This is a genomic window from Micromonospora sp. SYSU B005 (genome assembly GCF_055362685.1).
In genome coordinates, this window is sequence record NZ_JAXCFU010000006.1 from 57046 (window position 1) to 287731 (window position 230686).

Sequence of the window (230686 nt, forward strand, 5' to 3'; positions counted from 1 at the left end):
GTCCCTCGACCTGCTCGGCATCGCGTGGCGGATGAATCTGCCGTGGTCCCTGTCAGTCGCCCGCCGGGAGGCGGTCGCCGCCCTCGACCGGCATGTGGGCCCGAAGTCGTGACCCGGCGACGGCGCGCGGGACAGCGGCCGGGCGGCGTCAGATCCGCGACAGCGCCCGTGCGAGATCCGCCCGCAGGTCCTCCGGGTCCTCCAGGCCCACCGAGACGCGCAGCAGCCCGCCGCAGGGCTTCGCGTCGCCCTCGACTGGCCGGTGGGTGAGCGAGGCCGGGTGCTGGATCAGCGTGTCGACGCCGCCGAGCGACACGGCGTGGGTGATCAGCTCGCAGGCGCCGGCGACCTCGGCCGCGGCGGGCGCGCCGCCGCGTACCTCGAAGGCGAGCAGGCTGCCGGTGCCGGACATCTGGCGGCCGACCAGCCCGGCCGGGTCGTGCAGCGACGGGTGGTGGACGCGCTCGACGGCGGGGTGCCCGGCGAGCCAGGCGGCGAGCTTCGCCGCGCCGGCCTGCTGGGCGCGGACGCGCAGCGGGAGGGTCTGGATGCCGCGGTGCAGCAGGTACGCGCCGAGCGGGTGCAGGACGGCGCCGGTGACGGCACGGACCTGGCGCAGCCGGGCGGCCCACTCGGGTCCGCAGGCGACGACGCCGGCGAGGACGTCGCCGTGGCCGCCGATGCTCTTGGTGGCGCTGTGCAGCACGAGCGCGGCGCCGTGGCGGGCGGGCTGCTGGAGCACCGGGGTGGCGACGGTGTTGTCGACGAGCAGCGGGACGTCACCGGCGGCCTCGGCGAGCGCGGCGATGTCGACCAGGTCGAGGCTGGGGTTCGCCGGCGTCTCGACCACCACGATGGCGGTGTCGGGGCGGATCGCGGCGGCCACGTCGGCGGTGGTGGCCCAGGTGACCTCGGTGCCGAGCAGGCCCGTGGCGAGGACGTGGTCGGTGCCGCCGTAGAGGGGGCGCACGGCGACGACGTGCCGCTTGCCGTCGCGGGTGGCGGCGAGCAGGGTGGCGGTGAGCGCGGCCATGCCGCTGGCGAACGCGACGGCTTCGGCGGTGCCTTCGAGCTGGGCGAGCGCGGTCTCGAACCGGGCCACTGTGGGGTTCCAGAGGCGCTGGTAGACGGCGCTGCCGCCGGCTGGAAGGGTGCCGCCGGTGGCGAGCGTCTCGTAGTCGTCTCCACCGCCGGCCACCGAGGGCAGCGGGTTGGTGGTGGACAGGTCGATCGGCGGGACGTGGACGCCGAGCCCGGCGAGGTCGGCGCGCCCGGCGTGTACGGCTGCGGTGTCCACGGAAGTCATGCCGGAAGCGTCGAACATGACGACAGTGGGAGGCAATAGCAGCGAACAAGATTCTGGAAATCGCGCTTTCGCTCGGTGGTGATTCGGTGAAGGATGGTCACATGCCTGCCGCACCGAATGATGTACGGCCGTTCGCCGGCCTGGACGACATCGACCGCGCGATCCTCACCGAGCTGACTGCGGACGGCCGGCTGCCGAACAACGCGCTGGCCGAGCGGGTGGGGGTGGCGCCGTCGACGTGTCTGACGCGTACCCGGGCGCTGCGGGAGTGCGGGGCGATCCGCGGGTTCCACGCCGAGGTGGACCCGGCGGCGGTGGGTCTGCCGTTGCAGGCGCTGGTGTCGGTGCGGCTGACGGCGCACGAGCGGGCCGCCGTGGACGCGTTCCGGGCCCGGTCGGTGCGGCTACCAGGGGTGGTGTCGGTGTTCCACGTGGCGGGCGCGGAGGACTACGTGCTGCACGTGCGGGCCGCCTCCGGGGACGCGCTGCGGGACTTCGTCCTCGATCATCTCGCAGTCGATCCGGCGGTGCAGCACACGCAGACCAGCCTGATCTTCGAGCAGGCCCGGGGTATGGGGTAGCGCACCCGGCGGAACAATTCCGGCACGTCGCCTGTTGCACCTCCCTGTGATCGACGTACCCATGTCTGTTCTTGATCTTGCCCCGGTGGCGGCGACCGGCAGTGCCGGTGAGGCGCTGCGGTACACCACGGAGCTGGCCCGCCGCACCGAGGAGCTGGGCTACCGCCGGTTCTGGGTGGCCGAGCACCACAACATGCCCGCGATCGCGAGTTCCGCGCCGGCGGTGCTGCTCGCGCACCTGGCGGCGAACACCAGCACGATCCGGCTCGGTTCGGGCGGGGTGATGCTGCCCAACCACGCGCCGCTGGTGGTGGCCGAGCAGTTCGGCACCCTGGAGGCGCTGCACCCGGGCCGGATCGACCTGGGCATCGGCCGGGCTCCGGGCACCGACCAGGTGACCGCCCTGGCGTTGCGCCGCACCATGGAGGGCCTGTCCGCGGAGCACTTCCCGCGTGAGCTGGCCGACCTGATGAACTACTTCTCCGGCGCCGAGCCGGGCCCGATCACCGCGACACCGGGCCGCGGCCAGTCGCCGCAGGTGTGGCTGCTCGGGTCCAGCGGGTTCAGCGCGCAGCTGGCCGGCCTGCTGGGGCTGCCGTTCTCGTTCGCGCACCACTTCAGCTCGCAGAACACGATCCCGGCGTTGCAGCTCTACCGGCAGAACTTCCGGCCGTCGCAGTGGCTGGACCGGCCGTACGCGATGGTGGCGGTGAACGCGGTCTGCGCGGAGACCGACGAGCGGGCCGAATGGCTGGCCGGGCCGGCCGGGCTGTCGTTCCTGAAGCTGCGGTCGGGGCGGCCGGAGCCGCTGGTCACGCCGGAGGAGGCGGCGGCGTACCCGTACTCGGAGTTCGAGCGGGAGTTCGTCGCCCAGCGCCGCGACGGCCAGGCGACCGGCTCGCCGGAGACGGTGGCCCGGCAGCTCGGTGAGTTGCTGGAGCGCACCGGCGCGGACGAGCTGATGCTCACCACGATGGTCTATGACGTGGCGGACCGGGTCCGCTCGTTCGAGCTGATCGCCGAGAAGGTGGCGGGCGGGCTGCGCCGGGAGGGCTGAAACACGCTCTTCATAGCCACGTCACCGCACCGTCGCGTGGGACGCATAACTTTGTCCCCGGTGGTGGTACGGCATTCCCGGTCGGGACGGGTCGGGAATGCTGCGGTGTGGTGCACCGGGTCGCCGGCGGAGCGGATTCCGCGGCCGGCGACCCGGTGCCTGCCGTTTCAGCGCAGGTAGATGTTCGGCGCGGGTGGGGTGCTCATGCCGTCGCCCAGGTGGAAGCCCGGGTGCGGCGGCTGGTTGTAGGCGGTGTTCTGCCAGGCCACTGCCACCCGGTACTGCGGGTCGTGCATCAGCGTCGGCAGGCGCAGACCCGTGGTCACCGGCGTGCTGTAGATCCGGAGCGCGGTGCTGTCGGAGGTGCGCCACACGACCTCCTCCCGCCAGTCACCGAGCAGGTCCGCCGAGAGCGCCGGGGTGGACTTGGTGCCGTTGTTCGAGGCGACGCCGCTGCCGATGAGCAGCCGGGTCTCGCCGCCGGTGCCGTACTTGTCGATCTTCGTGGCGTCGAGCAGTTCCCGGACCGGGTCGCCGTCCCACCAGATCAGGAAGTTCGCCGACGACGGCTTGCGCCCGACGTTCTGGCCCCGGGTGTTGAGCAGCCCGTCGACCGCCGACGACCAGGACTCGGCACCCGGGCTACCCGCCCAGACGTCGCCGGAGACGCCGCGGCCGTTGTCGCCGCTCGGCGCGGTCTGCCAGATGATCTGCCCGGTGCGCGCGTCGGCCATCCAGGAACTGGGCTTGCTGCCGTCCTCGTCGACCTTGAACACCTCCAGGCCGGAGCGGGACGGGTCGAGGTCGCCGACGTGCAGCGCGTCGCCGTGGCCGTTGCCGGTGGAGTACAGCAGCCGGCCGTTGTCGTCGATGGTGGCGGCGCCGTACACGATCTCCTGGCGTCCGTCGTTGTCCACGTCGGCCACGGAGAGCTGGTGGTTGCCCTGGCCGGCGGCGGTGCCGTTGCCGGACGCGTTCGAGTCGAACGTCCAGCGCTTGCGCAGCGTGCCGTCGCGGAAGTCCCAGGCCGCGACGACGGCCCTGGTGTAGTAGCCGCGCGCCATGATCAGCGACGGGCGCTGCCCGTCCAGGTACGCGGTGCCGGCGAGGAACCGGTCGACCCGGTTGCCGTACGAGTCGCCCCAGGAGGAGACGGTGCCGCGCGGCGGGTCGTAGTCGACAGTGGACAGCGCGGCGCCGGTGCGGCCGTCGAACATGGTCAGGTACTCCGGGCCGGCGAGCACGTAGCCGCTGGAGTTGCGATGGTCGGCCGAGCCGTTCCCGATCACCTGGCCGGTGCCGGAGCGGGTGCCGTCGGCGGTCTTCATGGCCACCTCCCCGTCCCCGTCGCCGTCGTAGTCGTACACCTGGAACTGGGTGTAGTGGGCGCCGGCGCGGATGTTGCGGCCCAGGTCGACGCGCCACAGCCGGGTGCCGGTGAGCGTGTACGCGTCGACGTAGACGTTGCCGGTGTAGCCGGACTGCGAGTTGTCCTTGGCGTTCGACGGGTCCCACTTGAGCACGAACTCGTAGCGGCCGTCGCCGTCGAGGTCACCGACGCTCGCGTCGTTCGCCGCGTAGCTGTACCCCTCCCCCGACGGGGTGGTGCCGCCGGGCGGGGGCTGGATCGGCACGTCCAGGTAACCGTTGGCGAACTGGAGCGCCGGGGCGGACGCCGCCTGCTCGGCGCCGTTCACCACGGCCCGCACGGTGTACGCCGATCCGGCCGCCGCGCCGCTGTCCAGGTACGTGGTGGCGCCGGTGATCGGGCTGCCGTTGACCTTGGTGCCGCCCCGGTACAGGTTGAACGAAACCCCGGTGGTCTCGGTGCCGAGCAGCCGCCAGGAGACCAGGTTCCCGCTGCCGGAGCGGACGCTGATCAGCCCTCGGTCGAGGTCCTCCATCTGCTTCGCGCCGGCCGGCGGCGTGGTGGGCGGAGGTGTGGTCGGCGGCGGGGTCGTGGGCGGAGGTGTGGTGGACGGTGGCGGGGTCGTCGGTGGCGGGGTCGTCGGCGGCGCGCTGGTGGACGGCGCGCCGGTGCAGGCGGTGCCGTTGAGCGTGAACGCGGCCGGAACCGGGTTCGACGCGTCGTTCCACGAGCCGTTGAAGCCGAAGTTCGCGGTGCCGCCGGTGCCGATGGCCGCGTTGTAGCCGGCGTCGCGGGCGCTCACCTGCGCGCCGGACTGGCTGACCGTCGCGTTCCACGCCTGGACGACCTGCTGGCCGGCGGCGAAGCTCCAGCCGAGGGTCCAGCCGTTGACCGGGTCGCCGAGGTTCGTCACTGTCACGTCGGCGCCGAAGCCGCCGCTCCACTGGTTGGTGATCCGGTAGTCGACCCGGCAGGCGGCGGCCGCCGCCGCAGCGGTCATCGTGGTGAGCGCGCCGGCCGACAGGGTGACCGCCGAAGCCGCGGCGAGCAGCGCGATCCGGCGGCGGGGGGTAATGAGGTGCACGGGGATGCCTTTCGCGGAGGTCAGGCACGGGGCGAGCGCCGGCCTGCCCGGACCGGCGGAACGTGCCCTGACGCGACGAGCGACGTCAACACATCGACGTCGGTGATTCGGCTCCGCGCTCCGTCAGCCTAGGTCACCGCTGGACACCCCCACAAGCGCCCGGCTCACCGCGCACGTCGCACGCACCCTCCACCCCATCCCGGCGCAGTGGCGGCCGGCGGGGCGCGGCCGGACGGCGGCATGGCGGGTCGGCGGCACGGCAGAGTCGCGGGCGGCGGGCGGCGAGAAGAGACAGCCGACACGCCGTGGAACACCCCTCTCGGGTGCGGGGCGCGCGCCCCGAGAAGAGCTGAAGGCTCAGCCTTCGACGGCGGCGGCGAGCTTCCGCGACTCCGCGGCCTCGGCGGACTCTCCCGACGCCGCGGGCTTCGCCGGCTCGGCGGACTCACCAGACTTGCCGAACTCACCCGGCTCCGCAGGCGCGGCAGGCTCTCCCGCCGGCGCAGAGCCGGTGGCGAGGGCCGCCTCGACGGTGGCGCGGGCCCTGCGGGTACGGCGCAGGGCGCGCACCGCCAGCCCGACGGCGACCAGCCAGGCGGCGCCGAGCAGCACGTACACCACGACCGGCACCGAGCCGCCCACGCCGCCGGCGCTCAGCAGCGTGCGGGCGTTCGTCAGCACGATCACGCCGCCGATCACGGCGCCGAGCAGCTGAGCGGGGACGATGCGGACCAGCCAGGCCGCGATCGGCGCGGCGATCAGGCCACCGACCAGGAGGGCGGCCACTGTGGGCAGCAGGAAGCCCTCGGAGCCCAGGCCGATGAGGAAGCCGATGCTGGCCGCGCCGGCCACCACGAACTCGGAGGTGTCCACCGAGCCGATGACCTTGCGGGGTTCCATCCGGCCGGAGACCAGCAGGGCCGGGGTGGCGACCGGGCCCCAGCCACCGCCGCCGGTGGCGTCGACGAAGCCGGCGACCAGGCCGAGCGGGGCGAGGAAGCGGCTACGGAGCCGGCCGGCGGCGCGGTTGGCGCGCAGCGGCCGGGAGAACCGCACCAGCAGGTACGCGCCGAGCGTGAACAGGATGGCTGCCATCCACGGCGCCGCCGCCTCGGTGGAGATGGAGCTGAGGAACGTCGCCCCGGCGAACGCGCCGATCGCGCCGGGCAGCGCGATGCGGCCGACCACCTTCCAGTCGACGTTGCCGAAACGCCAGTGCGAGACGCCTGCGGCGAGCGTGGTGCCGATCTCGGCCAGGTGCACGGAGGCGGACGCGGCGGCCGGCGCCACGCCGGCGAACAGGAGAAGCGTCGAGGAGGTCAGCCCGTACGCCATGCCGAGCGCGCCGTCGACGAGTTGCGCGGCGAGCCCGACGAGGGCGAGGACCAGCAGCTTGCGCACGAGCGCCCCCTGACTTTTCGGTATCTCCTATCAACTTGGTCGACAATGCGCCACGAGGGCACCCCGGGTCAAGTCCCCCATCCGGTTGGTAGGAGACGCCGGACGGTGTGGTCAGCTCCAGGCGCGCGGGTCGGCGGCCAGTTCGTTGACCCGGCCGGGCAGCGCGCCGGCGGCCACGTCGGCGATGGTGACCAGCTCCAGGATCTCCCGCTCGCTGGCCCGCAGCGCGATCCAGACGTCCTGCAACGCGCGGGCCGCGCCCTGGTAGCCGAGCTGTTCCGGGCGCTGCCCGCGCACGTGCGCGAGTGGACCGTCGATGACGCGGATCACCTCGGCCAGGGAGATCTCGCCGGCCGGCCGGGCCAGCCAGTAGCCGCCCTCGGGGCCACGCTGGGCGTGCACGATGCCGCCCCGGCGCAGTTGCAGCAGGATGCTCTCGAGGAACTTCGGCGGGATGTCCTGCGCGCGGGCGATCTGCTCGGCGGTCACCGGGCGGCTCCGTCCGGTGCTTCCCCCGTCCGCGACCGAGGCCAGCTCAGCGGCCGCGCGGAGGGCATAGTCGACCCGGGCGGAAAGACGCATACGGCCAGGTTAGTCCGCTGCGGTGCGGACCTGCCGCCCGACCCGCGCCCGGACGATCACCGGCCGGGCGGTCAGCCGCCGACCCGCCGCAGCAGACCCTCCTGGACGGCGCTGGCGATGTGCCGGCCGTCGGTGGTGAACATCCGGCCCGTGGCCAGGCCACGGGCGCCGGACGCGGACGGGCTCCAGCAGTCGTACAGGAACCAGTCGTCGGCGCGGAACGACCTGTGGAACCACAGCGCGTGGTCGAGGCTCGCGCCGACCACACCGCCCGGGCCCCACACCTCGCCGTGCACCGACAGCACCGAGTCCAGCAGCGTCAGGTCGGAGGCGTACGTGAGGGCGCACGCGTGCAGCAGCGGATCGTCCGGCAGCTTGCCGTCCAGGCGCATCCACACCCGCTGGTGCGGTTCGGCCGGGCGGTCGCCGGGGCGGACCCAGCCGGGCTCGCCGACGTAGCGCACGTCGATCGGGCGCGGGATCATCCCCCAGATGCCCAGGCGCTCCGGGTAGCGGGAGAGCCGGTCGGTCATGGTCGGCACGTCGTCCGGGCCGGGTACGTCCGGCGGGAGCGGGGCGTGGTGGTCCAGCCCCTCCTCCTGCCGCTGGAACGACGCCGACATGAAGAAGATCGGCTTGTCGTGCTGCAACGCCACCGAGCGGCGTACCGAGAAGGAGCGGCCGTCGCGGACGTTCTCCACCTGGTACTCGATCGGCTCGGCCGGGTCGCCGGGGCGCACGAAGTAGCCGTGCAGGGAGTGCACGGCCCGCTCCGCGTCGACGGTGCGGCCGGCCGCGACCAGGGCCTGGCCGGCGACCTGCCCGCCGTAGACCCGCTGCGGGCCCACCTGCGGGCTCATCCCCCGGAAGGTCATCTCTCCGGTACGGGCGAGGTCGAGCACCTCCAGCAGCTGGTCGACCGCGGCCTGCCCGGTGGCCACACCACTCATTGAAGGGCTCGCGCCGAGGCGGCGTCGACCAGCGAACCGAGCTGGTGCACGCGCAGCGTGTTGGTGGAGCCGGGGGTGCCGGGCGGACTGCCCGCCACGATGACCACGTAGTCGCCCGGGTTGGCCCGGTTGAGGCCGAGCAGCGCCTGGTCGACCTGGCGGAACATGTCGTCGGTGTGCTGGACGAACGGCATCAGGAACGTCTCCACGCCCCAGGACAGCGCGAGCTGGTTGCGCACCTCCGGCACCGGCGTGAACGCCAGCAGCGGCAGGTCGCAGTGCAGCCGGGCCAGCCGCTTGACGGTGTCACCGGTCTGCGAGAACGCGACCATGGCCTTGGCGCCGATGGCCCGGGCGATCGACGAGGCGGCGACGGTGAGCGCGCCGCCGTGCGTACGCGGATCGTGCTGCAACCGGGGGACGGCGATCGAGCCGGCCTCGGTGGTGGTGATGATCTTCGCCATGGTGCTGACGGTGAGCACCGGGTACTTGCCGACGCTGGTCTCGCCGGAGAGCATCACCGCGTCCGCGCCGTCGAGCACCGCGTTCGCCACGTCGGAGGCCTCGGCGCGGGTCGGGCGGGAGTTCTCGATCATCGAGTCGAGCATCTGGGTGGCCACGATGACCGGCTTGGCGTTCTCCCGGCAGAGCTGCACGGCGCGCTTCTGCACCAGCGGCACCTGGTCCAGCGGCAGCTCGACGCCGAGGTCACCGCGGGCGACCATGACCCCGTCGAAGGAGAGCACGATCGCCTCCAGGTGGTCGACCGCCTCCGGCTTCTCGACCTTGGCCAGGACCGGGCGGCGCACGCCCTCCTCGTCCATGATCGAGTGGACGAGCTTGATGTCCTCCGGCGAGCGGACGAAGGAGAGCGCGACCAGGTCGACGCCGAGGCCGAGGGCGAAGCGCAGGTCCTCGGCGTCCTTGTCGGACAGGGCCGGGACGCTCACCGCGACGTTCGGCAGCGAGACGCCCTTGTTGTTGGAGACCGGGCCGCCCTCGGTGACCAGGCACCGGATGTCGTTGCCGGTGACGTCGCTGACCTCGACCGCGACGCGGCCGTCGTCGATCAGCAGCCGGTCGCCCGGCTTCACCTCCTGGGGCAGCTTGCGGTAGGTGCAGGAGACCCGCTCCTTGGTGCCGACGACGTCGTCACCGGTGATCACGACGGAGTCGCCGGTGCGCCACTCGTGCGGGCCGTCGGCGAACCGGCCGAGACGGATCTTGGGCCCCTGGAGGTCGGCGAGCACGGCGACCGGCTTGCCGGCCGCCTCGGCCGCTTCCCGGACCAGCCGGTAGACCGACTCGTGGTCGGCGTGACTGCCGTGGCTGAAGTTGAGCCTCGCCACGTTCATGCCCGCTTCTACGAGGCCGCGGATACGCTCCGGGGACGCGGTTGCGGGGCCGAGAGTGCAGACGATCTTCGCGCGGCGTGTCACGCCCATCAGGCTAGTCTCTCCTCCGGATCGGCCTCCCGGCCGACCCCTTGCGGACTGCGGAACATTTGTCCAACGACGCGCGTCAACCGCGTGGGCGGGCGGTAGGCGTACCGCACCGGAACGTCGTGTGGCGGGCATCAGCGACCGCGCGGTGAGAAATCGTACCGCTCCCCGTCACGGACCGGCCGGGGGCACTGTGGGGCCGCCGCGCCCGGCCGTCCGGCCGTGGGCGGGCACTGGGTACGCGGCAGCGATCGGTGCCGTCGGAGGGGCGGGCGTCGCGCCTCAGCTCTCCGTCTTGACCAGCGGGAACTCCAGTGAGCCGGCCGGGCAGAGGAAGGTGAGCACCTCGACCCGGTAGAGCCCGGCCTGCACCGCCGGGTCGGCCTCCATGACGCTGCGGACGTCGTCCACCGAGCCGGTCCGGGCCAGGCCGAAACCGATCGGCGGGTCGGGTTCCCGGGCCGGGCCGTCGACCGACCCGTCCACGAGCACGATGCCGCGCCGTTGCAGCGCCCGCATGTGCTGGAGGTGCTCGGCCTGCAACCGCTGCACGGTCTCGTCCGGCAGGGCCCGTCCCGAGGGCCCCGGGTAGAGCACGATGCACTCGTACGTGTCCAGCGCGAAGTCGAGCCGTGGCGTCGCGGCCATGCGCACCTCCTGAGCACCGTCCCGCCCAGCCTCCCACGGCGGCCCGGTGCGCCGGGGCCGCTCGCCGCAACTGCCAGTGCTTCGCCGCCACGATTCGGGGAATGTCCAGGGTCGGGGCGCAACACCGCCCCGCGAGGTACGAACGAGCACAGGAGGACCGCGAATGGCCACCAGCACCCAGCCCGCCAAGGCGTCGGGCAGCTACCGGATCGGTGGCGACCTGCCGGTCGACCGCCTCGGCTACGGGGCGATGCAGCTCACCGGCCCCGGCGTGTGGGGCGACCCGAAGGATCCGGCCGAGGCGGTACGGGTGCTGCGCCGCGCGTACGAGCTGGGCGTCACGTTCATCGACACCGCCGACTCGTACGGGCCGTTCGTCAGCGAGCTGCTGATCCGCGAGGCGCTGCACCCGTACGCCGACGACCTGGTCATCGCGACGAAGGCCGGCCTGACCCGCTCCGGCCCGGACGACTGGCGGCCGGTGGGCCGCCCGGAGTATCTGCGCCAGCAGTGCGAGCTGAGCCTGCGCCACCTGGGCCTGGACTGCATCCCGCTCTACCAGCTGCACCGCATCGACGCGAAGGTGCCGCTGGCCGACCAGCTCGGCGAGCTGGCGCTGCTGCGCCAGGAGGGCAAGATCCGGCACATCGGGCTGTCCCAGGTCAGCGTCGAGGAGATCGAGGCGGCCCGGGCGATCGCGCCGATCGTGTCCGTGCAGAACCTCTACAACCTGGCCGACCGCAGCGCGGAGGACGTGCTGGAGCACTGCGAGCGCCACGACCTGGCGTTCATCCCGTGGTTCCCGATCGCCACCGGCAACCTGGCCCGGCCCGGCGGCCCGCTGGACGCGATCTCGACCGCGCACGGCGCCAGCCCGGCGCAGCTCGCGCTGGCCTGGCTGCTGCGCCGGTCGCCGGTGATGCTGCCGATCCCGGGTACGTCGTCGGTGGCGCACCTGGAGGAGAACGTGGCGGCCGCCGGGGTGGAGCTCACCGACGACGAGTTCGAGGCGCTGGCGAAGGCCGCCTGAGCCGGCCGCCGCACCTCCGCCGACCGGCCCCTTTCGCGGAATGTGATCGGACAACTACTGTCAGAGGGATTCTCATGAGTGGGGGTCCCCTGTGGAGGAATTCGACTACGTCATCGTGGGGGCCGGCGCGGCGGGGTGCGTGCTGGCCAACCGGCTCACCGAGGATCCGGGGACGCGGGTGTTGCTGCTGGAGGCGGGCGGCTGGGACCGGAGCCCGTACGTGCGGGTGCCCAAGGCGTTCTCCCGGCTGATGGACGACGAGCGCACCGCCTGGCACTACCCGGCCACCACCGGGCCGGACCGCCGGGAGATCTGGCAGCGCGGACGGATGATCGGCGGCTCGACGTCGGTGAACGGCATGATCTGGAGCCGCGGCGCGGCCCGGGACTGGGACGCCCTCGAACCGCTGGGCTGGGGCTGGTCGGTCATGGGCCGGGTGTTCCCGCAGCTGGAGGACCACCCGCTCGGGCCCGCGCCGCATCGGGGCACGGGCGGCCCGGTGCGGCTGTCCATCGCCACCGGCACCGACCCGCTCGCCGAGGAGATGGTGGCGACCGGCGCCGAGCTGGGCTGGCGCCACGCCGACGACCTGGACGCCCACGACGACGAGCGGATCGGCTACCCCACCGCCACGATCCGCGCCGGACGCCGGGTCAGCGCCGCCGACGCGTTCCTGCACCCGGTGCGGCGCCGGCCCAACCTGACCGTCGAGGTCGGCGCCGTCGTCCTGCGGGTGCTCGTCGAGGGCGGCCGGGCCACCGGTGTACGGGTGGCGCGCGGCGGCGGGGAGACCACGTACCGGGCGGCCGGTGAGGTGATCCTCGCCGCGGGCGCCCTGGCCACCCCGCACCTGTTGCAGGTCTCCGGCATCGGTCCGGCGGACACGCTGCGCGCGGCAGGGGTGCCGGTGCTGCTCGACCGGCCACGGGTCGGCGCGGGGCTGCGCGAGCACCGGTCGATGGTGCTCCAGTACCGCCTCGCCGAACCCGGCGGCCACAACATGACCATCGGCAGCCCGCTCGGGCAGGCCCGGGCCACGCTGCGCTGGCTGCTCACCGGGGGCGGCCCGCTCGCCCTGCCGGTGCTGGACGTGGCGGCCCACCTCAAGTCCCGCCCCGACCTGGACCGCCCGGACGCGCACCTGCTGATGGCGCCGTTCTCGGCCGCCCCACCGCGACCCGGCAAGGCCCTCGAACTGGAACGGGAGCCGGGCGTGATGTGCCTGGGCACGGTGACGCGGCCGGACAGCGAGGGCAGTCTGACCATCACCGGCGCGGACCCGCGTACGCCGCCGGCCATCGTGGCGAACTACCTCACCACCGAGCACGACCGGCGGGTGGCGGTGGACCTGTTCCGCCGGATGCGGGAGTTCTTCGGTACCGGCCCGATCGCGAAGCGCATCCGGGCCGAGACGGTGCCCGGGACGGCGGCCACCACCGACGCGGAGATCGTCGAGGCGGCGGTGGCGCGCGGCTACTGCGGCTACCACGCGATCGGCACCTGCGCGATGGGCACCGGCGACGACCACGTGGTCGATCCGCGGTTGCGGGTACGCGGCGTGGACGGGCTGCGGGTGGTCGACGCGTCGGTGCTGCCGGTGATGGTGGCCGGCTGGACCAGCGCCCCGGTGACCGCGCTGGCCTGGCGGGCCGCCGACGTGATCCGCGGGCGAGCCGACGACTGAACGTGCCCGGGACCGCACGACGGCGGGCCCGGGCACGTGGCTCAGACCGCGAAGCAGTTCGGCTGGACCGCGGCGCCGGAGAGCACCTGGCGCACCGCCGTGTACGTGGTGCCGTCCAGCACCAGCCCGAGGTGGCCGACGACCCGCAGCGGGCACCACGCCTGCACCAGGATGTTCGTCGCGCCGTCGGCGAGCACGGCGTTGTCGACCGGCCGGACCAGTTCGTCCTGCCAGGTGCGCACCGTCGCCCAGCGCACCGGGCCGGGGGTGTCGTCCCCGGCGTTGAGGTCGGCGAGGAAGCTCGACCCGATGGTCATCTGCTGGCAGGCGATCACCCCGGCGCAGCTGCCCAGCCCGAGGAAGGCGACCAGGTTGGCGACGTAGGTGCCGTACTGCGGGCTGCCCAGGCTGACGTACTGGTCGACGGTGGCGGTGCCGCCGAGGTACTTGACGTACCAGCGGCTGACCAGGCCGCCCTCGGAGTGGCCGACCAGGTCGACGCGCGCGGCGCCGGTGGTGGCGCGCACCCGGTCCACGTAGGACGCCAGGGAACGGGCGGACTCGCGGATGTCGCCGAGGCCGAGGTTCGGCAACTGGAAGATCGAGACCCGGTAGCCGTCGGCGCGCAGCCGGGCGGCGATCGGCTCGTACGCGATGGAGATTCCACTCAGGCCGCCGACCACGATCACCGGGTCGGCGGCCGCGGCGGCGGCCCGTTGCGCGGCGGTGGCGACGGTGGCCGTGTTCGACGGAGCGGCGGGTTCGGCGGTGGCGGCCTGGGCGGCGGCCGGGACGAGCAGGACGGTGGCGGCGGTGGTGGCGGCCAGGATCGTTCGGAGCAGCATGGGCTGCACCTCCGGGGGGAGGCACCCGGGCGTACCCGGGGGGACGGGTGGGATCCGATCGATCGTGGACACGATGATGCGTGTCCGATTTCACACACGTCAATGAAAAGTTACGCGGCGGTAACCCTTGTCGCGCCCTCAGCGCAAACCGGCATGCCGGGCCGGGCTCAGTTGCCCAGCGCCTGGACCTTCGCGATGGTCTCCCGCACGTGCTGACGGGCCGGCTCCCCGCCCTGCGCGGCCTGCGCCAGCGCCTGCCGGTAGGAGTCGATGGCGCCGATCAGCGGGCCCGCCGTGGCCCCCTCCAGCGCGCCCGCCACCAGCGCCCGCGCCTCGGCCGCGTCCTGCGCGGCGGCGGCGGTGCGTGCCTTGGCCTCGTCCAGCTTCTGTGCCGCCGCCGCCAGCCTGGCGATGATCTCCGCCGCGCTCACACGCCCTCCCCCAGCTCACCGACCCGCGCGCAGCCTACCTCCCCACCCCGCCTCACTGTCAGCGCAGGAGGCGGAAGAGGAGGAGGTAGAGGCAGAAGAAGGACGGGGAGACCAGCGCGCAGATCACGAAGCCGAGCGGCACGTACCGTCCGGCCGGCGGCGCGTCGCCCTCCACCGCCGGGCGGCCCCAGCGGGCGAGCACCACCTGACCGGCCACGAAGGACATCAACGGCACGCCCGCGCAGGACAGCGCCGCCACCAGGTCCAGCCCGGCCACCGGCAGCGACGACCCCACTATCGCGATCAGCATCAGCAGCGAGCCGGCGAGCGCGCAGCCCGCGTACACCACCACCGCCCGGGCCGGCGCCGACCAGGTGGGCAGCAGCACCGGCGTGCGGGCCAGCGCGTCGGCCTGCTGCCCGAACGCGTCGGCCTCCTCGGCGAGCCGCCCCGCCGCCGCCAGCTCCGCCGCCGGGTCGCCGGCCCGCGGCGCCGGAGCACCCCCCGAGGGGTACGCCCCGACATCCGGCCGCCCCGGCGCGCCGGCTGCGCCGCCGGTCACCCCGTCCCCCGGTCCGGGCGCGGGACCTGGCGCTGCCCCACCGGCCACCATCGCCGGTGCCGGCGCCTCCGCCGGGACCGAGGTCATCGGCACGCCGATCGCCTGCCCGAGCCGGTCGAGGTGCTGCCCCTGGGCGGCCAGGCGCTGCCCGAGCGTGTCGACTGCGGACTGGAGGCCACGGCGGCGCTCCGCCTCGGCGGCGATCTCCCGCTCCCCGCCCCGCTGCCGGGTGGACAGCTCCCGCAGCAGCGCCGCGTACTCGTCGAATCCGCTCATGATGGCTCTCCCCCGGCGGCGAACGGCACGATCAGCGCGGTGCGGTGCTCGTGCCGGTCGACCAGCAGGGCGCGCCCCTCGCGCGGGACGTACGCCAGGTCGTGCACGCCGAGGTGCAGGCCCAGGTCGGCGGCGGGGACGTTGAGCGCGACCAGGCCGGTCACGTCGTCGCGGTGCCCGCTGCCGCCGAGGTCGTCGGCGAGCCGGCGCAGCCCGCGCCACCAGCCGAGCACGTGCACCCCGCGCGGCGGGCCCTGGCGCAGCACGGCGCGCAGGTCGTCGTACCCGGAGCGGAACGTCGCCGGGTCGGAGGCGGCCAGCGTCGTGGCGGCGGCGTCCATCCCGAACACCACCAGGTAGGTGCGCCCGGCCGCCGGGGCGTCGCCGGTCGCGGCCTCGGCGAGCTGGGCGCGCAGCGCGCCGGCGTCGAGGCGCCGGACCGGGTGCCCGGCGGCGGCGAGCGTCATGGCCAGGTCGTCGGCGGCGTCCGTGGTGCCCGGCGCCAGCGGCACGAACAGGAACCGGGCGGTGCCGGGCGCGTGCTGGCGGGCCAGGGACAGGGTGGCCGACCGGAGCACGTCCGCGCCCGCCGCGGCGGTGCCGACCACCGCCAGGTGCCGGCCCGGGCTGCCGTCGAGCGCGAAGCCGGCCGGGCTGCCGGGGACGTCTACTACCCGGCCGACGAGCGCGTACGGCGGGTCGGCGCCGGGTGTCAGCGCCGCCCAGGCGGGGTCGTCGGTGAGCCGGGGCGTCTCGTGTCCCCGGAAGACGGCAGGCGGGCGTGACCCGGCCGGGCGGGCCGCGTGCAGTTCGTGGCGCAGCGCGGCGAGGTCGGCCGAGGCGGCGTGCGCGTCGGGGAACCGCACCTCGGCGTCCGAGCCGGGCGCACCCGCGCCGGTGTTCACCACTGCCGTGCCGACGGTGAGCCCGCGCGCGGCGTCGTTGCGCGGGTCCAGCACGGCGTCGCCGCCTGGTAGCGCGATCCGCAGCGGGAACTGCCCGAAGATCGCCTCGGCCCGGCCGTAGAGCGCCTCGATGCCGGTGGTGCTCTGGCTCGCCAGCACCAGGTGCAGGCCGTACGAGCGGCCCTTGCGGGCCAGTTCCTCGATCAGGTCGACGGCCTGCCGGGCCAGCGCGTCGTTGCCGGCGAACAGCACGTGGAACTCGTCGACCACCGTGACGATCCGGGGCGGCCGGGCGTTGGGCGGCAGGTCCGCCAGGCGGCTGACGCCGTGCCGCTTCAGCAGGTCGGCGCGGCGGCCCAGTTCGGCGCGCAGTTCGCGCAGCACGGCCACGCCGTACTCGCGGTCGGACTCGATGCCGACCGCGTCGGCGTGCGGCAGCCAGGACGGGTCACGGTCGGTGGGCACGAACTCGGTGAAGCTGACGCCCTCCTTGAAGTCGAGCAGCATCAGCCGCAGCTCGGCCGGGGAGTAGCGGGCGGCCAGCCCGTAGAGCACGTCGAGCAGCAGCACCGTCTTGCCGGCGCCGGTCCGCCCGCCGATCAGCCAGTGCGGGGTGGCGTCGTCGAACGCCACGCTCAGCGGACGGCGTCCGGCCCGGCCGAGCACGGTACGCAGCCCGGAGGCGGCGGACCCGGCCCAGCGCTGCGCGGGCAGCAGGTCGGTGAACGTGACGCCGTCCTGGCCGGCGGCCTCGGCGTACCGGCGGGCCAGCGCGGTGACAGTGGCGTGCGACGGGTCGCCGTCGAGCACCACCGGCGCGGCCAGCCCGCTGCCGTCGGTGCTGAACGGGCGCCCGGGCGGGTCGCCGACGAGCGTGTACCGCTCGGTGACGCGCAGCTGGGTGGTGGCGCCCAGCGGCGGCGCGGCGCTCGGCCCGGCCGGTGGGTGACCGGCCAGCAGCACGCAGACCGCAGCGGCCGGGCCGGCGTGGGTGAGCGCGGCGAGCCGGGCCAGTTCCCGGGGCGGCGGCGCGGACGCGGCGACCACCACCAGCAGCTCGCGGTCCTCCGGCGCGGACCGCTGGGCGGTACGGGCATGCCGCTCGGCCAGGTCGAGCAGGGCCGTCGTCTCCGCCTCGGTGGTCGCCGCCGCGGCGAGCACCCCGGCGTCCTGGAGTGGGCGCAGCGGAAGGAACGCCGCGCCGAAGGCGGCCTGGTCGATGCCGGCGACCCGGATCGCACCGGCCGGAGCGGCGGTCAGCAGCCGTACCACCACCGCCCGCAGCAGCTCGCCGACGCGCGGGTCACGGGCGTCCGCGTCGACCGCCAGGTGCGCGCCCGCACCCACCGGCACGAGCACCGGGAACGCGCCGTCGACAGTGGTCGCGGCGCCGAGGCGTACCGGAACGGGGTGGGTCGCGACGCGGGCGGTGCCGGGCACCGCGGCGGCCAGCTCCCCGCCGAGGCGGGCCAGCCGCGCGACCAGCTCGGGGCTGCCCACCGGCGCCGGGCCCGCGGCACCCAGCAGCCGCCGGGCCGCCTCCCAGTGCCGCACCGCCCGCCGATGCCGATCGACCGCCTGCCGGTACGCCGCCGCGAGTCTGCCCACCGTCCGCCCTCCGACGTTTGCGATCGAAGGGAACCCTAACGGACGCGCGCCGCACCGGCACGGGGCGCTCCGCACCGGGGATTCGTCCACTGTTCACCCGGCTACCGACGGGCGCGCCGCCCGCCGTTCCCCCGGCCCGGCTTGCCTTCGGTCAGGCAATCGTGCGCACAGGAAGGCGACGACGTGACCACCTCACCTCTCCCCCGGCGGTCCCTGCTGCGCGGCGGCGTGGCCGGCGGACTCGGCATCATGGTGGCCGGCAGCCTGGAGGCGATCGCCGGACCGGCGGCGGCCCGGCCCGCGTGCCGCCCCGCCGTCGGCTACGGCGACCTGGTGCCGGACCCGGCCGGCCTGCTGGCGCTGCCGCCGGGCTTCTCCTACACGGTCGTCGCGCAGGCGGGCGCGACGCTGCTGGAGTCCGGGCAGCCCACCCCGAGCGACGCGGACGGCACCGGCTGCTTCCGCGGCCCGCACGGCTCGGTGCTGGTGAACAACCACGAGATCGGCGGCGACGAGCCGTACCCGGTGCCTGCGCTGCCGGGACTCACCTACGACCCGGGCGCCCGCGGCGGCACCACCACCATCGAGGTGGACCGGCACGGGCGGCGGCTGCGCGAGTACGTGAGCGTGGCCGGCACGCACAACAACTGCGCCGGTGGCATCACCCCGTGGGGCACGTGGCTGACCTGCGAGGAGACCGAGCAGCGGGCCGGTGGGCGGTATCTGAAGGACCACGGGTACGTCTTCGAGGTCGACCCGCACGACAGGTCCGCCAACACCGGCCCGGTGCCGCTGACGTTCCTCGGGCGGTACTCCCACGAGGCCGTCGCAGTCGACCCGTACACCCACTCGATCTACCTGACCGAGGACGCGAGCGGGCCCAACGGCCTGTACTTCCGGTGGACGCCGCCGCCCGGCTTCCGGGCCGGCAAGGGCGCGCTGCGGGCGCTCGCCCAGCGGCCCGACGGCGGCACCGCCGGCAGCCTCGCCGCGATGCGCTGCCTGCGCGGCGACACGCACGTGGCCGACCTGTCCGAGGCCACCACACCCGGCACCCGCTACCGGGTCCAGTGGGTCGAGGTACCCGACCGCGACGCCCGCACCGTGTCGGTACGCAAGCAGTTCACCGACGCGGAGGTGACCCGCAGCCGCAAGCTGGAGGGCGCCTGGTGGGGCGACGGCGGCGCGTACTTCGTGGCCAGCTACGCCCGGCACGACGACGGCAGCGCCAACGAGCACGACGGGCAGGTGTGGTTCTACGACCCGCGCCGGCAGACGGTCACGCTGAAGACCATCTTCGGGGTGAACAACGACCCGGAGGCCGACACCGGCAACTACGACGGGCCGGACAACATCACCGTCTCGCCGTACGGCGGGGTGATCCTGGCCGAGGACGGCGAGGGCGTGTCGCACCTGGTCGGCGTCACCGAGCAGGGCACTGCGTATCCGCTGGCGCGCAACGAGCTGAACGACAGCGAGTTCACCGGGCCGACGTTCAGCGCGGACGGGAGGACGCTGTTCGCCAACATCCAGTCGCCGGGGTACGTGTTCGCGATCACCGGACCGTGGGGGCGGCCGGGTAACGGGCACCGCTGACGGGACTGCGAGCGGCCGGCGGTTCCCGTGTGGGAGCCGCCGGCCGACACATCCGCTCAGCCCGGAAAGGCGATGACGGGAAGGTCTCCCCCGTCGCCGTAGGCTTTGCCCTCGCTGGTCAGCACACTTGCGTGATGGTCGAGAACGGCCATCACCGCTGCCGCGAGATCGACCCGGCCGGTGATCCTGCGCCAGTAGGCCAACTCCTGCCAGTCCTCGCCCCAGGTCGGCAGAACCGCGCAGGCGGGACGCGCCAACAGCCGGTGCAGCACCGCTCGGTCGCCCGGGTCGTCGATCACGGCCAAGGCCTCGGCCACGACGACCGCCGGTACGCCGAAGCGCACCCCGTCGTGCGCGACCTCGTGCAGCGGCTCGGCCACATGCATCGAACCGGCCACGTAGCCGACCAACGCCGACCGGTCCAACACCAGGCGGACCGGCGGTTCCTCAGTGGTCATGCCGCCGGTGCCTGACGGTCGGTCTCGCCGACCATCTCCCGTGCCGCCCGGCGCGAACGCTCTCGCAGAGCCTGACGGCGACCGGGCGACCACTCCTGCTCCACCTGCGCGCGCTGCGCCCGGGCACGTGCACGCCCCTGCGCGGAAACGGTCATCCCGCGCCGGGCCAACTCGGCATCGAGGTCCTCGGCGCGCATCCGTGCCCGCACGGCGTCGACGACGTAGGCGCTGGCGTTCGGCTCGCGTTCCAAACGCTCCGCGACATCCGCAGGCAGCGAGAACGACTTCTTGCTCACCGGTCCGGTCACACCCAGGATGCTATCGGATCGCACCAGCGACGGGCCGCGCCACGCGGGATCATCTTGGCCCAAACCTCCCAACCGGGCATGTTCGGCCGAGCGCGGCGCTGATCGCGGCAAAGCAGCGACACCGATAGCAGCGTGGGTCGCCCGTACGTGCCGATCATCGGTACGCTCTGAGCAGGGCCGATGAAGGAGGTGTCCCCCGATGGCCAACGCACACGACATCGCTGCGGCAGTGCTCGCCGAGGTCGGTCGCGTCACGGCGATGAAGCTGGAGAAGCTCGTCTACTACTGCCAGGGGTGGCACCTGGCCCGCACCGGAGCACCGCTGTTCGCCGAGCCGATCGAGGCCTGGCGGGAAGGCCCTGTCGTCCCCCTGCTCTACCGGCAGCACCGCCAGCAGCTCTACGTGTCGGATTGGCCGCTCGGGGATGCCTCCCGGCTCACGGACGCCCAGCTCGACTGTGTCCGCTGGGTCACCCGCGAGTACGGCAGATTCTCGGCGGCCGAGTTGTCGACCATGACGCACAACGAGCTGCCGTGGCGAGCCGCTCGGGGGGCGCTGCCCGAGTCCGCCAGTTCCTCCGAACATCTCGACACCGACCTGATGCGTACCTACTACGCGAGGCAGATGGCGAGCACGGAGACAGCGGTTGCCCTGGCCACCGCGAACGCCGCGATCGAGGGCGAGGAGTTCGACGAGGACTGGCAGGAACGCCTCCGCGATGTGGCCTCGGGTCTGGTGAGCGCTGAGGATCTGATCGCCGAAGAGATCGCCCGCCTTCGCGGATGACCGATCCGTACTGCTGGCCGGGTACGGACTGCCTGGCCAACAAGCTGGGCCTGAGGGATGCCGCCGCCCTGCGCTACGCCGAGTTTCGCCTCGTCTCGATCCGGGACGTGCAGGCCGCTCGGACCATCATCCCGGGCAACTATGGTCTGGGCCATCTCCAGGCGTTCCACCGCCATCTCTTCGGTGACGTGTACGAGTGGGCGGGCCAGACCCGTACTGTCGACATCAGTAAGCCCGGGGCCCGTTTCTGCCACTGGCGGTTCATCGACGACCAGGTGAGTACCGTCCTCGCCGGGCTGGCCGAGGACGGCTTCCTGCTCGGGTTGAGGCGCGAGGCGTTCGTCGAGTCGCTCGCCCACTACTACGGGGAGCATCGTGTCGCCCTGTCGATCTACCTGTGTGGGCAGCTCTATGACGCAGCCCACGAGCTACATCGCCTCAACCCGTACGAGGCTCCCAGCCCACAAGTGTTGTTCGCTCGATTCGTCGGCTGGGCACGGCCGTGCCCGCCACTTCCTCCCGCGCAGAGCAGCCCTTGATGCGTCACGTCGACAGATGGCCGGGCGACGAGACGGATCAGTTCACACGGGCCGGCGGGCGCAGGCCGTCGAGTGCGATGGCCAGGACGCGGTCGCGCTGGGCCGGGTCCGGGAACTGATATGCGGCCAGCCCGCTGATCAGCCGGATCACGTCGTCGAAGCCGGCGTCCGGCCGGGCCGCGCCGGCCTCCTGGGCGCGGCGCAGCAGCGGCTCGCCGGTCGCGTAGATCTCGGTGCGGCAGCTGCGGAACACCTCGGAGTCGTGCACCAGCTCCTCGGCCAGCGCCCGCTTGGTGGCCACATAGGCGACGAACCGGTGCAGCCAGCCGACCAGGGCGTCCCACGGCGGCTCGTCGGCCAGGTCGGCGGCGGAGGCGCTGAGCGCGCGCACCTCCTCGACGTAGACCGCCTCGAACAGGTCCCGCCGCTGGGGGAAGTTGCGGTAGAGCGTGCCGATGCCCACGCCCGCCCGGCGGGCGATCTCCTCCAGCGACGCGCCCGCGCCGTGCTCGCCGAAGACCTCGCGGGCGGCGGCGATCAGCGCGTCGTAGTTGCGGCGGGCGTCGGCCCGTTTCGGGCGGCGGGAGAAGACCTCACCGGGCACGTCGGCGTCGGTCATGACGCGCGTCACCCCTTCCGTCTTGCAACCGGAGGCACCCCTCCGCTAGGTTAATGGAGGCAAGCCTCCGGTTACTGACCGGAGCCACCCCTCCGGATAGCTTACTCCGGACTTCCGGCCGCCCTCCGGCCACGCGATCCTCGCGCCACGACACGGACCCGGGAGGTCCCACCATGCCCGCCGACCGCTGAGCGCCCGCACAACCCGGCCGCCACCGCCGCACGACCGCGCGAGCGGCCCCCAGTCTCGTACCGACAACGGGGAGTTCTCCCACATGATCCACTCGTCAGGGCGCGGCTCGCGCCGGCTCACCTTCCTCGTGCTGGCCGCCGGCACCGGATTCTTCGCGATGCTCCAGTCGCTGATCACGCCGGTGCTGCCCACCATCCAGCACGACCTGCACACCTCGCCCAACACGGTGACCTGGGTGCTCACCGCCTACCTGCTCTCCGCGTCCGTCTTCACGCCGATCATCGGCCGCGTCGGCGACATGGTCGGCAAGGAGAAGACGCTCGTCTTCTCGCTCGCCGCGCTCGCGCTGGGCTGCCTGCTGGCAGCCGTCGCCCCCAGCATCGGCGTGCTGATCGCCGCCCGCGTGGTGCAGGGCATCGGCGGCGCCGTCTTCCCGCTCTCGTTCGGCATCATCCGCGACGAGTTCCCGGCCGCCCGGGTCAGCTCGGCCGTGGCCTCGATCTCCGCGGTCGTGGCCGTCGGCGGCGGGCTGGGCGTGGTGCTGGCCGGGCCGATCGTGGCCACGCTGGGCTACCGGTGGCTGTTCTGGATCCCGCTGGTGGTGGTCGGCCTGACCGCGCTCGCCGCGCACCGGTTCGTGCCACGCTCGCCGGTACGCACCCCGGGCCGGATCAACTGGCTCAGCGCCGTACTCCTGTCCGGCTGGCTGGTGGCGCTGCTGCTGCCGGTCAGCAAGGGCGCCGCGTGGGGCTGGGGCTCCGGCCGGGTGGTCGGACTGCTGACGCTGGCCGCGGTGCTCGCGGCCGCCTGGCTGGCGACCGAGGCCCGCGCCGCGAACCCGCTGATCGACCTGCGGATGATGCGCCTGCCGGCGGTCTGGACCACGAACCTCGTCGGGTTGCTCTACGGCGCCTCGATGTTCGCCGTGTACGCGTTCCTGCCGCAGTTCGCGCAGATCCCGACCAGCGCCGGCTACGGCTTCGGCGCCAGCGTCACCCAGGCCGGGCTGCTGATGCTGCCGATGCTCGTCGGCATGTTCGTGGCCGGCCTGCTGGCCGGACGGCTGCAGTCCCGGTTCAGCGCCAAGGCGCAGCTGAGCACCGGCGCGGTGTTCAACGTGGCGGCCGCCGCCATGCTGACCGTCGCGCACGACACCCGCTGGCAGGTCGGGATCGCCGGTGGCCTGGTCGGCCTCGGCATCGGGCTGGCGTTCGCCTCGATGGCGAACCTGATCGTGGCGAACGTGCCGGCCGGGCAGACCGGCGCGGCGACCGGCATGAACGCCAACATCCGTACCATCGGCGGCGCGATCGGCGCGGCGCTCGCCAGTGCCGTGATCACCGCGAATCCGCAGCCGAGCGGGCTGCCCCGGGAGGCCGGTTTCACGGCGGGCTTCCTGCTGCTCACCGGCATCTCGGTGGCGGCGGCGCTGGCCGCGCTCGCCGTACCCTCCGGCCGCCGCCGGTGGCCCCGGCGGCGGATCGGGCCGGCGGTGCCGGACCTGGCGCCGGCCGCGGAGCTGGTCCCGGCCCGCTGACCTGAGCCCTCTCGTTCCGCAGATCTTGGTACGCGGGCGCCCCTTGCGGGGCGTGCGCGTACCAAGATCTCGCCTAGCGTGGTGCGACGCGGCAGCCGGGGTCGGGTCCGGTGTCGGCCACGCCGCAGTGGAACACCTCGACCGGGGCGGCGTCCACGTCGGGCACCTTCGCCACGGTGAGCAGCGCCAGCCGCTTCGCCACCGGTTCGCCGGAGTCCGGGGCGTACCGGATGAGGCCGCTGACCCCCGGGTAGCCGCCGGCGGCGTTCTGCCGCAGCACCTCGGCGTGCACCCCGACCGGGTTGACCGAGCGGGGCTCCCAGCGGCGGCCGGTGTCGGCGTGGCGCAGGCGGGCGGCGAGGCTCTCCAGCGCGCGTACCGTCATCATGGTGGCGTCGTAGGCCAGGCTGACCCGCTCGCCGACCGGCGGACCGGTCCCGGCGCGGCATCGGGGCGGGTCGAGCAGGCCGTCCGCGCCGATCCAGGTGAGGAAACTGCCCCGGGCGTCGTCGCGCCCGGCCTGCGGGGCCCGCAGCGACGCGCAGGTGGCCAGCGCGGCTTTCGACACGTACGTGACCGGCAGGTTGCCCGGCGCGCTGGCGCGCAGCCCCGGGTTGGCCATGTAGCGGTTCACCGAGTCGTCGGCGACCAGGTGCCGGGGCGGGTTCGCGCCGCACTCCTTGAGCGCGCGCATGAACCCGTCGAACTCCGACCAGCGGCCGGCGAAGAAGAGCATCCCCGGGTAGCCGCACTCCTGGGTGAGCCGCCGCCCGCTGCGCCACTCGTCGAGCCGGGTGATCCGGTCGCCGAAGCGTTCCCGCAGGCCGTCGACGAGGGTGGCGACGTACAGGTCGTCGGTGAGCGAGCTGCCCTCGCCGGTGGTCCAGTAGACGTGCGCCTCCCCCACCCGCAGCACCTGCCGGGCGTACGCCTCGACCATCCGGGCCTGGTCCCGGTTCGGCGCCGACATGGCCAGGTAGAGGCTGGAGTTGGCGTCCATCCGGTCGGCGGACAGCGTGGGGGCGAGCACCGGCAGGCCGACCCGGTTGAGTTCGCGCAGCGCCGCCGCCGTGCTGGTGCGGCTGTCCACCAGCCCGACCACGCCCAGCACCGTCGGGTCGTCGCGGGCCAGCCCTTCCAGCATCCGTACCGCGTCGTCGGCGTGCCGCATCTGCCGGCCGGCGTTCGCCACCACGATGTGCAGCAGCGCCGCGTCGTCCGCCGCCGCCGACTCCTGGAGCAGGGCGTACTGGGCGGTGGCCATGCCCTCCAGTTCCTCCCGCTCGGAGACGTAGGACTCCTCGTCGGCGCGGGTCCGGTTGCCGGTGAGGCTGCCCAGGTAGACAAGCGTCAGGTAGGGGCGGCGGTGCTCGCTGCGCCGCCACACCTCCTCGGCGGCCCGATTCTGGGCGAAGATGCGCCGCTGCACGGCGCGCAGCCGGTCCTGCCCGGGTTCGCTGTTGAAGACCTGTCCGGCGGTGTCGCTGTAGCCGACGCACTCCCCGCCGACGAGCCGGACGGCGACCCGGTCGGTGGGCCAGGGGCGGCAGTCCGGCGCCCACCGCCCGTGCGCCCACACGCCCAGCCCGGCGACGAGCGCCAGGGCCACCGCGGCGGGCAGGAACCGCCGCGCCCACCAGGGCGGGTCGGGCGCGACAAGGGCCGGCGGGACGCCTCCCACCGGGGCGTCGACGTCCCGGTCGTCCGCCTCCAGCAGCATCAGCCAGGCGCCGGAGCGACGCAGCCGGCGGTTCTCCGGCAGCGCCTCGGCCCACTCCTCGTACGCCTCCTCGGCCTCGGCCAGCGGCCGGGCCGCGGCCGGTTCCGGCGGCGGGTCGGCGGCGACCGCGACGACGAGCAGCGGATCGTTGCGGCCGGTCTCGTTGCGCACCTCGTCGACGAGCCGGACCAGCGTGTGCCCGACGTTGTCCGGCCGCGCGCCGTCGAGCACCAGCACCGGGTAGGCGGTGCGGCGCCAGTCCCCGGGCCGCCAGAACCGCCGCCGGTACGCCAGGCGCAGGTCCTCCAGGAACGCGTGCAGCAGCAGCTTCTCCACCTGGGCCGGGTGTTCGCCGTCGCGCCAGCCGGCGGTGAGCCGCTCGGCGAAGCCGAGGAACGTCACCGACTGCCGGGGCGCCAGGTACTGCTGGCGCATGAACCAGCGGTACTGCCGTCCGACGAGCGGCACCCGGCCGGAGACGGCGATCCGGAACACGACGCCGGGTACGGCCCGCCACAGCAGCCAGAGCAGCAGGTGCAGCGCGGCGCCGAGGCCGGAGTCGCCGCCGACCTGGGGGTCCTCTCCGGCACGCCGTCCTCGCCAGTCCCGTAGCCGGCGCACCAGCGCGGCCCGGCCGCTGTCGGCGGCGTCCAGGTCCACGGCGAGCGTCTGGTGCATCAGCCAGTCGGCCAGCGGGTAGTGCCGGAACCGCAGCCGGGGCGCGCCGAACGCCTCCACGGAGAGCTGCCGGTGCAGCTCGCGCAGCACGGCCGCGACGTCGTCGCCGGCGGGCCGGCCGGTCAGGTCCAGCACGGCGTGCGGTACCCGCCGCCCGGCCCGGCGCGCCGCGAAACGCCGTAGCAGGGCCGCGACCGCGCCGTCCCCGGTGGGCCGGACCAGCCAGAGCAGTGGGAGCCGGCGGTCACCGCGGCGTGGACGCCGCAGCAGCCGGGCCAGCAGGGTGAGCAGTTCCGGGCCGCCGGCCGGGAGTTGCTCGCGGACCGGCCGCGGCCGGGTCACCGGTTCGCGCATGGTCACCTCCGGGTCACACGGGGTGTCGCACCATTGTCGACGTTCGATGCAACCCGGCACGGCGGGGCCCCGCTCGACGGACGGGTGTCGAGCGGGGCCCCTCCTCGCGTGCGGATCAGCCGATGGCGGCGGTCAGCGCGGCCAGGTAGCCGTAGCGGTAGCCGTTCGCGTTCGGGTGGTACGCCTCGATGACACCGCTGACGTCACGGATCCACGGGTCGGCGGCGCACACGCCGTGCCCGGCGAAGAACGGCCGCGCGTCGACGAAGGTGCCGCCGGCGGCGGCGGCCCGGCCGGAGATGACGCCGTTGAGCGTGTCGGCGGCCTGGTTGAGGATGGTGCGCTTGTAGCTGCTCATGGCGAGCAGTCCACAGGAGCCGGTCTCGAACAGCCGCGGGTAGCCGAGCACCACCAGCCGGGCGTTCGGGGCCCGGTTGCGGATCGCGGTGTACGTGGCGTCGAGCCGGGCGGGCAGCGTGGCGGTGGCGAACGCCTTCGACTCGTTCACCGCGCTCTCGCAGCTGGACGTGCTGCCGAAGCGGCAACTGGTCATCACGTCGGCGAAGCCGGCGTCGTTGCCGCCGATGGTGATGGTGACCAGCGTGGTGCTGCTGCTGAGCTGGCCGACCTGGTTGGCCAGCACGTCGGCGGTGACCGCGCCGCCGCAGGCCGGGAACTTGAAGCTGGTGACCGAATGGGCGGCGGCCCAGAGCGGGGCGTACGACTTCTGGCTGCGCAGGCAGGTGGACAGGTCGTACGGGCCGGCGCCGACCCCGGAGGAGTAGGAGTCGCCGAGGGCGACGTAGTTGACGGTGGCCGCCCGGGCGGCGCCGGGCAGGAGCACGGCGCCGAGGACGGCCGCCAGGAGGGCGGCGAACGCGGTACGGACGCGACGGGGCATGGCAGAGCCTCCACGGTGCAGGGGTGGTGGAGCCCGTTGACCGCGCGCGTGGCCGAGGGATCGGTGCTGTTACTGGTCGGTAATGCTATCGAAACATCCGTCGAAATTGAATAGCCCCGATCGACCGGACAGGACAGATACGTTCACATGTGTCGATTAGCTTGACGGTGACGACACCCGACGGAGGGAGTCCCACCGTGCGACGCGCACTCACGGCGGCCATCGCCGCCCTGACCCTCACCACGGCCGGCACCACAGTGACCGGTGCCCCCGGCCAGGCCGCCCCCACCGGATGGGGCCGGCCGCAACCCGCGGCGGCCACCCCGACGCCGGGCAGCCCCGGGCTGGGCGACAGCTACTTCCCCGACTACGGCAACGGCGGCTACGACGTCGGCCACTACGACATACGGCTGCGCTACGAGCCGGCCACCGACCGGCTCAGCGGCACCACCACGATCCTCGCCACCGCCACCAAGGACCTGTCCCGGTTCAACCTGGACTTCGCACTCGACGTCGAGTCGGTGCGGGTCAACGGGTGGGTCGCCGGCTTCACCCGGGCCGGCGACCACGAGCTGGTGATCACCCCGGCCCGGCCGCTGACGAAGGGCCAGCAGCTCACCGTCGTGGTGAGGTACGCCGGCGTGCCGTCGCAGACCACCGTCTACGGCTACACCGCCTGGACCCGTACCGCCGACGGGGCGCTCGCCGTCAACGAGCCCGAGTCGGCCTGGTGGTGGTACCCGAGCAACGACCACCCGAAGGACAAGGCCACCTGGGACGTCTCGGTGTCCGTGCCCACCGGTGTCGAGGTGATCAGCAACGGCGTGCAGCCGCGCGACCCGCTGCCCGAGGCCGGCAACCGCACCCGGTGGAGCTGGCGCAGCGTCAGGCCCGGTGCCACCTACCAGGCGTTCCTCGCGATCGGGCAGTACGACATCGTCACCGGCACCGCACCGAACGGGCAGCCGGTGGTGAACGCGTACAGCACCACGCTCGGCGAGCGCCTGCCGGCCGCGCGGGCCAGCATCGAACGCACCGCCGAGATCGTCGACTGGGAGAGCGGGCTGTTCGGCCCGTACCCGTTCGAGGCGCAGGGCGGCGTGGCCGGGCCGGTCGACGGCATCGGCTTCGCCCTGGAGACACAGACCCGCCCGGTGTACGGGCCCGGCTTCTGGCGGCGCGGCGCCAACACGTACGTGGTGGTGCACGAGAACGCCCACCAGTGGTTCGGCGACTCGGTGTCGGTGGCGGACTGGCGGCACATCTGGCTCAACGAGGGCTTCGCCTCGTACGCCGAGTGGCTCTGGTCCGAGGAGCAGGGCGAGGGCACCGCGCAGGAGCTGTTCGACTTCACCTACGACAGCTACCCGGCCGACTCCGAGTTCTGGCAGGTACGCCCCGGCGCCCCAGGCCCCAGCGGGATCTTCGACGACGCCGTCTACGACCGCGGCGCGATGGCGCTGCACCAGATCCGGCTCGCCGTCGGCGACACCGCGTTCTTCCGCATCCTGCGCACCTGGACGGCCAAGCGGCAGTACGGCAACGGCACCGTCGCGCAGTTCCAGGCGCTCGCCGAGCGGATCTCCGGGCGGGACCTCGACGCGGTGTTCACCACCTGGCTGTTCACGCCCGGCCGGCCCACCGTGGCCGCCGCCGCGCGGACGACCGCCGCACCGGCGCAGCCGGCCTCGTGGGCGAAGATCCGCGCGGCGCACGACCTGCTCGGCCGCTGACCTCCGCCGCCGTCGCGGCGCGTCGTCCGCAGACGGCGGGCCGCGCGGCGGCGGATGTTAAGAAGGGCCCCCTCCTCTACCTGAGGCGTTAAGAGGGGGCCCTTCCTTTCACCTGGCGGCGAGCGGCTGGCGGGCCGGGTCGACCGGGGCGGGCAGCTCCCCCACCCCGCCGAGGTACGTGTGGATCGCCGCCGCGGCGGCGCGTCCCTCGGCGATCGCCCAGACGATCAGCGAGGCCCCCCGGTGCATGTCACCGGCGACGAAGACACCGTCGGCGGCCTGCCAGTCGGGGCCGGAGTCGATCGCGCCCCGGCGGTTGCGGGTCACCCCGAACTGGGCCAGCAGCGGCTGCTCCTCGGTGCCCTCGAAGCCGATGGCGAGCAGCACCAGGTCGGCCGGGATCTCCCGCTCGGAGTCGGGCAGCGGGGTGACGATGCGGCGACCGTCCACCTTCTCCACTGTCACCTCGGCGATCCGGACCGCGCGGACCTGGCCGGTGCCGTCGTCCACGAACTCCTGCACCGCGACGGCGAAGACCCGCTCGCCGCCCTCCTCGTGCGCCGGATAGTTGCGCAGCACCCAGGGCCACGTCGGCCACGGGTCCCGCGCCGCGTCGCGCTCGGCCGGCGGCTCCGGGTAGAGGTCGAGCTGGTGGACGCCCGCCGCGCCCTGCCGGTGCGCCACACCGAGGCAGTCCGCGGCGGTGTCGCCACCGCCGATGATCACCACGTGCTTGCCGGCGGCGTCGATCGGCGTACCGTCGGGCAGCGTGGCGAGCGCGGGCCGCCCGTCCCCGGCGGCGGCCACCACCCGGTTCGCGGCGACCAGGTGCGCCATCGCCTGGTGCACGCCGCGCAGCGCCCGGCCGGGCGTCTCCGGGGTGTCGCGCCCCTGCAACGCGCCGCAGGCCAGCAGCACCGCGTCGTGCTCGGCGCGCACCTGCTCGGCGGTCACGTCGACGCCCACCTCGACACCGGTCCGGAACCGCACACCCTCGGCGGTGAGCTGGGCCAGCCGCTTGTCGATGTGCTGCTTCTCCAGCTTGAAGTCGGGGATGCCGTAGCGGAGCAGGCCGCCGATCGCGTCGTCGCGCTCGTACACGGTGACCGTGTGACCGGCGCGGGCGAGCTGCTGCGCGGCGGCCAGCCCGGCCGGACCGGAGCCGACCACCGCCACCGACCGGCCGGTCGGGGCGGACGCGGGCCGGGGCCGCAGACCGTCGCGGGCCACGGCCGCGTCGGCGATCTCCACCTCGACCTGCTTGATGGTGACCGGCTGCTGGCCGCCGAGGCCGAGCACGCAGGCCGCCTCGCACGGCGCCGGGCAGAGCCGGCCGGTGAACTCGGGGAAGTTGTTCGTGGCGTGCAGCGACTCCACCGCGGCGTCCCAGTTGCCGGTGCGGACCAGATCGTTCCAGTCCGGGATGCGGTTGCCCAGCGGGCAGCCGTCGTGGCAGAACGGGATGCCGCAGTCCATGCACCGGGTGGCCTGCTCGCGGATCAGCTCCTCACCGGCCGGCGGGTAGACCTCCCGCCAGTCGGAGATGCGTACCGGCACCGGACGGCGGGCCGGCAGCCGCCGGTCGTAGCGCAGGAAACCGTTCGGGTCAGGCACGAGCCACCTCCTGGGCGACCGCCCGGGGCGCGGGCGGTACCGGCGCGGCCGACGGCACGCTGAGCGCGCTCATCACCGCGTCGTCGACGTCTCGGCCGGCGGCTTCGGCGGCCCGCATGATCTCCATGACCCGGCGGTAGTCCCGGGGCACCACCGCGGTGAACTCCTCCACCGCCTGCGGCCAGCGCTTGAGCAGGTCCTCGGCGACCGCCGAGTCCGTCTCGGCGAAGTGCCGCTGGACCAGCTCGTGCAGCCGGTCGCGTTCCTCGTCGCGCAGCGGCGCCAGGTCGACCAGCTCGGCGTTCACCAGCCGCTGGTCGAGCCGGTGCACGAACGCGGTGCCACCGGACATGCCGGCGGCGAAGTTGCGCCCGGTCGGCCCGAGCACCACGACGGTGCCGCCGGTCATGTACTCGCAGCCGTGGTCGCCGAGGCCCTCGACCACCGCGACCGCGCCGGAGTTGCGCACCGCGAACCGCTCCCCCACCCGGCCGCGCAGGTACACCTCGCCGCCGGTGGCGCCGTACAGGATGGTGTTGCCGGCGATGATCTGGTCCTCGGCGCGGCGGCCCGGCGTGGCGTCCACGCCGACGAACGGCGCGTCGGCGTCCGGCCGGACCACGATCCGGCCGCCGGACAGTCCCTTGCCGACGTAGTCGTTGGCGTCGCCGTACAGACGCAGCGTGACCCCGCGCGGCAGGAACGCGCCGAACGACTGGCCGGCGGTGCCGCGCAGCCGGAACTCGATCGTGTCGTCGGGCAGGCCGTCGCCGCCGAATCGGCGGGTCACCTCGCCGCCGAGCATCGCGCCGACGCTGCGGTGCTCGTTGCGGACCTCGACCTCGACCCGGACCGGGGTACCGTCGCGCAGCGCCGGCCCGGCCAGCTCGATGAGCCGGTTGTCCAGCGCCGCGTCGAGGCCGTGGTCCTGGGCGCGTACGCCCCGGCGGGCCGCACCCTCGGGCAGCTCCGGCAGGTGCAGCACGCGGCTCAGGTCGAGCCCGTGGCCCTTCCAGTGGTCGATCGCGCCGGCCACGTCGAGCAGCTCGGTGTGGCCGATCGCCTCGTCGATGCTGCGGAAGCCCAGCTCGGCGAGGTAGCCGCGGACCTCCTCGGCGAGGAACAGGAAGAAGTTCTCCACGAACTCCGGCTTGCCGGTGAAGCGCTCGCGCAGCACCGGGTTCTGGGTGGCGATGCCGACCGGACAGGTGTCCAGGTGGCACACCCGCATCATCACGCAGCCCTCGACGATCAGCGGCGCGGTGGCGAAGCCGAACTCCTCGGCGCCGAGCAGCGCCGCGATCAGCACGTCCCGGCCGGTCTTGAGCTGGCCGTCGACCTGCACGGTGACCCGGTCGCGCAGCTTGTTGAGCAGCAGCGTCTGCTGCGCCTCGGCCAGGCCCATCTCCCACGGGGTGCCGGCGTGCTTGAGCGAGTTGAGCGGGGACGCGCCGGTGCCGCCGTCGTGCCCGGAGATCAGGATGACGTCGGCCTTGAGCTTGGCCACACCCGCCGCGACGGTGCCCACGCCCACCTCGCTGACCAGCTTGACGTGCACCCGGGCGGCCGGGTTGACGCACTTCAGGTCGTGGACGAGCTGGGCCAGGTCCTCGATGGAGTAGATGTCGTGGTGCGGCGGTGGGGAGATCAGGCCGACGCCGGGGGTGGCGTGCCGGGTGCGGGCGATCCACGGCCAGACCTTGTTGCCCGGTAGCTGCCCGCCCTCGCCGGGCTTCGCGCCCTGCGCCATCTTGATCTGCAGGTCGTCGGCGTTGACCAGGTATTCGCTTGTCACGCCGAACCGGCCGCTGGCGATCTGCTTGACCGCGGAGCGGCGCTCCGGGTCGTGCAGCCGCTCGACGTCCTCGCCGCCCTCGCCGGTGTTGGACTTGCCGCCGAGCCGGTTCATCGCGATGGCGAGCGTCTCGTGCGCCTCCGCCGAGATCGACCCGTACGACATGGCGCCGGTGGCGAAGCGCTTGACGATCTCGGAGGCCGGCTCGACCTCGTCCAGCGGCACCGCCGGGCGTACGCCGGTGCGCAGCGTGAACAGCCCGCGCAGCGAGCCCGCCTGCGCGGCCAGCTCGTCGACCTTGGCGGTGTACTGCCGGAACACGTCGTACTGGCGGCTGCGGGTGGCGTGCTGGAGCAGGAAGACCGTCTCCGGGTTGAACAGGTGCAGCTCACCCTCGCGGCGCCACTGGTACTCGCCGCCGACCTCCAGCCGGTCGGTGGCCTGCGCGCCCGGCGCCGGCCAGGCCCGCGCGTGCCGGGCCGCCACCTCGGCGTGGATCTCGTTCAGGCCGATGCCGCCGATGGTGCTCGGCGTGCCGCGGAAGTACCTGTGGACCAGGCGGGTGTCCAGGCCGACCGCCTCGAACACCTGCGCGCCGCAGTACGACGACACGGTCGAGATGCCCATCTTCGACATGATCTTCAGGACGCCCTTGCCGAGCGCCTTGACGTAGTTGCGGACCGCCTTCACCCGGTCGACGCCGGCCAGCACGCCGGTGGAGATCATGTCCTCCACCGACTCGAAGGCCAGGTACGGGTTGACCGCCGCCGCGCCGTACCCGATCAGCACCGCGGCGTGGTGCACCTCGCGGCAGTCGCCGGACTCGACGATCAGCGCCACCTGGGTGCGGGTCTGCTCGCGGACCAGGTGCTGGTGCACCGCGGCGGTGAGCAGCAGCGACGGGATCGGCGCCAGGTCGGCGTTGGAGTCCCGGTCGGAGAGCACCAGGATGCGGACGCCGTCCTCGATCGCCTCGGAGACGTGCCGGCAGATCTCGGTCAGCCGGGCCTTGATGCCGGCGCCGCCGTCGCGCAGGCGGTAGAGCCCGGAGACCCGCACCGCCTTGAAGCCGGGCAGGTCGCCGTCCTCGTCGATGGAGAGGATCTTGGCCAGCTCGTCGTTGTCGATCACCGGGTACGGCAGCACGATCTGCCGGCAGCTCGCCGGGCCCGGGTCGAGCAGGTTGCCCTCCGGCCCGATGGTGGACGCCAGGCTGGTCACCAGCTCCTCCCGGATGGCGTCCAGCGGCGGGTTGGTGACCTGCGCGAAGAGCTGATGGAAGTAGTCGTAGAGCAGCCGCGGCCGGGTGGACAGCGGGGCGATCGGCGTGTCCGTGCCCATCGAGCCGATCGGCTCGGCGCCGGTGCGGGCCATCGGGCCGAGCAGGATCTTCAGCTCCTCCTCGGTGTAGCCGAACGTCTGCTGACGGCGGCGTACCGAGTCGTGGGTGTAGACGGTGTGCTCGCGCGGCGGCAGGTCGTCCAGCTCGATCAGACCGGCGTGCAGCCACTCCTGGTACGGCTGCTCGGCGGCCAGCTCGGTCTTGATCTCGTCGTCGGAGACGATCCGGCCGTTGACGGTGTCGACGAGGAACATCTTGCCGGGCTGGAGCCGGCCCTTGGCGACCACGGTGGCCGGGTCGAGGTCGAGCACGCCCGCCTCGCTGCCGAGCACCACCAGGCCGTCGGCGGTGTGCCACCAGCGGCCCGGGCGCAGGCCGTTGCGGTCCAGCACCGCGCCGACGATCTCGCCGTCGGTGAACGCAACGGACGCCGGGCCGTCCCACGGCTCCATCAGGCTGGCGTGGAAGCGGTAGAACGCGCGCTTGTCGGCGCGCATGTCCGGGGCGTTCTCCCACGCCTCGGGGATCATCATGAGCACCGCGTGCGGCAGGCTCCGCCCGGCCAGGTGCAGCAGTTCCAGCACCTCGTCGAAGTTGGCCGAGTCGGACGCGGCGGGGGTGCACACCGGGAAGACACGGCGGATGTTGCCGGGGATGCTCGGGCTGCGCAGCAGCGCCTCGCGGGCCTGCATCCAGTTCCGGTTGCCCCGGATCGTGTTGATCTCGCCGTTGTGCGCGATGAACCGGTACGGGTGCGCCAGCGGCCAGGACGGGAACGTGTTCGTGGAGAAGCGCGAGTGCACCAGCGCGATGGCGCTGACCACCCGCTCGTCGGTCAGCTCCGGGTAGAACGCGGGGAGCTGGTCCGGGGTGAGCATGCCCTTCCACACCATGGTGCGGCCGGACAGCGACGGGAAGTATGCCGGCACGCCTCGCTCGGCGGTCTCCCGCTCGACCTGCTTGCGCAGGCAGAACGCCACCCGGTCCAGGTCGAGCCCGGTCAGCGGGGAGCCGGCCGGGCCGGTCGGCGAGTCGGTCAGCCGGTGCGCGGCGACGAACAGCTGCCGGACCCGGGGCATGGCCGCGAGCGCGGTCTCCCCCAGGCCGGACGGGTCGGTCGGCACCTCGCGCCAGCCGAGCACGTCGGCGCCCTCGACCAGCGCGTACTTGTCCACCACCTGGCGGGCGCGGGCCTCGGCCGCGTCGTCGTCGGGCAGGAACACCAGGCCGGTGGCGTACTGGCCGGCCGGGGGCAGCGGGAAGTCGACGGTGGCGCGCAGGAACGCGTCCGGCACCTGGATCATGATGCCGGCGCCGTCCCCGGTGTTGTGCTCCGCGCCCCGGGCTCCCCGGTGGTCCAGCCGGCACAGCGCCCCGAGGCCGTTCGCGACGACCTGGTGCGAGCGCCGCCCGTGCAGGTCGGCCACGAAGGCCACGCCGCAGGCGTCGTGCTCGTACGCGGGGTCGTAGAGCCCGGTCGTCCGCGGGGCCGACTGCGGGCTGTGAGGGTACGGAAAGGCCACCGGGCCTCCTGTCGACACTCAGGATGGATCATGATGGGGACGACGTCGGCCCTCTGCGGTTTATTGAGTCTACGTTAGGGCTTCCGGCGCAAGGCCAGTTCAGATTGATCACACTTCCAGATGCTGGGACGTGTAGTCTCGCGCGGTGGATCTCGCACGCGCTGACGTACTCGCCCGGTTGGAGCGGTTCTACGACGCGGTGCCCCGCGACGGGGCCCGGACCGAGGATCACGGCGCCCTGGTGCTGTTCGTCCGCGACGGCGCCGGATGGCCGTTCTACGCCCGGCCCCGGCTCGACGCCACCGAGGCGCCCACGCTCGCCGACGTGACGGCGGTCCGCGCCCGCCAGCGGGAACTGGGCCTGCCCGAGGCGTTCGAGTGGGTGCACGAGCACCAGCCCGACCTGCTGGCGGTGGCCCGCTCGGCCGGGCTCAGCGTGCTGGAGGCGCCGCTGATGCTGCTGGAACCGGAGCGGCTGCCCGATCCGGGGACGTTCAGTGACGTACCGGTGCGGGTGCTGGACCCCGGCAACCCCGGCTTCGCGGCGGACATCGCGCTGCGCCGGGCGGTCGCGGCGGTCGGCTTCGCCAACGGCGGCACCGCGCGCGGCGACGCCGGACCGGCCGAGCGGGACGCCGCCCTCGCCCAGCTGGACGTGGCCGCGCTGGAGGAGGAGGCGACCCGGGTCGCCGACGGCCGGCGCATCTCGGTGCTCGCCGAGACGCCCGACGAGGGCGCGCTGGCCAGCGGGATGGCGATGCGGGTCGACGACGTGGCGGAGATCGCCGGGGTGGCCACGCTGCCGTCCGCCCGGCAACGCGGCCTGGGCGCGGCGGTGACCGCCACGCTCGCGCGGGAACTGCGCGCCGCCGGCACCGGCCTGATCTTCCTGAGCGCCGGCAGCGAGGACATCGCCCGCGTCTACCTGCGGGTCGGGTTCCGCCGGATCGGCACCGCCTGCATCGCCGAGCCCGCCGCCGTCATCTGAGGCCGCACGCCGCGGAGGAGGTCAGGACGGCGGCTGCCAGGCGGCGGCCGCCGCGGCGGCGGTGTTGCGCAGGCGCGGGCTGATCGTGCCCAGCGCCGCGTCCCGGGCGCGCAGCGCCAGACGGCCCCGGGCCTGCAGGACCGCCGACATCCGCCGGGTCTGCCGGACCATCGTGGCCGCGCGGGGGCGGCGCAACCTGTCGTACGCGGTGACCGCATCCGGCAGCCGCGACTCCCGCAGCAGCCCGGCCAGCGTCGCCGCGTCCTCGAACGCCAGGCAGGCGCCCTGCCCGAGGTGCGGCGGCATGGCGTGCGCGGCGTCGCCGAGCAGCACCACGCCGCCCGGGCCGGCCGGGAAGCCGTACGCCTTCGGCAGCGGCCGCAGCTCACGGATCTCCTGCTGGACCACGTCCTCCGGATCGGTCGCCTCCAGCAACGTGCCGATCGGCGCCGGCCAGCCCGCGAACCAGCGCTTGAGCAGCGCGAGCTGGATCTCCGGCGGCTCCGGCCGGGGCGCACCGGCGGCAGTGGCGACCCAGTAGACGCCGCCCCGGCGGGAGGCGCCCGCGGTGCCCCGCTCGCCGAGCGAGGCGGCCAGGAAGCGGTAGCCGGCGCCGAGCGTCTCGCCGTGCACCGGCTGGTCGTCGGGCAGCTGCGGGGCCCGGTACCAGGGGATGACGGCCCGCCAGGCGGCGCACCCGGAGCTGACCACGGCGGTCTCCGGGGCGAGGTGCCGGCGGATCTCGCTGTCGGTGCCGTCGGCGGCCACCACCAGGTCCGCCTCGTAGGTGTGCCGGCCGTCGCCCACCGCCGGGCGCTCGCCCGACGCCGCGCGCACCGTCCGCACTGTCACGCCGGTACGCAGTTCGACCCGGTCACCCAGACCGGCGATGAGCGCGTCGTGCAGGTCCTCCCGGTGCACCACCACCGGCATCCGCTCGGCCGGCGTGGACCGGGCCTGCACCAGCCAGTGCCCGTCGGGACGGCGCACGCCGCCGTCGGGCAGCGGGGTGGCGATCGCGTCCAGCCCGTCGCCCAGCCCGAGGGCGCGCAGCGCGCGTACCCCGTTGGGCCAGAGCACCACGGCGGTCGCCTCCGGGCGAACCCGGTCGGCGCGTTCCAGCAGCGTGACCTGCCAGCCCGACCGGGCCAGCACACCGGCCGCCGCCATTCCGCCGAGGCCGGCGCCGACCACCACCGCGCTGCGCATGACTCCCCCGCTCAGCTGTCCCGGTCCGCCGGGCGCCCGCCGTCGGCCCGGCCGGCGTTCGTCCGCTCGGCGTCCGCCCGTTGCGGGTCGTCCTCGGTGTCGTCGCCGTCCGTCCGCTCGGCCGTCGCGCCGTCGTCGTCCGTGCGGCCCGTCGCGGCGGCGTCGGCTGCGGGCTCGGCCCCTGCCGGTTCGTCGTCCGCCGCCGGCTCCGGGGGCAGCTCGCCGGTCTTCCGGTACGCCTCGAACTGCTCCTCGGTCACCACCCGGTAGCCCTCGGGCACGGCCGGCCGGGCGGCGGCCTCCCGGGCGGACAGGTCGACCTGGGACACGTCACCGGCCGGGCCGGCGGCGGGAGCCGGCTCGCCCACCGGCACCAGGTATTCGCGCGGGCCGCGGACCCGGATGAAGTAGGCCAGCGCGCCGAGGAAGACCAGCGCGGCGGTCCAGACGTTGAGGCGTACGCCGAGGATCAGGTTCGCCTCGTCGGTGCGCATCAGCTCGATCCAGAACCGGCCCGCCGTGTAACCCATCACGTAGAGCGCGAACGCCCGGCCGCGACCGAGCCGCAGCTTGCGGTCGAGGAACAGCACCAGCGCGGCGACGCCGATGTTCCAGAGCGCCTCGTAGAGGAACGTCGGGTGGTAGAGCCCCGGCTGGAGCACCGGGTTGCCGGCGTCGTCGCGCAGCGCGTGACCCGGGTTGTCCGGGTCCATGACGTGCACTTCCAGGCCCCACGGCAGCGTGGTCCGCCCGCCGTACAGCTCGTTGTTGAACCAGTTGCCCAGCCGGCCGACGGCCTGCGCCAGGGGCAGGCCCGGCGCCAGCGCGTCGGCGATCACGGTGAACGGGATGCCGAGCTGCCGCGCGGCGAGCCACGCGCCGACCGCGCCACCGGCCACCGCACCCCAGATGCCGAGGCCACCCTCCCAGATGTAGAGCGCCTTGATCGGCTCGCCGCCGGCACCGAAGTATTTCTCCGGCGAGGTGATCACGTGGTAGATCCGCGCGCCGATGATGCCCGCCGGCACGGCCCAGACGGCGATGTCGAGCACCGCGCCCGGCGCCACACCGCGGCGGCGCAGCCGGTACTCGGTGACCACGCAGGCCACCACGATGCCGAGGATGATGCAGAGCGCGTACGCCCGGATCGGAACCGGACCGAGCTGCCAGACGGCGGTGCTGGGGCTGGGCATGGCCGCCAGTGGGGTCATCGGGGCGAGGGTCACGGGTGCACACGGTACCGGTGCGGACTGTGTGTGCGGCACCCCGGGCCGCCTGCCGCGCGGGTCGGATGACTTCTGGTTTGCACGGTCGTAGGCTGTTTGTCCATGAGCCCGCTCACCTGGGCGGTCGCCGCTGTCGTCACCGACGCATCAGGCCGGCTGCTGCTCTGCCGCCGGTCCGAGGGGGCCCGGCGCTGGGGCCTGCCGGGCGGGCGGCTGCGTCACGACGAGAGCCCGGCGGACGCCGTCGTCCGGGCGGTCCGCGCCGAGACCGGCTGGGCGGTGGCGCCGGCCGACCTGGTCGGCCTCTACCGGGTCACCGACCCGCAGGCGCCCGCGCCGCCGGCCGGGCGCTGCGGCGGGCGCCCGGACGTTCTGGTGCACGTGTTCCGCGCCGGGCCGGCCGACGTCGAGCCGTCGGGCGAACCGTCGGCCGGGTGCCTGCCGCGGTGGTGGCCGCCGCAGGAACTGCCCGACGTGCTGACCCCCACCACGCGCGCGGCGATCGCGGACGCGCTCGCCGGCCGCGCCGGCGTGCTGCGGCACACGACCGCCGCCGACGCGCTCACGCCACCCGGCGACGGACAGCCCGGCGACGGGCCGCCCGCCCCGCCCGGCCAGCGCGCATCCGAGCAGGCCGACAGCAGTAGCCGCTGACCACCCTCCCGCTCACGCGGAACGCTCGCGCATGATCGACACCAGTTCGGCGAAGTGGCGGCGTCCTGGCGTCCATGACCACGCCAGCTCGGCGTAATGGAGTCGATCAAGGGCATGGCGAGCCGGCCGTCAGCGAGCGGGGTTGCGGACGCCCTCGGCCAGTTCGGCGCTGAGCTTGCGCAGGGCGGTCAGGCCGGCGGCCTGATCCGGGGCGTCCAGCACGCAGCGGACCAGCGCGCTGCCCACGATCACCGCGTCGGCGTACCCGGCCACGGTGGCGGCCTGCGCACCGGTGCCCACGCCCAGCCCGACGCCGACCGGGATGTCGGTGACCTCGCGCAGCCGGGAGACCAGGATCGGCGCCGCCTCGGAGGTCTGCGCGCGGGCGCCGGTGACGCCCATGATCGCGGTGGCGTAGACGAAGCCGCGGCAGTGCTCGACGGTCATCCGCAGCCGCGCGTCGGTCGAGGACGGCGAGACCAGGAACGTGCGGTCCAGGCCGTGCGCGTCGGAGGCGGCCAGCCACTCGGCGGCCTCGTCGGGGATCAGGTCCGGCGTGACCAGGCCGGTGCCGCCGGCGGCGGCCATGTCGCGGGCGAACGCGTCCACGCCGTACTGCTCGATCGGGTTCCAGTAGGTCATGGTGACCACGCTCGCCCCAGTCGCGGCGACCGCCTCGACCACGCGCAGCGCGTCCGCGACGCGGACACCGCCGGCCAGCGCGATGTCGCTCGCCTTCTGGATGACCGGGCCGTCCATCACCGGGTCGGAGTACGGGATCTCCACCTCGATGACGTCCACGCCCGCCTCGACCATGGCCTTCATGGCGGCGATGCTGCCCTCGACGGTCGGGAAGCCCGCCGGCATGCAGCCGACCAGCACCGCCCGCCCGTCCGCCCGCGCCTTGTCGAAGGCGACCCCGATGCGGCTCACGCTGTCACTCCTTGTCGAGGATGCCGAAGTACGCGCCGGCGGTGTGCACGTCCTTGTCGCCCCGCCCGGACAGGTTGACCACGATCACCGGCTCCCGGCCCAGCTCCTCGGCGAGCCGGGGCGCGACGGCGCGGGCACCGGCGAGCGCGTGCGCGCTCTCGATCGCCGGGATGATCCCCTCGGTGCGGCAGAGCAGCTCGAACGCGGCCATCGCGTCGGCGTCGTCCACCGGCAGGTAGGTGGCCCGGCCGGTGTCGTGCAGCCAGGCGTGCTCCGGGCCGACGCCCGGGTAGTCCAGGCCGGCCGAGATCGAGTGCGACTCGATGGTCTGCCCGTCGGCGTCCTGGAGGACGTACGTGCGGGTGCCGTGCAGCACGCCGGACGAGCCGCCGGTGATGCTGGCGGCGTGCCGCCCGGTGTCGACGCCCTCGCCGCCGGCCTCGAAGCCGTAGAGCCGCACGCCGGCGTCCGGCACGAACGCGTGGAAGATGCCCAGCGCGTTGGAGCCGCCGCCGACGCAGGCCGCGACCGCGTCCGGCAGCGCGCCGGTCAGGTCCAGGCACTGCCGGCGCGCCTCCTCGCCGATGCCGCGCACGAAGTCGCGGACCATCTCCGGGAACGGGTGCGGCCCCGCGGCGGTGCCGATCAGGTAGTGGGTGTCCTCGACGTTGGCGACCCAGTCCCGCATCGCCTCGTTCATCGCGTCCTTGAGCGTGCGCGAGCCGGTGGTCACCGGGACGACTGTGGCGCCGAGCATCCGCATCCGCGCCACGTTCAGCGCCTGCCGCTCGGTGTCCACCTGGCCCATGTAGACCACGCATTCCAGGTCGAACAGGGCGGCGGCGGTGGCGGTGGCGACGCCGTGCTGGCCGGCGCCGGTCTCCGCGATGACCCGCCGCTTGCCCATCCGCTTGGTGAGCAGCGCCTGACCCAGCACGTTGCGGACCTTGTGCGCACCGGTGTGGTTGAGGTCCTCGCGCTTGAGCAGGACCCGCGCGCCGATCTGCGCGGAGAACCGCCGGGCCTCGTAGAGCAGCGAGGGCGTGCCGGCGTAGTCGCGCAGCAGCGCGTCGAACTCGGCGAGGAAGTCCTCGTCGCCCATCGCCTTCCGGTACGCCGCGTCCAGCTCGTCGAGCGCGGCGACGAGCGCCTCGGGGACGAACCGGCCGCCGAACCGGCCGAAGTGACCGGCGGAGTCGGGGACCGGGCCGGTTGCGGGTGCGGCGCTCATCGCGGGCGTCCTCTCGGGTCGGGTGCCCGGCGGCTCAGCGCACCGGGCGGGGCGTGGCCGGGTGGTTACCGGCGTTGACCAGCTCGGCCACCGCTTCGCGCGGGCTCTTCTGGGTGACCAGGCCCTCGCCCACCAGCACGGCGTCGGCGCCGGCGGAGGCGTAGCGGATCAGGTCGTGCGGACCGCGCACCCCGGACTCGGCGATCTTGACGACGCTGCTCGGCAGGCCGGGCGCGATCCGCTCGAACACCGAGCGGTCGACCTCCAGGGTACGCAGGTCGCGGGCGTTCACGCCGATGACCTGCGCGCCGGCCTCCAGGGCGCGGTCCGCCTCCTCCTCGGTGTGCACCTCGACCAGCGCGGTCATGCCGAGCGACTCGATCCGCTCCAGCAGCCCGACCAGCGCGTTCTGCTCCAGCGCGGCGACGATCAGCAGCACCAGGTCGGCGCCGTGCGCGCGGGCCTCGTGCACCTGGTAGCTGGAGACCACGAAGTCCTTGCGCAGCACCGGCACGTTCACCGCGGCCCGCACGGCGGCCAGGTCGTCGAGCGACCCGCCGAACCAGCGGCCCTCGGTGAGCACGCTGATCGCCCGCGCGCCACCTGCCGCGTAGTCACCGGCCAGGTCGGCCGGGTCGGCGATCTCGGCCAGCCGCCCCTTGGACGGCGACGAGCGCTTCACCTCGGCGATCACCGCGACGCCGGGGCGGCGCAGGGCCGCGTACGCGTCCAGCGGTGGCGGCGCCGCGGCGGCCAGCTCCCGGATCCGCTCCAGCGGAACCTGCTCCTGGCGCCGGGCGACGTCCTCCCGCACGCCGGCCAGGATCTCGTCGAGCACCCCTGCGGACGGCGCCGCTCCGGCGTCGTCCCCCTCCGCGTGCGCATGCTCAGCAGTCACCAACGGACTCCCCTCTCCGGGCGTCATGGGCCGATGCTAGGGGGCGCCACCTGGCGACGAGTGCCGGGGGGTATGGCGCACCTCACGACATGGGCTGTGGCATGATGGCCGACTTCCGGTGAACGCCATGTCACGCAGCGCCACCGCTGGCATCGACCGTCACCCATCCCCTATCTCACCACGATCGTTCCGGGCCCGCAGGACGGGTTCCGGCGATGGGCTGTGACCAAGCTCAAGGACCTCCGGCCCTGCCCAGGTCGTCCCCGGTGCGGCAGCGTTGACCTGTGCTTCACGGCGGCGAAACGTCCGCCCGGAAGCATCGTCGTCGGGCACACTCGACGCCGGCGGCTGCCGACCGTCGCCAACGATCTCGTATGGGGTGACCATGAGCGCCAACGGGCCGACCCAGACCATCGGCTTGACCACCATCTCCCGTACCGTCGCCTCCCTCGCCGTCGGCGTGGTGGACACGCTCGAACGCGCGGTGGCCGGCGACGGCCGGATGCGTACCGCCCGCGGCAACGCCTGGGAGGCGGTCTGCGCCGACCGGGCCCGCGCCGCGCAGCGCCGCGAGCTGGAGCGGCTGGTGGCCGAGCTGGCCGCCGCACGGGCCGCGGCCCGGCAGCGGCGCGACGCCCGCGAGGCGCAGCCGGTCAGCTGACCGTCGGGTCCTCGCCCCGGTCCAGCGCGTCCCACGCGTCCCGGGTGCCACGTTCGACCGCCGGCCGGCCGGGCTCGTCCGCCGGAGCGGACCGCCGCTCGTACCGGGCGCCCATCGCCGGCCAGCCGTCCCCGCGCAGGGCGGTGAACGCGCCGCCGGCAGCCAGGGCCAGGCCGCCGGCGAGCACCAGCGCCGGCCACTGCCGGCTCACCCCGGCCTCGGTCAGGCCGATCCCGCCGCCGACCGCCACCGCCAGGCCGACGCCGGCCAGCAGCACACCCAGCAGCCGGCGCAGCCGGCCCCGGGTGGCGAGCACCGCGCCGCCGCCTGCCAGTCCCACGTAGGTGAGCGCCAGCACCCACGGCAGCAGCTCCGTACCGGTGCGCTCGGCCCGCCCGGACGGCAGCGACCCCCGGGCGGTCGCCTCCACCGCCCAGGTCCGGGTCACCGCCCAGCAGGCCAGGCCCGCGCCGGCCAGGCAGAGGAGCACCGCGTACGCGAGTTCGCGCCGCCCGCGGGCCGCCGGCGCGGTGGTGCCGGGCGCGCTCACCGGGCGGCCCGCAGCGTCTCGGCGGCCGCGATGGCGGCGAGCACGGCGGCGGCCTTGCTGCGCGTCTCCCGGTCCTCGGCGGCGGGGTCGGAATCGGCCACGATCCCGGCGCCGGCCTGCACGTAGGCGCGACCGTCACGGATCAGCGCGGTACGGATCGCGATGGCCATGTCCAGGTCGCCACCGAAGGCGAAGTAGCCGACGGTGCCGCCGTAGACGCCGCGCCGGACCGGCTCCAGCTCCTCGATGATCTCCATGGCCCGCACCTTGGGCGCGCCGCTGAGCGTCCCGGCCGGGAACGTCGCGGCCAGCGCGTCGAACGCGGTGCGGTCGTCGCGCAGCTCCCCGACGACGGTGGAGACGATGTGCATGACGTGGCTGTACCGCTCGATGGTGGCGAACTCGGGCACCTCGACGGTGCCCGGCCGGCACACCCGGCCCAGGTCGTTGCGGCCCAGGTCGACGAGCATCACGTGCTCGGCGCGTTCCTTGGGGTCGGCGAGCAGCTCGGCGGCGAGCTTGGCGTCGCCGTCCGGGGAGCCGCCGCGCGGGCGGGTGCCGGCGATCGGGTGCAGCAGGGCCCGCCGCCGCCCGTCCGGGCCGGCGCTGACCTTGAGGTGCGCCTCCGGCGACGAGCCGACGATGTCGAAGCCGTCGAAGCGCAGCAGGTACATGTACGGGCTGGGGTTGGTGGTGCGCAGCACCCGGTAGACGTCGAGCGGGTCGGCGTCGGTGGGGCGCTCGAAGCGCTGGCTGAGCACGATCTGGAAGCACTCGCCGGCCCGGATCGCCTCCTTGGCCGTCTCCACCGCCTTCGGGTAGCCGCCCTCGGGGGTGCGGCTGACCACCTCACCGACGCCGGGCCGGTCCACTGTCGAGACCATGGGCGGAATCGGTCGGGACAGCGCGCTGGTCATCGCGTCGAGGCGGCCGACGGCGTGGTGGTACGCGGCCTCCACCAGCTCCGCCCGGTCGGGGTCGTCGAGCGGCGGCAGCACCGCGTTGGCGACCAGGATCGCGGAGCCCTCGTAGTGGTCGAGGACCACCAGGTCGGTCGCGAGCATCATGCCCAGCTCGGGTACGTCCAGCTCGTCCTCGGTCAGCTCGGGCAGGCGCTCGAAGCGGCGGACCAGGTCGTAGGCGAGGTAGCCGACCAGGCCACCGGTCAGCGGCGGCATGTCACCGGCCGGATCCCAGCCCGGCCCGGCGAGCGCGGCGACCGTCTCACGCAGCACGGTGACCGGGTCGCCGCCGGTGGGCACCCCGGCGGGCGGGGTGCCGGTCCAGCTCGCCGCGCCGTCGCGCTCGGTCAGCGTGGCGCTGCTGCGGACGCCGATGAACGAGTAGCGCGACCAGGCGGTGCCGGCCGAGCCGACGCCCTGCTCCGCGGACTCCAGCAGGAACGTGCCGGGACCACCGGCCAGCTTGCGGTAGACCCCGACCGGCGTCTCCGCGTCGGCGAGCAGCCGCCGGGTCACCGGTACGACCCGCCAGCGGGCGGCCAGGCCGGCGAAGGTGGACCGGTCCGGGCTGACGGTGCCGTCGGTCACGGGGTCACCTCCGGGGAGCTGACCGGCAGTTCGGTGAAGAAGCAGGTGCGCTGCCCGGTGTGGCAGGCCGCGCCGACCTGCTCCACGCTGACCAGCAGCGCGTCGCCGTCGCAGTCGAGCGCCACCGAGCGCACGTACTGGTGGTTGCCGGAGGTGGCGCCCTTGACCCAGTACTCACCGCGGCTGCGCGACCAGTAGGTGGCCCGGCCGGTGGTGAGCGTGCGGTGCAGCGCCTCGTCGTCCATCCAGGCGACCATCAGCACCTCGCCCGTGTCGTGGGCGCGGACCACGGCGGCGACCAGGCCGTCCGGGGTGCGGCGGAGCCTGGCCGCGATGGCCGGGTCGAGCCGGGACGGCCGGGCCGGGCCGGGAGTGGGGGCGCCGGTCAGCGGCGCGTCAGGGGCGGGCACGGTTGACCATTCTCCCGCACGCGGCCCGGGGACCGCCGACGTGTCCCGGGAGGCGGGCGTCACCGGCCCCAGCGCCCGGCCCAGCTGGGCGAGGTAGCGCTCCACCCGGCCGTCGACGAGCGCCTCGGCCAGGTCCGCGCCGTGGGTGGCGGCGATCTCGTCGGCGTACGGGCGGATCAGCGGGAGGATGCCGGTGACCAGCCGTCCCGCGGCGGCGCCGACCTCGGCCGGGTCGCCGGGGCGCGAGCCGAGGCAGAGCAGCATGTCGTCGCGGTAGCCGGGCGGGGCGACCGGCAGGTCCAGCGCGGCGGTCAGGGCGGCCCGGCGGGACACCACTCGCACCGACGGGTTGGCCGGCCGCAGCACCGAGGGGCAGAGCCGGGCCAGGTCGGCCGCGGCGAGCCGGACCCCGGCCGGGTCGTCGGCGACGCGGGCCGCGGCGACCTTGCCCAGCGTCGCGATCAGCTCCTCCAGGCGCGGCTCGTCGGCGGGCTGGCAGAGCACCGGCAGGTCGATCCGACGGCGCCATTCCGGCGCGGCCCAGAGCAGCCGGGCGGGCGCGGTGACCGGGAGCCCGAACGCCCAGTCGGCGGGCTGGCCCAGGCGGCGCACCCAGGAGCGGATGTCGCGGGCGGCCACCGACACGTGCACCAGGCGACCGGCGAACTCGGCCAGGTACGCCCGCCGGGCCGCGTACGGGGTGCCGCGGCGGGACGTGGGCTGCCGGGCGCCGGCGGCGGCGCGTCCGTCGTCGGCGGCGACGAGCACGTCCACGTCGACGTCGCTGTGCTCGGTGGCGGCCCGCCGGGCGTGGCTGCCGCGCAGCATGATCCCGACGACCGGCCGGTCCGCGACCTGCCGGAGTCGGGCGGCCCAGTCGTCGAGGAACCCGGTTTCGGGCAACGGAGCTGGACCCACGGCGTCATGGTGCCGAGATCCGATCTTCCGGTGCCGGACTCCCTGTCCGCCATCGGGCGCGGTCAGCCCGACTCCTCCTCCGCCCGGCGGTACGCGTCGATCTTGTGCTCGAGGACCTTCAGGTCCTCCTCCAGCTCGGCCATCCGGGCCAGCACCCGGGCGCGGTGCGCCTCGAACAGCGCCCGCCGCGCGCCGAGCGTGCTGTCCCCGTGCCGGGCCAGCTCGGCGTAGCGGCGCATGTCGCGCACCGGCATCCCGGTCCGCCGCAGCCGGGTGAGCAGGAACAGCCAGTTGACGTCGGACTCGGTGTAGCGCCGCCGGCCGGACGAGTCCCGCCCGACGCGGCCCACCAGGCCCTCCTGCTCGTACCAGCGCAGCGTGTAGGTGGTCAGGCCGACCCGTTCCGCCGCCTCACCCACGGTGAGGCTCGTCTCCCGCGTGCTGATGTCCACGCCCTCCAGGCTTCCAGTTCGAGCGCACTCGAAGTCAAGTCCCTCATTGCCCTGGAGACGGAATTCACCTACCGTTGAGTTCAACGGGTGATGAATTGACGGAGGCGAGCATGGACGACGCGGTGTCGGTCCACGAGCTGGTGGTCGACCGGGGCGGGCGGCGGGTGCTGCACGGCATCAGCTGCGTGGTGCCCCGGGGCACGGTGACCGGGCTGCTCGGGCCCAGCGGCAGTGGCAAGACCACGCTGATGCGCGCGGTGGTCGGCGTGCAGACGGTCGGCTCCGGCGCCGTCGACGTGCTCGGCCGCCCGGCCGGCTCGGCCGACCTGCGCCGCCGGGTGGGCTACCTGACCCAGGCGCCGAGCGTCTACGCCGACCTGACGGTGCGGGAGAACGCCCGCTACTTCGCGGCGCTCCAGGGCCGGGGCCGCGCCGAGGCCGACCGCGCGGTGGCCGACGTCGGCCTCGGCAAGGCGGCCGACCAGCTCGTCGGCACGCTCTCCGGCGGCCAGCGCAGCCGCGCCTCGCTCGCCTGCGCGCTCGTCGGCGAACCGGAGCTGGTCGTCCTCGACGAACCCACAGTCGGCCAGGACCCGGTGCTGCGGGCCGACCTGTGGGCCCGGTTCCACGCGATGGCCGCGAACGGCACCACGCTGCTGGTGTCCAGCCACGTGATGGACGAGGCCGCCCGCTGCGACCGGCTGCTGCTGATCCGCGAGGGCCGGCTGGTCGCCGACGACACCCCGGCCGCGGTCCGCGCCGCCACCGGGACCGACGACCTGGAAGAGGCGTTCCTGCGCCTGATCCGCGACGCCGAGGGAGAGGCGCGATGAACGGACGGATCCTGGCCGCCACCACCGGGCGCATCCTGCGCCAGCTCCGGCACGACCGGCGGACCGTGGCGCTGCTCGTCGTGGTGCCGTCGGTGCTGCTCACGCTCGTCTACTACATGTACGTCGACCAGCCCGCCCCGCCCGGCGGGCCCAGTACGTTCGACCGGGTGGCCCTGATCATGCTGGGCTTCTTCCCGTTCATCATCATGTTCCTCGTGACCAGCATCGCCATGCTCCGCGAGCGCACCACTGGAACGCTGGAGCGCCTGCTCACCACGCCGCTGGGCAAGCTCGACCTGCTGTTCGGGTACGGCATCGCGTTCGGCCTGGCCGGGGTGCTCCAGTCCACTGTCGCCTCGGTCGTCGCGTACCGGGTGTTCGGGCTGGAGACCGCGGGCAGCGCGTGGCTGGTCGTGCTGATCGCCGGGGTGAACGCGGTGCTCGCGGTAGCGCTCGGGTTGTTCTGCTCGGCGTTCGCCCGCACCGAGTTCCAGGCGGTCCAGTTCATGCCGGTGGTGGTGGCGCCGCAGCTGCTGCTGTGCGGCCTGTTCGTGCCGCGCGACCAGATGGCCGGCTGGCTCCAGGCGATCAGCGACGCGCTGCCGCTGTCGTACGCGGTCGAGGCGTTGCAGGAGGTCGGCGCGCACGCCGAACCGACCGGGACGATGTGGCGGGACGTGGCGGTCGTGGCCGGGGCGGCGGTGGCGGCGCTGGTGCTGGCCGCCGCGACGCTGCGCCGGCGCAGCGGGTGAACGCGCGGCGCACCGGGCGGCGGCCCGGCACCCCGGACACCCGCGAGGCGATCCTCGCCGCGGCCCGGGAGGCGTTCGCCGAGCGCGGGTTCGACGCCGCGTCCATCCGGGCCATCGCCGCCGCGGCCGGAGTGGACCCGGCGCTCGTGCACCACTACTTCGGCGGCAAGGAGGAGCTGTTCCGGGCCGCGACGGCGTTCCCCGCCGACCCGGGACGGCTGCTGCCGGCGGTGCTCGCCGGCGGCCCGGACGCGCTCGGCGAGCGGATGGTCCGGGTGTTCCTGGAGGTCTGGGACTCCCCCACCGGCACCGCCGCGGTGGCGCTGCTGCGCTCGGCCGTCAGCAACGAGTGGACCGCGCGCCTGCTGCGCGAGTTCCTGGTCACGCAGGTGCTGCGGCGGGTGCTCGACCAGCTCGACGTCGACCCGGCCCAGCGCGCGCTGCGCGGCGGCCTGGTCGCCACGCAGCTCGCCGGGCTGGCCATGATGCGATACGTGCTCCGCCTCGACGCCGTCGCCACCGCCGAGCCGGCGACGCTGGTGGCAGCCATCGGCCCGACGGTCCAGCGGTACCTCACCGGCGACATCACCTGAGCCGGGCGCGTCGGCCGGCTCAGGCGGCGGCGCGGGGGCAGAGCATCGGGTGCAGCAGGCGGGACAGCTCCGCCACGTCGGCGACCGGCCGGGGGAAGGCGAGCCGGGCCCGCCGGGTCGCGCCGGGGCGTCCGTGCGCGACCAGCAGGCCGTACCTGTCGATCCGGACCACCCGCGGGATCTGGTCGCCGGGCAGGTCCAGCCGCCGCCGCAGGTAGTCGCCGACCTGCTCGGCGTGGTGGTCGGCCAGGTCGGCCAGGAGGTCGGCCTCGACCGGGTGCAGCGGGTCCGGCTCGGCCTCCGCGTACGCCTCGGGGTCGACCCGGCGCACGCGCCCGGCGCGTTCCCAGCGGGCCTCGGCCACCTCGAAGCGGTGCAGGTGGAACCGGCTGCCCACGTCGAGCAGGTCGCCGGTCGGGTCGGTGGCGGCGAAGTCGACTGCCGCGTCGCGGGCCTCGTCGCCGTCCAGCCGCGTCGCCCAGCCGGAGACCCAGGCCCGGCCGAGCGAGGGCGCCCCGGCCGCGGGCGGCAGGTCGAGCACGTCGAGCACGGTGGCCACGTCGGCGTCGCCCGCCGGCGGCACGAGCGCCGCGGCGAGGTCACTGACCACGGGTACGAGCAGCAGCACCCGCCCGTCCGGGTCGACGGCGTGCCGGACCTGGTGCGGGCCGGGGTGCCGGGCCAGGTGGACGAGGGCGGGCAACCGGCCCGCGACAAGGGTTCGCACGATCTCCGCCGGGCTGGGCCGCATGATCCCGACCTCCTCAACATAGGTTAGGCTTACCTAAGAAGCAGGCTAGACGATCGGAGACGTCGACGTGAACCACCCCCGGCCCAAGGCACGGCTCTCCCGCGCCCTCGGAATCCCGCTGACCCGCAAGTGCGTGCGGTACTTCGAGCGGCGCCCCTATCCCCCGGGCGTGCACGGCCGGTCCCGCCGCACCACCTCCGACTACCAGGTGCGGCTGCTGGAGAAGCAGCGGCTGCGCCACCAGTACAACGTCAGCGAGGCCCAGCTGCGCCGCCTGTTCGACGAGGCCGCCCGGGGCTCCGGCAAGACCGGCGAGACGCTGGTCGCGCTGCTGGAGCGGCGCCTCGACGCGGTGGTGCTGCGGGCCGGGCTGGCGCGCAGCGTCTACCAGGCCCGCCAGCTCGTCGCACACGGCCACATCACCGTCGACGGACGCAAGGTCGACCGGCCGTCGTACCGGCTGCGGCCCGGCCAGGTGGTCGGCGTGCGCGAGCGCAGCCGCGCGCTGCCGCCGTTCCAGCTCGCCGCCACCGGGGCGCACGCCGACGCGCAGCCGCGGCCGTACCTGTCGGCGCAGCCGGCCGAGCTGCGCGCCACGCTGGTACGCGAACCGGCCCGGCACGAGGTGCCGGTGGTCTGCGACGAGCAGCTGGTGGTGGAGTTCTACTCCCGCTGACCGGTCACCGGGTCTGTTCCAACCAGGAGGCGTACAGCAGGGCGTACACCGAGTCGACGTCGCGGACCAACTCGTCGTGCGGGCCGCGCTGCACGATCCGGCCCCGGTCCACCACGATCACCTCGTCCGCCGCCTGCGCGGTGGACAGCCGGTGCGCGATGGCGAGCGTGGTCCGGCCCCGGGTCACCGCGTCGAGCGTCCGTTGCAGGCGGACCTCGGTGGCCGGGTCGACAGCACTCGTCGCCTCGTCGAGCACCAGCAGGTCCGGGTCCGCGACGTACGCCCGGGCCAGCGCCACGAGCTGCCGCTCGCCGACGCTCAGCGCCTCCCCGCGCTCGCCGACCGGCGTGTCCAGCCCGGACGGCAGCCCGTCCAGCCAGTCGGAGAGGCCCAGCTCGGCGAAGGCGGCGGTGAGCCGCTCGTCGGTCAGGTCGGGGCGGGCGAAGCGGACGTTCTCCCCGACCGTGGCGTCGAACAGGAAGCCGTCCTGCGGCACCATGACCACCCGGGAGCGCAGCGAGTCGAAGCGCACCTGCCGCAGGTCGACGCCGGAGAGCAGCACCGCGCCCTCGGTCGGGTCCATCAGGCGGGTGAGCAGCTTGGCGAACGTGGTCTTGCCGCTCCCGGTCTCGCCCACCACCGCCACCCGGCTCTTCGCCGGGATGTCCAGCGTCACGTCGTGCAGCACCGGCGGCCCGCCCGGGTAGGCGAACGTCACGCCGGCGAACCGGGCGTCCAGCGGCCCGGGTGGCAGCTCCCGGCCCTGCTCGCCCGGGTCGGCGACGTCCGGGGAGACGTCCAGCACGTCCAGCACCCGGCGCCAGCCGGCGATCGCGTTCTGCGCCTCGTTGAGCACCTCGGTGGCGATCTGCACCGGCTGGATGAACAGCGTGACCAGGAACAGGAACGCGGTGAGCTGGCCGATCGACAGCGTGCCGTCGACACCCAGGCTGACCCCGACCACGACCACGCCGGCCAGCGCCAGCCCGGCCGCCAGTTCGCCCACCGAGCTGCCCATGATGCTGATCCGGATGGCCCGCTGCTGGGCCACCCGCTGCCCGTCGATGGCCGTGTCCAGCCGCCGCGCGGTGCGCCCGGCGATGCCGTACGCCCGGATCACCGGCGCGCCCACCACGCTCTCGCCGATCGCGCCGAGCAGCGTGCCGGTGCGCTGCCGCACCAGCCCGTACGCCCCGGCGAGGCGGCGCTGCAACTGCCGGATCACCAGCACCGCGGGCGCGAACGCGACGAGCACCACGAGCGTCAACTGCCAGGAGTACGCGAGCATCACGGCGGTCGTCACCAGCAGCTGGCCCAGGTTGACGATCAGGATCACGCCGCCCCACTGGAGGAACTGGGTGATCTGGTCGACGTCGCTGGTGACCCGGGAGACGAGCGAGCCGCGCCGCTCGGACTGCTGGTGCAGCATGGACAGGTCGTGCACGTGCCGGAACGCCCGGGTGCGCACCCCGGCCAGCGCGGTCTCGCTGACCGTGAACAGGCGGCGCATCATCAGGTAGCCGCAGGCGGTGGTGACCACCAGCACCCCGGCGGTGATCGCCACGGTGAGCGAGATGACGTTCAGGTCGAGCCCGCCGACGATGCCGTGGTCGATGCCGCGCTGCACCGCCACCGGCACGGCGACCCGGCCGATCATGTAGACCAGTGCCAGCGCCAGCGTGCCGGCGAGGCCGGTGCGCAGCTCCGGGGAGAGCGCCAGGCCGCGCCGCAGCGTCCGCCAGGTCGACTCGGTGGCCTCGGTGCTCCGGTCCGCCTCCGCCGTTGTCGCGCTCACCGGGCCCGCCGTTCGTTCGCGACTGCGGGGCTCCGCTCCGCTGCACTCCTCGCGCTCACCGGTCCACCTCGATCTCCAGGCCCGAGGTCAACGGGGTGGCCTCGTCGTACGTCCGATTCTGCTCGCGTTCCTGCTCGGCCTGCTCGTACGCGGTGACCAGGTCGGCGTAGCCGGGCACGGTGGCCAGCAGCTCGGTGTGGGTGCCGCGGGCGACCACCCGGCCCTGCTCCACGTAGATCACCTCGTCGGCGAGCGCGATGGTGGCCCGGCGGTACGCCACCACCAGGATCGACGCCGGGGCGCCGCCGTCGGTGGGCGCGCGCAGCCCGGCCAGGATGGCCGCCTCGACCCGCGGGTCGACGGCGCTGGTGGCGTCGTCGAGCACCAGCAGCCGGGGCCGCCCGGCGAGCGCCCGGGCCAGCGTGAGCCGCTGGCGCTGACCGCCGGACAGCGACGTGCCCCGCTCGCCGACCATGGTGTCCAGCCCGTCCGGCAGCGCGGCCACGAAACCGTCCGCCTCGGCCAGCCGCAGCGCCGCCCACACCTCGTCGTCGCCGATGCCGGCCCGGTCGAGCGCGATGTTGGCCCGGACCGTGTCGTCGAAGACGAAGGGCACCTGCGCCACCAGCGCCACGTTGCCGGCGAGCGAGGCGGCGGTCAGCTCCCGCACGTCCACGCCGTCCAGCGTGACCCGTCCGGCGCCCGGATCGACCAGGCGCACGGCGAGCGAGGCGATCGTGGACTTGCCCGCGCCGGTGGGGCCGACCAGCGCGACCGTCTTCCCGGCCGGCACGGTGAACGTCACCTCGCCGAGCACCTTGGCACCGGGCAGGTGCGCCTCGGCCGGCTCGTACGCGAAGTGCACGTCGTCGAAGCCGAGCGTGGCCGGCTCGCGGGTGGCCGGGTCGAGTGTCCTCGTGCCGTACGGCATCTCGCCTGTCGCGTCGAGCACCCGGCGGACCCGGTCCCAGCCGGCGACGCTGCGCGGCAGTTCGGCCAGCACCCAGCCGATGGCGCGTACCGGGAAGGCCAGCACGGTGAACAGGAACGCGACGCTGACCAGCTCGGTCACGCTGATCGCGCCCTGCCGGTACCGGATCGCGCCGACCACCAGCACGGCGAGCGTGCCGAGGCTGGGCAGCGTCTCCAGCATCGGGTCGAACACGCCGCGCAGCCGGCCGACCGAGATCAGCGCGTCGCGCAGTTCACCGGCGCGGGACGCGAAGCGGGCCGTCTCCTGGGCCTCGCGGCCCATCGTCTTGACCACCAGCGCGCCGTCGAAGCTCTCGTGCGCGATGCCGCTGACCTCGGCCCGCAGCCGCTGCGCCCGGGCCTGCCGGGGCGCCATCCGGCGGGAGTAGACGACGTTGAGCGCGAACAGCGCGGGGAACACCGCGAGGCCGACCAGGGCCAGCGCCCAGTCGGTGAAGAACAGCGAGGCCACCGCGCCGACGAGCATCACCAGCGTGCCGACCGCGAACGGCAGTGGCGCGATCGGGTACCAGGCCGCCTCCACGTCGGAGTTGGCGTTGGACAGCAGCGTGCCGGTGGAGTTGCGGTGGTGCCAGGAGAGCGGCAGGTCCAGGTAGCGGCGGGTGACCCGGCGGCGGTAGGCGGCCTGGAGCCGGTACTGCATGTAACCGGCGCCGAGCCGGCGGCCGAAGATGCCGACGACCCGCAGCACGCTGATGCCGAACAGCGCCGCCGCGGCGAGCGCCAGCGCCCCGCTCGCCACCTCGCCGCGCTCCACGGCCGGCACGACCACGTCGCCGACCACCGCGCCGACCACGTACGCGCTCGCGATCACCAGGAGGCCGAACAGCACGCTGCCGCTGACCGCGACCGCGAAGATCCGTGGCTGTTCCCGGATGGCCCGGCCGAGCACCCGTAGCCCCCTGCCGAGCACGTCCCGACTTGTCCCGCTCGCCACGCTCTCCCCCGCCGTAAGCCGCAGTTTTCTCCCCCATCCTTACCGCTCGCCGCCAGCTTCGCCGACCCGGCCGGGATATGTCCGCCGTCACGTTGCGCCGGACCTGGGCGGACCCCGGGGCGGGACACTCCGGCCCGCCGCCGTGCCGGGCGTGGCGCGCCGATCGGCCGGGACGGGCCTACGATCGGGCCATGCCGCGGTACGCCCGAGCGGAGCGCGAGGCGCTCGCCGACCTGATGCTGGAACTGGGACCGGACGCACCGACTGTGAACGAGGGGTGGTCGACCCGTGACCTGGCGGCGCACCTGCTGGTGCGGGAGCGCCGGCCGGACGCGGCGGGCGGGATCCTGCTGCCGCCGCTGCGCGGCTACGGCGAGTCGGTCCGCAGGCGGATCGCCGCCGGGCCGTACGCCGACCTGATCGCCCGGGTGCGCCGGCCCCCGGTGTGGAGCCCGGTGAGCAACCCGCTCACCGACGAGCTGGCGAACGGGATGGAGTTCTTCATCCACCACGAGGACGTGCGGCGCGCCCGCCCGGGCTGGCACCCGCGTGACCTGCCGGCCGCGCAGCAGGCGGTGCTGTGGAAGCGGGTGTCCCTGCTGGCCCGGATGGCGCTGCGGCGGTTCCCGGCCGAGGTGCTGGTGCAGGCCCCTGGGTACGGCGAACTGCGGGCCGGCGCCGGCGGCGAACGGCTGCGGGTGGTGGGTGCGCCGGGCGAGCTGGTGCTGTTCCTCACCGGCCGGCAGCGGGTGGCCCGGGTCCAGGTGGACGGTCCGGCCGACCGCGCCGAGCGCCTGCGCACGGCCGAGCTGGGACTCTGACCGAGGGTGTGCAGCCGGCCGCTCGCACACTGTGGAAAGTGGACGGACCGACTTCGATAACGGTTACGTACTCCCGTACGCTCCTGCGCGGCAGCCCCACCCCGCGGGGCGGCGGACAGGGGACGACGATGCGCGACTTCGCCCTCTCGGCACTGCACGAGCCGCCCTTTCCCTCCCGGCGTCACCCCGCCGTCGACCAGGCGGCCGCGGAGAGCGCCGCCTGGGTACGAGACTTCGGCCTGGTGAAGGACCAGGCCGGGCGCCGGCGCCTGGAGGGCGCGCACGCCGCGGAGCTGGCCGCACGCGCCTGCCCCGAGGCGTCGGCGCCCGGGCTGCGGATGCTCACCGACCTGATCAACTGGCTGTTCGTGGTGGACGACGCCTGCGACGACGACGGGCTCGGCGCGACGCCCACGCTGCTGGCACCCACGCTTGCCGCGCTGCTGGCGGTGCTCGACCAGCACGGCGACCCGGAGGCGCCCGCACCCACCGACGGCGGTGCGATCGCCCTCGCGCTGCACGACCTGTGCCGCCGGGCCCGCGACCGGGGCCGGCCGGCTCACCTGCTGCGCCTGGTCAGTCAGTTGCGGGAGTACCTGCTTGCGCTGCTCTGGGAGGCCGCCAACCGGGAGCGCCACCGGGTGCCGGGGGTGGCCGAGTACACGCAGATGCGCCGCCACACCGGCGGCGTACGCCCCAGCTTCACGGTGACCGACCTGGCCCGCCCGTCCGCGCCCCGGGCCGACCAGCGGGTCGCGCCGGCGCTCACCGCGCTGGACGCGCTGGCCACGGACCTGCTCTGCTGGTGCAACGACCTGTTCTCCTACGGCAAGGAGCGCGGCGCCGCCCCGGAGGCGCACAACCTGGTCACCACGATCGCGGGCGAGACCGGTGAGGACGAGACGTCGGCGCTGTACGCGGCGGCGGACCGGTTCAACAAGGCCCTCGCCACGTACGCGGAGCGGGACGCGGCGCTGAGCGCGGTGGCCGACGAGGGGATGCGGGTCTTCCTGGACACCCGCCGGGACTGGATCCGGGCCACGTACGACTGGTCTCGCGCGGCCGGCCGGTACGCCTGACCGGTTCCAGCAGGCGGGACCGCCGGCGACTCGGCCGATCGGGGCTAGCCGCTGGCCGGGTGCACGCAATACCCTTCGGTAACCGCAGACCGGCGTGACCCCCGTCACGTCCCTCCACCCCTGAAGGCGGCTACAGCGATGGCTCTCGATGTACCGTACCGTTCCGTACCCGACATGTTCCTCAAGCGCGTGGCGGATTCCCCCGACCGGCACGCCTTCGCCCACCCCGCACCCGACGACTCGGGCCCGGTCTGGCTGACGTGGGAGCAGGTCGGGCAGCGCGCCAAGGCGATCGCCGCCGGGTTGCACGGGCTCGGTGTCGGCCTGGAGAACCCGGTCGCGATCCTGGCCAACACGCGCCTGGACTGGGTGCTCGCCGACTTCGGCATCATGTGCGCCGGCGGTGCCACCACCACCGTCTACCCCACCACCGAGCCCGAGGACGCGGTCTACATCATCGCCGACTCCGGCTCGAAGGTGCTGTTCGCGGAGAACCCGGCCCAGGCGGCGAAGATCGCCGGGGCGGACCTGCCCGCGCTGACCCACGTCGTGCTCTTCGACGGCACGCCCGACCCGGCGGCGGCCGTCCCGCAGCTCACCCTGGCCGAGCTGGAGGAGCGCGGCGCCGCCGCGCTGAGCGCCGAGCCGGACCTGATCGACATGCTCGTCGCCGGCATCGGCCCGGACCACCTGGCCACGCTGATCTACACCTCGGGCACCACCGGCCGCCCGAAGGGCGTGGAGCTGCTGCACGGCGGCTGGTGCTGGGAGGGCGTGGCGCAGGCCGAGCTGGGCCTGCTGCGCGTCGACGACCTGCAGTACCTGTGGCTGCCGCTGTCGCACTCGTTCGGCAAGACGCTGCTCTGCGGCGCCACCCACGTCGGCCTGCCCACGTACGTCGACGGCCGGGTGGACAAGCTCGTCGACCTGCTCGGTATGGTGCAGCCGACGCTCATGTGCGGCGCACCCCGGGTCTTCGAGAAGGTCTACAACAAGGCGGTCACCACCGCGCAGGGCGCGGGCGGGGCCAAGGCCAAGATCTTCGCCTGGGGCGTCGGGGTCGGCAAGGAGAAGGTCGCGCTGGAGCAGGCCGGCAAGCCGGTCCCGGCCGGGCTGCGGATGAAGTACGCGCTGGCCGAGAAGCTCGTGTTCAGCAAGCTCCAGGCCCGGCTCGGCGGCCGGATGCGGGTGCTGGTCTCCGGCGCGGCGCCGCTGAGCAAGGAGATCGCCACCTTCTTCGCCGCCGCCAACCTGCCGATCTCCGAGGGCTACGGCCTGACCGAGACCAGCGCCGGCGCGTTCGTGAACCCGCCGGACGGGCTGAAGATCGGCAGCGTGGGCCGGGCCATGGGCGACCTGGAGTGCCGGATCGACACCGACGGTGAGGTCCTGCTGCGCGGCAAGCCGGTCATGCGCGGCTACCACAACCTGCCCGAGGAGACCGCCGCCGCGTTCACCGAGGACGGCTTCTTCCGCACCGGCGACATCGGCACGCTCGACGCCGACGGCTACCTGCGCATCACCGACCGGAAGAAGGACCTGGTCAAGACCTCCGGCGGCAAGTACGTCGCGCCGTCGCACATCGAGGGCATGTTCAAGGCGGTGTGCCCGTACACCTCGCAGGCGGTGGTGATCGGGCAGGCCCGCAACTACTGCACCATGCTCGTCACGCTGGACCCGGACGCGATCAAGGGCTGGGCCGCGGGCACCCCGTTGGAGGGCAGCGACTACACCACGATCGTCACCTCGCCGCAGGCACGGGAGATGGTCGAGGGGTACGTGGCCGAGCTGAACGCCAAGCTCAACCGCTGGGAGACGATCAAGAAGGTGACGATCCTCCCCCGTGACCTGACCATCGAGGACGGCGAGGTCACGCCGTCGCTGAAGATCAAGCGCCGCAGCGTGGAGACGAACTTCGCCTCCGAGATCGACAAGATGTACGAGGGCACGCTCGCCGAGCTGTAGCCCGCACCGCCACACGGTCGCGCCGGCCGTGCCCCACCGTCCCGGGGCACGGCCGTTCGCGTCGGCGCCGGTCAGAGGTGCTGCTGCCGCCAGTGGCTCTGCTCGGCCTCGGCGGCGACCTGCTCCTCCAGCGCGAGCCGGCGTACGCGGCTCCGGCGCCCGTTCTCGCCCCGGGTCTCCCAGGCCACGCCCGCGCCGGTGAGCACCGCCAGCACGACGAGCGCGTTCAGCTCGTGGAGAAGGGCGACGGCCGGTACGGCGGCGACGAGCAGCAGCACCGTCACCAGCAGCGGCGGCCGCACCCGGCGCTCCGCCAGCCACCAGCACGCGGCGATGCTGAGCAGGTAGAGTCCGACCCCGCCGAACAGGATCCCGGCCCAGAAGGCGCCCAGCGGCGGGCCCCACGCGGGCGTCGCCGGTGAGGTGGCCTCGGCCAGCAGGTCCTTGAGGCCGAGGGCGAAGAGGATGATCCCGGCGACCATCGGCAGGTGCAGGAACGTGTAGACGGTACGGGCCAGCCGCAGCCGCGCGGCCCGGTCCCGGGCCTGGTGCAGGGCCTGTTCCAGCGCGAACGCCAGCGTGTCGAAGTACGCCCACCACAGCGTCGCCACGATCACCACGCCGAGCAGCGCGGCGACCGCGACCGGCCCGGTGAGCGGCAGCCCGCGCTTCGGGCCGAGCCCGAGCGCGATGAGCGACTCGCCGAGCGCGACGAGCACGATCAGCGCGTGCCGTTCCGCCCAGTGCCCGGCCGAGACGACCACCCACCACTGCCGGCCCAGGATCGCCCCGGAGAGGTATTCGACGAGCAGCGCCAGCGTCCAGAGCGCCAGTTGCAGCCACACCGCGAGCCGCTCCTGCGGCAGCCGCCCGGGCAGGGTCCCGGCGACGACGAGCAGCGCCGTGGCCACGGTCGGGGCCAGGAAACGGATCCGCAGTCCCCGGCGCCGGGCCGGGTCGGCACGGTCGGCCCAGGCGAAGACGGTGAGCTGGGCGGTCCGGATCACGAAGTAGCACCCGGCGAAGACGAGCGGCCCGGGCAGCAAGCCGCCGCGGTTGGCGAACGCGCTGGGTGTGCTGAGCACGAGCAGGAACGTCGCCGCCACGGTGACGACGCCGACCAGCGGCAGCACCCCCTGGTCGGCGCGGAACGCGTTGCCCATCCGCGCGAAGCCGGTCCACGACCACCAGAGCAACGCCAGCACCAGCAGGAAGCGGTAGAGGTTGACCGGCGTGAGCACCGAGGCGGTGAGCGTGGTGACGCTCAGGAACGCGAAGACGAAGACCAGGTCGTAGAAGAGCTCCAGCCGGGTGGTCCGGGAGCCCGGCGCGCTGCGGCGCACCGCCCACGACCACCGGACCGCGTCCCCGTCTCCCACCCGGGCAGTCTGCGGGCAGCGGCCCGCCCGGAGCCGGGGTTCGGGCGGTTCACCACCGGATCGGGCGGGCGGTCAGGCGATGACGCTGGGCTCCCGCCACTGCGGGCGGCTGGTGCGGTCCAGGTCGTAGCGGACCGCGGCGAGCCGCCCGACCGCCTCCACCAGTTCCTCGGCGGGCAGGGTGAAGGGCAGACGCAGGAAGCGCTCCAGCGTCCCGTCCAGGCCGAACCGCGGTCCGGGCGCCAGCCGTACGCCGACCTCCTCGGCCGCCCGGGCCAGCGCGCTGGAGATCGGCCCGTCGAGCTCCGCCCAGAGCGTGACGCCGCCGCCGGGTACCCGTACCCGCCAGTCGGGCAGCCGGTCGGCGAGCGCGGCGACCAGGGCGTCCCGCTGGGCGACGAGCTGGGCCCGGCGGGCCGCCACGATGGCCGGCGCCTCGGTGAGCAGGTGCACGGCGACGAGCTGGTCGAGCACCGGGCTGGCCATGTCCACCCCGACCCGGGCCGCGGCCAGCCGCTGCACCTGGGGCGCGGAGGCGCGGACCCAGCCGATCCGCAGCCCGCCCCAGTAGGGCTTGCTCATGCCGCCGATGCTGATCACCCGGGAGTGCCTGTCGAAGACGGCCACCGGCGGCGGCAACGTGGTGTCGTCCAGCGGCAGGTCGACGAAGGACTCGTCGACCACCAGGTCGGTGCCGGCCGCGTGGGCCGTGCCGACCAGCCGCTCGCGCAGGTCGGCGGCCATCAGGTGGCCGGTCGGGTTCTGGAACTCGGGGATCACGTACGCGAGCTTCGGCCGGGTCTGCCGGAGGCTGCCGAGCAGCAGTTCGGCGTCCCAGCCCTCGTCGGACAGGCCGTGGGTGGCGATCCGGGCCCGGCGGGCGGACAGCGCGGCCAGCGCGTTGGGGTAGGTGGGCGACTCGACGAGCACGCCGCCGCCGGGCGACAGGGCCAGCCGCAGCACCAGGTCCAGCGCGTGCTGGGTGCCGCTGGTGACCATGATCTGCTCCGGGCTGGTGGGCAGTCCCCGGTCGGTGTACGCGCGGGCCACCGCCTCCCGCAGCTCGATGATGCCGGTCGGGTGGTAGCCGGCGCCGCCAAGGTAGCGGGGCAGGTCCTCGGCCGCGGCCCGGGCGGCCGGGACGAGCTGCGGGGGCGCGGACAGCGCGGCCACGCCGAGGTCGATCATGTCGCGGTCGTCGAGCGGCGTCCACAGCCCGGTGCTGGCCACCCGGTGCCCGCCGGGCAGCATGGTCCAGCTCCCCGCGCCGCGGCGGCTGGCCAGGTGGCCGCTCTCCCGCAGTTCCCGGTACGCGGCGGTGACAGTGGTCCGGCTGATCCGCAGCGCCTCGGCCAGCTCCCGCTCGGCCGGCAGGCGTACCCCGAGTGGGAGCCGCCCGTCGGCGAGCAAGCCGCGGACGGCGCCGGCGAGCGCGGCGTAGTCGGGGCTGCGCCGGCGGCCCGGCAGGGCATGCCACTGGCCGAGGAGCCGCGCCAATTGGACACCGCGCACCTGACTGGTCATAGCCACACCCCCGAAATTGGCACGCTTGACGACCGCGATTGGCCCCTAGGGTGGCATGCATGGCACAGCTTGGCAATCTCCGGCACCGGCCGGCGCGACGGCTCACCCAGCTCTACGCCGGGCTGGTCCTCTACGGCGTGAGCATGGCGCTGATGATCCGCTCGGAGCTGGGACTGGACCCGTGGGACGTGTTCCACCAGGGGCTGGCCCGGCAGACCGGCCTGTCCTTCGGCACCGTCACCATCGCCGTCGGCGCCCTCGTGCTGCTGCTCTGGATCCCGCTGCGGCAGCGGCCCGGCCTCGGCACGGTCAGCAACGTCGTGGTGATCGGACTGGTCGTCGACGCCACACTGGCCGTGCTGCCGCCCGGGGAGGACATGCCGGCCCGGGTCGCGCTGCTCGTCGCCGGGATCGTCGCCAACGGGGCCGCCACCGGCCTCTACCTCGGCGCCGGGCTCGGCCCCGGCCCGCGCGACGGGCTGATGACCGGCTTCGTCGCCCGCCACCCCCGGTTCTCGGTCCGGCTGGTCCGCACCGTCATCGAGGTCACCGTGCTGGCGCTCGGCTGGCTGCTCGGCGGCACCGTCGGCCTCGGCACCGTGGCGTACGCGCTGACCATCGGCCCGCTGGCCCAGTTCTTCATCCCGGTCTTCGCACTGCCCGCACGGCCGGCGGCCGGTGCCTACGCTACGTGAGCACAGTCGGGCCGACCGCCACGGACCGGTCCGATCCGCAACGCGCTGAGCTGCGACGACGCACAACAGGGAAACCAGGTGTTTCCTCCGCCGTCGCGGCCGGGCATCATTCCTGCATGGGGGAGAACGGATGGCGTTGGAGCGACGCCTGGATCTTCGTCGCGCTTGTCATCGCCAGTGGCGCCGGCCGGCACCGGCGGGCCGCCGCGACACGTCGCCCCGAAGGCGTACGGCTGGCCGACGTCCTCTCCACCGCCGACCACCTCAACCAGGCCATCCCGGAACGGCACGAGGTGGAGGGCGCGGTCCGGCGGCTGGTCGGGGCGGGCCTGGTCAGCGTCGCCGACGGCTGGTTCCGGGTCACCCCGGACGGTGAACGGCTCTGGCGCACCCGGCCCAGCGCCGGGCTCGGCACCACAGTAGACACCGTGCAGGGCGTACTGACCCGGCGGCACCCGCCCGCCGAGTCCGAGTGGCAGCTCGCCGAGGACGACCACGCCGCCGCCGTGCAGGAGTACGTGGTCCGGTCGATCCCGATGCCGCGCCGATCCCCCGAGGGGCACGCCGGCCGGCCGTGAGCGCCGGCTCAGCGCACCGGGTGCCCGGCGCCGCGCAACGCGTCCTTGACCTCGCCGACCGTCAGTTCGCCGAAGTGGAAGACGCTCGCCGCGAGCACCGCGTCCGCCCCGGCGCCGACGGCCGGCGGGAAGTGGGCCACAGCGCCCGCGCCGCCGCTGGCGATCACCGGCACGTCGACCACCTCGCGGACCGCCTGGATCAGCGGCAGGTCGAACCCGGCCTTGGTGCCGTCGGCGTCCATCGAGTTGAGCAGGATCTCGCCCGCGCCCAGCTCGGCGCCGCGCGCCGCCCACTCGACCGCGTCCAGCCCGGTGCCCCGCCGGCCGCCGTGCGTGGTCACCTCGAAGCCGCTCGAGGTCGTGCCGTCCGGGGCGCGGCGCACGTCGAGCGAGAGCACCAGGACCTGTCGGCCGAACCGGTCGGCGATCTCGGCGATCAGCTCCGGCCGGGCGATGGCCGCGGTGTTCACGCCGACCTTGTCCGCCCCGGCGCGCAGCAGCGTGTCGACGTCGGCGACCCGGCGGACGCCGCCGCCGACGGTGAGCGGGATGAAGACCGACTCGGCGGTGCGCCGCACCACGTCGAGCATGGTGCCCCGGTCGCTGGACGAGGCGGTGACGTCGAGGAAGGTCAGCTCGTCCGCCCCGGCCCGGTCGTACGCCGCCGCCAGTTCCACCGGGTCGCCGGCGTCGCGCAGGTCGAGGAAGTTGACCCCCTTGACCACGCGCCCGGCGTCCACGTCCAGACACGGGATGACCCGTACCGCCACCGTCATGCCCCGAGCCTAACGAACGCGCGGGCGGTGGTGACCCGCCGGTGAGGCCGGTCACCACCGCCCGCTGTGGTGCGCGTTCGCGCCGGTCAGAGACGGACCAGCATCTTGCCGAGGTTCTCGCCGCGCAGCAGGCCGAGGAACGCCTCCGGGGCCTGCTCGATGCCGTCGACGATCGTCTCGTCGTACGACAGCCGGCCCTCGCGCAGCCAGCCCGCCACCTCCTGCACGAACTGCTCCCGCAGGTGACCGTGGTCACCGACGAGGAAGCCGCGCAGCGTCAGCCGCTTGCCGATCACCAGCGCCAGGTTGCGCGGCGCGGCGGGCGGCTCGGTGGCGTTGTACTGCGCGATCATGCCGCAGATGGCGGCCCGGCCGTGCAGGTTCATCGCCCCGATCGCGGCTTCCAGGTGGTCACCGCCGACGTTGTCGAAGTACACGTCGACGCCGTCCGGGGCGGCGGCCTTGAGCTGCTTGTACACCGGGCCGTCGTGGTAGTCGAAGGCGGCGTCGAAGCCCAGCGCGGTGAGCCGTTCCACCTTCGCCGCGGAACCGGCGCTGCCGATCACCCGGCCGGCACCGCGCAGCTTCGCGATCTGGCCGACCATGCTGCCCACCGCGCCGGCCGCGCCGGAGACGAACACGGTCTCCCCCGGCTTCATCGCCGCCACGTCCAGCAGCCCGGCGTACGCGGTCAGGCCGGTCATGCCGAGCACGCCCAGGTAGGCGGTGACCGGCGCCAGGTCGGGGTCGACCTTGCGCACGCCCCGGGCGTCCACCAGCGCGTACTCGCGCCAGCCGAGCCCGTGCAGCACGGTGTCGCCGGGCTTGACGCCGCCGGCCTCGCCGGCCACGACCTCACCGATCGCGCCGCCGTCCAGCGGGGCGTCGAGCGCGAACGGCGGCACGTACGACTTGACGTCGTTCATCCGCCCGCGCATGTACGGGTCGACGGACATGAACCGGTTGCGGACCACTACCTGTCCCGGGCCCGGCGTCGGCACCTCGGTGGTGACCAGCCGGAAGTTCTCCGGCGTCGGCCAGCCCTGCGGCCGGGACGCCAGATGGATCTCCCGGTTCGTCCCGCTCATCGGGCCTCGCGGACCGTGCGGGTCACCTCGACGTTGCCCCGGGTCGCGTTGGAGTAGGGGCAGACCTGGTGGGCCGCGTCGACGAGCTGCTCGGCGGCGGCGCGCTCGACCGCGGGCAGGTCCACCACGAGCGTCACGGCCAGGCCGTAACCGCCGCTGCCGTTCGGGCCGATGCCCACCTCGGCCTCGACGACGGAGCCGGAGACGTCCGCCTTGGCCTGGCGGGCCACCACGCGCAGCGCGGAGTGGAAGCAGGCCGCGTAGCCGGCCGCGAAGAGCTGCTCCGGGTTGGCCGCGCCGCCGGCGCCACCCATCTCCTTCGGTACGGCGAGGTCCAGCTCGACCGTGCCGTCGGAGGTCCGGACGTGACCGTCGCGGCCGTCGCCGGTGGCGCGGGCGGAGGCGGTGTAGAGCACCTGCATGTCACTGCTCCTTCTGTCGGTGGATCGTCTCGGTGACCCGGGTGAGGATGCCGTGGAGGAAGACCAGTTCGTCCTCGGAGAGCCCGGTGGCGGTGGCCACCCGGCGCGGCACGTCACCCATCCGCTCCCGCAGCGCCCGGCCTCGGTCGGTGAGGCCCACCTCGACCCGGCGCTCATCCGCCGCCGATCGGGTACGCACCACCAGACCGGCCGCCTCCAGCCGCTTGAGCAGCGGGGAGAGCGTGCCGGAGTCGAGCCGGAGCGCGGCGCCGAGCTCGGAGACCGTGGGGGCGTCGTCGTCGCGCTCCCAGAGCACCAGCAGCACCAGGTACTGCGGGTAGGTCAGGCCGTGCTCGTCGAGGATGGGCCGGTAGACGTCGGTCAGGGCGCGCGACGCCGCGTAGAGCGCGAAGCACACCTGCCGGCGCAGTACCAGATCATCGGTCACGCCCAGAACGGTAGCTCGCAATTAAGTTGTGCACAACTTATCGGGCCGTGGAGCGGTGCGGCACCGGTCACCCGGGGCACCGGTCAGCGCTCCGGGAGGTACGCCTCCAGCTCGACCTCGACCAGGAGATCCGGGTCGATCAGCCCGGCCACCACCACCATCGTGGCGACCGGACGCACCGGGCCGAACACCGCGTTGTGCGCCCGGCCCACCTCGTCGGCGAAGATCCGGTCCGTCACGTACATCCGGGTCCGCACCACGTCCCCCGGCCCGGCGCCGACCTCGGCCAGCGCGTCCAGGCCGATCCGGATCGCCTGCGCGGTCTGCGCCGCCGCGTCACCGGCGTGCGCCACCCGGCCGTCCACGGTGGAGGTGCAGCCGGCGGTGATCGCCAGCGAACCGGCCCGGACCACCCGCGAGTAGCCGTACAGCGCCTCCCACGGGCCGCCCGAGCCGAGCCGGGTCACCACCCCGGCGTCGGCGGACGGCTCGGCCGTCACGCGCCGGCCCGCAGCGTCGCCAGCGCCTCGGCGACTGTGAACGCGCCCGCGTAGAGCGCCTTACCGGCGATCACGCCCTCCACCCCCACCGGCTCCAGCGTGGCCAGCGCCCGCAGGTCGTCAAGCGTGGACACGCCGCCGGAGGCGATGACCGGGGCGTCGGTGCGGGCGCACACCTCGCGCAGCAGGTCCAGGTTCGGCCCGCGCATGGTGCCGTCCTTGGTGATGTCGGTGACCACGTACCGCGCCGCCCCGGCGGCGTCGAGCCGGGCCAGCACCTCGTACAGGTCACCGCCGTCGCGGGTCCAGCCACGCGCCGACAGGGTACGGCCGCGCACGTCCAACCCGATCGCCACCCGGTCGCCGTACTCGCCGCAGATCCGGTCGCACCACTGCGGGTCCTCCAGCGCGGCGGTGCCGATGTTGACCCGGGCCGCCCCGGTGCCGAGCGCCGCCCGCAGCGACTCGTCGTCGCGGATGCCGCCGGACAGTTCCACCTTCACGTCCAGCTTGCCGACCACCTCGGCGAGCAGCGCGGCGTTGGAGCCCCGCCCGAACGCGGCGTCCAGGTCGACCAGGTGGATCCACTCCGCGCCGTCGGACTGCCAGGCCAGGGCCGCGTCCAGCGGGTCGCCGTACGCGGTCTCGCTACCGGCGGCGCCCTGCACGAGCCGGACGGCCTGGCCGTCGGCGACGTCCACGGCGGGCAACAGGGTGAGGCTCAACGCTTCTCTCCTCGGATCCTCAACGACGGTCCAGCGCGATCACCACGATCGCGGGCAGGACCAGCAACAACAACACGACCAGCACCAGCCGCAGCGCGAGGTCGTCCACCAGAGCCCAGATGGCGACCACCGCCACCGCGGTGAGCACCAGGATCGTCGCCCGCTCGCGGCGCGTGTGCCGGCGCAGCCGGCCGGTACGCCCCCGCCGCAGCGACGGCGTCAACCGGCGTACCAGGGAACGACGCCGTTCCCGGCGTGCCACCCGGCGGGCGCGGACGGCGCGCGCCCGCTCCTGCTCGGCCTCGCGCGCCGCGCGGCGGCGGGCCCGCTCCTTGCTCACGCGGACACTCGCCGACGCCCCGCCCGCGTGCCCGGGACCGGTCCGGTCACAGCGTGCCGAGCCAGTTGCGCAGCAACGCGGCACCGGCGTCGGCGGACTTCTCCGGGTGGAACTGCGCCGCCGAGAGCGGCCCCCGCTCCACCGCCGCGACGAAGTCCGCGCCGTGGTGCGCGGTGGTCACCGTGGCGCCCGCCTCGGCCAGCGCCGCCGGGTCGGTCACCCCGTAGGAGTGGACGAAGTAGAACCGGGTGCCCTCGGGCAGCCCGGCGAACAGCGTCGAGCCGGCCGGCGGGTGCACGGTGTTCCAGCCCATGTGCGGCAGCCGCCGCGCGGGCAGGCGGGTCACCCCGCCGGGCAGCAGCCCGAGCCCCTTGGTGACCACGCCGTGCTCCTCGCCGTGCCCGAAGAGGATCTGCATGCCGACGCAGATGCCCAGCACCGGCCGCCCGGCGGCGACCCGGTCGGCGATGACCGGCCCGGCGCCCAGCGCCTCGATCCCGGCCATGCACGCGGCGAACGCGCCCACGCCCGGCACCACCAGGCCGTCGGCGGACGCGGCGGCCTCCAGGTCGTCGGTGACCGTCACGTCGGCGCCGGCCCGCGCCACCGCGCGCTCGGCCGACCGCAGGTTGCCCGAGCCGTAGTCGAGCACCACCACCCGTGCCATCAGCTCTCCCCCGGCAGCAGCCAGAGCACGCCGGCGGCGGTCGCCAGCAGGGCCAGCAGGCCGGTGATCACCACGGCGGCGCGCGGTGCGCCCTGCTTGAGCAGCGACCACGTCCCGCCGACCAGCAGGCCGGCCACGATCAACAGAAGAGTGGGCAGCACCTTCATCAGAGCCGCCCTTCATTCGCGACTGCGGGACTCCGCTGCGCTGCGTTCCTCGCGCTCATCAGAGCGCACCCTTCGTGGACGGCACCACGCCCGCGTTACGCGGGTCGACAGCGGTGGCCTCGCGCAACGCGCGGGAGACGGCCTTGAACTGCGCCTCGACCACGTGGTGGGCGTCCGGGTGACCGCCGGGCCGGGCCGCGCGCAGCACGTCCACGTGCAGCGTGATCCGGGCCGACTGGCCGAACGACTCCCAGATGTGCCGGGTCATGCTGGTCGGGTAGACCGGACCGATGTACGGGGCCAGCGCCGGCTCGTCGTGCACCACGTACGGGCGGCCGGACAGGTCGACGGCGGCCCGGACCAGCACCTCGTCCATCGGGACGGTGGCCGAGCCGTACCGCCGGATGCCGGCCTTGTCGCCCAGCGCCCGGTCGAACGCGGCGCCCAGCGCGAGCGCCGTGTCCTCCATCGTGTGGTGCGCGTCGATCTCCAGGTCGCCGACGGTGTGCACGGTCAGGTCGAAGCCGCCGTGCCGGGCGATCTGGTTGAGCATGTGGTCGTAGAAGCCGACACCGGTCTCGATGTCGGCCTTGCCGGTGCCGTCGAGGTCGATCTCGACGAGCACCTTCGTCTCGTTTGTGACCCGCTCGATCCGGGCGATCCGGCTCATGAAACTGTCTCCATCGCGGTGAGGAAGGCGTCGGTCTCGGTCGGGGTTCCGGCGGTGACGCGCAGCCAGCCGGGCAGGCCGACGTCGCGCACCAGCACGCCGGCATCGAGCAGGGTACGCCAGGCCACCGCCTGGTCCCCCTCGACGGCGAACAGCACGAAGTTGGCGTCGCTGTCGGCCACCCGGTGGCCCCGGGCGCGCAGTTCGGCGACGATCCGGTCCCGCTGCCGCATGATCGCGGCCACGGTGCCGAGCAGGGCGTCCCGGTGCGCCAGCGCCGCGCGGGCCGCGGCCTGGGTGAGCGCGGACAGGTGGTACGGCAGCCGGACCAGCTGCACCGCGTCCACCACCGCCGGGTCGGCGGCCAGGTAGCCGAGCCGGCCGCCGGCGAACCCGAACGCCTTGCTCATGGTGCGGGTCACCACCAGCCGCGGGTGGCCCGGGAGCACCGCCAGCGCGCTCACCGTGCCGGGCCGGGCGAACTCGGCGTACGCCTCGTCCACGACCACCATGCCGGGTGCCTCGTCCAGCACTGCGGCGACCACGGCCGGGTCGAGCGCGGTACCGGTCGGGTTGTTCGGCGAGCAGAGGAACACCACGTCCGGCCGGTGCTCGCGGACCTGGGCCACCGCCTCGCCGGCGGTGAGCCCGAAGTCCGCGCCGCGGCGGGCGGGCACCCACCGGGTGCCGGTGCCGAGCGCCAGCAGCGGGTGCATCGAGTACGCCGGCGTGAAGCCGAGCGCGGTGCGCCCGGGACCGCCGAACGCCTGGAGCAGTTGCTGCTGGATCTCGTTGGAGCCGTTCGCCGCCCACACGTGGTCGGCGGTGAGCCCGTGCCCGAGGTACGCGGCCAGGTCGGCGCGCAGCGCCACCGCGTCCCGGTCCGGGTAGCGGTTGAGGTCGCGCAGCTCGGCGGCGACCGCCTTGCCGATCGCCTCCACCACCGGCTCGGGCACCGGGTAGGAGTTCTCGTTGGTGTTCAGCCGCACCGGCACGTCGAGCTGCGGCGCCCCGTACGGCGTCCGTCCGCGCAGATCGTCGCGGATCGGCAGGTCGTCGAGCGTGGTCACGACGCGCCGCCCTCGCCGAACCGGACGCTGACCGCCTGGCCGTGCGCGGGCAGGTCCTCCACGGTCGCCAGGGTGACCACGTGCGGCGCCACCTCGCGCAGCGCGTCCCGCGTGTATTCGACCAGGTGCACGCCGCGCAGGAACGACTGCACGGACAGCCCGGAGGAGTGCCGCGCGCAGCCGCCGGTGGGCAGCACGTGGTTGGAGCCCGCGCAGTAGTCGCCGAGCGACACCGGCGACCAGGCGCCCACGAACACCGCCCCGGCGTTGCGGACCCGCAGCGCCCACTCGCGGGCGTTCTCGGTCTGGATCTCCAGGTGCTCGGCCGCGTACGCGTCGACCACCCGCAGCCCGGCCTCCAGGTCGTCGACCAGGACCACGCCGCTCTGCTCGCCGCGCAGCGCGGTGCCGATCCGCTCGGCGTGCTTGGCCGCCGGCGCCTGCCGCGCCAGCTCCGCGTCGACCGCGTCGGCCAGCGCGGTGGACGGGGTGACGAGCACGCTCGCGGCGAGCGGGTCGTGCTCGGCCTGGCTGATCAGGTCGGCGGCGACGTGCGCCGGGTCGGCGGTGTCGTCGGCCAGGATCGCGATCTCGGTCGGGCCGGCCTCGGCGTCGATGCCGACCACGCCGCGCAGCAGCCGCTTCGCGGCGGTGACCCAGATGTTGCCCGGGCCGGTGATCATGTTGACCGGCTCGCAGCGTTCGTCGCCGGCCGGGTCGACGCCCGCGCCGTACGCGAGCATGGCGACCGCCTGGGCGCCGCCGACCGCGTACACCTCGTCCACGCCGAGCAGCGCGCAGGCCGCGAGGACCCGGCGGTCGGGCAGGCCGTCGTTGTCCTTCTGCGGCGGGCTCACCACCACCAGCGAGCGCACCCCGGCCGCCTGGGCCGGGACCACGTTCATCACCACCGTCGACGGGTACATGGCCAGGCCGCCGGGGACGTACAGACCGACCCGGTCGACAGGCACCCACCGCTCGGTCACCGTGCCACCCGGCACCACAGTCGTGGTGTGGTCGGTACGCCGCTGGTCGGCGTGGACCTTGCGGGCCCGGGTGATCGACTCCAGCAGCGCGGCGCGGACCTGCGGGTCCAGCTCGCCCTCGGCGGCGCGGATCGTCTCGACCGGCACCCGCAGCCGCTCCGGCGAGACGCCGTCGAACCGTTCGCTCGCCTCCCGGATCGCCGGGTACCCATGGTCCCGGACCGCCTCCACGAGCGGGCGGATCCGCTCGACCGCCACGGAGACGTCGAGCTGGGCACGGGGCAGCAGGCGGCGCGGGTCACGGGTCCCGCCGCGCAGGTCGATCCGATTCAGCACGCCTGCGAGTCTAGGCCGCCGCCGGTGTCACCGGCCGGGCCCGCCCGCACGCCGGGACGGTGAGCCGGGACACGCGCGGGCGGGCGGGTTGGCGATACGCTCGATCACGTGAGCGCACGGCTGCCGGTGTTCCCGCTCGGGACCGTCCTCTTCCCCGGGCTGGTCCTTCCGCTGCACATCTTCGAGGAGCGCTACAAGGCGCTGGTGCGCCACCTCGTGGCGCTGCCCGAGGGCGCGCCGCGCGAGTTCGGCGTGGTGGCGATCCAGGCCGGCTGGGAGGCCGCGCCGGCCGGGCCGCCGGGGCGTTCCGGGCCGGTCGGCGGCGACGTCACGCTGCACGAGGTCGGCTGCACCGCCGAGCTGCGGCAGGTCACCGAGCTGGCCGACGGCGGCTTCGACATCGTCACGGTCGGGCGGCGGCGCTTCCGGGTCGCCGAGGTGGACGCCTCCGCCGAGCCGTACCTGACCGCCGAGGTGGAGTGGCTGCCCGAGCCGGACGGCCCGGACGAGGTCTCCGACCTGCTGGCGGCCCGGGTGATCTCGGTGTTCCGGCAATACCTCGGCCTGATCCGGCCGGACCAGCAGGAGATCACCGAGCAGTTGCCGGAGGATCCCACGGTCCTGTCGCACCTGGTCGCCGCGACCGCCGCGCTGACCGTCGCCGACCGGCAGCGGCTGCTCGCCGCCGACGACACGGCCGGGCGGCTGCGCGCCGAGCTGCGCCTGCTCAACCGGGAGACGGCGTTGCTGCGGCAGGTGCGCGCGGTGCCGGTGCCGCTCAGCGAGCTGGCTGGTCCCCCGGCGCCGAACTGAACCCGGGCGGGGGCGGCGGCCAGGCCGCGTCGGGCTCCGGCTCCGGCCGCAGCAACGGCCACCGCGACCAGCCCGCCAGCAGCGTGTACGTGACTGCGGCGCCGAACGCGGCGAGCAGCAGGTTCCCGTGCGGCACCGGCAGCGGGCCGTACCAGTCGACGCCGCCGGCGCGCAGGTCGACGGGCTTGGTGAAGGCGGTGCCCGGCGGCGCGGTCTCCACCAGCCGCTGGAACGTCGACAGCCCGATCCGGCGGCCGACCTGCCAGGCCACCACCGCCGCGCCGAGACCGCCGAGCGTCACCGCGACCAGGCCGGCCGGCCCGCGCCGACGCCGCAGCAGCACCCACAGGGCGATCGCGGCGAGCACGCCGAAGCCGAGCGTCAGGAGGCTGAACCAGCCGTCCGCGGCGATCGGCTGCTCCGGCTGCGTGGTCGCGTAGACCGTGCCGGCGGGGGTCTGCCGGACCGGGGTGGCGGGCGCCGCCCACGCCCACAGCAGGCCCAGCGGCGCGCCGAGCGCGGTGAGCAGCGCGACCACGCCGAGCGCGGTCAGCAGCGGGCGGCGGGACCGGGTGGCGCCGGGTAGCTCCGCCACCACGCCCGGGTATCCGGCGAGCGGGTCGGCGCCGGGTGCGGTGACCGGCGTGCCGGCGGGTACCGGCAGGCCACCGGGCCAGCCGGGCGGCTGCTCGCGCGCGGGCCACGCGCCGCCGGGACGCGGGGCATCGCCGGGCCGTGGGGCGTCGCCGGGACGCGCGTCGGTGCCGTCGGTGCGCTCGCGCGCCCGCTCGGGCTCAGGGGTGTCCGGACTCACCCGTTGATCCTCTCAGGCCCGGGCGCGGCGCGGGGCGGTGGTCGCCGCTCAGCGCGCGAACGGTTCCAGCATCACCGCTGCCGCCTTGAGCCAGGCGTTGCGGGTCTCGGCCTGGAGCTGGTGGTACTCGATCGAGGAGCCGGTCTCCAGCGCCGGGTCGTAGGGCACCACGGCGACCGCCCGGGTCCGGGTGGCGAAGTGCCGTTCCAGGTCGTCCTGCAACGAGGTACGCCCCGGCGTGGGGCAGGAGATCAGCGTGACCGCGTTGTCGGCCAGCTCGCCCATGCCCACCTCGTGCAGCAGGTCGAGCATCCAGTCCGCGCTGAACGCCGCGTCCTCGCGCGGCACGGTGGTCACCACGAGCTGGTCGGCGGCCTGCATGACGGTGCGCCAGTTCGGGCTCTCCACGTTGTTGCCGGTGTCCACGCAGACCACCTCGTGGGTGCGGCGCAGCAGCTCCAGCACCCGCTTGACGGTGAACTGGTCGAGCCGCTGCGCGAAGCGCGGGCTCTCCTCGCCGGCCAGCACGTCGTACGAGCCGTCGGAGGCGTGCCGCAGGTAGTCGTCGAGGTGCGACAGCAGCGTGTTGCCCTCGAGGATCTCGATCTGCGCCAGGTCGTGGATCAGGTGCCGGATGGTACGGGCGTGCCGGGCGCTGCCGGCCCGCAGACCGAGCGTGCCGCGCAGTTCGTTGTCGTCCCAGGCGAGCACGCCGCGTCCGCGGACGCTGCCCACCGTCGCGGCGGCGAGCACCGTCGCGGTGGTCTTGTGCACTCCGCCCTTGGGGTTGGCGAAGGCGAGCACCCGCGGGGTGCCCAGCTCGCGCCGCAGCACGCTGGTCGCCCGTTCCAGTTCCGGGTCCGGCTCCGGGGCGCGCCACTGCACCTGGGCCGCGTCGACCCGGCCGGAGCGGCCCTCCAGCGGGCGGCGGGGCGCGGGCACCACCGGCTCCGGGGCGGGCGGCGTGTCCGGCCGGTAGCGGCCCCGGTCGAGCAGCGCGTAGCGGGACTCGGGCGGGGGCGGCGCGGGCCGGTAGCCGCCGTCCAGAAGGGAGTACCGGGACTCGGCCGGCGCCTCGGCCCGGCCGCGCGGCTCCGGACGGGCCGGTTCGGGTCGCCAGGACGGCTCCGGGCGCGGCTCGGCGGTGAGGGGCTGCTCGGGCGCGAACGACGGGTCGGCGCGCCAGGACGGGTCGGACGGGTAGGGCTGCCCGGCGCGCCAGGACGGCTCCGGATCGCTGCGGTACGCCGGTTCGGCCCGGTAGGCGGGCTCGCCGTCGTGCCGGGGATCGGCGCGGAAGGCCGGGTCGACCCGGAACGTGGCCTCGGCCCGGTAACCGGGCTCGGCGCCGTACGACCCGTCGGGGGCGCGGCCGACGGCGGTGGCGCGCCCGGTCCACCCGGCGCCCGCGCCACGACGGGGCAGCGGGTCGGGCGGCGGCGCCGGTTGCTCCTCGACGTGCCGGTCGGCGTCGGCGTGCTCCGCGCCGCGACCGCCGAGCCGGGCCCGGTCGAGCAGCGCCCGCCACCGCGGTGCCGGCTCGCCCTGCCGACCCCAGCCGGTCTCGCTGCCGTCCAAGGATTCGCCCTCCCCCAGCCCATCGATCTCCGCCTGACAGGCTACGAACGAAACCCTATTCGGACCACTCCCCGCGCCGCACATCGCCCGGTGGTCCGCCGCACCATGGGATCGGCCGGGTCGCCGCGTACCCCGATGTCTCAGGAGGTGGGAGCGGGATTGGGCGTCCCGGAGCCGGCGGCGGGTGCGGGGGCGGTGGGTGAAGGTCCGCTCACCGTCCGTGCGGCTTCCGACGAATCGCCCATTCCGCCTGCCTCGGCCGGGCCGGTGTCGGCCGGCGGCCGGACCACGTCGCGCTGTTCGGGCAGCGGCGGGGTGAACACGGTCCGGTCCAGGCGGCGCACCTCCGGCGCCGGGTCCACCACCCGTACGCCCGGACGCCCGGTGAGCGCGCGCAGGGCGTCCGGCGCGGCACTCACGACCGCGGCGTAGACGCAGGCGCAGCCGGTCCGGTACGCCTCCGCCTCGCGGGCGGCGACCTCCGCGCCGCTGTCGTACACCCGGCGCAGTTCCGGATCGGCGGTGGCCGCGGCGGCGCGCGATCGGTAGTCAGCGGCCTCCCGGTCCTTGCGCGTCGCGACGCCGGCCATGCCGGCCACCACGTCCTGCGGCAGGCGCAGCGCCGCGATCCGGACGATCTCGGTCTGCCGGCCGGGCAGCGGCACCCGCGCCACCACCGCCGAGACCCGCGTGCCGTCCAGCGCGGCGGCCGCCCGCGCCGGGGTCAGGTAGCCGTCGAACGACACCAGCGCGTAACCGTCCGGCGCGTCGAGGCGGGCCAGTTCGTCCCCGGCGGCCCGCAGGTACGCCGGGATGCTCGCGCCGTCGGTCACGCCGACCCTCGTCACCTCGCCCACGGTGCGGTCGCTCACCGGCCGGTCCCGCCGCTGCGCCACCGCCACCACCAGCACCACGAGCGCGCAGGCCAGTGCGACCCAGGTCAGCACGGCGGACCGGGACCGGCGCGGCGGCGCGGGATCGTCGCTCACGTCAGTCGCGCAGGATCTCCAGCGCCCGGGCCAGGTCGTCCGGGTACTCGCTGACGAACGTCACCTCGTCGCCCGTGCCCGGGTGCGCGAAGCTCAGCGAGCGGGCGTGCAACCACTGCCGGGACAGCCCCAGCCGGGCCGACAGCGTCGGGTCCGCGCCGTAGGTCAGGTCGCCCACGCAGGGGTGCCGCATGCTGGAGAAGTGCACCCGGATCTGGTGCGTACGCCCGGTCTCCAGCCGCACGTCGAGCAGGCTGGCGGCGGGGAACGCCTCGAGCGTGTCGTAGTGGGTGATGCTCGGCTTGCCACCGGAGACCACCGCCCAGCGGTAGTCGTGGTGCGGGTGCCTGTCGATCGGCGCGTCGATGGTGCCGCGCAGCGGGTCCGGGTGGCCCTGCACCACGGCGTGGTAGCGCTTCTCCACCTCGCGGTACTTGAACGCCCGCTTCAACGCGGTGTACGCGCGCTCGCTCTTGGCCACCGCCATGATCCCGGTGGTGCCGACGTCGAGCCGGTGCACCACGCCCTGCCGCTCGGCGGCGCCGCTGGTGGAGATCCGGTGGCCGATGCCGGCCAGCCCGCCGATCACCGTGGGGCCGGTCCAGCCCGGGCTCGGGTGCGCCGCCACCCCGACCGGCTTGTCCACCACCACGATGTCGTCGTCGGCGTACACCACGGTCAGGCCGGGCACGGCCTGCGGCACCACTGCCGGCGGCGCGGCCGGCGCGGGCAGCGTGACCTCCAGCCACGAGCCCGCCTTGACCTTGTGCGAGTTGGGCCGGGCCACGCCGTCGACGAGCGCGTCCCCGGCGTCGATCAGGCCGGCGGCGGCGGTGCGGGAGAGCCCGAACAGCCGGGACACGGCCTGGTCCAGGCGCATGCCGTCGAGGCCGTCGGGCACGGGCAGGGAACGGGTGTCGCCGCCGGCGGCGAAGGCGGAGGTCACGCGCTCTCCCGCTGCTCGGCCGGGGCGGTGTCGTCGCGCTTCTCGTCGCGCTTCTCGTCGCGCAGCCGGGAGCCGTCGCGCTGCCGGCCGGTCAGCTCCAGGAAGACCGCGAGCACCACGCCGCACACCAGCGAACTGTCGGCCAGGTTGAACACCGGCCAGACCTGGCCGTACGGGTCGAACAGGCTGATCATGTCGACCACGTGGCCGACGAAGTGGCCGGGCGCGCGGAAGATCCGGTCGATCAGGTTGCCCAGCGCGCCGCCCAGCACCAGGCCCAGCGACACCGCCCACGGCAGCGAGCGCAGCCGCAGCGCCATCCAGGTGATCCACCCGATCACCACGAACGTGATGATCGGGAAGACCCAGGTGTGGTCGGAGCCGATGCTCCAGGCCGCGCCGCTGTTGCGGGTGAGGCTGAAGTAGACGGCGCCGCCGAGCAGCGACACCGGCTCCCGGCCGGTCAGCTCGGCGAGCGCGAGCTGCTTCGTGCCGAGATCCGCCAGCAGCGAGAACAGGGACACGCCGAGCAGCAGGCCGACGGCCTTACGGCGGGGCGCGCCGGCGCCCGACTCGGTGGTGCCGGCCCCGGCGGGCGGTGCTGCGGTCATCTGCTCCCCATCGACGCTCGCGAGACGGTGCGGTCACCGTCTGCCGTACGGCCGCCGGGGAGCGGTGATCAGCGCCGCTCCTCCAGCTGCTTGCACGTCACGCAGAGGGTGGCCGACGGGAACGCGGCGAGCCGCTCCACCGGGATCGGGTTGCCGCACCGCTCGCACCAGCCGTAGCCACCCTCGTCGAGGCGCTCCAGCGCGCGCTCGACCTGCGTGATCCGTTCCTTGATGCTGTTGGCGAGAGAGATCTCCTGCTCCCGCTCGAACGTCTTGGTCCCGGTGTCGGCCTGGTCGTCCCCGGCCGAGTCGGTCAGCCGGTCGCGCTGCAGCTCGGTGATCTCGCTCAGCGTCTGATCGTACTCGGCGTTCAGCTCGTCCCGCCGTGCCGCCAGGGCGGCCCGGATCTTCTCGGTCTCCGCCGCGCTGCGGGTGGCCTTCGCCACCGGCTTGCGACCGGCGGTCCTGGTGTCGGCTGGCTTCGCCATCGTCAGCTCCCTCAGCCGCGCGGAGCGGCGGTCAGCGGTGCGTGGGCGGGGACGCCGTCGTCGGCGTCGTCCGCGTACGGAAGGGTGCACGGCGAGTGGGCCCGCCGTGCACTCCGGAGGTTGGCAAGAATACGGAACGTACAGGCGTCCGACAACGTGCCGCACCGTCGTCCCACGTATCCGCCCCGGACTGCCATCAATCGGGGCAAAAGGAACGGTAGCAGATCAGCGGGCCGTCTCCTCGCCGTACTCCCCGAACCACCTCGCCAACCGGCCCCGGCGACTCACCGCCCGCAGCCGCCGCTCGGTCTCGTCCCGTACTCCGGCGGTGGCGACGATGAGCAGGCTGTCCCCGACCTTGAGCCGGGTGTCAGCGCCCGGCACGAAACCGACCCCGTCACGCAGCACCAGCGTCACCGCGGCGCCGACCGGCAGCCGCAGCTCGTCCACGTGCACCCCGGCCAGCCGCGACCCGGCGGGCACCTCCAGCTGGAGCAGGTCGGCGCGCATCCGTTCCAGCGGGGCCGTCTCCAGCAGGATCTCGCTCGCCTCGGCCGGCGCGGTCACACCCAGCCGCCGGGCCGCCGGCGCCAGCGTCCCGGCCTGGAGCAACGTGAAGATCACCACCAGGACGAAGACGGCGTCGAACAGGCGGTCCGCCCCCGGCACGTGCAGCGACAGCGGGATGGTCGCCAGCACGACCGGCACCGCGCCGCGCAGCCCGGCCCAGGACAGGAACGCCTGCTCGCGCAGGTTCACCCGGAACGGCAGCGCGGAGACCGCCACGGACAGCGGCCGGGCGAGCAGCAGCAGCGCCAGCCCGGTGATCACGGCCGGCAGCACCGCCGAGTCCAGCCGGCTCGGCGAGACCAGCAGCCCGAGCAGCACGAACAGGCCGATCTGGGCCAGCCAGGCCAGCCCGTCGGCGAACCCGAGGATCGCCTGGCGGTGCGGCAGCCGGGAGTTGCCGAGCAGCACGCCCGCGACGTACACGGCGAGGAAGCCCGAGGCGTGCAGCACCGAGCCGGCCGCGTACGCCAGCACGGTGAAGCCGACCACCGCGATCGGGTACAGGCCGGCCGACGGCAGCGCGGCCCGGCGCAGCGCGTACCGGCCGGCCAGACCCGCGCCGACCCCGACCGCCGCGCCGGCGCTCAGCTCGTAGCCGAGCAGCAGCACCTCGTACCACCAGGGGTGGTGGGCCTCGACCCCGGCGCGGGACAGCAGCAGCACCAGCAGCACGACCGGGGCGTCGTTCACCCCGGACTCGGCCTCCAGCGCGGCCACCAGCCGGGGCGGCAGGCGCAGCCGGCGCAGCGTGGCGAACACGGCCGCCGCGTCGGTGGAGGAGAGCACCGCGCCGTAGAGCAGCGACAGCCGCCAGTCCAGACCGAGCAGCAGGTGCACCACCACGCCGACGACCACGATGCTGACCACGACACCGACCGTGGACAGCGCCGCGGCCAGGCCGAGCACCGGCCGCAACGTGGTCCACCGCGCGGTCAGGCCGCCCTCCGCGATGATCACGATGAGCGCGCAGAAGCCCAGCACCCGGGTCAGTTCGACGTCGTCGAACCGGATGCCCAGGCCGGCCTCGCCGAGCAGCACGCCGAGCGCCAGGTAGACCAGCAGGCTCGGTACGCCGAGCCGGGTGGAGAACCGCACCGCCCCCACCGCGACCAGCAGCACGGCGGCGCCCACGAGCAGCGCGACGTCGAGCCCCGGGGTCATCGCCGGCCGGCCCGACCGGACCTCACGCCGTGCTGCCGTCGCGCAGCCGGCGCAGCACCTCGGGCAGCCCGTCGTGCGGGCGCTCGACCAGGAACAGCTTGTCGCGGCTGGCCGCGCCGGACCGCAGCGACACGGTCGCCGGCCGGACGCCGAGCGCGTCGGCGAGCGCGCGCCGGGCCGCCTCGGTGGCGCGGCCGTCCACCGCCGGCGCGTGCACGGCCACGACGAGCGCGGGGCCGTACGGCCCGTCGAACCGCCCGCCCACCCGGGCGCGGGCCGCCCCGGGCTTCACCCGCACCGCGACGGTGAGTGCGTCGTCCGCGCTCGTCATGGTCAGCGCGGCCGGGCCTCGGCGAGCAGGGTGGTGGCGGCCTCGCAGTGCGCGCACGGGGTGAAGCCCAGCGCGACCGCCTCGGCGACCGGCAGCGGTTCGTCCTCCCGGCCCACCAGGTGCGGGCAGCCGGGCAGGTGGAAGCGGGGATGGCCGTCGACCACCAGCACGTCGCCCGGTAGCCGGACCAGCCGGGCGACGTCGCCGGCGGAGAGGTACTCGGCGGGCGGGTCGCCGTCGAACGCCTCGCCCGGCGCGGGCGAGGTGGGCCGGGCGGTCTCCGGCATGCGCGGGCCGGGCGGCGAGTAGGGCGTCGCGTCCGCGACGACCGGGTCCGCGTCCACCGGATCCGGGTCAAGCGGCGCCCCGTACGGCCCGGCGGGCTCGGCCTCGAACGCGTGTGTGTACGGCCCGGCCTCGGCGTCGAACGCCGGCGTGTACGGCCCGGCCTCGTACGGCCCGGCGGTGGGCGTGTACGGCCCGGTGTCGGACGGCTCGGCCGGCGGCGAGTACGCGGCCGGCGGAGGGGCGTCGTCCGGGTCGGTCACCGGCGATCCGGGCGGTTGCCGCCACCCGGATCCACCGGCGCCGGCCGTGGACGTGTGGTGCGGGACCGGGCTCACCGGCTCGTCCGGGGACGGGACGGTGTGCGCGGTCCGTGGTCGCGGTCCGGTCTCCCGGCCGGCCGTGGCCCGTGCCGCGGCGGCCTGGCGGGCGAACGCGACGAAGGCGACGGCGGACAGCAGGCTGGCCGCGATCGAGACGATGAGCAGGAGGCTGGACCCGCCGGCGAGACCGGCGATCAGCAGCACGACCGCGACGAGGATGAGCAGGATGCTGGCGGCTACCACGGCTCACCCCCGGCCGCGTCGTGTCGGTCTGGGCGGTCGGTGGTCGTCACGGGGACGGCCACCGACGCGGGATCAGCGGCCGGACTCGAGCGAGCCCGCGCCGCGGCCACCCCCGAAGGAGCCGGCCAGACCTGCGGTGGCGAGGCCGTTGCTGCCGCCGGCGGCACGGGTGCCCTCCCGGTTCATCTCCACCTCGATGCCCTGGCCGCGACCGTCGAGGTCACGCAGCTGGCTCTCCAGGTACGCCTTGAGGCGGGTGCGGTACTCGCGCTCGAACTGCTTGAGCTCCTCGATGTGCTTCTGCAGCGCGGTGCGCTTGGCGTCCAGGCCGCCCATGGCCTCCTGGTGCCGCTGGCGGGCGTCCCGCTCCAGGGCGTCGGCCTTGGCGCGCGCCTCCCGGGTGACCTCCTCGGCCTTCGAACGGGCCTCGGAGAGCAGCTGGTCGGCCTCGCGACGGGCGTCGGAGACGTGGTCGTCGGCGGTGCGCTGGGCCATCATGAGCACCCGCAGCGCCTGCTGCTCGCCGTCACCGGTCACGCCGGCCGGGCCGCCCTGCGTGCGGACCTGCTCCAGCTCGGCCTGCATCGCGCGGGCCGCCTGCTCGGCGGCCGCCTTGTCGCGCTGCACCCGGTCGAGCTGGGCCTTGACGTCGTTGAGCTCCGCCGCGAGGCGGGCGTCACCGCCGGGGCCGGCGGGAGCGCCACCCCGACCGCCGCGCTCCACCTGGGCGCGCAGCTCGTTGTTCTCCTCGATCAGACGGGCCAGCTCGCGCTCGACCTCGTCCAGGAAGGCGTCGACCTCCTCCTCGTCATACCCCCGCTTGCCGATCGGCGGCTTTTTGAAGGCGACGTTGTGGACGTCGGCCGGGGTCAGCGGCATCGAAACTCCTCGGGTCAGTTGCGGCCGCGAAAGCGCTCTGGTCAGGCAAACGCGAAGATCAGGCGCCTAAACACGAACTCCATCAGCACGAACAGGATAACCAGGAGCACAAGGGAGGCCAGGTCGATGCTCACGGTACCAATTCGCAGTGGTGGGATCACACGCCTCAACGCTCGCAGGGGCGGATCAGTGACGCTCCACACGACTTCCAGTCCCGCCGACGCTCCCCGTCCCGGTTGCCAGCGGCGACCATAGGCCAGCACCGCTCCAAGAACAAATCGCGCCAATAGGACAATTAGGAAGATGTACAGCAGCAGGTAGAGCACCTGGAACAGGATCGACAACACGGCAGGCGACGTCCCTCGGTCGTGCGGCTCAGCTCAGGCTGAAGAAGCCGCCCTCAGCGATCTTGGCCTTGTCCTCCGCGGTGACCTGGACATTGGCCGGTGAGAGCAGGAACACCCGGTTGGTCACGCGCTCGATCGTACCGCGCAGACCGAACGCGAGCCCGGCGGCGAAGTCGACGAGCCGGCGGGCGTCCGCCTCGTCCATCTCGGTGAGGTTGATGATCACCGGTACGCCGTCCCGGAAGTGCTCGCCGATGGTCCGCGCCTCGCGGTACGTGGTCGGGTGCAGCGTGGTGATCTGGTAGCGCTGCTCGTCCTCCGGCGCCACACGCTCCCGCTCGCGCGGCTGAGCCTGCGGCGCGAGCGCGAGATTGTCCCGGGTGTGATAGGTCAGGGCGCCCGAGCTGTCGCCGCCGGAGGACCGGGTGATCGACCGCACGCTGGACCGCTCGGCCCGCTCCGGGCGCTCGGTCTCGGCCCGGTCGACGTCGGCGGCGCGGCTGGAGGCGCGCTCGGACAGCCGGCCCCGCTCGCCGAGCCGGCCACGCGTCGTCGGCGGCTCCTCGGCCTCGTCGTCGTCCTCGTCGGCGAACTCCTCGGCGTACCGGCTCGACCGGTAGCGCGACGAGTCCCGGTAGCCACCCTTGTCGTAGCCACCGTCCTCGTACGCCCGCTCGTCGTCCTCCTCGACGAGACCGAGCCAGACCCCCGCCTTGCGCAGTGCACCCATCCCCGCGCCCTTCCGTCCGCCGTGCGGCACGCGCCCCCGTGCCGTGTCGCTTGATCACGAGTGGACGATCATGCCCACCGGACCGGATCGGCAATCCCCTGACGTGCGGTTCGCGGTCCGCCCGTCACGGCCCCCGGCTACGGGAACGCCGTCCTGAACAACACTGATGTAATTTGCTTCCGTCGTGGTGAGGCTACCGCAGCGCAGGGCGCATTCCGAGCAACGCGCTGCCGACACGGACATGTGTCGCGCCGTGACCGATCGCGCTCTCCAGGTCTCCGCTCATGCCCGCCGACAGCACCGTCGCGCCCGGATGGTCGGCCCGCAGCGCCGCCGCCACCTCGGCCAGCCGGGCGAACGCCCGGTCCGGCTCCCAGCCCAGCGGCGCCACCGCCATCAGGCCCGCCAGCCGCAGCCCGTCGGCCCCGGCCACCGCCGCGGCCACCGGGTCGAGCCCGCGCTGCGGATCTGCCGCGCCCGGCAGCGCGCCGCCCCGGGCCGGGTCGCCGTCGATGCTCACCTGCACCAGCACGTCCAGCGGCCGGTCCCGGACCGCCCCGGCGGCGGCGTCCAGCGCGGCGGCCAGCCGGACGCTGTCCACCGACTGGACCACGTCGGCGTACCGGACCACCGAGCGGGCCTTGTTGCGCTGCAACTGGCCGATGAAGTGCCAGCGCGGCGCGGCGCCGGTCTCTGCCACCGCCTGCGCCTTCGGCGCCGCCTCCTGGTCGCGGTTCTCCCCGACGTCGGTCACACCGAGCCCGGCCAGCGCGACCACGTCCGCCGCCGGGTACGTCTTGGTCACCGCGACCAGGGTGACCTCGTCGCGCGGCCGCCCGGCGGCCGCGCAGGCGTCGGCGATGCGGGCCCGCACCCGGGCCAGCCCGGCCGCCAGCTCGGCACGCCGCTCGGGCCGCACCGCCGTCTGTGACTCCGTCATCGGCGCGGCTCAGGACCCGTTCTTGAGGAAGTCGGGCACGTCGACGTCGTCGAACAGCACCCGGCGCGACGGCTGCTGCGGCGCCGGCATGGTGGCCGGCGGGCTCACCGGAGCGTTCGGCTGGGCCGGCGGGTTCTGGTTGCTCTTGCGCGGCGGCTCGACCGCCTTGTACGCCGGCGTGCCACCGTCGAAGCCCGCCGCGATCACTGTCACCCGCACCTCGTCGCCGAGCGCGTCGTCGATGACCGCACCGAAGATGATGTTCGCGTCCGGGTGGGCCGCGTCGGTGACCAGCTGCGCCGCGTCGTTGATCTCGAACAGGCCGAGGTCCGACCCGCCGGCGATGGAGAGCAGCACGCCGCGCGCGCCGTCCATGCTCTGCTCCAGCAGCGGGCTGGAGATGGCCGCCTCGGCCGCCTCGACGGCGCGGTTCTCGCCCCGGGCGCTGCCGATGCCCATGAGCGCGCTGCCGGCGCCGCTCATCACGCTCTTCACGTCGGCGAAGTCCAGGTTGATCAGACCCGGCGTGGTGATCAGGTCGGTGATGCCCTGGACACCGGAGAGGAGCACCTGGTCGGCGGTGCGGAACGCGTCCATCATGGAGATGTTGCGGTCGCCGAGCGCGAGCAGGCGGTCGTTCGGGATCACGATGAGCGTGTCGCACTGGTTGCGCAGCTCCTCGATGCCCGCCTCGGCCTGGACCTGCCGGCGCTTGCCCTCGAACGAGAACGGCCGGGTGACCACACCGATGGTGAGCGCGCCGAGCTTGCGGGCGATGTTCGCCACGACCGGCGCGCCGCCGGTGCCGGTGCCGCCGCCCTCGCCGCAGGTCACGAACACCATGTCGGCGCCCTTGAGGACCTCTTCGATCTCGTCGCGGTGGTCCTCGGCGGCGTTCTTGCCGACGTCCGGGTTGGCGCCCGCGCCGAGTCCCCGGGTCAGCTCCCGGCCCACGTCGAGCTTGACGTCCGCGTCGCTCATCAGCAACGCCTGCGCGTCGGTGTTGATCGCGATGAACTCGACGCCCTTGAGCCCAACCTCGATCATCCGGTTGACGGCGTTGACGCCGCCGCCCCCGATGCCGACGACCTTGATGACCGCCAGGTAGTTGTGCGGAGGTGTCATCTCCGGTCCTTTCCCTTCGAGATTGGCATGGGCCGACCCCACACGGCTTGGCCGGATCAGCGGCCGGACACTCCCCCGTGGCCTCCGACGGCTGAACCCTCACCCTCTACTAGAGGCTTAGAGTTATGTCAACCACTGATCTCTTCGGGGCAACGTATGCGCCGCCGCGCCAGGAGCCAAGGACCTGTTCCGGCGTGTCGCCGACCGAGCGACAGGGGACACAGCGCCCGCCCGCTGAGCCTCGGGTCACTCGAACGTGACCACGTCCGGCGCGCTGACGTCGATCCGGTCCGCCTTGCGGCTCAGCAGAGCGGTCGCCACCGTCGACTTGTCGGTGCCCCGGGAGGCGTCGCCCCAGAACACCTGACGCTCACCGCGCAGCAGCAGCGTGATCCGGGCCAGGCCGGCCACGTCCACCGCGACCAGCTCCGCGCGCAGCTTCTCCCCCAGCGCCGCGAGCACCGCCAGCCCGGCCCGCGTACCCGGGTCGTCGGGGCCCGGCCGGGCCACCCGGACCTGCGGCAACCCGTCCGGCGCCCGGTCCAGGCGCTGGAACACCACGCCCGAGCCGTCGACGACCACGAAGCCCTCACCCTGCGGCACCGCCGCCACCGGGGTGCGCTCCCGCACCCGGATCACCAGCGTGCCCGGCCACTCCCGTTCCACAGTCGCGCTCGCCACCGGCGGCAGCGTGCCGACCTTGCGCGCGGTCGCGTCCAGGTCCACCCGGGCCAGCGGCGCGTTGTCCGGCACCGCCGCGGCGTCGCGGATCTGCACCGGGGTGACCAGCCGCGCGCCGACCACCCGTACCTCGCGGACGCCGAACAGGCCGGTGCCCAGCACCGTCCACGCCACCAGGCCCGCGACGGCGAGCACCGCCGCGGCGACCGCCCACGGCAGCGCCGCCCGCATCCGCCGCTGCCGGGCCCGGGCCATGAACCGGCGGGTCGACGGCGGCACCGCGTCCGCGTTCGCCCGCACGAGCTGCCAGCGCCGGGCCGGGCTGCGCCGCCCGCCGCCGCCGTCCGGTCCAGGGGTACGGCCGCGGGCCGGACCGGGACTCATCCGGCCGGGGTCGCCGCGCCGTCCGGGTCGACGCCGGCGCCGAGCCCCGTGCCCCCGGCGGAGCGGGCGAGCAGGGCGTCGAGCAACTGGTCACCCATCAGCGAGATCGGCGGCGCGCCCATGGTCACCACCACGTCGCCGGTCCGCGCCCGCCGGGCCACCTCGGCCGGCACGTCGTCCCACGACTCGACGAACACCTTGCGGTCGGCCGGCAGCGACACCTCCTGGATCAGTGCGGCCGAGCCCTCGCCGGGGCGACGCGTCTCACCGGGGCCGAAGACCTCCAGCAGCACCACCTCGTCGGCGATGCCGAGCGCGGCGGCGATCTCCGCCTGGTTGTCGCGGGTGCGGTAGAGCCGGTACGGCTGGAACACCACGATCAGCCGGCCGTCGCCGGCGACCTCGCGCAGCGTCTGCAACGCCAGCGTCATCGAGGTCGGGTGGTAGGCGTACTCGTCGTAGACCAGCACGCCGTCGGCCACGCCCTTGCGCTCGAAGCGCCGCCGCACGCCGGGGAACGCGCCGAGCGCGGCCTCCGCCGCGGCCACCGGCAGTTCCAGCAGGTACGCGGCGAGCACCGCGGCGGCGCTGTTGAGCGCCATGTGCCGGCCCGGTACGGGCAGCCGGATCTCGCCCAGCGGCCGGCCCTCGACCTCGGCCTGGTAGCGCACCCCGTGCGCGGACGAGACGACCTCGCTCATCCGCAGGTCCGCGTCGGCGGACTCGCCGTACGTCCAGACCCGGCGGCCCTCGGCGCGCAGCGTCTCGGCCAGCCGGCGCCCGCCCGCGTCGTCGGCGCAGGTGATCACGAAGCCGGCCGGGTCGGTGAGCCGGGCGAACTCGGCGAACGCCGCCTCCAGGGTGGCCAGGTCACCGTAGGTGTTGAGGTGGTCCGCCTCGACGTTCGTGATGATCGACACGAACGGGCGGTAGATGAGGAAGGAGCGGTCGCTCTCGTCCGCCTCGACCACGAAGTGCTCGCCGGTGCCGTGGTGCGCGCCGGAACCCACCTCGGAGATCTCGCCGCCGATCACGAACGACGGGTCGGTGCCGGCCTGCTGGAGCACCATGGTGACCATCGACGTGGTGGACGTCTTGCCGTGGGTGCCGGCGACCGCCACCGTGCGGCGGCCCGTCATCGCCGCGGCGAGCGCCTCGGAGCGGTGCAGCACCCGCAGCCCGCGCCGGCGCGCCTCCACCATCTCCAGGTGGTCCTGCGGGATCGCCGAGGAGTAGACCACCGTGTCCACCCCGTCGAGGTTGGACGCCTCGTGGGTGGAGTGGATGGTGCCGCCGAGTGCCCGCAGGCCGGCCAGCGACGGCCACTCCCGCAGCTCGCTGCCGGAGACCGGCAGGCCCCGGGTGAGGAACAGCCGGGCCAGCCCGGCCATCCCGACCCCGCCCACCCCGATCAGGTGGATCCGGCCCAGGTCCTCCGCCGTCATGGTGCCGGCGGGCGTGAACTGCGCGGTGTTCATCAGACGTACCTTCCCGTCGCGGTGTCCCTCATCAGCGGGCCACCGCCTCGTAGACGAAGTTCAGCAACGCCACGTCGCCGTCGCGGCGGCCGTAGCCGGCTGCGGCGTGGCTCATCGCGTACAGCCGCTGCGGGTCCCGGATCAGCGGGATCACCGTCCGCTCCACCCAGGCCGGGGTCATCTCGGCGTCGTCGACAAGCAGGCCACCGCCCGCCTCCACCACCGGCAGCGCGTTGCGCTTCTGCTCCTGGTTGCTGTGCGGGTAGGGCACGTAGACGGTGGGCAGGCCGATCGCGGCCACCTCGGCGCAGGTCATCGCGCCGCCCCGGGCCAGCATCAGGTCGGCCGCGGCGTACCCCAGCTCCATCTCGGACAGATACGGCAGCGTGACGTACGGCACCGGCAGGTCGGTGGGCACGGAGACCGGCTCGTTGCGGGCGCCGATGACGTGCAGCACCTGCACGCCGTTGCGGGCCAGCTCCTTCGCCGCGCCGGAGACGGCCAGGTTGATCGAGCGGGCGCCCTGCGAGCCACCGGCGACGAACAGCACCGGCAGGTCGGGACGGAGTCCGAAGTGGGCGCGGGCGGCGTCACGCAGCGCGGCCCGGTCCAGCCCCGCGATGCCCCGGCGCAGCGGCACACCGACCACCCGGGCGTCGCGCAGCGCCTCGGCCTGGGCCGGCTGGTGCGGGAAACCCACCGCGACGTTCTTGGTGAACTTCATCCCGAGCCGGTTCGCCACGCCCGGCGGCACGTTCACCTCGTGGATGACGATCGGCAGCTCCCGCCGCCACGCGGCCAGGTAGCCCGGCACCGAGACGTACCCGCCGAAGCCGACCACGGCGTCGGCCTGGACCTCGTCGATCACCTTGCCCGCCGCGCGCGCCGCCTTCCACATCCGGTCCGGGGTACGCACCAGGCTCATGTTCACCGACCGGGGCAGCTGGTAGGCCGGGATCTGCCGCAGGTCGTAGCCGGCCGGCGGGATCAGCTCGTTCTCCAGCCCCTTGGGTGTGCCCAGACAGGTGATCCGGACGCTCGGGTCGTGTCGGCGCAGGCAGTCGGCGAAGGCGAGCAGCGGGTAGATGTGCCCGCCCGTACCCCCTCCGCAGAGCACCACCGAACGCAGCGGACCCATCAGCGTCTCCTCTCGCTCGCCGCGCCGGCGCGCGCCCGGTCGGACCGGGCGCCGCGGGGCGCGGCCTGGTCGTCCTGCCGCCGCTGACGGGACCGGGGCACGGACCCTCGGTCGGCCGGGGGCGGCGCCGGTCGGCGACGCCGGCCGGGAAGCGGCGGCAACGGGGCCCACACTAGTCGGACCCATCGGGCGGGCGGACGGGCATGCAGCGCTCGCGCCGCGTCCGGCTCGGCGCGGGCGAACGAGGCGAGCATGCCGATCGCGGCGAGCGTCACCACCAGGGCGCTGCCGCCGTCGGAGATGAACGGCAGCGGTACGCCGGTCAGCGGCAGCAGGCCGGTCACGCCACCGATGTTGATGACGGCCTGGCCGACCAGCCAGGCGGTCACGCCGGCGGCGGCGAGCCGGCGGAACGGGTCCTCGACCCGGCGGGCGATCCGCATCCCGGTGTACGCGAGCACGGCGAACAGCGTCAGGACCACAGTGCAGCCGACCACGCCCAGTTCCTCGGCGACGATGGCGAAGATGAAGTCGTTGTGCGCCTCGGGCAGGTAGTTCCACTTCAGCGAGCTCTGTCCCAGGCCGACGCCGAACCAGCCGCCGTTGCCGATCGCGTAGCGGGCCTGCACGAGCTGGTAGCAGTAGTCGAGCTGCTGCTCGAAGCAGGTCTTCGGGTCGGGCGGGTCGAGCCACATGGTGAGGCGGCCGAGCCGGTAGTTGTCGGCGTCCCGGGAGCCGGAGCCGGCGCCCAGCGAGGCGGCGGCCACCAGCAGGCCGACGCCGGCCAGGCCGATCGTGGACAGCGCGGCGAAGACGCGGGCCCGTACGCCCGCCGCCCAGAGCATCCCGACCACCAGCGCCAGCAGGCAGAGCATGCTGCCCAGGTCGTTGTAGCCGACGAGCACGAACAGCAGGCCCACCACCGGGAACAGCGGCGTGGCCAGTTCCTTCCACCAGCCCAGCGCGGCGCCCTTGCGGGCCAGCACGTGCGCCGCCCACAGCACCAGCGCGAACTTCGCCACCTCGACCGGCTGCAGCGAGATCGGGCCGAGGGAGAGCCAGAGCAGTTCGGCCTTCAGCGGCCCGATCGAGGTCACCCCGAACAGCGAGTTCAGCGCGACGAGCAGGTTGAGCGTGAGCAGCAGCGCCACCGCCACGCCGAGCGCCGGACGGCTGACCGCCCGGAACGTGCGCGCGGGCAGCCGCTGGCAGGCCCAGAACGCGCCGATGCCGATCACCGCGAACACGGCCTGCTTGGTCAGCGACGCGGACGCGTCGCCGCCCTCGGCGAAGTCCTTCACGCTCGTGGCGGAGAAGACCATGGTGAGGCCGATCAGCAGCAGCAGGCCGGCGCTGGACAGCAGCAGGTAGTACGAGGCCAGCGGCCGGGCCAGCAGGCCGCGCAGCGCGGCCAGGCCACCGGCCGGATCCCAGCGTGCGGCCGGCGGTTCGGCCGGGGGCGTGGCCGCCGGGGCACGGCGGGCCGGCGGGTCGCTGGTCACCTGGATGTCTCGTCCCTCCCCCACAGGCCCATCATGGCCGTTCGAACCGCCCGCCCGTGGCGCAACCGCCCGGTCGGCGTGTCGGATCTGAAGGAAGGGCCCCTTATTAACAGACGTCTGTTAATAAGGGGCCCTTCCTTACACCCGGGCGGTCAGCTGACCGCGGCGAGGAACTCGCTGTAGAACAGGCCCAGCGCGATGGCCACGCCGATGCCGGCGATGATCCAGAACCGGACCACGATGTTGACCTCGCTCCAGCCCGCCAGCTCGAAGTGGTGCTGCAACGGCGACATCCGGAACACGCGCTTGCCGGTGGTACGGAAGGAGATGATCTGGATGACCACGGACATCGTGATGATCACGAAGAGGCCGCCCAGGATCGGCAGCAGCAGGATGGTGCGGGTGGACATCGCCATGCCGGCGATCAGGCCGCCCAGTCCGAGCGCGCCGGTGTCGCCCATGAAGATCCGCGCCGGGGACGTGTTCCACCACAGGAAGCCCACGCAGGCGCCGGCCGCCGCGCCGGCGATCAGCGCGATCTCCAGCGGGTCGCGCACGGCGTAGCAGTACGACTCGGTGTAGTTCGGGTCGGCGCACCAGTGCCGGTACTGCCAGAACGCGATCAGCGCGTACGCCGCCAGCACCATCACCGAGGCGCCGGTGGCCAGGCCGTCCAGGCCGTCGGTGAGGTTGACGCCGTTGGTGGCCGCCATGACCACCATGATGATGACGATCACCGCGCCGATCTTGCCGATCTCCAGCGCCGGGATGTCCCGGATGAAGCTCAGCGTGGTGCTGCCCACCGTCTCGGTGTTCGTCGCGTTGCCGCCGGCGTCGGTCATGCTCGACGGGAAGTAGACGGCCACCGCGCCGAACACCGCGCCGACCAGGATCTGCCCGGCCAGCTTGCCCCGCTTGTTGAGACCGCCGCTGTGCCGCTTGCGGACCTTCAGGAAGTCGTCGATGAAGCCGACCGCGCCGGAGAACACCATCAGCCCCAGCAGCACCAGCGCCGTGATGGTCGGCTCGACCTGCGCGATCTGCGCGTCCGGCAGCGTGGTCAGGGCCAGGTGGCCGGCCACGTACGCGATGACCGTGGCCAGGATGAAGACCACGCCGCCCATCGTCGGCGTGCCCTTCTTGCCCTCGTTGCTGGCGAGCCCGAGGTTCGATCGGATCGGCTGGCCGGCCTTGAGCCGGGCGAACACCTTGATCGCGATCGGCGTGCAGAACAGTGAGATCAGGAACGCGACCCCGATGGCGACGATGACCGCCCTCATGCGGCGCCGCCCTCCGTCGCACCGTCCGGGGCGTCCGCGCGCAGCGCGTCGGCCACCTCCCAGGTCCGGTACCGGGAGCCCTTCACCAGCACCACGTCCCCTGGACGCAGCTCGCTCCGCAGCACCTCGACGGCCGCCGCCTGATCGGTGAGCAGCACCGACTCTCCTCCCCAATTACCTACCGCTGTCGCGCCCTCGTGGATCGGCGCCGCCGGCTCGCCCACCACGAGCAGCCGGTCCACTCCCAGTTCGGCCGCGAGCCGGCCGACCTGCTGATGCCCCTGAAGTTCGAAGTCACCCAGCTCGGCCATGTAGCCGAGCACCGCGACGGTACGCCCGTCGCCGCGCATGCTGGCCAACGCCCGCAGCGCCACGCCGGTGGAGGCCGGGTTGGCGTTGTACGAGTCGTCGATCACGGTCACGCCGTCGGGACGCTCGAAGACGTCCATCCGCCGGGTGGAGACCAGGCCCAGCTCGTTGAGCGCCGCCGCCAGGTCGGGCAGCGGCAGGCCCAGTTCCCGGCCGACCGCCGCGGCGGCGAGCGAGTTGGAGACCTGGTGCCGGCCGGTGAGCCCGAGCCGCACCGGCGCGCTGCCCTCCGGGGTGACAAGGGTGTACGAGGGCCGTCCCCGGCCGTCGAGCGTCACGTCCACGGCGCGCACGTCGGCGCGCTCCGACTCGCCGTAGCGCACCACCCGGGCCCGGGTACGCGACGCCATCGCGTCCACCCGCGGGTCGTCGGCGTTGAGCACCGCCAGCCCGTCGGAGGGCAGCGCCTCGACCAGCTCGCCCTTCGCGAGCGCGATGGCCTCCACCGAGCCGAACTCGCCCAGGTGCGCCACGCCGACGTTGAGCACCACGGAAATCCGCGGCGGCACCACGTCGCACAGGTAGCGGACGTGCCCGACCCCGCGGGCGCCCTTCTCCATCACCAGGTAGCGGGTCTCCGGCGTGGCCTGCAACGCCGTGTACGGGTGCCCCAGCTCGTTGTTGAACGAGCCGGGCGGCGCCACAGTCGGGCCGAGCCGGACCGCGAGCTGGGCGATCAGGTCCTTGGTGGTGGTCTTGCCGGACGAGCCGGTCAGCCCGATCACCGTCAGCCCGGGCAGCCGGTCCACCACCGCGCGGGCCAGCCGGCCCATCGCGTCGAGCGCGTCGCCGACGAGCACCATCGGCACGCCCGGCACCTCCCGGGTGCCGAGCACCGCGACCGCGCCGGACGAGATCGCGCCGGCCGCGTAGTCGTGGCCGTCGACGCGCTCGCCGGGGAAGGCGACGAACAGCCCGCCCCGGTTCACCTTGCGGGAGTCGAACTCGACGGTGCCGGTGACCCGGGCGTCCGGGTCGGCGCCGACGAGCCGGCCGTCGACGGCGGCGGCCACCTCGGCCAGCGTCAGCGGGATCACCGCTGACCCACCAGGTCACCGAAGCGGGCGCGCAGCGCCGCCGCCAGCTCCACCCGGTCGTCGAACGGCAGCACCTCGCCGCCGATCTCCTGGCCGCGTTCCTGGCCCTTACCAAGCACCGCCACCACGTCACCCGCTTCGGCCACCCGGACCGCCTCCTCGATCGCCGCCCGCCGCCCGGGCACCTCGATGACGCGGGCCGGGGTCGCGGCGGCGTACGCGCCGGCGAGCACCTCGGCCCGGATCGCGGCCGGGTCCTCGGTCCGCGGGTTGTCGTCGGTCACCAGCACCACGTCGGCGCCGCGCGCGGCCACGCCGCCCATCACCGGCCGCTTGCCCCGGTCCCGGTCGCCGCCGGCGCCGAGCACGCAGATCAGCCGGCCTTCGGTCAGGCCGCGCAGCGCGGTGAGCACCGCCTCGATCGCGTTGGCCTTGTGCGCGTAGTCGACCACCCCGCGTACCGGGGCGTCGCCGCTGACCAGTTCCAGCCGGCCGGGCACGCCGCCGCAGGCGGCCACGCCGCGCGCCGCGGTCTCCGGGTCCACCCCGGCGGCGACCAGCAGGGCGACCGCGAGCAGCGCGTTCGCCACGTTGTGCCGGCCGGGCAGCGCCACGCCGGTGGGCAGCGTCAGCCCGTCCGGGCCGTGCAGGGTGAACCGCTGGGCGTACCCCTCGCCGTCGATGCCCCCGGCCCACCAGGTCGCGTCCGGGTCACCGGCCGCCGAGTAGGTGACGGTGCCGGGCTTGTACAGCGGGCGCAGCGCCGGGTCGTCGTGGTTGAGCACCTCGACCCGGCAGCGGCCGTCGAACAGCTTGGCCTTGGCCGCGAAGTAGTCCGCCTCGTCGGCGTGGAAGTCCAGGTGGTCGGAGCCGAAGTTGGTGTAGCCGCCGACGTCGAACCGGACGCCGCCGACCCGGCCCATCGCGAGCGCGTGGCTGGACACCTCCATCACCACGGTGTCCACCCCGTGCTCGCGGGCCACCGCGAGCATGGCGTGCAGGTCGGTGGCCTCCGGGGTGGTCCGGACGCTGTCGATCACCAGATCGCCGAGGCGGGTCTCGACGGTGCCGATCAGCCCGGTGACGTGCCCGGCGGCGCGCAGCCCGGACTCGACCAGGTAGCTGGTGGAGGTCTTGCCGGCGGTGCCGGTCACCCCGATCACGGTCAGGCCGGCGGTCGGGTCGCCGTAGACGGTCGCGGCCACCTCGCCGAGCGCGTCGCGCGGGTCGTCGACGACGAGCACGGGCAGGCCGGTGCCGGCGGCGAGCGCCGCGCCGGCCGGGTCGGTCAGCAGGGCCACCGCGCCCGCCTCCGCCGCCGCGGCGGCGAACTCCGCGCCGTGGCGGCGGGCACCGGGCAGGGCGGCGTACAGGTCGCCGGGGCGTACCTCCTGGCTGGCGTGGGTCACGCCGGTGACGGCCGGTTCGTCGGCCTCCTCCGGCAGAGTCGCCGCCACGCGGGCGGCGAGGTCGCCGAGCCGTACGGGACGCACGGTTGTGGGACGTGGATTGCCGGGCACGGCGTCAGACCCTACCCGGTCGTCCGGTTCCGACCGCACAGCCGCCCCGGTGGTTCGTCGCCACTCACCGATGATGTCCCGCCGCCCCCGCTCAGCGCGGAAAGACCTCGAACTTCGGGGACTTGTTGGTCAGCGACGGCGGCACCCGGTAGTGGCGGAGAGTGAAGCCCATCATCTCCCGGAACGCGGGCGCGGCGACCGCGCCGCCCTCGCCGCCGGGGCTCCAGACGAACACCGCCACCACGTACCGGGGGTTCTCCGCCGGGGCCATGCCGATGAACGAACCGACCGGCCCGGGCTGCTCCTTGCCGTTCTCGTAGCGCAGCCCGGTGCCGGTCTTGCCGGCCACCCGGTAGCCGGGCACGGCGGCGGCCAGTCCGGTGGCCTGGCCGTCCGGGCCGTCGACCGTGGTGACCGCCTCCATCATCCGGCGCAGCGCCGCCGCGTTGTCGGGGCTGAGCACCGAGCGGGTGGTGGGCGCGGCGGCGGGGCTGCGCTTGCCGTCCGCGCCGATGGTCTCCTTGACCAGGTGCGGCTGCACGTACGTGCCGTTGTTGGCGATGGTGGCGTACGCGGCGGCCATCTGCAGCGGCGTGGCGTCCACGCTGTGCCCGATCGGCACCGACCCGTACGCCGAGCCGCTCCACTGGTCCGGCGGGAGCAGCCGGCCGGAGGCCTCGCCGGGCATGCCCTCGCCGGTCGCCGCGCCCAGCCCGAACCGCTTCTGGTAGTCGAACAGACGGTCCTTGCCCAGCTTCTCGGCGATCTCGATGGTGCCGACGTTCGACGAGAAGGCAAGCATGCCGGGGATGCTCATGGTGCGGCCGCCGGCCGGGTGGGTGTCGCGGAAGGTGACGCCGCCCCGGACGATCGTGTCGGAGACCGGGAACTTGGTGTCCGGCGTGATCACGCCCTCCTGGAGCGCCGCGCCGTAGGTGATCGCCTTGTGGATCGAGCCGGGGTCGACCACGAACGTGGTGGCCGCGTCGTCCCGGTCCGCCGGGGAGCCGACCTTGGTGGGGTTCGCCGCGTCGTACGTCGGCTGGCTGGCCTGCGCCAGCACCTCACCGCTCGGCACCTCGATGATCACCGCGGCGCCGACGCTGCCCTTCACCTTGGCCGTCTGCTTCGCCAGGATCCGCTGCGTCATGAACTGGAGGTCCCGGTCGACGGTGAGCTTCAGCGAGCTGCCCGGCTGCGGCTGGGTGGTGCGGCTGTAGCCGCCCGGGATGGGCGCGGCCAGGTCACCGAGGCCCACCTCGTAGGTCCGCTTACCGGCCTGTCCGCGCAGCACGTCGTCGTACTTCGCCTCCAGCCCTTCCAGGCCGTTCATGTCCTGGCTGACGAAGCCGAGCAGGTTGGCGGCCAGGTCGCCGCCGGGCACCTCGCGCCGCTCGTCACGGTGCACGTTGATGCCGGCCAGGTCGAGCTCCATGATCCGCTTCGCGGTGCCGATCTCCACACCGCGGGCCAGGTAGACGAACTGCAACGGGGTGTCGGTGCCGGGCAGGGTGCGCTGGCGCATCTTCTCGGCCAGGTCGGACACGGGCACGCCGAGCAGCGGGGAGAGCAGGCGCGCGGTGGCGAACCGGTCCTTCACCCGGGTCGGGTCGGCGAACACGTACCGGGCCTCGACGCTGTGTGCCAGCGGCTCGCCGCTGCGGTCGAGGATCGCCCCGCGCGGGGCCGGCAGTTCGACCACGGCGAGCCGGTTGGGCAGGCCGCCGTCGGCGTACGCCGGGGTGTCCACGGTCTGGAGGTAGACCAGCCGCACGCCGATGCTGGCGAACAACGCCAGCGCCAGCACGGTGCCGAGCCGCAGCCGCCGGCGCGGGTCGCCGAGTCGCGGCGGCCGGCGCGGCTTGCGTACCGGCCTGCGGGGTTGCGCGGCCGGGCGGCGCGGCTGGGACCGGCGGCGCGGCGGAGGCGCGTCCTCGTCGTCGTCGAACGGCTCCCGCACCGGCCGGGACGAGACGGTCCGCACCACGCCGGCCCGGCCGCCCGCGGCGGTGGACCGGCGCCCGGACCGGACGCCGTCGGTGGCGGGCTCGCGCGTGCCGGCCCGCCCCGCCCGGCCGCCGTCGAGCACCTGCAACGCGGGCCGGAACGGGTCGCCGGAGCGGTTGCTCCGGGGGGTACGCCGTTGCTCGGCGCCGCCGCCCTCGCGCACGGTCCGCCCGCGCGGGGTGTACGCGCGGGCGTCGGAGATCCCGCCGAGGCCCGGCTCGCGCGGCTCCGACCCCCGCGACGATCCGCGCCGGGAGCCATTGGCGTCCCGGCGCGGATCATCCGATCTCGGCGGCATCGCTCAGCCTCCGTTGCCCTGCGGGCTGGTGACCGACGGGGCGCCCTGCGCGGGGTGCGGCACCCCGATGGTCTGGCCGTCCGGCAGCCGGATGTAGGCCGGGTCCTCGGACTCGACCAGGCCGAGCCGCCGGGCGTTGGCGGTCAGGTTGCCGGGCGCCTCCTGCTTGGCGATCTCCTTCTTCAGCTCCTGCTCGTCCACGTCCAGCTTGGCCTGCTGCTGCTGGAGCTTCTCCAGCTTGAACGCGTTCTCGTTGATCTTGGTGTTGACCGCCAGGATGCCCAGCACCCCGCCGACCACCAGCACCAGGATCAGCGCGACGAACGGAGCCCGGGGCACCCGGATCGGCGCCGGCGGGGCGACCCGCAGGCGCGGCGCGGGCGCACCGGTGACCCGGGTACGCTCGGCCGGCCGCAGCGCGGCGCTGCCCTGCGTCGGAAACTCGCGCGCCCCCCGGGCGCGAGCCTGCTCCCGGCGGTCGGTCGCGGTCGTGTCCCGCGTGGTGCGCTGCGCCGCGGTCCGGCCCCCCGACCGCGGTGCGCGCTGCCCGACGGCTCCCCGGCCGTCGCGCTTCTCGACGTTCATGTCCCCTCCCCCTCCTCGTCCGTCCCGTTCGCGTCCCCCGGGGCCGACCGCGGGTCCTCGCCGGACCCCGGTGACCCCGTCCCCGGTTGGTGCATCGCCTTCACCCGGCGGCGGTACCGTTCGCGGTCGGTACGCCCCTGCCGGGCCGCCTCCGGATCGAGCCGTTCCGCGGCCCGCAGCCGCACCGAGGCGGCACGCGGGTTCGCGGCCACCTCCGCCTCCCCGGGCAGCTCGGCGCCCCGGCTCAACAGCCGGAACGTCGGGCCCGACCCGGGCAGTTCGACCGGGAGGTCGATCGGGCCCTTACTGCGGACCCGATCGGCGAGCGCCTGCTTGGTGAGCCGGTCCTCCAGCGAGTGGTAGGACAGGACCACCATGCGGCCGCCCACTGTGAGCTTGTCCAGAGCAGCCGGCAGCGCCGTCTCCAGCGCTGCCAGTTCTCTGTTTACCTCGATCCGTAAAGCCTGAAACGTTCTCTTTGCCGGGTGTCCACCGGTTCGTCGGGCCGGCGCCGGAATAGCGTCCCGGACCAGCTCGGCCAGCCGGGCCGAGGACGTGATCCGGTTGCGCTCCCGTTCCCGGATGATCGCCGAGGCGATCTTCCCGGCGAACTTCTCCTCGCCGTACACCCGCAGCAGGCGGGCCAGGTCCGGGTGGGAGTACGTGTTGACCACCTCTTCGGCGGTCACCCCCCGGGTCTGGTCCATCCGCATGTCCAGCGGCGCGTCCTGCGCGTACGCGAACCCGCGGTCGGGCGCGTCCAGTTGCAGGGACGAGACGCCGAGGTCGAACAGCACCCCGTCGATCGCCGGGTAGCCGAGCCGGTCGAGCACCTCGGGCAGCTCGTCGTAGACGGCGTGCTCCAGGTGGATCCGGTCGGCGAACCGGGCCAGGCGGACCCGCGCGTGGGCGAGCGCCTCGGTGTCCCGGTCGAGGCCGATCAGCACCGTGTCCGGATGTGCCGAGAGCACCGCCTCGGCGTGCCCGGCCAGGCCGAGCGTGGCGTCGACGTGCACGGTGCGACCGGGCCGGCCCAGTGCGGGGGCCAGCAGCTCGAGACACCGCTCGAGCAGCACCGGCACGTGCGTGCCGCGTAGCTCCCCCATCTCGACCCCCACCCCGTTCGCCAACCGTTCCGTCACGTGTCCGTCGTCGCCACGACGCCTCGCCATACCGCCAGATCCCCATCCGCTCCCGCCCGCCGGAGGCCGCGGCCCTCCGTGTCGGATCGTGCGCCTGGCACCGGGGAAGGGGTGCCAGGAACTCGAAAGCGGCTGGAGATCTCGCAGTACGTCGGGCGCCGTCACGCCCTACAGACCGCCGGGCAGCACCCCCTCCTCGATGTCGGCGAAGTCGTCTTCGCTCTCCGCGAGGTAGGCCTCCCAGGCCGCCCTGTCCCAGATCTCCACCCGGGTGCTCGCTCCGATCACGACCAGATCCCGGTCCAGTGCCGCGTACGACCGCAGGTGGCCGGGAATCGTGACCCGCCCCTGCTTGTCCGGCACCTCGTCGTGCGCGCTGGCGAAGAAGACCCGGCTGTAGGCCCGGGCCGCCTTGCTCGTCATCGGCTGCGCGCGCAACTGGTCCGCGATCCGCTGGAACTCGGGCATCGGGAAGACGTAGAGGCAGCGCTCCTGCCCTTTGGTGATCACGACACCCCCCGCCAGTTCGTCCCGGAACTTCGCCGGCAGGATCAACCGGCCTTTGTCGTCCAGGCGCGGAGTGTGGGTGCCGAGGAACATCGGCCCAACCCCCTCGCCCTGAGCGGCGTTCGCGGCGCCGCTGACCCCCCGGGCCGGTGTGGCCCTCCCGGCCTCACCATCGCGCCCCACTCTACTCCACTTCCCTCCACCTGCAACCAGAATCGCCCGCGCGGCGTGGCGTTTCCGCGCGCAAAACCGCACGTCAACGCGGGTGGGGCGGAGTGGAGGGGGTGGGGCGCGCCCCACACCGTCCGCTACCCGACATCGACCGCCGCCGTCCGGCCCCGCGCGCTCCGCCCGTCCGCCGGGCCGTCCCCGGCCGAACGGTTCGCCGTCGGCGGCGATCTGGTGGAGGTGGCGGTCCGGTAACCTCGCTCGCGTGACGGACGCGAAGATGCCCTTGCGGGCAAAGGTGGCCAGCTCCGTGTCGCGCACCGCCGCGGCGCTGTCGCGGGCCGCGGGCCGTGGCGACGGCTCGGTGATCGGCGGCTGGATCGGCCTCAAGATCGACCCGGACCTGCTCGCCCACCTCTCGGCCGGGCGGGCCATCGCCCTGGTGTCCGGCACCAACGGCAAGACCACCACCACCCGGCTCACCACCGCCGCGGTCGGCGTGCTGGGCCGGGTCGCCACCAACTCCTTCGGCGCGAACATGCCCACCGGCCACACCTCGGCGCTGGCAAAGGCCGGCAGCACGCCGTACGCGGTGCTGGAGGTGGACGAGCACTACCTCGCCCAGGTGCTGGAGGCGACCGAGCCGCACGTGGTGGCGCTGCTCAACCTCTCCCGCGACCAGCTCGACCGGGCCAAGGAGGTCGCCATGATGGCGCAGCTCTGGCGCGCCGCCCTGGTCCGGCACCCGCGGGTGCGTGTGGTCGCCAACGCCGACGACCCGATGGTGGTGTGGGCCGCGTGCCCGCCGGCCGACCCGGCCCAGGGCCACGTGCCGCCGCACGTCACCTGGTTCAGCGCCGGGCAGCGCTGGCACGACGACTCCTGGGTCTGCCCCGAGTGCGGCTCCACCATCCAGCGCTCCGGCGAGCAGTGGTGGTGCACCGGCTGCCCGCTGCGCCGCCCCGAGCCGAACTGGACGGTCGAGGACGACGGCGTGCTCGACCCCACCGGCGCCTGGCACAAGATCCAGCTCCAGCTCCCCGGCAAGGTCAACCTCGGCAACGCGGCCACCGCGCTGGCCGTCGCCGCCGAGTTCGGCGTACGCCCGGTGGACGCGGTGTCCCGGCTCGGCACCGTCACCTCGGTGGCCGGCCGCTACGCCCAGGTCGACCGCGACGGGCGCAACATCCGGCTGCTGCTGGCGAAGAACCCGGCGAGCTGGCTGGAGGCGTTCGACATGGCCGACGTCGCGCCGACACTGCTGTCCATCAACGCCCGCGACCCCGACGGGCTGGACACCTCCTGGCTGTTCGACGTGGACTTCTCCCCGCTGACCGGCCGGCAGGTGCTGATCACCGGCGACCGGGCGTACGACCTGGCGGTGCGGCTGGAAGTGAACGGCGTGCCGTTCCAGCACGTCCGCAGCTTCGACGAGGCCGTCCGCGCGGTGCCGCCGGGCCGGCTGGAGGTCATCGCCAACTACACCGCCTTCCAGGACATCCGAGCGGAGCTGGACCGTGTCAACTGAGAGCCTGCGCATCGTCTGGATCTATCCCGACCTGCTGTCCACCTACGGCGACCGGGGCAACGCGCTGATCCTGGCCCGCCGGGCCCAGCTGCGCGGCATGCCGGTCGAGGTGCTGGAGGTCCGCTCCGACCAGCGGCTGCCCGCCACCGCCGACATCTACCTGCTCGGCGGCGGTGAGGACGGCCCGCAGGCGCTCGGCGCCCAGCGCCTGATCGCCGACGGCGGTCTGCACCGGGCGGTGGCCCAGGGTTCGGTGGTGTTCGGCGTCTGCGCCGGCTACCAGCTGCTCGGCACCTCCTTCTTCGCCAAGGGCACCCGCTGCGCCGGCCTGGAGCTGCTCGACCTCTCCTCCGACCGCGGCCCCACCCGGGCGGTCGGCGAGCTGGCCGGTGAGGTCGACCCGCGGCTGGGCATCCCGCACCTGTCCGGGTTCGAGAACCACGGCGGTCGCACCCACCTCGGCCCGGGCGTGTCCCCGCTGGCCCGGGTCACCACCGGGGTCGGCAACGACGGCGCCACCGAGGGCGCGTGGCGGGGCAAGCTGCTCGGCACCTACTCGCACGGCCCGGCGCTGGCGCGCAACCCCGACCTGGCCGACCTGCTGCTGCGCTGGGCGACCGGCATCCACCAGCTTCCGCCGCTCGACGACACCTGGGCCGACCGCCTCCGCTCCGAACGCCGCACCGCGGTGGCCGCCGCCCCGAGGCCGTGACCGGCGCCGCCCGGCCGGGGCGGCGACCGGTGGCCCGGCGGCTCGCCGGGTTGCTGCGGCAGCCCTCGGTGCGCCGGTTCGGGCTGCTCCTGCTGCTGCTCGCCGGGTTCGGCGTGACGCTGCTGCTGGTGCCCCGGCCGGACCCGGCCGACCTGCCCCGGCTCGCCGACTCGCTCGGCGGCTACGGCCCGCCCGCGGCGGTGATCGGCGGCGCGCTGCTGCTGGTGGCGCTGGTGCCGCGGACGTTCGTCACGCTGGCCGCGGGCGCGATCTTCGGCCCGGTGCAGGGCGCCGCGTACGCGCTCGGCGCGGCGCTGCTCGCGGCGGCCATCGGCTTCACAGTGGGCCGGGTGCTGGGCCGCGAGTTCGTCGCCGAGCGGGTCCGCGGCCGGCTGGCCCGCCTCGACGGCTGGTTCGCCCGGCAGAGCGTCTTCGGCGTGGTCACCGTGCGGCTGCTGCCGATCGCCGGGTTCGGCCTGGTCAGCTACGGCTACGGCACCACCGCGGCCCGGATCCTGCCGTTCCTGGCCGGCAGCGTGATCGCCTCCGCCCCCACCGCGATCGGCTACGCGGCGATCGGCGCCGCCGCGACAAGTCCCGGTTCGATCAACTGGTACGCGGCTGCGCCGGCGAGCCTCGGCCTGATCGCCAGTGTGCTGATCATCCACCGCTGGTGGCGGGCCGAACGGCGACGCCGCGCGACCTGACCGGCGGTGGGCGTGTCCAGGGTGCGGACACGCCCACAGGCCGGGTCAGGCGACGACCGACACCATCCGGCCCTTCACCACGATCACCTTGCGCGGCTCCTTGCCGCCCAGCGCGCCGGCGACCGCCTCCAGCGCGGTCGCGCGGACGGTCTCCTCGGACGCGTCGGCGGGCACCTCGACCCGGCCCCGGACCTTGCCGTTCACCTGCACCGGGTAGGTGACCGACTCGGCCACCAGCAGGGCCGGGTCGGCGACCGGGAAGTCCGCGTACGCCAGCGAGGTCTCGTGGCCCAGCTTGCGCCACAGCTCCTCGGCCATGTGCGGGGCGAACGGGGCGACCATCAGCACCAGCGGCTCGGCCACCTCGCGCGGCGTACGCGCCAGCCGGGTCAGGCCGTTCGTCAGCTCGATCAGCTTGGCGATGGCCGTGTTGAACCGGATCCCGTCCATGTCGGCGCGGACCCCGTCGATCGCCTTGTGCAGCAGCCGCCGGGTCGCCTCGTCGGCCGGCTCGTCGGTGACCCGCAGCTCACCGGTCTGCTCGTCGACGACGGTGCGCCAGACCCGCTGCAGGAACCGGTACGCGCCGACGACGGCCCGGGTCTCCCACGGGCGGGACACCTCCAGCGGGCCCATCGACATCTCGTACACCCGGAACGTGTCCGCGCCGTACGCCGCGCACATGTCGTCCGGGGTGACCACGTTCTTCAGCGACTTGCCCATCTTGCCGTACTCGCGCCGCACCTCGGTCTCGCCGTGGAACCAACGGCCGTCGACCTCGACGACCTCCTCGGCGGGCACGTAGGCGCCGCGCGGGTCGACGAACGCGTACGCCTGGATCATGCCCTGGTTGAACAGGCGGCGGAACGGCTCGAACGACGACACGTGGCCCAGGTCGTACAGCACCTTGTGCCAGAAACGCGCGTACAGCAGGTGCAGCACGGCGTGCTCGGCGCCGCCGACGTACAGGTCGGTGCCACCGCAGTCGCCGTCGCGGCGCGGCCCCATCCAGTACGCCTCGTTCTCCGGGTCGGCGAAGCGCTGCGAGTCGGCCGGGTCCAGGTAGCGCAGCTCGTACCAGCAGGAGCCGGCCCACTGCGGCATCACGTTGGTCTCGCGGGTGTAGCGCTTCGGCCCGTCGCCCAGGTCCAGCTCCACCTCCACCCAGTCGCGCCGCCGCGACAGCGGGGTCTCCGGGGTGCTGTCGGCGTCCTCCGGGTCGAACGTCTTCGGCGAGAAGTCCTCCACCTCGGGCAGCTCGACCGGCAGCATCGACTCGGGCAGCGCGATCGGCGCCCCGGTCTCGTCGTAGACGATCGGGAACGGCTCACCCCAGTAGCGCTGCCGGGAGAACAGCCAGTCGCGCAGCCGCCAGGTGACCGCGCCGGCGCCGTGCCCGTTCGCCTCCAGCCACTCGATGATCCGGGCCTTCGCGTCGGCGACGCCCAGGCCGTCCAGGTCGATGCCGCGCTCCGGCGCGGCGCTGTTGATCGCCGGGCCGTCACCGGTGTACGCCTTGCCGTCGAAGCCCTCCGGCGGCTGCACGGTCCGCACGATCGGCAGCTCGAAGACCTCGGCGAAGTCCCAGTCCCGCTCGTCCTGGGCCGGCACCGCCATGATCGCGCCGGTGCCGTACCCGGCCAGCACGTAGTCGGCGATGAAGATCGGGATCTGCCCGCCGGTCACCGGGTTGGTCGCGTAGGCGCCGACGAAGACGCCGGTCTTCTCCTTGCTGTCCGCCTGCCGCTCCACGTCCGTCTTGGCCGCGGCGGCCTTCCGGTACGCCTCGACGGCCTCACGCGGGCCGGCGTGCCCGCCGGTCCAGGCGTCCTTCGTCCCCTCCGGCCAGGCGGCCGGCGTCAGCACGTCGACCAGTTCGTGCTCGGGCGCCAGCACCATGTAGGTGGCGCCGAAGACGGTGTCCGGCCGGGTCGTGAACACCCGCACCGGGGCGGCGTCGGTCGGGAAGTCGATGTGCGCGCCGGTCGACCGGCCGATCCAGTTGCGCTGCTGCAGCTTGATCGGCTCCGGCCAGTCCAGTGTGTCCAGGTCCTCCAGCAGCCGGTCCCCGTACGCGGTGATCCGCATCATCCACTGCTTCAGGTTGCGCTTGAAGACCGGGAAGTTGCCGCGCTCGGACCGGCCGTCGGCGGTGACCTCCTCGTTGGCCACCACGGTGCCCAGTCCCGGGCACCAGTTCACCGGCGCCTCCGAGACGTACGCCAGGCGGTGGTCGTCGACGACCTTGCGCCGCTCCCCCACGGTCAGCTCGGCCCACGGACGCCCGTCCGGGGTGGCGCGGGTGCCGCCCTCGAACTCGGCGATCAGCTCGGCGATCGGCCGGGCCTTCTTGGCGTCCGCGTCGTACCAGGAGTTGAAGATCTGCAGGAAGATCCACTGGGTCCAGCGGTAGAAGTCGGTGTCGATGGTCGCCACCGAGCGCCGCTCGTCGTGAGCCAGCCCCAGCCGGCGCAGCTGCGCCTTGAACCGCTCGATGTTGGCCTCGGTGGTGGTCCGCGGGTGGGTGCCGGTCTGCACCGCGTACTGCTCGGCGGGCAGGCCGAACGCGTCGAAGCCCATCGCGTGCAGCACGTTGCGCCCGGCCATCCGCTGGTAACGGGCGTAGCAGTCGGTGCCGATGTAGCCCAGCGGGTGACCGACGTGCAGGCCGGCACCGGACGGGTACGGGAACATGTCCAGCACGTACATCTTCTCGGCGCCCGCCCGCGGGTGGCCCGGGTCGGCCAGCGGGCCGACCGGGTTCGGCGCGTGGAAGGTGCCCTCCCGCGCCCAGGTGTCCTGCCAGCGGTGCTCGATCTCGTCGGCCAGGGCGGCGGTGTACCGGAACGGGGGGATGTCGGTCGCCGGTGCGGCTGCCTCACTCATGGCGTCTCCTCGGCGCGGATCGATTCGAAAAAATTGTGGGCGGTCTGCTGCGGGCACAAAAAAGCCCCTCGCGCAGGAGGGGCGGCCGTGCTGTCGCGCTTTCAGCGCATCAACACGGCTCGGTAAGAAGCAGGAAGAACCCGGCCATGCAGGCAGTGTACCTCGCACCCCTCGGTGGCGGCGCGCCCGTTCCACCCGCGGCGGCCGGTCCCCCGGTCCGGCGAATATTCCGGGCGTAACCGACCGACCACCTGCGGGAGTCGGCAGTAACGACAAACATGGTTAGCCTGAGATACCAATGAGATTTCTGCGGCAGACGAGGCTCGGCGTCGCGAACCCAACGGCGGGTCCAGGTGCTCTATAAAGAGCTGCCGTCCAGGCGACGAGGAGGAGGCCCGTGACACAACAGACCTGGGACGAGGTGGGCGGTCTGCTGCCGCACGACGAGTTCCGCGCCGCCAGCGAGGCCATCGTGGCCAACATCGAGCAGGTCATCGAGGGCAAGACCGCCACCGTCCGGCTCGCCCTGGCGGTGCTGCTGGCCGAGGGTCACCTGCTCATCGAGGACGTGCCCGGCGTCGGCAAGACCAAGCTCGCCAAGGCGATGGCCCGGTCCATCGACTGCTCGGTCCGGCGGATCCAGTTCACCCCCGACCTGCTTCCCAGCGACGTCACCGGTGTCAGCGTCTACAACCAGGAGACGCACGACTTCGAGTTCCGCCCCGGCGCGGTCTTCGCCAACCTGGTGGTCGGCGACGAGATCAACCGGGCCTCGCCGAAGACCCAGTCGGCGCTGCTGGAGTGCATGGAGGAGCGGCAGGTCACCGTCGACGGGGTCACCTACCAGTTGCAGACGCCGTTCATGGTGATCGCGACGCAGAACCCGATCGAGATGGAGGGCACCTACCCGCTGCCCGAGGCGCAGCGCGACCGGTTCACCGCCCGCATCGCCATGGGCTACCCGGACCCGCGCGCCGAGCTGGCCATGCTCGACGGGCACGGCGCCACCGACCCGCTGCCCGGGCTGCGGCCGGTCTCCGACGCGGCCACCGTCCGCCGGCTGATCGGCCACGTCCGGCAGGTACACGTCGCCGACGCCGTCAAGCAGTACGCGATCGACCTGGTCACCGCCACCCGGGAGGCGCCCGACCTGCGCCTGGGCGCGTCCCCGCGGGCCACGCTCCAGCTGCTGCGCACCGCCCGCGCGGTGGCCGCCCTGGAGGGCCGCGACTACGTCCTGCCGGACGACCTCCAGGTCCTCGCGGTGCCGGTGCTGGCGCACCGGATCATCCCGACCGCGGACGCGCAGCTGGCCCGGCGCACCACCGACGCGATCGTCTCCGAGCTGGTGCACCGCCTGCCACTCCCGCACGACCGGCAGCGCTCGCCGTACGACACCCGCCCCGGCGGCGGCAACAACGGCCGCGGGCCGTACGAGCCGCGGAGGCCGTGACGTGCGCGACGGCCTGCGTGGGCTGACCACCCGCGGCCGCTCCTTCCTGGCGGCCGCGGTGGCCGCGGCGATCTCCGCCGGCATCCTGGGCGAGAAGGACCTGCTCCGGGTGGCGGTCCTGCTCGCCGTGCTGCCGCTGCTGGCCGCCGCGTACGTCGGGCGCAGCCGGTACAAGCTGGCCTGCAACAGGTCGCTGGAGCCGCACCGGGTGCCGGTCGGGGCCAGCTCCCGCGTGGTGCTGCGGCTGCAGAACCTGTCCCGCCTGCCCACCGGCACGCTGCTGCTGGAGGACCGCCTGCCGTACGCGCTGGGCAGCCGGCCCCGGGTGGTGCTGGAGCGGCTCGGCGCGCACCAGGCCAGCTCCGTGGCGTACACGGTCCGCGCGGACGTGCGCGGCCGCTACGAGGTGGGGCCGCTGGTGATCCGGCTGACCGACCCGTTCGGCCTGTGCGAGCTGACCCGGTCGTTCCCCAGCACCGACCACCTCACGGTGATCCCGCAGGTCACCCCGCTGCCGTCGGTCCGGCTACCAGGTGAGTACGCCGGCAGCGGCGACAGCCGGGCCCGGTCGGTGGCGGTGCACGGCGAGGACGACGCCGCCACCCGGGAGTACCGGAGGGGCGACGACCTGCGCCGGGTGCACTGGAAGTCCACCGCCCGCACCGGTGAGCTGATGGTGCGCCGCGAGGAGCAGCCGTGGGAGAGCCGCGCCACGGTGGTGCTCGACACCCGTGCCGGCGGGCACCGGGGCGAGGGCCCGACGGCCAGCTTCGAGTGGGCGGTCTCGGCCGCCGCCAGCATCGCCGTGCACCTGCGCGAGGCCGGCTACAAGCTGCGGCTGGTCACCGGCAACGGCGCCGACGTCGGCGCCACCGAGGCGGGCGGCGAGGGACTGCTGCTCGACCACCTCGCCGACGTGCACCTGGACCGGCGCGGCGAGATCACCACGCTCGTGCAGCAGGTCCGGCAGCGGGCCGACGGCGGTCTGATCATCGCGCTGCTCGGCACGCTCGGCACCGCCGAGGCGGAACTGCTGGCCGGGCTGCGCGGCAACGGCGCCACCTGCGTGGCGTTCCTGCTCGACAGCAACACCTGGCTCAACCTGCCACCGAACGCCCGGGCCGAGGCGGAGCGGGCACACGGCGCCGCCGCGCTCACGCTGCTGCAGAGCGGTTGGCGGGTCATCGGGGTGGAGCACGGCACCCGGCTGCCGATGCTGTGGCCGCAGGCCGGACGGGGCTCGCAGGGCTTCGCGCTGCGGGCCGCCATGGCCGAGACGGTGGCCGGCGGACGACGATGACGGGAAGGATCCCCCTGTGACCCCGCACCGCAACATCGGGTTCGTCGCCGCGGCGGCGACACTGCTGGCGGCGGCCCCCCTGTCGGCGATCTTCGAACGCTGGACCTGGCTGATCCAGGCCGCCGTCGTGGTCGCCGTGGTGGCCGGCGCGGCCGCGTTGAGCCGGCTGGGCCGGTTCCCGCTGTGGGGGCAGGTACTGGCCATGCTGGGCGGGCTGACCCTGGGCCTGACCTGGGTCTTCCCCGGCGGCACCGAACTGCTCGCGTTCGTGCCGACCCCGGCCACGTTCGCCCACTTCGGCGACCTGCTCCAGACGTCGTTGCAGGACATGCGCTCGTACGGCGTGAAGGTGCCGGACGTCGACTCGCTGCTGTTCCTCGCGGTGCTCGGCATCGGCGCGGTCGCGGTGGTGGTGGACGTGCTCGCGGTCGGGTTGCGCCGCCCGGCGCTGGCCGGTCTGCCGATGCTCGCCATCTACTCGGTGCCGGTCGCGGTCTACGTGGACAGCGTCCCGGCCACCCCGTTCGTGGTCGGCGCCGCCGGTTACCTCTGGCTGCTGGTCACCGACAACGTCGACCGGGTACGCCGGTTCGGCCGCCGGTTCACCGGCGAGGGCCGTGACGTGGACGTCTGGGAGGCGTCCCCGCTCGCCGCGGCCGGACGGCGGCTCGCCGTGGTCGGCGTGATCGTGGCGGTGGCGCTGCCGCTCGCAGTGCCCGGGATGACCGGCGGGCTGCTGAACAACGTCGGCGCCGGGCCCGGCGAAGGCAACGGGCGCCCGGGCCAGGGCGGCAGCTCGGGCCGGGTCGACCTGTTCGCGGCGCTCAGCGGCCAGCTCAACCAGAACGAGGAAGTCGAGCTGGTCAAGGTCAGTACCAACGAGACCACCCCGTTCTACCTGCGCCTGGGCGTGGTGGACGACCTGCGGCCGAGCGGCTTCCAGGCACGTGTGCCTACCGGGCGGCCGATCACCCGCCCGCTGCCCGACCCGGGGGAACGCGCCACGCGCGGTGTCGAGCAGCAGCGCTACCGCGCCACGGTCGAGGTGACGAAGAACCTCAACATGCCGTTGCTGCCGGTCTACGCCGAGCCAATCAACACCGACGACCTCAACGGCAACTGGCTGTACGACCCGAACCAGCAGGTCGTCTTCTCCAACCGGGACAACGCCCGCGGCAAGAGCTACTCGTTCGACTACGTACGGTCCACGTTCAGCCCGGCGGCGCTGCGCGCGGCCCCGTCGCTGCCCTCGGACAGCCCGGTGATGCGGCAGCAGACCGAGCGGCCGTCCGTCCCGGCCGTCGAGGAACTGGTCGCGCAGCTGGTGAAGGGCAAGTCGAACGACTACGACAAGGTCCGGGCGATCTACGACTACTTCTCCGTGGAGAACGGCTTCACCTACGCGCTGTCCACCCGCAACGGCAGCAGCGGGGAGGACATCACCGACTTCCTCGCCACCAAGGTCGGCTACTGCCAGCAGTACGCGGCGGCGATGGCCTGGCTGGTCCGGGCCGCCGGTATCCCGGCCCGGGTGGCCGTCGGGTTCACCAACGGCGGCAACGCCGACGGCAGCACATACGTGCTGACCAACCGCAACCTGCACGCCTGGACCGAGGTCAACTTCAGCGGGATCGGCTGGGTGCCGTTCGACGCCACCCCGGCGGCGGCCGTGACGGGCTCGGTCCGCTCGGCCTGGGCGCCGGACATCGACGCCCCCGAGGAGGTCACCCCGTCGGCCGGCAGCACCAGCGCTCCCGACGCGGCCGGCCCGTCGGCCGGGCCGAACGAGGCGGACCGGCTGGACAAGGACACCGACCAGGGCCTGACGCTGAACCAGGGCGGCCCGGCCGAGGAGAGCCCGGTCTGGCCGTGGTGGCTGGCCGGTGCGCTGGCGCTGCTGGCGCTGCTCGCCGTACCGGCCCTGCGCCGCTCCGCGCTGCGCCGACGCCGGCGCGTCCGGGCGGTCCCGCCCGCGGCCACCGCGCTGCCGGTGCCGGGCCAGCGCGGCGAGACGCGGCCGGTCGTCGTCGGCGTGGACGCCGAGGCGGCCCGCGCCGACGCGCACGCCGCCTGGGACGAGCTGCTCGACACGCTCGTCGACTTCCACGTCCGGGTGGACCGCACGGAGACCCCACGGGCCACCGCCGAACGGCTGGCCCGGGAGGCACTCGCCGAGAAGGGCGACGCCGTGACCGGGGTACGCCTGCTCGGCCGCGCCGAGGAGCGCGCCCGTTACGCGCGTGACCCGCTGACCGACGCGGAGTTGCAGCCGGCGCTGCGCACGGTCCGGGGCGCGCTGGCGGCGGGCGCGGACCGCCGTACCCGGCTGCTGGCCGCGCTGCTGCCCCCGTCGGTGCTGCAGCGTTGGCGTACCGCCCTGGCCGAGCGGTCGGCAATGGTGGTGACCGCGAGCGGTCAGGTCCGGCAGCACATGACCCGCTGGAGCCCGCGCCGCCTCCTGGCCCACCGTCCCACCCGCTGACCCACCCGCCCGCCCCGCCCCCTCCCGCCCGCCCCGCCCGCCCTTCGGCGTCGATCAAGGAGTTTGTGTCCAAACCCCCGCTGAAGACACAAACTCCTTGATCACCGCTCCTGGCCGGCCACGCACGAGATCTTGGTACGAAACGGCCCCCATAAGGGCCCTTTCGTACCAAGATCTACGGCGGCTCCCGGGATACGGGCAGCGAATCCCGCCTGCCGGGCGAGCACGGCTGATCAGGCGAGCTGGGCGCCCCGCCCCGCCCCGCCCCGCCCCGGCCCGGCCCGCCCCGGCCCGGCCCGGCGGCCTCGACGATCTTGCAGTTTGCGCCCGGGCGAAGGGGACATTCGGGGCACCGCTCGGGCCGAAAGTGCAAGATCGCGGGTGAGGGCGGGTGTGGCGCCTGCTGGCGGGCGCGAGGAGGCGCTTGGCGTGGCGCTGAGGCGGGGAGGCTTGGGCACGACGGGGAGCTGCTCTGCCGCGACCCCGGGCACGGTGCACACGCCCACGCGCGGGGCGACCCGGGCACGGTGCACACACGCTCACGTGCGGGGCGATCCGGGCACGGTGCGCACGCCCACGCGCGGGGCGATCCGGGCGCGGTGCACACACGCTCACGTGCGGGGCGATCCGGGCATCACGTGCTGACGGAGGCGCCCGGCGGTGCGCATACGAGGCGGACCGCCGGGGGCGGCGCCGAGTGGCGGGGCAGTGAGTGGACGGTGGGGTCGATCGCGGGCACGACTGAGGCCGGGCCCTCGCCCGCGCTGCCCGGCGACCGGCAGCAGGGCACCCCGGCGGCGCTCGCCAGCCTGTTACGGAGGCGCCGCCGGTTTCCCGCCCCGGGTCAGGGGCGGGACGCGGTCAGCGGTGGCCCTCCGGGCGCTGCCGCCAGCGGTCCTCCATCCGATCGAGGAAGGAGCCCCGGCGACCACCACCACTGCGGCCACGGGGACGACGCCGGCTCGTTGTGCCGCCGACCACGTGCAGGTCGGGCGACTGGGATCGGCGGTGCGACTGCACCGCGTAGCCCAACGAGGCCAGCATGACGACGAAACCCGCCACGGCCACCGCGGGAATCTTGATCACGGCACCGTAGATCAACAGGGCCAGACCAGCGACGACCACGCCGGCAGCGACGAGCACGCGACGCCGCGCGTGGAAACGCGGGTCGCTGGCGCGCACGGCCGAGGCGAACTTGGGGTCCTCGGCAAGCGACCGCTCGATCTGCTCGAACAGCCGCTGCTCGTGCTCCGAGAGCGGCACGGCACTCCTCCCCGGTCACGTTGGTCGGCCCGGGCGGGCCGACAGACCGTGGCAGCCAACCGGCTGCTTACCCGCAAGTCTACGAGGGCCCCCGCGCGTCGGAAAGCGGGACGACCTACGGCCGGGTCGGTTTTTCGACTTGTCGTGTATCACGACGGCCGAGAAGACTGGCCGGACCTATGACGGACCGCCCGAATCGGGCGGCCGCCGCGTCGGCCGCCGCCTCCGCCTCGCGCCAGCCGCGCTCGGGCGCACCGAGGGTGAGCTGCTGCGGGGTCTCCCCGGCGGGGGCGAGACCTTCCATCCGGACCCCGACCAGCCGAACCGGCTCGCCCGGGGCGAGCGCGCCCCACAGCGCCCAGGCCGTGTCGAACATCTCCCGGGCGGTGTCGGTGGGCACGGCGAGGGTGCGGGAGCGGCTGATCGTCCGGAAGTCGGCGAAACGGACCTTGAGCGACACCGTACGGCCCACCTGCCCGGCCGCCCGCAGCCGAGCGCCGGCCTTGTCGGCGAGCGCGAGCAGGGACCGCCGGATCTCGTCCGGGTCGGTCACGTCGATGTCGAACGTGACCTCCGCGCCGATCGACTTCTCCACCTGGTCGGGCGTGACGCCGCGCGGGTCACGCCCCCAGGCCAACTCGTGCAGGTGGGCGGCGGACGCCTCGCCCACGGCCCGGCGCAGCAGGCCGGCCGGCGCTTCGGCGAGGTCGCGTACGGTGCGCAGGCCGAGGCGGCGCAGCGCGTCCGCCGAGCGCTCCCCCACGCCCCACAGCGCGGACACCGGCAGCGGGTGCAGGAACTCCAGCACCTGGGCGGCCGGGACCACGAGCAGGCCGTCGGGTTTGGCCCGGGTGGAGCCGAGCTTCGCCACGAACTTGCTCGGCCCCACGCCCACCGAACAGGTCAGCTGTTGCTCCTCGGCGACCCGGCGGCGGATCAGCGCGGCGATGTCGGCGGGCCGGCCGAACAGCCGTCGGGCGCCCGCCACGTCGAGGAACGCCTCGTCCAGCGACAGCGGCTCGACCAGCGGCGTGACGTCCCGGAAGATCCGCATGACCGCCCGCGACGCCTCGGTGTAGGCGGTGAAGTCGGGCGGGAGGTAGACCGCGCCGGGGCACAGCGCGCGGGCACGGGCGGTGGGCATGGCGCTGCGGACGCCGTACCGCCGGGCCTCGTAGCTGGCGGAGCTGACCACGCCGCGCGGGCCGACGCCGCCCACCACCACCGGCCGGCCGCGCAACTCGGGGCGGCGGCGCACCTCCACTGAGGCGTAGAACGCGTCCATGTCGACGTGCAGGATGGTGCAGCCGGTGTCGTCGGCGTCCGGCCCGAAGCGGGGGTCACCGCCTCGGGGCAACGACTGGCTGCGGCCCATGCCAGCAGGCTAGCCCGCCGGTCCGACAACCCCACCGCCCGCCGACCCCGCACGAGGCGGGGCCGACCCGGGCCCGCGGCCACCAGCGCACCAGCACGGACGAAGCGGGGTCAGCCCCGGATCACCAGCAGCGGGACTGTCATCTCGGCGGCGGTGTCCGCGCCGTGGTACGCCACCAGCCGCGACGCCATCGGCGGTTCGGAGCGCGTGGCGACCACCGCGTACGTGTCCCGGCAGACCACCACCACGTCGCCGATCCGGGTCAGGTGTGCCTCGGGCACCGGCCCGAACCAGCCGGTCGCCACCGCCTCGGCGCGGGTCAGCACCTGCGCGGCCGGGCCCAGCACCTCGGTCCAGGCGGCCACCACGTCGGCCTCGGCGCCCGGCTCGACGTGCAGGTAGCGGACCCGGGGCTCACCGGCGACCACTCGCACCCCGGCCCGCAGCCGGGGGTCGGTGTCCAGGTCGATGCGGTGCGCGGCGGGCACGTCGAGCTGGCCGTGGTCGGCGGTGACCAGCAGCGCGGCGTCCGGCGGCAGCCCGTCGACGAGCCGGGCCAGCAGGACGTCCACCTCGGCCGCGGCGGTCCGCCAGGGCGCGGAGGCGACGCCGCTGAGGTGCCCGTGCCGGTCCAGGTCGGGGTGGTAGCCGGAGACCAGTGCGGGCCCGTTCCCGGCGGCCAGCGCCGCCAGCATCCGGGCGGCGAGCGCGTCGACACCTGCCGCGCCCCGGTAGTCGCCGCCCCGGTTGGCGGCGAGTGTGAGGCCGCTGCCGGCGAACTCGGGACGGCTGACCACCGTCACCGCGACCCCGGCGGCGCGCGCCCGCTGGTACCAGGTGGGCACCGGCTGCCAGCTCGCCGGATCGGGGTCGCCGGCCCAGTCGACGTGGTTGAGCACCCGGTCGGTGCCGGGCACCCGGACCGTGAAGCCGAGCACGCCGTGCGCGCCGGACCCGGTGCCGGTGCCGAGGCTGACCAGGCTGGTCGGGGTGGTGGACGGGAAGCCGGTGGTGAGCGGCCGACCGGCGGTGGCGGCCAGGCCGGCGAGCGTCGGGGCGTACGGGGCGGCGGTGGGGATCTGGTACCAGCCGAGGCCGTCGATGAGCAGCACCGCGATCCGGCGTACCCCGGCCAGGCGCGGGGCCAGGCCGAGCCGGTCGGTCGCGCCCGGTACGCCGAGCAGCGCCAGCGCGCTGGGCAGCACGTCGGTCAGGGCGCCGCCGTCGTAGCGCGGCGCCACCCGGTCCAGCGGGCCGGGAGCCGGGCCGGGAGCCGGATCGGGAGCCGGGCCGGTCATGCCGGGCGGCGGGCGAACAGGTGCAGCTGGGCGGCGAGATCGCGGTACGGGGACCGGACGGCGAGTGCGCGCTCCAGCTCCACCAGGGCGGCCTGCTGGCCGTCGGCCACCGCGGCCGGGAGAAGGTCGACGAGCACCCGTACCCCGTGGATCTCCTCCACGACGAGGCCGGCGGTGGTGAGCAGCGCGCTCGCGTCGGCGGCGTCGTAGCGGCGGCGCAGCGTGTCCCGGCCGCCGGTGGTGCCGTGCGGGTCGGCGGCGAGCGCGGCGGCGGCGTCCAGTTGCCCGTTCATCGCCCGGCCGAACACGGCGGCGGCCCGGCCGGCGACGAGTACGCTCGCCGCGCCACCCGGCCGCAACGCGGTGACCAGCGCGGACATCACCGGTTCCGGGTCGTCGACCACCTCGAGGACGGAGTGGCAGAGCACCAGGTCCACGGTGGCCGGTTCGACGAGTCCGGTGAGCGCGTCGGCGTCGCCCTGCGTCGCGCGTACCCGATCGGCGACCCCGGCCTCGGCGGCCCGGCGGGTCAGCGCGGCGAGCGCGTCGGGGCTGGCGTCGACCACTGTGACCCGGTGACCGGCCTCGGCGAGCGGGACGGCGAAGCCGCCGGTCCCGCCGCCGACGTCGAGCACGGAGAGTCGTTCGCCGGCCCGCCGGTCCAGCTCGGCCCGGAGCACCGACCAGATGACGGCGGTGCGGGGGGTGAGGGTTCGGATCTGCTCCACGCGCCGAGCCTAGTCACCCCCCGGCCCGGGTTCAGGACTCGCCGCCGCCGGCGGGGTCGTCCTCGGCGCGGGAACGCTGGTGGTTGGCCACCGGGCCGTCGGTCACCTGGTATTCCCGCGGCTCGGCCTCGTGGGTGGGTGCCCAGTCGGCGCCGAGGCGGGTCCGTCGGGCGTTCGCCACGCCACCGGCGTTAGTGCGGTGAAAGGTCATCGGTTCATCCCCCATACCCCGGGTGGGCCACTCTGCCCACCCGCGTCGGGAGTCTCCCGCCTCCGGCTCGGAGAAACCGTAATGTGGATCACTCCATCAACGGAAATCCCTGGATGCCGGTGTGACGGGGGGCTCGATCGCGTCCAGCCGGTCCGCGGTGAGGTTCGTGACGCCCTCGTGCCGCTGCAGCCGGCCCCGCACCACGAGTGCTCCACTGGTGCGGGCGACTCGACGGTATCTCTGCCACAACCCCGGGGAGCAAGTGACATTGAGCATCCCGGTCTCGTCCTCCAGGTTGAGGAACGTGACGCCGCCGGCGGTCGCCGGGCGCTGCCGGTGGGTGACGATCCCGCCGACCCGGATCCGCTGCCCGGGTGGCACCTGGCCGAGGCGGGCGATCGGCACCGCACCCAGTTCGTCGAGGCGGTCCCGGATGAACCGGGCCGGGTGGCTCTCCGGGGACAGGCCGGTGGCCCAGACGTCGGCGACCAGGCGGTCCACCGCGGCCATGCCGGGCAGGGTGGGCGGGTCCGCGCCGGTCACCGTGCCGGGCAGCCGGCCGGGCCGGTCCTGGGCCGCCGCGCCGGCGGCCCAGAGGGCCTGCCGCCGGGTCAGCCCGAAACAGGCGAACGCGTCGGCGGTGGCCAGCGCCTCCAGCTGCGCGGCGGTGAGACCGACGCGGCGGGCCAGGTCCGGCATGTCCCGGTACGGCCCGTGCGCGGCGCGTTCCGCCTCGATCCGCTCGGCCACGTCCTCGCCGAGGGTACGGACGCTGCCCAGCCCGAGCCGTACCGCCGGGCCGCCCAGTCCCCAGGCGTGCGGCGGCTCGCCCGGCACGCTGCCCCACCGGGTCTCCGGGGTGGACTCCAGCACCGCCTTGGCGCCGCTGGCGTTGATGTCCGGCCGGCGTACCTCGACGCCGTGCCGGCGGGCGTCGTCGGTGAGCGTCTGCGGCGAGTAGAAGCCCATCGGCTGGGCGTTCAGCAGCGCGGCCAGGAACGGGCCGGGGTGGTAGCGCTTGAGCCACGAGCTGGCGTACACCAGGTAGGCGAAGCTCATCGCGTGGCTCTCCGGGAAGCCGTAGCTGGCGAACGCGGTGAGCTTGCGGTACACGTCGTCGGCCAGTTCGCCGCTGATGCCCCGCTCGGCCATCCCGGCGTAGAGCCGGTCGGCGATCTGCGCCATCCGCTCCACCGACCGCTTCGCCCCCATGGCCCGGCGCAGCTGGTCGGCGCCGGCCGCGTCGAACCCGGCCAGGTCGATGGCGAGCTGCATGAGCTGCTCCTGGAACAGCGGTACGCCGAGCGTCTTCTCCAGCGCGTTGCGCATCAGCGGGTGCGCGTACGTGACCGGCTCCTGGCCGTTCTTGCGCCTGATGTACGGGTGCACCGAGCCGCCCTGGATCGGGCCGGGCCGGATCAGCGCCACCTCCACCACCAGGTCGTAGAACTCGCGCGGCTTGAGCCGGGGCAGCGTGGCCATCTGGGCGCGGCTCTCCACCTGGAACACCCCCACCGAGTCGGCCCGGCAGAGCATGTCGTAGACCTCGGGGTCGTCCAGCGTCATGTCGCCCAGGTCGAGCCGGGAGCCGATCAGGTCGTAGCCGTAGTGCAGCGCCGAGAGCATGCCGAGACCGAGCAGGTCGAACTTGACCAGGCCGACGGCGGCGCAGTCGTCCTTGTCCCACTGGAGCACGCTGCGGCCGGGCATCCGGCCCCACTCCACCGGGCACACCTCGATCACCGGCCGGTCGCAGATCACCATGCCGCCGGAGTGGATGCCCAGGTGCCGGGGGAAGGTCTGCAGCTCGTTGGCGTACGCGACCACCTGCTCCGGGATGTCCGCCACGTCGACCGCGGCGACCGAACCCCACCTGTCGATCTGCTTGCTCCAGGCGTCCTGCTGGCCGGGTGAGAAGCCGAACGCCTTCGCCACGTCCCGCACCGCCGACCGGGGCCGGTACGAGATGACGTTGGCGACCTGGGCGGTGTGCTCCCGGCCGTAGCGGGCGTAGACGTGCTGGATCACCTCCTCCCGGCGGTCGGACTCGATGTCCACGTCGATGTCGGGCGGGCCGTCGCGTTCCGGGGCGAGGAACCGTTCGAACAGCAGCCGGTGCCGGACCGCGTCCACGTTGGTGATGCGCAGCGCGTAGCAGACCGCCGAGTTGGCCGCCGACCCCCGGCCCTGGCAGTAGATGTCCTGCGCGCGGCAGAACGCGACGATGTCGTAGACCACCAGGAAGTAGCCGGGGAAACCGAGGTCTTCGATCATCCGCAGCTCGTGTTCCAGCTGCGCGTACGCCTCCGGGTGCGCCTCGGGCGGGCCGTAGCGCTCGCGGGCGCCGTCCATGGTCAGCCGGCGCAGCCAGCTCATCTCGGTGTGCCCGGGCGGCACCGGGTACGCGGGCAGCTGCGGCGCCACGAGCTGAAGGTCGAAGGCGAGTTCCGCGCCGTACTCGGCGGCCCGTGCCACAGCGCCCGGGTACGCGGCGAACCGCGCCGCCATCTCCGCGCCGCTGCGCAGGTGGGCGGTGGCCGCGGCGGGCAGCCAGCCGTCGATCTCGTCGAGGCTGCGCCGGGCCCGGACCGCCGCCACGGTGGTGGCCAGCCGCCGCCGGCCCGGGGTGGCGTAGTGCACGTTGTTGGCGGCCACCGTGGGCAGCCCGGCCGCGGCGGCCAGGTCGGCGAGCGCGTCGTTGCGGTCGGCGTCGACCGGGTGGCCGTGGTCGGTCAGCTCCACCGCCACCGTCTCCGCGCCGAACAGCGCGGTGAGCCGGTCCAGTTCCCGGGCGGCCGCGTCGACGCCCTCGGTGAGCAGCGCCGCGGGCACGTGCCCCTTGCGGCAGCCGGTCAGCACCAGCACGTGGTCCCGCAGCTCGGCGGCGATCTCCTCCAGCTCGCCGTAGACCGGGCGGCCCTTCTCCCCGCCGCGCAGCTGGGCCCGGGAGATGGTGGCGGCCAGGCGCGCGTACCCCTCGTGGCCGTGCGCGAGCACCAGCAGGTGCCGGCCGAGCGGGTCGGGCTCGCCGTTCTGCGGGCCGGGCAGCCCGAGGGACAGCTCCGCGCCGAAGATCGTCGGCAGCCGCAGCGCGCGGGCCGCCTCGGCGAAGCGCACCACGCCGTAGAAGCCGTCGTGGTCGGTGACGGCGAGCGCGGTCAGCCCGAGCCGGGCCGCTTCCTCGGCCAGTTCCTCCGGGTGGCTGGCCCCGTCGAGGAAGCTGAAGTTGGAGTGCGCGTGCAGCTCCGCGTAGGGCACCACGCCGTCCGGGCGGGCCAGCTCCGGCGGCCGGTATTCCTGGCGCTTGCGGCTCCAGGCCGGTGAGTCGCCGCCGTCGGCGTCGACCGCGAGCGGGTCGACCACGTGCAGGTGCCGCTCACCCCCGCCCCGGCCGGAGAGCACCTGCTCCAGCTTCGACCAGGGCATCTTCGGGTTGTGGAAGCTCACCCGCGCCCGCCTCGCCCTGCACCCGGCCGCCCGAGATGTTGGTACGAAACGGCCCCTGGAGGGGCGCTTTCATTCCAAGATCTTCCCCGGCACTCAGTCATAGATCGCCTCCACCAGCCACTGCCCGCCCTCGACCGCGAGCAGCAGGGCGGCACCGTCGGCCAGGCTCACCTGGAACCGGGCCCGGCGGCGCGCCTCGGCCGGCGCCCACCAGCGCTCGTCCACCGGCCACGGACCGGTCCAGCCGGTGATCTCGGCCGGGCGGCCGTCGCCGACGGTGAGCCGGGCCGGCGCCGCGCTGACCGCCAGCCGCGCGCTCACCACGACCGGCTCCCCGGCCGCGTCACGCACGTCAGCCGGCAGCGGGGCGGGCAGGATCACGGCCGGTGACGGTGGCGGGATCCGGCCCGGCCACGGCGGCTCGGCCACCACCCGGCCCCGCCCGGCCCGCCGCCCGGCACGCACACCCGAAGCCGGTACGACGACCGAGGCGGACGCGGCACCCGGAGCGGCCCCGACAGCCGGGGACGGCGACGCGGCCGGAGCCGGGGACGCCGGAGCCGGTGACGGCAGGGGTGGCGGGCCGGGGCGGGCGGGCGCCCGCTCGTCGCCCCACGGCACGAGGCGTACCTGGTCGGCCGGGGACCGCCCGCCGCCGAGCACGGCGGTGACCACCGCCTCGGGGCCGAGGATGCCCTGCACCCGGCTCAGCGCCCGGTGCGCCCGCTCCCGCTCCTCACCGGTCTCCCCCCACAGCCCGGGTTGCAGGCCCGCCTGGGCGAGCACCCCGTCGGGCACCAGTCGCAACCGGACGATCCCGGCGGTGGGCCGGGCCGGACGCGTCCCGCCCCGGCCGTTGCTGCCGGAGAGCCAGCCGTCGAGCTGCCAGCGGACCCGGTCGGCGACGGCCGCGGCGGTGAGCAGGCCGTCGTGCCGCCAGACCCGGTGCAGTTCCTGGCCGTGGGCGGTGACCGCCTCGATGCCGAGGCGGGTGCAGGCAAGGCCGTACCCGGCCAGCCGCTCGTGCAGCCGCTCGGCGAGCATGCGGGCGGCGAACGCGGCGGCGTCGACCCGGTCGACCGGCTCGTCGTAGTCGGCGGTGACGGTCAGGTCGGCGGGCGGCTGCCGGACCGCCAGCGGACGGTCGTCGCGGCCACCAGCGAGCCGGTGCGCCAGCGCCCCGTCGAAACCGAACCGGGCCAGCACGTCCCCGGCGGGCAGCGCCGCGAAGTCGCCGAGGGTGCGGACGCCGAGCCGGCGCAGCAGGTCGGCCAGCGCGGGCCGGCCGAGCGCCTCGACCGGCCGGGCGGCCAGGAACTCGCGGGTGCCGCCGGGGGCCACGATCCGGCCCTCCCGGGCGGCCAGCCCGGCCGCGAACACCCCGTCGGCGATGCCGGCCTGGCTCTCCACCGCGCAGCTCTGCGCGACGTGCTCCACGATCCGCTCGGCCGCCGCCTCCTCGCCGCCGAGGTAGCGGCTCGGCCCCCGGGCCGCCGTGGCGCAGGCGCCGGGCCGGATCACCTCGACGCCGGCGACCACCTCCTCCACGGCGGCCACCACCGGCTCGAACGCGCGTACGTCCCGCCCGGGGTCGTGGTCGACCACCGTCAGGTGCGGGCAGCGCCCCTGCGCCTCGCGGCGGCGCAGCCCGCGCCGGATGCCCTCGGCACGTGCCCGCTCGGAGCAGGCGATCACCCGGTTGGCGTGCAGCACCACGACCGGGTCGGTGGCGGGCACCCCGTCGACGATCTCGGCGGCGAGAACCGGCCAGTCCGGGCACCAGAGCAGCAGCGTCCGCTGCGGTTCGCCGCTCACGCCGGACCGGCCGCGGCGAGCGTACGGGCGGGTGGGGCGACCACGCGCAGCCGGCGCGACGGCGCGGCGGACGGGACGCCGAGCCCCGCCGAGCGGGGGATCACCCGGGTCAGCTCGTCGCCGGGCAGCCACACCTTGATCTCCTTGGGGCGGGCGGCGGCGCCCCGGCCCCGGGCCGAGACGGTCACCTCGCGGCGGCGCAGCCGCCCGCGACCGGCGCCGAGCCCCTGCCAGACGCCCCGGACCACCTGGAGCGTGACGTCCGCGCCGTCCCACCGCCCGTACGGGACCAGGACGCTTCCGCGCTGCCGGGCACGGGCGGCCAGCCGGGTGGCGACCGAGGCGGAGACGGTGGCCGGCACGGCGGTGACCACCACGTCGACCCCGTCGATGAGCGCGGCGACCACTGTGGGCCACTCCGGCCCGGGGTCGGGCACCAGGGCCAGCCGCTCCAGGGCGATGCCCGCCTCGGCGGCGGCGCCGGCCCCGAAGGTGGGTACGCCGACCACCGCGCACCACGAGCCGGCCCGGGACGCCTCGGCGAGCAGCGCGATGATCAGCGAGGTGGCGCCGCTGCGCCGGGGCTGGCCGGCGCCGACCGCGACGGTGCTGCCACGCCGCAGACCGCGGTTGGGCAGCAGCCCGGTCAGCTCGGCCCGCACGGGCAGTACCCGGTGGCCGCCGGCCGGGTCGGGCGCGCTCGCCGGACGGACCAGATCGGCCAGGGCGGCGGAACCGACCACCATGCGGCCCGCCATCGGACCAACCCCCCGTCGTGTTTCGCCACGGGCTCGCCCGTGGATGGTGCTGTGGGTCGTGTGGTGCGCGGCACGCGTGTGCCGTGGGTGCGGCGCCCGGCCACCCGGGGTCCCGCCGGTGGTGGCCGGGCGCCACGAATCAGGCGGCGGCCGCTCCGGGCCGCGACGGCGGGGAGTCGGAGGCGCCGAGCCGCAGCGGGCGGGGCAGGCCGTCGAGCGCCGGCTGGTGGGCCAGGCCGAGCGCGGTCTCCACCACCGTCACGAACTCCTCGGCGGCGCGCAGCAGGTCGTCGGCCTCGCGGGCGGTGACCACGCGGGGGATGCCGGCCTCGGCGGCGGCCCGTTTGCTCGCGCCGGCGGCGAAGTAGGCGGCCCACTCGTCCAGCTCGGGGGCGACGGTGGCGAGCAGCACCCAGACGCTGGTGATCCGGTGCCGGCGGGTGGGCGCGGGGCGGGCCCGGGCGGCGAGCACGGCGGCGGCGGCGCGCAGCGCCGCGAGATGGGCGGCGGCGTACCGGAGGCCGTCGGGTCGGGTGCGGGCGGCCTCGGCCAGCCCGTCGCGGGCCACCGCGAGCAACTGGGCGGGGGTGCGGTGCGGCAGCACGTGCGCGGGCACCGTGGGCGCCTGGGCCGGACTGGTCGGCATGGGTCTCTCCTCCGCGTGTGGCCGGGGCGGGCGGTCGCGCGACGGTGGACGTCGCCCGGTCGCCCGGAGCGGTCGGTGCGGAGGAAGACGCACCTTGGTGGCGGCCGGCCGGATGTGGACGCTTCCCCACACCCACACCCGGCCGGCGTGCCGGCGGGTCCGTCGCCCGCCGCCCGGGGGTCGTGGGCGGCGGGCGACGACCTGCCTGACGGGCCCGGACTCGCGACTGTCCGAGACCCGGTGCGGCCCGCGGTGCCGCACCTCCCGGAAGCCGGTGCCGCGAAACACCGCTTCCGGAGCGTTCGACGAGTGCGCGACCGGCTCGGATCAGGCCGGGCCAGCCGGGGAGCTGAGCCGCTTGCCGTTCAAGCCGAACCTGACGTCGAGCCGTAATCGAACACTCGTTCTAACTACCCTGACAGTACACCTCCCCCCCGACGAAAACGCAACGTGTGACGCGCCGGGGACGCACGGGAGGGCGACGGCCCCCGGCGGGGTCGTCGCGGGGTGGGGGAAGAATGGGTGCATGCAGCCACACCCGAACGTGCAGGCGGTGCAGCGCGCGCTCGACGACGCGGGCGCGCGGAACGGATCGGGCGAGGCCAGCCTCGTCCGACTGCTGCCCGACGCGGTGCACACCGCCGCCGCGGCGGCCGAGGCGCTCGGTGTCGCCGTCGGCGCCATCGCCAACTCGCTGATCTTCGACGCGGACGACGCGCCGCTGCTGGTGCTCACCTCCGGCGCGCACCGGGTGGACACCGCCGGGCTGGCCGCCGGGCTGGGCGTGACCCACCTGCGCCGGGCCACTCCGGAGTTCGTCAAACGGCACACCGGGCAGGTGATCGGCGGCGTCGCACCGGTCGGCCACCCCGCGCCGCTGCGCACCGTCGTGGACACCGCCCTGGCTGGGTACGACGAGGTGTGGGCCGCCGGCGGCGTACCCCGGGCGGTGTTCCCCACCACGTACGCGGAACTGCTGCGGATCACCGCCGGCACCCCGGCCGAGGTGGCGTGAACCCCGGACTCGTCACGCTGCACGTGTGGCGTGTGCCCCGCCGGGCCGTACCCGGTGTGCTGGGCCGGATGGCCACCCACCCGGCGCGGCTGCGCCGGCTGCCGGGGGTCCGCTTCGCCAAGCTGCTCGGCACCGGGACCGGCACCGGCTTCGGCCCCGGCGACGCCGACCTGACCCGGTGGGCCGCGCTCGTGGTGTGGGACTCCCCCGCCGACGCGGCCGGCTTCGACGCCTCCCCGGTCGCCCGTTCCTGGGCCCGGATCGCCGACGCCGCGGTACGGGTCGATCTGCGCCCGCTGACCAGCCGCGGCCGGTGGTCCGGCCGGGAACCGTTCGGCGCGCCGGCCGGCGGACGGGTCACCGGGCCGGTGCTGGCGCTGACCCGGGCCCGGTTGCGGGCCCGCCGCGCGGCCACGTTCTGGCGGGCGATCCCGCCGGTCGCCGCCGAGCTGCACGCCGCGCCCGGCCTGCTCGCCCGGTTCGGCGTCGGCGAGGCGCCGCTGGGCTGGCAGGGCACGGTGAGCGTGTGGCGCGACCCGGCGGACCTGGTCGCGTTCGCGTACCGTTCCCCGGAGCACCGCGCCGCGATCACCCGTACCCCCACCGAGGGCTGGTACGCGGAGGAACTGTTCGCGCGGTTCGCGGTGGGCGACGTGGTCGGCGACCGTACGGTGCTGGGCTGGGCCGCCGCCGAAGGCGACCCGGAAACATCGAGAGGGTACGCATGAGGCTGGTGCGGTGGACACCGGACGACCTGGTCCGGCGGCTGGACGACGTGGTGGCCGTCTACGGCGAGGCGATGGGCTACCGGCCCGACCTGCTGGAGGCCCGCCGCGGCTACATCGCCACCCACGTGCGACGGCCCGGCTTCCGCGCCGTCGCCAGCCTGACCAGCGAGGGACACCTGGCCGGTTTCGGGTACGGCTACCGGGGCGCCACCGGGCAGTGGTGGCACGACCAGGTGCACCGGGCGCTGAACGCGCAGGACCGGCAACGCTGGCTGGCCCACCCGTTCGAGGTGGTGGAACTGCACGTCCGGCCGCCCGCGCAGGGGCACGGCCTGGGCGCCCGCCAGTTGCGCGCACTGCTCGCCGTGGCCGAGGGCGACACCACGCTGCTGTCCACGCCGGAGGCCGACGAGGAGAAGTCCCGGGCCTGGCGGCTGTACCGCCGGTTCGGCTTCGTCGACGTGCTGCGGCACTTCCACTTCCCCGGTGACGAGCGGCCGTTCGGCGTGCTCGGCCGGGACCTGCCGCTGCCCCCGCCGGACGCTTCATGAGGGGGCGGCTGCCCTGGACGCTGCTGGCCGTGCTGGTGCTCGCCCAGATCTGCTACCCGCTCACCGGCGGCGCGACCCGGGCCGGGCTCACGGTGGCCACAGTGGTGCTCGGCTGGCTGCTCTCGGTCGGCCACGCGCTGCTCACCCGGGGCGTCCGTACCGCCGTCGCGCTGGTCGCTGTCGTCACCGGCGGCGGGTTCGCGGTGGAGGCGCTCGGTGTGGCCACCGGGTTCCCGTTCGGCAGCTACGACTACTCCGGCGAGCTGGGCCCGAAGCTGGCCGGGGTGCCGCTGATCATCCCGCTCGCCTGGACCTGGATGGCCTGGCCGGCGTGGCTCACCGCGGTCCGGCTGGTCCGCTCCCGGGTCGCCCGGATCGCGCTCTCGGCGGTGGGGCTGGCCGCCTGGGACCTGTTCCTCGACCCGCAGATGGTGGCCGAGGGCTACTGGACCTGGCTCGACGCCACCCCGGCGCTGCCCGGGCTGCCCGGCATCCCGGTCAGCAACTACCTGGGCTGGCTGGGCTTCGCGGTACTGCTCGCCGTCGCGCTGCGCCCGCTCGCCGGCCCGTCGGTGGACCGGGTCGACGGCCGGGACGCCCCGATGTTCGCGCTCTACCTCTGGACGTACGCCTCCAGCGTGCTGGCGCACGCGGTGTTCCTGCGGCTGCCGGCGTCGGCGCTGTGGGGTGCGGCCGGGATGGCGGTGGCGGCGGTGCCGCTGGCGGTGACGCTGTGGCGGGCCCGCCGGCGGGACCGGGCCGGCACGCCGGAGCCGGCGCCGCGCGTCGACGCCCCGGCATGATCGCCGTCCTCGCGCTGACCGTGGCGGTCGCCGCGCTGACCGGGCACACGCTGGTCAACGCGTACGCCTGGCTGCGCCGCCCCGGCGCCGGCCCGGCCGAGGTGACCGAGCCGGTGGCGGTGCTGCTGCCGCTGCGCGACGAGGCCGAGCGGGTCACCCCGTGCCTGCGCGCGCTGCTGGCCCAGCGCGGCGTACCGGACCTGCGGATCGTGGTGCTCGACGACGGCTCGACCGACGGCACCGCCGACGTGGTCCGCGCGGTGGCAGGCGACGATCCCCGCCTCACGCTGCTCACCGGCGTCGCCCCGCCGCCGGGCTGGCTGGGCAAGCCGCACGCCTGCTGGCAGCTCGCCACCCGTACCGCCCCGGAACCGGCGGTGCTGGCCTTCGTAGACGCGGACGTGGTGCTCACCCCGTACGCGGTGGCGGCGGCGGTGACCGAGTTGCGCGCGGCCGGCGCGGCGCTGCTGTCGCCGTACCCCCGGATCGTGGTGCGGACGGCGGCCGACCGGCTGGTGCAGCCGTTGCTGCAGTGGTTGTGGCTGACGTTCCTGCCGCTGCGCGCGATGGAACGCTCACGGCGGCCGTCGCTGGCCGCGGCGGGCGGGCAGTTCCTGGTCGTGGACCGGGTCGGCTACCTGCGGGCCGGCGGGCACGCGGCGGTGGCCGACAAGGTGCTGGAGGACATCGAGCTGGCCCGGGCGGTGAAGCGGGCCGGCGGGCGGATCGCGCTGGCCGACGGGTCCCGGCTGGCGTCCTGCCGGATGTACGACACCTGGCCGCAGCTGCGCGACGGCTACACGAAGTCGCTGTGGGCGACGTTCGGGCACCCCGCCGCCGCGGCGGCCGTGCTGGCGCTGCTGGTCGCGCTCTACGTCGCGCCGCCGCTGCTGGCTCTCGGGGCGCTGCTCGCCGGCGCGCCGGCGGTGGCCGCGGTGGCGTTCCTGGCCTACCTGGCCGGCGTCGCCGGGCGGGTGGTCAGCGCCCGCGCGACCGGCGGACGGGCGTGGCCCGACGCGCTGGGCCACCCCGTGTCGGTCGTGGTCCTCGGTTGGCTGACCGTCCGGTCGTACCATCTGCGGAAGCGACACCGGCTCACCTGGCGGGGTCGCCCGGTCACCTAGGAGGGGCACGCCATGGCGCGCATCGTGGTCATCGGCGCCGGGGTGGGCGGGCTAGCCACCGCCGCCCGGCTCGCGGTCACCGGGCACGAGGTCACCGTCCTCGAACGGGCCGGCACGGTCGGGGGGAAGCTCGGCCGGTACGCCCACCACACCCCGGAGGGGGTGTGGCACTTCGACACCGGGCCGAGCCTGTTCACCCTGCCGCAGGTCTTCCACGACCTGTTCGAGGCGACCGGGGCGAAGCTCGACGAATACCTCGACCTGGTCCCGCTGGACCCGATCGTGCGGCACGTCTTCCCCGGGGGCGGGCCCACGCTCGACTCCTGCGCCGACCCGGACGAGTTCGCCGCCCGGATCGGCGCCGCGTTCGGGGACCGGTCCGCCGCCGACTGGCGCGGGCTGTGGCGGCGCGCGGACCGGGTGTGGGCGGCCTCGCACCGGGACATCCTGCGCCGTACCGTCGACTCGCCCCGTGACCTGGCGGCGCTGGCCTGGCGGCTGGGCGACCTGGCCGCCATCGGCCCCGGCCGCAGTCTGCGCGGGCTGGGCCGCCGCCACCTGTCCGACCCGCGGATGCGGATGCTGCTGGACCGGTACGCCACGTACACCGGCGCCGACCCGCGCCGCGCCCCGGCCGCGCTCGTCGCCGTCCCCTACGCCGAGCTGGCGTACGGCGGCTGGTACCTGCGCGGCGGACTGGGCACGCTCGCCGACGCGCTGCTGTCGCGCTGCCTGGACCTGGGTGTGGTGGTACGCACCGACGCCGCGGTCACCCGGATCGACGCCGCGGGCGGGCGGGTACACGGGGTACGCGTGGCCGGGTCCGCCGCGCCGGTGCCCGCCGACGTGGTGGTGGCGAACGTGGACGCGCTCACCCTCTACCGGGACCTGCTGCCCGACCCGCGCCGGCTGGCCGCGCTCACCGACCGCAGCCTGGCCGGGTTCGTGCTGCTGCTGGGCGTACGCGGCGACTCCGGGCTGGCCCACCACACCGTCTTCTTCCCCCGCGACTACGACGCCGAGTTCGACGCCGTGTTCGGCGACCCGGGTCGCGGGGTACGGGCCCGCCCGGCGCCCGACCCGACCGTGTTCGTCACCGCCGCCGACGACCCGGCGGTCCGCCCGGACGGCCACGAGGCGTGGTTCGTGCTCGTCAACGCGCCCCGCCACGGGACCGCCGCGAGCGCTGTGGACTGGCGGCGGCCGGGCCTGGCCGAGGCGTACGCGGACCGGATCCTGGACGTGCTGGCCGAGCGCGGTGCCGACGTGCGGGACCGGCTGGTGTTCCGGGAGATCCGCACCCCGGCCGACCTGGACGCGGCCACCGGCGCGCCGGGCGGGGCGATCTACGGCACCGCGGGCGGGCTGCTGCGCCCGGCCAACCGGGGGCCGGTGGCCGGGCTCTGGCTGGTCGGCGGCTCCAGTCACCCGGGCGGCGGGCTGCCCATGGTGACGTTGTCCGCGGAGATCGTCGCCGAGGCGGTCGGCCCGGCCTGGTGAGGTGTCGCCGACCGCCGCACGGGCGCGCGGCGGTCAGCCGGCGTCGACCAGGGCGCGGCGGACGGCGGAGAGCAACTGACCGAGGCCGAACCCGGCGAGCAGCACCCAGACCGTGGTGGCCATGGTGATCGTGCCGGCGGTCAGGTCGGCGTCGATCAGCCCGGTGAGCCCGGCGACCAGCAGCCCGACCAGCGCCACGCAGACCCGGGTGGGCCGCTCCCCCACCGTCACCGCGCCGATCTCCCGCATCCCCGCCGAGACCGCGCGCGCCCGCACGTACTCGTGCAGCCAGGACAGCCCACCGGCCGCCGCGACCAGCGCGCCCGGCGCGCCGAGCAGCCAGAACGCGACCAGCCAGGCCACCTCGCCGAGCCGGTCGGCGACCGAGTCGTACACGTAGCCCAGCCGGGTGGTGCGGCCGGTCGCGACCGCCACCGCGCCGTCCACGCTGTCGGCCACGGCCGCCAGCAGCACGAACAACGCGCCCAGGAACGGCCCGTTGCCGGGCCGCTCCACGAACAGGGGTACGCAGAAGCAGAGCAGCACCCCGAACACGGTCACCGGGGTGGGGCCGACGCGCAGCCGGCCCAGCACGTAGCCCACGTGGTAGGCGAAGCGCAGCCAGGCGCGCACCACCGGCGCGGCGGTACGCGGATCGAAGCCGCCGTGCAGCCGCGCCCACGCGGTCGCGTACTGGTCCCAGTTCAGCTGTGTGCCCACCACGGATCAACCGTAGAAGCACGGCGCGGGTGTCGTGTGGCGGGTGGTCACACCCGCGCGGCGGCGCGCAGCCGCTGCCACACCTCCCGGGTCGCGGTGGACCGGTTGAGGGTGATGAAGTGGATCCCCGGCACGCCCTCGTCGAGCAGCTTCTCGCACATCTCGCCCGCCTGTTCGACGCCGAGTCGGCGGACCGCCTCCGGGTCGTCGGCCACCCGCTCGAACCGCTGCGCCAGGGCGGGCGGGAACGGCGCGCCGGACAGCTGCACCGAGCGTTCGATGGTGCCGATCTGGGTCACCGGCATCACCCCGGCCAGGATCGGGGTGTCGCAGCCGGCGGCGGCGACCCGGTCGCGCAGGCGCAGGTACTCGTCGGCGTCGAAGAACATCTGGGTGATCGCGAACTCCGCGCCGGCCCGGCACTTGCGGACGAAGTGCGCGGTGTCGCTGTCCACGTCCGGCGAGCGCGGGTGCTTGTACGGGAACGCGGCCACGCCGACGCTGAAGTCGCCGCTGTCGCGGACCAGCCGGACCAGGTCCTCGGCGTACCGGACGCCCTCGGGGTGGGCGATCCACTCGCCGCCCGGGTCGCCCGGCGGGTCGCCCCGCACGGCCAGCACGTTGCGGACCCCGACCGAGGCCAGCCGGCCGATCACGTGCCGCAGCTCGGCGACCGAGTGGTTCACCGCGGTCAGGTGCGCCATCGGCAGCAGCGTCGTCTCGGTGGCGATGCGTTCGGTCACCGCCACCGTGGTGTCGCGGGTCGAGCCGCCCGCGCCGTAGGTGATCGACACGAACGAGGGCCGCAGCGACTCCAGCTCGCGGATGGCCTGCCAGAGCAGCTTCTCCCCGGCCGGGGTCTTCGGCGGGAAGAACTCGAAGGAGAACGTGGGGCGGCCGTCACGGATCAGCTCCCCGATGGCCGGCTGGGGATTGGGAAGGACCGAGGGAAGACCGAGCGCCACGGACCGACTGTAACCGGGACGGCACGCCGCACCGGGAATCTTCCCAGCCCGCGAACACCTGTCCCGGCGCGACGTCGTACCCCGGGGGTAGAAATGCGGCAGCGCGGTGGGGCGGCCGACGGCCGTTCCGGGGGCCCGCGCGGGGGTCGCCACGACGGCGACGCACCGGCGCCACCACCTGGCCGGGCGTCCGCGTCGCCATCCGCGCCGTCGCCCCGGAGGTTCCGATGATCCCGTCCCCGCCGCCGGCCCCGCGCCTGCTCGGGCCGCTGCTGGCCGAGTTGCGGGCCGCCCGTGGCTGGAGCCAGCAGCGGCTGGCCGACGAGCTCTGCGCCGCCTCCGGCGTGCCCACGCTGACCCGCAACGAGGTGTCCCGCTGGGAGCGCCAGCTGCGGCTTCCCGGCGACTTCTGGTCCGCCTGGCTGGCGACTGTCCTGCGGGTGCCGGGCGAGGTGCTGGCCGGGGCCGCCGCCCGCAGCCGCCGGCTGGGCGTGGCGCCCGCGGTGGTCGACCCGGCCGGCTCCCGGGCCCGGCTGGCCCTGCTCACGCTCGCGTACCGCTGGGCGGCCGACCCGGGCGGCCGCACGCCGGCCGGTCCGTTCGCCGCCGCGCCGCCGCGGCACGGCCGTCCCGGGCGGGACGACGGGGGCACGCCGGCGGACGAGGCCTTGTCGCTCGGCGTCCCGCGCGGGCCGGACGAGCCCGCCGGCCGTGGTCACCCGGCGGACCGGGTGACGCTCGCCACGCTGCGGCGCTGGGACGACCTGCTCGGCGGCGGCGACCTCGCCGGGTACGGCGCCCGCCGGCTGCGGCACGCGGTCCGCGGCTACCGGCGCGCCGGGCCCGCCGGCCGGCGCGCGTTACTGCCCGCGCTCGCCGAGTCGGCGCAGCTCGCCGGCTGGCTGGCCGCCGACGCCGGGGACCCCGGCGGGGGCCTGGTCGCGTACCGGCTGGCGCTGCGGGCGGCGGTCGCCGCCGGGCAGCCGCCGCTGGCCGGGCACGTGCTCGCGTCGGCCAGTCACCTGCTGGCCGACGCCGGCGACCCGGCCGGCGCGCTGGTCCTGGCCCGGATCGGGTACGCCGCCGCCCGCGCCACCGCCACGCCCGGTCTGCGGGCGCTGCTGCTGCACCGGGTGGCGCTCGCCGCCGCGCTCGCCGGGCGTGCCCGCGCCGCCGGGCAGGCGCTGGCCGGGGCGGACCGGGCGGGCACGCCGGAGCCCGGCCGGGAGCCGCCCTGGCTGTACTGGCTCGACGCGGCCGAACTGGCGGCGATGACCGGGCGCACGCTCGTCGCGCTGGGCCGTCCGGCCGCCGCCGTGCCGCTGCTGACGCCGGTGGTGGTCGCGCCGGGCCGCCCGCGCCGGTCGGCCGTCTACGGCGGCTGGCTGGCCCGCGGACACCTGGGCCTGGGCGCGGTGCCCGAGGCGTGCGCGGTGGCCGGCGAGGCGCTGCTCGACGCGGTCCGGTCCGGTTCCGCCCGGGCCGTAGGCCAGCTCACCGCGTTCCGTCGCGGCCTGGCAGACGCGCCGCCCGCGCCGGCCAGCCGGGGGTACGCGCGACTGGTCACCGCGGCCCGCCCGTACCTGCCGTCCGGCGTGCCGCGCCACCTGCGCGACCGTCCGGGCAGGTGAGCCACGAGGCACGCCGGGACGCCGGGCGCGGCGGGAACGGGTGTGAACCGCTAGCGTCGTGGCGTGACCCACGCTGCTCCCGTATCCCCCGTCGACCGTGCCGGCCTGCGCCAGCGGATCGACAAGGCGCTCACCGAGTTCCTCGCCGGCCAGCGTGGCTGGCTGACCGCCGTCGACGACGGCCTGCTGCCCGTCGCCGAGGCGATCGAGGCGTTCGTGCTGGGCGGCGGCAAGCGGCTGCGCCCGGCGTTCGGCTACTGGGGTTACCGGGGCGCCGGCGGGATCGACTCCGACCAGGTCGTCGCCACCCTGGCGGCGCTGGAGTTCGTGCAGGCCAGCGCGCTGATCCACGACGACCTGATGGACCGGTCGGACACCCGGCGGGGCGAGCCGGCGATGCACAGGCGGTTCGCCACCCGGCACCGTACGGCCGGCTGGGGCGGCGACGCGGACTCCTTCGGCGACGCCGCGGCGATCCTGCTGGGCGACCTGTGCCTGGTCTGGTCCGACGAGCTGCTGCACTCCTCCGGCCTGCCGCCGGCCACCGTGGCCCGGGCCCGGCCGGTCTTCGACGAGATGCGCACCGAGGTGACCGTCGGGCAGTACCTGGACGTGCTGACCCAGGCCACCGGGGACACCTCGCTGGACCGGGCCGCGAAGGTGGCCCGGTACAAGTCGGCGAAGTACACGGTCGAGCGCCCGCTGCTGCTGGGCGCCGCGCTGGCCGGCGCGCCGCCCGAGGTGCACGCCGCCTACTCGGCGTACGGCCTGCCGCTGGGTGAGGCGTTCCAGCTCCGCGACGACGTGCTCGGTGTGTTCGGCGACCCGGAGCGCACCGGCAAGCCGGCCGGCGACGACCTGCGCGAGGGCAAGCGGACGTACCTGGTGGCGGCGGCTCTGGAGACGCTCGACCAGGCCGGCCGGGAGGCGCTGCTGGCCGGGCTCGGCGTACCGGACCTGGACGCGGCCGGGGTGGACCGGCTGCGCGAGCTGATCACGACGAGCGGCGCGCTGGATCGGGCCGAACGGCACATCACCGCGCTGACCGAGAGCGCCCTGGCCGCGCTGACCGCTGTCGACCTGGACACCGAGGCCCGCCAGGCCCTGGTCGACCTGGCCATCGCCGCCACCCGCCGCCCCGCCTGACCCTTGTCAGGTGGCGTCGATCATGAAGTTGGCGGCGAAGTCGATCTCCGATCGTGCCGCCAACTTCATGATCGACGAGGACGGGCGGGTGGGTGGGAGGGTTAGAAGGCGACGGCCTGGGCTCGGCGTTTGACCTCGCGGGCCAGGTCGCCGCCGAGGGCTACGGCCGGGGTGCCGGGAAGACTGGGGTCCTCCCGGTAGAGCCAGCGCAGCGCCTCCTCGTCGTCGTACCCGGCGTCGGCGAGCAGGTTGAGCACGCCGGGCAGATGCTTGAGCACGGTGCGGTTGGCCACCAGGTCGGCCGGGATCCGGCGCACGCCGTCGCGGCGTACCGCGATCAGTTCGCGGTCGCGGATCATCTGGTGCACCTTGCTGATCGACAGGTCCAGGCGCTCGGCCACGTCGGGCAGCGTCAGCCAGCCGGCCGGGTCGGCCGGTCCGGCCAGGTCGGGGCCGGTCTCGGCGGGTACGGAATCGGTCACCCGACCACCCTGCCACGTGCCCGCCGGGCGCGGCGCGCGGCACCCCGCACCGTGGCGGTCCCCCCGTGTCGCAACCCGGCGGTAGCATCCTGTTCTACCTTCACCCTTCCGACACATAGACTGCCTGCCGATGGACACACAGGTCGCCGACACGTTGCTGGGCTCGCTGATCGAGGGGCGCTACCGCATTCGCGGGCGCGTCGCCCGTGGCGGCATGGCGACCGTGTACACCGCCACCGACGAGCGCCTGGAGCGCACCGTGGCGGTCAAGATCATTCACCCGACCCAGGCGCCGCAGGCCCGGGCCCGGATGGCCGGCTTCGTCGAACGCTTCACCGACGAGGCGAAGACGATCGCCCGGCTCACCCACCCGAACGTGGTGGCGGTCTACGACCAGGGCATCCACGCCGGCCTGCCGTACCTGGTGATGGAGTACGTCCGCGGCCGCACGCTGCGCGACGTGCTCGCCGAGCGCCGCCGGCTGAACCCGGACGAGGCACTGGCGATCACCGAGCAGATGCTCGCCGCGCTCGCCGCCGCGCACCGGGCCGGCCTGGTGCACCGCGACGTCAAGCCGGAGAACGTGCTGGTCGCCGAGGTGCCCACCGGCGGCAGCCGCAACCTGGTCGACAGCGTGGTCAAGGTGGCCGACTTCGGGCTGGCCCGGGCCGTCGAGGCCAGCGCCGAGGACGAGAACGGCAACCAGCTCATGGCGACCGTGGCGTACGTGGCGCCGGAGCTGGTCACCCAGGGCCACGCGGACCCGCGCACCGACGTCTACTCGGCCGGCATCGTGCTGTTCGAGATGCTCACCGGCCGGGTGCCCTACGACGGCGACCGTCCGGTGGAGGTCGCCTGGCAGCACGTCGACCGGGACGTACCGGCGCCGTCGACGCTGGTGCCGACGCTGCCGCCGGCCCTCGACGCGCTCGTCGCCCGGGCCACCCGGCGGGATCCGGCCGGCCGGCCGACCGACGCCGCCGCGCTGCTGAGCGAGGTGCAGGCGGTCCGCGACCAGCTGGGCGACCCGCACGCGCACACCACCGTGCTGCCGCAGCTCAGCGACGACACCGCGGTGCTGAGCCAGCCGACCCAGATGGTGGCCGCGCTCCAACCGGTCGAGCGCCCGGCGTGGGCCCGGCTGCCCGAGAGCGGCGCCGCGCAGCGCCCGCACCGGCGCCGCGCCGTCGAGGAGGACGTTCCGGGGACCGGGTTCGCCGCCCTGCGTACCCGGATCATGGGCTCGCCGCACGGGCGGCTGGCCGTCGCCGCGGTGGTCGTGGTGCTCGGCCTGGTCGCCGCCGGGGGTGGCTGGTGGTTCGGCGTGGGCCGCTACACGGTCGCGCCGCAGCTGGTGAGCCTGACCAAGGCCGACGCGGAGGCGCGGGCCGAGCGCGGCGGCTTCACGCTGCGGTACGCCGCACCGCGCTACGACGAGAACGTCCCCAAGGACACGGTGCTCGGGCAGGATCCCGGCTCGGCCGCGCGGATCGTCAAGGGCGGCACGATCACGCTGACCCTGTCGCTCGGTCCGGAGCGGCTGCCGGTGCCGGACGTGGTGGGCAAGGACTACGCGCTGGCCCAGGCCGAACTGGAGGGCGTCAACCTGGTCGTGGCCAAGGGCTCCTCCCGGTACGACGACGCCCTGCCGGCGGGTGTGGTGCTGGCCACCGACCCGAAGGTGGGCACAGAGGTCAAGCCCGGGGCGAAGGTGACGGTGATCCTCAGCAAGGGTCGCGCGCCGGTGACGGTGCCCAACCTGGTCGGCAAGAGCCTCACCGAGGCGCGCACCATCCTCGCGCAGCTCGGGCTGAAGCCGGTGGAGAACGTCAAGGACTCCGACAAGCCGAAGGACGAGATCCTCGGCCAGAGCCCGGCCGACGGCACCGGCGTGGAGAAGGGCGCCCAGGTCAAGCTGGAGATCAGCAAGGGCCCGCCGCAGGTGGCCGTGCCCCGGGTGATCGACATGCCGTGCCAGCAGGCCAAGCAGACGCTGGAGAGCCAGGGCTTCCCGGTCAACGTCCAGCTCAACCCGAACGGCATCGTCCGGATCCAGAACCCGGCGGAGAACACGCCGGTGCCGCCGGGTACGACGATCACGGTGACGTGCCTGTGAGCGGATGTGACGGCCGCCGCCGGGTGGGATCGCACACCCCCACCTCCGGCGGCCTGGCCCGGGCGGCTCTGCCGTACGCGGACGCGGCCGGGTCCGAGGTGGTGCAGGTCTACGTCTCGAACTCGCGGGGCTGGGCGCTGCCGGCCGGTGACCCGGCGCAGGACGCGTCGTTCCGCGACGGGTGCGGCGAGCGCGGCCTGCCTGTGTTCATCCACGCGTCGCTGCTGGTGAACCTCGGCTCCCCCACCCCGGCGACTGTGACCCGGTCGGCCGAGACGCTGGCGCACGCGCTGCGGCGGGGCCGGGCGATCGGTGCCGAGGGCGTGGTGTTCCACGCCGGCAGCGCCGTCGACGCCGGTCACGCCGAGGCGGCCCTGCGGCAGGTCCGGGAGGCGCTGCTCCCGCTGCTCGACGAGGTCGCGGCCACCGGCGGGCCGATGCTGCTGGTCGAGCCGAGCGCCGGGGGCGGCCGGTCACTGGCGTCCCGGGTCGAGCACCTCGGCCCCTACCTGGACGCGGTCGACCGGCACCCGATGCTCGGGGTCTGCTTCGACACCTGTCACGCCTGGGCCGCCGGTCACGACCTGGCCGCCGAGGGCGGCATGACCGCCACGCTCGACACGCTGGTCGCGACAGTGGGCGCGGACCGGCTGCGGCTGGTGCACGCGAACGACTCGAAGGACCTGTGCGGTTCCACCCGGGACCGGCACGAGAACATCGGCAAGGGCACCATCGGGGAACCGGCGTTCGCCGAGCTGATGCGGCATCCGGCGACCGCCGGGGTGCCCGTGCTGGTGGAGACCCCCACGGAGAAGCACGTCGGCCACGCCGCCGACATAGCCACCCTGAAGCGCCTCCACCCCTGACGGTCCCTCGGCCCCTCCCCCGCCTCTGCCGGCGGGGCGGGGCGGGCGGGTCAGGCGCGCAGGGCGGTGTTCAGGATGGTGGCGGCGCGGTCGATCTGCGCGTCGGTGACGTCCAGGTGGGTGACGAGCCGGGCGGTACGCGGGCCGAGCACCGAGATCAGCAGCCCTTCCGCCCGCGCGGCCGCCGCCAGCGCGTGCGCGTCGAGCGGGTGCTTGGTCAGGTCCAGCGGCACGATGTTCGTACGCACCGCCGCCGCGAGCACCCCGTGCGGGGCGACCGCCTCGGCCAGCCGGGCCGCCTTCACGTGGTCGTCGGCGAGCCGCTCGACGTGGTGCGCCAGCGCGTACCGGCCGGCGGCGGCCAGGATGCCGACCTGCCGCATGCCGCCGCCCATCCGCTTGCGCAGGAACCGCGCCCGGGCGATCTTCTCCGCGCTACCCACGATCAGCGAGCCGACCGGCGCGCCGAGGCCCTTGGAGAGGCAGACCGAGAGCGTGTCGAACAGCGCGCCGTACTCGGCCAGCGGCACCCCGTCGGCCACATGCGCGTGCCAGATCCGCGCGCCGTCGCAGTGCAGGGCCACCCCGTGCTCGTCGGCGACCTCACGCATCCGCCGCAGCGTCGGCAGCGGGATCACTCCGCCGCCGCCCCGGTTGTGGGTCTGCTCCACGGCGATCGCCCGCGTGGGCACCGCGAAGTAGCCGTCCGGCCGGATCATCCCGGCCACCACGTCGGGGTCCAGCTCCGCGCCCACCGCCTGCCAGGTCCGCGAGGAGATCCCACCGTACGCGGCGGCGGCGCCCACCTCGTACGTGACCACGTGCGCGTCGGCGTCACACAGCAGCTCGTCGCCGGGCGGTACGTGCAGCTGGAGCGCGATCTGGTTGGCCATCGAGCCGCTCGGGGCGAACAGCGCCGCCTCGTGGCCGAACAGCGCGGCCACCTCGGTCTCCAGCGCGGTGACCGTCGGGTCCTCGCCGTAGACGTCGTCGCCCACCTCGGCGGCGGCCATCGCCTCCCGCATCCCCGGCGTCGGCCGGGTCACGGTGTCCGTCCGCAGATCGATCAGATTCCTCGCGTCAGCCACGGAGCATCTCCGCCACCAGGAACGCCAACTCCAGCGACTGCTGCGTATTGAGCCGGGGGTCGCAGGCGGTCTCGTACCGGTCGGGCAGGTCGAGGTCCTCGATGCCCTGGGCGCCGCCGAGACACTCGGTGACGTCCTCGCCGGTCAGCTCGACGTGCAGGCCGCCCGGGTGGGTGTCCAGGCCGCGGTGCACCTCGAAGTAGCCGAGCACCTCGTCGACGATCCGGTCGAAGTGCCGGGTCTTGTAGCCGTTCGAGGACTCGTGCGTGTTGCCGTGCATCGGGTCGCACTGCCAGACGACCTTCGCGCCCGCCGCAGTGACCTTGGCGACGATCGGGGGCAGCGCGTCGCGTACCCGGTGGTTGCCCATCCGGCTGATCAGCGTGAGCCGGCCGGGGATGTTGTCCGGGTTGAGCTTCTCGCAGAGCTCGATCGCCTCGTCCGGGGTGGTCGTCGGGCCGAGCTTGACGCCGATCGGGTTGGCGATGCGGGAGATGAAGTCGATGTGCGCGCCGTCGATCTGCCGGGTCCGCTCACCGATCCAGAGGAAGTGCCCGGACAGGCCGTACGCCTTGCCGTTGGAGATCCGGGTCAGCGCCCGGTCGTACTCCAGCGCCAGGGCCTCGTGCGAGCAGTGCAGCGTGACGGTGCGCAGCGCCTCGTCGTCGGTCATCCCGCAGGCCCGGATGAAGGCCAGAGCCCGGTCGATCTCGCGGGCGATCGCGTCGTAGCGCTCGCCGGCCGGGGACCGCCGCACGAAGTCCTTGTTCCAGTCGTGCACGGCGTGCAGGTCGGCCAGCCCGCCGGCCAGGTACGCGCGGAGCATGTTCATCGCGGCGGCCGAGTTCGCGTACGCCCGGATCATGCGCTGCGGGTCGGCGACCCGCGCCTCCGGCGTGGCCTCCAGGGAATTGATCATGTCGCCGCGGTAGGCGGGCAGCCCCCGGGCGTCGGTCGGCAGGGACCGGGGCTTGGTGTACTGGCCGGCGACCCGGGCGACCTTGACCACAGGCAGCGACGCGCCGTACGTGAGCACGATGGCCATCTGGAGCAGCGTGCGGGCGTTGGCGAGCAGGTGGCTCTCGGTGTTGTCGGCGAAGGTCTCCGCGCAGTCACCGCCCTGGAGCAGGAACGCCTTGCCCTCGCAGACCAGCGCGAGCCGCTGCCGCAACTGGTCGACCTCGTAGGGCGCGACCACCGACGGCACCGTGTCCAGCACCCGGCAGACCTCGGCGACCTGGGCCGGGTCGTCCCACGGCGGGGTCTGCGCGCGCGGCAGCTCCCGCCATCGGTCGAGGCCGAGGGCCGCGTCCTCGGCGGAGTCGGCGGTCGGGCGGCTGGTCTGCAGACCAGGGCTGCCCACGGCGGGGTGACTCAGCTGATGCCACTCATGGCGCATGAAGGAAAGCGTACGGCGACCGTCGCGATCACTCGCCGCCGAGGGGGATGGTTCCGGTCACTGGGAGGGCACCGGCGGGGCCGGCTTCCCCGGTGGCGGCCCGGAGGGGCTGACGTCCGGGTCGACCGGCGCGCCGCCCGGCACCTCGCCGGAGATGCACCAGTCCGCCCCGTTACGGGTGACGGTGAACAGCAACGACCGGGCGGCCTTGCGCGAGCCGGCGGCAACAGTGATCGAGGCGCTGACCTCCTGGCCGTTCGGGCCGGAGCGGACCTCGGTGATCGTCGCCTCGGGCACCGTGAAGTGGTCGGCGAAGTCGCCGTTCGGGCCGGTGGCGGCGGAGTCGAAGGCGGCGTGCATGGGCGCGCAGAGCTGACTGCGGCCGGCGGCGGCGTCGCGGGCGGTGAGCGCGTCCAGGTACGCCTGCACACGTTCGCGGCTCTTGGCCGCCGCCTCCTCGGCCGGCGCCTTCCCGCTGGGCGGGGTGTCTCCGCCGTCCTGGCCGCCCGAGCCGCAGGCGGCCAGCGCCGCGGGCAGGAGTGCGAGGACGGCGAGCCCGGCGAACCGGTCCCGGTGGCTGCGACCCATCTGTCCTCCCGTCGCGTGGACTCGTCGAGCGGCGAGTGTGCCACACCCGGCCCGCGTGGCCGGGTGACTCCCCATCCTGACCCGGATCGGCGCGCTCGGCCAGGACGGCACGCGGGCGGGGAGGGGCCGGTGCGGCCCCTCCCCGCCGGGTGGGTGGTGCGTCGGCACTCGGCTCAGCCGAGACCGCCCTTGATGGCGCCGATCAGCTCACCGTTGCTGGTGTCACCGGAGAGCTCCCAGAAGAACGCGCCACCGAGGCCCTGGCTGTTGGCGTAGCTCATCTTCCCGCCGATGGTCGACGGGGTGTCGTAGCTCCACCAGTTGCTGCCGCACTTGGCGTACGCCGTGCCGCCGACGGTGCCGGTGGCCGGGCAGCTGTTCTTGAGCACCTTGTAGTCCTCGATGCCGGCCTCGTAGGTGCCCGGTGCCGCGCCGGTGGCGCTGCCGCCGGGGGCGGCCTGGGTCACGCCGGTCCAGCCGCGTCCGTAGAACCCGACGCCGAGCAGCAGCTTGCTGGACGGTACGCCCTTGGACTTGAGCTTCTGGATCGCCGCGTCCGACCAGAAGCCCTGCTGCGGGATGCCGGCGTAGGAGTAGAGCGGCGAGTGCGGCGCGGTCGGCCCCTGCGCGTTGAAGGCGCCGAAGTAGTCGTACGTCATCGGCATCAGCCAGTTGAGGTTGTTCGCGGCGCCGGCGTAGTCGGTGGCGTCGATCTTGCCGCCGTTGCTGCCGTCGGCGGTGATCGCCGCGGTGACCAGGAAGCTTGAGCCGAACTTGCTCCGCAGGGCCGAGACCACGTTCTTGAACGCGTTCGGGCCGCTGCTGTCGCACTGGAGGCCGCAGGCGTTCGGGTACTCCCAGTCGACGTCGATGCCGTCGAAGACGTCCGCCCAGCGCGGATCCTTGACCAGCGAGTAGCAGGAGTCGGCGAACGCGGCCGGGTTCTGCGCGGCCTGGGTGAAGCCGCCGGACCAGGTCCAGCCGCCGAAGGACCAGAGCACCTTCAGGTTCGGGTACATCTTCTTCAGCTTGCGCAGCTGGTTGAAGCTGCCGCGCAGCGGCTGGTCCCAGGTGTCGGCGACGCCGTCGACGCTGTCCGCCGCGGTGTACGCCTTCTCGTAGTCGGCGTAGCTGTCCCCGATGCTGCAGCGGCCGCCGGTGGTGTTGCCGAAGGCGTACAGGATGTGGGTCAGCTTGGCGGCCGAGCCGCTCGTGTGGATGTTCTTGACGTGGTAGTTGCGGGCGTAGACGCCCCACTCGGCGAAGTAGCCGACGACCTTCTTGCCGCCGGGCGGCGGCGTGGTGGGCGGCTGTGTGGTCGGCGGGGCGGTCGTCGGCGGGGCGGTCGTGGGCGGCGCGGTGGTGGGCGGCGCGGTGGTGGGCGGCGCCGTGGTGGGCGCGGTGGTCGTCGGCGTGCCGCCGCCGGTGCAGGAGCCGCCGTTGATCGTGCAGCTCACCGGCGCCTTGTACGCGCCGGTGCCGTTGTAGCCCCAGCTGAAGCTGGCGCCGGGGGCGAGCGTCGACGCCCAGCTCTTGTTGACCGCGACGTAGCGGTCACCGCTGCGGGTGATGTCGGCGTCCCAGGAGCTGCTGATCGAGGTGCCGGAGGGCAGCGTGAACTCGATGCGCCAGCCGTTGACGGTGGAGCTGGTGCCGTTGGTGACTGTCACCCGTCCCTCGTGGCCGGTCCCCCAGTCCTGCACCTTGGCGAACGTGGCGGTGACGCTGCCGGCGGCCGACGCGGTGGTCATGGGCACCGCGGCGACCGCGAGCGCGACCACGGCGCCGGTGGCCCACAGGGCCCGGCGGAGCGATCTCTTCATACGGCGTCCCTCCAATAGTTAGGAAACTTTCCAAATTGATTGCTGAGACGCTACTCACGCCGTCACCACTTAGTCAAGATGTCGATGCATCGATTTCACGGGTGGCGCGGGACGCTGGGCGCCAGGGCCCGTAGCCTCGTTCCATGACCGTTTTCGACGTCCAGATCGACGCCCTCACCGGCGGCCCGGCCGACCTCGGCGGCTACCGCGGCCGCGCCCTGCTCGTGGTCAACGTGGCCTCCCGCTGCGGCCTCACCCCGCAGTACGCGGGCCTTCAGGAACTCGCCGACACGTACGCCGGACGCGGGCTGACCGTGCTCGGCGTGCCGTGCAACCAGTTCGCCGGCCAGGAGCCGGGCAGCGCCGCCGAGATCGAGGAGTTCTGCCAGGTCAACTACGGCGTGACGTTTCCGCTGACGGAGAAGGTCGACGTCAACGGGCCGGACCGGCACCCGCTCTACGCGGAGTTGGTGTCCACGCCGGACGCCGAGGGGCACACCGGCGACGTGCGCTGGAACTTCGAGAAGTTCCTCGTCGCGCCGGACGGCACGGTGGCCGCCCGGTTCGGCCCGCAGGTCACGCCCGAGGATCCTGAGCTGCGCGCGGCGATCGAGAAGGTCCTGCCGGCCTGACGGGCACACCGCCGCCGGGCACGGCGAAGCGGCACGCCCCCGCGGGGAGGCGTGCCGCTGCCGCGGACCGGGTCAGCCGGCGGCGGACCGGAAGACCGGGTAGTAGCCGCCCGACTGCCCCGCGGCCGTCGGGTGGTACGACTTGCTCAGGCTCAGCACGTTCAGGGCGTGCAGCCACTTGGTCCCGCCGCTGCACAGCTGGTGGCCGACGAAGATGGAGCGGACGTCGGCGAATTTGAAGCCGGCCGAGACGGCGGCCGTACGGGTGATGTCGTCGAGCAGGTTGATGCCTTCGTTGATCTTCGCCCGGGACGTCGCGCTGAGTCCGACGCAGGTGGTACCGAGCTGGTAGAAGACCGGGTAGCCGACCACCACGACGCGGGCCGAGGGCGAGCGGCTCTTGATGCCGTTGTAGACGTTGGCGAGGCGGCCCGGCATCGAGGTGCGGGCCACGTTCATGGCGGACTGCACGGCCGCCACGCACTGGGTCTCTCCCTGGAGCACGCAGGTGCTCATGATGTTGGCGAAGCCGACGTCGTTGCCGCCCACCGTGACGCTGACCAGCGTCGTGGTGGAGGAGAGCGCGGAGAGCTGGCTGTTGATGACGTCCGCCGTGGTGGCGCCGGAGCAGGCGACCGAACGGTACGACGCCGGCTTGATGTTGGTGTTGTAGAGCGCCGGGTAGGCGTTCGTACTGCGTAGACAGTTGCCGCTCTCGGACGTGTAGCTGTCGGCGCCGACGCCGGAGGCGTACGAGTCGCCGAGCGCGACGTAGCGGTCGGACGGGGCCGCCTGGGCGGGGGCGGCCAGAGACAGAGTGACCCCGACCGAGGCGGCCAGGGTCAGGGCGAGGGTGGCAAGACGGGATCTCCGCACGTCGCACTCCTGGGGGCGTGAAGTGGTGGTGAGAGATAGATATCAATAAGATCACAGCGCATGGAAGATCACCGATTTGCAGTTCAGCGCGCATAGCGACTTACGCCTACAAATCGTTGCCGGTTTCGCGGACCGGGATGAAGGATTGTTCCGCCGGGAACGTCAGGCGCATCGCCGGGTCGGCGGTCTCCCGGAAGCCCAGGGCACGGTAGAGCGGGCGACCGGCCGCCGAGGCCCGCAGATCGACCCGGCGCACACCCCGGTCCCGGAACCAGGCCAGCAGCGCGGTCAGGCAGGCTCGGCTGTGGCCGCGCCGCCGGTACGCCGGGTCGGTGCTGACGTTGAAGACGCCAACGACCCGCTCACCGGCCAGCGTGAGTCCACGCAACCGGACCAGTTCGTCGACATCCGACGGCAGCGCCCCTCGCGCGTCACCCACAGCGCGGGGTCAGACCAGACGGCGATCGGCGAAACCACATTCGACCCGGTGGCACCACGTGATGTCGGTATCCCCCCAGCTAGACCAGAGCACCGCCCGGGCAATATCCGGCACGGACCCCGGCGTCGCCGCTACCTAGACGTCGTCGACTCGCATGGCTTGATGGCCCGCTGGTCGAATCCCGAGAAATCAAGATCGCGAGGGCAGCGGAGGGCGCACGTCCCGGCCTAGGATCGAACGGCGCAATTCCTGAACTACAGCGCAGGATCGCAGAGGCACGAGAGGTGGAGAGCCGGATGTACGACCACCGCTTCACTCCCATCTTCAACGACTGCATCCAGCGCTACATGTCGCGGCCGGAGATTCTCGCCGCGCTATCACAGACATTGACTGAGCTCTCGGTGAGACCGTTCGGCAACCCACGACTTCAGACCCACGCCGTACGCAAAGCACAGCCGGAGACGTTCACGTCGTATGTCACCAATCAGGGGCACCGGCTGATCTGGCGGCGGGTCGGGAACGTGATCGTGCTGCTGCTCTTCGGCGAACATGATGCCGTCTACCGCCGCGCCGAGCGGCTGCGACTTGAGATCGACGACACGCAGAACGTGCTGCGGGTAATCGACGAGGACCCGGAGACTGGGCGCGGCGTGCCGTACACCAAGCGCCGGGCCGAGGAGGGGCGCCTCTTCATGGCCTGGAACGACGTCGAACTTGCCGCCTTCGGCTTCCAACCGCAAGAAATCAAGGTGCTTCGCCGGCTCAACGCCGATTCCGACCTGACGTCCCTTGACGCGCACATGCGACAGCACGCATGGCAGACAGCGATGAACCTGGCGATGTACGGCGACCCGGACGGCGAGCCGACCACGCCGATGGTCGAGGACGAGCCGGCTCTCGTGACCGAGCCGAGCGCCCCACTGGACGAGCAACTCTCTGAGGCGCTGAGCACTCCACAGACCAGCCCCGAGTTCGTCCCGATTCCTGCAGACCGGCTCGCCGAATGGCTGGCCAAGCCGATCGAAGACTGGATGGTCTACCTCGACCCGGCCCAGCAGGATCTGGTCCACCGGACGTACAGCGGGCCGGCCCGGATCCGTGGCGGTGCGGGGACCGGAAAGACGGTCGTCGCCCTGCACCGGGCCCGGGCCCTGGCCCGGCTGGGCAGGAAGGTCCTGATGACCACGTACGTGCGAAACCTGCCCGAGGTCTACCAGCAGATCTTCGCTCGGTTCGCGCCCGCCGAGCGCGAGTTGGTGGAGTTCGCCAATGTGCACCGCTGGGCGCTGCAATATGTGCATCGGCATGGCGCGTCGATGAGAGTCGACCCGCGCGAAGCTGACAAGGCCTGGCGTGGCGCGTTCAGCCGTGTGGTCACCACGGCCAGTCCGCTCAAGAAGGCGGGGCTCAGCTCCGCGTACCTGCGGGAAGAGGTGGACTGGGTCATTCGTGGCCGGGCGCTGTCCGACCTGGACACGTACCTCGCCTTGGATCGCACCGGGCGCGGGACCCGGCTGTCCAGCGAGCTCCGTGCCGACGTATGGCAGCTGGCTACGGAGTACGCAACGGAGTTGAGCAACCGTGGGGTCGCCGACTTTACGGACGTGCTCCTCCGGGCTCATGAGGTCGCCAGGAACAGCCCGCCCGAATATGACGCGGTGATCATCGATGAGGCCCAGGATCTGACTGATGCCGCCTTGCGTCTCCTCTACGCGCTGGTGGGCGACCGGCCCAACGGCCTTCTGTTAGTAGGTGACGGACAGCAGTCGATCTACCCCGGCGGCTTCAACCTGGCATCCGTTGGCGTCCAGGTACGTGGGCGTTCCCACGTCTTGACGCACAATTATCGCAACACGCGACAGGTGTACGAGGTCGCTCAGGCGATCGTGGACAGCCATCCGTTCGACGACGGCGGCGACCGGCCTGAGCCAGGACTTCGCGCAGTCGAAGTGTCCCGCACTGGCGCTCCACCGGTCTTCTCAGCCAACCAGACCGAGGAGGACCACGATCTGGCCCTCGCCGCAGCGATCGATTCCGTAATCGCGGATGGCACCGGAATCGGTGACCTCGCTGTCCTCGTTCCGACTCATGCGCTCGCACGCCACTACACGGATCTGATCGACTCGATGGGACTGCCGACCCAACGGCTGGAGGACTACGACGGCAACCCCACCACGCTCGTCAAGGTCGGCACCTACCAACGGGCAAAGGGACTCGAATTCAAGCAGGTCTTCCTCCCTCGGCTCGACGCTGACGGGCTTTCGGAGCGCCTGTCCCGTGGCGAAGACTCCGACACACACGCGGGAAGGATTGACCTGATGCGGCGCCAACTGTTCGTGGCGATGACCCGGGCCCGCGACGGACTCTGGCTCGGCTGGGTCGGAGCACCTAGCTCGTTGCTACCACCGTCCTTGACGGGCAGGTAGGCAGCGCCTGCTCGCGATGGCATCACGATCGCCGAGGATCAGCAGGCTCAAGCGGGACCCCGCAACGGCCTACGACGGAAGCGCGAGAGCTCCACGACGCACCCGCTCGGCGAAGCGTTCGGTACGCACCAGATCGCTCAGCAGCGCACCCGCCCGCTCCGCTTCCGCCTCCTTCTGCGCCGCGATCACCACGGAAAGCAACTCGCGGAAGTGATGCTCAGAGTCCAGGGGGTTCCAGACCACGTCGAGGATCTTGTCGCACGCGTCTTTCCCCGCAGACCCGTGAGGCCAGGGCCCGGTGCCGACCAGTCGAGCTTTCAACGCGGCGAGCAGATGATGGCGTGCTGCGCGGTAGCCCCAGAATGCCCGCTTGTTCCGGAACAGCCACTCAAGTCGATAGAAGGCGGCGGCGGTCGTGTAGTACATGCGGGGGTCTTGGTTGGGCTGGAAGAGCATTTTCTCGTGCTTGCTCTTCAGTCGTGCGTATCGACCTGTGCCCGCAGGCTCGTCAAGAACCATCGCCGCGTACGCCTTCGTCAACTGGGGGCGTGTGATGATCCGGGTCCGCTCGACGCTGGCCTCGCCGCTGAACTGACGGGAACGTCGTTCGTAGTACAGCCGGCGTGGCTCGGATTGGGCGGCGAAGAAGTCCTCGAGCTTCTTGTGGAACGACTCGCGGGCCGCGAGATCGTCCTCGCTGACTGCGGTTTGTCGGTTGGTGGCTGCGATGATTCCGCCGATCACGTCCTCATCGTTGGATTGAATCAACCGGACGTTGACGTACACCCCCTCTGACAGGCTCTCCCGCTGGTCGAACAAAACGTGGCAGGTTTGGCACCCGTTGACAATCTGAAAGTCGCGGATGTGGACCTCTTCGCCTGCCGTCGTCATCTCTCTCGCGACGATCGTGATCCCGTTGTTCAGTACCGCGAAGCGACCACGACGATCTGCGTCTTGAAGAGTTCGACGAATCTCGGAGTTGACCGAGTTGTAACCTTGGAAGTCGCGAACGTTCTCGTAGAACAGAATCTTACGAATCCCGCCGTGAGGGTCGGTCAGGACCTTCTCGACCAACTTCCGAGCGTCGAGCAAGCCAAGAAATGCCTGGTCGACGCCGGGGATCTTCGGTAGCGGGATTCGCCTCGACATGTTGAAGCTCGCGCCGACCGCCTCCGACGCCTTTCGGTAGAGGTCTCGCAGTTGGTCGGCACCGACCGCACGGAAATCTACGTCCTCAAATATGTTGAGCTCGCGTAGCCGCTTCGCCGCGGCGAGCCGCTTCTCGTCGAGCAGGTTGTCGCCGGGACGGCCGGTGGTGACATAGTGAACGGAAAGCTTCGGCAGATTCTTCCTGAACTTACTCACGTCCTCGTACACCGCGTCACGGCAGGCCCGCAGATTGGCAACGTCCTCCGACCGCTTGTAGGTCATCGGCTCGCGTCGGAAGATCTGGACAAGGTTGTCGGCGAGGTCGGTGAAGACCTTCGTCTCGAACTTCTCGCTGCGCTTGGCCTGAATAATGACGAAGTGGACGTCCAGTTGCTTGGCCTTCCGTACCGCTTCGCGGAGCTCGTCAGCATCACCGAAGAGGTCGCCGTTGACGACCACTGCGGCAACGTCGATGCCGAGGTCGTCGCCACCGCCCATGCGGAACTGGTCAGGGTTGAAGTTGTCCTCGTGATAGCTGCTCAACACGCAATAGCCGGCGAACGCTTCGAACGCCTCGGCATCGTTGAGCGCAGTCAGCTCCTGGTCCTCCTGGAACTTCTTGGTCCATCCCTCGAGGATGATGTCCACAGAACCTCCCGACACCTCGGTAACCGACTGCGAAGTCACCCTAGCGAAGAGCAACGCTCTATGCAGGACCCGAATGGGCGATCTCGTGTGCCAGCACGCGGATCCGCGCGAGAAGCTCCACCGGTTCGACGCCGAGGTCCAGCGCGTGGCAGACGATGTCTATACCAGCGTTGCTGACGACATGCCGGACTGGCGGATGCTCGCCCGACGGATAAACCAGGTGTCCACGCGGCTGTCGATAGGCGACGCAGTAGGCGAGCATCTGGTAAGCATCCTCGCGGGCCGCGTCGGCCTTGTACTTCGCGTCCACCACCGCGCCGACATCGCCCGTACTGTCTCGCCACAGGATGTCCGGTCTCAGCTCCAAGCGGCGCCGACCGTCGAGGTGGTGGCGGGCTTGAAGCACAACCTTGCCACCATGCGCCGACTCGATGGCCGCGCGGAGCGCGATGGAGAGGAAGTCCTCATACACGCGCCACATGTCGAGCAGGAAGGCATTGGCGAGGACGCCACCCCGGCCCGCCTCGATGGAGGCGCCGGCGAGCACCAGCTCGGCGAGCCGAAGCGCAATACGCAGCCGCTCGTTGAGCCGGCTCGGATGCCAGGTCGGCGCGGGCTCCCCCGGCTGCAGCCGGGCGACCTCGGCGAACCGCGCGGCCAGATGGCGAAGCATCCGCCGGGATCCGGCATCGATTCCGGGTACGCGCAACATCCGGTCAAGGGCGGTGGCGAGGATGCGATTCTCCGGGATGTCGACCGTGTAATCGTCGTGGCGGATTTCCAGAGGCAGTGCCAGACCCGCTCGTCGGCTCAGTTGCGCGGTCTCGCGGAGCCGGCCGCGAAGTACCGGCGAGGTTTCGTCGACCGACCGGTAGCCCTGCAGCAGCCCTTGGCGGAGACCGCGGTTGGTTTGCCGCCACAACGCGGCGGCAAGCGCCGGCACCAGGCCAGCATGTTCGGTGAGCGGCACGCTCTCCTCAAGCCAACCCTTCGGATTGCGGGCATAGCCGACGAGGAAGAGCAGTCGCGCAATCGGCACCTTCGGCTCGATGTGTAGTTCCACGCCGCCGATACGGGCCGCGCCGACCTTCCTGCCGGCGCGCACGCTCCACACTCCGGCGGCCGGACCGGGGCGCACGTCGACGATCTCGGACACGGCGAGTCGACGCGCGTCGTCGGCGCCGAGGTGCACCTGCACCGGAGGTCCGGCCTCGCGTACCCGGATCGCGGTCATGGCTGGTGCGGCAGCGACTGGCGCAGCGCGCCGAGGCCATACTGCTGCTCGACATCGATGTCGTCGGCGTAGTGGTGCTCGACGAGCAGCGGCAAGATGTCGTGCCGCCATACCCGGTCAAGCCCGTGCGCCTTGGCGTGGACCGACTCCCGCATGAAATACGACGGTCCGATCGCGTAGTCGGCGTCGGCAAGCCGGCCGTTGAGCGCGTCGAGCAGTTCGGGCGCGTCCGACGTGAAGCCCTCTCGGTCCAGCCAACGGCGCAGCAGCCCGGAGACCGGCGGTTTCGCCGGGTGCAGCTCGACGAACGCGAATCGCCGACGCATCGCCGCGTCGACCAGGGCGATGGACCGGTCGGCGGTGTTCATGGTGCCGATGACGTAAAGGTTCGTCGGCAGGGTGAAGTCCTCGGCCGAGTACTGCAGTCGGATGCGCTGGTCGCGATACTCGAGCAGGAAGTACAGCTCACCGAAGATCTTCGCCAGATTACCCCGGTTGATCTCGTCGATGATCAGGATGTACGCGGTGGAGGGGTGCTCCCGGGCATCGTCGGCGAGCTGGCGCAGCGGGCCGGAGGTGAGCTTGAAGCGCAGCGTCCCCTCGTCGCCGCTCTCCGGCCGGAAGCCTTCGAAGAAGTCCTCGTAGGTGTAGGAGGGGTGAAACTGGATCAGCTTCACCGCGTGCGGCTCGGTCAGCCGGGTTGCCAACTTCTGGGCCAGGTATGTCTTGCCGGTGCCCGGCGGGCCGTACAGGATCACCTGCCGCCGCTCGGCGAGCAGGTCGCGCAGGTCGGTCAGCCAGTCAAGATCGGTAAGCAGATCGACGGCCGCCCGCGCGGTCACCTCGGCAAGGCGCGCCTCGGGGACCGGCTCGACCACGGGTTGCTCGGGCATCAGTTCGGCGTAGAGCCGCTCGAGAGCGTCGAGCGCGTCGGTGAGGTCGATCAGGTCGTCCTGGCTCTGGGTCAGGGTAGGCAGTGGACCGGTCAGGTCGGTCAGATCACGGGGCGATCCGACGTTGAGCCACCGCGCTGGCCGGCGCAGGTTGGATCGCCGGTCCGGTGACTCCACAAAGTAGGCCGGTCCGTCGATCTGGCCCAGATACACCGCGCCCCGATGCATGGTCATCAGGTAGTCACCCGGGCGCATCTTGCGCAGGAACGCGTTGAAGTAGCCGAGCAACTTCTCCCGCACCGAGTAGCTCTTGTGCCGGTATTCCTCCTCGACGATCTGCTGGAGACGTTGTGGCTCGATCTCCTCGTCCAGCTCCGGCAGCTGCGACGCCGCGAGCGACACCCATCCATGCGCCAGCCACTCCGGCACGAGGTCGACGCCGTCGACGTTCGACCCGCGCACCAGCCAGGCCCGCCGAGCCGCAACCTCCGGCGGGACCGCCTCAGCCTCAGCCAGCCGCTCTCGAAGGAAGTCCACGGTGATCTGCTGCTCTGGGTTGGCGTGCCGGCCCTCGAATTCGATGCCCTCCTCGATCAACTGCCCGCGGACGTCGCCGCCCCGGTACTTGAAGTGCTGGTGCATCGCCGGGGGAACCTGGCCGTCGGCTTGAAGCACTCGGTGCGAGTTCTCTACAAAGGTCTCTGCGAGCAGGTAAGCGATCTCATCAGCTGTGCCCTCGAGCAAATCGGCAATGTCTTCATACGAAGTCCACGACCCGCCGGGTACGAGTTCCAGGACACTTGCGATCGTGTTCAGCCTGTTCTCGTACTTCCTGCGGGCCTCCTTCCGGCGGCGGTAAATATCGCGGCAATGCGTACCGATGTAGGTGTACAGCTTTTCGGTCTGGTCACCAAAGACTTCAAGGGCGGTACGGCCCGGGGGCGTGATCCACCAGTAGTTGTCGCGCTTCACCATCAAACCAGCGGTCGCGGCGTCGCCGGTCTTGAACCGAATGCCGACCACCCAGGCCGGCACGCCACTCTTGTGTGGCCGCATCTCCGCCTCACTCAGGTCGATGCGTTTCGCGACCTCATCAAGCACTTCCTTGCCGTGCATCCGCCTGCCGCTGTCGCGTAGCACCTCCAGCGCGGTGCGCACCAACAACCCGTACCGGACACCCTCGGACATCAGCCTGACCTTTCGGACGTAGCGACCGGCGATCAGGACAGCCTACGGTCGGTGGACATGACGGAGCTACGGGTGCTCGGCGTGGACGCCTGCAAAGACGGCTGGGTGGCCGTCGAGCTGCATGACGAGCTTTTCGCGGAAGCACACATCGCCTCCAACCTGACGGCGCTGCTTGCCGAGCGTGAGAACGTGGAGGTGGTGGGTCTCGACATGCCGCTGGGACTGGCGGAGTCCGGGTGGCGCCAAGCCGACATCGCCGCGGCTGCCGCTCTCGGTGCGGCACGAAGCACCGTGTTCCGAGTGCCTCCACGACCGGTTTGGCTCGAGGAGGAGTACGAGTCGGCGGTAAAGCGCTACCGCGAAATCACGGGACAGGGCTTCAGCAAGCAGACATGGGCACTGCGCACCAAGTTGCTGGAGGCCAACGCCTACCGGGACCAGGACCGGGACCGGGTCTACGAGGTGCATCCCGAGGTGTCGTTCCGCGGCATCACCCAAGGCCTGCCCCTGGCGCCGAAGAAGACATGGCAGGGCCAGATGCAGCGACGCGACCTGCTCCTGGGGGTCGGTATCGCCATTCCGGCAGACCTCGGAGCAGCGGGGCGAGCGGCACCGGATGACGTGTTGGACGCCGCTGCCGCAGCCTGGAGCGCTCACCGCATCGCCACAGGTCATGCCATCCGCTACCCCGACCCGCCCGAGGAGCATGCAGCCGGAGGCACCATCGCCATCTGGTGCTGAGGATTCTGGCGGCTGGTCAGCGTCCGCCGGCCAAAAGTATCGACGGGCGCGTTGCCCAGTCATTTGGGACATCGCCCACCATCACCGTGCGATATACAGGGTGCTCATCCAAGGCTCGACGCATTGTGGTCGGGTCTCCTGGCGAAGGGCTTGATCGGGATGAGCGGTGGACTGCACCTTTCGGTACGGGTGCCGTGGCACGACGGCGGTTGGGCAGGGACGGTCTGCAAGCGGCCTCTGGACAACGCATCGTGCGTGCTGCTCAAAAATATCGGCGAGCACCGCGAAGACGAGTACGAAGCGACCCACGCCGAGAAGCCGCTCGATCTCGTCAATCCGAACCGGGTCCCGTGTGTCGGTGAGCGCGGCTCCTTCATGAGCCCGCACAACTATCAGCTCATGAAGGAGCACCCGTATCGCCGTAGTCCCGCGTTGAAGGGAAAGCTCCAACCCACGCCGGTGACCGTGCCGGCCTACGGCGTGCATGCCACCCCCTACTTCTGGCTGCACCGGGACAACGTCGGGGAAGTGCTCCGTACCACTGACGCCGAATACCGTGAAGAGCTCGAAGATCTCGTCAACGACACTCTGAAGTTCAAGCCACAGTGGGTCATCCACGGCGACAACCAGCGCGCCCTGATGACCCGTTTCTTCGCCGACGTCGAGCCGGGCAACGGCCTCGTCTTCTTCTATCTGAAGCATTCACCCTTCACCGCCGCCGGCACGAGCGCCGGACGCAGCCTCCTGGTCGGCGCCGCCCGGATCACCGACATCGACCTGCCCGCCGCCTGGCAGACCACCGGGTCGACGCCGTTCCCCAACCACATGTGGGAGACCAACGTCCGGCACTCCCTTCGTCCTGACGGCAAGGACGGGGTGCTGCTGCCGATGGCGGAGCTGGCGGCCCTCGGCCTGGATCCGGACGAGCTCGGCGACGCGCTGGCCTGGGCCCCGGAGTACGGCAGCCGGGAGTTTATGTACGTCACCGAGCACGTCTCGGACGACACTGCCATCGCTGCGCTTGAGCGGCTCTACCGGGCGGCGGAGCGCTGCCTCGACCTTGGCCTGGACGTGCCCCCGGTATCGCTGGATTGGCTGTCGGACCGTATCGCCGAGCTCTGGACGATGCGCGGCCCGGCTCCCGGTCTCGGCGCCGTCCTCGAGGCCCTGTCCGTACCGCATGGTCCGGTGGTCGCCCGGGCGATCGCCCGCCAGGCCCCCGAAGGCGTCGACCCCTGGGAATTCCTCAGCCAGGCGATGGAGGAGCCGACGACGCTGGGCCCCGAACTGGCCCGGAAGCTAACCGGCACCCCGCGCAAGGTGTGGCGCAAACTGCCGGACGAGAAGCTGCGGTTCCTGAAGCTGCTGACCCGCTTCAACCTCACGGTCACACAGGCCCAGGCGCTGTTGACCGGTGACACCGAGATCGACCTGAGCCACGGGGAGTTGCTGGAAGACCCCTACCACGCGTACACCTGTCTGTTGGGCGGCCCGGCCGAGGTCGCCTTCGACGTCATCGACCGAGGCTGCTTCCCTGAAGCCTCGATCCGGGCGGCCTTCCCGATGGCAGCACCGTCGGCGATGGTCGACGCGGCGGACGAACGCAGGGTCCAGGCGCTGCTGACAGCCGTCGCGGAAGAAGCCGCAGCGACGGGTGACACCGTGGTGCCGCTGGGCCGCATGCTCGACGCCATCAAGGAACGACCGCTGGTCGAGCCCTGTCCGCTGACCGAGGAGGTGCTGGAGGCCCACGAACTCCACCCCTCGGATCTCAGCTACGACGAGGAGTCGCCGTACTGGCCGCCGGTGTCCGGGACGGAACTGGCCGACGGGTCGCCGGCGTTCAAGCTGACCCGGCTGGAGACGACAAGCCGGCTGATCCGAATCACCGTCGGCGAGCAACTGGCCAAAATACGTCACCAAGTGCCGGGCGACGTACACGCGGTCCTCGACAGGGCGCTGCCCGACTACAACTCGAAGGACGCGGACGACATCGCGGCCGAGGAGCGAGCACGTCTGGAGAAGACCGCCGCGCTAGCCGAACTGTTCGCCGCTCCGTTGAGCGTGCTCAACGGACGCGCCGGCACTGGCAAGACCACTCTGATTCACGCCCTCGCCAACCACCCGGATGTCCATGGCGCCGGCGTGCTCCTGCTTGCCCCGACCGGCAAGGCACGGGTGCAGCTCACCAAAAAGGTCAAGTTGCCGGCCCAGACCCTTGCCCAGTTCCTCGGCAAGTACGGCCGGTACGACCGGGACACGGGCGTCTACCTGATCGACAGCAGCCGGCCGAAGGCACCGCGGTTCGGGACGGTGATCGTGGATGAGTCGTCGATGCTGACGGAGGAGCAGCTCGCCGCTCTTCTCGACGCGCTGCGGCCCCCGGACCGCCTCATCCTGGTGGGCGACCCGCGCCAGCTACCACCGATCGGCGCCGGCCGCCCGTTCGTCGACCTCATCGCACGGCTCGCCAGTGAAGGGGACGTGCCCTCGTTCCCCCGGGTAGTTCGTGGATACGCGGAGCTGACGGTGCTGCGGCGGCAGTCCGGCCAGGTGCGCGACGACCTGATGCTGGCCAGCTGGTTCGCCGGTGACGAAATCCCGGAGGGATTCGACGAGGTGTGGCATCGGCTCCGCAAGGGGGCCGAGATGAAGACACTTGCGGCCCGCCCGTGGCAGGCGGCGCGCCCGGAGCAGGCCATTGACGCGACCCTTGCCGAGGAGTTGGACATTTCCGGGCCGAAGGCCGCCGCGAGGTTCGAGGTGTCCTACGGGGGACGGGAGAACGGACCGTGGGTGAACTTCCCCACGGGCGAGGACGGTGCCGGCGCGCGGTCCGAGGCGTGGCAGATCCTGTCCCCCACCCGTACCAACCCGTGGGGCACCATCGAGGTGAATCGACGCCTGAAGCGCAAGTATCGCGGCAAGGCGTTGAAGGACGCACTGCGCCCACCGTACGAACGCACGGTGCCGTCGCCGATCGGGGCAGAGCAGATCGTCCTCGGCGACAAGGTTCTCAACAATCAGAACCAAAACAAGGATGCCTGGCCCGCCGTCCCCGATGCGCTGAACTACGTGGCGAACGGCGAGATCGGCGTGGTCGTCGGGCAGATCAGCAAGAAGGGGTCGCCGCCCAAGTACACCCACATCGAATTCTCGTCTCAGGTCGGGTCCCGCTACAGCTACCGATCGAGTAACGAGGACGATCCGGCGCTTGAGCTCGCGTGGGCGATCACCGTGCACAAGGCCCAGGGTTCGGAGTTTGGCAAGGTCTTCGTGCTGCTGCCCGGGTCTTCGCGACGCCTGTCCCGGGAGTTGCTCTACACCGCGCTCACCAGGCAGAAAGACAAGGTCGTTCTGCTGCATGAACGGCCGATCGACGAACTGTTCGAGCTGACGCGGTCAACTGGATCCGAGACGGCCCGCCGACTGACGGACCTGTTCGCGGCTCCCGCGCCCCGCAAGGTGCTGCTGCCGGACGGCACCGCGGCCGGTGTACTCGACACCAACCTCATCCATGTGACATCGAACGGCATCCTGGTGCGCAGCAAGAATGAGGTGATTATCGCCGGCATTCTGGAGGACCTGGCGCCCGGTGCATGGGAGTACGAAAAGCCCCTTGTCGCTGGCGAAGTCACCCGCTTCCCCGACTTCACCATCACGGGCTCCGATGGTCGGCCGGTCTACTGGGAGCACCTCGGCATGTTGGACAACCCGCACTACGAAAATGCCTGGGAGGGCAAGCGGGCCTGGTATCGCGAGCAGGGTGTGCTGCCGCAGGAGGAGGGCGGCGGCCCGAAGGGCACGCTCATCTGGACCGAGGATCGAGATGGGGTCGATGTACCGGCGTGGACCGACCTGGCCAGGTCAGTGCTCGGATCCGGCCCGAGTGGGGTGCGGGTGCCGGCACGGCGAGCAGCCAAGAAGGCAGCGCCGGCAGCGGCTTGCACCCGGAATTGACGGAACCTTGACCGGTGGAGCACTACGTTCACCGGAAGTGTGCGATTATCGCACCATGGTCGAAGACAGCGACTGGACGACCGTTGGCGAGCAGATCCGTCAGGCACGCCTCGGCGCCGGCATGTCGCAGGCCGAGCTGGCTAGCCACATCGGGCTTGACCGGACGATGATCGCGAAGGTCGAGGCTGGTGGCCGCCGGGTGGACGCGTTGGAACTCATCCGCTTGGCCGCCGCGCTCGACGTACCGATCGATTACCTTCTGCATCGACGGCCGGCGGTCATATCTCATCGCGCGGAGCTGCTTGCCGAGGACAATGACACCGAGGCTGCGCGCAGATCCCAACGCCTTGACATCACGCTGTCCGCGTGGCTCGGCGACATACGTCAAATGATCGACGCAGGGACGCTGCGCCCCAATGCCCCGATGCGCTACACAGGGCGGGCGGGATCTGAGGCCGACGCCCGGGCGGCCGCACGATGGCTGCGCGAAGCGCACGGCGCGGGCGAGGAGCCGATCGCCACGCTGATGGAATTCAGCGAACGCAGCGGACAGTACGTCCTGGTCGGCGATCTGCCGGGAGACGGCGCCTCGCTGATCGACGGCGATATTGCGGTGGCCGTGGTGAGTGCCAATGGTGACCCCGGAAGGCGCCGGGCCACGGCAGCCCACGAACTCGGTCACCTGGTGCTCGGAGATGAATACTCCAGCGACCTGGCAGTGCACTTGTCGCGGGCGGATCGCGAGGCCATGATCAACGCCTTTGCGGCGGAACTGTTGCTGCCGCTTGCGGCCTTCACCGGCCGCACTCCCGAGGGCAATCTCCGCGAGGAGATCATCCGATTGGCCGCCCGGTACCGCACCTCATGGTCACTCGCGCTCCGACAAGCCGAGCAGGCAGGTTGGCTTGATGCCACGACGCGACGGAGTTTGAGCCAGGCCACTCCCACCCAGGCGGAATTCATGGACGCCGTCGGATGGTCACCGCAGCCCGATCTCAATGCCGTTCGCGTTCCGCCCGGCTACTCGCATGCGGTCATGGAGGCATGGCGGCGTGACCTGGTGACTAGTTCCCGTGCCGTCGAGCTCCTGCATGGGCAGATCACCCGCGAAGACCTGCCGCCGCGCGACGAGGCAGATTTGACGCTGTGAGCAGCCAGGGAGCGGCCAGCGGGCCAATGTTGGTATTCGACACCACCGTGCTGAACCACTTCGCGCTTGCCGATCGACTCGACGTCCTGGCGAACATGGTCATCGGCCGCCCTTGCGCCACCACGCCCGTGGTCTTGGACGAGCTCCGGTCCGGCACGGAGCGGCACCCTACGCTCCACTCCGCCCTGGAGCTCGACTGGATGCAGGTCATCGCCCTTGATCAGCCCGCCGAGATCCGGTGTTTCGCGGACTGGGTCCGTCGGATAGGTGCCGGCGCCCGCGACATGGGCGAGGTCAGCGTCTTCGCCGCCGCGGACATTCACAACGGGATCGCCATCACCGACGACCGCGACGCCACCAGAGTGGGCCGGGCCCACGGCCTGATCGTCCACGGGACGATCTGGCTCCTGGCCGGCGGGTGCACCACGGGCAAGTTGACGGAGATCGGGGCCGGCGCGATCATCGACGCACTGCGACAGACCGGCCATCGACTGCCCTGCACCGGGGCGGAGTTTCCCGCGTTCGCCCGCCGCCATGGCCTGCTGAAGGTGGTGCCCCCACGCCAGCCCTCCGCACCGGAAGGGCTCACCCCGGGTGACGTCGCCCCTGACCCGGCATTGGGTTGAGAGTGGGGGCGAGGGGTTGCCTTGCCTCGGTAGCGCGGGTCATCGCGTCGTAGCGCTCAAGGATCAGACGCTTCACGCGGTACTCGCCGTGGGTCCGCTCCTCTCGCTGGCGTAGGACCGTGAAGGTGTCGAGCACATAGTCGACCTCGTCACGGGTGAGGCCGTAGAGCTGGAAGTAGGCGGCGTCCAGCTCCGCCCGGATCAGCTCCCGACGCCGGGGGTCCCAGACGAACGGCGGTCCGTCGTCACCCAGGTCGCGGGCGTACGGCGTGAGGTCGTCGGCGGTGTAGGTCAGCTCCAGCACCCGAGCGGTGATCCAGGCTGCCAGATCCGGCGCTTCCGGATCCCACGGCACCGGCCGCTCGTAGCTCTCCGGCGGCAACACCGGCAACTGCTTGAGTACGAAGTACGCCAGTGAGGTACCGGAAAGCTTCTGCCGCGTCACGTAGTCGGCGATCATCGCGCTGAGATTCGCGTGCAAGCAGGCGGCAGGCGCAACGGGAAACATCACCGGGAACTTGTGGCCGATACCTGACCGCGGAACCACCGCCGGGATCAGCGAGCGCTCGTCGGTGCTTCGACAAATGTCTCGCCAACCGAGCAGCCAGCCGCGCGGCCACCGCTGTCCGAGCCGGTCCGCTACTTCCTGCTCGGCCACCCAGTAACGAGGCAGTGCGGTTGCAGCCGGATCACGGTGGGCGTCGTTGTCGAGCCTGGGCAACGTGCCGACGTTGAGCTGCGCTTCGGTGGCTCCCTCGTACGTGCCGAGCCGGTGGTCGAAGTGGTGCACCATCTTCGCCTCGTAGAGGGGGAGCATTCGCTCCCCTCCTTGGACGAAGATGTTGCGATCGAGCTGCCAGCCCGCTTGGAAAAGCCGATCGAAGGTGTGGAACAGGCCCGAGTCGGTGGCCATGTTGAACAGGCCCTGACGCAATCGGAGCCGCCAGGGGTTGCCGTTCGGATCGTCCTCCCGCCAGAGCACCGGCAGGCGACGGTAGATGCCCAGGGTGATCTCGGCGTCCCGGCGGGACGGAAAGACCGGGCACGTTCCGGTGTTGGGATTGAGCAGGCCGATCTCGGCCGGCGTCAACCGGTAGGCCCGAGACGCGATGTCCGAGACCTGCCGGGCCCGGAAGGCGAGGGAAATCTCGGGAGTCCGCCGCTTGGTGCCACCCAGCGTCAGCAGCGCGAAGCGAACACGGTGATCGACCCCCTCGAAGAGCTTCTCCTCGTTCTCGAAGTCGTGGAGAGAAACCAGGCTCTCTCTCGTCACCACGTCCTTGAAGAAGGCTTGGGTGGTCGCGTCGGTCGCGATACCGGTGGGCAGGATCATCCCGAGCAGGCTCGTCGGCGCGGCGATGACGCGCGTGGCTTCCGCGAACACCGCGTAGGTGTTGAGCCGCCCCGCGCCCGTGAGCGGGTACCGCCCCGAGGAACGGACCAGATGGCTCACCCCGCTCACCTCACGTTGGGCGGTGAGCAGCTCGCCGTAGAGGTCCTGCCCGTGCATCTGTCCACCCGTCCGCAGGGCTCGGATGAGCTCCCGGCGGGCGCCGGCGTGCTGCGCCCCGGCGATCTCCTGGTCACGGCCGGCGAAGAACTCCTCCTGCTTGAGTTCGATCTTTTCCCACGGTGGATTGGTGAGGAGGCAGGAGAAGCCGCCCGTCCAGCCGGTCGCCGGGTCGGCGCCGGCGCCGTCCGGTGGGACCGGGAAGATGTGCGGGAACTCGATGTGCCAGTGGAAGAAGCGGTACTGCCGGCTCATCGTCCGGACGACCTGACGGGCCGCCTCGACCGCGCTGCCGCGCTCGCCCCTGGCCAGCCGTTCCAGCATCCCCTCGGTGATCGCGTACGGGCGGGTGCGCTCGGTCTTCGGCCCGACGAACGCGGCACACCACGCGTCCGCGATCAGTCGCTTACGCTTGCGGTCCTCGTCCAGCGACTCGGCCCGTTTGGCTTGGACGTGCACGTCGGCCAGTGACTCGCAGGGCGCGAGGTGGGCGATCGCACGCGCTTCCTCGGCGAGGTCGAGGTTGACACCCCCGGCGTCCCCGAGCGGTCGCTGGCCGCGCCGCTCAGCGGCGTTCTGCTTGCGCAGCGCGTTCACCACTGCGCGGTCGTCGCCGTCGAGGGCGACGAAGGCTGTGTCGGGAACGCCGCCGCGCAGCAGCGCCGGTGTTGCTCCGAGGAGAGAGTTGCCGACCCGGATGTTGGCGTCGAGATAGCCCAGCGGCTTGCCGGGTTCGAACGCCTCCAGCCAGAGCGACACCTTCGCCAACTCCGCTGCCATCTCGTTCAGCTCAACTCCGTAGCAGCACCGGCTCACGACGGTACGCAGCGCGATCCGGACGGCGTCGACGCTGGGCTCCGGCTCGTCGGTCTGCTCGGCCGCCAGCCGCTTGGCGATACGCCGGGCGGCGGCGATGAGGAAGTGCCCGGACCCGACCGCCGGATCGCAGACGGTGATGTCGAGCAACGCGGCCTCCCGCTCAACACGGGTGGGCTTGTCGCAGGCCTCGTCGAGCAGCGGTTCGAGCGTGGAGTCGAGGAGGCTGTCGACCAGCGCGGCCGGGGTGTAGTAGCTACCGCTCTTCTTGCGGTCATTGCCGTTGAGCCTCGAGAAGTGGAACCGCCTGCGGGACGCATCCCAGTGAGGGTGCAACTCGAGGAGGGCCTCGTAGACGCTGCCCAACTCTTCGGCGCCGAGATGCCGGAAGTCGACCAATTGCCGCCCGCCGTGGCGCTTGGCAAGGACGCTCAACGCCTCGACTGCCTGAAGCAGGGCAGCGTTGGTCAGTTCCGCGCCGCAGAGCGGCTGGTCAAGAACGCTGTGCTCGAAGATGCCGCCGATGCCAGGCAGGCCGACCGTTCGGGAGCCGGCCTCCGACCCGAGGATGCGAAACACGAGCTTGACGCTCTGCCAGAGGTCGCCGTGGCGCGAATGGCGCCGCACCACGGCCAGCTTGCGCAGTCGCTGCGACGACAGGTACCCCTCGTATCGCCGGCGTGCGGCCTGGTCGGCGGCCGGGTCGAGCAGCAGGTCGCGATCCTCCACGACCATCCAGAAGAGCAGTTTGTAGACCAGCCTCAGCAGCGAGCGCTTGAAGTCGGCCAGCGACAGTTCCGTGCCGATGACGTCCCGGAGGTGCTGGTTGGCCGGGTGGTCGAGGAAGCCCGTGCCGAGGATCTCCAGCGCGATCTCGACACCGCCGCGCAGTCGGGTGAGTGCTCGCTCGCCCTGCTTTGCGCCGTACGCCCGCCACTGCTCCAGCAGGCAGGAGGGCGGCCCGATCTGCTCGTCGCGGACCTTGAGACGACTGGCGTGCGCCATCCGGAAGAGCAGCACGAAGTCCGCGAACAGCTCCCCCTCGAAGATCGACTGAAGGTCGAACTCGATGTACGACGAGCCGACGAGGCTGGTCGAGTCGCGCAGTAGCCGCATCCGTTGGCCGTTCGACAGCACGGCCCACAGGTGCTGGTCGCTCCGGTTCAGCAACTGCTGGACCATGGCGTGCGGCGCCGCGCCCGCGGATCCACCGGCCCGGCCCACCCTCCGATCGAGGTCGGCGTGCCACGGCAGCAGGTGCATCGGCACCGTGCGTCGCCACCAGTGGCTGACGGGAAAGGATCGTTCGTCGACGGGGATGCCGCCGGCCAGCGGCTCATAGTCGCCGTAGTGCAGCTCGCGCAGCAGCGGGCGGAGCCACTCGTCCCGGGTCAGTCGCGCAAGGGACGCCGAGCCGCGCGCCCGCCGCTTCGTGAAGTCGGCGTAGGTGTCGCGCAGGTAGAGGTACTTGGCGTTGGCCAGGCGCCGCACGGATTCGCCGGCGGCGAGGTCGTAGGAGACGGGGTCGATGCCGGGAACGTCGGGATCGCCCTCGCCGATCCGCTGCACCACGCCACCGGGCAGCAGAGCCCCGACCACCTGCACGGCTGGATACGACAGCGCCACGTCCGCCCTCCCCAGGTCGGCAGAACCCAGAGCTGACACCGGGTGAAGCATTGATCGCTTTTGGTGTTGGACCGAGACTATAGATCTCCCTCCATACCTACAAGCCCGAGGTCGGCGACCCGCTGTCGTATTGCCGTCGCAAGCGACTACCACCAGTGGGTGCCGCGATGCCGGCTCGGCGTCACCAGAGATCGCCCGTGTCGCCGTTGACGCCAGACAACCCGGCGCGCCCCGCCAACGAAGGGTTACCCCTGACCGTCCACATTGGTCCGAGCTGACTCCGGCCGGTGGTTTCGCCTGTGGGACCGATAAGCCAAGATCTTTACAATGATCAACAGGTACTCGGGTAGCTGCGGTAGTTGCTGGAAGCGGGTGGAGGCAGGAGCTGGCCAGGCGGTCAATGTCGGTGGCAGCTGGACGGCTTACCACCACGAGTGCGCACCGGTCAGAACCGCACCGTCGGCGGGTACTCACCACGGCTGGCACGAGATGCCGGTGGTGGGTTTCGACATCGAGGGCACGGTGGACGAGCCGACAACCACCCGCATCCTCTCCGCCGCGCTGGCGTTCGCCGATGGCACCACGTCGCAGTGGCTCATCAACCCAGGTGTGCCGATCCCGCCTGATGCGACCCGCATTCACGGGATCACCGACGAGATGGTGCGTAGCGCCGGAAGGCCGCCACGGGAGGCGCTGGCCGAGTTGGGCACGGCGATCGCGAAGGTGATCGCCGACGGCACGCCGCTCGTCGCGTTCTGCGCCCATTACGACGTCACCGCGTTGCACACCGAGCTGGCTCGCCACGCGCTTCCGCCGCTGGACTGGGACCGCGCCGTCATCATCGATCCTTCGATCCTGCACAAGGAGGTCGAGCCCCGCTGGTACGACGGCCGGCAGCTCGGCGACCTGTGCAGGTACTACGGAGTCGACCTCACCTCGGCTCATGACGCCGCGAGCGATGCCCGCGCCGCTCTCGACCTGGCCCTGTCGATCGCGGCCCGTCACGAGCGGATCGCCCGGATGCGCCCCGACGCCCTCCATCAGGCGCAGGTCACCTGGTATGCCGAGCAGAAGCGGGAACTTCAGGCATACTTCGACCGGCAGGGCCGCGACGAGAAGGTCAGCCTGGAATGGCCACTGGAGACCAGGCGACGCCGATAAGCCGTGCTCGGGCGGGGGTTCCGCTATCCACGCCTGCCGTTCGCGCGGCGCCGTGCGAGATAGTGGCCTGCGAGGGCTACGCCGCCGCCGATGATGACACCTATCGCGAAGTGGGCCGGGCGGCGTCGGGCAGGGGCATGCTGCCCGCCCGCAGGACCGGAGTCGGCCTGGCGGTGACTCGGCCTGGCGGGACTGCTCACCGCGTCGATCGCCGGACCAGCAGCGATGGCTGCCTGGTAACTCCGCTCCATGACGGCGGTGAAGCGACGGGCCCGCCGAGACGTCTCCGCTTTCATCCGCGGGCCTCTCGCCTCCGCCCAGAAGCGCCGCCCGGCCGCGCCCTTGAAGAACTGATCGGCGAGCACTTCCAGGTGGGGCTCGCTGAGGGCGTCCACCTCCCACATGAGCTGCCAGTGGGACACGATCAGGTTGGTGTAGACGTGCTTGCGGAACCAGGCCAGGTCCGTCGACTCCTCGATCGGGCCCCAGCACTCCAGCAGCCCCGGGTCGTCGATGGCCATCTTGAGCAGGTCGGTATGCAGACCCCGTAGCGCCTGCTCGCGTGCCGCCTTGGCCTCCCTCGTTTGCACGACCAGGGAGGCGGCCACTCCGATGAGCGCGAGACCGGCGAGGATGGCGGAGGCGGCCCCGTAGGCCTGACCGACGTTGCCGAGCAACGGCCAGTCATAGCCGGGTCGCTCACCGATCCAGTACAGGCCGACCGGAGAGAGAAGCACGGCGGCGAGCATGGCCAGCACGGCGAGCAGTAGTGCAGTCGGCATCGCCGACCGGCGGGCCAGCCCGGCGACCGAACGCTCTCGGGGCACGCCGCCTCCACGCTCGCTGGTGGAGGCAGGCTACTACAGGGGGGCGACGGGTGGCCGCCGCCCGTCGACCTCGCGATCGAAGAAGGACTCGAACGGCTCGGCCCTGGCGAGCAGCGTCCGCACCTGGGACCGGCAGCCCTCGACGATCTCCGGCTGAACGAACTTGTCGGCGCCGACAGGAGCGCCGGACTCGTCGTAGCGGACGTCGTAGACGGCCTTGCCGCCGGCCACCATCAGCTCCGGCACGATGCCGTGCTCCCGCTCCAACTCCGACACTCCGTCGGCCTTCAGCACACGGATGCGCTCACCCACCTCGGCCCGAAAGCGGAGGAAGTTCAGCTCCCAGATCAGGTACGGCGTGAGCGGCAACTCCACGATCCGCAGGCGGTGCAGCCCGGAACCCCGCCCGTGGAGGTCGGTGAAGAACTGCGCCAGCTCGGGGTTGGGTCGGGCGGCGATCCTCAACGCCTCGTCCCACCTGCCGGCCGCGAACGCCTCCCAGCTCGGGCTGCCCGGCTCGCGGAACGTCTGGATCCGCTCCGTCTTGAGGATCGGCCCATCCACGGACTCCACCGTCGCGTAGAAGTCCGCCTCGTACTCCGGCAGGCTCAGCCGCTGCCCGGACGCGGATCGAAGCAGGTCACGCATCCGGGATGTCCGGCTTCGCCGCGAGAATCATGCTGCGGGGGATGACGACCAACCGCTCGCCATCGCCGACGCTGACGCCTTCCGGCAGTTGCCCGGCATAGGCGTCCGTCAGATCCCGACCGATGACCGCGACGTCGCCGTTCGACAGCTCCCAGATGTCAGGACAGGTGGTGGTGCCGCCGCTCTCCCCCAGCTCGGCAGCCGAGCGGCCGAGCCGCCGCGCGAACGCCGCAGTCGGGTCCGCGTCCCATCGAGTAGCCATGGCCATCTCCCACAGTCACGGATCGAGCACTCAGAATAGCCACATCGTGCCGTAGCGCAGCGCGGTCGTCTCCAGATTTTCTCGCTCCGAAGACACTCTTCGGTGCCCGTGGCAGCCGATTAACGGCCGTCTGCCAGGTCGAGGGAGACCCGGTGGCCTCCGCCTGCTGCGCGACGATGTCTGCGATTCGTTCCGGAGCATCGTCCAGCAGCATGCAGAGAAAGTCAGGCGGCTGGAGTTGGGACGGGTGTGGGGCAGCACGCCGTCGTTCATCAGCTTGACCACCGTCGGGCGGGTCACGCCCAGGATGGCGGCGGCCTCTCCAGTCGAGAGTTCGACGTTCTCCGCCATGACCCGCACCGGCCGCCCCCGCCCGAGGATCGACACGCCGCCCGGGTCAACCGCCGCCCTGGCGTTTCGCGGCGCACTCGGCCTGCCAGGTGCGGAGGGCCTGCTTGAGGCGACGGTTCTCGTCCTGTACGAGATCCAGCCGCCGGTTCCGCTCCCCCACCTCGTAGGCGAGCCGGTGCAGCAGGGCGTGGACGTCCTCGGGGCGGTAGCCGCGCCGTCCGAGCGGCGTGCGGGGCAACTCGACGCCGGCGAGCCGGTCCGCGGTGAGCGGGCCGGAGAGGGCGTTGCGGCTGCGGTAGACGCCCATCAGCCCGGGAACCCGTCGGGCAGGTGGATCCGCTCGGCCGGGACACCGGCGGCGAGCAGCCGCAGCCGCGACCCGGCGACCATCAGCGGCGGCCCACACAGATAGACCTCCTGGTCAGGTCGATGGTGGTCCAGTGCCACGGTGAGCGCGTCGCCCCGCTCCCCCGGCTCGGCGAGCGGATCGTGCGATAGGGCGGGCACGACGGTCAGCCAGTCGTGGGCGCACTGGAGTTTGTCCAGGCTGATCGAGTCGTAGAGGTCGGCGAAGGTGCGCGCCCCGACGACCAGGGTCACCCGCCGCCCGGCCGGCGCCGCGGCGACCTGCTCGACCAGTGCGCGCAGCGGCGCCAGCCCGGTGCCTCCGGCGACCAGCAGCAGGTCCGCGCGCGACGCCGGGTCAAGCTTCAGGCCGGTGTCGCGCGGCGGGCCGAACCAGAGCCGGTCGCCGGGGCGTACCGCGTGGAGCAGGGCGCGGGAGACGGCGGCGACCGCCCGGACGTGGAATTCCAGGGTGCCGTCGGGGCGCGGGGCGTTGGCCGGCGAGTACCAGCGCCACCGGCCCGGCCACCGCTCGGTGCAGACCGGGACCGCCTGGCCGGGCCGGAACGGCAGGCGACGCCAAGGGCGTACGGTCAGGATGGCGATGCCATCGGCGGGCCGGTCGTGGCCGACGATCTGGGCCGGCCACCAGGCCGGGCCGTCGTCCGCCCGTGCCGCGCTGCCGGTCACCGCCGCCGACGCCCGCCGGGCCGCCCGCGCCCAGGCCGCCGCCAGCTCCGGGGTCCACGGTGCGTGGCGGGCGACGGTCGCGGTGAGCGCGGCCTCGATGGTGAGCTGGTGCGGCAGCAACCGGTAGCGGCGACAGGCCCGGCCGAGCACGGCCAGCAGCGCCGCCCGCCCGGCCGGGTCGTCACCGCCGGCGGCCAGCCGCCCGAGCGCGGCGAGGAACACGGCCGCCTCCCGCTCCGGCAGCGTCCCCGGGCAGCGATCCTCGACCGTGCACCAGAAGTGGTCGGCCGCCGCGCGGGCGTACCGCAGGGTGGCGGACCACGACGCGGCGAGGGCGGCGGTCACGAGCCGGCCTCGTCCGCGAAGGCCCGCCGGGCCGCGGTCACCGCGCCGGCCGGCACGTCGAGCGCCCACAGCACCCCGGCCAGGTAGTCGACGACCCGCCGGTGGTGCGCCTCGGTCAGACCCAGGCCGCGCCACGCCCCGGCCGCCGGCCGGGCGATGTCGCCCGCCGGCCCGCCCAACGCCACCGTGAGAGTGAGCGCCAGGTGCCCAGCGAGCCGGGCCCGATCAACCCCGATGAGGTACGGCGCCAGCTCGGCGTCCGCCGCCACCAGCCGCAGCCACCGGGCCACCGCGTCCCGCACCCCCGCCGGCCCGAGCCCGCCAACGGGGTACGCCCCGAGCCCGGTCACGCCCACGGCCAGGCGTCCGGGTCGCCGGCGGCGACCAGCTCATCCACCCGCGCCTCGGTGACCTCGGCGGCGCGCAGCGTGCCCCGGCCCCAGCGGGCCAGTCGGCACGGATACGGCACCCGCTCGCTGCGGCACAGTGGACCCGCCGGCCACTGCTCCGGCGCGTGCACCAGCACCGCGCGTACGGCCAGCGCCACGTCCTCGTCGCTGACCGGGGTGAGCACCGGGAAGTCGTCCAGCACCGCCGCCATGAGAGCCCTTCCGTCGAGATCGCGAAGTGGAACGGCACCGGAGCGGGCGGGGACGGCGGGCACGCTCGGGTAACGCCCCACCGGAGCCCAGCACCCGCCCCGGGCCATGCGTCCACCCTGGTCAGCCCGGCGCTCATGCGGTACGACTACGCTCTGCACCTACGCTGTACCAGCTCTGAAATCGAGCCGCTAAGCTGCTGAACGGCCGGTCTCGAATCAATCGGAGGCGAGCCGATGACGACCGTGCAGAAGTGGACCGGCCGGGAGACCCGGGCGCTGCGCCACGCGCTGCGGATGAGCATTCGCGACTTCGCCGAACACCTCGGCGTCAGCGAACGTACGGTGTCCAAGTGGGAGGCTGGCCGGGCGGCGGTGCAGCCGCGACCTGAGATGCAATCTGCCCTCGACACCGCGCTTGCGCGGGCGGACAGCGAGGTTCATCGACGGTTCCGCTCCGACTTGGAACCGGTCGAGCCCGTCGATTTGCGGTACAGCCCGGTCGATGCCGGGGCAGCGGCATTCCCTCACCCGGCCGTTGCCCCTGCCCCATGCGTCGAGCCCCTTGCCGACGTGACGGCGGTCTACCGCAATCGAGCCGAACTCACTGCACACCTGCCTGCGGATCGCATCCTGGATGGCGCCCGCGACGTCCGAGCAATGGGCCTCTCCTTGAACCTGCTGTGCCAGCACTACCCCGACCACCGTTGGCAGCAACTCATCGAAAACGGCGCAAAGGTCCGGTGCCTGTTCCTGGACCCGGACGGCTCAGCCATTCAAGCCAGGGAGCGGGAGGAAGGGTTTCCGACAGGTCAGCTCGCGGCACTGACAAAACTCAACATCGAGACGATGCTGAGAATGCGCGGCCGGCTGCCCGACAACTTGCACGGCAACGTCGAAGTGGCCATCTACGACGAGCCACTTCGGTTCAACCTTCTCCTCGTTGACGACCTCTGCCTCGCCCAGGCGTACCTACCAGCGAGTCGCGGGGTTGACTCTCCGACCTTCGTCATGCGGCGGCGCGACTCCGCTAAGGGTTTGTACCCGGTATATGAGCAGGTCTTCGACTCGCAGTGGGAGCGGGGCCAGCGATGGTGATCGCATATCGTGCCCTGCTTCCGATCGCCCTTGATGCTGTCGACCGGGCGGCCACCCTCATGCGCCAAGCCCCGGTCACCTCAACCAGCAAGGGTGACCGCGACCTCGTCTCGGATGTCGACTACGCGATAGAGCGAGATCTTCGCTCCTTCCTGCATGGCGCGACACCGGGAATCGCCTTCCTCGGTGAGGAGGAGGGCGTAAGCGGCACGGGCGAGTTGCAATGGACACTCGATCCGGTCGACGGAACGGTCAACTTCGTTCGAGGTCTTCCCCTTTGCGGGATCTCCCTCGGCCTGCTCCACGGCGTACGCCCGGTCCTCGGCGTCGTCGACCTACCCTTCCTCAGTACTCGATACTGGGCCGCCGAGGGCTATGGCGCGTTTGTTAACGGCCGGCCGGTCAAGGTGAGCGATACCGCGAATCTGAGCGAGGCTGTGGTCGGGATCGGCGACTTCGCCGTTGGCGCGGAGGCAGCGAACAAGAATCGGTCCCGTCTAGCACTGATGGCATGGCTCGCCGAGACGGTGCAGCGTGTGCGGATGAGCGGGTCGGCGGCGGTCGACCTTGTCTGGCTGGCAGAGGGAAAGATCGACGCCGCCATCACGCTCTCTAACCATCCATGGGATATGACAGCCGGGGTAGCCATCGCCCGCGAGGCGGGTGCCGTGGTCCTCGACAGCAGTGGGGCGGACTATACCAGCGAGTCAATGGCAACCCTTGCGATCACCCCGGGACTGGTCGGTCAGGTATTGCCGCACGTCCAAGGTGCCGAGATTACAGCAAGCCGAGATTCCTAAAGCGCAGGCAGTTGAACCTGCCACAAAGGTGCTTCTGGCCAGACGGACCGCACTGCTTGCACTGTTGTCCTGTAGCGGCGAAGCTGCCTAGAGTTCCCTAGGAAGTGGCTCTGCAAAAATGACTGCAAGGTCACATAACGCGGGTCTTCAGCGTCGAGCAGCATGTACAGGTATTCACCAGTTCGGATACGCATAAATAAACCAATCGGATGCGAACCCTCCGAATTCCTGATTCGCCTCAACCCCGAAAGTTCAAAGCGGTAGTTCTGGCTGCGAACCTCCACGCTTGGGCGACTTTCTACCTCACCTAGCGTTCCGTCGGCGTCGACATGATAAAGAACGATCCGATGCGGCGAGCCAACTCTCGCCCCGAAAAATTCTTCGTAGTTCTCTCGGTCGAAATTTGCTTGACTTGAACGACCGGTTTGTCGCGGAATTTCAGCCACAAGAACGCTATTCCCGGCCTCAGCGGCTTGCCCTTCCACAAATGAAGAGGTCCGGCGCAGACTCCGCTCGCTGCCCGCGTTACCCTTCGCTCGCTGCAGGACCCTTTCATCATTGATGGGCACGAGGCAATGTGACCACTTGGTTAACCAAGCTCGGATATCACGAGAAACATGCCTTGCTTCCCTGCCCACCATGCGCGCGATGACGTAGGCTTCCCAATTATTCTTGAGCCCTCCCATCGTTAGATTTCCGGAGCCGACTATTAGCGTCAGCATAGGGCCCGACTCAAACCAAGCAAGCTTCGGATGGAAGAGCGCTCCATCCGAATGCAAAAAGGCCCAAACAGAGAGATTGGGAGCTCGCTCGACTGCCGAAACCAGCGCATTTACCGCAGACTCATCGGTAATCGAATCCAAGCCCACAACAAGCTCGAACCGCGACTCTTTGACGAACTCTTTGAAACTTCTATCCTTTAGGAACGAGATTACGCCCGAGGCATTGGTCCAGGCAAAGATGCCGCCGCCACCACTCGCGGTCCTACACTGTTCTAGAAGCCGCTCCAGCAAGGTACTCTCGTTCGCATTTCCATCCTGTAGGCAAAGTTCAACTGTCGCCAACTCTTCCCTCCCCTGAGAACGTTAGCTATTCGAAGCCCCTTTTATGCGGGCCACCAAATCACGAAACAGTCGGTACGTGCCGAAGACCTTTGCCAGGCGACGGTTCGAGCGGGGACCGGTAATCCTGGCCACACCTTATTGCATCGGATATGGCGTCGTAACGCTCGAGGATCAGCCGCTTCGTGCGGTACTCCCCATACGCGACATCGTCTCGTTGCCGGACAACGTTAAAGGTGTCCATAACGTAGCTGACACCTTCGCGGTCAATACCGTACAGGTGAAAGAAAGCCGCATCCAGTTCGGCGCGCATAATCTCACGTCGGGAGGGGTCCCAGACGAAGGGGGGACTCGAATCCCCAAGCTCGTGGGCAAATTCAGCAAGGTCGTAAGCGGTATAAACCAATTCCAAAACCCGCGGCGCAATCCATTTTTGCAGGTTAGTGCAAACGTCGTCCCACTGCACGGAGGCGTGGTATGCACCGGGAGGCAATGCGGGGAATTGCTTGAAGTAAGAATACGTTAGATGGACGCCTGATATCTTGGTCCTTACCACATAGTCGAACACAAAAGAAGACAAGTTCGCGACGAGACATGAAATGGCACCACTGGAGGCAGGTGAGAAGGCTAGAAAGTTAGTGTTTCCCACTCCGACACGTGGAATGATAGCGGGTACCAGGGTCCTTTCATTAGTAGATGCCGTAACGTCTCGCCATCCGAAGAGCCAACGCCTGTCCCACCTAGCTGAGAGCCGGGACTCCACTTCCTCCTCATTAACCCAATACATCGGCAGGGAAAATCTATCCGGCTGCATCCAGTCCTGATTGTCTAGGTACGACGGAACACTCGACCGTTGCTTGGCGCCGGGGTTGCGGACCACATCCGCTGCTCTATGGTTGTAAAAGTCTGTCATTTTTGCTTCGTAGAGCGGTAGCATCCGTTCGTGCGCCCGGACGTAGCGGCCCGCCCGCAACTCCCAGCCATCTGCCTCAAGGCCATCCGAATCTCTAAATAAAGCCGAGTCGTTCGTCATGTCGAACATCCGAAGAAACGACAGCCCCCAAGGGTTTCTCGAAGTGTCACCCTCACGCCATATCACCGGCACACGCTTGTAAATTCCGAGGGCAATCTCTGCGTCACGGCGGCTCAAAAAAACGGGACAGGTGCCAGTGTTCGGATTTAGCAAAAATATTTCTTCAGGAGTCAGAAAGTATTTCCGACTTGGAATCTCGTTTACCTGATGCAGCTTGAAGGCAAACTCGGCTTGATCGAAAGCCCTCCGACTCCCTGAAACAGAAAGCAAAGAGAATCTGAATGAGGCGTGAACGGACGGAAAAGTGCGAGCATTTTCAAAGTCGAATAGAGATGATATGGTTCGGCGAACCAACAAGTCCTTGAAGAAGTCTTGGGTAGTGGCGTCTGTGGCAATGCCTGTAGGTACGATTAGACCGAGCTGGCCACGGGGACTCAACACCGATCGGGCCGCTTCTGTGAAGACGGAATACGTGTTGATATCGCCCTTACCGGTCAGCGGGTAACGCCCCGACGAACGCAGCAGGTGGCTGAAGCCGTCCGCCTCGTGCAGGGCGGCGGTCCACTCGGCGTACAGCGCCTGCTTGGCCGGCTCGTCGCTGTCGGCGAGCGCGGCGATGGCCTTCTTGCGGGCGGCGGCGTTCTTCGCGCCGGCGATCTCCGGGTCGCGGGAGGCGAAGAACTCCTGCTCCTGGAGCTTGACCCGCTCCCAGGGCGGGTTGCCGAGGACGCAGGAGAAGCCGCCCTCCCAGCCGGTCGCCTCGTCCGCCGCGCCGTACTCGGGCACCCGGAAGATGTGCGGGAACTCGATGTGCCAGTGGAAGAAGCGGTACTGCCGTGTCAACTCCTCCACCATCGACTCGACCCGATGTATGTCCAGCGAGGCTTCACCCTTGTCCAAGCGCTCCAGCACCGCCTGGGTGATCGCCACCTCCCGGTTGGCCTCGGCTTTCGGCTGGACGAAGGCGGCGCACCAGGCGTCGGCCACCGTCTTCGCGTGCCGGCGGTCGGCGTCCAGCGCCTGCGCCCGCTTGGCCTGGACGTGCACGTCGGCGAGGGAGTGCGGCGGCTCCGCGTACACGATCTCCTTGACCTCGGCGGCGAGCGCGCTGTTGCCGACCTGGATGCCCGCCGCGCCGAACAGGTCGCCCTGCCCGCGCGATTCCTCGGCGTTCTGCCGCTTCAGGGCGGTGGCGACCTTCTTGTCGTCGCCGGTGAGGGCGGTGAAGGCGGCGTCGGGGATGCCGTCCTTGAGCAGCTTCGGGGTGACGCCGAGCAGCGAGTTGCCGACCCGGATGTTCGCGTCGAGGTAACCGAGCGGCCGGCCCGGCTCCATCGCCTCCAGCCAGAGCGACACCTTGGCCAGTTCGGCGGCCATCTCGTTGACGTCCACCCCGTAGATGCAGCGGGCCACCACCCGGCGCATTGCCGAGCGGACCGCGGCCGGTGCGGGCTCCAGTTCGTCGGTCTCCTCGGCGGCCACCCGCTTGGCGATCCGGCGGGCCGCCGCGATCAGGAAGTGCCCCGACCCACAGGCCGGGTCGCAGACGGTCAGGTCGAGTAGCGCCTTGACGCGCTCCTCGGGGGTGGGCAGCGCGGTGGCCTCGTCCAGCAGCGGGTCGAGCGCCGAGTCGAGCAGGCATTCCACCAGGGAGGACGGGGTGTAGTAGGAGCCGGTGGTCTTGCGCTCGTTGCCGGCGAGCCGTTCGGCGTGGAAGCGGCGGGCCGGGGCGTCCCAGCGGGGGCGCAGCTCCAGCAGCGACTCGTAGACGCTGCCCAGCTCCTCCGCGCCCAGGTGCTGGAAGTCGACCCGCTGCCGGCCGGTGCCCTTGCGCGCGGGCAGCACCGCCAGGGCCTCGACCGCGCGCAGCAGCGCGGTGTTGCTGAGGCCGGCCTCGGCGATCGGGGCGTCCAGCGCGCCGGGCTCGTAGAGGCCGCCGATGCCGGGCAGGCCCAGGGTCCGGTTGCCGGACTCCTCACCCAGGAACCGGAAGACCAGCCGCACCGACTCCCACAGGTCGCCGTGGCCGGAGTGCCGGCGACGCAGCGCCAACTCCCGCAGCCGCCGCGCCGAGAAGTAGGTGTCGTAGCGCTGCTTGGCCTGCGGGCTGGCCACCGGGTCGAGCAGGGCGTCGCGGTCCTCGGCGACGAACCAGAACAGCAGCCGGTAGACCAGGCGCAGCAGGGAGCGCTTGTAGTCCTCCAGCGACAGGCTGACCTCGATCCGCTCCCGCAGGCCCGCGTTGTCCGGGTGGTCGAGGAAGCCGGTGCCGAGGATCTCCAGCGCCGCCTCCACCCCGTCGCGGAGCTGCTCCAGGGCCCGCTCGCCCTGCTTGGCTCCCTCCGTACGCCAGGCCTCCAGCAGGCAGGACGACGGCCCGGCCGCCGCGTCGCGGACGGCGAGCCGGGTGGCGTGCGCCACCCGGTAGAGCAGCACGAAGTCGGGGAACAGGTCACCCTCGAAAATCGCCTCCAGGTCGAATTCGAGGTACGCGCTGCCGACCAGGCTGGTCGAGTCGCGCAGCAGCCGCACCCGCTGACCGTTGGCGACGATGCCCCAGAGCTGCTGCTCGGAGCGGTTGAGCAGTTGCTGCATCAGCGAGTGCGGGGCGGCGGCCGCCGCGCCGCGCATCCCCGGCGTCCGCCGGTCCAGGTCCGTTCCCCACCCGAGCAGATGCATCGGTACGGCTTCCCAGCGGTGGCTGACCGGGAACAGCTTCTCGTCCACGGTGATGCCACTCGGCAGCGACTCGATGCCGTCGTAGCCCAGCTCGCGCAGCAGGATCAGCAGCCACCGCTCCCGGGTCAGCCGGGCGGGCGCGGTATCGCCGGCCCGCTCCCGCTGGCGCTTGAAGTCCCGCCACTGCTCCTGGAGGTAGGCGTAGGAGCGGTTGGCGTAGCGGCGCACCGACTCGCCGGACTGGAGGCCGTAGCTGGCCGCGTCCGCGCCGGGCAGGCCGGCGGCGCCGTCGCCGATCCGCTGCACCAGGCCGGCGGGGAGCAGCCCGCCCTCGACCCGGACGGCGGGGTAGGTGACCGCGCTCATCAGTTGGCCTCCGGGAGGTAGACGTAGACGCCGAGCACGTCGGCGGGCTTCTGGGCGGTGACGGTGATCTGCCGGCGGACCCGCTGGCCGGCCGCCTCGCGCACCCGGATGTGCGAGGCACGCAGCGCCTCGGCGAGGCCGTCGGCGGTGGTGTCCAGGTGCGGGACGACCTCATCGAGCTTGCCGATCACCCGGTCCAGCAGCGGGGTGGCGGCCTCGGGCAGCACGTTGCCGGTCGGGGTGGCCGCCAGGAGCGTGGCCACCTCCCCGTCGGGCAGCCACTCGGCGGCCGTGGGGGCGCCCCGGAAGGCCAGCAGCCGGGCCTCCTCGGCGACCATCCGGCGGGGCTCGGTGTCCGCGGCCCGGGTGGGCAGGGTCAGGTGCAGCCGGAACCGGACCAGCAGCAGGGTCGTCCGCTTGCTCACCGCCGAGGTCCGCATCACGCCGGCCCGGCGGGCCGGTCGCTGGTCGGCCGGCACCGTCCGGTCCAGCGCGCTCTCCAGCAGGTAGCGGGCCAGCGCGGAGACGTACGGGTCGGTGCGGTCCAGGTGAGCGGCGCGGGGCGGGGTGGGCAGCTCCCGGCGCAGGGCGAGGGTGGCCGGGTAGCCGGCCGGGAAGGCGTCCCGCAGCGGCAACGGCAGGGTGCCCGTGGTGGCGGTGAAGCCGTCACGGTCCGGGACGACGTCGGCGCCGAGCGCGGCGAAGCCGGCCCGGGCGAACTCGGCCACCTCGTCCGGTGAGCCGAGGCTGGCCCGGATCTCAGCCAGCTCCGCGGCCACCTCCGCCGGTTGGATGCCCCGCTGCGCGTACTTGGTGCGGGACTCCTTCTCCTTCTCCGCGGCGCTGTCCCACTCCTTGTGCAGCTCCTCGCGATGCTCCAGACCGAGGCCGTCGATGGTGAGCTGCTCCGGCGCGTCCGGAGCGATCAGCAGCTCCTGCGCGATGGTCTGCAACACGTCGTCGCTGCGGTCCGGCACCGGCACCGAGACGCCCAGCGCCTTGCGGATCTGCTCGTGCTTGCGCAGCAGCACCTTGAGCACGATCTCGTCGATCCGGTTGTCCGTGCCGTAGATCATCACGGCGCGGACCTTCGGCGCACGCTGCCCGAACCGGTCGACGCGGCCCTCGCGCTGCTCGTGCCGGGTCGGGTTCCAGGCCAGGTCGTAGTGCACCACCGCCTGGAAGTGCTCCTGGAGGTTGACGCCCTCGGAGAGGCAGTCGGTGGCGACCAGCACCGGGCGGCGCTTCGGGTCGGCGGTCAGCTCCCTGATCCGGTCGGTGCGCTCCTCCGGCGGCAGCGCGCCGGTCACACAGCCGACCGTGAACGCCTTGCCGAGCGCGGCGGTCAGCCGCTCCGCGACGTACTCGGCGGTGTCGATGTAGCGGCAGAAGACGACCGGGTTGAAGCCGTCGCCGAGCAGCGCCTTGACCTCCTTGACCAGCAGGTCGAGCTTGTTGTCGCCCTTGGCGGCGAGCGCCTCGGCGCGGCGGGCGAAGGCGAGCAGCCTGCGCCGCTCCGGGCTACCCGAATCGGCCTCGGTGTCGGCACCCGGCACCAGGTCCACCGACTCCTGGGTCTCGTCGTCGGGCAGGTCCAGCACGGCGGCCCGGCCCAGGGCGTCGGCCTCTGCGGCGTCGGTCGCGTCGGCGTTCGCCGCCCGGGTACGAAGGGTGGCGGCGGCGGCCTGCGGCGACGATGCCATCGCGCGCAGCAGCGCCAGCGCGGACCAGTAGCGCACCCGCTGGCGCACCTGCCCGCCGATCGGGTCCCGCACCGTCTGCCGGGCGTAGGCGACCACGTCGTCGAAGAGGCTCCGGTAGTCGCCGGTCAGCCGGTAGGCACGCTCGGTCGACTCACGGTCCTCAGGGAACGGGGTGTCCTCCAGGAAGCGGCGGATGTCCACCCGGCGACGCTGCACGAAGTGCCGGGCCAGCAGCTCCCGGCCCTCGACCCGGTCCAGGTCGACGGTCTCCAGGCGCGGGTCGAGCAGGCCGACGAGGTTGCGGAAGCCGGCGTCCTTGCCGCTGTGCGGGGTGGCGGTCACCAGGATCAGGTGTCGGTCGCCACGGGCGGCCAGCCTGCGGACCAGTTCGTGGCGCTGCATCCGGGACTGGCCGCCGGCGTTGCTGTCGTCCAGCACGCAGGAGTGCGCCTCGTCGACGATCACCAGGTCGGGGGCGCCGCGCAGGAACTGGTCGCGCAGCTCCGGCCGCTTGATGTAGTCGGTGGAGACCACCACGTGCCGGTACCGGTCGAAGATCGATTGCGCGCCGACCAGGTCGCGCTCCAGCCGGCGTACGGTGCCGGGCAGCACCAGCTCGGCGGCGACGCCGAACTTCTCCGCCAGCTCCCGCTGCCACTGCTCCGCCAGGGCCGGGCTGCACAGCACCGCCAGCCCATTGGCGTCGCCCTGGGCCAGCAGCTCGGCGGCGATCAGACCCGACTCGACGGTCTTGCCGATGCCCACGTCGTCGGCGATCAACAGCCGGACGGTGTCCTGCCGCAGCGCCATCAGCAGCGGCACGAGCTGGTAGGGCCGAGGCTCGACGGCCAGCCCACCGAGGGAGCGGAACGGCCCGCCGGTGGAGCGGAAACCGATCCGCAGCGCCGTCCGCAGCAGGGCGGCCCGGCTGGCGTTGCCGGCGTCCGTCGGGTCGGGGTAGGCGAAGGTCGCCGAGGTGACATCCTCCAGGTCGGGCAGAACGGCCGCGCGTTCGTCGTCCGAGCCGCCGAGCGGGCGCAGCACCAGCAGGTCCGGCTCCGACTCGGGGAGCACCACCCACTCGCGGCCCCGCGCCCTGACCAGCGTGCCCGGCTCGAACCGCTCCGCGGTCACAGTCATCAGTTGCTCCCTGTCCTGTGCTGACCGAACACGCTCGGATACCGGTCCACCGCCTGCTGCCACTCGCCCGCCGTCACCCGGATCGGCGTCCAGCCGGCGTCGTAGAGGCTGTCCTCGGCGTCGCCGTCCCGGCCCTCGCCGTAGGGCTCGCCGGGCACGTCGACGAACACGGCCGCCTCGTACTCCCGGTAGACGAGGTCGGGCGTCGCCTCGGCGACCTTTTCGCGCCCGCCGTCCGGCGTCCGGTAGCTCGCCTGCTTCAGCCACGCTACGAAGTCCGCCGCCGGCCCGGTCACGTCCAGCCCCTGTCCGGCGGATCGGGCGGGGCTGGTGTTGGTTGTCCTGGCCCCGGCCAGCTCCAGCAGGACGTCGACGATGAGGTGCCGGTCGACCAGCTTGTGGAACGGCTGGTTGGAGTACGACAGGAGGCAGTCGTAGCAGCCCTGAACGCACCGGTCGTCGCTGTCCGCCACGTACTGCGGTGCCTCGTCGCCGGTCTGTGGATCGAAGTGCGCGATCTCCAACGCCTTTGCCGCCACCTGGCTGATTGCCCCTGGCTCCTCCACGAGGCGACGGAGGACACCCGCGCCACCCTCCGCGCTCTCGATGAACAGCATCCGGCCCTGCTCGTCGAGATCGGGCAGAAGCTCCCCGGTGAGTTCCGAGTCCTCCAGCTGGAAGGTCGCCTCGATGCCCCGCTCCAGGGCGTAGAGCAGCGAGATCGCCTCCTCGCGGGTGGCCTTGCGGGCCAGCCGCAACACCAGGATGTTGCGCCGGTCCTCGACGTACGGAATCACCCGCTGCTTGCGCTTGGTCTCCTCGGCGACGCCGAGATCCTCCTCGTCGGTGGTCTTCTCGCCCGCCTTGGACTCCGAGAGCCACTCTCCGCTGGTGGTGTCCAGCCAGAAGCCGCGGATCTTCTGGTCCTTACGTCGGGTCAGCCCGAGGTTGGCCCGCCGGACCGTGGCGGCGTCGCCGTAGACCAGGGTCGCCACCGCCGGCGCGTCCTCCGGCGCCACCGTCGCAGTGAGCTTGCCCGGCCGCCCACCGTGATGGTGGAAGCGATACGACGTCTCGATCTGGAAGCCGGACCGACGGCGCTCCTCCTCGTCGGAGGAGATCCGCTCCCGCCGCTGGGTCCGCACCGTGTAGAGCCGCAGCAGGTTGTCGTCGATCGCGCCGAGCTGCTCACCGCAGCTGTCGCAGACGTCGATCCCCGGCGCGTCGTCGTGCAGGTGACCGCAGGCACGGCAGCGTCGCGCTGAAGTGGTGAGGAGGTTGTCCTTGCCGGGCTCCGCCGCCTGCTGGAGTTGCACGCTGCGCACCATGTAGCGGGAGCCCTCGTGGTAGATGAGGGCACCCGGGCCGAACTCGCTGATGCCGATGAACCGGGGCCGGTGGATGTAGTCCCCCTGCCGCTGGCCGTTGAGGCCGGGGATGTAGGCGGCGAGCGGCAGCCGGGGGAAGGAATAGCCCGGCAGAAAGCCCTCGGACGCCAGGTAGCGGTAGGTGTAGAAGTCCGTCTGCGGTTCGTCGGAGTCCTCGTTGCGGAGCAGGTCGAGCTGCACCCGCGCGTCGTTGGCCCGCCGGTGCGCCTCCTCACGGGCCTTGTGTGAGACGTTCGTGTCGACCGCCCGGCGCCCCTGCACCTCGTACTCCCGGAACGCGGCGCGATAGAGCTTGCGCCACCGGTCCAGGGCCTCCTCGAAGCTGCGCGGCGCCCGGTCGATCATTTCCGTCACCCAGGTGGGACGCCACCACGGCGCCTCAAGCAGCCCGCCGGCCAGATCCCCGGCGAGCGCCACCTCGGCGCGGGCCAGCGCACGGCGGCGGGCCTCCGGGTCCTCGATCGACTTCTTCAGCTTCGGCAGTAGCTCCAGCGACGGGTTGTCTCCGCCTGTCTCCATCACCGCCGCGAGCGAGCTGGGCAGCTCCTCCCCCGTCTCGGCGAGCCAGATGGCCTGGAGGTGCGAGCGGACCAGGTCCTCGTTGGCCAGGTCGAGGCGGGGCGGCTGCACCGCACCGCCGACCATCAGCGTCGGCCGCTTGAAGTAATACTGGTCGTGCGCGCTGCCGGTCGAGCAGTAGGTCACCACCAGCGCCGGCTGCCCGGAGCGGCCGGCCCGGCCGGCACGCTGGGCGTAGTTCGCTGGGGTCGGCGGCACGTTGCGCAGCGCCACCGCGTTGAGGGCATTGATGTCGACGCCCAGCTCCATCGTCGGCGAGCAGAACAGCAGCGGCAGGTCGCCCTCGCGGAACTCCCGCTCCCGCTCCTGTCGCACCTCCGGGGTGACCTGCGCGGTGTGCTCCTTCGCCTGCAAGCCGGCGAGCAGGTGCGAGGTGTCGCGGTAGAGGTCGCGGAAGAAGGTGTTGACCCGCGCGCCGACCTCGCCGGACAGCTGCTTACGGACCCGATCCTCCGCGCCAGCCTTGCCGTCACCTGCCTGCCACCGCAACGCGTCCGAGCGGAGCCGATAGCCGCCGATCAGATCGTCCCCCTCACCGGGCACCGCCTGGATCACCAAGCCGGCCTCGGTGAGCACCGCCAAAAGGTCGCGGATCATGTCTTGGGCGTCGGCGACGCTGCACGGCTGTCCGGGCTTGTCGTACTGCCGCTTCAGGTATTTGCCCAGGGCCCCTCGGCCGGAGAGGTGCAGGTAGGAGCGGGGGCGGCCCTTGCCGCTCGGCTTCGGGAAGGCGATCGCGGCGACGGTGGCCCGCTCCCGCACCCCTAGCGCCCACGGCTCGGCCAGGTGCTGCACCGACAGCCGGCGGATCTCGTCGAAACCCTCCTCGGTGAGGCAGCGCACGTCGATGGCCAGGTTGCGGCGCATCTCGTCGAGCAGGGTCGCCGCGATCTCGTACCGGTGTTCAGGGTTGTCGTCGCGGAGCAGGTGGTGGCGGCTCTCCCAGATTTCCTGGTCGGCGGCGACCTCGTCGAGATAGCGGTAGCCGACCCGGAGCAGACCGGTCTGCTCGAGGTTGGGCATGGTCACCCGCCAGCCCCGTTCCAGGTCGAGGTAGAGCCGGTAGTTGACCACCTCGCGCAGCGCTCGCCAGATCTCATCCTTGCCGTAGCGGACCTCGGGCCGGCGAGCGAACTCGGTCAGCTGCAACCCGAGCGCCTCAGTGACGCGCTGAGCGACCCGCTCGTGCGTGAGACCGTCCGGCTCCTTATCCGCCGCCCGGTACAGGGCACCACGAAGCTGCACTACCTGGACGAAGTCATTGAAGTGCCCGGCCTGGAGAGAGGCGTCCTGGCGGTTGTCGACGAACGACAGCAGCTTTTGCGCCGGCTTGTCGAGCGTCGGCTCGGCGCGGAGCGCCCGCACGATACTGGCCCCGATCACCGAGAGCGCCGAACTCCGACCCTCGGTGGAGAGCTTGGCCAACTGGGCGAAGTCCTTGCCCCGCTGGCGCTCGTACGAGACCCGGCAGCGCAGACAGAACCGGAAGGGCGCGGCGACCCAGGCGGCGGTGATCCCCTTGCCCGGCTCGACCTCGGAACCCTCGGCGTCGACATGTACCACCTCGGGGAGGTATTTGCGCTTGTCCTCCGCCGGGATGGTGCTGCCGTCGTCGGCGAGCACGGTCCACGAGTACGGCAGCCGGCCGTCCTGCACGGCGATCTCGAGGCTCGCCGGCCAGGGCTGGTCGTCACTGAGGTAGAGGTAGCCCCCGTCCTCACTGGTGTCCGAGTCCTGCCGCGCCTCGAAGCCGTTCACCGACCGGCGGACGGTGAGGTACTCCTGCCCGCACTCGCGACAGAACGCCAACGGCACGAGGATCTTCCGCTCGGTCGGGCCACTGTCCGGGGAAACGGTCTGATAGCGGCTGGTGATATGCCGCTCGGCCGGCGACTCGATCGTGACGTAGACGTTGTCACCTTTGGAGAGGAACTGGTGCAGCCGGAACGCGAAAACCGGGCGCCCGGTCTGCGGGTGCTTGATCCGGGCACCGGCCTGGAGCACGGCCTGAATGGCCGCCTGGCAGTCATCGGCGGATTCGTGCGTGACCTCAGCCAAGTTGTCCGCCGCCTCCGGGACCGTGCGCGGCGTCCGCCTGCGGACCAACCGGCCGGTGCCTTCCTCGGATTCCACGCCGAACGCGCTCTCCACCCAGTGGGCCAACGGGTCCTGACGGAAGTCGTCAACGTCCGGCTCGTGTGCGTCCCGGCACCAGTGCCGTACCCGCTCGGCGAGCCCACCGGTGGCGGGGCCGGCGGCCGTCGTGGCGCGTTGCAGGGACTCTCCGATGACATGCTCCGCCGCGACGGGCTGGCCGAACAGCCGCGTTGCCACGTCGGCCACCGCTCTTCGCTGATGCGCGGCGTCGCCCTCGGTGGTCATGGTGGCCGAGGTTCCGATGCACTGCAGATCCGCCGCCTCGCAGGCGTCCTTCGTCCGGCGCACGAGAAACGCCACATCCGCGCCCTGCCGCCCGCGGTAGGTGTGCAACTCGTCGAGCACGAGGAACCACAGGCCGTTGGCAGCTCGGATCAAACGGTCCCGTTCCCGGTGCCGAGTCAGCACCAGCTCGAGCATCACATAGTTGGTGAGCAGGATGTCCGGTGGATCTTGGAGGATCCGACGCCGCGCCTCGAGGCTCTCCTGACCGGTGTACCGGTCGAACGTGACCAGCGGCGTACCGTCCGGAGCACCCCAACAGAGGAACTTTTCCAGCTCGTGGAGCTGACTGTTGGCCAGCGCGTTCATCGGATAGACGATGATCGCCTTGACACCAGGCTGGTACGTCCCGTCCGCTTTCGCCCGCAGCACCCGGTCGACGATCGGCACGATGTAGGACAGGCTCTTACCCGAACCGGTCCCCGTGGTCAGCACGTAGCTGTGACCGGCCCGGGCCGTCGCAATGGCTTCCCGCTGGTGCCGATGGAGTCGCAAGGGCTGGCTCCCCGGATCGCCCTTGTGCTCCTTGATGCGGAAGATCCGCTCATTGTCCGGATGCAGCAGACCCTCAGCCACGAGAACGTCGATCGTGCCGCCGGAGGCGAAGTTCGGGTTGAGCGAGAGATAGGGCGCCGGCCACTGGTAGCCGGAGGCGGCGAGCCGTTCGACGTGCTTCCTGATCTCCGCGTCACGGGGATCGACGAAACTCGAAGTGAACTCCCGGTAGTCCCCGATGAGTCGATCACGCACATCGAAGACATCCATCTGTACTCCTCGCAGCCCCGCCGTTGCAGGGCTGATTCAACCATTTCAACGCTGGAACAGTGCCCCCCGGTGGCGGGTCGACCCCAACCTTGACCACACCGGCGGGTCCTCACTCCGTGCGGCTACCGGTCAACCGTCCCACCGCCAGACATGAAGTCGGAAACCCGACTCTTTGATCGACTACCGAAGAAGACCTCGGCCAAGGACGGCTCCGCCGGGAAGGTCAGGCACATCGCCGGGTCGGCTCAGACGGGACGGCGGCCGGCGAACCCGCACTCGACCCGGTGATACCACCGGATGTCGGTGTCCCCCTCCAGCCAGCACCACAGCACCGCCCGGCCGTCGCGCTCACCGGGGAAGTCGAGCAGCACCGGGGCGATCCCCTTGACCGCGATCTCGTGCTGATGGAACTCGTCCACCACGAGATGCAACCGCGCCTCCAGCGCCTTCACCTCGGCCAACCCACCGAGCGCGCTGACGCCGCGATCAGCCAGATCGACCCGCAACTCGGCCAGGTCGGCCCGCAGCCGGATCAGCTCGTCGACGCGCGGCCGCAACGTGGCCACCAGGTGTCGCGCCTGGGCGAGAGTGAACACCGGGCCAGTATGCGGCACGACCGTCCGGAGGGAAGCTGCCGCCACACGGCACCGCCGGAACGGCGCCGGGTATCGAGCATCGTCGCGCTCGGGTATACAGATGGTTCCTCCCGGATCGGCCCTCGGCTTGCCCGGACGCCCCTCGCCCGTCGTTGGAGGCTCACTGGCATGAGCGATCGTTCGCCCAGCCCCAGCACCCCGGACCCGCGGTACCTGTTCCGGTACCGGGATCTGGTCGCCGACACCCTGCCCGAGCATCGCGCCGTCCTGCAGGAACGTGGTTGGTGCTGGTGGGGCTGGTGGAAGCGACCCAACGAACCCGGCCGACTGGAGGTATGGAAGGCGCTCGAACGCGAGACGCTGGAGGGACGTCGGGTGCCGATCGGGCTGTTCCACTCCGGGACGGGCCTCGTTCATCCCGCCATCGTCAACCGCGTGATCCTGCCGCAGCCGGACGATCTCGGGGCCTTCACCTCGCTCAGTCCGCCCGACGCCGAACGGGACGGCGTTCCACCCTACTATCGGGCGAGTCGGCACAGCCGGGGATGGCTACGGCTGGTGGCCCTGGCCGAGGAGCCGATGGAATTCTTCGGGAAGTTCTCCTTCGCCGCCGCACCGCCGTTGCCACATCATCCGCCGGGCCAACTGGAGCGGCTGGTGGGTAAGCGGATCCTGGACGCTGACGAGCTGCGCGCGATGGACACCACCATCTGGGAGATCCGTCCGGCCCAGCCGGCTGACTCCAGTGAGCGGTTCCTGACCGCGTCGCCACGCCAGGACGGCGCGCTGTCCCCCGAGCCGATCGCCTGCCCAGGGCCGTGGCTGCTGCACCTCACCGATCCGCACTATGCGACCGGGCGGTTTCGGTCGGAGCATCAGTGGCGGCTGGAGACCGAGGACGGCACTACTCGCCCGACAATGGTCGACGCGATCTCCGATGCCCTGGCTCGTGATCAGCGGTCGGTAGGAGCGGTCCTCGTAACGGGCGATCTCACCTACGTCGCCCACCGCGACGAGTTCGCGGCGGCGCGGGCCGGCCTCTTCAAGCTCACCAATGGGCTGCTCGGGCTGGGCATGTAGCATCTCGTCGTCATCCCCGGCAATCACGACATCGCCTGGACCCGCGGTGACTCGTACGAATACGGAGCACCGGTCGAGGTGGCTCCGGCGACTGCAACGGCTAACTACCGGGAGTTCTTTCAAGCGCTCTACGGATACCCGGCCTCACCCCACCTGTCGATGGCTCGCCGTTTCGTCTTCCCGGGCGGAAACCTGGTCGACATCGCCGCGGTCAACTCCAGCTCACTGGAACAGGGGCAGTCGTTCCTGGCGGGCATGGGCCGGGTGCAGGAGTCCGCGTACCGCGAGGTGACCAACGCGCTCGCCTGGTCGAGCCCTGGATCAGCCCTGCGCGTGCTCGCGCTGCATCATCATCTCGCACTGACCGAGGACCTCGAATCGCCCGACGAGTACGCGACGGGTTTCGGGATCGCCATCGACGCACCCAGGATCCAGCGCCTGGCCGCCCGTGACGGGGTGCACCTCGCGGTGCACGGGCACAAACACCGCGCGTTCGTCTGGCGCACCGAGGCGTACCATCTCCCCGAATACAGCAACGAACGCTGGGACCTGGGACGCTTCAACATCGTCGGTGGTGGGAGCAGCGGCTCGAGATCGTCAGACGGGCGGCGTAACTTCTTCAACCTGATCCGGATGGCGGGCCCAGTCGTGGAGTTGGAGATGTACCGGAGTCAACAACAAGGCTCGTTCGAACGCTTCATGACCTGGCGGGCCCCGCTGGCAACAGGGTCAGACGGCCGGCTTGAGATTGCCCCCTGGAAGGTCGTTTCCCCATGACCATCAGACGGCCGGTCGTGCACGCCCTCATCCTCGACATGGACAACACGTTGTACGACTGGGTGGCGTACTTCGTGCCGGCAGTGCGAGCGATGGTGGCCGTAGCCGCCGAACTCCTCGACGTGTCCGAGGACGAGCTGCGGGGCGATCTCCAAGCCGTGCACCGCAACCACGGCAACACCGAGCACCCCTTCGCGCTGCTCGAGACCTCTGCCGTCGAGCGATGCCTGCCCGGGATGAGCCAACGAGCCCGACACGAGCACCTACTGCCGGCCTTCGCCGCTTTCAACGAGGTCCGGCGACGTCACCTTCACCTCTATCCGGACGTGGAAAGCACGCTCCGGGCCATCAAGGCCACAGGTTGTCACGTTGTGGGGCACACCGAGGCCAAGGACGTGAACATCAGCAGTCGAGCAAGGTCGCTCGGGTTGGACGCGATGTTGGAGGCGATCTACGCGCCCCGGTTCGTCGGGCCACCACACCCGTTGGGCGCCGATCGACGGTCCCTTCCGGCCGCAATCGAAGTTCGCGTGCTGCCACCGACCGCACGCAAGCCCAACCCGGAGATCGCCCGTCAGATCTCCGATCAGCTCGGCGTTCCGGCCGCCCACTGCCTGTACGTGGGCGACAGCCTGAGCAAGGACGTGGCAATGGCCAAGCGAGCAGGGATGCTCGCCGCCTGGGCTCGCTACGGCACCCACCACGACTCCGACCTCTGGCGCGGCTTGGTGGCACTGTCCCACTGGGACCCGGCGGCCGTCACCGCAGCAGAAATCAAGAGCGATGATCCTCCGCAGTACGCGCCGGACGTGACGCTCGACGCCTTCCGCGAGTTGCGCGAGCACTACACCTTCAGTGCGGCACCGCACCCGAGGCGGCCTCAAGTGATATCAGCCTGCTTGCCGGCGGCACCGGCCGATTGACCCGCTCCGACGGAGGTGTGGTCCGCTGCGGGCGACCATCCGCTCCGCCGGTTCAGGTCACCGATGTTGCTTCGAAACTCACTCAGCCACTCGCCGGTCTCCGCCTCGACCAACTCGGCCGTCCGCAGCACGAGCACACGGATTAGTTCCTCGCGCCGGCGTATCACCGCGTCCTCCGTGGCCGCGACACCCAACTGCGTGGCAACCCAGTCCAGCCGGAACTGAATGAGTGCCCGCTGAAGCGCTTGCGCGGTAGCGATGTCGCGCATCCAGGCCGAGGACAGGCCAAAGAAGTGGTCGAAGGCCAGGCAGCCACCAGCCAAGGCGAGCAGGACATATCCCCAGCTGGCGCCGCTCCCAGCGCTCGCCGCGCTGATGAGGGGTACGACTCCGCCAGCGATCCCCAGCAGAATCGCGCAGCCGCGCAGCAGGCGGGAGATCCTGCGGCGTACCGCCTTGTCGCGCAGGTACCAGGCAACCGCGTCCTCAGCCTGCCCTTCCGCCCACCCGCGCAAACGGTCCAGAACGGCCTCAGGCTGTTGGTCCGCAGCCAAGACGGGGAACGGGCGGATGATCATGTCCCGTCGCGGGACTCGACGGCTTGGCCTGTCGACGTGACCGTTGCCCGCTACCACGAGCCGCCCGATCCCAGCGCATGGCGAAGGCCGTGGCCGAGTGGCGGGTCGAGGATCGGAGAATGCTGTCGCGCCATATGCACAGCCTGCGTCAACGCGCCCTACCACTCAAGGAATCAGACGTCTCGATCCTGCTCGGTGGGAGTCACCCCTCGGTCAGGATTGGACGCGTTCCGCCTCCTGCACGAACGTGTCGCTCCGGCGCGCGCCCATCCGGTCCAGTTCGTCCAGCACCGCCCCCACCCCGTCCGCACCCACCAGCACCGTGACGCGCAGCCGGGCCGACAACGGCTGGTCCTGCCAGTAACCACGCGGCAGCAGGCTGGCCTGTGGCGTCGTCGTCGCCACGGCGGCGTCGCTGACGATGACCGAGATCGCGCCCGCGCGCAGCAGCGCGTCGCGCAGGTCGGCGCTGTTCGCCGCCGGGTCCGGTTCCAGCAGCGCGGTGACCAGCCGTACCCGCTGGCCGGGCGGCACTGCCGGTTCGCCGGCCGGCGCCGCTCCGGTACGGCGGCGGGGCGCGCCGGGCGCGGTCAGGCTGGTGACCCCGCCCAGGTGGTACGCGTCGGCCCCCTGTTGCGCCTGGTCCAGGCGTTCCTGGTCGGCCGGCGGCACGCGCAGGCCGATGAGTGCCTGCACCCCGGCGGCGATCAGCCAGGTGAGAACGAAGGAGAACGCGACGACGCTCACCACGCCGACGAGCTGGCGCCACAGCAGGCCGCCTCCGCCGCCGAGGAACAGCCCGTCGGCGCCGAGCGGGTTGACCCCGCGGTTGCCGAACAGGCCGAGCAGGAGCGTGCCGAGCATGCCGCCGACGAAGTGCACGGCGAGCACGTCGAGCGCGTCGTCGAGGCGCAGCAGGTACTTCAGTTTCAGCGCGAAGTGGCAGACCAGGCCGGCCAGCGCGCCGATCGCCACGGCCGAGGCCGCGTTGACGTACCCGGCGGTCGGGGTGACAGTGGCGAGGCCCGCGACCGCGCCGGAGACCGCGCCCACGACGGTGCTGTGTCCGTCCGTGACGCGTTCCAGCGCCAGCCAGACGAGCATCGCCGCGGCGGCGGCGAGGTGCGTGTTGAGGACGGCCTGCGCGGCGAGGCCGTTGGCCTGGAGTCCGTCGCCGCCGTTGAAGCCGAACCAGCCGAACCAGAGGATGCCGGCGCCGACGATGGTCAGCGGGATCGAGTTCGGTGGTGCGGCGGTGTGCGGCCAGTCCCGGCGCCGGCCGACGACGAGCAGCACGGCGAGGACGGCGGCGCCCGCGCTGGCGTGCACGACGAGCCCGCCGGCCCAGTCCTGGGTGCCGAACTTGGCGAGCCATCCGCCGGGGTGCCAGAGCCAGTGGGCGATCGGCGCGTACACGACTATCGACCAGACCGCGAGGAACAGCACCCAGCCGCCGAAGCGCAGCCGACCGGCGGTGGCGCCGGTGACGAGCGCCGGTGTGATCACCGCGAACATCATCTGGAACAGGACGAACGCCAGCGTCGGGATGGTGATCCGGCCGTCGACGACGTGCAGGTTGGGTGCGGGCGGCACCTTCAGGTCGGTGAGCCCGAACAGTTCCAGGTTGCCGAACAGCCCGCTGCCGGCGTCGTCGCCGAAGGCGATGGTGTAACCGACGAGCACCCAGGTCAGGCTGACCACGCCCAGCGCGATCATGTTCTGTTGCAGCATCGCCAGCACGTTGCGGGTGCGGACCATGCCGCCGTAGAACGCGGCGAGTCCCGGCGTCATGAACAGGACGAGGCCGGCGCAGACCAGCACCCAGGCGGTGTCACCCGCGTTCGGAGCGGACACGGTTTCCCTCCTTCTCTCGCAGGTGGACGGAGTCGCGGACGGTGTGCAGGACGCTGTCCTTGACCCGTTCGTGGTTGGGCACCGGCGCGAAGTGCCGGTCGGGCAGCAGCAACAGCCAGGTGGCGATGTTGAACGGGCCGGTCAGCACGGGAATGCCCAGCGGCGTGAGCATGGTGGTCAGCGCCATCTGCACGACCAGCGTCAGCGCGATCCCGAACAGCGTGTAGACGGTGACCAGCGCGCCGGGGCGGTGCGCGACAGCGCCCACCACGATCGCGGTCAGCACCGCGTTGAAGGCGAACAGCCCCTTGTCCAGCGATGCGCCGTCGGCGCCGAACCAGAGCGCCAGCAGTGTCGCGCCGACGGCGCCGATCACCGCGAACAGCGCCGACCACCGGGAGTTGATCAGCAGGGCGACGAGGATGAGCAGGCCGGTGACCCAGCTCTCGATCAGGTAGACCTGGGACACGCCTTTGAAGAACGTCGGAACGAGGCCCCAGTCGAACGTGCCGCCGGCCGACGATCCCTCACCGGGGAACTTCGGCGTCAGCTTGGTGAGCACCGTGAACCTGTCGAACTGGTACGCCGCCATCAGCAGGAACCACGTCGTGAGCACGAACGGGAACGTGTAGGCGGTCAGGTTCCAGCGCTTGAAGACGGCGTTGAGGGCGAGCGTGACCACCACCGTGCCGATCGCGCCGAGCACGAGGTAGAGCCACATCAGCGGGCGCTGGTCGAGGAACGTGGGCACCGCGAGCCCGGTCAGCAGCGGGCTGAACCCGAACAGGCCCTTGCGCCAGCTCGACATGTCGACCCGCAGCGCCAGCGCGGTCGCGGTGCCCACGACCAGGCCGAGCACGCCGCCGCCGAACACCCGGGGCGTCCCGTTCTCGAACGCGCCCCAGGCGAGCGCGATCAGGATGAGCAGGCCGCTGAGCGGATTGTTCTGGAGCACCACCTGCGCGGCGCCGCGCAGGCAGGCGTCGACGAACCCGGCCGCCGGGTTCCGGTCGGCCAGGTGGCGCCAGCCACGTCCGATGTCGGCCATCTCGCTGTCCTCCTGGTCAACGCCAGCTGAAGACCGGCGGGAAGGTGCAGCCGGTCACCTCTTCCCGGGCGGCGACGCAGAACGCGCGTACCGCGGCGCGGACCGGTTCGGTCTCCTGCCCGAGCACCTTGAACACCAGGCCGGCGTCGTTCGGCAGCCGGCTCACAGCGGTGGCCAGCGGTGTCCGCTCGTCCCACACCGGCGTCGCGGTCCGCTCGAAGACCCGGGCCGCCCGGTCCGGGTCGGTGAGCAGCACGACGTTGCCGAAGACGTGGAAGCGGTCCATCATCCCGATCCGCGACACCGGGAAGTGGCCGGGAGTGATCACGAACTTCTCCACGAACAGCGGGCGTCCGTCGGGCCGTTGCGCCCGCAGCGTGGTGGAGAACAGGTCGTACGCGAAGATCTCGCCGTCGCGGTAGTACTTACGGCCGGGCTGGAGCACCTCGGCGTACAGCATTGTCGCGGTCTCCGGCAGCCGGACCACGGTGTCGGAGACGAACCGGCTGCGCCGGAACGGGATCACCGGCTCGGGCAGGAACTCCAGGTAGGCGTCGTCGGCCAGGGTGAAGCTCTGGGTCTGGGTGCCGTAGTTGGCGTCCATCTCCTGGATCTTGGTGGCGGCCTGGGTGACCAGGTGCGCCTGTGCGCCGGGCCCGAGGTCGACGTCCATCCGCAGCCGGTCGCCCTGAAGCACGCCGCCGGAGGTGGTGAGGATCATGACGCAGGGCAGGCCCGGCATCTCCTCGTCCCAGTACAGCGCGCGCTGCACCAGCAACGGCGACTGCCGGTAGACGTCGCGCAGGATGGTCCGGTCCTCGCGCCGCTCGAACCCCAGCCGGAGGATGCCCACCTTGCCGTTCGCGGCGGCCGGCAGCTGCGCCGGCTGGTCCTGGTACGGCGCGAGTTCCCGGACGGAGTCCAGAATGGTCATGCGAGCACTTCGGCGTCGAAGAGCGCGTTGCGGCGAACCAGGTCCACCAGGTCGTCGATGCCCTCGCCGGTCTTGCAGTTGGTGAACACGAACGGCTTGCCGCCGCGCATCAGCTCGGCGTCGCGGGCCATCACGTCCAGGTCGGCGTCGACGTACGGGGCCAGGTCGGTCTTGTTGATCACGAGGATGTCGGACTTGGAGATACCAGGGCCGTTCTTGCGCGGGATCTTGTCGCCGGCCGCCACGTCGATCACGTAGATGAAGTAGTCGACGAGCGCGGGGCTGAAGGTGAGCGTGAGGTTGTCGCCGCCGCTCTCGATGAGCACGACGTCGCTGTCCGGGAACCGCGCCTCCATGTCCTCCACCGCGGCGAGGTTCATGCTGGGGTCCTCACGCACGGCGGTGTGCGGGCAGGCGCCGGTCTCCACGCCGACGATGCGTTCCTCCACCAGCACGCCGGTCAGGGCGCGGCGGACGTGCTTGGCGTCCTCCGTGGTGACCACGTCGTTGGTGATGACCAGGATGCGCAGGCCCTGCTCGACCAGGCGGGGCACGACGGCCTCGATGATGGCCGTCTTGCCGCTGCCCACCGGGCCGCCGACGCCGATCCGACTCGCTGATTTCATTTCGAAGAGCCCTTCAGGTGGTGAGCGGGAGCGCTCAGCTCATGAACATCCGTACGTGTGCGTGCTGGTGCGCGCCGGCCAGCACGTCGAGGTGCGGCGCGAAGCTCTGCATGTCGTCGAGCCCGGCGGTCCGCACCTCCTCGTAGTCCTCGCCGACCCGCTCGTTGACCGCGAAGAGGATCGACTGGGTGTCGAGGTGGTCCACCCGCATCAGCCGGACCGCCGCGCCGAGCACCATGGAGGCCGCGCCGTACTGGTGGGCGGCGAACGCGTCCGCCTCCCCCACGCCGAGTTCGGCGAAGAGCACGCCGAGCGCGACCGGGTAGGTGACCGGGACGCCGGCGCCGCTCTCCGCGACGCGCTTGCGAAGCAGGGACTCCCCCACCACCCGTTCGGCGGCCTCGGCCAGCTTGCGCCCCATGCGGACCGTCATGGTCCGCGTCTCCTCATTGATCTTGCGCAGGTGTACGGCCTCGTCGGCCGCCCGGATCCGGTCGAGGTCACCGGCGCGGGCGGCGCGGTGCGCCACGAGCAGCGCCACTCCGTCTCCGGTGGCGGCGGCGCGGGTGACGGTACGCACGAACTCCTGCAACGTGGTCCGGTCGTGCACCGCCCCCTGTTCGACCGCCGTCTCCAGCCCGTTGGAGAAGGAGAACGCGCCGACCGGGAAGACCGAGTCGCCGAACTGGAGCAGCTTCAGGGCCTCGGTCACCGTGGACACCCGGCCCTCAGTTCAGGTCGGCGGGCAGGTGCGTGTGCGGGGTCGAGTCGGCCCCGCCGAACAGCCGCCGCGACTCGTGCGGGGCCAGGTACGCGATGATCTCGGTGCCGGGGATGAACTCGTGGGTGAGGCCGGTGAACGCGTGCGTGCGCATCACCGAGTCCATCACCTTGCGGTCCACGGTGAGCGGGACGTACATCTTGGTGCCCTTCACCACCGCCGGCCAGTGCTGGTTGCCGATCGCGTGGCCGAGTTCGACGGCGGAGCGGATCACCATGTCCAGCGACTCGCCGTGCAGCGTGTCGAGGTGCACGACCATGACCTCGCCGAGCGCGATCCGGGCCACCACGGCGGTCGCGGTGGCGTCGTCCCACGCGAGCACGTCACCGTCGCGCAGCCGTACGCCGCGGGCCAGGGACAGCGCCAGTTCGGTGCCGAGGCTCGTGGTCCGGCGCAGCCGGCTCTTCTGCGCGTCCCACTGGTCGAGGACCAGGTCGTCGACCTTGGCCTCCCGGAGCCGCTCGGTCCAGGCTGGCTCGTTCACGTTGCCGAGTACCGTTTCGACGAGCATGTGTTCTCCTTTCACGCGACCCCGCCGCCGGCCCGGCCGGGGCGGGCGCCGCGCCGGGTCAGCTGAAGAAGTAGAGCTGGCTGAGGGGGAGGTTCTTGGCCGCCGGCACCGTCGCGTGCACGCCGTCCATCTTCACGGCGAAGGTCTCCGGGTCGACCTCGAGCTTCGGCAGGCGGTCGTTGCGCACCATGTCGCGCTTGGTCAGGTTGCGGCAGCCGTAGACCGGGATGACCTGCCGTTGCAGGCCCAGCTGCTCGGCCACGCCCGACTCGTGCGCGGCGCGGGACACGAACGTCACGCAGTTCTTGGCGACCTGCGAACCGGTGGCGCCGAACATGGGCCGGTAGTAGACCGGCTGCGGCGTGGGCAACGAAGCGTTCGGGTCACCCATGATCGACCAGGCGATCATGCCGCCCTTGAGCACCATCTTCGGCTTCGTGCCGAAGAACGCGGGCTCCCAGAGCACCAGGTCGGCGAGCTTGCCCGGGCTGACCGACCCGATGACGTGCGAGACGCCCTGGGTGATCGCCGGGTTGATGGTCATCTTGGCGACGTAGCGCAGGACGCGGAAGTTGTCGTTGGCGTCGGAGTCCTCGGCCAGCTTGCCGCGCACGTTCTTCATCTGCCCGGCGAGCTGGACGGTGCGCAGCCAGGTCTCGCCCACCCGGCCCATGGCCTGCGAGTCGCTCTGCATCATCGAGATGACGCCCTCGTCGAGGAGCACGTCCTCGGCGGCGATGGTCTCGGTGCGGATCCGGCTCTCCACGAAGGCGACGTCCGAGGGCACCTTCGGGTTGAAGTTGTGACAGACCATGATCATGTCGTACAGCTCGGACTGGCTGTTGATGCCGTACGGAACGGTGGGCGTGGTCGACGCGGGCAGGACGTTCATCTGGCCGGCGACCTTGATGATGTCCGGTGCGTGCCCGCCGCCGGCGCCCTCGGTGTGGAACGTGTGGATGGTCCGGCCCTCGAAGGCGGCGATGCTGTCCTCGATGTAGCCGCTCTCGTTGAGCGTGTCCGTGTGGATGCTGATCTGGACGTCGTACTCGTCGGCGACGGCCAGGCAGGACCGGATCACCGCGGGCGGCGCGCCCCAGTCCTCGTGGATCTTGAAGCTGGGCACCCCGGCCATGATCTGCTCGACGAGCGGCGCCCGGCCGCTGCTGTTGCCCTTGCCCAGCAGGCCGATGTTGATCGGCAGGTCCTCGAAGGCCCGCATCATGTTCTGGATGTTCCACGGGCCGGGCGTGATGGTGACGCCGTTGGTGCTGTCGGTGGGTCCGGTGCCGCCGCCCCAGAGGGTGGTGACGCCGTTGCTGAGCGCGGCCCACACCTGCTGCGGCGTGACCAGGTGGACGTGCGCGTCGATGCCGCCGGCGGTCAGGATCAGGTGTTCGCCGGAGATCGCGTCGGTGCCCGGACCGGTCACCAGGCCCGGGGTCACCCCGTCCATGATGTTGGGGTTGCCGGCCTTGCCGATCCCGGCGATCTTGCCGTCCTTGATCCCCACGTCCGCCTTGACCACGCCGAGCAGCGCGTCCACGATGGTCACGTTGGTGATCACCAGGTCGATCACGCCCTCGGCGCTGGTGGCCTGGCTGGCACTGCCCATGCCGTCGCGCAGGGTCTTGCCGCCGCCGTACATGACCTCGTCACCGAGGACCCGCAGGTCCTTCTCGATCTCGATGTAGAGGTCGGTGTCACCCAGCCGGATCTGGTCGCCCGTGGTCGGGCCGTACATTCCGGCGTATTCCTGCCGTGAGATCTGACTCATGCGTTATCGCTCCAGCTCTGGCGCGTCTGAGAGTGGCCGGGCTACTTGCCCTTGCCCTTGCCTTGGTCCTGGCCCTTGCCCTGGTCCTTGCCCTGGTCCTGCTGCTGCGACGTGGTCTTGAAGCCGCGCGTCTGGGCCTGGTGGAGCGCCTCGGCCCGGTCCGGCCGGTAGCCGGGGATCGGCCCGTCCCCGGTCCAGCCCTGGACCAGGCCGTTGAAGCCGTACACCCGCTGGGAACCGCCGTACGGGACGAGCTGGACGGTCTTGCGGTCGCCGGGCTCGAACCGGATCGAGGTGGTGGCCGGGATGTTCAGCCGCTTGCCGAACGCCGCCGGGCGGTCGAACTCCAGGAAGCGGTTGGCCTCGAAGAAGTGGAAGTGGGAACCGACCTGGATGGGCCGGTCGCCGGTGTTCTGCACGACCACCTCGGTCACCGGCCGCCCGGCGTTGAGTTCCAGGGGTTGGTCGCTGAGCTTGTAGCCGCCGATGGGCCGAAGGTGCTTGGAGTTCGGTCCCGGGTGTTGCTTCGCCATGTCGCCCCCGCTCTGCCGGAGACCGTGGCCTCCGGTCGCTGCTCTACTGGATGGGTGAGTGGACGGTGATCAGCCGTGACCCGTCGGTGAAGACCGCTTCGACCTGGAGCATCGGGATCATGTCCGCCACGCCGGGGATCACGTCGTCGGCGGTGAGCACGTGGCTCGCATCGTTCATGACCTCCTCGACGGTCTTGCCCTCGCGCGCGCCTTCGAGCGCCGCGGCGCAGATCACCGCCACCGCCTCGGGGTGGTTGAGCTTGACCCCGCGTGCCTTGCGGGCGTTGGCCACCATCGCCAGCGAGTGAATCGTCAGCTTGTCGAATTCCTTCGGCGTGAGATGCACGTCGCGATCCCTTCACGTACTTTCGGCTATATCGCCACATTAGTAGGTGTTTGCGAAGAAAGTAGGCTTTCAGCAAGATCTCAGGACTCGGCGTGCGCCCGCCTGCGCCGGTCGTAGTCGGCAACCCAGATCTGCTGGATCTGCTCCAGCGTCCGGCCCCTGGTCTCGGGCAGGTAGCGCCGGACGAACAGGAAGCCGAGCACGCACAGCGCGGCGAACAGCGCGAACACCCCCGACCGGCCGAGCACGTCGAGCAGGCTCAGGAAGAACTGCGTGATCAGGTACTCGGTGCCCCAGTGGGTCGCCGACGCGATCGCCACGCACCGGCCGCGGATCGGACCGGGATAGATCTCGTTGATCACGGTCCACGCGCCCGGGCCGATGGACACGGCGTAGAAGGCGACGAAGAAGATCACGCCGACCAGCAGGAACAGGCCCGAGGTGGTGATCCGGCCGTCGCCACGCCCGGCGCCCGCGCCCAGGAAGCTGACGCTGACCACGGCGAGCGAGACGGCCATCCCCGCCAGGCCGACCAGCAGCAGCGGGCGGCGGCCGACGCGGTCGAGCAGGCCTACCGCGACGAGCGCGAACGCCGCGTCCACCGCGCCGATCGCCCAGGTGGTCGCGGAGAGCTGAGCCTCGGGGGTACGGAATCCGGCTGCCGAGAAGATCGAGTCGGCGTAGTAGATGATGCCGTTGATCCCGGTCGTCTGCTGGAACAGCGCCAGCCCCACACCCAGCGCGAGCGGACGCCGCCACTGCGGGGACAGCAGCTCCCGCCAGCTCGCCCTGCGACCGTGCAGACTCTCCTCGATCTCGTGCAGGCGCTGCCCCACCCGGTGCTCGGGAACGGTCCGGCACAGCGACTCCCGGGCGCGGCGCCGGTCGCCCCGCTTGAGGTACCAGACCGCCGAGTCGGGCACCACCACCGTCACCAGGATCAGCGCCACGCCCAGCACGACCGCGGCACCGAGCAGGTACCGCCACGACTCGCCGCCGGTGAACAGCTCGTCCGCCAGGTAACCGATGAAGATCGCGAAGGTGGTCGAGAACTGGTAGACCGCGAGCAGGCCGCCCCGGATCCGTTCCGGCGCCGCCTCGGCCGCGAACATCGGCCCGGCGACCGAGGCCACGCCGATGCCCACCCCGAGGAGCAGCCGCGCGCCGAGCAGGGCGCCGATGGCCGGGGCCGCCGCCTGCACGATCGTGCCGACGACGTACGCGCCGGCGGCGACCCACAGCGCGCCCCGCCGGCCGATCCGGTCGGCGAGGTGACCGCCGGCGAGCGCGCCGGCGAGCGCGCCGAGCGTCACCCAGCTCGCCGCCACCTCCACCTCGAAGGTGTCCACGTCGAACGTGTGCCGGATGTCGTGCAGCGCGCCGCTGATGACGCCCTGGTTGTAGCCGAAGAACGCGCCGGAGAGGACGACGATCGCCAGGATCGCCACGAGGTTGTGGCGGGGCGGCCGGCCGGCCGCGCGTCCGCTCGCCGCCATGTCACCCCGTCCGCCGGCGACCGCCTACCGAAACGGCCGTAACCCTACATATGCGACATATAGTAGGTTCGCCGCAGCGGTCCGACAGCGAAACGATGACGCTGCCGTGGTCGCTCCTGCACACGGACGGGGGAAGGGTGAACCGGTCGGCGCCGTACGGCTCCGCGGACTCCTACCGCGAGTTCCGCCACCCGCTCGCGGCGCTCGTGCTCGCCGTCGTCACCGCCGGCGCGCTGGACGCCTTCGCGTTCCTGCGGTACGGCGCGTTCGTCGCCAACCAGTCCGGCAACGCCATCTTCCTCGGCATGGGACCGGCCGGCGGGCATCCCACGTGGCCGGTCTCGGCGGCCTCGATCGTCGCGTTCGCCACCGCCGCCGGACTGGTGAACCTGCTCCGCCGCCGGACCCGGCCGACGGCGGCGCCACTGGTGGACATCGCCGTCACCGAGGCCGCCATGGTCGTCTGGACGGTGCTCAACCTGGTGCTCGCGTACGGCCGGCACGGCACGGCCGCGCGTGTGCTGCTCGCCGCGGCCGGCGCGGTCGCCATGGGCAGCCTGACCACCGTGGCGACCCGTACCGCGGGGATCGCGACGCCGATCACCTACCAGTCGGACACCACGACGAAGACCGGTGAGCGGGCCGCCCGCTGGCTGTTCGGCCCCGCCGCCGGCCGGGGCCGGGCCCGGCGGGGCACCCTGCTCGGGCTGCTCGCCCTGGTCAGCTACAGCGTCGGCGGCGCGATCGGCACGCTCGCCCAGCACCGGCCCCGCTGGGTGCCGCTGTGGGGGACGATCGCGCTGGCCGTGCTGATCCTGCTGCTGCGGCGGCACCCCCGGCCGCCGTCGCGGCCCGGCTGAGCGTCAGTCGGCCTGGGCGGCGAGTTCCCGGGCCCGGTCCCGGGCCGCCTCCAGCGCCGCCAGCATGGCCGCGCGTACGCCGTGGTTCTCCAGCTCGCGGATCGCGGAGATGGTGGTGCCCGCGGGCGAGGTGACCGCCTCGCGCAGCTTCACCGGGTGCTCGCCGGAGTCGCGCAGCATCACCGCCGAGCCGATCGCGGTCTGCACGATCAGCTCGTGCGCCACCTGGCGTGGCAGGCCGAGCAGGATGCCCGCGTCGATCATCGCCTCGACGAGCAGGTAGAAGTAGGCCGGGCCGGAGCCGGAGAGCGCGGTGACCGCGTCCTGCTGCGACTCGGGCACCCGGACGGTCGAGCCGAGCGGCGAGAACATCTCCTCGGCCAGCGCCAGGTGCTCGCCGGTGGCGTACGCGCCCGCCGAGATCGCGCTCATCGCCTCGTCGACCAACGCCGGGGTGTTGGTCATGACCCGGACCACGGGGGTGCCCTCTGGTAGCCGGCGGTTGAAGAAGGCGGTCGGCAGGCCGGCGCAGAGCGAGATCACCAGCTTGTCGGCCGGCACCTTCGGGCCGATCTCGTCCAGCAGCGCGGCGGCGTCCTGCGGCTTGACCGACACGGCCAGCACCTCGGCCTCGGTCACGGCGGTGAGGTTGTCCACCACCCGTACGCCGTACCGGTCGGTCAGCTCCCGCGCCCGCGCCGGCCGCCGCGCGGTGGCGAGCAGCCGCTCCACCGGCCAGCCGGAACGCAGCAGCCCGGAGAGCATCAGCTCACCGATCTTGCCGGCGCCGATCACCGCGACCGTGTGCACCTGGCGTGCCATCAGCCGTACCCCTTCCCGGGTCACGTGGGCAGGGCGTGGGGGGGGGGGGGGGGGGCCCGCCCCCCCCCCCCCCCCCCCCCCCCCACGCCCGTGCGCCGTCGATCAGCTGCCGAAGAAGACCTCGGCCTCGGCGTACCGCTCCAGCGGCACGGTCTTCAGCTCGCGGGTGGCGTCGGCGAGCGGGACGCGGACGATGTCCGTGCTCTGCATCGCGACCATCTTGCCCCAGTCGCCCTCGTGCGCGGCGTCGATCGCGTGCAGGCCGAGCCGGGTCGCCAGCACCCGGTCGAACGCGGTCGGGGTGCCGCCGCGCTGGATGTGGCCGAGCACCACGGTGCGGGCCTCCTTGCCGGTCTTCGCCTCCAGCTGCTCGGCCAGCCACTGGCCGATGCCGCCGAGACGGACGTGACCGAACGCGTCCAGCTCCTGGTTGTGCAGGACCATCTGGCCGTCCAGCGGCTGGGCGCCCTCGGCGACCACGACGATCGGGGCGTACTGGTGCTGGAAGCGCTTCTCGACGTAGCCGGCGACCTGCTCGACGTCGAACTGCCGCTCCGGCAGCAGGATCACGTTGGCGCCACCGGCGAGACCGGCGTGCAGGGCGATCCAGCCGGCGTGCCGGCCCATGACCTCGACCACCAGGGTGCGGTGGTGGCTCTCCGCGGTGGTGTGCAGCCGGTCGATCGCCTCCATGGCGATGTTGACGGCGGTGTCGAAACCGAACGTGTAGTCGGTCGCACCGAGGTCGTTGTCGATCGTCTTCGGCACACCGATGACGTTGACGCCCAGCTCGTGCAGCTTGGTGGCCACGCCGAGCGTGTCCTCGCCGCCGATCGCGATCAGCGCGTCCACGCCCTGGGCGGCGAGGTTGTCCTTGATCCGCTCCACGCCGTTCTCGATCTTGAACGGGTTGGTGCGGGACGAGCCGAGGATGGTGCCGCCGCGCGGCAGGATGCCACGCACCTCGGCGATGCCGAGCGGCTTGGTCAGGCCCTCGAGCGGGCCCTTCCAGCCGTCCCGGAAGCCCACGAACTCGTGACCGTAGGTGGCGACGCCCTTGCGGACCACCGCCCGAATCACCGCGTTGAGACCTGGGCAGTCGCCGCCGCCGGTGAGCACGCCGATACGCATGATCTGCTCATCCTCCTGGAGCATCAGGTGAAGCCCGGATAAGCCCCAGGATATGTGTCAGATCAGACCATCGGCGCCGTTGCCGGCCCGGGGCGGGCCGTCACTGCGCACTGTAGTCGGCACAGGTGTACGCCGACACCGCACCCCGGGCCGTTCCGGACGGCGGACGGGCTACCCGTCAGTAGCTGACCTCGTGGTTCTCCCCCGCCTTCGGCGGCTTGCCGGTCACCGCCGCCTTGGCGAAGCCGAGCAGGTTGACCACCGTGCTGCCGGGCGAGTCCCAGTACTCCGCCGACCCGGCGTGCACCTTGATCAACGTGATCCCGGGCGTGTCCAGCCCGTCCGGGAACCACGCCTTCAGCACCGGGCTCCACAGCTCCTTCGCCCGCTCGGGGTCCCACTCCTCGGTGGCGGTGCCGGCCACCGACACCCAGGCGTGGTGGCGCTGGTCGGAGAAACCGACGTTCACCTGCGGGTTGACCCGGATTTGCCGCACCTTCGCCGAGTCGGCGTACGCGAAGAACCACAGGTCGCCGTCGAAGTCCGCCTCCTGCAACCCCATCGGGCGGCTGATCAGACGCCCGTCCACGCCGGTGGTGGTGAGCAGGCAGATCCGGGCGTCCTTGATCAGCTCGGTGACCCGGCGGCGGGCGTCCGCGGCGTTTGTCGGCTCATTGCTCATGGGGCACTCCTGTCTCGGATCGGCGTAGATGCCGCTCCCGTGCCCTGGGCGGAACCGGTCAAACCTCCCGCGCCGTCATCGCCCGCCACCGCGCCAGGTTGTGCCGCGCGTCGACGAGCGCGTCGTGCCGGTCGGCCTCGGCGTCCGGCAGCCGGGGGCGGCCCCGGTCGTCCCAGAGCTGGCGCAGCTCCTTGGTGAAGCGGGGGATCTCCCGGGGCAGCGCCGGCATCGCGCCCCAGAGCTGGGCCAGCACGACATGGTCGTAGGCGGCGTACCAGGCCCACAGCTCCAGCTGCTCGCCCGGCCGGTCCCGCACCGGTTCCAGCAGGAACTCGTGCAGGTCGTCCCGGATGCGCGCGCGGGAGCGCCAGGCCCGGTCGGCCGGCGACGGGAGCTTGTCCAGCACGTTGCGCCGCACCCAGGGCACCGCCCGGGAGTCGTCGAACTCGGTGGAGACCGCGTAGAACTCGCGGCCGTACTCGTCGACGACGCCGATCGACACCAGGTCGACGATGCGGCCGTCCTCGATGAATTCGCAGTCGTAGAAATAGCGGTAGACCATCGCCCCCATCCTCGCCCATCACCGGCACGGACCGGTCGCCGGGGCGTCCGCCGAGGTCGGCGGCCGTGCCGGCGGCGGGCGGGCATGGTCACGGAAGTGTTTCCGGGGGTGTACAGCACGCGACGAGAGCGTCATGATCTGATGTGTACCGCCGTCGGGCGCCGAACCGGTTGAGCTGCCTCGTACCGGGAATGACAGCTTCACCCGGTGTGCGAGTCGTGACTTCTGACCGGGGAGGGGTTGAGCCGTGGAGTCTCGCCTGCCGGAGCCGGGTGACGCGCTCACGGGTGTGGAGATGTTCGCCGGGCTCGAGCCGGAGGTGCGGCAGCGTGTCATCGCCGCGGCCGTACCGCGCACCTACCGCAAGGGCCAGCTGCTCTTCGTCGAGAACGACCCCGGCGAGTCGCTGATCGTGCTGCGCCGCGGCGCGGTGGCGGTGTTCCGCACCGCGCCGACCGGTGAACGCGCGGTGCTGTCGGTGATCCGACCCCCGGACGTGCTCGGCGAGGTGTCCCTGTTGGACGCCTCCACCCGCTCGGCGTCGGCCGAGGCGATCGAGGACTGCGCCGCGCTGGCGCTGTCCCGGCCCGCGTTCATGGAGCTGGTGCACTCCAACCCGCGCATCCTGGACGCGGTGATGCGCTCGCTGGGCCAGCTGATCCGCCGGCTCACCGAGCAGAACGCCGACCACGTCTTCCTCGACCTGCCCGGCCGGGTCGCAAAGACGCTGGTCCGGCTCGCAGGCGAGAGCCAGGCCCCGATGATCACCATCGAGCTGAACCAGAGCCAGCTCGCCGAGATGGCGGGCGGTTCCCGGCAGAGCGTCAACCAGGCCATCGGCTCGTTCGCCAGCCGGGGCTGGCTGCGCACCGAGGGACGCCGCATCGTGGTCACCGACGTGGCCGCGCTGCGCCGCCGGGCCGGCATGAACGACCGCTGACACGACGACGGCGGGGGCCGGCGGTCGTCCCGCCGGCCCCCGCCGCGTTCGTCGTACGCCGGTCAGTCGTCCTTGGTGTCGGCCGGGGGCGAGCTCGGACCCGGGCCGATCTTCGACGGGTCGGTCTTCTTCGGCGGGGTCGTCGTGGTGGTCGTGGTCTCGGTCGATCCGCTACCCGCGGGCTGCTCCACCATGCCTTTTTCCTCCAGTTCGGCGAGGGTTACGGCGTCCACGTCGACCGTGTCGCCGACGGCCCACACCGTCCCCCGTGGATCGGTCCATGAGGCGGACAGCCGGACGTGCACGGCAAACTCCCTGTCGACGGGACTTCCTGCTAGGGGAGACTAGACCCGGCCGAACAGCCGTGACGTCCCGCCGACCCGTCGGGTACCCGACTGCGCGGCCGCGCGGGACACTGGGGACCTCACGCGTACGGAGCCGGACATCGACCTCACCTGTGGACACTGCGCCCGGACCGCCGGGCCGGACGACCGTTTCTGCGGTGGGTGCGGTCGCCCGCTTGCGGCTGCCTGCCCAGGCTGCGGCCACGCCAACGACACCGGCGCCAACTTCTGCACCAACTGCGGTCAGCCGCTGCGCGACCACGCGGTCACGGTGCAGGAGGACCGCCGCCAGGTGAGCGTGCTCTTCATCGACATCGTCGACTTCACGACATACGCCGAGCGGGCCGACCCGGAGCAGGCCCGCAGCCTGCAACAGGTCTACTTCGCCACGGTGCGCCGGCTGGTGCACCAGTACGGCGGCGTGGTGGAGAAGTACATCGGCGACGCGGTCATGGCGCTGTTCGGCGCGCCGGTCGCCACCGACAACGACGCGCTGCGCTGCGTACGCGCCGGACTGGAGCTGCAACGCAGCCTGGCCCGGCAGCCGGCCGGCCCGCATCCGCCGCTCGGGTTCCGGGTCGGCATCGCCACCGGCGAGGCCCTGGTCGACCTGGCCGCGGCGCGCGACGGCGGCCAGGCGTTCGTCACCGGCGACGTGGTGAACACCGCCAGCCGGTTGCAGGGGCTCGCTCCGGTGGGCGGCGTGGTGGTCGACGAGAGCACCTGGGCGGCGACCCGGCGCGAGATGGAGTACGACGACCAGCCGCCGGTCACGTTGCGCGGCCGCTCGGCGGTGAGCCGGATCTGGCTGGCCGTGCGGGCACGGCCCCGGCGCGACGGGCAGACCGCCGAGCTGACCCCGATGGTCGACCGGGACCACGAGCGGGGCCTGCTCGTCAGCGCGCTGCACCGCACGCTCACCGAGCGCACCTCGCAGCTGCTCACCGTCTTCGGCCCGGCCGGGGTGGGCAAGAGCCGGCTGCTGCGCGAGCTGGCCCGGCACGCCGCCAGCCTGCCCGGCACCCGGGTCACCTGGCTGACCGGCCAGTGCCCGCCGTTCGGCGAGAACGTCACCTACGCGGCACTGGCCGACATCGTCCGGAGCTGGGCCGGGCTGACCGGCGCGGACGACCCGGCCGCCAGCCGGGACCGGCTGCGCGAGCAGCTGGGCCGTCTCGCCGACCCGCACGCGGTACGGCTGGCCGAGGCGCTGGGCCCGCTCGTCGGCGTCACCGGTGAACGGCTCACCTCGGCCGAGACCGAGGCGGCGTGGCGGCGGTTCCTGCTCACCCTGGCCGCGACCGGTCCCACGGTGCTCGTCTTCGAGGACATGCACTGGGCCGACGAGGCGATGCTGTCCTTCGTCGAGCAGCTCGGCGCGGCGGCCCGCAACGTGCCGCTGCTCGTCGTCGCGACCGCCCGGCCGGAGCTGCGCGAACGGCACCCGGCCTGGACCGGCACGATCAGCGGGGCGATGTCCATCTCGGTGCCGCCGATGCACGACGGCGACATCGACACGCTCTACTCGCTGCTGCTCGGTCAGGCCACGCTGCCGCAGGAGGCGCGCGCGCCGCTGATCGAGTTCGCCGACGGCAACCCGCTCTACGCCCAGGAGTACGCGCGGATGCTGCTCGACGGCGGGCTGGCCGAGCGGGCGGCCGGGCTGGCGCTAGTCGATCCGGCCGGCGGCGCCGGGATGCCGCGTACCGTGCAGGCGGTCATCGCCAACCGGCTGGACCTGCTCGACCCGGCCGACCGCGCGGTGCTCCAGGCCGCCTCGGTGGTCGGCGTGCAGTTCTGGGCCGCGCCGGTCGCGTTGGCGCTCGGCCGCCCGGTGGAGTGGGTCGAGCGCGCGCTGCACCACCTTCAGCGGCGTGACCTCGTCTACGAGCTGCCCGTCTCGACCATGCCCGGCCAGGCGGAGTACCGGTTCCGGCACGTGCTGGTCCGGGACGTCTGCTATCAGCGGTTGCCCCGGGCCGAGCGGGTCGCCCGGCACCAGCGCACCGCCGACTGGCTGGAGCAGCTCGCCGACGGCCGGCAGCACGACCTGGCCGAGGTGCTCGCCAACCACAGGTGGGCGGCGCACGAGATCGCCCGTACCGTCGGGCTGGACCAGGCCCCGCACGCCGCCGCGACCCGGTCCGCGCTGCACCGGGCCGCGCGCCGGGCGTACGACCTGCACGCGCTGGAGACCGCCGCCACGCTCGTGGACCGCGCGCTGAGCGTGGAGTGCGGGCCGGACCCGGCACTCGAACTGTTCCGGGCCGAGCTGGCGTTCTACCGGGACCGCGACGGCTTCCTCGACGGTGGCGGGACGGCGCTGCTCACCACACTGGCCGACCGGCTGACCGGCGCCGGTGACCGGCCCGGCGCGGCGAAGGCGTGGCGGCTGCTGGCCACGGCGGCGTTCGCGCGGGCCGACCGTTCGGAGCTGATGCGCTGCCTGGACCGGGCGATCGGGCTGCACGCCACGCTGCCGGACAGCGAGGACAAGGTGGGTGTGCTGCTGGAGCTGGCCCGGGCGCACATGCTGGATGCGGAGACCGAGCCGGCGTGTGTGGCCGCCCGTACCGCCGCCGAGCTGGCCGAGCGGCTGGGCCTGCGCGAGGCCCGGGCGAACGCCCGCATCACGCTCGCCGTGGTCCGCTACCAGGCCGGCGCCGAGGAGGCGTACGCCGAGCTGGCCGAGGTGACCGAGGAGTGCCGGGTGGAGCGGTTGACCAGCCGCCGCCGCGCGGTGCACAACCTGGCCTGGGTGCTGCAGGAGGAGGGTGACCTGGCCGGCTCCGCCCGGCTGGTCGACGAGCAGCGCTCACTGGACCTGGCCGGCGAGCACGCCCTGACGGTGAGCTTCAGCGACCAGTGGGCCCGGTCGTACTACAGCGGGGACTGGACGTCGGCGCTGCGGATGGCGGAGGGGTCGACGCGGCGCCCGACCGACGAGTGGGACCTGCACATCGTGGCCGTGTCCGGCTGGATCCGGGCGCTCGGCGACGACCCGGCCGGCCCGGGCACCGGCGAGGACCTGGTGGACCAGGCACTCGTGGCGGCCCGCCGCAGCGGCTTCCAGCGCGTACTGCGCTCCACGCTGGCGCACGCCGCGCTCTGCCGCGCGGTGCAGGGCCGCCGGGACGAGGCGGTGGCGCTGCTGTCCGAGCTGGACGAGGACTGGCGGCAGACCCGGATGATCCCGTTCGCCGAGTGGGTCCCGGCGGTCGGCCACGTGGCCGCGCTGCTCGGCGGCGACGCCGCGGTGCTGGTGCGCGACCTGCTGGCGCGCTCGCCGCGCACCACCCGCTGGGCGCGGGCCGCCGGGCGGTCGGCCGAGGCGGCGCTGGCCCGGGGCGACGGCGACGCCGCGCGGGCGGGCCGGCTGCTCACCGCCGCGGCCGAGGGGTACGCCGAGATGACCGACGTCACCGACCAGATGATCGCGTCCGCGCTGGCGGTCGGGCCGCTCACCGAGGCGGATCCGCCGGCCGCGGCGGCGACGCTGGACCGGGTACGCGCGTTCGCCGGCCGGCACGCCGCCGGAGGGTTGCTCCGGATCGCCGGGGCGGGCTGAGGGTCAGGCCGGGACCGGCTGCCGTGCCACGGCGCTCTTGGCCTTCTGCGCGTACGTGTCGACGTACTCGCGGCCGGACAGCTCCATCAGCTCGTACATGATCTCGTCGGTGACCGCCCGCTCGACGAACCGGTCGCCGGCCATCCCGGCGTAGCGGGAGAAGTCCAGCGGCGGCCCGAAGCGGATCCGCACCCGGCCCAGGTTCGGGATGATCTGGCCGGTGGGCTGGATCGCGTCGGAGTTGAGCATGGCCATCGGCACGACCGGGGCGCCGCTCTCCAGCGCCAGCCGCGCCACGCCGGTCTTGCCCCGGTAGAGCCGGCCGTCCGGCGAGCGGGTGCCCTCCGGGTAGATCCCGGCGATGCCACCGGCGCGCAGCACGGAGAGCTGGGTGTCGAGGGCGGCGCGGGCGGCCCGCCCGCCGGAGCGGTCGACCGGGATGGTGCCGGAGCCGACGAAGAACATCTTGGTGAGCCGGCCCTTGAGGCCCTTACCGGTGAAGTATTCGGCTTTCGCGATGAAGGTGACTTTTCGCTTGACGATCAGCGGTGTGAAGATCGAATCCGAGAAGGAGAGGTGGTTGCTGGCCAGGATCACCGGGCCGGTGGCCGGAACGTGCTCCAGCCCTTCCACCCGCGGACGGAAGATCAGCCTCAGCAACGGGCCGAGAACGACGTACTTCAGCAGCCAGTACAGCACCGGCGTCCTTCCCGTGTCGGTGGCGGCGGACGGGTCGCCGCGCGGCCCCGCGGGCGCCGGCGGCGCCCACGGGAGTCCGGGAAGAGGGTACGAACGACGAGCGGCACGCCACAACGCACTCCCGGAACCGGGTGCCGACGTGTCACGATTCAGGGCACGGGCAGGGAACGGCGAAGGGGGTGTCCGGTGTCAGGGGGCGGGCCCCGTCGGGGACGACGGGACAACGGGCTCGACGCGGCCGAGTACGCGGTCGCGGGCGACGTCGATCCACGCGTCGGCGAGCACCTGCTCGACGTGCTCGCCGCCGGTGGCATCGCGGCCTACCTCCAGCCCTCGGCCGACCTGAACCCGGTGACCCGCACCACCACCGTCCCGGCCCGCCCGGTCGACCGGCTCTACGTCGACAGGTCGCACCTGACCACCGCCCGCGACTACCTGACCCAGCTCGCCGACGAGGGCGCGGGTGACCCGCCGCGCGCGGACGAGCCGGACATCGAGGCCGAGTGGGCGAAGATCGTCGCCGGTTTCCACACCACGCCGAGCGCCGGCAGCCACCCCTGGCCCGCCGCCGAGGACGTGGACGACCCGCCCGCGCCGGGCACCGCCGCGGGCGGCCGGGCCGAGGAGCCCGCCGGGCCGACCGCCACCGACGTGCGCCGGCTGCCGTACGCCGCCGACGTCTCCGGCGTCTCGCTCAGCCGGGACCGCCACGACGAGCCCTCGCTGCTCGACGGCCTGGACACGTTCGGCGCGAACCTGCCCGACGAGGCGTCGGACGAGGATCACTACACCCCGCCCCCGCCGCCACCGCTGCCCCGCTTCTCCAAGTACGCGGTGCTCGGCGTGGCCTGCATCGTGCTCGGCTTCCTGCTGTTCCTGTCCCCCACCGTGGTGTCGCTGGTCGACCCCTCGGTGGTCACGCTGCTCGGCTTCACCGGCATCCTGGCCGGTTTCGTGATGCTGATCTGGCGGCTGCGTCCGGGCGACCGGGACGACCACGACCCGGACGACGGCGCGGTCGTCTGACACCGCACCGCCGGGCGCTGCCCGGATGCCGGGACGCCGCCCGCCCTGGGCCGGGGCGTAACAAGCGTGTAACTTACAGTCAGTAGGAATAGGCTGAACGTCACGTCCCGCACCGGCTGTCCGGCTTGCGTCTCCTTCCGGGTCGCCGGTCCCCTGCTGAGCGGATTGCCCGAGATGCGACAGAGCCCCCTCGTGGTGGTGGCCAACCGCCTCCCCATCGACGACAGTGTGGCGCCCGACGGCGCCTTCGAGTGGCGCCGCAGCCCCGGCGGCCTGGTGAGCGCCCTGCACCCGCTGCTGCGGCAGACACCCGCGACCTGGGTGGGCTGGGCCGGCGGCACCGGTCCCGCGCCCGAGCTGCCGGACGTGGACGGCGTGCGCATGCACACCGTGCCGTTGAGCGCCGAGGACTTCCGCGACCACTACGAGGGCTTCGCCAACGCCACCCTCTGGCCGCTCTACCACGACGCCGTCGAGCAGCCGGAGTACCACCGCCGCTGGTGGGAGGCGTACCAGCGGGTCAACCAGCGGTTCGCCGAGGCCGCGGCCCAGGTGGCCGAGCCGGGCGGCCTGGTCTGGGTGCAGGACTACCACCTCCAGCTGGTGCCCGGCCTGCTCCGCGAGCTGCGCCCCGACCTGCGGATCGGGTTCTTCCTGCACGTGCCGTTCCCGCCGCCGGAACTGTTCATGCAGCTGCCCCGCCGCGCCGAGCTGCTGCGCGGCATGCTCGGCGCCGACCTGGTCGGCTTCCAGCGGGCCCAGGCCGCGCACAACTTCGCCCAGCTCGCCACCAAGGTGCTCGGTCTGCCCGCCACCGACCGGCGGATCGGCGTGGACGGCCGGGTGGTGCGCATCGGCGCCTTCCCGGTCGCCATCGACACCGCCGAGGTGTCCGCGCTCGCCGCCCGCCCCGAGGTCGCCGAGCGGGCCCGCCGGCTGCGGCAGGACCTCGGCCGGCCCGAGCACGTGATCCTCAGCGTCGACCGGATGGACTACACGAAGGGCATCGAGCAGCGGCTCAAGGCGTACCGGGAGCTGCTCGCCAACGGCGACATCAAGGTCCGGGACACGGTGCTGGTCCAGGTGGCGGTGCCCAGCCGCGACCGGGTGGCGCAGTACCAGATCCTGCGCGACCGGGTGGAGCACCAGGTCGGCCGGATCAACGGCGAGTTCGGCCGGGTCGGCGAGCCCGCGATCCACTACCTCACCCAGCCGTTCGACCGCGCCGAACTGGTGGCGCTCTACCGGGTCGCGGACGTGATGGCGGTGACGCCGCTGCGCGACGGCATGAACCTGGTCGCCAAGGAGTACGTGGCGGCCCGGGTCGACGGCACCGGCGCGCTGCTGCTGAGCGAGTTCGCCGGCGCCGCCTCCGAACTGGAGCAGGCGTACCTGGTCAACCCGCACGACCTCGACGGCCTCAAGCAGGGGCTGCTGGCCGCGCTGCGCGCCGGCCCGGAGGACGTCGAGGCCCGGATGCGCGCGATGCGCGACCACCTGGCCCACAACGACATCCACGCCTGGGCGGCGTCCTACCTCAGCGCGCTGGAGGAGAGCGGGACGCTCGTCGGCCGCCGCCCCGCCGCCAGGTGACCCGAGCCCTCGGCGCTCACCCCTGGGCGGGTGCCGGGTCCTTGTCCAGCCAGTCCAGGATCGCGTCGATCGGCTCCCGCCAGCGGGCGTCGAGCATCAGGTCGTGTCCCATGCCGGGGAACAGCAGCGGCGCCGAGGCGTACCGCCGGGCGGCCCTGGTCAGCGCCGTCGCCGGCAGCACCCGGTCGTCCGGGCTGCCGAGCACCAGCACCGGTGGGCGGCCCACCGCCGGCTCCGGGGACCGGCCGGTCAGCAGCTGCCACTGCGCCCGCCGCCCGGCCCGGCCCAGCCGGGCCAGGTGCCGCCGCGCGTCGGCGTCCGGCAACTCCCGGCTGAACAACTGCCGCCGGTTGAGCCGCAGCCCGGCGCCGAAGACCGCAGGCACCGTGCCGACCGGGTTGCGCCGCAACGCCGTGCCGAAGGTCGCCCATCCGCCGAGCACCGGCGCCACCAGCACCGCGGCCCGCGCCGGGTAGCGGGCCATCGCGTGTGCCACGACCCGGGCGCCGGCGCCGTGCCCCACCAGCACCGCCTGCCGCGGCAGGCTCGCCGCCACCTGCGTCACGTCATGGGTGTACGACCGCAGCGTCGCCTCCGGCGCCGGCTCGCTTTCGCCGTGCCCGCGCAGGCTCAGCGCGTACGCCGGGAAGCCGCGACCGGCGGCGTGCCCCAGCCAGTGCTCGGCGAAGGCCCACGCGCCGTGCCCGAACCCGGGCACGAACAGCAGCGGCGGCTTCGCCTCCTCCCGCTCCGGCAGGGCGGCGAGCACCTCCCGGCGGGCGGGCCGTTCCGGCCGGGCCCACTCCCAGGACCGGACCACGCGCACCCGCTCGGCCGCCGTCATTTACCCTCCTCCAGCTCGTGCAGCGCCCGCTGGAGCGCGCGCAGGTAGTCGGCGTGCCCGACCTCGAACCAGTGCCGGGTGCTGTCCTTGACCTTCGCCGAGTACCGCTCGCCCAGCCCCTCCCGGACCTTGCGGTCGAACGCGGCGGCCCGCTCCGGCCGGGTGGCGCGCAGCGTGAGCAGCCGGGCGAACAGCACGCTCTGCCAGTGCGAGATCGGGAAGATGCCGGAGTCCGGCTGCACCAGGCCGACCACGGCGAGCGTGGGATGACCGGCGGTGAACGCGTTGAGCCACAGCCGGGGCCGCCCGGAGCCGTCCTCGTCGCCGAGCACCCGGCCCTTGAGGAACTCGAAGCGCGGCAGGTAGCCGGTGGCGAAGACGACCAGCTCCGGGTCGATCCGGCGGCCGTCGGTCAGCTCCACCGCGCGGTCGTCGAAGCGGGCCACGTCCGGCACCGGGGTGATCTCGCCGTGGCCGACGTAGTAGACGAGCTGGCTGTTGGCGATCGGGTGCGTCTCGTAGACCCGGTGGTCCGGCTTCGGCATGCCGAACCGGGTCAGGTCGCCGACGGTCAGCCGCAGCGTCCAGTGGTAGAGCCACTGCCGTACGCGCAGCGGCACCCGCAGCGCCAGCAGCGTGTCGTTGACCTGGTCGGCGGGGCGGCCGAGGACGTACTTCGGGGCGTACCAGTAGCCGCGGCGGGTGGAGTGCCAGCAGTGCGACGCCTGCTGCGCCGCCTCGACCGCGATGTCGCAGCCGGTGTTTCCGGCGCCGACCACGAGCACCCGCTTGCCGCGCAACTGCGCCGGGTCCTTGTAGGACGAGGCGTGCATGACTTCGCCGCGGAACTCCTCCAGCCCTTCGTAGCGGGGCAGCTTGGGCGACCAGTTGTGGCCGTTGGCGAGCACCACGGCGGCGTACCGGGAGGTGCGCTCGGGGCCGTAGCCGCCGGTGCTGCGCGTGGTCACGTCCCAGCGGTCCCCCGCGACCGGCTCGACGCGGACCACCTCGGTGCCGAACCAGACGTGCTGGCGCAGGTCGAAGTGGTCGGCGTACCGCTCGAAGTAGGACAGCAGCTGGCTGTGGTGCGGGTAGTCCGGCCAGTCGTCGGGCATCGGGAAGTCGGGGAACTGGGTGAACGGCCGGGACGAGATCAGGTGCGTGCTGCCGTACACCGGGCTGCGGTCGTGCCGCCAGTTCCAGGCGCCGCCGACGCCCGTCTCCCGCTCGTAGCAGTCGACGCCGAAGCCGGCCTCGCGGAGGTTCTTCACGGCGGTCAGGCCGCTGGCGCCGGCGCCGATGACGCAGACCGTGTCACCCCGGTCGGAGACCGGGCGGTCGTCGCGGACCGGGACGTCCGTCCGGTCCGGATCGGGGCGGCCGAGGTCGGTGGAGGAGGACACCGGGAATTCTCCTTTGTGCGGCACGCGTGCCGGGTCGGAGCGAAATCCTGCCGAGAATGCCCGCCGTTGTCCAGCCACCCGACCCGGCGCCGCCCACCCGCCCGGTCCCCCTGACACAGCGTCACCGCCGGGCCGGTCACCGAGCGTGAGTGGACCGGCCGCGCCGGAGGCGTACCCGCTTTCGCCCTTTGCTCTGCACCCACTGACCAGCATCGCCCGGAGCTGCGCCGACGTCTCGCGGCCGTCCGGCCGGGACGCGCCCGCCGGTCACCGCGGGTAGCTGGTGCGTATATGGCGGCAGAGCAAAGGCGGCGAAGCGGTGGTCCTGCTGGCCGCCGGGCACCTGACGGTGCGTCACCGGCCCGGCGGTCCGTGCCGGGTCAGGCGGTGGGCAGCAGCAGGTCGACCAGGACCGGGAAGTGGTCACTGGCCCGGCGGGCCGCCGGGGTGTCCACCACGTCGTAGTCGACCACGGTGATCCGGGGGTCGACGAAGAGCGCGTCGATGCGGCGGCGCGGGTCGGCGCAGGAGAACGTGTGCCGGTCGGCCCGGTCGGCGGCGAGCGCCGTGTCGGTCAGCCCTTCGGCGAGCGTCTGCCAGGCCGGCCCGTCCGGCCCCTCGTTGACGTCGGCACCAGCCACCACGGGCAGCGTGGAGGCGTCCAGCTCGCGCTTGAACGCCGCCGCCTGGGTGGGCCGCTCGGCCGGGTCGGTGGACAGGTGCGAGCCGGCCAGCAGCACGTCGACGCCGCCGACCCGGCAGTGCGCATAGGCGGCGCCGCGCATGTGCCGTCCCGGCGTCAGCGGGTACCGCTGGCAGCTGGTGTCGACGACCCGCACCCGCAGGCTGGTCAGCAGCACGTTGCCCAGCGACGGCAGGCCACCGGCCGCCACCACCATGCCGAACGACTCGGCCAGCGCGGCGGTCTTCTGCCGCCACCGGAACCGGCGCGGTCCCTCCTGGACGATCACCACGTCCGGCGCGGCCGCACGGACCACCTCGGCCAGCGCGGCGGTGTCGTCGCGCTGGCTGTGGATGTTGTACGACACGACCCGCAGCGGCACACCCGCATCAGTCATGTCAGATCCGCCGGGCCAGGTCGGCGGCGCCGATCACGCCGGCGGTGTTGCCCAGCTCGGCCGGGCGGACCTCGGCGACGGGCAGGCGGCTGCGCTGGGCCAGCGCGTCGGCGAACGACCGCCGGGTCGGGCCGAGCAGCAGGTCACCGGCGTCGATCACGCCGCCGCCGACCACCAGCACCTGCGGGTCGAGGATCTGCGCCATGTCGGCGAGGCTGGTGCCGAGCCAGCGGCCGACCTGGGCGAACGCCTCGGTGGAGACCGGGTCGCCGCCCTTCGCGGCGGCGGTCACCATCGGACCGGTGATCGTCTCGGCCTCGCCCCCGGCCAGCTCCAGCAACGCGGCCGCGCGGTGCGGCTCCTGCCGGGCGGCGGCGCGGGCGAAGCGGACCAGGGCGCTGCCGCTGGCGTACTGCTCGATGCAGCCCAGCCGGCCGCAGCCGCACTGGTGGCCGTCGGGCACGGTGAGCATGTGGCCCAGTTCGGCGGCGATGCCGTTGGCGCCGCGGACCAGGCCACCGCCGAGCACGATGCCGCCGCCGACGCCGGTGCCGATGGTGAACATGACCATCGAGTCGTCGGCGTCGCGGGCCGCGCCGTAGCGGAACTCCGCCCAGGCAGCCACGTTCCCGTCGTTCTCCACGATCACCGGCAGGCCGGTGGCGTCGCCGACGTACGTGCGCAGCGGCTCGTCCCGCCAGGCGAGGTTCGGGGCGAACAGCACGGTGGAGCGGGAGGCGTCGATCCAGCCGGCGGCGCCGATGCCGACCGCCTCCACGGCGTGACCGGCGGCCAGTTCGGTGACCACCTCGATGATGACGTCGCGGGTCTTGGCCACGTCGTCGGCGGGGGTGTCCCGTCGCGTCTGCACGAGTACCGTGCCGGCGTCGTCCACGACACCGCCGGCCACCTTCGTGCCACCGACGTCGACTCCGATGGTCAGCGTCACCGCTGCCACTCCCCTCTGCTGTGCTGCCCGGGGACCGGCCGAACCGGCCGTACGGTCCCGGGATGTCCGGTGGTCAGGCCCCGTCGCCTGGTGCGTCCGCGCCCACCTCTCCGGACGCCCGCGAGGCGGGCACCACGGGACGGCCGGCCGGTGTCCGGCTCGTGTCCGGCTCCGGCGGCCCGGCGGCGTCGGCGGTGGCACCCGAATCGGCCGCGCCCTCCCCACGGGTGGCGGCGGACCACACGTCCTGCTCGGGTGCCGGCTGAGAATCATGCCCGGTACGGGTCGCCTCGCGCCACACGTGGTCCCCGGATCCGTCCGGGGCGGCGGTGCCGTCGCCGGCGGTTCGCGCCGGCTCGGCGGGGGTGAACGCGCGCAGCAGGCTCGCCACCCCGGCCGCCAGGTCCCCGGCGCCGGTGGCGAGCCGCTCGGCGAATTCCGGACTCGGGTCGCGCAAGGCGGCGATACCGCGACAGACGGGGCAGACACAGCATTCCGGCGAGCCGGTGGCGAAACCGGCGGGCGCGGGCGTCTCCGGAGCGGGCCCGGCGCCGGGCGGGGTGTGACCGAGGACACCGGAGAGGATCCCACCGAGCGGACCCCAGGCACCGGAGCCGGGTGCGGCGGCGGCCATCTTCGCGCCGGCGAGCAGTGTGGCGACGAGGCGCTCGGCCTCTTCCCGGGCCGAACCCGGATCAGTGGTGCCCATGGTTCGGCTCCTCCAGCGTGACTACCGGGACGACGGTCGGTTCTCCTGCGCCGCACCGGGTGCTTCTACCCGGCGCTTGAGCTGCTTCAACGCCGCGTCCATGATCATTTTCTCGGCCTTGCGGCGGAACATGCCGAGCATCGCCACGGACAGCTCCACCTCGAGGGTGTACGTCACCGTGGTCGTCCCGTCCGGGTTGCCCACCAGGTCGTACGACCCGCGCTGGGAGCGCTGCATCTTCGACGGGGCGACCAGGTGCCACTCGATCCGGGAGATGTCCTCGGCGTACTCGTAGGCCAGCACGTACTCGTCGGCCATCACGCCCGCGTCGAGCGTGAACCGGACCTGGCTGGCGTAGCCGTCCTCGTACTCCTCGATCACCTCGGCCCGGCGTACCGCCTCGGCCCACTCGGGATAGCTCGGGAAGTCGCAGATGACGGCCGCCACCCGGTCCGGTGACGCGCCGATGATGATCGACTGGGTGGAGGAGTCCGCCATGGGGGGAGGCTACCCGGCCGGCTCCCGGCCGGTCCCGCTCCACCCGCCGGACGGCGTCCCACCAGCCGGGCGGGCAACCTCCCTGGCAGACCCCCCGGGGTGTGCGGGTAGGTTTCGACAGAGCCGACCAGGCCGGCCCCCGCCGGTAGAGCACGAGGGAGTGCAGGTGCGCGAGTTCTCCGTCCCGCCGATCGTCACCGTCGGCGACGCGGCCAACCTGACCGACCCGGTCTGGGAAAACGCCGAGGTCGCCCCGGACACCGTGCAGTTCGTCCGCCCCGGCGCGGGGACGGACGCGCGTGAGGATGTCACCTGCCGCCAGTTCCGCGACGAGGTCGTGGCGGTGGCGCAGGGCCTGATCGCCGCCGGCGTCTCCCCCGGCGACCGGGTCGGCCTGATGAGCCGCACCCGCTACGAGTGGACCCTGTTCGACTACGCGATCTGGGCGGCCGGCGCGGTGACCGTGCCGATCTACGAGACGTCCAGCGCCGAGCAGGCCGCCTGGATCCTCGGCGACTCCGGCGCCGTCGCCGTCGTGGTGGAGAGCACCGCGCACGCCACCATGGTCGCGGGCGTCCGGGACCGCCTGCCCGAACTGCGCGAGGTCTGGCAGATCGACCTGGGCGCCGTCGACGACCTGGTCGCCGCCGGCGCGTCGGTGGACCGGGCCGAGGTGGAGACCCGCCGCTCGCTGCTCAAGGCCGACGACGTCGCCACGATCATCTACACCAGCGGCACCACCGGCCGGCCCAAGGGCTGCGTGCTGACCCACCGCAACATCTACTCCGACATCGCCAACGCCGTGCCGGTGCTGCCGAACCTGTTCCGCCAGGGCGCCTCCACCCTGCTGTTCCTGCCGCTCGCGCACGCCTTCGCCCGGCTCATCCAGGTCGGCGTGGTGCACGCCCGGGCCACCATGGCGCACTGCGCGGACACCAAGAACCTGGTCGCCGAGCTGCAGGACTTCAAGCCGACGTTCGTGCTCTCCGTACCCCGGGTCTTCGAGAAGGTCTACAACGGCGCGCGGCAGAAGGCCGAGGCCGAGGGCAAGGGCAAGATCTTCGACCGCGCGGAGAAGGTCGCCATCGCGTGGAGCGAGGCGCAGGAACTGCCCGGCGGTCCGGGCCTGGGGCTGCGCGCGCAGCATGCCCTCTTCGACAAGCTGGTCTACCGCAAGCTGCGGGCGGCGATGGGCGGCCGGTGCCGCGACGCCATCTCGGGCGGCGCGCCGCTGGGCGCGCGGCTCGGGCACTTCTTCCGCGGCGTCGGGGTGACCATCTGCGAGGGCTACGGCCTCACCGAGACCTCGCCGGCCGCCGCCGCCAACCTGCCCACCGGCACCCGGATCGGCACCGTCGGCCGTCCGCTGCCCGGCGTCACCATCCGGATCGACGACGACGGCGAGGTCCTGATCGCCGGCGACATCGTCTTCCAGGGCTACTGGCACAACGACGCGGCCACCGCCGAGGCGATCAGCACCGACGGCTGGTTCCGCACCGGCGACCTCGGGCATCTGGACGACGACGGCTACCTGAGCATCACCGGCCGGAAGAAGGAGATCATCGTGACCGCCGGCGGCAAGAACGTCGCCCCGGCGGTGCTGGAGGACCAGGTACGGGCGCACCCGCTGATCAGCCAGTGCGTGGTGGTCGGCGACCGGCAGCCGTTCATCGCCGCGCTGGTCACCATCGACGAGGAGGCGCTGCCGAAGTGGCTGGCCGGGCAGGGGCGCCCGGAGACCACGAGCATGGCCGAGCTGCGCGACGACGCGGCGCTGCGCGCCGAGGTGCAGTCCGCGATCGACCAGGCCAACCAGGCGGTGTCCAAGGCCGAGGCGATCAAGGTGTTCCGGATCCTGCCGCAGGACTTCACCGAGACCACCGGCGAGCTGACCCCGTCGCTGAAGGTCAAGCGTCAGGTCGTGCACAAGACGTACGCCTCGGAGATCGCCGAGATCTACCGGGGCTGACTACCATCCGTCACGTGCCCGCCTCCACATCCCGCCAGCCGTCGACGCAGCCCCTCGCGGCGGCGGCTCGCGCGGTCCTCCTCGCGCTGGTCGCCGCCCTGACCCTGTTCGCCACCCGCGACGCCACCCAGCTCTGGTGGATCGCCCTGCTGGGCGTCGCCGGCCTGCCCGCCGTGCTCGCCCCCCAACACCGGCTGCTCGCGCCGATCAGCCGCTTCGCCGAGGTGGTGGTGCTCGGGCTGGCCGCCAGCCAGGTCGCCGCCGACACCCACCTTTCCGGCGTGACCGGCGGGCTGGGCGCCTCGGCGGTGCTGCCGTACCTCGCCGTGCCGGTCACCGTGACCGCGCTCAGCCGCCGCTTCCGCGAGGGCGCCGCGCTGCTCGCGGTGGCGGCGGCGACGCTGCTGGCCAGCGCCGCGTTCACCCAGGTCGACGGCGGGCCGCAGCTCGGCCAGGTCGGCTACCTCGCGGTCTGCGCGCAGTGGCTGATCCTCGCCGGGCTCGGCCTCTACACCGCCGGCACGCTCCAGCGCGTCATGCGGGTGCGCGGCGAGGGCAAACCCCAGCCGTACGCCGAGGCGACCCGCCTGCTCACCCAGCTCCGTACGGTCGCCCGCCAGCTGCCCGGCGCCACCCTGGACCCGGGCGGCATCTCCGAGCACCTGCTGGAGGAGCTGCGGGTGGTCGCCAAGACCGACCGGGGCGCGGTGCTGTCCGCCAGCGGCGGCGGCCGGCTCGTGGTGCTCGCGCAGATCGGCGCGGACCGGGTCGACTGGGAGACCACGCTCGACGCCGACTCGGCCATCGCCGACGCCTGGGCCACCCAGCAGCCGACCGTCTCGGCCCGCTCGCAGGCCCGGTCCCGGCACTCCGGCGAGGTCTCCGCGCTGATCGTCCCGCTGGTGGCGGGCGTGCGCACGGTCGGCCTGGTGGTGATCGAGGCGGACACCGCCGCCGCGTACCCGCCGCCGGTGGTGTCCCGGGTGACGGCGCTGACCGGCCCGGCGGCGCTGCGGCTGGAGGCGGCGCTGCTCTTCGACGAGGTGCGCTCGCTGGCGACGAACGAGGAGCGGCAGCGGCTGGCCCGGGAGATCCACGACGGGGTCGCCCAGGAGCTTGTCATGGTCGGGTACGGCATCGACAACGCGCTCGCCACCGTGCACGAGGACGCCGAGGAGACCGCCGACTCGCTGCGGACGCTGCGCCAGGAGGTCACCCGGGTGATCACCGAGCTGCGGCTGAGCCTGTTCGAGCTGCGCAGCGAGGTGGACCGGCACGGTGGCCTGGCCGCCGCCATCGCCGAGTACGCCCGCACCGTCGGCGCCTCCGGTGGCCTGCGGGTGCACCTGTCGCTGGACGAGTCCACCGCCCGGCTGCCCGCCGCCACCGAGGCCGAGTTGCTGCGCATCGCGCAGGAGGCGGTGACGAACGCGCGCAAGCACGCCGGCGCGTCGAACCTGTGGGTCACGTGCGAGGTGGATCCCCCGTACACCCGAATCGAAGTGTCGGATGACGGTCACGGCATCGGTGACCAGCGCCCGGACGGGCACTATGGCCTTGCGATCATGGCCGAGAGGGCGGAACGTATCCGAGGCCGGTTGGAGATCAGGCCGCGGCAGCCGAGTGGGACGACTGTGGCGGTGGTGCTCGGTTCGTCGCCCCGGCGCGATAAGGTGCGCGGCAGCGCCGCAGCAGCAGAAGGGGAGTAACCCGAGGATGACCAGCAGTCCGACACCGGCCACCCGTACCAAGGTTCTCCTGGTCGACGACCACGACCTCATCCGCAAGGGGCTGCGTCACGCGTTCGAGCGCGACCGTCAGTTCGAGGTCGTGGGCGAGGCGGCCACCGCTGCGGAGGGCGTGCGCCAGGCCGGCGCGCTCCAGCCCGACGTGGTGATCATGGACCTCCGCCTGCCCGACGGCAGCGGCCTGGAGGCCACCCGCGCCCTGCGCAAGTCCAGCGCGTCCATGGGCATCGTCGTGCTCACCATGTACGCCGGTGACGACCAACTCTTCGGTGCCCTGGAGGCGGGCGCGAGCGCGTTCGTGCCGAAGACCGCCCCGGCCGACGAGGTGGTGGCCGCCGCCCGGCACGCCGCCTCCTCCCCCAGCGCGTTCACCGCGGCCGACCTGGCCGAGGCGATGAAGCGCCGGCTGGCGCCGTCCGGCCCGCAGCTGTCCCCCCGTGAGGGCCAGGTGCTGCGGCTGCTCGCCGACGGCATGAGCGTGGCCGGCATCGCCAAGCAGCTGTTCGTCAGCGAGTCGACCGCCAAGACCCACATCTCCAAGCTCTACGAGAAGCTGGGTGCCGCCAACCGGGCGCAGGCGCTGATGACGGCGCTGCGGCTGGGGCTGCTGGAGGCCCCGGACGCGCCGAAGTTCTGACACCTACCGCCGAAGAGGCCCCGTCCGCCACGGACGCGGGCCTCTCGGCGTTTCCGGCCCCGGCTGGTCGCTGACGGTGACCGCCCGGACGCGCAGTGACGGCGGTCTTTGCAGCGCGACGGCGGAGGGGCAGAATACCCGGGTGATCCGCGCGGCGGTGACGACCGCGTGTCGCCGACACCCGAGGGGCAGGACATGCAGCGGCCGGACTGGGCACCCGAGACGATCGACATCGAGCGCCCCAGCGTCGCCCGCATGTACGACTACTACCTCGGCGGCTCGCACAACTTCGCGGCCGACCGGGCGGCCGCCCGCGCGATGGTCGAGGCGGTGCCGGAGGCGCCGCTGATGGCGCAGGCCAACCGCGCGTTCCTGCGCCGGGCGGTGCAGTACCTCGCCCAGGCCGGCATCCGCCAGTTCCTCGACATCGGCTCCGGCATCCCGACCGTCGGCAACGTCCACGAGATCGCCCAGCGGATCGACAGGGAGTCGCGCGTGGTCTACGTCGACGTGGACCCGGTGGCGGTGGCGCACAGCCAGGAGATCCTGGCCGGAAACGAGAACGCCACAGTGCTGCAGGAGGACCTGCGCAACCCGGAGGCGATCCTGTCCCACCCGGAGGTCACCCGGCTGCTGGACTTCACCCGGCCGGTCGCCGTGATGATCGTGGCGGTGCTGCACTTCGTCCCGGACGCCGACCGCCCCGAGGAGATCCTGCGGACGCTGCGCGGGGCGCTGGCGCCCGGCAGCCACCTGGTGCTCTCCCAGGCCAGCGAGGAGGGCCGCGACGGCACCGGCGAGCGGGCCGAGGCGGAGCGGGTCTACCGGCGTACCGACAGCCAGCTCTGGATCCGCAGCCGGGCCGAGATGACCGCGCTGTTCGACGGCTTCGAGCTGGTCGACCCGGGTGTGGTGTGGGTGCCGCAGTGGCGGCCGGACTCCCCCGACCAGGCGGAGAACGCCGAACGGGCCGTGTTCATGGGCGGGGTCGGGCGGCTCGGTGGGTGACGACGCGACCCGCAGCAGGCCCGGCGTGTTCGCCCGGGCCTGGGCCAAGGCGGTGTCCGGCACCAGCTATCTGCCGATGACCCAGTCGCAGCTGGAGGAGATGCTGCAACGGCTCACCGACCGGCTGGCCCAGGCGCTGCGCGCCGAGCCGTTCGACCTGCGGATCGGCCAGCAGGTCGGCGCGGAGCTGGTGCAGGCGCACATCGCCTCCGCGGAAGGGCTGGGCCGCACCGTCGAGGTGATCCAGCTGCGCCTGGTCCGCGACCTCGACCTGGTCGTCGACGACGTCGAGGACCGGATGGCGCGGCTGCTCGCCACCGTCGCCACCGGGTACGCCCGCGCCCTGCGCGACCGCACGCTGGACGAGCAGGAGTCCATCCGCCGGGCCGCCATGATGGCCCGGGCGCAGGCGGAGCGGGCGCTGCGCGACAGCGAGGCCCGGTTCCGGCACCAGGCCACCCACGACCCGCTCACCGGCCTGCCGAACCGCACGCTGTTCACCGAACGGCTGACCGCCGCGATCACCGCGCCCGGGCGGGGCGCCGACCGGGTCGGTGTCTGCTTCCTCGACCTGGACCGGTTCAAGGTGGTAAACGACTCCCTCGGCCACCAGATCGGCGACTCGCTGCTGGTGACGGTGGCCCAGCGGCTGCACGGCGCTCTCGGCGAACACCTGGTGGCCCGGCTCGGCGGCGACGAGTTCGTGATCCTGGTCGAGCGCACCGCCGGCACCGATGACGCGGTGCAGGTCGCCGAGTCGGCGCTTGCCGCGATACGGGAGCCGGCGCTCGTCGACGGCCACGAGCTGACCGTGTCCGCGAGCATCGGCATCGTGGAGCGCCCGGTCGAGGGCACCTCACCGATGGACCTGATGCGCGCGGCCGACAGCACGCTGCACTGGGCCAAGGCCGCCGGCGGGGCCCGCTGGTCGCTGTTCGACGCCGACCGCAACCGCCGCGACCTGGCCCGGTACGCGCTGTCCGCGGCGATCCCCGCCGCGCTGGACCGGGGCGAGTTCTACCTCGACTACCAGCCGCTGACGTCGTTGCGCGACGGGCGGGTGCTCGGCATGGAGGCGCTGGTGCGCTGGCGCCACCCGGAGCTGGGTGTGCTGCGGCCGGACAGCTTCATCCCGCTGGCCGAGGAGACCGGGCTGATCGTCCGGCTCGGCAGCTGGGTGCTGGCCGAGGCGTGCCGCGAGGCGGGCACCTGGCCGGGTGCGGACGGCGACGCGCCGTTCGTCAGCGTCAACCTCGCCGTCCGGCAGTTGCACCGCTCCGACCTGGTGACCGAGGTACGCGGCGTGCTCGGGCGCACCGGCCTGCCGCCGCAGCGGCTGCAACTGGAGATCACCGAGAGCACCATGATGAGCACCGTGGTCGAGCCGGTGCGCGCCCTGCGGGTGCTCGGTGACCTCGGCGTCCGGGTCGCCATCGACGACTTCGGCACCGGCTACTGCAACCTCGCGTACCTGCGGGACCTGCCGGTCGACGAGCTGAAGGTGGCGGGCGAGTTCGTGACCGGCCTGCGCGCGCCGGGCAGCGGCACCGACGAGCGGATCCTCGCCTCGCTCGTGTCGCTGGCGCACGCGCTGGGCCTCACCGTCACCGCCGAGGGCGTGGAGACGGCCGACCAGGCCGACCGGCTGCGCGCGATCGGCTGCGACGCCGGGCAGGGCTGGCACTTCGGCCGTCCCGGCCCGGCCGCGCCGCACCTGGGCCGGGTGCCCGCCCACGTCGACGCGGCCTCCTGACGCGGCCGTCGCCTGACCCGGCCGCCGCCTGACCGGGCCGGCCCGCGGTGCCCTGATCCGGCTGGCACGCGGGCTCCTGGCCCGGCCGGCACGCGGTCAGCCGGCCAGCAGGGCGGCCATCCGCTGCGCCTGCGTCTCCCAGCGCCACTCCCGCTCCACCCAGGCGCGGCCGGCGGCGCCGAACTGCCGGGCCAGGTCCCGGTCGGCGAGCAGCATGGCGACCCGGTCGGCGAGCTGGGCCACGTCCCGGCCCCCGACCACGTACCCGGTCTCCCCCTCGCGGACCGCGTCCGGCGCGCCGCCGGAGTCTCCGGCCACCACCGGCAGCCCGGTCGCGCTCGCCTCCAGGTAGACGATGCCGAGGCCCTCCACGTCCAGCCCGCGGTTGCGGGTGCGGCACGGCATCGCGTAGACGTCGCCGGCCGCGTAGTGGGCGGGCAGCTCGGCCGAGGGCACCGAGCCGGTGAAGACCACGTCGCGTTCCAGCCCGGTCTGCCGGGCCAGCTTCTCCAGCGTCGAGCGGTACGGGCCGCCGCCGACCACGAGCAGCGCGGCGTCGGGCACCCGGCGGCGGATCTCCGGCAGCGCGCGGATCAGCATGTCCTGGCCCTTGCGGGGCACCAGCCGCGACACGCACACCACCACCGGCCGGTCGGCCAGCCCGAGCCGCGACCGGACCCGCCCGCCGTCTACGTCCGGGTGGTAGGTGTCCACGTCCACGCCGGGCGCGAGCCGGCGCAGCTCGGTCAGCCCGTCCAGCACGCGGGCCAGCCGCGCCCGGGTGTACTCGCCGAGGTAGGTGGTCACGTCCACGCCCCGCCCGATCCGGCGCAGCGCCGACCGGGCGCCTGGGAGCGCCGCCCAGCCGACCTCGTGGCCGTGGGTCAGCGCCACCGCCCGGCGGATCCCGGCCCGCCGCCGCAGGCCCGCGGCGAGCAGCCCCAGCGGGGCCGCCGCGCCGAACCACACGGTGTCGCAGTCGTACGCGCGGGCCAGCCGCGCCGCCCGCCGGGCGATCAGCGGGGTGGGCAGCAGCACCCGGGTCCGCTCCCGGACCACCTCGAACGGCTGGTCGGCGTCGAACTTCTCCGCGCCGCGCCAGCTCGACGCGTACACCACCACCGAACCGGGCTGCTGGCGCACGGCGAGGTTGTGAACGAACGACTGGATGCCGCCGGGGCGCGGCGGGAAGTCGTTGGTGATCAGCAAGGTGCGGCTCATCGGCCGGACTCCCTGGCGTAGGCGCGGGCGGCGGCCATCCGCTCCACGGTGGACGGGTGGGTCGCCGACCAGAGGCGCTCCCAGCGCGGCGGGTCCGGGTCGGCCAGGTTGACCCCGGCCAGTCGTCGCTGCATCGCCTCGAAGGTCGCCGGGTCGCCGGTGAGCGCCAGCGCGTGGGCGTCGGCGCGGGCCTCGATCCGGCGCGAGACCAGCGCCTGCGCCGGGGTGGCGAGCAGCCCGGCGACCGTGACCAGCGCGATCAGCAGCGGGAAGGCCCGCGGATGGGCGATCGAGTCGACGCCGGCGAGCCGCAGCAGCGGCGTCCACGAGCCGATCAGGTAGAGCGCCACCACCGCGGCGGCGGCGCCGAGCGCGCCGAGCACCGTGCCGGTCCACACGTCCCGGTCCTTGGCGTGCCCCAGCTCGTGGGCGACCACGCTGGTCACCTCGGCCGGTTCCGCCTCGCGCAGCAGCGTGTCGTAGACGACCACCCGCCGGGTCGGGCCGAGCCCGGAGACGTACGCGTTCACCGCACTGGTACGCCGGGACGCGTCGGCGACGAGCACGTCGCGCACCGGTACGCCGTCCCGGGCGGCCATCGCAGTCAGCTCGGTGCGCAGCGGACCCGGCTCCATCGGGGTGAACCGGTTGAACACCGGCTCGACCAGCACCGGCAGCACGAACGACAGCACCACCACAAGGGCCGCCGCGCCGGCCGCGCCGAACGCCCACCACCAGCGCGGGGCGAGCCGCACCACCGTGTAGAAGCCGAGCAGGACCAGCGCGCCGATCACCGCGCTGACCGCGTACGACTTGAGCAGGTCGACGGCCCAGCCGCCCCAGCTCTGGGTGCTCAGCCCGTAGCGGACCAGCACGGTGCGGCGCCAGGCCGCGAACGGCAGCGTGAGCAGGTCGGCGAGGAACATGACGGCGAGCCCGCCGAGCACTGCCTGCGCGATCCAGTGCCCGCCGAAGGGCCGGCCGACCAGTTCGACCAGGCGCCCGCCCAGCGGGGTCAGCCCGAGCAGCAACGCCACCACCAGCCCGACCGCCAGCGCCGACCAGGCCGCCGGGCGCAGCGCGCCGTGGAAGGCCCGGCCCCGGGTCACCTGCTCGGCCGGGAGGTCACGCAGTGCCGCGAGCTGGTCGGCGCGGGGCGCCGGCGGGCGGCTCCACGGCACCAGCAGCACCACCGCCACGAGCAGCACGACCACCAGGCCGCCCAGGGTCAGCAGCGCCCAGGCGCGCGGGGTCACCGGCCCACCCCGCCGTCGTGCCGCGTCCGCGTCATGCCGCTCCCCTCCCGCCGTGACCGCCCATCCTATTGCCCGGCCGCGCAAGCGGGACCGCCGTGCCCGCCACGCGGTCCCGCCCGCCCCGCCCCGCCCGCGCGCGGCCTCCAGCCCACCCGCGCGCCGATCTTGGAGTTGTGGCGGCTGACAAACATGGCTACTCGGACATCCTGGGCGCCACAACTCCAAGATCGATGGCCCTTGCCGGGGCGGGGAAGAGCTTGCCGGGCTGGGGACGAGAAGGAGGGTCAGATGTGGCTGGGATCCAGATTCAGGGGACCGAGGAGCAGCTACGGGCCAGGGTGGGCCGACGCGGCAGACGGCGGCACGGGCCCGATCGGCGAGCGGTGGACGGGGTGATCCCGACGGACGCCCTGAGCACCCCGGGGCGGCCCTCCTTCAGCGGCAGGCGGAAACCGGCGGGCGGCGGGCAGCGGGCGGCGTCAGGCGACCCGGCGACGACGGCCGGGGCGGCGGGGCATCGGCGCCGGCGCCTCGGCGGGCGCCGACGGCAGCACCTCCACGTCGAATCCGGCCCGCGCGAACACCTCGATCGCCCGGTGCTCGGCCGGGCCCAGGTCGGCCGGGTCGGAGTCGAGCAGTGCGGTCACCAGGCAGCCGGAGCAGCCGGCGCCGCGGTTGCCGCAGGTGTCGCAGTCGATCAGCATCAACGCCTCCTGACGGGTCGCCGGTGGCGCTCGGGGAAGGGACCACCACCGTCGGTCACCACGACGCTAACGCTCGGGTATGACAGAACCGGACAACGAGGCAGCAGCCGCCGCGAAAACGAACCAGTACGCCGAAGTGGCGCGATCAGCACGCGCCCGACCCCGCCACTCCCCCGATCTGGAGTCGATCAAGCGGGGGGGGGCGACGCGGAGAAAGGCTCAGGAACGGGCCAGGCGCCGCAGCAGCGAGTCGGCGCCCAGCGGGTACGCGCCGTGCCGGCGTACCCCGTCGGCGACCTCGCGGTCCGAGGAGACCACGACCACCGGCCGCCCGGCCGGCTCGGCGCGGACCAGGCGGCGGATCAGCTCGTCGGCGGTCTCGCCCTTGCGGGAGAACAGCACCCGCACGCCGCGCGGCGCCGGTGGCAGGCCGTGGATCCGCTCGGCGCCGTCGAAGACGACTGTGACCTCGTCCCCGGTCTGCGCGGCGATCCCGCCCAGCCCGGTGATCAGCCGCTTGCGCTGCTGCTCCAGCGACATCTCGCCGAAGCCGCGCTTCGTCACGTTGTAGCCGTCCACCACGAGGTGCGCCCGCGGCAGCGCGAGCAACTGGTCGAGGCGGGCCGGGTCGTCGGTGTCGCGGGCCCGCGTCGACGGGCCGGCCTGGGCGGCGCCCGGCTGCTCGGCGAACGCGTCGGCGACGAAGTCGGCCGGGAGCCTGTCCACCGGGTCGAGCGCCAGCTCGCGGCGCAGCCCCACGGCGGCCTGGCCGATCGTCTCCAGCAGCAGCCACAGCCGCGCGTCGTCGACCGAGCGGGCCTCCTTGGCGCTGGCCCGGGCCACACCGGCGGCGGCCTCCGCCTCGGCCAGCCGGGCCCGGGCGCGGCGCAGCTCGGCGTCCGCGTCGGCGGCGGCGCGGGCCGCCCGTCCCCGCTCGGTGGCGAGCATCTCGGTGGCCTTGCGCTCGCGGGCCTGGGTCTCCCGCAGGGTACGGGTCAGCTGGCGGGCCTCCTCGCGGAGCTGCCCCAGCTCCTCCCGGACCCGGGCCAGCTCGTCGCGCAGCTTCTCCGCCTCGACCCGGGCCACCGCCCGGTCGTGCTCGGCGCGGGCGGCCCGCTGTTCGGCCTCGCGGACCAGCTCGGCCACGACCGCGCTGTCCGCCTCGGCGCGTACCGCCTCGCCGCTGGCGTCGATCAGTTCCCGCCAGCCGCGGGGCCGGGCCAGGTAGGCAAGGGCGGCCACCTCGACCGGGTCGGCGGCGGCCGGTGCGGTGCCGTCGACCACCGCCGCGCCGAGGTCGCCGGCGTCGGCGAGCACCCGGGCGGTGATCCGCTGCCGGAACAGCGGGTCGGCGGTGAGCTGGGCGGCGATAGCGGGCGCGCCGAGGCGGGCGCGGCGGTTGGGGGCGAACTTGGCGACCCGCCGCAGCGGCACCGGCACCTCGTCGGCGGGCAGGCCGGGCAGCACGGCGGCGGTCAGCGTGACGATCCGCTGCCGGACCGGCTCGGGCAGCACCGGCTCGGGCTCGATCGCCGGTGGCGCGTCCTCATCGGCGGGCACGCCGACCACCGGCTCCTCCACGGAGGAGTGGTCGTCGTACGGCTCGCTGAGGGGCATGAGGCAAGTCTCCCACCCCGAACGGGCCCACCGCCCGGTGAGTGAGCCGATCTCTCATCGTACCCCCGTGGTATCTCCTGGGGCCGCAGTGACGGGAGTGTCGGACCGTGCCGCTAGCGTCCCGCGGGTGACACGAGCGGAGTACGTCCAGGAGTCGCTGGCCGGCCTGGACCCGGCGGGCAGCGGCGTCGACCCGGCGCTGCCGCTCTACGCGACCACCTTCGTGGTGGTCGACCTGGAGACCACCGGCGGCGCGCCGGACGGCGGCGGGATCACCGAGATCGGCGCGGTGAAGGTGCGTGGCGGCGAGGAACTGGGCGTGCTCGCCACGCTCGTCAACCCGGGCGTGCCGATCCCGCCGTTCATCACCGTGCTCACCGGCATCACCCAGGCCATGCTGCTGCCCGCCCCGCCGATCGAGCAGGTGCTGCCGAGCTTCCTGGAGTTCGTCAGCGACGCCGTGCTCGTCGCCCACAACGCGCCGTACGACGTGGGCTTCCTCAAGGCGGCCTGCGCGAAGCACGGCTACCGCTGGCCCAACCCCCGCGTGCTGGACACGGCCGCGCTCGCCCGGCGGGTGCTCACCCGCGACGAGGTGCCCAACCGCAAGCTGGGCACGCTCGCCGCCTACTTCCGCACCGCGACCCAGCCCACCCACCGGGCGCTCGACGACGCCAAGGCCACCGTCGACGTGCTGCACGGGCTGATCGGCCGCCTCGGCGGGCACCGGGTCGACACGGTCGGCGAGGCGATCGAGTTCGCCCGCGCGGTCACCCCCACCCAGCGCCGCAAGCGGCACCTCGCCGACGGGCTGCCGAAGGTGCCGGGCGTCTACATCTTCCGGGCCGCCGACGACCGGCCGCTCTACGTCGGCACGTCCGGCGACATCGCCACCCGGGTCCGCAGCTACTTCACCGCCGCGGAGAAGCGGGCCCGGATCTCCGAGATGCTCGCCGCCGCCGAGCGGGTGGAGGCGGTCGAGTGCGCCCACTCGCTGGAGGCCGAGGTCCGCGAGCTGCGGCTGATCGCGGCGCACGCGCCGCCGTACAACCGCAGGTCGAAGTATCCGGAACGCCAGGTGTGGCTGAAGCTCACCGACGAGGCGTACCCCCGGTTGTCGATCGTGCGCGACATCGCGCCCACCGACACCGCCTACCTGGGGCCGTTCCGGTCCCGGCAGGCGGCGGAGCTGGCCGCCGCCGGCTTCCACGACGCGGTGCCGCTGCGGCAGTGCACGCACCGGCTCTCCCGGCGCACCACCATGCCGGCCTGCGCGCTGGCCGAGCTGGGTCGCTGCCCGGCGCCCTGCGAGCACCGGATCACCCCCGAGGAGTACGACGACGCAGCGGCGACGCCGTTCCGCACCGCCACCAGCGACGACCCCGGTGTGGTGGTGGACGCGCTGCTCGCCCGCATCGAGGTGCTGTCGGCCGCCCGGCGGTACGAGGAGGCGGCGGTGGTGCGCGGCCGGCTGGTGGCGGTGCTGCGCGCGGCGGTCCGGATGCAGCGGCTGGCCGCGTTGACCGGCATCGCCGAGCTGGCCGCCGCCCGCCCGGCCGCTCGGGGCGGCTGGGAGCTGGCGCTGGTGCGGCACGGCCGGCTCGCCGGGGCCGGGGTGTCCCCGCCGGGTGTCCACCCGCGACCTACGATCGCGGCGATCCGGGCCACCGCCGAGACGGTGCTGCCCGGGCACGGCCCGGTGCCGGCCGCCACCGCCGAGGAGACCGAGCGGATCCTGTCCTGGTTGGAACGACCGGAGACCCGGCTGGTCGAGACGACAGACGGATGGGCCTCGCCGGTGGCCGGCGCGGGGCGTTTCCGCGACCTGCTGACGAAGGCGGAGAACGGCGGATCTCCCAAACTCTCGACCGAACGCTCATGACCAACTGACCGATCGGACTACCTCGACTCCCTTAGTCTGTTAAAGGAGTGCAGACCTGCCCGATTCGCGGGCTCTGCTCCCGGCCGCCGGTCCCCGGTGGCCGAGGGCCGGGGTGAGGAGGTGTCCCAGGTGGACGTCGACGCCGGACACGGCGCCGCCCTGGGTGGCGCGCTCCCGACCCAGGGCGAACTACCGCTCACCCGCCGCCTGCGTTCCCTGCTCACCTGGCCCACTGCCGACGGCGACCCGGTCACCACACTGGTCCGCGCCCATCGCGGCATCCACGCGAGCGCCGACGCCTCGGTGCTGCGCCGGGCCTACACGATCGCCGAGAACATGCACCGCGGCCAGTTCCGCAAGAGCGGCGAGCCGTACATCACCCACCCGCTGGCCGTGGCGCAGATCTGCGCCGACCTCGGCATGGACACCATCACCCTGGTCGCCGCGCTGCTGCACGACACGGTGGAGGACACCCGCTACACGCTCCAGGCGCTCCAGGAGGACTTCGGCCGCGAGGTCGCCCACCTGGTCGACGGGGTGACCAAGTTCGACAAGGCGTTCTACGGCAAGGCCGCCGAGGCGGAGACCGTCCGCAAGATGATCGTGGCGGCCGGCAAGGACGTCCGGGTGCTGGTGATCAAGCTGGCCGACCGGCTGCACAACATGCGGACGCTCGGCGTCCGCTCGGCCGCCTCCCGGGAGCGGATCGCCCGCAAGACCCAGGAGGTGCTGGTCCCGCTCTGCGACCGGCTGGGCATCCAGACCCTCAAACGAGAGCTGGACGACGTGGTGCTGCTGCACCTGCGGCCGGAGGAGCACGCGCGGATCGCCCGGTTCGTGCACGACCGGCCCGGCTGGGACGCCTACCTGGCCGACGTGGTGGCCCGCACCCGGGCGGCGTTGCGCCGCAACCGGGTCGACGCCGACGTCTCCCCCCGCCCCCGGCACCTCTACTCGATCTGGAAGGACACCGTCGCCGGCGACCACGCCGCCCCGTTCGACCTGCCCCGCATCGCGATCGTGGTGGACGGTCCGGCGACCGACTGTTACGCCGCGCTGGGCGCCGTGCACGGGCTGTGGCGGCCGGTGCCGGGCCGGTTCAAGGACTTCATCGCCTCCCCGAAGAACAACCTCTACCGCTCGCTGCACACGAGCGTCTGCGGCCCGCAGGACCGCACCGTCGAGGTGCTGATCCGCACCACCGAGATGCACCGCTCGGCGGAGTACGGCGTGGCAGCCCACTACCGCTTCCCCCGGGCCGCGGGCCGGGGCGCCGACCGGGCGGACGAGCTGGCCTGGCTGCGCCGGGTGCTCGACTGGGAGCAGGAGACGGTCGACCCGACCCAGTTCATGGAGTCGCTGCGCTGTGACCTGTCCGAGGCGCAGATCCAGGTGGTGGCCGACGGGCGGCAGGTGGTGCTGCCGGCGGGCGCGACACCTGTCGACCTCGCGTACGAGCTGGGCACCGAGCGCGGCGACCACTGCCTGGCCGCCCGGATCAACGGCCGGCTCGCGCCACTGGCCTCCGAACTGGAGGAGGGCGACGTGGTGGAGATCTTCACCGAGAACGACGCGGAGAGCGGATTCGAGGCGGACGCGGCCCCGCGCGGCCCCCGCCGGGAGTGGCTGGGCTTCGTGAAGTCCCCGCACGCCCAGATGCAGATCAACCGCTGGTTCGCCGAGCACACCGAGCCGGGCATCTCGATCGCCGACAAGGTCCGGCTCGGCCGGGCCTCGATCGGCCTGGCGTTGCGCAAGCACAACCGGGGCCTGGCCAGCGACCTGCCGCTGCTACGGCTGTCCGAGGAACTGGGCTACCCCGACCTGGAGACGCTGCTGGTGGCGGTCTTCGACCGCACCGTCGAGCCGGACACCGTGGTCGAACAGTTGATCGATCTGGTCGACCACCGCCAGTAGACGGAGCCGGTCCGCGCCGGGACCACTAGCCTGGACGACATGATCCCCCGCGCGCGTGCCACCGGACGGGCCCTCGGCTACCAGATCTTCTACCGGCTTCCGGTCCCGCTGCGGCGGCGGCTGGTCCGGCTGGCCGTACCGAAGTACGTCGTCGGCGCGGTCACGCTGGTCAAGGACACGGAGGCCACCGGCGCGGGCCGGATCCTGCTGCTGCGCCAGCCGCCCGGCTACAGCTGGACGCTCCCGGCCGGGCTGCTGCAACGCGGCGAGGCCCCGGTGGTGGGCGCCGCCCGCGAGCTGTACGAGGAATCAGGCGTCCGCCTGTCCCCCGACGCGCTGCGCCCGGCCGTGCCGAACGCGGTGGTGCACGCCAAGGGCTGGGTCGACGTCGTCTTCGAAGCCGAGGTGCCGGCGTCGACCACCGAGCTGAAGGTGGACGGCGCCGAGGTGTTCGAGGCCGCCTTCCACCCGCTCGACGACCTGCCCCGGCTCAGCCGCGCCACCGCCAACCTGCTCGGCTACTACGGCATCGGCCCGCGCGCCGGCGAGCACCCACCGGCCGCGTGAGCACCCCGCACACGGGCACCGCGGCACCGGGGGTCGAGGTGTGCGCGGTGGTGCTGGCGGCGGGTGAGGGCACCCGGCTGCGCCCGCTCACCGAGCGGGTACCGAAGGCGCTCTGCCCGGTCGGGAACGTCCCGCTGCTGGACCGGGCGCTGGACCGGCTCGCCGGGCTCGGCCTGACCGGCCCGGAGCGGGTCGCGGTGAACGCCTGCTACCTGGGCGACCAGGTGGTCGCGCGGGTCGGCGGACGGGCGCACCTGTCGGTCGAGCCGGGCGCTCCGCTGGGCACCGCCGGGGGCGTGGGCCGGCTGCGGGACTGGATCGACGGCCGGGGCGTGCTGGTCGGCAACGCCGACGCGTACCTGGCCGATCCGCAGGCCCCGCCCGGCCCCGACATCGCCGCGCTGCTGGACGGGTGGGACGGGCACGGCGTACGCCTGCTCGGCCGGCCCGCCGGCGACCCGCACGCCCCCGGAACCTTCGACGGCCACGAGTTCGTGGGTTTCTCGCTGCTGCCGTGGCGGCTGGTCCGCGACCTGCCGGCCACGTTCGGCGACCTGGTCCGGGCGGTGTGGCGGCCGGCGGAGGCCGCCGGGGCGCTCACCGTCGTGCCCTACCGGGGCACGTTCTACGACACCGGCACCCCGGCCGACTACCTGGCCGCCAACCTGCACGCGGCCGGACCGGACGGGCTGGTGGACCCGGCGGCGACGGTGACCGGCCGGGTCACCGGCTCGGTGGTCGGCGCCGGGGCGCTGGTGCACGGCGACGTGGACCGGTCGGTGGTGTGGCCCGGCGCGAGCGTCGCGGCCGGGGAACGCCTGCGCGAGGTGATCCGGGCCGGGGACGACCTGACCGTCCCGGCGGCGCGGTGAGGGGCGCGGGCTCTAGCATGGGCCTCGTCGCCGACGAACGGAGAACCGTCCCGTGATCACCGCGATCGTGCTGATCGACTGCGCCACCGACTCCATCCCCGAGGTGGCCGAGACCCTGGCCAACCTGCCCGGCGTCAGCGAGGTCTACTCGGTGGCCGGGCACGTCGACCTGATCGCCATGGTGCGGGTCCGGGAGTTCGACCAGATCGCCCAGGTCATCGCCGGCAGCATCTCGAAGGTGCCGGGCGTACTCAACACCGAGTCGCACATCGCGTTCCGCGCCTACTCCCAGCACGACCTGGAGGAGGCGTTCGCGATCGGGCTGGCGAACGCCGACTGACACGAGCCGGTGGCCGGCCTGCCCTCGCGGGCGGACCGGCCACCGTCGACCGTGCGGTACGTCAGCTCTGGCTGGGCACCGGGGTCTCTGTGGTGCCCGGAGCGGGCTCCTCGGTCTCGGTGCCGCCCGGAGCCGGCGACTCGGTGCCACCCGGGGACGTGGTGCCGCCCGGGCTGGGCGTGCCGCTGGCGCTGGTCTGCGGAACCGGGACGCCCAGGGTCTGGGCCAGGGCCACCAGCGCGTCGTAGTGCGCCTGGAGGACCGGCAGCGCGTCCTGCGCGATCTGCACCACCGACTGCTCCGAGCCCTGCGAGATCTCGGTCTGGGTGGCCTGGATCGCCTGGACGTGGCCGGCGAGCTGCGCGGTCACCCACGCCTTGTCGAACTCGGCCCCGCTGAGGTTGTTCAGCTTGTCCAGGACCTTCTGCTGGTCTGCGGTCGGATCGGCCGGCAACTGCACGTTGAGCTGCTGCGCGGTCGACTGCACCGTCTGGTCCAGCTGGGTGTGGTCCGTCACGAACATCTTGCCCAGGTCCTTGACCTGCTGGTTCTGACCCTTCTGCTGGGCCAGGTTACCGGCGGTGATCTCGAACAGGTTGACCTGGTGCACCGCCTGCAGGTATTGCGTGTCCTGCGTCGACGGCTGCGCCGCAGCCTGCGACGCGGCGGCGGGCGCCAGCCCCACGACCACCAGCGCGGCCAGCAGGCCCAGGCGTTTGATTCCCAACATTCGTTCCTCCCCCATGAGACGTCGGACCGCACGGATACCCGGCTGACCGGGGTTATTCCTGCGATTCCACCCGTCCGTGTCGGGGGCGACGGCCGTCCGCGCACCGGCCTCCCGGCGTGCGCGGGAGGGAACGGGACGACCGGTGCGGAAACGGCAGTGGCGCCCGCCGGATGATCCGGCGGGCGCCACTGTCAGTCGTACCGGGGAGGGTCAGCGACGGCTCTCGCCGCTGCCGATCTCCTCCCGCTCCGGCCGGGCCTCGACCGGCGGGTGCCCCGGCGAGACCGGCGCCTCGGCCGGCTTCTCGATCGGGTAGAAGAAGCCCCGGATCGCCGGGCCGAGGGCACCTAGCCGGTTCATCTTCTTCGGCACCACCCAGCCGACGTAGTCCAGCGCCGGCGGGTGACCGTCGTGGCCGTCGGCCGAGGTGAGCGGCTGGTGGACCTCGACGAACCGCCCGTCGGGCAGCCGCTTGATGATGCCGGTCTCCACGCCGTGCGCCAGCACCTCCCGGTCGTGCTGCTGCAGACCCAGGCAGATCCGGTACGTGATGTAGTACGCGATCGGCGGAAGGATCAGCAGGCCGATCCGGCCGCCCCAGGTCATCGCGTTCAGGCTGATGTGGAACTTGTCCGCGATGACGTCGTTGGCGCCGGAGAGGGTCAGCACGATGTAGAAGGCGAGCGCCATGGCGCCCACGGCGGTCCGGGCCGGAACGTCCCGGGGCCGCTGGAGCAGGTTGTGGTGCTTGTAGTCCTTGAGGCGGCGCGCCTCCAGGAACGGATACATCGTCGACAGGCCGACCAGGATTCCGGGTAGCACCACGGTCGGCCAGAACAACGGTGGGATGACGTACCCGTTGCCGATCGGGATGTGGATCTCCCAGCCCGGCATGAGCCGGGTCGAGCCGTCGAGGAACATGACGTACCAGTCGGGCTGGCTGGCGGCCGAGACCACCCACGCCTCGTACGGGCCGAACAGCCAGATCGGGTTGATCTGGAACAGGCCACCCATCAGCGCGATCACGCCGAAGACGACCATGAAGAAGCCGCCCTGCTTGAGCGCGTAGCGCGGGAACATCCGCTCGCCGACCACGTTGGAGTTGGTCCGGCCGGGGCCGGGCCACTGGGTGTGCTTCTGCTTGAACACCAGGCCGAGGTGCACGCTGATCAGCGCCACCAGCAGACCCGGGACGAGCAGCACGTGGGCGATGAAGAAGCGGCTGATGATGATGGTGCCGGGGAACTCCCCGCCGAAGATCGACGAGCTGACCCAGGAACCGATCACCGGGATCGACAGGATGATCGCGGAGGCGATCCGCAGACCGGTGCCGGACAGGCCGTCGTCCGGCAGCGAGTAGCCGGTGAAGCCGGCCAGGAAGCCGACCCAGAACAGCAGCGAGCCGATGATCCAGTTGGTCTCACGCGGCTTGCGGAACGCGCCGGTGAAGAAGACCCGCAGCATGTGGACCACGATGGCGGCCATGAACAGCAGGGCCGACCAGTGGTGCATCTGCCGCATGATCAGACCACCCCGGACATCGAACGAGATGTCCAGGCTGGAGGCGTAGGCGGCCGA

The 230686-nt window shown here is 72.9% G+C and carries 200 protein-coding genes and 1 pseudogene (2 of these 201 running past the window's edge); 66 read left to right on the top strand and 135 right to left on the bottom strand.

The features are described 5' to 3' along the window. On the top strand, positions 1 to 112 hold the 3' end of the coding sequence (locus SM452_RS15790) for a transcriptional regulator (RefSeq protein WP_355509080.1). The gene continues 572 nt to the left of window position 1, outside the view; only the last 112 of its 684 coding nucleotides appear in the window; the start codon falls outside the window, past its left edge; the stop codon is at positions 110 to 112. 36 nt (positions 113 to 148) lie between these two features. Here SM452_RS15790 and SM452_RS15795 read toward each other — a convergent pair whose 3' ends face one another. Continuing rightward, the gene (locus SM452_RS15795; RefSeq protein WP_355509078.1) at positions 149 to 1324 is read right to left on the bottom strand and encodes a trans-sulfuration enzyme family protein; all 1176 of its coding nucleotides are present in this window, start codon (positions 1322 to 1324) and stop codon (positions 149 to 151) included. 83 nt (positions 1325 to 1407) lie between these two features. On the opposite strand from SM452_RS15795, the gene SM452_RS15800 reads away from it, so the two are divergent. Next, positions 1408 to 1887, top strand: coding sequence for an Lrp/AsnC family transcriptional regulator (locus tag SM452_RS15800; protein WP_262014655.1), 480 nt, complete (start codon positions 1408 to 1410; stop codon positions 1885 to 1887). Positions 1888 to 1948: 61 nt separating this feature from the next. Next, complete coding sequence (locus tag SM452_RS15805; protein WP_199733081.1) at positions 1949 to 2944, top strand: LLM class flavin-dependent oxidoreductase; 996 nt, start codon at positions 1949 to 1951, stop codon at positions 2942 to 2944. A 167-nt stretch (positions 2945 to 3111) separates the two neighbouring features. Here the strand turns inward: SM452_RS15805 and SM452_RS15810 are convergent, their stop codons facing one another. The 6 genes from SM452_RS15810 to SM452_RS15835 form a co-directional block, all read right to left on the bottom strand. Further along, positions 3112 to 5397: a rhamnogalacturonan lyase family protein gene (locus SM452_RS15810; RefSeq protein WP_463840170.1), complete on the bottom strand. Its 2286-nt coding sequence runs from the start codon at positions 5395 to 5397 to the stop codon at positions 3112 to 3114. 357 nt (positions 5398 to 5754) lie between these two features. Beyond that, positions 5755 to 6798, bottom strand: coding sequence for a sulfite exporter TauE/SafE family protein (locus SM452_RS15815; protein ID WP_355509073.1), 1044 nt, complete (start codon positions 6796 to 6798; stop codon positions 5755 to 5757). Between the two features lie 111 nt (positions 6799 to 6909). Further along, positions 6910 to 7380 (bottom strand): RrF2 family transcriptional regulator, encoded by a 471-nt coding sequence (locus tag SM452_RS15820; protein WP_135241228.1) that lies wholly within the window; start codon positions 7378 to 7380, stop codon positions 6910 to 6912. 71 nt (positions 7381 to 7451) lie between these two features. Then, positions 7452 to 8330, bottom strand: coding sequence for an acyl-CoA thioesterase (locus SM452_RS15825; protein ID WP_262014653.1), 879 nt, complete (start codon positions 8328 to 8330; stop codon positions 7452 to 7454). Further along, positions 8327 to 9775 (bottom strand): pyruvate kinase, encoded by a 1449-nt coding sequence (gene pyk / locus SM452_RS15830; protein ID WP_269704959.1) that lies wholly within the window; start codon positions 9773 to 9775, stop codon positions 8327 to 8329. The genes SM452_RS15825 and pyk overlap by 4 nt, the downstream gene beginning before the upstream one ends. A gap of 279 nt (positions 9776 to 10054) precedes the next feature. Next, on the bottom strand, positions 10055 to 10420 hold the full coding sequence (locus tag SM452_RS15835) for a YciI family protein (RefSeq protein WP_013287532.1): 366 nt from the start codon (positions 10418 to 10420) through the stop codon (positions 10055 to 10057). Positions 10421 to 10583: 163 nt separating this feature from the next. Here SM452_RS15835 and SM452_RS15840 point away from each other — a divergent pair, with 163 nt between their 5' ends. Together SM452_RS15840 and SM452_RS15845 are read left to right on the top strand one after the other, a co-directional pair. Further along, positions 10584 to 11450, top strand: coding sequence for an aldo/keto reductase (locus SM452_RS15840; protein ID WP_355509070.1), 867 nt, complete (start codon positions 10584 to 10586; stop codon positions 11448 to 11450). A gap of 91 nt (positions 11451 to 11541) precedes the next feature. Then, positions 11542 to 13134 (top strand): GMC family oxidoreductase, encoded by a 1593-nt coding sequence (locus SM452_RS15845; RefSeq protein WP_262014650.1) that lies wholly within the window; start codon positions 11542 to 11544, stop codon positions 13132 to 13134. 41 nt (positions 13135 to 13175) lie between these two features. Here SM452_RS15845 and SM452_RS15850 read toward each other — a convergent pair whose 3' ends face one another. From SM452_RS15850 to SM452_RS15865, 4 genes are all read right to left on the bottom strand, one after another. Next, positions 13176 to 13979, bottom strand: coding sequence for a lipase family alpha/beta hydrolase (locus tag SM452_RS15850; RefSeq protein WP_463840171.1), 804 nt, complete (start codon positions 13977 to 13979; stop codon positions 13176 to 13178). A 167-nt stretch (positions 13980 to 14146) separates the two neighbouring features. Beyond that, entirely contained in the window at positions 14147 to 14410 is a 264-nt protein-coding gene (locus tag SM452_RS15855; RefSeq protein WP_463840172.1) for a DUF6244 family protein, read from the bottom strand. Between the two features lie 58 nt (positions 14411 to 14468). After that, on the bottom strand, positions 14469 to 15248 hold the full coding sequence (locus tag SM452_RS15860; protein ID WP_463840173.1) for a hypothetical protein: 780 nt from the start codon (positions 15246 to 15248) through the stop codon (positions 14469 to 14471). Then, positions 15245 to 17761: an FtsK/SpoIIIE domain-containing protein gene (locus SM452_RS15865; RefSeq protein WP_463840174.1), complete on the bottom strand. Its 2517-nt coding sequence runs from the start codon at positions 17759 to 17761 to the stop codon at positions 15245 to 15247. Before SM452_RS15865 ends, SM452_RS15860 begins: the two co-directional genes overlap by 4 nt. Positions 17762 to 17944: 183 nt before the next feature. On the opposite strand from SM452_RS15865, the gene SM452_RS15870 reads away from it, so the two are divergent. Continuing rightward, complete coding sequence (locus SM452_RS15870) at positions 17945 to 19357, top strand: alkaline phosphatase PhoX (protein ID WP_463840175.1); 1413 nt, start codon at positions 17945 to 17947, stop codon at positions 19355 to 19357. A gap of 56 nt (positions 19358 to 19413) precedes the next feature. Here SM452_RS15870 and SM452_RS15875 read toward each other — a convergent pair whose 3' ends face one another. Together SM452_RS15875 and SM452_RS15880 are read right to left on the bottom strand one after the other, a co-directional pair. After that, positions 19414 to 19815: a hypothetical protein gene (locus SM452_RS15875; RefSeq protein ID WP_355509058.1), complete on the bottom strand. Its 402-nt coding sequence runs from the start codon at positions 19813 to 19815 to the stop codon at positions 19414 to 19416. After that, complete coding sequence (locus SM452_RS15880) at positions 19812 to 20123, bottom strand: hypothetical protein (protein ID WP_269704949.1); 312 nt, start codon at positions 20121 to 20123, stop codon at positions 19812 to 19814. Before SM452_RS15880 ends, SM452_RS15875 begins: the two co-directional genes overlap by 4 nt. A gap of 199 nt (positions 20124 to 20322) precedes the next feature. Between SM452_RS15880 and SM452_RS15885 the strand changes: the two genes are divergently transcribed. Both SM452_RS15885 and SM452_RS15890 read left to right on the top strand, forming a co-directional pair. After that, complete coding sequence (locus SM452_RS15885; RefSeq protein ID WP_463840176.1) at positions 20323 to 20910, top strand: Panacea domain-containing protein; 588 nt, start codon at positions 20323 to 20325, stop codon at positions 20908 to 20910. Next, entirely contained in the window at positions 20907 to 21449 is a 543-nt protein-coding gene (locus SM452_RS15890; RefSeq protein WP_463840177.1) for a Fic/DOC family protein, read from the top strand. The genes SM452_RS15885 and SM452_RS15890 overlap by 4 nt, the downstream gene beginning before the upstream one ends. Positions 21450 to 21486: 37 nt before the next feature. Here SM452_RS15890 and SM452_RS15895 read toward each other — a convergent pair whose 3' ends face one another. Beyond that, positions 21487 to 22068, bottom strand: a complete 582-nt coding sequence (locus SM452_RS15895) for a TetR/AcrR family transcriptional regulator (RefSeq protein ID WP_194801266.1) — start codon at positions 22066 to 22068, stop codon at positions 21487 to 21489. 274 nt (positions 22069 to 22342) lie between these two features. On the opposite strand from SM452_RS15895, the gene SM452_RS15900 reads away from it, so the two are divergent. Beyond that, complete coding sequence (locus SM452_RS15900) at positions 22343 to 23797, top strand: MFS transporter (protein WP_262014642.1); 1455 nt, start codon at positions 22343 to 22345, stop codon at positions 23795 to 23797. A gap of 73 nt (positions 23798 to 23870) precedes the next feature. On the opposite strand, the gene SM452_RS15905 is transcribed toward SM452_RS15900, so the two are convergent. After that, a complete protein-coding gene (locus tag SM452_RS15905) occupies positions 23871 to 26549 on the bottom strand; it encodes a type 1 periplasmic-binding domain-containing protein (protein ID WP_463840178.1) in 2679 nt (892 codons plus the stop codon). A gap of 115 nt (positions 26550 to 26664) precedes the next feature. After that, positions 26665 to 27450, bottom strand: coding sequence for an SGNH/GDSL hydrolase family protein (locus SM452_RS15910; protein WP_262014640.1), 786 nt, complete (start codon positions 27448 to 27450; stop codon positions 26665 to 26667). A 197-nt stretch (positions 27451 to 27647) separates the two neighbouring features. On the opposite strand from SM452_RS15910, the gene SM452_RS15915 reads away from it, so the two are divergent. Beyond that, positions 27648 to 29183, top strand: coding sequence for a M1 family metallopeptidase (locus tag SM452_RS15915; RefSeq protein WP_355509046.1), 1536 nt, complete (start codon positions 27648 to 27650; stop codon positions 29181 to 29183). Positions 29184 to 29291: 108 nt separating this feature from the next. Here SM452_RS15915 and SM452_RS15920 read toward each other — a convergent pair whose 3' ends face one another. Next, positions 29292 to 30797, bottom strand: a complete 1506-nt coding sequence (locus tag SM452_RS15920; RefSeq protein WP_463840179.1) for a glutamate synthase subunit beta — start codon at positions 30795 to 30797, stop codon at positions 29292 to 29294. Next, positions 30790 to 35457: a glutamate synthase large subunit gene (gene gltB / locus SM452_RS15925; RefSeq protein WP_463840180.1), complete on the bottom strand. Its 4668-nt coding sequence runs from the start codon at positions 35455 to 35457 to the stop codon at positions 30790 to 30792. The genes SM452_RS15920 and gltB overlap by 8 nt, the downstream gene beginning before the upstream one ends. A gap of 145 nt (positions 35458 to 35602) precedes the next feature. Between gltB and SM452_RS15930 the strand changes: the two genes are divergently transcribed. Then, a complete protein-coding gene (locus SM452_RS15930) occupies positions 35603 to 36445 on the top strand; it encodes a GNAT family N-acetyltransferase (RefSeq protein ID WP_463840181.1) in 843 nt (280 codons plus the stop codon). A gap of 21 nt (positions 36446 to 36466) precedes the next feature. On the opposite strand, the gene SM452_RS15935 is transcribed toward SM452_RS15930, so the two are convergent. Both SM452_RS15935 and lgt read right to left on the bottom strand, forming a co-directional pair. Further along, positions 36467 to 37654, bottom strand: coding sequence for an FAD-dependent oxidoreductase (locus tag SM452_RS15935; RefSeq protein ID WP_013287548.1), 1188 nt, complete (start codon positions 37652 to 37654; stop codon positions 36467 to 36469). Between the two features lie 11 nt (positions 37655 to 37665). Further along, the gene (gene lgt, locus SM452_RS15940; RefSeq protein WP_355509038.1) at positions 37666 to 38880 is read right to left on the bottom strand and encodes a prolipoprotein diacylglyceryl transferase; all 1215 of its coding nucleotides are present in this window, start codon (positions 38878 to 38880) and stop codon (positions 37666 to 37668) included. Between the two features lie 102 nt (positions 38881 to 38982). Here lgt and SM452_RS15945 point away from each other — a divergent pair, with 102 nt between their 5' ends. After that, on the top strand, positions 38983 to 39534 hold the full coding sequence (locus SM452_RS15945) for an NUDIX hydrolase (RefSeq protein WP_262014633.1): 552 nt from the start codon (positions 38983 to 38985) through the stop codon (positions 39532 to 39534). A 129-nt stretch (positions 39535 to 39663) separates the two neighbouring features. Here SM452_RS15945 and trpA read toward each other — a convergent pair whose 3' ends face one another. The 3 genes from trpA to trpC are packed head-to-tail and all read right to left on the bottom strand — an operon-like array spanning position 39664 to position 42536. Next, positions 39664 to 40467, bottom strand: a complete 804-nt coding sequence (gene trpA / locus SM452_RS15950) for a tryptophan synthase subunit alpha (protein WP_463840182.1) — start codon at positions 40465 to 40467, stop codon at positions 39664 to 39666. A 4-nt stretch (positions 40468 to 40471) separates the two neighbouring features. Further along, entirely contained in the window at positions 40472 to 41698 is a 1227-nt protein-coding gene (gene trpB, locus SM452_RS15955) for a tryptophan synthase subunit beta (protein ID WP_262014631.1), read from the bottom strand. Positions 41699 to 41732: 34 nt separating this feature from the next. Beyond that, complete coding sequence (trpC, locus tag SM452_RS15960; protein ID WP_194801305.1) at positions 41733 to 42536, bottom strand: indole-3-glycerol phosphate synthase TrpC; 804 nt, start codon at positions 42534 to 42536, stop codon at positions 41733 to 41735. A gap of 445 nt (positions 42537 to 42981) precedes the next feature. Between trpC and SM452_RS15965 the strand changes: the two genes are divergently transcribed. Next, the gene (locus SM452_RS15965) at positions 42982 to 43257 is read left to right on the top strand and encodes a hypothetical protein (protein ID WP_135241248.1); all 276 of its coding nucleotides are present in this window, start codon (positions 42982 to 42984) and stop codon (positions 43255 to 43257) included. On the opposite strand, the gene SM452_RS15970 is transcribed toward SM452_RS15965, so the two are convergent. From SM452_RS15970 to SM452_RS15990, 5 genes and pseudogenes are all read right to left on the bottom strand, one after another. Further along, positions 43250 to 43807, bottom strand: coding sequence for a Trp biosynthesis-associated membrane protein (locus SM452_RS15970; protein ID WP_262014630.1), 558 nt, complete (start codon positions 43805 to 43807; stop codon positions 43250 to 43252). The two genes, SM452_RS15965 and SM452_RS15970, sit on opposite strands and share 8 nt — an antisense overlap. Next, the gene (locus SM452_RS15975; protein ID WP_194801252.1) at positions 43804 to 45357 is read right to left on the bottom strand and encodes an anthranilate synthase component I; all 1554 of its coding nucleotides are present in this window, start codon (positions 45355 to 45357) and stop codon (positions 43804 to 43806) included. The genes SM452_RS15970 and SM452_RS15975 overlap by 4 nt, the downstream gene beginning before the upstream one ends. Beyond that, positions 45354 to 45767 carry a phosphoribosyl-AMP cyclohydrolase gene (gene hisI / locus SM452_RS15980; protein ID WP_318336391.1) on the bottom strand — a complete coding sequence of 138 codons (414 nt, stop codon included), beginning with the start codon at positions 45765 to 45767 and terminating at the stop codon, positions 45354 to 45356. The genes SM452_RS15975 and hisI overlap by 4 nt, the downstream gene beginning before the upstream one ends. A gap of 192 nt (positions 45768 to 45959) precedes the next feature. Further along, positions 45960 to 46595: pseudogene (locus tag SM452_RS15985) on the bottom strand (phosphoribosyl-AMP cyclohydrolase); the annotation flags it as partial. Between the two features lie 152 nt (positions 46596 to 46747). Then, the gene (locus tag SM452_RS15990; RefSeq protein ID WP_064445250.1) at positions 46748 to 47137 is read right to left on the bottom strand and encodes a MerR family transcriptional regulator; all 390 of its coding nucleotides are present in this window, start codon (positions 47135 to 47137) and stop codon (positions 46748 to 46750) included. A gap of 110 nt (positions 47138 to 47247) precedes the next feature. Here SM452_RS15990 and SM452_RS15995 point away from each other — a divergent pair, with 110 nt between their 5' ends. The 3 genes from SM452_RS15995 to SM452_RS16005 are packed head-to-tail and all read left to right on the top strand — an operon-like array spanning position 47248 to position 49315. After that, positions 47248 to 47970, top strand: a complete 723-nt coding sequence (locus tag SM452_RS15995) for an ABC transporter ATP-binding protein (protein WP_463840183.1) — start codon at positions 47248 to 47250, stop codon at positions 47968 to 47970. Continuing rightward, entirely contained in the window at positions 47967 to 48722 is a 756-nt protein-coding gene (locus tag SM452_RS16000; RefSeq protein WP_262014627.1) for an ABC transporter permease, read from the top strand. Before SM452_RS15995 ends, SM452_RS16000 begins: the two co-directional genes overlap by 4 nt. After that, positions 48719 to 49315, top strand: coding sequence for a TetR/AcrR family transcriptional regulator (locus tag SM452_RS16005; protein WP_355509032.1), 597 nt, complete (start codon positions 48719 to 48721; stop codon positions 49313 to 49315). The genes SM452_RS16000 and SM452_RS16005 overlap by 4 nt, the downstream gene beginning before the upstream one ends. A 19-nt stretch (positions 49316 to 49334) precedes the next feature. On the opposite strand, the gene SM452_RS16010 is transcribed toward SM452_RS16005, so the two are convergent. Then, positions 49335 to 50066 carry a DUF2470 domain-containing protein gene (locus SM452_RS16010; protein WP_355509030.1) on the bottom strand — a complete coding sequence of 244 codons (732 nt, stop codon included), beginning with the start codon at positions 50064 to 50066 and terminating at the stop codon, positions 49335 to 49337. Between the two features lie 67 nt (positions 50067 to 50133). Between SM452_RS16010 and rpsD the strand changes: the two genes are divergently transcribed. Then, complete coding sequence (gene rpsD / locus SM452_RS16015; RefSeq protein ID WP_262014625.1) at positions 50134 to 50742, top strand: 30S ribosomal protein S4; 609 nt, start codon at positions 50134 to 50136, stop codon at positions 50740 to 50742. A gap of 4 nt (positions 50743 to 50746) precedes the next feature. On the opposite strand, the gene SM452_RS16020 is transcribed toward rpsD, so the two are convergent. Both SM452_RS16020 and SM452_RS16025 read right to left on the bottom strand, forming a co-directional pair. Next, positions 50747 to 52537, bottom strand: a complete 1791-nt coding sequence (locus SM452_RS16020) for an ABC transporter ATP-binding protein (protein WP_355509028.1) — start codon at positions 52535 to 52537, stop codon at positions 50747 to 50749. A 55-nt stretch (positions 52538 to 52592) separates the two neighbouring features. Continuing rightward, on the bottom strand, positions 52593 to 54467 hold the full coding sequence (locus SM452_RS16025) for an ABC transporter ATP-binding protein (protein ID WP_463840184.1): 1875 nt from the start codon (positions 54465 to 54467) through the stop codon (positions 52593 to 52595). Between the two features lie 191 nt (positions 54468 to 54658). Here SM452_RS16025 and SM452_RS16030 point away from each other — a divergent pair, with 191 nt between their 5' ends. The 3 genes from SM452_RS16030 to SM452_RS16040 all read left to right on the top strand — a co-directional run bounded on the left by SM452_RS16030 (position 54659) and on the right by SM452_RS16040 (position 58332). Next, positions 54659 to 55288: a TIGR03085 family metal-binding protein gene (locus tag SM452_RS16030; RefSeq protein ID WP_262014622.1), complete on the top strand. Its 630-nt coding sequence runs from the start codon at positions 54659 to 54661 to the stop codon at positions 55286 to 55288. A gap of 128 nt (positions 55289 to 55416) precedes the next feature. Continuing rightward, positions 55417 to 56367, top strand: coding sequence for a terpene synthase family protein (locus SM452_RS16035; protein WP_463840185.1), 951 nt, complete (start codon positions 55417 to 55419; stop codon positions 56365 to 56367). Positions 56368 to 56505: 138 nt separating this feature from the next. Beyond that, positions 56506 to 58332 carry an AMP-dependent synthetase/ligase gene (locus SM452_RS16040; protein WP_463840186.1) on the top strand — a complete coding sequence of 609 codons (1827 nt, stop codon included), beginning with the start codon at positions 56506 to 56508 and terminating at the stop codon, positions 58330 to 58332. A gap of 71 nt (positions 58333 to 58403) precedes the next feature. Here SM452_RS16040 and SM452_RS16045 read toward each other — a convergent pair whose 3' ends face one another. Beyond that, on the bottom strand, positions 58404 to 59711 hold the full coding sequence (locus tag SM452_RS16045) for a low temperature requirement protein A (protein ID WP_262014619.1): 1308 nt from the start codon (positions 59709 to 59711) through the stop codon (positions 58404 to 58406). A gap of 72 nt (positions 59712 to 59783) precedes the next feature. Then, positions 59784 to 61235 carry a MocR-like transcription factor YczR gene (yczR, locus tag SM452_RS16050; RefSeq protein ID WP_262014618.1) on the bottom strand — a complete coding sequence of 484 codons (1452 nt, stop codon included), beginning with the start codon at positions 61233 to 61235 and terminating at the stop codon, positions 59784 to 59786. A 59-nt stretch (positions 61236 to 61294) separates the two neighbouring features. Between yczR and yczE the strand changes: the two genes are divergently transcribed. Together yczE and SM452_RS16060 are read left to right on the top strand one after the other, a co-directional pair. After that, a complete protein-coding gene (gene yczE / locus SM452_RS16055) occupies positions 61295 to 61930 on the top strand; it encodes a membrane protein YczE (protein ID WP_463840187.1) in 636 nt (211 codons plus the stop codon). A gap of 116 nt (positions 61931 to 62046) precedes the next feature. Beyond that, the gene (locus tag SM452_RS16060; protein ID WP_262014616.1) at positions 62047 to 62508 is read left to right on the top strand and encodes a hypothetical protein; all 462 of its coding nucleotides are present in this window, start codon (positions 62047 to 62049) and stop codon (positions 62506 to 62508) included. 8 nt (positions 62509 to 62516) lie between these two features. On the opposite strand, the gene hisF is transcribed toward SM452_RS16060, so the two are convergent. The 12 genes from hisF to hisD all read right to left on the bottom strand — a co-directional run bounded on the left by hisF (position 62517) and on the right by hisD (position 70703). Beyond that, a complete protein-coding gene (hisF, locus tag SM452_RS16065; RefSeq protein ID WP_262014615.1) occupies positions 62517 to 63284 on the bottom strand; it encodes an imidazole glycerol phosphate synthase subunit HisF in 768 nt (255 codons plus the stop codon). Positions 63285 to 63370: 86 nt separating this feature from the next. Then, positions 63371 to 64372 carry an NADP-dependent oxidoreductase gene (locus tag SM452_RS16070; RefSeq protein ID WP_355509017.1) on the bottom strand — a complete coding sequence of 334 codons (1002 nt, stop codon included), beginning with the start codon at positions 64370 to 64372 and terminating at the stop codon, positions 63371 to 63373. After that, positions 64369 to 64794, bottom strand: coding sequence for an organic hydroperoxide resistance protein (locus SM452_RS16075; protein WP_091045350.1), 426 nt, complete (start codon positions 64792 to 64794; stop codon positions 64369 to 64371). Before SM452_RS16075 ends, SM452_RS16070 begins: the two co-directional genes overlap by 4 nt. Before the next feature lies 1 nt (position 64795). Continuing rightward, positions 64796 to 65242, bottom strand: coding sequence for a MarR family winged helix-turn-helix transcriptional regulator (locus tag SM452_RS16080; RefSeq protein WP_262014613.1), 447 nt, complete (start codon positions 65240 to 65242; stop codon positions 64796 to 64798). 83 nt (positions 65243 to 65325) lie between these two features. After that, a complete protein-coding gene (locus SM452_RS16085) occupies positions 65326 to 65742 on the bottom strand; it encodes a RidA family protein (protein ID WP_262014612.1) in 417 nt (138 codons plus the stop codon). Continuing rightward, positions 65739 to 66467: a bifunctional 1-(5-phosphoribosyl)-5-((5-phosphoribosylamino)methylideneamino)imidazole-4-carboxamide isomerase/phosphoribosylanthranilate isomerase PriA gene (gene priA / locus SM452_RS16090; protein WP_018785235.1), complete on the bottom strand. Its 729-nt coding sequence runs from the start codon at positions 66465 to 66467 to the stop codon at positions 65739 to 65741. Before priA ends, SM452_RS16085 begins: the two co-directional genes overlap by 4 nt. 19 nt (positions 66468 to 66486) lie before the next feature. Next, entirely contained in the window at positions 66487 to 66807 is a 321-nt protein-coding gene (locus tag SM452_RS16095; RefSeq protein ID WP_262014611.1) for a hypothetical protein, read from the bottom strand. A gap of 46 nt (positions 66808 to 66853) precedes the next feature. Continuing rightward, the gene (gene hisH / locus SM452_RS16100; RefSeq protein WP_262014610.1) at positions 66854 to 67474 is read right to left on the bottom strand and encodes an imidazole glycerol phosphate synthase subunit HisH; all 621 of its coding nucleotides are present in this window, start codon (positions 67472 to 67474) and stop codon (positions 66854 to 66856) included. Beyond that, positions 67474 to 67641 carry a hypothetical protein gene (locus tag SM452_RS16105; protein ID WP_167796924.1) on the bottom strand — a complete coding sequence of 56 codons (168 nt, stop codon included), beginning with the start codon at positions 67639 to 67641 and terminating at the stop codon, positions 67474 to 67476. The genes hisH and SM452_RS16105 overlap by 1 nt, the downstream gene beginning before the upstream one ends. A gap of 58 nt (positions 67642 to 67699) precedes the next feature. Further along, entirely contained in the window at positions 67700 to 68311 is a 612-nt protein-coding gene (gene hisB / locus SM452_RS16110; RefSeq protein WP_262014609.1) for an imidazoleglycerol-phosphate dehydratase HisB, read from the bottom strand. Beyond that, positions 68308 to 69381 carry a histidinol-phosphate transaminase gene (locus SM452_RS16115; RefSeq protein WP_463840188.1) on the bottom strand — a complete coding sequence of 358 codons (1074 nt, stop codon included), beginning with the start codon at positions 69379 to 69381 and terminating at the stop codon, positions 68308 to 68310. The genes hisB and SM452_RS16115 overlap by 4 nt, the downstream gene beginning before the upstream one ends. Continuing rightward, complete coding sequence (gene hisD / locus SM452_RS16120; protein ID WP_463840189.1) at positions 69378 to 70703, bottom strand: histidinol dehydrogenase; 1326 nt, start codon at positions 70701 to 70703, stop codon at positions 69378 to 69380. The genes SM452_RS16115 and hisD overlap by 4 nt, the downstream gene beginning before the upstream one ends. Before the next feature lie 108 nt (positions 70704 to 70811). On the opposite strand from hisD, the gene SM452_RS16125 reads away from it, so the two are divergent. Continuing rightward, positions 70812 to 71516 carry an LON peptidase substrate-binding domain-containing protein gene (locus SM452_RS16125; protein WP_463840190.1) on the top strand — a complete coding sequence of 235 codons (705 nt, stop codon included), beginning with the start codon at positions 70812 to 70814 and terminating at the stop codon, positions 71514 to 71516. Here the strand turns inward: SM452_RS16125 and SM452_RS16130 are convergent. From SM452_RS16130 to mraZ, 25 genes are all read right to left on the bottom strand, one after another. Beyond that, entirely contained in the window at positions 71482 to 72330 is an 849-nt protein-coding gene (locus SM452_RS16130) for a DUF2567 domain-containing protein (RefSeq protein WP_463840191.1), read from the bottom strand. The two genes, SM452_RS16125 and SM452_RS16130, sit on opposite strands and share 35 nt — an antisense overlap. A gap of 48 nt (positions 72331 to 72378) precedes the next feature. Next, positions 72379 to 73908, bottom strand: a complete 1530-nt coding sequence (locus SM452_RS16135; protein WP_355509005.1) for an ATPase — start codon at positions 73906 to 73908, stop codon at positions 72379 to 72381. Positions 73909 to 74048: 140 nt separating this feature from the next. Continuing rightward, positions 74049 to 74897 (bottom strand): hypothetical protein, encoded by an 849-nt coding sequence (locus tag SM452_RS16140; protein WP_463840192.1) that lies wholly within the window; start codon positions 74895 to 74897, stop codon positions 74049 to 74051. Between the two features lies 1 nt (position 74898). Then, positions 74899 to 75843, bottom strand: coding sequence for an RluA family pseudouridine synthase (locus SM452_RS16145; protein ID WP_135241274.1), 945 nt, complete (start codon positions 75841 to 75843; stop codon positions 74899 to 74901). Next, positions 75840 to 76454 carry a signal peptidase II gene (gene lspA / locus SM452_RS16150; RefSeq protein ID WP_262014601.1) on the bottom strand — a complete coding sequence of 205 codons (615 nt, stop codon included), beginning with the start codon at positions 76452 to 76454 and terminating at the stop codon, positions 75840 to 75842. Before lspA ends, SM452_RS16145 begins: the two co-directional genes overlap by 4 nt. A gap of 68 nt (positions 76455 to 76522) precedes the next feature. Next, entirely contained in the window at positions 76523 to 76942 is a 420-nt protein-coding gene (locus tag SM452_RS16155; protein ID WP_018785248.1) for a TraR/DksA family transcriptional regulator, read from the bottom strand. A 225-nt stretch (positions 76943 to 77167) separates the two neighbouring features. Further along, positions 77168 to 78673 carry a potassium/proton antiporter gene (locus SM452_RS16160; RefSeq protein ID WP_262014600.1) on the bottom strand — a complete coding sequence of 502 codons (1506 nt, stop codon included), beginning with the start codon at positions 78671 to 78673 and terminating at the stop codon, positions 77168 to 77170. Between the two features lie 22 nt (positions 78674 to 78695). After that, positions 78696 to 79004: a DUF167 domain-containing protein gene (locus tag SM452_RS16165; RefSeq protein WP_262014599.1), complete on the bottom strand. Its 309-nt coding sequence runs from the start codon at positions 79002 to 79004 to the stop codon at positions 78696 to 78698. A gap of 2 nt (positions 79005 to 79006) precedes the next feature. After that, positions 79007 to 79855, bottom strand: a complete 849-nt coding sequence (locus SM452_RS16170) for a hypothetical protein (RefSeq protein WP_463840193.1) — start codon at positions 79853 to 79855, stop codon at positions 79007 to 79009. 72 nt (positions 79856 to 79927) lie between these two features. Further along, on the bottom strand, positions 79928 to 80734 hold the full coding sequence (locus SM452_RS16175) for a DivIVA domain-containing protein (RefSeq protein WP_463840194.1): 807 nt from the start codon (positions 80732 to 80734) through the stop codon (positions 79928 to 79930). 41 nt (positions 80735 to 80775) lie between these two features. After that, a complete protein-coding gene (locus tag SM452_RS16180; protein WP_013287596.1) occupies positions 80776 to 81081 on the bottom strand; it encodes a YggT family protein in 306 nt (101 codons plus the stop codon). A 28-nt stretch (positions 81082 to 81109) separates the two neighbouring features. Next, positions 81110 to 81811, bottom strand: a complete 702-nt coding sequence (locus tag SM452_RS16185; protein WP_262014597.1) for a cell division protein SepF — start codon at positions 81809 to 81811, stop codon at positions 81110 to 81112. A 193-nt stretch (positions 81812 to 82004) separates the two neighbouring features. Continuing rightward, positions 82005 to 82751, bottom strand: coding sequence for a YggS family pyridoxal phosphate-dependent enzyme (locus SM452_RS16190; RefSeq protein WP_262014596.1), 747 nt, complete (start codon positions 82749 to 82751; stop codon positions 82005 to 82007). Positions 82752 to 82760: 9 nt separating this feature from the next. Then, entirely contained in the window at positions 82761 to 83876 is a 1116-nt protein-coding gene (gene ftsZ / locus SM452_RS16195) for a cell division protein FtsZ (RefSeq protein WP_135241281.1), read from the bottom strand. A gap of 246 nt (positions 83877 to 84122) precedes the next feature. Continuing rightward, on the bottom strand, positions 84123 to 84941 hold the full coding sequence (locus tag SM452_RS16200) for a cell division protein FtsQ/DivIB (protein WP_262014595.1): 819 nt from the start codon (positions 84939 to 84941) through the stop codon (positions 84123 to 84125). Next, positions 84938 to 86419, bottom strand: a complete 1482-nt coding sequence (gene murC / locus SM452_RS16205) for a UDP-N-acetylmuramate--L-alanine ligase (RefSeq protein WP_463840195.1) — start codon at positions 86417 to 86419, stop codon at positions 84938 to 84940. Before murC ends, SM452_RS16200 begins: the two co-directional genes overlap by 4 nt. Positions 86420 to 86450: 31 nt before the next feature. Further along, positions 86451 to 87557: an undecaprenyldiphospho-muramoylpentapeptide beta-N-acetylglucosaminyltransferase gene (murG, locus tag SM452_RS16210; RefSeq protein ID WP_030500243.1), complete on the bottom strand. Its 1107-nt coding sequence runs from the start codon at positions 87555 to 87557 to the stop codon at positions 86451 to 86453. Next, positions 87557 to 89059, bottom strand: coding sequence for an FtsW/RodA/SpoVE family cell cycle protein (locus SM452_RS16215; protein WP_370584962.1), 1503 nt, complete (start codon positions 89057 to 89059; stop codon positions 87557 to 87559). The genes murG and SM452_RS16215 overlap by 1 nt, the downstream gene beginning before the upstream one ends. Positions 89060 to 89211: 152 nt before the next feature. Beyond that, the gene (mraY, locus tag SM452_RS16220) at positions 89212 to 90339 is read right to left on the bottom strand and encodes a phospho-N-acetylmuramoyl-pentapeptide-transferase (RefSeq protein WP_091420798.1); all 1128 of its coding nucleotides are present in this window, start codon (positions 90337 to 90339) and stop codon (positions 89212 to 89214) included. Beyond that, a complete protein-coding gene (locus tag SM452_RS16225) occupies positions 90336 to 91745 on the bottom strand; it encodes a UDP-N-acetylmuramoyl-tripeptide--D-alanyl-D-alanine ligase (protein WP_262014593.1) in 1410 nt (469 codons plus the stop codon). Before SM452_RS16225 ends, mraY begins: the two co-directional genes overlap by 4 nt. Beyond that, on the bottom strand, positions 91742 to 93304 hold the full coding sequence (locus tag SM452_RS16230) for a UDP-N-acetylmuramoyl-L-alanyl-D-glutamate--2,6-diaminopimelate ligase (RefSeq protein ID WP_463840196.1): 1563 nt from the start codon (positions 93302 to 93304) through the stop codon (positions 91742 to 91744). Before SM452_RS16230 ends, SM452_RS16225 begins: the two co-directional genes overlap by 4 nt. A 52-nt stretch (positions 93305 to 93356) precedes the next feature. Beyond that, positions 93357 to 95570 (bottom strand): peptidoglycan D,D-transpeptidase FtsI family protein, encoded by a 2214-nt coding sequence (locus tag SM452_RS16235; protein WP_463840197.1) that lies wholly within the window; start codon positions 95568 to 95570, stop codon positions 93357 to 93359. A gap of 3 nt (positions 95571 to 95573) precedes the next feature. Further along, positions 95574 to 96155, bottom strand: coding sequence for a cell division protein FtsL (gene ftsL, locus SM452_RS16240; protein ID WP_262014590.1), 582 nt, complete (start codon positions 96153 to 96155; stop codon positions 95574 to 95576). Continuing rightward, positions 96152 to 97261 carry a 16S rRNA (cytosine(1402)-N(4))-methyltransferase RsmH gene (rsmH, locus tag SM452_RS16245; protein ID WP_194801303.1) on the bottom strand — a complete coding sequence of 370 codons (1110 nt, stop codon included), beginning with the start codon at positions 97259 to 97261 and terminating at the stop codon, positions 96152 to 96154. The genes ftsL and rsmH overlap by 4 nt, the downstream gene beginning before the upstream one ends. 204 nt (positions 97262 to 97465) lie before the next feature. After that, a complete protein-coding gene (gene mraZ / locus SM452_RS16250; protein ID WP_073831045.1) occupies positions 97466 to 97897 on the bottom strand; it encodes a division/cell wall cluster transcriptional repressor MraZ in 432 nt (143 codons plus the stop codon). 355 nt (positions 97898 to 98252) lie between these two features. On the opposite strand from mraZ, the gene SM452_RS16255 reads away from it, so the two are divergent. From SM452_RS16255 to SM452_RS16265, 3 genes are read left to right on the top strand one after another with little or no spacing between them, the layout of a single operon-like run. Beyond that, the gene (locus tag SM452_RS16255; RefSeq protein ID WP_128138608.1) at positions 98253 to 99500 is read left to right on the top strand and encodes a MurT ligase domain-containing protein; all 1248 of its coding nucleotides are present in this window, start codon (positions 98253 to 98255) and stop codon (positions 99498 to 99500) included. Continuing rightward, positions 99490 to 100212, top strand: a complete 723-nt coding sequence (locus tag SM452_RS16260) for a type 1 glutamine amidotransferase (protein ID WP_013287612.1) — start codon at positions 99490 to 99492, stop codon at positions 100210 to 100212. The genes SM452_RS16255 and SM452_RS16260 overlap by 11 nt, the downstream gene beginning before the upstream one ends. Positions 100213 to 100241: 29 nt before the next feature. Continuing rightward, positions 100242 to 100919: a TVP38/TMEM64 family protein gene (locus tag SM452_RS16265; protein WP_463840198.1), complete on the top strand. Its 678-nt coding sequence runs from the start codon at positions 100242 to 100244 to the stop codon at positions 100917 to 100919. 45 nt (positions 100920 to 100964) lie between these two features. On the opposite strand, the gene leuS is transcribed toward SM452_RS16265, so the two are convergent. Then, on the bottom strand, positions 100965 to 103805 hold the full coding sequence (gene leuS / locus SM452_RS16270) for a leucine--tRNA ligase (RefSeq protein ID WP_463840199.1): 2841 nt from the start codon (positions 103803 to 103805) through the stop codon (positions 100965 to 100967). A 397-nt stretch (positions 103806 to 104202) separates the two neighbouring features. Between leuS and SM452_RS16275 the strand changes: the two genes are divergently transcribed. The 3 genes from SM452_RS16275 to SM452_RS16285 are packed head-to-tail and all read left to right on the top strand — an operon-like array spanning position 104203 to position 109040. After that, positions 104203 to 105258 (top strand): AAA family ATPase, encoded by a 1056-nt coding sequence (locus tag SM452_RS16275; protein ID WP_013287615.1) that lies wholly within the window; start codon positions 104203 to 104205, stop codon positions 105256 to 105258. A gap of 1 nt (position 105259) precedes the next feature. Continuing rightward, positions 105260 to 106558: a DUF58 domain-containing protein gene (locus tag SM452_RS16280; RefSeq protein WP_262014585.1), complete on the top strand. Its 1299-nt coding sequence runs from the start codon at positions 105260 to 105262 to the stop codon at positions 106556 to 106558. A 16-nt stretch (positions 106559 to 106574) separates the two neighbouring features. Then, positions 106575 to 109040, top strand: coding sequence for a transglutaminase TgpA family protein (locus SM452_RS16285; RefSeq protein ID WP_463840200.1), 2466 nt, complete (start codon positions 106575 to 106577; stop codon positions 109038 to 109040). Between the two features lie 861 nt (positions 109041 to 109901). Here the strand turns inward: SM452_RS16285 and SM452_RS16290 are convergent. From SM452_RS16290 to SM452_RS16330, 9 genes are all read right to left on the bottom strand, one after another. Beyond that, positions 109902 to 110303, bottom strand: a complete 402-nt coding sequence (locus tag SM452_RS16290) for a DUF3040 domain-containing protein (RefSeq protein ID WP_128139017.1) — start codon at positions 110301 to 110303, stop codon at positions 109902 to 109904. Between the two features lie 115 nt (positions 110304 to 110418). Further along, entirely contained in the window at positions 110419 to 111678 is a 1260-nt protein-coding gene (locus SM452_RS16295) for a DNA polymerase IV (protein WP_463840201.1), read from the bottom strand. A 110-nt stretch (positions 111679 to 111788) separates the two neighbouring features. Continuing rightward, the gene (locus SM452_RS16300) at positions 111789 to 112976 is read right to left on the bottom strand and encodes an alkaline phosphatase family protein (RefSeq protein ID WP_463840202.1); all 1188 of its coding nucleotides are present in this window, start codon (positions 112974 to 112976) and stop codon (positions 111789 to 111791) included. Further along, complete coding sequence (locus tag SM452_RS16305; RefSeq protein ID WP_463840203.1) at positions 112973 to 113704, bottom strand: methyltransferase domain-containing protein; 732 nt, start codon at positions 113702 to 113704, stop codon at positions 112973 to 112975. Before SM452_RS16305 ends, SM452_RS16300 begins: the two co-directional genes overlap by 4 nt. 31 nt (positions 113705 to 113735) lie before the next feature. After that, positions 113736 to 113915: a hypothetical protein gene (locus SM452_RS16310; RefSeq protein WP_013287622.1), complete on the bottom strand. Its 180-nt coding sequence runs from the start codon at positions 113913 to 113915 to the stop codon at positions 113736 to 113738. 96 nt (positions 113916 to 114011) lie between these two features. Continuing rightward, entirely contained in the window at positions 114012 to 117362 is a 3351-nt protein-coding gene (locus tag SM452_RS16315) for an error-prone DNA polymerase (protein WP_355511656.1), read from the bottom strand. Between the two features lie 93 nt (positions 117363 to 117455). Further along, on the bottom strand, positions 117456 to 119177 hold the full coding sequence (locus tag SM452_RS16320; RefSeq protein ID WP_463840204.1) for a DNA polymerase Y family protein: 1722 nt from the start codon (positions 119175 to 119177) through the stop codon (positions 117456 to 117458). After that, on the bottom strand, positions 119174 to 119935 hold the full coding sequence (locus tag SM452_RS16325; RefSeq protein WP_355511654.1) for a hypothetical protein: 762 nt from the start codon (positions 119933 to 119935) through the stop codon (positions 119174 to 119176). The genes SM452_RS16320 and SM452_RS16325 overlap by 4 nt, the downstream gene beginning before the upstream one ends. Positions 119936 to 120074: 139 nt before the next feature. Continuing rightward, positions 120075 to 120581: an SAV_6107 family HEPN domain-containing protein gene (locus SM452_RS16330; protein ID WP_262014577.1), complete on the bottom strand. Its 507-nt coding sequence runs from the start codon at positions 120579 to 120581 to the stop codon at positions 120075 to 120077. Between the two features lie 526 nt (positions 120582 to 121107). Here SM452_RS16330 and SM452_RS16335 point away from each other — a divergent pair. From SM452_RS16335 to SM452_RS16360, 6 genes are read left to right on the top strand one after another with little or no spacing between them, the layout of a single operon-like run. After that, positions 121108 to 121596 carry a YbaK/EbsC family protein gene (locus SM452_RS16335; RefSeq protein WP_262014576.1) on the top strand — a complete coding sequence of 163 codons (489 nt, stop codon included), beginning with the start codon at positions 121108 to 121110 and terminating at the stop codon, positions 121594 to 121596. After that, positions 121593 to 122324 carry a monooxygenase gene (locus SM452_RS16340; protein ID WP_355511652.1) on the top strand — a complete coding sequence of 244 codons (732 nt, stop codon included), beginning with the start codon at positions 121593 to 121595 and terminating at the stop codon, positions 122322 to 122324. The genes SM452_RS16335 and SM452_RS16340 overlap by 4 nt, the downstream gene beginning before the upstream one ends. After that, entirely contained in the window at positions 122321 to 122875 is a 555-nt protein-coding gene (locus tag SM452_RS16345; protein WP_262014574.1) for a GNAT family N-acetyltransferase, read from the top strand. Before SM452_RS16340 ends, SM452_RS16345 begins: the two co-directional genes overlap by 4 nt. Then, the gene (locus SM452_RS16350) at positions 122872 to 123678 is read left to right on the top strand and encodes a carotenoid biosynthesis protein (protein WP_355511650.1); all 807 of its coding nucleotides are present in this window, start codon (positions 122872 to 122874) and stop codon (positions 123676 to 123678) included. Before SM452_RS16345 ends, SM452_RS16350 begins: the two co-directional genes overlap by 4 nt. Then, positions 123675 to 124802: a glycosyltransferase family 2 protein gene (locus tag SM452_RS16355; RefSeq protein ID WP_463840205.1), complete on the top strand. Its 1128-nt coding sequence runs from the start codon at positions 123675 to 123677 to the stop codon at positions 124800 to 124802. Before SM452_RS16350 ends, SM452_RS16355 begins: the two co-directional genes overlap by 4 nt. Before the next feature lie 12 nt (positions 124803 to 124814). Next, positions 124815 to 126302 carry a phytoene desaturase family protein gene (locus tag SM452_RS16360; RefSeq protein ID WP_355511646.1) on the top strand — a complete coding sequence of 496 codons (1488 nt, stop codon included), beginning with the start codon at positions 124815 to 124817 and terminating at the stop codon, positions 126300 to 126302. A gap of 33 nt (positions 126303 to 126335) precedes the next feature. Here SM452_RS16360 and SM452_RS16365 read toward each other — a convergent pair whose 3' ends face one another. Then, positions 126336 to 127025 (bottom strand): CDP-alcohol phosphatidyltransferase family protein, encoded by a 690-nt coding sequence (locus tag SM452_RS16365; protein ID WP_013287633.1) that lies wholly within the window; start codon positions 127023 to 127025, stop codon positions 126336 to 126338. A gap of 44 nt (positions 127026 to 127069) precedes the next feature. Next, positions 127070 to 127987, bottom strand: a complete 918-nt coding sequence (metF, locus tag SM452_RS16370) for a methylenetetrahydrofolate reductase [NAD(P)H] (protein ID WP_355511644.1) — start codon at positions 127985 to 127987, stop codon at positions 127070 to 127072. Positions 127988 to 128214: 227 nt separating this feature from the next. On the opposite strand from metF, the gene SM452_RS16375 reads away from it, so the two are divergent. Next, positions 128215 to 129618: a helix-turn-helix domain-containing protein gene (locus tag SM452_RS16375; protein ID WP_463840206.1), complete on the top strand. Its 1404-nt coding sequence runs from the start codon at positions 128215 to 128217 to the stop codon at positions 129616 to 129618. Positions 129619 to 129681: 63 nt separating this feature from the next. After that, a complete protein-coding gene (locus SM452_RS16380; RefSeq protein ID WP_355511640.1) occupies positions 129682 to 130764 on the top strand; it encodes a polyprenyl synthetase family protein in 1083 nt (360 codons plus the stop codon). A gap of 101 nt (positions 130765 to 130865) precedes the next feature. Here the strand turns inward: SM452_RS16380 and SM452_RS16385 are convergent, their stop codons facing one another. Further along, on the bottom strand, positions 130866 to 131246 hold the full coding sequence (locus SM452_RS16385) for an Rv2175c family DNA-binding protein (RefSeq protein ID WP_135241310.1): 381 nt from the start codon (positions 131244 to 131246) through the stop codon (positions 130866 to 130868). Between the two features lie 130 nt (positions 131247 to 131376). On the opposite strand from SM452_RS16385, the gene pknB reads away from it, so the two are divergent. Beyond that, positions 131377 to 133362: a Stk1 family PASTA domain-containing Ser/Thr kinase gene (pknB, locus tag SM452_RS16390; RefSeq protein ID WP_463840207.1), complete on the top strand. Its 1986-nt coding sequence runs from the start codon at positions 131377 to 131379 to the stop codon at positions 133360 to 133362. Then, positions 133359 to 134228, top strand: a complete 870-nt coding sequence (locus tag SM452_RS16395) for a deoxyribonuclease IV (RefSeq protein ID WP_209310332.1) — start codon at positions 133359 to 133361, stop codon at positions 134226 to 134228. Before pknB ends, SM452_RS16395 begins: the two co-directional genes overlap by 4 nt. A 50-nt stretch (positions 134229 to 134278) precedes the next feature. Here the strand turns inward: SM452_RS16395 and SM452_RS16400 are convergent, their stop codons facing one another. From SM452_RS16400 to SM452_RS16415, 4 genes are all read right to left on the bottom strand, one after another. Continuing rightward, positions 134279 to 135298 (bottom strand): threonine aldolase family protein, encoded by a 1020-nt coding sequence (locus SM452_RS16400; RefSeq protein WP_463840268.1) that lies wholly within the window; start codon positions 135296 to 135298, stop codon positions 134279 to 134281. 10 nt (positions 135299 to 135308) lie between these two features. After that, positions 135309 to 136715, bottom strand: coding sequence for a class II 3-deoxy-7-phosphoheptulonate synthase (locus tag SM452_RS16405; RefSeq protein ID WP_013475760.1), 1407 nt, complete (start codon positions 136713 to 136715; stop codon positions 135309 to 135311). Positions 136716 to 136772: 57 nt separating this feature from the next. Further along, positions 136773 to 137303 carry a hypothetical protein gene (locus tag SM452_RS16410; protein ID WP_355511635.1) on the bottom strand — a complete coding sequence of 177 codons (531 nt, stop codon included), beginning with the start codon at positions 137301 to 137303 and terminating at the stop codon, positions 136773 to 136775. A gap of 173 nt (positions 137304 to 137476) precedes the next feature. Beyond that, complete coding sequence (locus SM452_RS16415; protein WP_135241313.1) at positions 137477 to 139126, bottom strand: glycosyl hydrolase family 18 protein; 1650 nt, start codon at positions 139124 to 139126, stop codon at positions 137477 to 137479. A 143-nt stretch (positions 139127 to 139269) separates the two neighbouring features. Here SM452_RS16415 and SM452_RS16420 point away from each other — a divergent pair, with 143 nt between their 5' ends. Further along, complete coding sequence (locus tag SM452_RS16420) at positions 139270 to 139758, top strand: glutathione peroxidase (protein WP_366625645.1); 489 nt, start codon at positions 139270 to 139272, stop codon at positions 139756 to 139758. Between the two features lie 72 nt (positions 139759 to 139830). On the opposite strand, the gene SM452_RS16425 is transcribed toward SM452_RS16420, so the two are convergent. Then, positions 139831 to 140634 carry an SGNH/GDSL hydrolase family protein gene (locus SM452_RS16425; protein ID WP_262013278.1) on the bottom strand — a complete coding sequence of 268 codons (804 nt, stop codon included), beginning with the start codon at positions 140632 to 140634 and terminating at the stop codon, positions 139831 to 139833. A 106-nt stretch (positions 140635 to 140740) separates the two neighbouring features. After that, on the bottom strand, positions 140741 to 141073 hold the full coding sequence (locus SM452_RS16430; protein ID WP_463840208.1) for a GNAT family N-acetyltransferase: 333 nt from the start codon (positions 141071 to 141073) through the stop codon (positions 140741 to 140743). Between the two features lie 296 nt (positions 141074 to 141369). On the opposite strand from SM452_RS16430, the gene SM452_RS16435 reads away from it, so the two are divergent. Then, positions 141370 to 143499, top strand: coding sequence for a UvrD-helicase domain-containing protein (locus SM452_RS16435; protein WP_463840209.1), 2130 nt, complete (start codon positions 141370 to 141372; stop codon positions 143497 to 143499). Positions 143500 to 143568: 69 nt separating this feature from the next. Here the strand turns inward: SM452_RS16435 and SM452_RS16440 are convergent, their stop codons facing one another. From SM452_RS16440 to SM452_RS16450, 3 genes are read right to left on the bottom strand one after another with little or no spacing between them, the layout of a single operon-like run. Continuing rightward, entirely contained in the window at positions 143569 to 145296 is a 1728-nt protein-coding gene (locus tag SM452_RS16440; protein WP_463840210.1) for an AIPR family protein, read from the bottom strand. Between the two features lie 58 nt (positions 145297 to 145354). Then, entirely contained in the window at positions 145355 to 146530 is a 1176-nt protein-coding gene (locus SM452_RS16445) for an McrC family protein (protein ID WP_463840211.1), read from the bottom strand. Then, a complete protein-coding gene (locus SM452_RS16450; RefSeq protein WP_463840212.1) occupies positions 146527 to 148611 on the bottom strand; it encodes an AAA family ATPase in 2085 nt (694 codons plus the stop codon). Before SM452_RS16450 ends, SM452_RS16445 begins: the two co-directional genes overlap by 4 nt. Positions 148612 to 148668: 57 nt before the next feature. Here SM452_RS16450 and SM452_RS16455 point away from each other — a divergent pair, with 57 nt between their 5' ends. From SM452_RS16455 to SM452_RS16470, 4 genes are all read left to right on the top strand, one after another. Beyond that, entirely contained in the window at positions 148669 to 149352 is a 684-nt protein-coding gene (locus SM452_RS16455; protein WP_463840269.1) for a DUF429 domain-containing protein, read from the top strand. A 159-nt stretch (positions 149353 to 149511) separates the two neighbouring features. Then, complete coding sequence (locus SM452_RS16460) at positions 149512 to 153312, top strand: AAA family ATPase (protein WP_463840213.1); 3801 nt, start codon at positions 149512 to 149514, stop codon at positions 153310 to 153312. A 55-nt stretch (positions 153313 to 153367) separates the two neighbouring features. Next, positions 153368 to 154462, top strand: a complete 1095-nt coding sequence (locus SM452_RS16465) for a helix-turn-helix domain-containing protein (protein WP_463840214.1) — start codon at positions 153368 to 153370, stop codon at positions 154460 to 154462. Between the two features lie 26 nt (positions 154463 to 154488). Next, on the top strand, positions 154489 to 155088 hold the full coding sequence (locus SM452_RS16470; protein ID WP_463840215.1) for a PIN domain-containing protein: 600 nt from the start codon (positions 154489 to 154491) through the stop codon (positions 155086 to 155088). On the opposite strand, the gene SM452_RS16475 is transcribed toward SM452_RS16470, so the two are convergent. After that, entirely contained in the window at positions 155048 to 159040 is a 3993-nt protein-coding gene (locus SM452_RS16475) for an Eco57I restriction-modification methylase domain-containing protein (RefSeq protein ID WP_463840216.1), read from the bottom strand. The genes SM452_RS16470 and SM452_RS16475 overlap by 41 nt on opposite strands. 489 nt (positions 159041 to 159529) lie before the next feature. On the opposite strand from SM452_RS16475, the gene SM452_RS16480 reads away from it, so the two are divergent. Further along, a complete protein-coding gene (locus SM452_RS16480; RefSeq protein ID WP_463840270.1) occupies positions 159530 to 160201 on the top strand; it encodes an exonuclease domain-containing protein in 672 nt (223 codons plus the stop codon). Between the two features lie 23 nt (positions 160202 to 160224). On the opposite strand, the gene SM452_RS16485 is transcribed toward SM452_RS16480, so the two are convergent. From SM452_RS16485 to SM452_RS16520, 8 genes are read right to left on the bottom strand one after another with little or no spacing between them, the layout of a single operon-like run. Next, on the bottom strand, positions 160225 to 161028 hold the full coding sequence (locus tag SM452_RS16485; RefSeq protein ID WP_463840217.1) for a DUF6082 family protein: 804 nt from the start codon (positions 161026 to 161028) through the stop codon (positions 160225 to 160227). A gap of 33 nt (positions 161029 to 161061) precedes the next feature. Next, complete coding sequence (locus SM452_RS16490) at positions 161062 to 161676, bottom strand: DUF6879 family protein (protein WP_030500188.1); 615 nt, start codon at positions 161674 to 161676, stop codon at positions 161062 to 161064. Next, positions 161669 to 161938, bottom strand: a complete 270-nt coding sequence (locus SM452_RS16495) for a hypothetical protein (RefSeq protein ID WP_030500187.1) — start codon at positions 161936 to 161938, stop codon at positions 161669 to 161671. The genes SM452_RS16490 and SM452_RS16495 overlap by 8 nt, the downstream gene beginning before the upstream one ends. 30 nt (positions 161939 to 161968) lie before the next feature. Continuing rightward, a complete protein-coding gene (locus tag SM452_RS16500) occupies positions 161969 to 162289 on the bottom strand; it encodes a helix-turn-helix domain-containing protein (RefSeq protein ID WP_463840218.1) in 321 nt (106 codons plus the stop codon). A gap of 46 nt (positions 162290 to 162335) precedes the next feature. Beyond that, positions 162336 to 162596 (bottom strand): DivIVA domain-containing protein, encoded by a 261-nt coding sequence (locus SM452_RS16505; RefSeq protein ID WP_463840219.1) that lies wholly within the window; start codon positions 162594 to 162596, stop codon positions 162336 to 162338. Beyond that, complete coding sequence (locus SM452_RS16510; RefSeq protein WP_463840220.1) at positions 162596 to 163669, bottom strand: FAD-binding oxidoreductase; 1074 nt, start codon at positions 163667 to 163669, stop codon at positions 162596 to 162598. Before SM452_RS16510 ends, SM452_RS16505 begins: the two co-directional genes overlap by 1 nt. Beyond that, on the bottom strand, positions 163666 to 164019 hold the full coding sequence (locus SM452_RS16515; RefSeq protein WP_463840221.1) for a globin family protein: 354 nt from the start codon (positions 164017 to 164019) through the stop codon (positions 163666 to 163668). The genes SM452_RS16510 and SM452_RS16515 overlap by 4 nt, the downstream gene beginning before the upstream one ends. Next, a complete protein-coding gene (locus SM452_RS16520) occupies positions 164016 to 164270 on the bottom strand; it encodes a hypothetical protein (protein WP_463840222.1) in 255 nt (84 codons plus the stop codon). The genes SM452_RS16515 and SM452_RS16520 overlap by 4 nt, the downstream gene beginning before the upstream one ends. Positions 164271 to 164504: 234 nt before the next feature. On the opposite strand from SM452_RS16520, the gene SM452_RS16525 reads away from it, so the two are divergent. Then, positions 164505 to 165365 carry a DUF5919 domain-containing protein gene (locus SM452_RS16525; RefSeq protein WP_463840223.1) on the top strand — a complete coding sequence of 287 codons (861 nt, stop codon included), beginning with the start codon at positions 164505 to 164507 and terminating at the stop codon, positions 165363 to 165365. Beyond that, positions 165359 to 166165, top strand: coding sequence for an inositol monophosphatase family protein (locus SM452_RS16530; protein ID WP_463840224.1), 807 nt, complete (start codon positions 165359 to 165361; stop codon positions 166163 to 166165). The genes SM452_RS16525 and SM452_RS16530 overlap by 7 nt, the downstream gene beginning before the upstream one ends. On the opposite strand, the gene SM452_RS16535 is transcribed toward SM452_RS16530, so the two are convergent. The 5 genes from SM452_RS16535 to SM452_RS16555 all read right to left on the bottom strand — a co-directional run bounded on the left by SM452_RS16535 (position 166162) and on the right by SM452_RS16555 (position 179914). After that, a complete protein-coding gene (locus tag SM452_RS16535) occupies positions 166162 to 167178 on the bottom strand; it encodes a phospholipase D family protein (RefSeq protein WP_463840225.1) in 1017 nt (338 codons plus the stop codon). The two genes, SM452_RS16530 and SM452_RS16535, sit on opposite strands and share 4 nt — an antisense overlap. 109 nt (positions 167179 to 167287) lie before the next feature. Next, positions 167288 to 171304: an Eco57I restriction-modification methylase domain-containing protein gene (locus tag SM452_RS16540; RefSeq protein ID WP_463840226.1), complete on the bottom strand. Its 4017-nt coding sequence runs from the start codon at positions 171302 to 171304 to the stop codon at positions 167288 to 167290. Next, positions 171304 to 174147 (bottom strand): helicase-related protein, encoded by a 2844-nt coding sequence (locus SM452_RS16545; protein ID WP_463840227.1) that lies wholly within the window; start codon positions 174145 to 174147, stop codon positions 171304 to 171306. Before SM452_RS16545 ends, SM452_RS16540 begins: the two co-directional genes overlap by 1 nt. Next, the gene (locus SM452_RS16550; protein ID WP_463840228.1) at positions 174147 to 179318 is read right to left on the bottom strand and encodes a DEAD/DEAH box helicase; all 5172 of its coding nucleotides are present in this window, start codon (positions 179316 to 179318) and stop codon (positions 174147 to 174149) included. The genes SM452_RS16545 and SM452_RS16550 overlap by 1 nt, the downstream gene beginning before the upstream one ends. Before the next feature lie 245 nt (positions 179319 to 179563). After that, positions 179564 to 179914 (bottom strand): DUF2203 domain-containing protein, encoded by a 351-nt coding sequence (locus SM452_RS16555; RefSeq protein ID WP_463840229.1) that lies wholly within the window; start codon positions 179912 to 179914, stop codon positions 179564 to 179566. A 168-nt stretch (positions 179915 to 180082) separates the two neighbouring features. Here SM452_RS16555 and SM452_RS16560 point away from each other — a divergent pair, with 168 nt between their 5' ends. The 3 genes from SM452_RS16560 to SM452_RS16570 are packed head-to-tail and all read left to right on the top strand — an operon-like array spanning position 180083 to position 182694. Continuing rightward, on the top strand, positions 180083 to 180994 hold the full coding sequence (locus SM452_RS16560; RefSeq protein WP_463840230.1) for a hypothetical protein: 912 nt from the start codon (positions 180083 to 180085) through the stop codon (positions 180992 to 180994). A gap of 12 nt (positions 180995 to 181006) precedes the next feature. Beyond that, entirely contained in the window at positions 181007 to 181771 is a 765-nt protein-coding gene (locus tag SM452_RS16565) for a hypothetical protein (protein ID WP_463840271.1), read from the top strand. Further along, complete coding sequence (locus tag SM452_RS16570) at positions 181768 to 182694, top strand: HAD family hydrolase (protein WP_463840231.1); 927 nt, start codon at positions 181768 to 181770, stop codon at positions 182692 to 182694. The genes SM452_RS16565 and SM452_RS16570 overlap by 4 nt, the downstream gene beginning before the upstream one ends. On the opposite strand, the gene SM452_RS16575 is transcribed toward SM452_RS16570, so the two are convergent. The 11 genes from SM452_RS16575 to SM452_RS16625 all read right to left on the bottom strand — a co-directional run bounded on the left by SM452_RS16575 (position 182652) and on the right by SM452_RS16625 (position 193178). After that, a complete protein-coding gene (locus SM452_RS16575) occupies positions 182652 to 183272 on the bottom strand; it encodes an SLATT domain-containing protein (RefSeq protein ID WP_463840232.1) in 621 nt (206 codons plus the stop codon). The two genes, SM452_RS16570 and SM452_RS16575, sit on opposite strands and share 43 nt — an antisense overlap. A gap of 213 nt (positions 183273 to 183485) precedes the next feature. Beyond that, positions 183486 to 185126 (bottom strand): ammonium transporter, encoded by a 1641-nt coding sequence (locus tag SM452_RS16580; RefSeq protein WP_194801188.1) that lies wholly within the window; start codon positions 185124 to 185126, stop codon positions 183486 to 183488. Further along, positions 185104 to 186174, bottom strand: coding sequence for an urea transporter (yut, locus tag SM452_RS16585; protein ID WP_120568791.1), 1071 nt, complete (start codon positions 186172 to 186174; stop codon positions 185104 to 185106). The genes SM452_RS16580 and yut overlap by 23 nt, the downstream gene beginning before the upstream one ends. 16 nt (positions 186175 to 186190) lie before the next feature. Next, on the bottom strand, positions 186191 to 187108 hold the full coding sequence (locus SM452_RS16590; RefSeq protein WP_355511624.1) for an urease accessory protein UreD: 918 nt from the start codon (positions 187106 to 187108) through the stop codon (positions 186191 to 186193). Continuing rightward, entirely contained in the window at positions 187105 to 187734 is a 630-nt protein-coding gene (gene ureG, locus SM452_RS16595; RefSeq protein WP_013287653.1) for an urease accessory protein UreG, read from the bottom strand. Before ureG ends, SM452_RS16590 begins: the two co-directional genes overlap by 4 nt. A gap of 34 nt (positions 187735 to 187768) precedes the next feature. Next, on the bottom strand, positions 187769 to 188446 hold the full coding sequence (locus SM452_RS16600) for an urease accessory protein UreF (protein WP_302907669.1): 678 nt from the start codon (positions 188444 to 188446) through the stop codon (positions 187769 to 187771). A 16-nt stretch (positions 188447 to 188462) separates the two neighbouring features. Then, positions 188463 to 189026: an urease accessory protein UreE gene (locus SM452_RS16605; protein WP_013475749.1), complete on the bottom strand. Its 564-nt coding sequence runs from the start codon at positions 189024 to 189026 to the stop codon at positions 188463 to 188465. 58 nt (positions 189027 to 189084) lie between these two features. Continuing rightward, positions 189085 to 190803, bottom strand: a complete 1719-nt coding sequence (locus tag SM452_RS16610; protein ID WP_463840233.1) for an urease subunit alpha — start codon at positions 190801 to 190803, stop codon at positions 189085 to 189087. A 41-nt stretch (positions 190804 to 190844) separates the two neighbouring features. Then, the gene (locus tag SM452_RS16615; RefSeq protein WP_120568787.1) at positions 190845 to 191336 is read right to left on the bottom strand and encodes an urease subunit beta; all 492 of its coding nucleotides are present in this window, start codon (positions 191334 to 191336) and stop codon (positions 190845 to 190847) included. 43 nt (positions 191337 to 191379) lie between these two features. Then, complete coding sequence (locus tag SM452_RS16620; RefSeq protein WP_013287657.1) at positions 191380 to 191682, bottom strand: urease subunit gamma; 303 nt, start codon at positions 191680 to 191682, stop codon at positions 191380 to 191382. A gap of 80 nt (positions 191683 to 191762) precedes the next feature. Then, a complete protein-coding gene (locus tag SM452_RS16625; protein WP_422746778.1) occupies positions 191763 to 193178 on the bottom strand; it encodes a sugar porter family MFS transporter in 1416 nt (471 codons plus the stop codon). Positions 193179 to 193315: 137 nt separating this feature from the next. On the opposite strand from SM452_RS16625, the gene SM452_RS16630 reads away from it, so the two are divergent. Continuing rightward, on the top strand, positions 193316 to 194038 hold the full coding sequence (locus tag SM452_RS16630; RefSeq protein WP_422746776.1) for a DUF1275 family protein: 723 nt from the start codon (positions 193316 to 193318) through the stop codon (positions 194036 to 194038). A 3-nt stretch (positions 194039 to 194041) separates the two neighbouring features. On the opposite strand, the gene proC is transcribed toward SM452_RS16630, so the two are convergent. The 4 genes from proC to SM452_RS16650 form a co-directional block, all read right to left on the bottom strand. Beyond that, positions 194042 to 194860: a pyrroline-5-carboxylate reductase gene (gene proC / locus SM452_RS16635; protein WP_463840234.1), complete on the bottom strand. Its 819-nt coding sequence runs from the start codon at positions 194858 to 194860 to the stop codon at positions 194042 to 194044. A 102-nt stretch (positions 194861 to 194962) separates the two neighbouring features. Next, entirely contained in the window at positions 194963 to 195991 is a 1029-nt protein-coding gene (locus SM452_RS16640; protein WP_030273929.1) for a 6-phosphofructokinase, read from the bottom strand. A 178-nt stretch (positions 195992 to 196169) separates the two neighbouring features. Next, positions 196170 to 196673: a pyridoxamine 5'-phosphate oxidase family protein gene (locus tag SM452_RS16645; protein ID WP_355512729.1), complete on the bottom strand. Its 504-nt coding sequence runs from the start codon at positions 196671 to 196673 to the stop codon at positions 196170 to 196172. Between the two features lie 58 nt (positions 196674 to 196731). Then, entirely contained in the window at positions 196732 to 197235 is a 504-nt protein-coding gene (locus SM452_RS16650) for a polyadenylate-specific 3'-exoribonuclease AS (protein ID WP_013287663.1), read from the bottom strand. A 247-nt stretch (positions 197236 to 197482) separates the two neighbouring features. Between SM452_RS16650 and SM452_RS16655 the strand changes: the two genes are divergently transcribed. Continuing rightward, positions 197483 to 198175: a Crp/Fnr family transcriptional regulator gene (locus tag SM452_RS16655; RefSeq protein ID WP_013287664.1), complete on the top strand. Its 693-nt coding sequence runs from the start codon at positions 197483 to 197485 to the stop codon at positions 198173 to 198175. A 62-nt stretch (positions 198176 to 198237) separates the two neighbouring features. On the opposite strand, the gene SM452_RS16660 is transcribed toward SM452_RS16655, so the two are convergent. Continuing rightward, on the bottom strand, positions 198238 to 198480 hold the full coding sequence (locus SM452_RS16660) for a hypothetical protein (protein WP_135241323.1): 243 nt from the start codon (positions 198478 to 198480) through the stop codon (positions 198238 to 198240). Positions 198481 to 198619: 139 nt separating this feature from the next. On the opposite strand from SM452_RS16660, the gene SM452_RS16665 reads away from it, so the two are divergent. Continuing rightward, positions 198620 to 202087, top strand: a complete 3468-nt coding sequence (locus SM452_RS16665) for an ATP-binding protein (RefSeq protein ID WP_463840272.1) — start codon at positions 198620 to 198622, stop codon at positions 202085 to 202087. 3 nt (positions 202088 to 202090) lie between these two features. Here the strand turns inward: SM452_RS16665 and SM452_RS16670 are convergent, their stop codons facing one another. Continuing rightward, the gene (locus SM452_RS16670; protein ID WP_355512732.1) at positions 202091 to 202786 is read right to left on the bottom strand and encodes a lysophospholipid acyltransferase family protein; all 696 of its coding nucleotides are present in this window, start codon (positions 202784 to 202786) and stop codon (positions 202091 to 202093) included. Between the two features lie 186 nt (positions 202787 to 202972). Here SM452_RS16670 and SM452_RS16675 point away from each other — a divergent pair, with 186 nt between their 5' ends. Next, a complete protein-coding gene (locus SM452_RS16675; RefSeq protein WP_355512734.1) occupies positions 202973 to 203812 on the top strand; it encodes a DUF308 domain-containing protein in 840 nt (279 codons plus the stop codon). 174 nt (positions 203813 to 203986) lie between these two features. Beyond that, positions 203987 to 205405: an alpha,alpha-trehalose-phosphate synthase (UDP-forming) gene (locus SM452_RS16680; RefSeq protein WP_194801177.1), complete on the top strand. Its 1419-nt coding sequence runs from the start codon at positions 203987 to 203989 to the stop codon at positions 205403 to 205405. Positions 205406 to 205421: 16 nt separating this feature from the next. On the opposite strand, the gene SM452_RS16685 is transcribed toward SM452_RS16680, so the two are convergent. The 6 genes from SM452_RS16685 to SM452_RS16710 all read right to left on the bottom strand — a co-directional run bounded on the left by SM452_RS16685 (position 205422) and on the right by SM452_RS16710 (position 210887). Next, the gene (locus SM452_RS16685) at positions 205422 to 206249 is read right to left on the bottom strand and encodes an alpha/beta hydrolase (RefSeq protein WP_355512736.1); all 828 of its coding nucleotides are present in this window, start codon (positions 206247 to 206249) and stop codon (positions 205422 to 205424) included. Further along, complete coding sequence (locus SM452_RS16690; protein WP_357210284.1) at positions 206246 to 207652, bottom strand: flavin-containing monooxygenase; 1407 nt, start codon at positions 207650 to 207652, stop codon at positions 206246 to 206248. Before SM452_RS16690 ends, SM452_RS16685 begins: the two co-directional genes overlap by 4 nt. Positions 207653 to 208032: 380 nt before the next feature. Continuing rightward, on the bottom strand, positions 208033 to 208731 hold the full coding sequence (locus tag SM452_RS16695; RefSeq protein WP_355512740.1) for an endonuclease/exonuclease/phosphatase family protein: 699 nt from the start codon (positions 208729 to 208731) through the stop codon (positions 208033 to 208035). A gap of 1 nt (position 208732) precedes the next feature. After that, a complete protein-coding gene (locus SM452_RS16700; RefSeq protein WP_013287673.1) occupies positions 208733 to 209680 on the bottom strand; it encodes an ROK family glucokinase in 948 nt (315 codons plus the stop codon). A 73-nt stretch (positions 209681 to 209753) separates the two neighbouring features. Further along, positions 209754 to 210389, bottom strand: coding sequence for a hypothetical protein (locus tag SM452_RS16705; RefSeq protein WP_194801173.1), 636 nt, complete (start codon positions 210387 to 210389; stop codon positions 209754 to 209756). 21 nt (positions 210390 to 210410) lie between these two features. After that, a complete protein-coding gene (locus tag SM452_RS16710) occupies positions 210411 to 210887 on the bottom strand; it encodes an SRPBCC family protein (protein ID WP_194801172.1) in 477 nt (158 codons plus the stop codon). A gap of 166 nt (positions 210888 to 211053) precedes the next feature. Between SM452_RS16710 and SM452_RS16715 the strand changes: the two genes are divergently transcribed. From SM452_RS16715 to SM452_RS16735, 5 genes are all read left to right on the top strand, one after another. Further along, positions 211054 to 212856 carry an AMP-dependent synthetase/ligase gene (locus SM452_RS16715; protein WP_355512743.1) on the top strand — a complete coding sequence of 601 codons (1803 nt, stop codon included), beginning with the start codon at positions 211054 to 211056 and terminating at the stop codon, positions 212854 to 212856. 14 nt (positions 212857 to 212870) lie between these two features. Further along, positions 212871 to 214565 (top strand): sensor histidine kinase, encoded by a 1695-nt coding sequence (locus SM452_RS16720; RefSeq protein ID WP_355512745.1) that lies wholly within the window; start codon positions 212871 to 212873, stop codon positions 214563 to 214565. A 7-nt stretch (positions 214566 to 214572) separates the two neighbouring features. Then, on the top strand, positions 214573 to 215241 hold the full coding sequence (locus SM452_RS16725) for a response regulator transcription factor (protein ID WP_013287678.1): 669 nt from the start codon (positions 214573 to 214575) through the stop codon (positions 215239 to 215241). 195 nt (positions 215242 to 215436) lie between these two features. Next, complete coding sequence (locus SM452_RS16730; protein WP_355512778.1) at positions 215437 to 216249, top strand: SAM-dependent methyltransferase; 813 nt, start codon at positions 215437 to 215439, stop codon at positions 216247 to 216249. Between the two features lie 76 nt (positions 216250 to 216325). Then, complete coding sequence (locus tag SM452_RS16735) at positions 216326 to 218002, top strand: putative bifunctional diguanylate cyclase/phosphodiesterase (RefSeq protein WP_355512780.1); 1677 nt, start codon at positions 216326 to 216328, stop codon at positions 218000 to 218002. A gap of 96 nt (positions 218003 to 218098) precedes the next feature. On the opposite strand, the gene SM452_RS16740 is transcribed toward SM452_RS16735, so the two are convergent. The 4 genes from SM452_RS16740 to SM452_RS16755 form a co-directional block, all read right to left on the bottom strand. Continuing rightward, on the bottom strand, positions 218099 to 219223 hold the full coding sequence (locus SM452_RS16740) for a glycosyltransferase family 4 protein (RefSeq protein WP_355512747.1): 1125 nt from the start codon (positions 219221 to 219223) through the stop codon (positions 218099 to 218101). Then, a complete protein-coding gene (locus tag SM452_RS16745) occupies positions 219220 to 220479 on the bottom strand; it encodes a M48 family metallopeptidase (protein ID WP_355512749.1) in 1260 nt (419 codons plus the stop codon). The genes SM452_RS16740 and SM452_RS16745 overlap by 4 nt, the downstream gene beginning before the upstream one ends. A gap of 479 nt (positions 220480 to 220958) precedes the next feature. Next, positions 220959 to 221183, bottom strand: coding sequence for a hypothetical protein (locus SM452_RS16750; protein ID WP_355512751.1), 225 nt, complete (start codon positions 221181 to 221183; stop codon positions 220959 to 220961). A 219-nt stretch (positions 221184 to 221402) separates the two neighbouring features. Next, positions 221403 to 222800: an NYN domain-containing protein gene (locus tag SM452_RS16755; RefSeq protein ID WP_355512753.1), complete on the bottom strand. Its 1398-nt coding sequence runs from the start codon at positions 222798 to 222800 to the stop codon at positions 221403 to 221405. 127 nt (positions 222801 to 222927) lie between these two features. Here SM452_RS16755 and SM452_RS16760 point away from each other — a divergent pair, with 127 nt between their 5' ends. The 5 genes from SM452_RS16760 to SM452_RS16780 all read left to right on the top strand — a co-directional run bounded on the left by SM452_RS16760 (position 222928) and on the right by SM452_RS16780 (position 228378). Then, positions 222928 to 224682 carry a DEDD exonuclease domain-containing protein gene (locus tag SM452_RS16760; protein WP_463840235.1) on the top strand — a complete coding sequence of 585 codons (1755 nt, stop codon included), beginning with the start codon at positions 222928 to 222930 and terminating at the stop codon, positions 224680 to 224682. 129 nt (positions 224683 to 224811) lie between these two features. After that, the gene (locus SM452_RS16765; protein ID WP_355512782.1) at positions 224812 to 226599 is read left to right on the top strand and encodes a RelA/SpoT family protein; all 1788 of its coding nucleotides are present in this window, start codon (positions 224812 to 224814) and stop codon (positions 226597 to 226599) included. Positions 226600 to 226638: 39 nt separating this feature from the next. Next, positions 226639 to 227166 carry an NUDIX hydrolase gene (locus tag SM452_RS16770; RefSeq protein ID WP_194801164.1) on the top strand — a complete coding sequence of 176 codons (528 nt, stop codon included), beginning with the start codon at positions 226639 to 226641 and terminating at the stop codon, positions 227164 to 227166. Next, positions 227163 to 228038 (top strand): nucleotidyltransferase family protein, encoded by an 876-nt coding sequence (locus SM452_RS16775; protein WP_355512757.1) that lies wholly within the window; start codon positions 227163 to 227165, stop codon positions 228036 to 228038. Before SM452_RS16770 ends, SM452_RS16775 begins: the two co-directional genes overlap by 4 nt. Positions 228039 to 228090: 52 nt before the next feature. Continuing rightward, positions 228091 to 228378: an Lrp/AsnC family transcriptional regulator gene (locus tag SM452_RS16780; RefSeq protein ID WP_120327177.1), complete on the top strand. Its 288-nt coding sequence runs from the start codon at positions 228091 to 228093 to the stop codon at positions 228376 to 228378. A gap of 61 nt (positions 228379 to 228439) precedes the next feature. On the opposite strand, the gene SM452_RS16785 is transcribed toward SM452_RS16780, so the two are convergent. After that, positions 228440 to 229108, bottom strand: a complete 669-nt coding sequence (locus tag SM452_RS16785; protein WP_120568762.1) for a DUF4142 domain-containing protein — start codon at positions 229106 to 229108, stop codon at positions 228440 to 228442. A gap of 210 nt (positions 229109 to 229318) precedes the next feature. After that, on the bottom strand, positions 229319 to 230686 hold the 3' portion of the coding sequence (qcrB, locus tag SM452_RS16790; RefSeq protein WP_355512759.1) for a cytochrome bc1 complex cytochrome b subunit. Its footprint extends 264 nt past the window's final position; 1368 of the gene's 1632 nt are visible here — the last part of the coding sequence; the start codon falls outside the window, past its right edge; its stop codon occupies positions 229319 to 229321.

Excerpts from the sequence above, each read along its gene's own strand:
- SM452_RS15795 (WP_355509078.1), bottom strand. The coding sequence starts at position 1,324 with ATGTTCGACGCTTCCGGCATGACTTCCGTGGACACCGCAGCCGTACAC.
- SM452_RS15800 (WP_262014655.1), top strand. The coding sequence starts at position 1,408 with ATGCCTGCCGCACCGAATGATGTACGGCCGTTCGCCGGCCTGGACGAC.
- SM452_RS15805 (WP_199733081.1), top strand. The coding sequence starts at position 1,949 with ATGTCTGTTCTTGATCTTGCCCCGGTGGCGGCGACCGGCAGTGCCGGT.
- SM452_RS15820 (WP_135241228.1), bottom strand. The coding sequence starts at position 7,380 with ATGCGTCTTTCCGCCCGGGTCGACTATGCCCTCCGCGCGGCCGCTGAG.
- SM452_RS15825 (WP_262014653.1), bottom strand. The coding sequence starts at position 8,330 with ATGAGTGGTGTGGCCACCGGGCAGGCCGCGGTCGACCAGCTGCTGGAG.
- pyk (WP_269704959.1), bottom strand. The coding sequence starts at position 9,775 with ATGGGCGTGACACGCCGCGCGAAGATCGTCTGCACTCTCGGCCCCGCA.
- SM452_RS15835 (WP_013287532.1), bottom strand. The coding sequence starts at position 10,420 with ATGGCCGCGACGCCACGGCTCGACTTCGCGCTGGACACGTACGAGTGC.
- SM452_RS15840 (WP_355509070.1), top strand. The coding sequence starts at position 10,584 with ATGGCCACCAGCACCCAGCCCGCCAAGGCGTCGGGCAGCTACCGGATC.
- SM452_RS15850 (WP_463840171.1), bottom strand. The coding sequence starts at position 13,979 with ATGCTGCTCCGAACGATCCTGGCCGCCACCACCGCCGCCACCGTCCTG.
- SM452_RS15860 (WP_463840173.1), bottom strand. The coding sequence starts at position 15,248 with ATGAGCGGATTCGACGAGTACGCGGCGCTGCTGCGGGAGCTGTCCACC.
- SM452_RS15875 (WP_355509058.1), bottom strand. The coding sequence starts at position 19,815 with ATGACCACTGAGGAACCGCCGGTCCGCCTGGTGTTGGACCGGTCGGCG.
- SM452_RS15885 (WP_463840176.1), top strand. The coding sequence starts at position 20,323 with ATGGCCAACGCACACGACATCGCTGCGGCAGTGCTCGCCGAGGTCGGT.
- SM452_RS15890 (WP_463840177.1), top strand. The coding sequence starts at position 20,907 with ATGACCGATCCGTACTGCTGGCCGGGTACGGACTGCCTGGCCAACAAG.
- SM452_RS15895 (WP_194801266.1), bottom strand. The coding sequence starts at position 22,068 with ATGACCGACGCCGACGTGCCCGGTGAGGTCTTCTCCCGCCGCCCGAAA.
- SM452_RS15900 (WP_262014642.1), top strand. The coding sequence starts at position 22,343 with ATGATCCACTCGTCAGGGCGCGGCTCGCGCCGGCTCACCTTCCTCGTG.
- SM452_RS15905 (WP_463840178.1), bottom strand. The coding sequence starts at position 26,549 with ATGCGCGAACCGGTGACCCGGCCGCGGCCGGTCCGCGAGCAACTCCCG.
- SM452_RS15910 (WP_262014640.1), bottom strand. The coding sequence starts at position 27,450 with ATGCCCCGTCGCGTCCGTACCGCGTTCGCCGCCCTCCTGGCGGCCGTC.
- SM452_RS15935 (WP_013287548.1), bottom strand. The coding sequence starts at position 37,654 with ATGCGCAGCGCGGTGGTGGTCGGCGCCGGCCTCGGCGGAATGGCGGCG.
- SM452_RS15945 (WP_262014633.1), top strand. The coding sequence starts at position 38,983 with ATGAGCCCGCTCACCTGGGCGGTCGCCGCTGTCGTCACCGACGCATCA.
- trpB (WP_262014631.1), bottom strand. The coding sequence starts at position 41,698 with ATGAGCGCCGCACCCGCAACCGGCCCGGTCCCCGACTCCGCCGGTCAC.
- SM452_RS15965 (WP_135241248.1), top strand. The coding sequence starts at position 42,982 with ATGAGCGCCAACGGGCCGACCCAGACCATCGGCTTGACCACCATCTCC.
- SM452_RS15995 (WP_463840183.1), top strand. The coding sequence starts at position 47,248 with ATGGACGACGCGGTGTCGGTCCACGAGCTGGTGGTCGACCGGGGCGGG.
- SM452_RS16000 (WP_262014627.1), top strand. The coding sequence starts at position 47,967 with ATGAACGGACGGATCCTGGCCGCCACCACCGGGCGCATCCTGCGCCAG.
- SM452_RS16010 (WP_355509030.1), bottom strand. The coding sequence starts at position 50,066 with ATGCGGCCCAGCCCGGCGGAGATCGTGCGAACCCTTGTCGCGGGCCGG.
- SM452_RS16030 (WP_262014622.1), top strand. The coding sequence starts at position 54,659 with ATGCCGCGGTACGCCCGAGCGGAGCGCGAGGCGCTCGCCGACCTGATG.
- SM452_RS16035 (WP_463840185.1), top strand. The coding sequence starts at position 55,417 with ATGCGCGACTTCGCCCTCTCGGCACTGCACGAGCCGCCCTTTCCCTCC.
- SM452_RS16040 (WP_463840186.1), top strand. The coding sequence starts at position 56,506 with ATGGCTCTCGATGTACCGTACCGTTCCGTACCCGACATGTTCCTCAAG.
- yczR (WP_262014618.1), bottom strand. The coding sequence starts at position 61,235 with ATGACCAGTCAGGTGCGCGGTGTCCAATTGGCGCGGCTCCTCGGCCAG.
- yczE (WP_463840187.1), top strand. The coding sequence starts at position 61,295 with ATGGCACAGCTTGGCAATCTCCGGCACCGGCCGGCGCGACGGCTCACC.
- SM452_RS16060 (WP_262014616.1), top strand. The coding sequence starts at position 62,047 with ATGGGGGAGAACGGATGGCGTTGGAGCGACGCCTGGATCTTCGTCGCG.
- hisF (WP_262014615.1), bottom strand. The coding sequence starts at position 63,284 with ATGACGGTGGCGGTACGGGTCATCCCGTGTCTGGACGTGGACGCCGGG.
- SM452_RS16070 (WP_355509017.1), bottom strand. The coding sequence starts at position 64,372 with ATGAGCGGGACGAACCGGGAGATCCATCTGGCGTCCCGGCCGCAGGGC.
- SM452_RS16075 (WP_091045350.1), bottom strand. The coding sequence starts at position 64,794 with ATGCAGGTGCTCTACACCGCCTCCGCCCGCGCCACCGGCGACGGCCGC.
- hisH (WP_262014610.1), bottom strand. The coding sequence starts at position 67,474 with ATGGCACGGGTGGTGGTGCTCGACTACGGCTCGGGCAACCTGCGGTCG.
- SM452_RS16105 (WP_167796924.1), bottom strand. The coding sequence starts at position 67,641 with ATGAAGGTGCTGCCCACTCTTCTGTTGATCGTGGCCGGCCTGCTGGTC.
- hisB (WP_262014609.1), bottom strand. The coding sequence starts at position 68,311 with ATGAGCCGGATCGCCCGGATCGAGCGGGTCACAAACGAGACGAAGGTG.
- lspA (WP_262014601.1), bottom strand. The coding sequence starts at position 76,454 with ATGACCGCAGCACCGCCCGCCGGGGCCGGCACCACCGAGTCGGGCGCC.
- SM452_RS16155 (WP_018785248.1), bottom strand. The coding sequence starts at position 76,942 with ATGGCGAAGCCAGCCGACACCAGGACCGCCGGTCGCAAGCCGGTGGCG.
- SM452_RS16160 (WP_262014600.1), bottom strand. The coding sequence starts at position 78,673 with ATGACCCCGGGGCTCGACGTCGCGCTGCTCGTGGGCGCCGCCGTGCTG.
- SM452_RS16165 (WP_262014599.1), bottom strand. The coding sequence starts at position 79,004 with ATGACGAGCGCGGACGACGCACTCACCGTCGCGGTGCGGGTGAAGCCC.
- SM452_RS16175 (WP_463840194.1), bottom strand. The coding sequence starts at position 80,734 with ATGCCGCTGACCCCGGCCGACGTCCACAACGTCGCCTTCAAAAAGCCG.
- SM452_RS16185 (WP_262014597.1), bottom strand. The coding sequence starts at position 81,811 with ATGGGTGCACTGCGCAAGGCGGGGGTCTGGCTCGGTCTCGTCGAGGAG.
- SM452_RS16190 (WP_262014596.1), bottom strand. The coding sequence starts at position 82,751 with ATGACGGAGTCACAGACGGCGGTGCGGCCCGAGCGGCGTGCCGAGCTG.
- ftsZ (WP_135241281.1), bottom strand. The coding sequence starts at position 83,876 with ATGACACCTCCGCACAACTACCTGGCGGTCATCAAGGTCGTCGGCATC.
- SM452_RS16200 (WP_262014595.1), bottom strand. The coding sequence starts at position 84,941 with ATGAGTCCCGGTCCGGCCCGCGGCCGTACCCCTGGACCGGACGGCGGC.
- murC (WP_463840195.1), bottom strand. The coding sequence starts at position 86,419 with ATGAACACCGCGCAGTTCACGCCCGCCGGCACCATGACGGCGGAGGAC.
- murG (WP_030500243.1), bottom strand. The coding sequence starts at position 87,557 with ATGGGTCCGCTGCGTTCGGTGGTGCTCTGCGGAGGGGGTACGGGCGGG.
- mraY (WP_091420798.1), bottom strand. The coding sequence starts at position 90,339 with ATGAGGGCGGTCATCGTCGCCATCGGGGTCGCGTTCCTGATCTCACTG.
- SM452_RS16235 (WP_463840197.1), bottom strand. The coding sequence starts at position 95,570 with ATGCCGCCGAGATCGGATGATCCGCGCCGGGACGCCAATGGCTCCCGG.
- ftsL (WP_262014590.1), bottom strand. The coding sequence starts at position 96,155 with ATGAACGTCGAGAAGCGCGACGGCCGGGGAGCCGTCGGGCAGCGCGCA.
- rsmH (WP_194801303.1), bottom strand. The coding sequence starts at position 97,261 with ATGGGGGAGCTACGCGGCACGCACGTGCCGGTGCTGCTCGAGCGGTGT.
- mraZ (WP_073831045.1), bottom strand. The coding sequence starts at position 97,897 with ATGTTCCTCGGCACCCACACTCCGCGCCTGGACGACAAAGGCCGGTTG.
- SM452_RS16255 (WP_128138608.1), top strand. The coding sequence starts at position 98,253 with ATGCCCTTGCGGGCAAAGGTGGCCAGCTCCGTGTCGCGCACCGCCGCG.
- leuS (WP_463840199.1), bottom strand. The coding sequence starts at position 103,805 with ATGAGTGAGGCAGCCGCACCGGCGACCGACATCCCCCCGTTCCGGTAC.
- SM452_RS16295 (WP_463840201.1), bottom strand. The coding sequence starts at position 111,678 with ATGGGCCGCAGCCAGTCGTTGCCCCGAGGCGGTGACCCCCGCTTCGGG.
- SM452_RS16300 (WP_463840202.1), bottom strand. The coding sequence starts at position 112,976 with ATGACCGGCCCGGCTCCCGATCCGGCTCCCGGCCCGGCTCCCGGCCCG.
- SM452_RS16310 (WP_013287622.1), bottom strand. The coding sequence starts at position 113,915 with ATGACCTTTCACCGCACTAACGCCGGTGGCGTGGCGAACGCCCGACGG.
- SM452_RS16325 (WP_355511654.1), bottom strand. The coding sequence starts at position 119,935 with ATGGCGGGCCGCATGGTGGTCGGTTCCGCCGCCCTGGCCGATCTGGTC.
- SM452_RS16330 (WP_262014577.1), bottom strand. The coding sequence starts at position 120,581 with ATGCCGACCAGTCCGGCCCAGGCGCCCACGGTGCCCGCGCACGTGCTG.
- SM452_RS16335 (WP_262014576.1), top strand. The coding sequence starts at position 121,108 with ATGCAGCCACACCCGAACGTGCAGGCGGTGCAGCGCGCGCTCGACGAC.
- SM452_RS16345 (WP_262014574.1), top strand. The coding sequence starts at position 122,321 with ATGAGGCTGGTGCGGTGGACACCGGACGACCTGGTCCGGCGGCTGGAC.
- SM452_RS16350 (WP_355511650.1), top strand. The coding sequence starts at position 122,872 with ATGAGGGGGCGGCTGCCCTGGACGCTGCTGGCCGTGCTGGTGCTCGCC.
- SM452_RS16355 (WP_463840205.1), top strand. The coding sequence starts at position 123,675 with ATGATCGCCGTCCTCGCGCTGACCGTGGCGGTCGCCGCGCTGACCGGG.
- SM452_RS16360 (WP_355511646.1), top strand. The coding sequence starts at position 124,815 with ATGGCGCGCATCGTGGTCATCGGCGCCGGGGTGGGCGGGCTAGCCACC.
- SM452_RS16375 (WP_463840206.1), top strand. The coding sequence starts at position 128,215 with ATGATCCCGTCCCCGCCGCCGGCCCCGCGCCTGCTCGGGCCGCTGCTG.
- pknB (WP_463840207.1), top strand. The coding sequence starts at position 131,377 with ATGGACACACAGGTCGCCGACACGTTGCTGGGCTCGCTGATCGAGGGG.
- SM452_RS16405 (WP_013475760.1), bottom strand. The coding sequence starts at position 136,715 with ATGCGCCATGAGTGGCATCAGCTGAGTCACCCCGCCGTGGGCAGCCCT.
- SM452_RS16410 (WP_355511635.1), bottom strand. The coding sequence starts at position 137,303 with ATGGGTCGCAGCCACCGGGACCGGTTCGCCGGGCTCGCCGTCCTCGCA.
- SM452_RS16415 (WP_135241313.1), bottom strand. The coding sequence starts at position 139,126 with ATGAAGAGATCGCTCCGCCGGGCCCTGTGGGCCACCGGCGCCGTGGTC.
- SM452_RS16420 (WP_366625645.1), top strand. The coding sequence starts at position 139,270 with ATGACCGTTTTCGACGTCCAGATCGACGCCCTCACCGGCGGCCCGGCC.
- SM452_RS16435 (WP_463840209.1), top strand. The coding sequence starts at position 141,370 with ATGTACGACCACCGCTTCACTCCCATCTTCAACGACTGCATCCAGCGC.
- SM452_RS16445 (WP_463840211.1), bottom strand. The coding sequence starts at position 146,530 with ATGACCGCGATCCGGGTACGCGAGGCCGGACCTCCGGTGCAGGTGCAC.
- SM452_RS16450 (WP_463840212.1), bottom strand. The coding sequence starts at position 148,611 with ATGTCCGAGGGTGTCCGGTACGGGTTGTTGGTGCGCACCGCGCTGGAG.
- SM452_RS16455 (WP_463840269.1), top strand. The coding sequence starts at position 148,669 with ATGACGGAGCTACGGGTGCTCGGCGTGGACGCCTGCAAAGACGGCTGG.
- SM452_RS16460 (WP_463840213.1), top strand. The coding sequence starts at position 149,512 with ATGAGCGGTGGACTGCACCTTTCGGTACGGGTGCCGTGGCACGACGGC.
- SM452_RS16465 (WP_463840214.1), top strand. The coding sequence starts at position 153,368 with ATGGTCGAAGACAGCGACTGGACGACCGTTGGCGAGCAGATCCGTCAG.
- SM452_RS16470 (WP_463840215.1), top strand. The coding sequence starts at position 154,489 with ATGTTGGTATTCGACACCACCGTGCTGAACCACTTCGCGCTTGCCGAT.
- SM452_RS16480 (WP_463840270.1), top strand. The coding sequence starts at position 159,530 with ATGCCGGTGGTGGGTTTCGACATCGAGGGCACGGTGGACGAGCCGACA.
- SM452_RS16490 (WP_030500188.1), bottom strand. The coding sequence starts at position 161,676 with ATGCGTGACCTGCTTCGATCCGCGTCCGGGCAGCGGCTGAGCCTGCCG.
- SM452_RS16495 (WP_030500187.1), bottom strand. The coding sequence starts at position 161,938 with ATGGCTACTCGATGGGACGCGGACCCGACTGCGGCGTTCGCGCGGCGG.
- SM452_RS16500 (WP_463840218.1), bottom strand. The coding sequence starts at position 162,289 with ATGGCGGAGAACGTCGAACTCTCGACTGGAGAGGCCGCCGCCATCCTG.
- SM452_RS16505 (WP_463840219.1), bottom strand. The coding sequence starts at position 162,596 with ATGGGCGTCTACCGCAGCCGCAACGCCCTCTCCGGCCCGCTCACCGCG.
- SM452_RS16520 (WP_463840222.1), bottom strand. The coding sequence starts at position 164,270 with ATGGCGGCGGTGCTGGACGACTTCCCGGTGCTCACCCCGGTCAGCGAC.
- SM452_RS16525 (WP_463840223.1), top strand. The coding sequence starts at position 164,505 with ATGACGACCGTGCAGAAGTGGACCGGCCGGGAGACCCGGGCGCTGCGC.
- SM452_RS16530 (WP_463840224.1), top strand. The coding sequence starts at position 165,359 with ATGGTGATCGCATATCGTGCCCTGCTTCCGATCGCCCTTGATGCTGTC.
- SM452_RS16540 (WP_463840226.1), bottom strand. The coding sequence starts at position 171,304 with ATGAGCGCGGTCACCTACCCCGCCGTCCGGGTCGAGGGCGGGCTGCTC.
- SM452_RS16545 (WP_463840227.1), bottom strand. The coding sequence starts at position 174,147 with ATGACTGTGACCGCGGAGCGGTTCGAGCCGGGCACGCTGGTCAGGGCG.
- SM452_RS16550 (WP_463840228.1), bottom strand. The coding sequence starts at position 179,318 with ATGGATGTCTTCGATGTGCGTGATCGACTCATCGGGGACTACCGGGAG.
- SM452_RS16560 (WP_463840230.1), top strand. The coding sequence starts at position 180,083 with ATGAGCGATCGTTCGCCCAGCCCCAGCACCCCGGACCCGCGGTACCTG.
- SM452_RS16570 (WP_463840231.1), top strand. The coding sequence starts at position 181,768 with ATGACCATCAGACGGCCGGTCGTGCACGCCCTCATCCTCGACATGGAC.
- SM452_RS16575 (WP_463840232.1), bottom strand. The coding sequence starts at position 183,272 with ATGATCATCCGCCCGTTCCCCGTCTTGGCTGCGGACCAACAGCCTGAG.
- yut (WP_120568791.1), bottom strand. The coding sequence starts at position 186,174 with ATGGCCGACATCGGACGTGGCTGGCGCCACCTGGCCGACCGGAACCCG.
- SM452_RS16590 (WP_355511624.1), bottom strand. The coding sequence starts at position 187,108 with ATGACCATTCTGGACTCCGTCCGGGAACTCGCGCCGTACCAGGACCAG.
- ureG (WP_013287653.1), bottom strand. The coding sequence starts at position 187,734 with ATGAAATCAGCGAGTCGGATCGGCGTCGGCGGCCCGGTGGGCAGCGGC.
- SM452_RS16605 (WP_013475749.1), bottom strand. The coding sequence starts at position 189,026 with ATGCTCGTCGAAACGGTACTCGGCAACGTGAACGAGCCAGCCTGGACC.
- SM452_RS16610 (WP_463840233.1), bottom strand. The coding sequence starts at position 190,803 with ATGAGTCAGATCTCACGGCAGGAATACGCCGGAATGTACGGCCCGACC.
- SM452_RS16615 (WP_120568787.1), bottom strand. The coding sequence starts at position 191,336 with ATGGCGAAGCAACACCCGGGACCGAACTCCAAGCACCTTCGGCCCATC.
- SM452_RS16625 (WP_422746778.1), bottom strand. The coding sequence starts at position 193,178 with ATGGCGGCGAGCGGACGCGCGGCCGGCCGGCCGCCCCGCCACAACCTC.
- proC (WP_463840234.1), bottom strand. The coding sequence starts at position 194,860 with ATGGCACGCCAGGTGCACACGGTCGCGGTGATCGGCGCCGGCAAGATC.
- SM452_RS16640 (WP_030273929.1), bottom strand. The coding sequence starts at position 195,991 with ATGCGTATCGGCGTGCTCACCGGCGGCGGCGACTGCCCAGGTCTCAAC.
- SM452_RS16645 (WP_355512729.1), bottom strand. The coding sequence starts at position 196,673 with ATGAGCAATGAGCCGACAAACGCCGCGGACGCCCGCCGCCGGGTCACC.
- SM452_RS16650 (WP_013287663.1), bottom strand. The coding sequence starts at position 197,235 with ATGGTCTACCGCTATTTCTACGACTGCGAATTCATCGAGGACGGCCGC.
- SM452_RS16680 (WP_194801177.1), top strand. The coding sequence starts at position 203,987 with ATGCGACAGAGCCCCCTCGTGGTGGTGGCCAACCGCCTCCCCATCGAC.
- SM452_RS16685 (WP_355512736.1), bottom strand. The coding sequence starts at position 206,249 with ATGACGGCGGCCGAGCGGGTGCGCGTGGTCCGGTCCTGGGAGTGGGCC.
- SM452_RS16695 (WP_355512740.1), bottom strand. The coding sequence starts at position 208,731 with ATGACTGATGCGGGTGTGCCGCTGCGGGTCGTGTCGTACAACATCCAC.
- SM452_RS16705 (WP_194801173.1), bottom strand. The coding sequence starts at position 210,389 with ATGGGCACCACTGATCCGGGTTCGGCCCGGGAAGAGGCCGAGCGCCTC.
- SM452_RS16710 (WP_194801172.1), bottom strand. The coding sequence starts at position 210,887 with ATGGCGGACTCCTCCACCCAGTCGATCATCATCGGCGCGTCACCGGAC.
- SM452_RS16725 (WP_013287678.1), top strand. The coding sequence starts at position 214,573 with ATGACCAGCAGTCCGACACCGGCCACCCGTACCAAGGTTCTCCTGGTC.
- SM452_RS16730 (WP_355512778.1), top strand. The coding sequence starts at position 215,437 with ATGCAGCGGCCGGACTGGGCACCCGAGACGATCGACATCGAGCGCCCC.
- SM452_RS16735 (WP_355512780.1), top strand. The coding sequence starts at position 216,326 with ATGACCCAGTCGCAGCTGGAGGAGATGCTGCAACGGCTCACCGACCGG.
- SM452_RS16740 (WP_355512747.1), bottom strand. The coding sequence starts at position 219,223 with ATGAGCCGCACCTTGCTGATCACCAACGACTTCCCGCCGCGCCCCGGC.
- SM452_RS16750 (WP_355512751.1), bottom strand. The coding sequence starts at position 221,183 with ATGCTGATCGACTGCGACACCTGCGGCAACCGCGGCGCCGGCTGCTCC.
- SM452_RS16755 (WP_355512753.1), bottom strand. The coding sequence starts at position 222,800 with ATGCCCCTCAGCGAGCCGTACGACGACCACTCCTCCGTGGAGGAGCCG.
- SM452_RS16770 (WP_194801164.1), top strand. The coding sequence starts at position 226,639 with ATGATCCCCCGCGCGCGTGCCACCGGACGGGCCCTCGGCTACCAGATC.
- SM452_RS16785 (WP_120568762.1), bottom strand. The coding sequence starts at position 229,108 with ATGTTGGGAATCAAACGCCTGGGCCTGCTGGCCGCGCTGGTGGTCGTG.